The organism is Staphylococcus pseudintermedius (assembly GCF_001792775.2).
Classification (GTDB): Bacteria; Bacillota; Bacilli; order Staphylococcales; family Staphylococcaceae; genus Staphylococcus; species Staphylococcus pseudintermedius.
The window spans coordinates 173,015-359,969 of record NZ_MLGE02000001.1; the positions used below are offsets into that span (position 1 = coordinate 173,015).

Sequence of the window (186,955 nt, forward strand, 5' to 3'; positions counted from 1 at the left end):
TTGAGTATGACTTTGAGAGTGTTCGTGCGAAACGTGCTTCAGCTTTCTCTGAGCGTAAAGTCGTGCAACAGCAACGTTTAAACTTGCCAGATTTACCGACAACGACGATTGGCTCATTCCCACAATCACCAGAAGTGCGTAAACAGCGTGCAGATTGGAAAAATAACCGTATTACTGATGAAGCGTACCGTCAATTCGTACAAGATGAAATTAAACGTTGGATTGAAATTCAAGAAGATATCGGTTTAGACGTCCTTGTTCACGGTGAATTTGAACGTAATGACATGGTTGAATTCTTTGGTGAAAAGTTAGACGGCTTCCTCGTAACGAAATTTGGCTGGGTACAATCATACGGCTCACGTGCGGTAAAACCTCCAATCATTTACGGAGATGTAAAATGGACAGCACCATTAACAATTGATGAAACCGTATACGCACAAAGCTTAACGGACAAGCCAGTGAAAGGGATGCTGACAGGCCCTGTAACCATCTTAAACTGGTCGTTCGAACGCGTGGACATCCCTCGCTCAACCGTTCAAGATCAAATTGCGCTTGCGATTAATGAAGAAGTGTTAGCGTTAGAAAAAGCAGGCATCCAAGTGATTCAAGTCGACGAACCAGCATTGCGTGAAGGCTTACCATTGCGGAAAGAATACCACGAAGATTACTTAGTAAAAGCCGTGCATAGCTTCAAACTTGCGACATCTTCTGTGACGGATGAAACACAAATTCATACACATATGTGCTATTCGCAATTTGGACAAATCATCCATGCGATTCACGACTTAGATGCAGACGTCATTTCAATCGAAACCTCTCGTAGCCATGGTGACCTCATTAAAGACTTTGAAGACATCGATTATGATTTAGGTATCGGTCTAGGCGTTTATGACATTCATAGCCCACGTATTCCGACAGAAGAAGAAATTACGACAGCAATTGAACGTGGTTTACAACAAATCGACCGTTCATTATTCTGGGTCAATCCAGACTGTGGTCTCAAAACACGTAAAGAAGATGAAGTGAAAGCCGCATTGACAGTGTTGGTGAATAGCGCACGCAAATTACGTCAAGAAGCTGTCGAGGCGAATTAATAGTAAGGACACGCTTTCAAAGCCAGAGAGCAATGAGATTGAAGTCTTTCGATTATACTCGCCATTGAGAACACAATCATCTTCAATAAAAAATAGGACAGACGTTGAGACATTTGTTTCTCAACCTTTCCTATTCTTTTATGTGTATAAGTTGTATTAAAATAATCCATCAATTCAGCTTAATTTGTCATATGATGTTTGGATTTGCTTAATTACAAAAACTTGTCTTCATTGATTCACGATTTAAATGCAAGATTGCCAAAGTGGATGAGACTCCCGAGGGATGAAGTTGAAAACAAAATAACGTCATTTAACTTTGATAGTGGCTACTGTTTAACGCAGTAGCTGTCTGACTTATCAATGCATATACTTTTGAGAAGTCTAGTCATCCTTGCGGGGGCAGTACGACGAAATCTTTGTGCCACATGCGATTTCTGTACTGCTCCCAAAATCCAATTTGACTTCCATCAAATGTACAATTTAAAAAGCCAAATTTAGTTGAGGCAAGTCCCCTGGGAACGCGAATCCATAGAGGCAATCGCAAAAGGCATCATTCATATCAAAGAGGACAAATATAGAAAAATGGTTGTTTTAAGACCCCCTCGAGACTTCCATGCAACACAAAAAGCTTCTCTTCCCATTTCAATTGAGGAAAGAAGCTTTTTATATAATGTATTCCATTACTTTAATATTTTCTTAAAAATTGTGCATCTTCTTCATGGTACGTTTCCATAACATATTGATGTACGGCATGAATGACACGTTGAATGACGTCTGTAGAATAGGCTAAAATACGAAATGTTAAACCATGAGTCGGAAGCAATGTCACACCGACACGACAATGTTCATCGATATAAGGTGTCACCACTTCTTGTACCGCTTCAACGACTTTCTGATTGACACCTGGGCTAATATAAAAACAAGAAGCCATATGTGTGAACCCTTCCATATAGCCCATATGCGTCACTTTATTTTTCTGCGTATCTAACTTCAAATTATCAAATACGACCAGTTTTTCATCCACATAAATTTCGTTTTTGAGGTGTAAGTAATGATAATTAAATTGGCGCCCTTCTTTATCATAACCTGGTGTTAAAATATCGGTATAAAACATCGAAGCAGTCGGACTCAAATGGAATTGATTGACTTGATAGAATTTCGCCTCTGAATAACCAATAATCGGATCACTAATAAATTCCATAAATGATTCGTCATCGAGTTGAAACGTTTGGTACTGCTCGACTTTATCTTCCAATGTTTTAAAAACAATTGTCGCACCTTGAGTCGTTAAAATCGCATGCGTACGTGGCTCAAAGTGGACAGTCATGCGGTATCGGTCACCGTCCACGAATCCTCCGCCTAAGTTAATCAAAAACATCGTCGGATGAGGACTTCCATTTAAATAAGTGGGCCGAATGACTTTAAGCCCACCTTGGAAATACGTTTTCCCATTTACAGTACGTCTACCGTCATGTTTAAAGGTTAAATCTAACTCACCTGTCCATTTAGAAATTGCCATTACGCTAACCCTTCAAAAAAGATGTCCTTTTTAATCCAATTTAACACATCATCTAAACCTTCATCCGTTTTTAAGTTTGTAAATGCGAACGGACGATTTTTACGGAATTTCTCTGTATCTTCAGCCATACGTTCTAATGAAGCCCCTACATATTGCGCTAAATCTGTTTTATTAATCACAAAGTAGTCAGATTTAATCATGCCTTGACCACCTTTACGCGGAATCTTTTCACCTTGCGCGACGTCAATAATATAAATTGAAAAATCAACCAGTTCTGGACTGAATGTTGCTGCTAAGTTGTCACCACCAGACTCAATAAAAATCAGTTCAATATCTGAATGACGCTCCATGAGTTCATCAATCGCCGCGAAGTTCATGGAAGCATCTTCACGAATCGCTGTATGCGGGCAACCCCCTGTTTCCACACCGATAATACGGTCTTCTGGCAACACGCCTGAGTTAACTAAGATTTTTTGGTCTTCTTTTGTATAAATATCATTCGTAATAACGCCAATGCTTTTCTCCTCAGATAGACGTTTTACAAGTTTTTCGATAAGTTGTGTTTTCCCCGCGCCAACAGGTCCACCTACACCAATTTTAATCGGTTTCATGCTCCATTCCTCCTATGAAATAAAAATACGTACATCTACATTTTCATGTTCCAACTGATTCATCTCGATACCAGGTGCTGTCAAACCAAAATCCGCTTCATCCAATTGCATCACGCCCTCACGTGTTGTCGTAATAAATGGAATCATGTCAGCTACGATTGTTTGTCCTTCTGTTTGCCCTAACGGTATCGCACGCACAGCATTTTGTGTTAAGCTTGAAACATTTTGGTAGTAGTAATAATCAATAATTTTTTCAATTTCAATCCCTAAGTGATAGCCTAGCAACGTAAACACGACTGCCGGATGGGTATGCAACTCATATGCTGCGGCCTTTTCACCGTACCAGTCCAACCATTGATCTTCATGGTAAATCATACGCGCAAGCTGAATCATTCGTTTCCCCATTTGTTTCGTCCCATTTCTCGTTTCTCGCGGAATATTTTGCACAAACAGCAACTGATCTAGTCGCTCAATCGCTGCCGTATCATTCGCTTCGATTGCTTCATACACGAGACGCATCGCCAAACCATCTGTATATGTAAGTTGCTCTTTCAAAAACACCTCTAACCAGGCTTGAAATGAAGCCCCGTTATGAACATCTCCACGTTGAATATACGTCTCTAACCCGAAAGAATGACTGAACGCACCTGTCGGAAATTGAGAATCACAAAATTGAAAAAGCTTTAAATAGGCTTGATTAATCATGAGAATGTCCTATATGTTTAAAGGCTTGGTTGACCTTTCTATCTTCACGCTGATAAGGAATACCGAGTCCTTTCAATAAATCTTCAACTAAGTAATCATACTGTACCAACATTTCATTATCATCTGTAAACTGCGCTGGCAAGTGACGGTTACCAAGTTGATGCGCGATATCCCCCATCTCTTTAATGGTACGTGGTTTAATCGCAATAATATCTTCTGAGTTCACATCAATAATAATCATATTTTTGTCATCACGGTATAAAATGTCTCCATATTGTAAGTCGATCGGTTGACTCAGACGAATCCCAATTTCAGTGCCATGATCTGACGTGACACGCTGAATACGCTTCACTAAATCTGAGTTTTCTAAGTATACTTTTTCAATGTGTATATTTTTGTCCTCTTGAGATAAATTGGCGATGTTACCTTGAATTTCTTCTACTATCATATCTCTGTCATCTCCTTGAATAGCGATAAATCACACCAATGAATGCCTCTTTCATGACGTGTACATTTCTAGCAAACTAGATAGTTGGTCAATGTGTCTCATTTAGTAATTTGCCTAGAAGTACTATCAACGACCAAATATTATTCAATGATAACATATCGCTCTATACTCGCCATGAAAAAACAAAGTTCGATGTTTAGTTACTTAATACTTTATCATATTTCAGCATTGAAACGTAAGCAATTGACCAATAGAATCTTTAACATTATGTCCCACTTATATCGTTCACACTCATAAAAAAGCAGTCCTTTTTACTTTTTGAATAAAGTGATGCAACTCAGATATAGTTATTGCTGAAAAGTACACTCACACGTATCACTGCTGGTTTGAATAATTACATATGCACTTACTTATAAAAAATGAGCTATATTATAGGAAGTACCATTGTAATAATAACTTCATTACACTAAAACAATATATTGGCCACACAATAGTATGATAATGAGAATGTTTCACCAAAAATCAATAAAGATGGAAACATTAACAAAGATCCTACTATACAAATGTGACTCTGCTCTTAATTTTCCTCCTATTACTCGCTTAGCCACTTTTATTGTTATAAAATCATATCTAATTGTATAATAGGTATAATTAGAATTATCAATTTTTAATTGAAGAAAAATTTGAGTTATCGTTATTTCATACGATACACAACTAAACAATAATGAAATTGGAGGTATGCATCATGTTAAAGCTTGCAGAATGGAAGGATGAAAAAGAAACACTTCATCGTTTAGCACAAATTCTAGGTAAACATAAACTCGCGAGTGCCTTTCAAGAACCACAATGGGGGCATGTCATTTTAGATATTACAACAACAGGATTTTCTACTGGATTATTATTTTATCAATCCTCCACATATAGTGTAAGTGTCAACCTTGTTAAACATCTAATTTTGATTGAAACAAATAACGGTGAAGAGACCATTCCATTAAAAGATGGTGTTACAATTCAAAGTTATTATGAACAAATTCAAGACGCCTTACATCGTCATGGGATAGAGGTCACTATTAATGAACGCCCTCAAGAAGTGGCAGATACAACTTTATTCTCTCAAGATACAAAACGCCACCATTATAATGAAGCAATCAGTAAAGAAGTATTAAAGTTAATGTCATTTGCAACGCGAGCGCTTCAGTATTTCATCGCACCTTATCGTGCACGCAAAATTAAACCGGGACTTTTCTGGGGTACTTTTGACATCTCTTGTTTAGTCCATTACAACTCTTTCCACGAAATGTTCGAGCCGAACCAAGTCATTGAATATGCTGCTTTTGATGAACATTTTATCGAGTTTGGTTTCTGGTTTGGGGATGATCGATTCGAAGGTCCTACATTCTTTATCTTACCTTATCCTTTCGTAGACAAATCATTTACATTCGATCAACCATTGATTTCAGAAGCCTACTTTGACAAACAACTCACTGAATTGATTTACGAAATGAATGCCATGACACCAGAAACCTTGGAGACACTGTCAACATTCTTCAATCAAGGTTTTGAGATATTCAAGTCTCATTTATCTTGGGAAAACTGTCACCACTATCATGTTCCATTAAAAATGAATGAAAATCAAATTCAAAAAATGCCATATGCACATTAAGTAAATGCAATCTTATAAAAAGGCGAGAATCTCATATTTCTTGATGAGACCCTCGCCTTATTCATTCTAATATTTTATTATCCACCATATACATCATGGTATTCAGGTGTTCTCTCTAATACGCTTTTTGCGAAAGGACATGTAGCATGAATTTTGAAATTGTTTTCACGCGCATCCTTTACTGCAGCTTCTACAAGTTGTTTGCCTACACCTTGACCTCTTAGTGAATCCCCAACTACTGTATGGTCGATGATAATTTGAGTTCCCCCTGGTACATAAGTCATGATTGCTTCAGGATTACTCTCTGAATCACCTACATAATACTTATTATGCCCTTTTTTAACTTCTGCCATCATTATGCCTCCTCAAATAGTTATCGTTCACCGCCCATTATAAACTTTTCAATGTACATATCAAAGCATTTGGCTCTCTGGTATAAAAATTAAACTTATTGCTTTACAAAGTTTTCTTTCCACGTTATAATTGCCTCGAATTCGAAATAAAAGGAGGTGTTGGCATTTGCAGAGAACAGAAACCGCACTCAAAACATTAATCGGCATCAAACGAACCAATGACATGATTGATAAGACGATTCGCAATGATGTCAAATCGTACGGCCTTAGTGTCACTGCGTTCGCTGTACTTGAACTTTTGTACAATAAAGGTGAACAAAGTATACAACGAATTCAAGAACGCATTTTGATTGCCAGTAGCAGCACTACTTATGTTGTTAATTCTTTAGAACAAAAGGGCTATTTAAAACGACGACAATGTCATAAAGATAAACGCGTAAGTTATGTAGCTTTGACTGACAAAGGCCAGCAGCTCATGGAAAAAATCTTCCCAGAACATGCACAAGCTATTGAGACTGTATTTTCAGTCCTGACAGATGAAGAATTAAACACTTTACAACAAGTTTTAAAAACATTAAGTACACAGCCATAGTATGAACTGAGCAGTGTCCACGTATTTCATGCAATATGGTAATTGCATTAGAGACTATTAATTTAAAAGGGAGTTTTTAAAAATGAAACAATATCCATTAAAAGGTATCCACCACGTAACAGCAATGACAGATGATGCAGAACGTAACTATCACTTCTTTACTGATGTGCTCGGTATGAGACTTGTTAAAAAAACAGTAAACCAAGATGACATTTATACGTACCACACTTTCTTCGCTGATGATGAAGGTCACGCTGGTACAGATATGACATTCTTTGATTTCCCAAACAACCCTAAAGGCGCACCAGGTACAAACTCAATCAGTCGTACTGGTTTCCGTGTACCAAACGATGCAGCTTTAGAATACTACAAAGCGCGTTTCGACGAGTTTGGTGTTAAACACGACGACATCGACACAGTATTCGGTACTAAAGTATTACGTTTTGAAGAAGAAGACGGTCAAAGATATCAACTCTTCTCAGATGAAAATAATACAGGTGTTGAACCAGGTGTCGCATGGAAAAATGGTCCTGTGCCTCAAGACAAAGCCATTTACGGTTTAGGCCCAATCGAAATTACAGTTAGCTACTATGATGAGTTCAAACAAGCATTAATGGACCTTTATGGTATGAAACCTATCAAAGAAGAAGAAAATGTAACACTTTTAGAAGTAGGTAAGGGCGGTAACGGCGGTCAAGTTATCTTACGTAAAGACGAAACAACAGAAAGCCGTCCAGGTTACGGTCAAGTGCATCACGTATCATTCCGTGTAGAAAATGACGAAGCAATTGAAGAATGGTTCGAAAGATACAATGAATTAGGTGTAAGAAGCTCTGGTATTGTAGACCGTTTCTACTTCAAAGCACTTTACACTCGCGTGGGTCATATCTTAATCGAGCTTTCAACTGACGGTCCTGGATTCATGGGTGACGAACCATACGAAACTTTAGGGGAAACTTTATCATTACCACCATTCTTAGAAGATCAAAGAGAGTACATCGAATCTGAAGTACGCCCATTTGACACAACGCGTAGTACAAAATAAGAGACACAGTCATATGCAAAAGTGATATGAGAATGGAGGGCGATCATGTACGCTTTTTACGCATCTGAATTATCAAAGCAACAAATGTATAAATTTTTAATCGGTTCTGTTGTGCCTCGACCTATCGCATTAATTACGAGTCAGTCTGAGGAAGGTCTTCTCAATATTGCACCGTTCAGCTTTTTCAATATTGTCTCTTCAGAACCGGCACTATTGTCGGTAGCAGTCAATCGTAAAGAAGGCGCGATGAAAGACACTGCGCGCAATATCTTAACGACGAAAGAAGCAGTCGTACATGTCGTCACTGAAGCTAACGTTGCGAATGCGAATCAAACGGCTGCCCTGCTACCTCCTGATGAAAGCGAATTGGATCATACGACATTTACAACGACAGATTCGGAAATGGTCAACGTGCCTAGCTTGAATGAAAGCAGTATCCGATTTGAAGTCAAGCTCTATCAGCACGTTGAAATTAAAAATGATCGCAATGAAAACACGAACGATTTGTTATTACTTGAAATTCAAAAGGTTTATATAGATGAAGATTTATTTGATCTAGAAAAAGGGTATGTAGATGTAGAAAACGTTCAACCTGTGAGCCGACTTGCTGGCGACAATTATGCGCGTCTCGGCGAAACATTTACAATTAAAAGACCCCGATAATTATAAAAGAGGTGAAATATTATGGAACATATTTTTAAACAAGGTGAACCATCACAGCCTACATTTGTCTTATTACACGGTACAGGTGGAGACGAACACGATTTATTACCCGTTGCAGAAATGCTAGACCCATCATACAACGTGTTAGGCGTACGTGGAAACGTATCAGAAAACGGCATGAACCGCTTCTTCAAACGTCACGGTGAAGGCCAATACGATGTAGAAGACTTGAAATTTAGAACAACTGAATTGCACGAATTCCTTGAAAGTGCAGCAAACCAATATAACTTCGACTTAGATAAAGTCGTTTTAGTTGGCTTCTCAAACGGCTCCAACATTGCGATTAGCTTAATGTTAGAAGAAAATATGCCATACAAAAAAGGCTTATTATTCGCACCACTTTATCCATTAGAAGTACCAGAAAATCTTGACTTATCAGGTAAATCTGTCTATCTCTCTATGGGTAAAAACGACCCAATCGTCCCTGTTTCAGAGAGCGAACATGTCCGCGCTATTTTCAAAGACCGCGGTGCTGATGTGACTGAGTACTGGGTCAACAGCCACGAATTGACACAAGGTACAGTTTTAGCAGCGAAAGAAACATTATAAGTACGAAAAAGAGCTTAGGTGCTTATCGCCTAGGCTCTTTTTTTGATGCTAATTTTGAAATGGTTATTTTTCTATAGTAATTTTACTTTTAGCATAATAGTAGGAAGTAATACCAAATAGCACACTTCCAGTCAACCAGCCTAAAAAGTTAACCTCTGCAAAATTAAGTCGTTGGTGTGAAAGAAATGCAAACAATATATTGATTAACAACGACATTACAAGGAACAACACACTCGCAAAAATGGATTGAAATCTTATTTTTTTCAACACAGCGTGATATGCTTCTTCGCTATAAACCACTTCTTTATATACATCAGACTTCTTCAAAGTAATTAAAACAGATACAGCGTTAAACAATGCTAGAACGAGTATTAAAATAGTTCCAACGCTCAATGTATTTTGATATGCATCAACAGCAAGACTAATAAAAAGGAATAATAAAAGTATCCAAAAAGAGCTCAAAAATAAGTACTTCATTTTTTCATTAATCAATTGTTCTTCTCTCTCATCTCGACCTTGCACGAAACCTAACATGCGATTCATGAAGCGCTTTTTGTTACCCATCATGTCATCTCAGTCCTCCCAAAAAATATCATTCAACGTAACACCTAATGTTAAACAAATACTAATGCATAACTTCAGGGACGGGTTGTACTTATTATTTTCAATCAAATTAATCGTTTGTCTTGAGACGCCTACTTTTCGAGACAATTCTAATTGGGAAATCCCACATTTTTTCCTATATTCCACCAATCGATTCATCATGTATGCCCCTTTTGGAATGTCATATATATTGTACTTTTATATTAAGAGATTTTTAGGAGGATGTCAAATATAAATGACATATACAATAAAAAAATGCGTATGACCAAGCATCCATCGTTCACTTGATCCTACGCATAGATATAGAACTAACCTTTTATTGTTGTTAATACTTTATTCGGAACATCATTTTCAGCTATAGGTTCGACATTCAAAATAACGCCTTTTTGATCGGTCATCGTCACTTTAATCCAGTCGCCCTCTTTCATTTGTTCAATATCTTTATCTAAATATACCGTATGCTTATCATTTTCGGAATACAAAGCGATACTGTCATGTTTATGCGTCACTTGACCATAATAATCTTCTTTTTGATTCAAATTGATTAAACTTATTGAAATATAGACCACCATAGTCACCAATAATACCGCTATCGCAATCAGTGTAACTTTTTTGCGCGCCATCGTTGTAACTCCTTTAGTCAAACAAGATAATACTACTATATCCGAGTTGGTAACAAATGTCATAGCCCCTGAGACTGAAATATTCATACAGCTAGAAAAGTAGGAAACTGGTAAACAATGCTTTTTTATCAGTTCGTTTTATATACTAGATTCTGAATTAGTATTTTTTACACTCAGAGACGTACTAACAAAATAAATATTATACTTCCTTTATAAAATTTTCATCAAATATACAACTAGATACAACACTGAAATAATCAGCATGATAATCGATAAAAATCCTAATTTACTAATTTGGCTATTCTGCACTTCATTTGTAACAAATACACTTAATAGTATTGTCATTATAATAAATAGTAATAAAATAAAGACGCCTCCTCACATAATTGCAATATTACTCTAATTACAGACATAAGTGAATCTAAGCAAACAGAAATACCATTTTTTTCTTGTGTGCTGTTTTTCTATTAATAAAATTAGACGTACGTGAGACTCCCCTCAACATACGTTTATTTACAAACTGTTTGATATTCAATTATTAGAATATGCATCAACGCCTACATTACGAGAACCGTGTAAGACTTCTGAGAGCCAAAAAGAAAAGGTGCAAGCAGTCTTTGCTCACACCTCAATAACAATCACTTACGATACAATCGGATCTGAATCTCCACATAATCTTCATGCTCTTTTTCTTTTTGTTCATACCGAATTCCATTCGCACGGATTTCCATCAAACTATCCGCAATAATGTCACGGGCTTCAGAGACATCTTGTGCAAATTCAGGAGGACGCGCCACGACTTTCTCTTCCACCACATCGTCTTTAACGGTTGTTGCCTTCAAACGCTCCTCGGTTTGTTTCACATTCAATTGCTCTTTCAAAATTACACCGAGCATCTCTTCTTGAAATTCAGGCGTTTGGCCAACGAGTGCACGGGCATGACGCTCTGTAATTTGATGTTCACGGACCGCTTCCAATACGACAGGCGTTAACTTCAACAAACGCAACTTATTCGCGATGAAACTTTGACTCTTTCCAACACTTTTGGCGAGTTCGGCCTGTGTAATGCCTTCAAACGCTAGTAATTTTTTGTAGGCTTCTGCTTCTTCTACAGCTGATAAGTTTTCACGTTGTATATTTTCAATCAGTGCAACAACAGCTGTTTCCTCATCATCTAAATGACGCACGAGTACTTCCGCATCTGTCATTTGATTCATTTGCAAGGCACGAAAACGGCGCTCACCTGCAATGATTTCATACATATTTTCTTCAATCGGACGTACAACAATCGGCTGGAGTAAACCGTGTGCGCGAATCGACTCGGCCAGTTCTTCAATACGTGCTGTATCAAACTTTTGACGCGGCTGGTATCGATTAGGTACGATTTTTTCAATATTGATCGATTGCACGCCCTTTTTGTCTTCATCTGTCACGGTTAATAGGTCGTCTTTATTTTTTAAACCAAATAACTTAGAAAAGGGTTTCTTCATGTTTATTCTCTCCCTTTAATATTCCATAATCCATGCTTTATTCAACAAGTGGTGATTTGTTTGGCGTTCCCGGTTTACGCGGATATTTTTTAGGCGTTTGGCTACGTTTTTCTATCGTTACAATTTGACGTTCACCTGCATCTTCCGGTAAATCAAAAGTATCGACTCGCTCAATGCGTCCTCCTAATACACCTACTGCAAAGCGTGCTTCTTCCAACTCTTCTTGACCTTTTGAAGATTTCAATGCCAAAAAAACACCATGCTTTTTCACTAATGGAATGCAGAGTTCACTCAACACTGTCATACGTGCGACAGCCCTTGCTGTGACAACATCGAAAGACGCCCGGTAGTCTTCATTCTTCGCAAATGTTTCTGCACGATCATGCACAAATCGGACACCTTCCAATTCTAACACTTCTGCCAATTGATTTAAAAACTGAATGCGTTTGTTCAATGCATCAACAATGGTTACATGAATTTCTGGAAAGATAATTTTCAATGGAATACTTGGAAACCCTGCACCTGCACCCACGTCACACAAGTTGAGTGGCTGATTGAAATCATGATAAAAGCTCGGCGTGATGGAATCATAAAAATGTTTCAAATACGCTTCATGCTTTTCAGTAATACTTGTTAAATTAATTTTCCCATTCCATTCTACAAGCATTTCATAATATTTTTCAAATTGTTGCTTTTGATGCTCGGATAAAGTGATTCCGTGCTCACTTAATTGTGTCGCTAACCATTCTACGCTCATTTATTTCACCCTTTGAATTTTGCCTTGTTCTAAGTAGACTAATAAGATCGAAATATCGGCCGGATTGACACCAGAAATACGTGACGCTTGTGCGATGTTTAACGGTTTCACTTCAGCTAACTTTTCACGCGCTTCCGTTGCGAGACTGTCGATTTGACTGTAATCCAAGTCTTCCGGAATTTTCTTTTGTTCCATACGTTTCACTTTATCTACTTGTTGCAATGACTTCGTGATGTAACCTTCATATTTCGTTTGAATTTCAACTTGTTCTTCAACATCTGCCGGCAATTGACGCTCTTCCTCTAAAATCTCAATAATCGTTTCATAAGTCATTTCTGGACGACGTAGCAATTCTTTCGCCAAAATACCATCTTTAAGACGAGAACCGCCCTTTTCTTCAATGATTTGTTGTACACGTTCGCTCGGTTTAACACGAATTTGTTCTAAACGTGCCATTTCATCAGTAATTTGTTGACGCTTCGTATTAAATCTTTCGTAACGTTCATCAGAAATTAAACCTAACTCGTGACCTAAGTCTGTTAAACGTAAATCTGCATTGTCATGACGTAATAGCAAACGATATTCGGCACGAGATGTCAATAAACGATACGGTTCATTCGTTCCTTTTGTCACAAGGTCATCAATTAACACACCGATGTACGCATCTGAACGGCGTAAAATCGTTTCCTCTTTACCTAACACACGCGCTGCTGCATTAATTCCGGCCATTAAACCTTGACCTGCCGCTTCTTCATAGCCTGATGTTCCGTTAATTTGACCTGCTGTATAAAGATTTTTGATCATTTTCGTTTCAAGCGTTGGCCATAATTGTGTTGGTACGAGTGCGTCATATTCAATCGCGTAACCTGCACGCATCATGTCTGCTTTTTCTAAACCTGGAATCGTCGCTAACATTTGACGTTGCACTTCTTCAGGTAAGCTTGTTGACAATCCTTGGACGTAAACTTCATTTGTATTACGGCCTTCTGGTTCAAGGAAAAGTTGATGTCTTGGCTTATCATTAAAACGCACAAACTTATCTTCAATGGATGGGCAATAACGCGGTCCTGTTCCTTTAATCATACCTGAGTACATCGCGGATAAATGCAAGTTATCATCAATCACTTGGTGTGTTTCGCCATTCGTATACGTCAACCAACATGGGAGCTGATCTAAAATATATTCTGTCGTATCATAACTGAATGCACGACCGACATCATCACCAGGTTGAATTTCTGTTTTACTATAATCAATCGTTTTGGCGTTCACACGTGGTGGTGTTCCTGTTTTGAAACGCACGACTTCAAATCCAAGTTCGCGTAAATGATCTGCAAGTGTAATCGATGGCAATTGATGGTTTGGACCACTTGAATATTTCAAATTACCGAGAATAATTTCACCACGTAAAAATGTGCCTGTCGTTAAAATAACCGCTTTTGCGCGATATTCTGTACCGATATTCGTACGGACACCTTTCACTTCTCCGTCTTCGATAATCAGTTCGTCTACCATTCCTTGCATGACTTCTAAGTTATCTTCATCTTCTAAAATACGTTTCATTTCTTGTTGATATAGCACTTTGTCTGCTTGGGCACGTAATGCACGAACAGCTGGCCCTTTACCTGTGTTCAACATACGCATTTGAATATGTGTTTTATCGATTGTTTTCGCCATTTGTCCACCGAGCGCATCGATTTCTCGCACGACAATCCCTTTCGCAGGTCCCCCTACTGATGGGTTACATGGCATAAATGCGATATTATCTAAATTGATTGTCAGCATGAGCGTATGTGCGCCACGTCGCGCTGATGCGAGTCCAGCTTCAATACCAGAATGTCCAGCGCCTACTACAATCACGTCGAATGATTTTACCATTTCGTTAACCTCCAAAAATTATTTTCCGAGACAGAATTGACTAAACAGTTGATCAATCAATTCTTCACTTGCGGATTCACCTATAATTTCACCTAAAATTTCCCATGTGCGCGTTAAATCGATCTGTACCATATCCATTGGGACACCCATTTCTGCAGCATCAATCGCATCTTGTATTGCATTTTTAGCTTGCTTTAATAATGAAATGTGGCGTGAATTAGACACGTACGTCATATCTTGGCTTTGTACCTCTCCACCAAAGAATAAATCACGTATTTGTATTTCTAACTCGTCTATCCCTTGTTGTTGGAGCATCGAAGTTTGAATGATTGGCATGTCTCCTACCATTGTTTCCACTTCTGCAAGGTCTAAGCGTTGTTCTAAATCAGTTTTATTAATAATGACAATCGCATCTTCGTTTTTAATCACTTCATATAATTTACGATCATCTTCTGTTAATGGTTCGTTATAGTTTAAAACGAATAAAATTAAGTCCGCTTCACTTAAAGCTTTACGCGAACGTTCCACACCGATACGTTCGACAATATCTTCTGTCTCACGAATCCCGGCTGTATCAACTAATCTTAACGGTACACCGCGGACATTGACATATTCCTCGAGCACGTCACGCGTTGTCCCAGCAACTTCCGTCACAATCGCTTTGTTATCTTGAATCAGATTGTTCAACATCGAAGACTTCCCGACGTTTGGCTTACCGACGATGACTGTAGATAAACCTTCACGCATAATTTTACCTTGCACACCTGTGTCGAGTAACTTTTGAATTTCTAGTTTAATCTCTTGTGAACGTTCTAATAAAAACTCAGTTGTCGCGTCTTCTACATCATCATATTCAGGGTAATCGATATTCACTTCGACTTGTGCCAAAATCTCCAAAATCGATTGACGTTGACGCTTAATTAAGTCACTTAAACGCCCTTCAATTTGATTCATTGCTACTTTAGACGCCCGGTCAGTCTTAGAACGAATAAAGTCCATGACTGCTTCCGCCTGTGATAAATCGATACGACCATTTAAGAAAGCACGCTTCGTATATTCACCGGGTTCAGCCATTCTTGCGCCATATGTCATCGTTAATTCAAGTACGCGGTTGATTGTCAGAATACCACCATGACAGTTAATCTCCACGATATCTTCTCGTGTAAACGTACGTGGTGCGCGTAATACTGACACCATCACCTCTTCAACGACTTCTTCAGTTTCTGGATCAATAATATGACCATAATTAATCGTATGCGTCGGGACATCCTTTAACAGATGCTTGCCTTTATATAGCTTATCTGCAATCTCGACCGCATCATGACCTGATAAACGGACAATACCGATTGCCCCTTCCCCCATTGGTGTTGATATACTCGTTATCGTATCCAGTTGTTCCACGATTGACGTACCTCCCTTTAACACAATATTCCTTTTCATATTGTAAAATGTTTCTCAATCTATTGCGAATCACATGTTTTATTTGCGGTATTTAATGAAAGTTTGCTTTATTCATTATTAGAAGTTAGACTTCGGTTTGTCTGAAGTCACACAAACCGAAGTCTAAATCTCCCCTACTTTATTCGTTTGTTAAAGACCTTCGCAATTTTTAAAACATGTTCTAAACTCTTTTGAATTTCAGCTGTCGACATCGTCTTCGCAGGAAATCTTGCAATCACAATAATATCTTTCGGCAAGATGTCTTCTTTGTGCACTTTAAAGCACTCTCTTATGCTTCTTTTAATTCGATTTCGAGTCACAGCATTACCTAACTTTTTTGAGACGCTGATGCCTAGTCTAAAATGTGTTAACGTCTGAGTTTCATAAGTATAGACGACAAATTGGCGATTGGCTACAGATTTACCTTTGCGATAAATCAATTGAAAGTCAGCATTTTTTTTGATTCGGTATGCTTTTTCCATTGTACATCACTCGTCTTTCTTCAAAATGCCCAAAATAGCGGGATAGTGATTAGGACAACCACTCAAATTTCATCGTTTTTCATTAGCCCTCTCTAATTCGTCACAATTGCTCAATCATGTCTCATCCAATAGCCGTTAACTCAAAAAAAAGACCACTGAATGAGTCAGTGATCTTATGCTGATAAAACTTTACGACCTTTACGACGACGACGAGCTAATACTTTACGGCCGTTTTTAGTGCTCATGCGTTTTCTGAAACCATGAACTTTACTATGTTTACGCTTATTTGGTTGATAAGTACGTTTTACCATGCAAAACACCTCCATCTTCATTCATTCAATTATCTAAATACGTCATTATAGATAAATTAAGTTAATTTCATTTTTAATAAGTTCAAAATAGATATTTCTCTACTAAAATGAAACGTCTACATTTCAAGCAACTACTACAATATAACAAAATCATCTCTGTAAATCAAGTGGGTTTTTTCATAATTATCGATAATCGTTGTTGAAAAGTTGTCCACTTATTCACATCCCTCGTCACTCAAATTGTGGATAACATTTTCATGTGCACAAGTTACTTAAGATGATAACAACATATTCACAGCCGTTTGACATCACCCCTTGTGAAAAAGTATAATTGTGTGGATAAGTGGTGTAATCCCTTATTCTGCATAGGTTGAATACTATGTAATGTACGCAAATATATTGTGAATAACTCACAATCAAATGATACTCATCCACAGCTTGTGATTAAATTGTGGATAATTATTAACACCCTGTGATTAACGTCATTCACAGGTGGGGATATTGTGTATAACAAAAATTTTTACTTAGGAAGATGGAGTTAAAATGTCAGAACAAGAAATTTGGGATAACGTTCTCAGCTTATGTAAAGAAAATGTCACTACTGTTTCATATGACACTTGGCTCAAAGACACAACACTCTATGCTCTATCTCGTGATGAAGCTATCGTTATTGCAGCACAGCCTTTTATTGCGAATTGGCTTACTACTAACTATACAAAGCTGATTAAGCAATATTTAGAAGCTGTCACGCAACAAACCATTAACACCATTAAGTTCATTACTGAAGAGGATCTACAAGAACTTAATGTCGCTTCGTCATCTCATCAATCAGGTCATTCGACACCTGTTGAACCCGTTGTGTCTGGTGAGCAGTTCAATACAAACAACACTTTTGAAACGTTTGTAATTGGACCTGGTAACCGCTTCCCGCACGCTGCAAGTCTTGCTGTTGCGGAATCACCTGCCAATGCCTACAATCCACTCTTTATCTATGGGGGCGTAGGTTTAGGAAAAACGCATCTTATGCACGCAATTGGACATTACGTGTTAGAAAATAATCCAGATGCGAAAGTGCTTTACACGTCAAGTGAAAAGTTTACGAACGAATTCATTCAATCGATTCGAAACAATGATACTGAGTCATTCCGTGAAAAATATCGTAACATCGATATTCTATTGATTGATGATATTCAGTTCATCCAAAAGAAAGAACAGACGCAAGAAGAGTTTTTCCACACTTTCAACGATTTACATCAAAACAAGAAGCAAATCGTCATCTCTAGTGATCGCCCGCCAAAAGAAATTTCAACTTTAGAAGAACGTCTTAAATCACGCTTCCAATGGGGACTTATCGTGGACATTACACCACCTGATTTCGAAACACGTATGGCGATCTTACAGAAAAAAACTGAAGAAGAAAATCTCGATATTCCGATTGAGTCTTTAACTTACATTGCCAATCAGATTCAGACGAATATTCGTGAACTTGAAGGTGCTTTGACACGTGTCTTAGCCTATTCAAAACTTCAAGGAAAACCCATCACAACAGAACTCACTGCCGATGCATTAAAAGATATTATTCAAGTGACTAAAACTAAAAAAATCACGATTCAAGATATCCAAAAGGTTGTCGGCGAATATTATGGCGTGCGTATTGAAGACTTTGTAGCTAAGAAAAGAACGAAATCTATCGCATATCCGCGACAAATCGCAATGTATTTATCACGTGAGCTAACAGATTTTTCATTACCTAAAATTGGAGAAGAATTTGGTGGTCGTGACCATACAACAGTCATCCATGCACATGATAAAATTAAAAAAGATATCGAAAATGACCCAACTTTACGTCAAGAAATCGAAAGTTTGGAAAAAGATATCCGAAGTTAATTTGTGGATAACGTGGAAAAGTTGTACACATGATACACAGGTTATCCACATGTGAATAACCTTTATTTTCGCGACTTTTTTAAAGTTATCCACTAATCCACAGCACCTATGACTATGATTACTAATTTATTAATAACTATAACTATATAAACGACTGAAAGGAGTTTATAGATGATGGAGTTTTCTATTCAAAGAGATTATTTTATCACTCAATTAAATGACACATTAAAAGCTATTTCACCAAGAGCAACTTTACCCATTTTAACGGGGATTAAAATAGATGCGACGAATGAAGGTATTGTTTTAACAGGATCTGATTCTGAAATCTCAATCGAAATCACAATTCCTAACCAAGTCGATGGTCAAGAAATTATTAACGTGGTTGAACCAGGTTCAGTCGTGTTACCAGGCCGCTTCTTTGTGGACATTATTAAAAAGCTACCAGGTAAAGAAGTTAAACTTTCAACAAACGAACAATTTCAAACATTAATTACTTCAGCACATTCTGAATTCAACTTAAGTGGACTTGATCCAGATCAGTACCCACTTTTACCACAAGTTTCAAGTGATGATGCACTACAATTACCAGTAAAAGTGCTGAAAAACATCATTGCACAAACGAATTTCGCAGTGTCCACCTCAGAAACACGCCCAGTATTGACAGGTGTGAACTGGCTTATACAACAAAATGAATTATTATGCACTGCGACCGATTCACACCGCTTGGCTGTAAGAAAGTTGAAGCTTGAAGAAGAGATTGAAGATAAAAATGTCATCATTCCTGGTAAAGCATTAGCAGAGTTAAACAAAATTATGACTGACAGTGAAGATCATATTGATATTTTCTTCGCATCGAACCAAGTATTATTTAGAGTAGGCAATGTCAACTTTATTTCACGTTTATTAGAGGGACATTATCCAGATACATCTCGTTTATTCCCTGAAAACTACGAAATTAAGTTAGGGCTCAATAACTCTGATTTTTATCATGCGATTGATCGTGCGTCGTTACTTGCGCGTGAAGGTGGCAATAATGTCATCAAATTAAGCACAGGTGATACGCAAATCGAATTGTCTTCTACATCACCAGAAATTGGTACGGTTAAAGAAGAAGTGACTGCCAATGATGTTGAAGGCGGCAACTTAAAGATTTCTTTCAACTCGAAATATATGATGGATGCACTGAAGGCTATCGATAACGAAGAAGTTGAAGTAGAATTTTTCGGTACGATGAAACCATTTATTTTAAAACCGAAAGATGACGACACTGTGACACAACTTATTTTACCAATCCGTACGTACTAAACCGGCGCACCTATAAAAAGCAGTTGGCTACCAGACCAACTGCTTTTTTAATGCTTAGCTAAAACATTAAGATTTTCCTAATAGTTTGCACAAAATATGTGAAACTTCTCAGAGACAAAGTTAAAAGCAATATCCACCAGTATTTCAGCGGTGTCACCATTTCAATGTGTTGCAAAAAAATGACAAAATTTTAAAGTCATTTCCTGAACTTACACGTGTAATTATTCAAAGTGATTTAACTTTAGTATAATTAATATAACGAATGAATGGAGGAATGGACCTATGTTAAAGAAAAATAAATGGTTGATTATATTCATTGTTGTCATACTCGTTGCAGGTATCTTTTTTAGCTTAGCCACTTTCAAAACATCGAAGAAAGGAAATAGCGGATCAGGTGAAACACTTGCAGCAGAGACACAAAAGCAACCGACACAAGGTAAAAAAGATTCTAAAGTATTACTCGTAGAATTTGGAGACTTTAAATGCCCGTATTGCGGAGATTTTGAACGTAATATCAAACCTAAATTAGAAAAAGAATATATCGACAATAACAAAGTTGAATTTCGTTATGTCAACGTATTAATCCATGGGGAGGAATCTGAACTCGGCGCTAAAGCAGCACTCGCGGTGAATCAATATGCCCCTGACAAATATTGGCAATTTCATCATGCACTTTTTGAACAACAACCTAACAATAAAGATGATGTTGGGAGTCAACATTGGTTAAAAGACGATTTAATTCAACAGCAATTACAAAAATTAGATTTGAGTGAGCAAGAACGTAAACAAATTACGGTAGCTTATCGTGACGAAAAAGGAGCGATAGCTAAGCGCGCGCAAGAAGATCATGCATTAGCGAAAAAAGAGGAAGTCCCATACGTACCCGCACTCTATGTGAACGGTAAACAGGTTGAAGACGAGACAGATTTCGACGCGATTAAAAACGAAATCGACAAAGCGCTTGAACAATAAAATAGCTGTACATCCGTTGAAACAGATTCACATGTTCCACATGAAACTTTTACGTGAAAATTCCTTTCTAGAGCATGAAATTTTCGTAATAAAAATGTATAATATATAAGTGAGTAAATATGAATGGAGTGATGAATTTGGCTGAGGAAGTAATCGTTGATGGCGCACTAACTTTAGGACAATTTTTAAACTATGAAGGCATTATTGAATCTGGGGGCCAAGCGAAATGGTTCTTAAGCGAATATGAGGTCTTCTTAAATGGCGAATTGGAAACGCGTCGTGGCAAAAAACTGCAAGATGGCGATCAATTAGACATTCCTGAAGTAGGTTCATACATCATCAAATTCGGTGAGCAATGAAACTCAAAACACTCCAACTAGAAAATTATCGCAATTATGAACAGATAAGCCTCGATTGTCATCCCGAGGTCAATATCTTAATCGGAGAAAACGCACAAGGGAAAACCAATTTATTAGAATCGATTTATACTTTGGCACTCGCTAAAAGCCACCGTACAACGAATGACAGAGAATTGATTCGCTTTAATGCTGAGTATGCTAAAATAGAAGGTGAGCTTAATTTTCGTCATGGCATGATGCCGCTCACGATGTTTATTACGAAAAAAGGTAAAAAAGTTAAGGTGAATCATTTAGAACAGAGTCGTTTGACCCAGTATATTGGCCATTTGAATGTCGTCCTCTTTGCCCCGGAAGATTTAAGTATCGTCAAAGGTGCACCACAAGTGAGACGGCGTTTTATTGATATGGAGCTCGGTCAAATTTCGCGCTTGTATTTGAATGATTTATCTCAATATCAACGCATTTTAAAACAACGTAATCATTATTTGAAGCAACTGCAGCTCAAAAAGACACAAGATACGACGATGCTTGAAGTATTGAATCATCAATTTGTAGAATATGCGGTTAAAGTGACTCAGCGTAGGCAGCAATTCATTAAAGAGTTAGAATTGCTTGCCGCGCCGATTCATTCTGGGATTACGAATGAACGTGAAACTTTGACACTGCAATATTTACCAAGCATCAAAATAGAAGACGTCTCGCAGTCTGAGGACGTCTTAATTCAACAAGTGCTAGAAGATGTGCAACACCATATGGAACGTGAAATTGAGCGAGGTGTGAGTTTGTATGGACCGCACCGTGACGATTTAGCATTTCAAGTGAATGCCATGGATGCACAAACTTACGGCTCTCAAGGTCAACAACGCACAACAGCACTTTCGATAAAATTAGCAGAAATAGAATTAATGAATCAGGAAGTGGGGGAATACCCCATTTTATTACTTGATGACGTCTTAAGTGAGTTGGATGATGCACGTCAAACACATCTTTTGAGCACCATTCAACATAAAGTACAAACTTTTGTCACGACCACGTCAGTAGATGGTATTGATCATGAAATTATGAAGGATGCAAAGGTATATCGGATTACACAAGGAAATATAAAGCAATAGGCAGAAAGTGAAGGTGGAAGTTTTGGCTGATGTGAACAACTCAGAAAACTATGGCGCAAGTCAGATTCAAGTATTGGAAGGTCTTGAAGCGGTACGTAAGCGACCAGGTATGTATATTGGTTCAACTTCAGAACGCGGTCTGCATCATCTCGTTTGGGAAATTGTCGATAACAGTATTGACGAAGCACTTGCAGGATATGCTGATAACATAGAAGTAGTCATTGAGAAGGATAATTGGATTAAAGTTACGGATAATGGACGTGGGATTCCTGTTGATATTCAAGAAAAAATGGGACGTCCTGCAGTTGAAGTTATTTTAACAGTATTACACGCGGGTGGTAAGTTCGGCGGCGGTGGATACAAAGTTTCAGGTGGTTTACATGGTGTGGGCTCATCAGTAGTAAACGCCTTAAGTGAAACATTAGAGGTTTATGTGCACAGAGATGGTCGTATTCATCATCAAGCGTACCATAAAGGTGTCCCTGCTTTTGATTTAAAACAAGTAGGCGATACAGATCAAACAGGAACAGTCATCCGTTTCAAAGCGGACGGCACGATTTTCCAAGAGACAACAGTTTATAACTATGAAACATTACAAAAACGTATTCGTGAATTGGCATTTTTAAATAAAGGCATCCGTATTACGCTCACAGACGAACGTGACGAAGAAAATGTGCGTGAGGATAGTTATCACTATGAAGGTGGAATTAAGTCGTATGTGGAGCTTATAAACGAAAATAAAGAGCCTTTACATGATGAGCCGATTTATGTTCATCAAACACGTGACGATATTGAAGTGGAAATCGCACTACAATACAACAGTGGTTTTGCAACAAATCTACTGACATATGCGAATAACATTCACACGTATGAAGGTGGGACGCACGAAGACGGCTTTAAACGTGCATTGACAAGAGTGTTGAACAATTATGGTACACAAAGCAAGTTGATTAAAGAAGATAAGGATCGTTTATCAGGTGAAGATACACGCGAAGGCTTAACAGCAGTCGTGTCGATTAAACATGGTGATCCACAATTCGAAGGTCAAACGAAAACAAAATTAGGTAACTCTGAAGTTCGTCAAATTGTTGACCGTGTCTTCTCAGAGCTTTTTGAGCGCTTTTTATATGAACATCCACAGGTGGCACGCATCATTGTAGAAAAAGGGATTATGGCATCACGCGCACGTATTGCTGCTAAAAAAGCACGTGAAGTCACGCGCCGTAAATCTGCTTTGGACATTTCAAGTTTGCCAGGTAAATTAGCTGACTGTTCGAGTAAAGATCCGTCTGAAAGTGAGATTTTCTTAGTAGAGGGTGATTCTGCCGGGGGGTCTACAAAATCAGGTCGTGACTCACGTACGCAAGCGATTTTACCGTTGCGTGGTAAAATTTTAAACGTTGAAAAAGCACGCTTAGATAAAATTTTAAACAACAATGAAATTCGTCAAATGGTAACGGCATTTGGTACTGGCATTGGCGGCGAATTCGATATTTCGAAAGCACGCTACCATAAGATTGTCATTATGACCGATGCGGATGTCGATGGTGCGCATATTCGTACGTTGTTACTCACGTTCTTCTATCGCTTTATGCGTCCGTTGATTGAAGCGGGTTACGTGTATATTGCACAACCACCGTTGTATAAACTGACGCAAGGTAAGCAAAAGTATTATGTGTTTAATGACCGTGAGCTCGATAAATTAAAAGAAAAACTGAATCCTACGCCAAAATGGTCTATTGCACGCTATAAAGGTTTAGGTGAGATGAATGCGGATCAGTTATGGGAGACAACAATGAATCCAGAAAACCGTGCGATGTTGCAAGTGACGTTGGATGATGCGATTGAAGCAGACCAAACTTTTGAAATGTTGATGGGCGATGTCGTTGAAAATCGTCGTCAGTTCATTGAAGATAATGCCGTATACGCGAACCTGGATTTCTAGAATGAGAATTGGAAAATGAGAAGGAGGATATCTTGATGGCTGAAACATCTGAATCAAGAATTAATGAACGTAATATCAGCAAAGAGATGCGCGAATCGTTTTTAGACTACGCGATGAGTGTTATCGTATCTCGTGCTTTGCCAGACGTAAGAGATGGTCTAAAACCTGTACATCGTCGTATTTTGTATGGCCTCAATGAACAAGGGATGACCCCTGACAAGCCGTATAAAAAATCTGCCCGTATCGTAGGGGATGTCATGGGGAAATACCATCCACATGGTGACTCGTCAATTTATGAAGCAATGGTACGTATGGCACAAGATTTCAGCTATCGTTATCCACTTGTAGATGGTCAAGGTAACTTCGGTTCGATGGATGGTGATGGTGCCGCGGCAATGCGTTATACAGAAGCACGTATGACAAAGCTTGCACTAGAATTATTACGCGACATCAATAAAGACACGATTGATTTTATCGACAACTATGACGGTAATGAGCGTGAACCGAGCGTCTTGCCATCGCGTTTCCCTAATTTGCTCGTCAATGGTGCCTCAGGTATCGCGGTTGGGATGGCGACCAATATCCCACCACACAACATGCGTGAAGTGATCGATGGCGTACTGAGTCTAAGTCATAATCCAGACATTACGATTAGTGAATTGATGGAAGACATTCAAGGCCCAGACTTCCCAACTGCCGGATTAATTCTTGGTAAAAGTGGGATTCGACGCGCATACGAAACAGGTCGCGGTTCTGTCATTATGAGAGCTAAAGCTGAAATTGAATCTCGTGGTGGCGGTCGTGATCGTATTGTCGTGACAGAAATTCCATTTCAAGTCAATAAAGCACGTATGATTGAAAAAATTGCGGAATTAGTTCGTGATAAAAAAATCGATGGCATTACGGATTTACGTGATGAAACGAGTTTACGTACAGGTGTGCGTGTCGTGATTGATGTGCGTAAAGATGCGAATGCGAGCGTCATTTTAAATAATTTATATAAACAAACACCACTTCAAACATCATTTGGGGTGAACATGATTGCTTTAGTCAATGGACGCCCTCAATTGATTAACCTGAAGCAAGCCCTTTATCATTACTTAGAGCATCAAAAAGAAGTTGTACGTCGTCGTACGGAATACAATTTGCGTAAAGCGAAAGACCGTGCCCACATTCTTGAAGGTCTAAGAATTGCCCTGGATCACATTGATGAAATCATTACAATCATTCGTGAATCAGAGACAGATAAAGTAGCAATGGAAAGTTTACAGTCACGCTTTGCTCTGTCAGAACGCCAAGCACAAGCGATTTTAGACATGCGTTTAAGACGTCTGACAGGCTTAGAACGCGACAAAATTGAACAAGAATATAATGATTTAATTGCGTATATTGCTGAATTAGAAGCGATTTTAGCGGATGAAGAAAAGCTATTAGAACTTGTCCGTGAAGAATTGACTGAGATTAAAGAGAAGTTTGGCGACGATCGTCGTACTGAAATTCAACTCGGTGGTATTGATCAATTAGAAGATGAAGATTTAATCCCAGAAGAGCAAATCGTTATCACATTGAGTCATAACAACTACATTAAACGTTTACCTGCTTCAACATACCGTGCGCAAAATCGTGGCGGTCGAGGCGTACAAGGCATGAATACACTTGATGACGATTTCGTAAGTCAGTTAGTGACGACAAGCACGCATGATCATGTGTTGTTCTTTACAAACAAAGGACGTGTCTACAAACTGAAAGGTTATGAAGTGCCGGAACTCTCCCGTCAGTCTAAAGGGATTCCAATTGTTAATGTGATTGAACTCGATCAAGATGAAGTGATTAGTACGATGATTGCGGTGAAAGACCTAGACTCTGAAGAAGACTTCCTCGTATTCGTAACGAAAAAAGGTTTAATTAAACGTTCAGCATTAAGCAACTTCAACCGTATTAATCGTAACGGTAAAATTGCTATCAAATTCCGTGATGATGATGAACTGATTGCTGTGCGTCTAACAGATGGCGAGAAACATATTCTTATCGGTACAGCCCAAGCGTCACTCATTCGTTTTAAAGAAACAGACGTACGTGCGATGAGCCGTATTGCTGCAGGGGTGAAAGGGATCCGTTTAAGAGACGGTGATGAAGTCATTGGTTTAGACGTTGCAGACGATGACAATCAAGATGAAATTCTAGTCGTGACAGAAAAAGGTTACGGTAAACGTACATCGATAGAAGACTACCGTCTGTCTAACCGTGGCGGTATGGGTGTGAAAACAGCGAAACTGACAGAACGAAATGGTCGACTCGTATGTATTACAACTGTAGAAGGCGACGAAGATTTAATGGTTGTGACAAACCAGGGTGTGATCATTCGTATGGAAGTCTCTAATATTTCTGTCAATGGTCGTATGGCGCAAGGTGTGCGTCTCATTCGATTAGATGAAGAACAATATGTGTCGACAGTGGCAAAAGTGAAGAAAGAGCCAGAAGACATCGAAGCGGATGAACATACAACCGCATCAGAGGCAAGTGATGATGTAGAAGTTGTTGTCGATGATGTGACTCCTGGCGATACGATTCACACGGAAGCCCCAGAACCAGAAGTATCACCAGAACGTGAAACATTAAGAGAAGACTTTATGGATCGCGTGAATGAAGATATTGAAAATGAAGATAAATAAATTATAAATTGAAAAGGCGATGGTCTCATGTCATTTAGAGATCATCGTCTTTTTCTTTGGTTACCTTGTTACCGTTAGATTGCTGAACGATGCGGCGCGTTCCCAAGGGTAGCATTTTAACTAGCCATCGCTTTGTTTGAATTGTACATGTGTAGTAGAAGCATGAATAACCAATCGATTTCCTTATTAAAACAAATAGACTCGGATCACATTGAAGTTTCCGAGTCTTTCTTCCTACGATTTGTAAAATATTATTTTTCTTCTAATTGCTTCATCGCATAAGGAATTTCATCAATAATTTTTGATGGGGGTACGACATACATATCCTTTGACAACTTATCGCCAATATAACTGTGCGTATAAGTTGCACTTGTAATTGCATCAATCACGTTGTCAAATTGTCCTACAAAGCTTGTAATCATGCCGGCAAGTGTATCACCCATGCCGCCTGTTGCCATCGCTGGGCTACCGACTTCAAGCTTGTATGCGTCATTTTCAAAGTATATTTCTGTACCGTGTTTTTTGAGCACGACCGTACCACCTAATCGATTAACTGCTGCACGGTTTGTTTCATATGTTTGTTCCTCAATCGGAATGCCGCTCAAACGCTCCCACTCTTTTTGATGTGGTGTGTAAATGACATTGCAAGCTGGAATTTCAGGTTTAAGCTTGCTTACGATTGAAATCGCATCACCATCCACAATTAAAGTGTGGTGGGGTTGAATATTTTGCAGTAAAAATGTCATTGCATTGTTACCTTTAAAATCTAACCCTAAACCTGGTCCGATTAAAATACAATCAGAAGCTTCAATCATTTTCGTTAGTTTTTTCGTATCGTTGATGTCAATGACCATTGCTTCAGGACAACGAGAATGTAATGCGACATGATTTGTTGGATGCGTTGCGACTGTAATTAAGCCACTTCCGCTGTATACACAAGCGCGTGCTGCTAACATGATTGCGCCACCTAAATTGGCATTGCCCCCAATTAACAGAATACGTCCATAGTCACCTTTATGTGTGTCATCCTTACGTTTAGGAATGTGAACAGCTGACAATGTTTTCACGTTTGAGACCTCCTATCTGGAATTTCCATTATTACAACAAGATATATTATACCTGGTTTGCTCGTTCGTCAATAGGCATTCTAAGGTTTCAATGTGACCCTTTGTGATAGCGCTACGCAAACGTGAGCGACTATGCATGTTCCCCTATTTTGTAGCCCTTTTATTTTTTTGAAAAAGTAACTTAAATTTCGATATTTGTTTAAGTGAGTTCATTTAGTACGTTAAAAGGTTAATTTGATACCATATTACGAGTTTGGCTGAAAGTATTGTGAAAACGATATCCTAAAACTATACTTGAAAGAAATAGACATTTTGTGTGTCACGTGATGAAGGAGATGGGAGGATTACAATGACATTACGTTTAACAGGCGAGCAGCTGACGATTGAGGCTATACGACAGTTTTTAGCATATGAGGATAAAGTAAAAGTGACTGAGGAAGCACAGGTGCGCGTGGAAAGAAGTCGTGCGATTGTGGAACGGATTATTGCCAATAAAGAGACCGTGTATGGGATTACAACAGGATTTGGTTTGTTTAGCGATGTACTGATTGATCAACAGAAGTATAATCAATTACAAGTCAATTTAATACGTTCACATGCGTGTGGTATCGGTGCACCTTTTGCATCGAATGTTTCGCTCGTGATGATGATTTTACGTTTAAATACTTTACTGAAAGGGCATTCAGGCGTGACGATGGAATTAGTGGATCAATTGGTGTTTTTCATCAATCAACGTATCATTCCTGTTATCCCACAACAAGGTTCTCTCGGTGCTTCGGGTGATTTAGCGCCATTGTCACACCTTGCCTTAGTGTTAATTGGTGAAGGTAAAGTTGAATACCAAGGTGAAGTTTTAGATAGCTCAGAGGTCTTAAAACAGTTGAACCGTAAGCCTTTAACGTTACAAGCGAAAGAAGGATTGGCACTGATTAATGGTACACAGGCGATGACAGCACAAGGGGTCATTTCATGGATAGAAACTGAAAATTTGGCATACCAAGCAGAATGGATTGCCGCGTTAACACATCAAGCGTTACATGGTATTACAGATGCTTATCATGAAGCGGTTCACCAAGTGCGTAACTTTGAAGAACAGACAGCTGTAGCAAGACGGATGTCAGACTGGCTTGAAGGATCCAAACTCACGACACGTCAAGGGGAAATGCGTGTTCAAGACCCTTATACATTGCGTTGTATTCCACAAATCCATGGTGCAAGCTTCCAAGTGTTTCAATACGTTCGTGAAAAGTTAGAATTTGAAATGAACGCAGCAAATGATAATCCGCTTATTTTTAATGAAGGTGATAAGACATTGGTCATTTCTGGCGGTAACTTCCACGGTCAACCTGTCGCATTCGCTTTGGATTTCTTAAAGCTTGGGACAAGTGAATTGGCAAACGTTGCGGAACGTCGTCTTGAACGTTTAGTCAATCCGCAACTCAATGGGGGTCTCCCTGCTTTTTTAAGTCCAGAACCAGGTTTGCAAAGTGGTGCGATGATTATGCAATATGCAGCAGCGAGTCTTGTATCAGAAAATAAAACATTGGCGCATCCGGCGAGTGTTGATTCGATTCCTTCATCCGCCAATCAAGAAGACCACGTATCAATGGGGACGATTGCGTCACGCCACGGCTATCAAATTTTAGAAAATACACGACGCGTCATTGCGATTGAAGCGATTATTGCGTCACAAGCAGTCGAAATAAGAGGGGTTGAACAATTGTCACCCAAAACACGTGAACAGTATGAAGCATTGCGTAAAATCGTGCCATCGATTCAAGAAGACCGACCATTTCATCAAGATATTGAAAATGTGGCGAAATATTTAAAGAATCTGGCGTATCAGAAATAAGCTTGCTATTCGAAATTTTCTTTGTTATATTAAATGTGAAATCGAAATAAATAATTGTTTGTGGATTAAGTAGTATAGCAATGGAATTAGAGAGTTTGTGGTCGGTGAAAACAAATGTACAGACCTATACGAAATCTACCCACGTTTTGAAAACAATTCGGGTGAAACCGTTAACTTTTGTGAGAGTGCAGGCATATTCTGTCTGTTAAATAGGGTGGCAACACGTCAAACCACGTCCCTTGTGTGAGGGATGTGGTTTTTTATTTTGAGTCATCCTCCTTAAATTTTTAAATTACTTTATGAAAGGAAGTCGACTTATGTTAGACATTAAATTATTTAGAAATGAGCCAGAGAGAGTTAAGGAGAAAATTGCGTTACGTCAAATGGATCCATCAGTTGTAGATGAAGTGTTAGCGTTAGACCAACAACGCCGTGATTACATACAACAAACTGAAGAATTAAAAGCAGAACGTAACAAAGCTTCTCAACAAATTGCTGAAAAGAAACGTAATAAAGAAAATGCGGATGATGCGATTAAAGCGCAACGTGAAGTAGGAGAAAAAATTAAAAATATCGATGCACAGTTAAAAGAAGCGGATACGAAATTAAATGACATCTTATCACGTATTCCAAACCTTATTCACGATGATGTGCCTGAAGGTGAAGATGATTCTGATAACGTAGAACTTAAAAGATGGGGGACACCACGTGAGTTCGACTTTGAAGCAAAAGCGCACTGGAACTTAGTAGAATCACTAGAAATGGCAGACTTTGATCGTGCCGCACGTGTGTCTGGTGCACGTTTCGTTTATTTAACGAATGACGGTGCTAAATTAGAGCGTGCATTAATGAACTTTATGATTACGATGCATACGACACAACATGGTTATCGCGAAATGATGGTACCACAGTTGGTGAATGCTAAAGCGATGTACGGTACAGGTCAATTACCTAAATTTGAAGAAGATTTGTTTAAAGTAGAAAAAGAAGGCTTATACACAATTCCAACTGCTGAAGTGCCTTTGACAAACTACTATAGAGACGAAATTGTACAGCCGGGGGTCTTACCAGCTAAGTTTACAGGTCAATCAGCATGTTTCAGAAGTGAAGCGGGATCAGCTGGCCGTGATACACGTGGCTTAATCCGTCTGCACCAATTCAATAAAGTTGAAATGGTGCGTATTGAAAAACCTGAAGATTCTTGGGATGCTTTAGAAGAAATGACATCAAATGCAGAAGCGATTCTTGAAGCATTGAACTTACCATACCGTCGTGTGATTTTATGTACAGGCGATATTGGTTTCGGTGCAAGTAAAACATATGACTTAGAAGTATGGTTACCAAGCTACAGTGACTATAAAGAAATTAGTTCATGTTCAAACTGTGTAGATTTCCAAGCGCGTCGTGCCAATATCCGTTTCAAACGTGATAAAGATGCCAAACCTGAATATGCACATACGTTAAATGGTTCAGGTTTAGCAGTAGGTCGTACATTTGCGGCGATTGTAGAGAACTATCAAAATGAAGATGGTACGATTACAGTGCCTGAAGCGTTAGTCCCATTCATGGGTGGTCAAACAGTTATCAAACCGCTTTAAGATAAAATGGACGTTACAAACAACCCAATATAGAATAGCTGAAATCAAAACAGGAGGTCGTATTTTTAATATGTGACCTCCTGTTTTTTTAGCATGTGAAGAGGGTAGGGGGGGTAAAAAGTAATCAAAATAACAAAATAAGACGCACCTCATCAATTATTATCTCAATATTCTAAAATTAACATAAAAAGCCATAATATCATCATTTCTAGACGGTAGGTTATACTGAGGGATGAATGAGGTGAGACTTACTTTATAGCAAGATGGTATATGTTGTACTATAATAAGAATAATTTTCAAGGGGGGAGTCTCAATGCCTTACACTACATTTAAACAAGGCATCCGCGATTGTCTCCCTACTGTACTAGGCTATGCTGGGGTAGGCTTTTCATTTGGAATTGTGAGTCTCGCATCAGGCTTCAACATTTTAGAAATATTGCTGCTCTCATTACTCGTTTATGCAGGGGCAGCACAATTTATTATTATTGCGCTCATTGCCGTACAAACGCCGATCTGGGTCATTGTGCTCACTGCGATGATTGTCAATAGCCGTATGTTTTTATTAAGCATGACATTGGCGCCGAATTTCAAACATGATCATTTCATACATAGGGTAGGGGTAGGGTCTTTGTTGACGGATGAGACATTTGCTGTTGCAATCACGCCTTATTCGAAAGGACATACGATGACATATCAGTGGATGTATGGCTTAAATCTACTGGCCTACTTATTTTGGGCATTGGTTACTGTGCTCGGTGGATTGTTAGGTGACTTTTTCCAACATCCAGAAGTATTTGGATTGGACTACGCGATCACTGCGATGTTTATCTTTTTAGCAATTTCACAATTTGAGGGCATTACGAAATCGAAATTACGTGTGTATCTCTATTTAGTTGCAATCGTCATTGTTATGATGTTACTACTCAGTTTGTTTTTACCTTCGTATTTAGCAATTTTACTTGCATCGACTTTAAGTGCGACGATAGGGATGGTGATTGACCGATGAGCATGTACGTATTTTGGACGATTTTTTTAGCAGGACTTGGGACTTTACTCATCAGAATCACACCTTTTGTCATGATTTCACGTATGGAACTGTCTGACAAGGTGCTTAAGTGGCTGACGTTTATTCCGATTACATTATTTACTGCATTAGTGGTCGATGGGTTCATTCAGCAACAAGAAGGCATGATGGGTTATACATTGAATTGGCACTTTATCATCGCGCTCATTCCGACGCTTATCATTGCTTTTTGGACGAGACGTTTAACGATAACAGTCATTGTCGGTATGGTGAGTGTGGCACTGTTGAGAATTATCGGATTATTCTAACAATCATTTGCATACGTGATAGGTTTGCGGTATGATTAAAGACACAACATAACTTTATTAAAAATAAGCTTATTAAGAGAAGTTGAGGGATTTGGCCCAGTGACACTTCAGCAACCACTTATCGTTATAAGTACGGTGCTACAACCAACCACGTTATGTGGATGATAAGTTCATTTAAAAACTGACTTATAAACGTTGTATAGCCGTCAAAGGTTGTACAACTTTTTTAATTTTTAGAGGGAGGGTAGACTGAAATGGTGAATTATCGCGTGGACACATTAGCATTAGGTGCATTTACGACAGAATCAGGTGAAACGATTGAAAATTTGAAGCTTCAGTATGAATATGTAGGTTATCCTGGCCAGCCACTCGTCGTCGTATGTCATGCGTTGACAGGTAACCATCTCACTTATGGGACAGAAGACAATCCAGGGTGGTGGCGAGAGATTATTGATGGGGGGTACATGCCAGTTCATGATTACCAGTTTTTGACATTTAATGTCATTGGTAGTCCGTTTGGGTCGAGTTCTCGTTTAACAGATCCCAACTTCCCACAAAAACTCACCTTGCGAGATATTGTGCGTGCTCTCGAAAAAGGCATTGAAGCACTCGGTCATCAAAAAATAGACATTCTCATCGGAGGCTCTTTAGGTGGCATGCAAGTAATGGAGCTCCTCTACAATCAAAAGTTCGAAGTGAAAAAGGCAGTCATTTTAGCAGCTACTGAAAAGACATCTTCTTATAGTCGGGCGTTTAATGAAATAGCGAGACAAGCCATCCATTTAGCGGGAGAAGAAGGATTAAGTATCGCGCGGCAACTCGGCTTTTTAACGTACCGGTCCTCTAAAAGTTATGACGCCCGCTTCACACCTGATGAAGTCGTGTTATATCAAAAGCACCAAGGCGATAAATTTAAAGAACAGTTTGATTTGCAATGTTATTTAACACTTCTTGATGTGTTAGACAGTCATGACATTCACCATGGTAGAGATGATGTCGCAAACGTATTCCAATCATTAGACACGAAAGTTCTCACGCTCGGCTTTACAGATGACTTGCTGTATCCAGATGACCAAGTCGCTGCGTTAGGCTGTTATTTCAAATATCATCGCCATTTCTTTGTGCCTGATAATGTAGGACATGATGGCTTTTTATTGAATTTTAATGATTGGGCGCCGTACCTGTATCATTTCCTAAAAGTTTCACGATTTAGACGCTAACTTTAGACGAAAACGTTACATTTTTGTTATAATTACGTCAACTAAGAATACTAGACAAGAAGCTATATTTTAGGGATAATAGCTAAAATATAGCTTTTCTAATGTGTTCAAGAAAGTGACGTTTTGTAATTCAATTGTAAGACGCGTGAAATCATGTGGCGCAAATTGTATTCATATTACAAAGCCTGTAAAATAGAATTTATAGACTATAATAGTTTGGAAGTGGCGTCTTTGTTTTCGAAAATTAATCCTAAAGCAACCCTAATCAGCATTGTGGCGTTGTTAGTGGTGACTTTAGTTATACATGTTATGCCTGGATTAGCAATCATTTTGGCATGCTTTAGTTTAATCCCAGGTATCGTTTTATGGTACCAATCTAAGCATTCGTTTGGCTTAGTCGCACTTATTGCGATTATTCTCTCAACGCTCACAGGCAACGTTTTTGTGATGGCATTTTTAATCATTATTTTAGTTTTAAGTATGGTCATCAGTCAGTTATTAATCCAACGTGCATCTAAAGAGCGCATCTTATATTTAACGACATTCGTGGCAAGTGTTTTAACATTAAGTGCGATGATGATTTTACAAACTTTGAAAAAAATCCCGTATGCTGACGATTTATTGCAACCGTATCGTGCAATAATGCATCAAGCTGCAGAGTTAGAAAATTTAGATCAACAAGCTCAAGAGATTTTAAACAATTCGATTCAACAACTCGCAATACAGTTGCCGGGGATGATTGTAGTAGCGATTGCTATTTACGTGTTCATTACATTGCTCATCATTTTCCCGATTTTACGTAAGTTCAAAGTGGCAACACCTGTATTTCGCCCACTATTTTTCTGGCAAATGAAGCGTTCAGTTTTCATTATGTATGCATTGGCATTATTAACAACGATTACAACACAACCTGCCACTACGCCGAACAGCATTGGCATTAATTTCCAAATCGTTTTAGGGTTCTTATTAGTGATTCAAGGTTTAAGTTTTATTCATTTCTTTGCATCTATTAAAAGAATGCCCGGCGCATTAAAAGTGATTTTAGTGATTGTCGGTGTACTGTTTTATCCAATGACACGCCTCATTGGTTTACTCGATTTGGGGTTGAATTTAAAACGTATGATAAAAAACGATAAGAGGTGACAAGATGAATCGTCATTCAATGAAGAAAGCGTTGATCGTACCTTTTTTAGTGATTACCGTTACAGCAATCATCATTGTAGGTCTATCCTTTTTCTTTAATCAGTGGCTTGCGTTTATCGCTGCTATCCTGTTATTTGTCATGCTCATTATCAGTGTCTTTATTTTTAGACGTTTCTATCGTTATTTAGATCGTTATTTAGATGATTTGAGTGGCAAAATATCAGTAGGTAGTGATCGTGCAGTCAAAACAATGCCACTAGGTTTGATTGTGTTAAATGAAAATGACCAAATTGAGTGGGTCAACCCTTTCATGTCAGAGCGGATTGAAAGGAATGTCATTTCAGATCCAATCAATGAAGTGTACCCGAATATTTTAAAGCAACTCGAAAAGGCGAAAGAAATCGAAATAGCAGATGGTGCGTATGCCTATCGTGTCCGTTATTCAGAAAAAGAACATATTTTGTATTTTATAGATATGACGGAAGAAGCCACCATCCAACAAGCGTACGATGATCAACAGCCGATTATTGCAACATTATTTTTAGATAACTATGACGAAATTACACAAAATATGAACGATACACAACGTTCTGAAATCAACTCGATGGTGACACGTGTCATTAGTCGTTGGGCACAAGAACATAATGTGTATTTCAAGCGTTATAGTTCCGATCAATTTATTGCTTATTTGAATCGTCGTATTTTACGTGAATTAGAAGAGACAAAGTTTGATATTTTAAGCCAGCTTCGTGAAAAAAGTGTCGGTTATCGTGCACAACTCACTTTAAGTATCGGTGTCGGTGAAGGCTCAGAAAACTTAATTGACCTGGGTGAATTGTCACAATCTGGTCTTGATCTCGCGTTAGGTCGTGGTGGTGACCAAGTTGCGATTAAAAATATGAATGGCAACGTCCGTTTTTATGGCGGTAAGACTGACCCGATGGAAAAACGTACTCGTGTGAGAGCGCGTGTCATTTCCCATGCGTTGAAAGATATCCTATTAGAAGGCGACAAAGTCATCGTGATGGGACATAAACGCCCAGACTTAGATGCGATTGGTGCGGCGATTGGTGTGACCCGATTTGCGATGATGAACAACTTGGAAGCGTATATCGTGTTAAATGAGTCTGACATCGACCCTACATTACGTCGTGTGATGGATGAAATCGATGAAAAGCCTGAATTGAAGGAGCGCTTTGTGACGTCCGATGATGCATGGAATATGATGACATCTCGTACAACACTTGTCGTCGTTGATACGCATAAACCGGAAATGGTCATTGACGAGAACATTTTAAATAAAGCCAATCGTAAAGTGGTCATTGATCATCACCGTCGTGGCGAAAGCTTTATCTCAAGTCCGTTACTCGTCTACATGGAGCCATATGCAAGCTCTACCGCAGAACTTGTCACAGAGCTACTCGAGTATCAACCGACTGAACAACGCTTAACACGCTTAGAATCGACTGTGATGTATGCAGGTATCATCGTTGATACACGTAACTTTACATTGCGTACAGGCTCGCGTACATTTGATGCAGCAAGTTATCTCCGTGCGCATGGAGCCGATACAATCTTAACGCAACATTTCTTAAAAGATGATATTGAGACGTATATTAACCGTTCAGAGTTGATTCGTACGGTGAAATTACAAGAGAATGGTATCGCAATCGCACATGGTCCGGATGACAAAATCTATCATCCTGTGACCGTAGCCCAAGCAGCAGATGAGTTGTTGAGTCTTGATGGCGTGGAAGCGGCGTATGTCGTTGCGCGTCGTGAAGAAAATCTCATTGGTATGTCTGCCCGTTCACTTGGCGAATTCAACGTCCAACTCACTATGGAAGCGTTGGGCGGTGGCGGTCATCTCACAAACGCTGCAACGCAACTAGAGGGCGTGACTGTTGAAGCGGCTATCGAAAAGTTACAACAAGCGATTAATGAACAATTGGATAGGAGTGACGAATCATGAAAGTGATTTTTACACAAGATGTTAAAGGTAAAGGGAAACAAGGTGAAGTTAAAGACGTGCCAGTCGGTTATGCGAACAACTTCTTAATCAAAAATGGTTATGCTGTTGAAGCAACACCAGGGAACTTGAAACAATTAGAACAAAAAAATAAACGTATTGAAAAAGACAAACAACAAGAGCTTGAAGATGCAAAAGCGTTAAAAGAACGTTTAGCAGCGCTTGAAGTTGAAGTGAAAGCGAAATCGGGTGAAGGCGGTAAATTGTTCGGTTCTATTAGTACGAAACAAATCGCTGAAGCATTGAAAGCGCAACATGATATTAAGATCGATAAACGTAAAATGGAATTGCCACACGGTATTCACGCGTTAGGTTATACGAATGTGCCTGTGAAACTGCATAAAGAGGTAGAAGGTACGATTCGTGTGCATACTGTAGAGCAATAATGATAGGGTTGTGAAGAAAGCTGGTGCAAAGGTCACCGGCTTTTTTCATACATCATTTGTAATACTATAGAGTAAAAGCGGTTTAAAAAGGATTTGATAAAATGGAGAATATATCTAAAGAATTAAAAAGATATGTGTGGGTTTATATCATCTCTATGATTCCAATGTCCTTCATTATCAGAGTTTTACCTAAAGACAGTCTTTTTGAAATAATCATGTCACTTATCATTGTGGTGCTATCTTCTATTGGTTTATCAACTGTGGTGATTTACAGCTTATATTTGATAAAGAAAAGGAAGTCATAAAGCGTATGATGTGTATGTTAAATTCATGAATTTTAAGACATGTGCGTATATCAGCAATTTACATTTTTGAACATGCTGAATCATGTATTGTGATTCGGTTTAGGTTATTATAGAATATGTTAAGTATATGTCATGAAAGTGAGGAGGTCATTGGCATGGATGAAATGTATGAACATAATCGAATGCCACACAGTCATGAGGCGGAACAATCTGTACTGGGGGCGATTTTTCTCGACCCAGAATTGATGTCGTCCACGCAAGAAATTTTGTTGCCTGAATCATTTTATCGTGGTGCGCATCAGCATATTTTCCGTGCGATGATGGACCTGAATGAAGATGGTAAAGATATTGACATTGTGACTGTTTTGGATCGACTCACACAAGAAGGGGTCGTGAATGAAGCGGGAGGTCCCCAATATCTTGCTGAAATTACATCGAATGTACCGACAACGCGAAATATTCAATACTACACAGACGTGGTATTCAAAAATGCAGTCAAACGTAAGCTCATTCACACTGCGGATAGTATTGCGAATGATGGCTATAACGATGAATTAGATTTAGATACCGTGCTGAATGATGCAGAACGTCGTATCTTGGAACTGTCTTCTACACGTGAGAGTGACGGTTTTAAAGATATTCGTGACGTATTAGGACAAGTTTATGATAATGCGGAACAATTGGATCAGAATAGTGGTCAAACGCCAGGCATTCCAACAGGTTACCGCGATTTAGACCAGATGACAGCAGGCTTTAATCGTAATGATTTGATTATTTTAGCGGCGCGACCTTCAGTAGGTAAGACTGCCTTCGCTCTTAATATTGCGCAAAAAGTAGCCACACATGAAGATCAATATACGGTCGGCATTTTCTCATTAGAGATGGGTGCAGACCAATTGGCGACACGTATGATTTGTAGTTCGGGCAATGTCGATTCGAACCGTTTACGTACGGGGACGATGACTGAGGAGGATTGGAATCGATTTACAGTGGCAGTCGGTAAACTGTCTCGGACGAAAATTTTTATTGATGATACACCAGGTGTGCGGATTACCGATATTCGTTCAAAATGTCGTCGTTTAAAGCAAGAACATGGACTGGATATGATTGTGATTGACTACTTACAATTGATTCAAGGAAGTGGTTCACGTGCATCGGATAACCGTCAACAAGAAGTGTCAGAGATTTCACGTATGCTTAAAGCGATTGCCCGTGAGTTAGAGTGTCCGGTGATTGCGTTAAGTCAGCTATCACGTGGTGTTGAACAACGACAAGATAAACGTCCGATGATGAGTGATATTCGTGAGTCAGGTTCGATTGAGCAAGACGCCGATATCGTTGCTTTCTTATATCGTGATGACTACTATAACCGTGGCGATGGAGATGATGATGACGATGATGGTGGATTCGAACCACAAACAAATGATGAAAATGGTGAAATTGAAATCATTATCGCGAAGCAGCGTAACGGCCCGACCGGTACAGTGAAGCTACACTTTATGAAACAATATAATAAGTTTACAGATATCGATTATGCTCATGCGGATATGGGATAATTGGACGTGTGCTTGGAACGGTTGGTGTTATCAATCATCAACCGTTTTATTTGTGATATTGCATGGAACAACCGAAAAGAAAAAATAATTTTAAACTTAAAATACGTATATTATATAACAAATTCTGTTTAATGTACGGTTTTTACTTTGTATTAACTTATCGATTTTGATGTAAGTTAGGATTTTGGACACAAGCGAAAGAGCCTAATAACACTTGTATAACACGTGGTTGTAAGGGTCCGACTATTTTAGAGGGGCTTGAATGGTGTGACGCACAATCTAATTTTCAATGTTCGTTTTTTGATTTGCATTCATGATGTGATACTGGTAGAATACAGTTTGGTTAATTGAGAAAACTTGGAGGTGCTCTTATGTCATCAATCGTAGTAGTTGGGACACAATGGGGAGACGAAGGTAAAGGTAAAATTACAGACTTTTTAGCGGAACAAGCAGATGTCATTGCACGTTTTTCTGGTGGTAATAATGCAGGTCATACAATCAAATTTGACGGTGAAACTTACAAATTGCATTTAGTGCCATCTGGTATTTTTTATAAAGACAAACTTGCTGTCATCGGCAATGGTGTCGTGATTGATCCAGTTGCATTACTTAGAGAATTAGACGGCTTAAATGAAAGAGGCATTGCAACAGATAACTTACGCATCTCAAACCGCGCACACGTCATCCTACCTTATCACATTCAACAAGATGAACTTGAAGAAGCGCGTCGTGGCGACAACAAAATTGGTACGACGAAGAAAGGTATTGGCCCAGCATACGTAGATAAAGCACAAAGAATGGGTATTCGTGTAGCAGATTTATTAGACAAAGAAGTTTTCGAACAACGCTTAAAAGAAAATTTAGAATATAAAAATGATTACTTCCAAGGTATGTTTAAACAAGATGCACCATCATTTGAAGACATTTTTGAAACATACTATGCAGCTGGTCAACGTCTTGCACCATACGTCACAGATACTGCAAAAGTGTTAGACGATGCTTTCGTAGCAGATGAACGTGTATTATTTGAAGGTGCACAAGGTGTGATGTTAGATATCGACCACGGCACATATCCTTTCGTTACATCAAGCAATCCTGTCGCAGGTAACGTCACTGTAGGCGCGGGTGTCGGCCCAACAAATGTTTCAAAAGTTGTCGGTGTATGTAAAGCGTATACGTCACGTGTAGGTGATGGTCCGTTCCCAACAGAATTATTTGACGAAAAAGGTCATCATATCCGTGAAGTAGGTCGCGAATATGGTACAACAACAGGTCGTCCGCGTCGTGTCGGCTGGTTTGACTCAGTGGTGTTACGTCACTCTCGTCGTGTGAGCGGGATTACTGACTTATCTATTAACTCTATCGACGTATTAACAGGCTTAGATGAAGTGAAAATCTGTACAGCTTATGAGTTAGATGGTAAAGAAATCACAGAATATCCAGCGAACTTAAACGACTTAAAACGTTGCGAACCTATTTTTGAAACATTACCAGGTTGGACAGAAGATATTACAGGCGTACGTACAATGGAAGAATTGCCTGACAATGCACGTCGTTACTTAGAGCGTATTTCTGAATTGTGTAACGTACACATTTCTATCTTCTCTGTAGGTCCAGATCGTAATCAAACAAATGTTGTAGAAAAATTATGGTAATACAATAACTGAGGGGAGTCTTCCGGCAACGCTTCGGTAAGACTGACCTAAAATAAAAAAGACTGCCAAAATGATTTGGTGGTCTTTTTTAATGGCCTATAATGTTTTAGCTTTAATGTTGTTTTATATTCAGTATGTGTGTTGGATAACACAAAATACTTGCATGGCTTTAAACAACAACATCGTGCATCCTAAAAAGAGGAACCAATATGACATCACTAATGAATATCTCTTTTACGATGGTTTCCACCGCGTACTTCTGAAACGTTACCGATTGAGAGGAAGGCTTTTTCGTCGATTTCCATAACGATATCTTTCAATTTTGCTTCTTCAAGACGTGTAATCACGCAGAAAATGACACGTTTATCTTCTCCAGTATACGCGCCTTCACCTTTCAAATACGTCACACCACGACCGAGACGAGAATTGATTGCTTCACCAATATCTTTATAGGCATCACTAATAACCCATACCGCTTTGGATTCATCAAAACCTAAAAGGACGGTATCAATCATTTTTGAGGCGATGAAATAAGCAACAACACTAAATAATGCACTCTCCCATGTGAACACAAAGCCAGCAATGCCAAATATGAAGAAATTAACAAACATCACAATTTCGCCCACAGAAAAAGGCAATTTTGAGTGAACGAGAATCGATAAAATCTCTGTACCGTCTAATGAGCCACCATAACGTAGCACAATGCCGACACCAATACCTAGGACTGCACCGCCAAAAATCGTAACTAAAAATTTATCGTTAATGACTGGATCGATAGGGTGTAACACAATAGTCGTAATGGATAAGATAGAGATGGCATACAAAGTAGAGATAGCAAAAGTTTTACCAATTTGTTTATAGCCTAAAAAGAAGAAAGGCAAATTAAGTATAAAGATGAATATCCCTAATTTGAATCCTAATAAATGGGACAGAATAATTGAAATACCTACAATGCCTCCGTCGAGCAATTGATTCGGTACTAAGAAAAGCTCCAGTGCTATTCCCATCAACACTGCGCCTAACGTAATAAAGAAAAATCTCTTGAAAAATTGACGTGGCTTTTTAGGTTTCTCTTTGATGTAAGCAACGTTCGATTCTGCTTGAATTTCCATAAATGACCCCCTGAACAACTTTATATGAAAAATTATACAAAAAAATCCGAAAAAAATCTTGTCAACCCGATTGGGTGATGCTATAATCATTCTTGTGTTTAAGAAAGGCTCCTTGGTCAAGCGGTTAAGACACCGCCCTTTCACGGCGGTAACACGGGTTCGAGTCCCGTAGGAGTCACCATGATATGGTCCCGTAGTGGAGCGGTTTAACACGCCTGCCTGTCACGCAGGAGATCGCGGGTTCGATTCCCGTCGGGACCGCTAACGTGCTCATCCAATAGGGTGAGCACTTTTTTCTTTCTAAGACAGTTAGGCTTGCCTAACTGATGATTGTAATACGTTGTTATGACAACTATGAAGTGTTAATTATAATTTAGGCAAAATACCTCTTTTTACAGTCAACAGGCATATACTGAAAGTGTGTAGAGGAGGTGTTTTTAATGGTGAAGGCTATTATTGAATTCATTAAATTATTACTCTCAATTTTCGTATCTGGTGGTAAGCACTAGTGTGAACTGACTCTTTACGTGTTGCGTAGGTGACATGTAAAGAGTCTTTTTTATGCTTTTTAGAGAATGAATGACAATGTCATCCCCCATTTTTCTGTTCCTCAATAGCGCGCCTATACCTTTTTTAAAAGTGAGTGTAGCCGTTTGTTTATGATTATGGTACAACTAAATTAAGGAGTGAATAACGCAAATGATACTGTTTTCAAGTTGTTTGTTCTTATTCTTATTAGCGATTGCGTTCCAACATAACCCACCTCAAGAAATCAATTACTTTATTGGGTTTCGGACTAGGAAGTCGATGAAAAATCAAAAGAATTGGGAAATTGCTCAAGTCGCCTTTGCCCATCAACTGAAGGTAATTTCTGGTTATACGGCTTTATGTTCAATCCTATTATGTATCGTGGATATCGTGCTCATTGTTTTAGACAACGATGTGCTATTTGTAGCTTCGATGGTGACACAAGCGATAGTGCTCATAGGTATATTGTTGACCGTTTATCTCAAAGTCAATAAAAAGCTAGATACATAAACTGAATGGTTGGATTTTGCCCATTATGATACAAATGAAAATGGGTTAAATAGATAGAATTCACTTTATATTAGTGATACATTATAAGGTATAGGATTATGCCAGTTAGCAACCGATATTATGTACTTATTAAGAAATGGGGTCATTTTTATGGCAAGAAAAGTAGTCGTAGTCGATGATGAAAAACCAATTGCGGATATATTAGAATTTAATTTGAAAAAAGAAGGTTATGAAGTATTTGTCGCATATGATGGCAATGATGCGGTCGACTTAATCTATGAAAAAGAACCTGATATCGTGTTACTCGATATTATGTTGCCTGGTCAAGACGGTATGGAAGTGTGCCGTGAAGTGCGTAAAAAATTCGAAATGCCAATTATTATGTTGACGGCTAAAGACTCAGAGATCGATAAAGTCCTCGGTCTTGAGCTTGGTGCGGATGACTATGTGACAAAACCATTTAGTACGCGTGAATTAATTGCACGTGTGAAAGCTAACTTACGCCGCCATTATACACAACCGAGTCAAGAAAATCACATGCAGACGAATGAAATTACAATTAAAGATATTGTGATTTATCCAGATGCTTATTCTATTAAAAAACGCGGTGAAGATATTGATTTGACGCACCGTGAATTTGAGTTGTTCCATTATTTATCGAAACATATGGGACAAGTGATGACGCGTGAACATTTACTCCAAACGGTATGGGGTTATGATTATTTCGGTGATGTCCGTACTGTAGACGTTACGATTCGCCGTTTACGTGAAAAAATTGAAGATGATCCTTCTCATCCAGACTATATTGTGACGCGTCGTGGTGTTGGATATTTCTTACAACAACATGATTAGAGGATGGCAAATATGAAGTGGTTAAAACAATTTCAATCCCTTCACACGAAACTTGTTATTGTCTATGTCCTGTTGATTATTATTGGTATGCAAATTATTGGTCTGTACTTTACGAATAGCCTTGAAAAAGAAATGACTGAGACGTTTAAGACAAACATTTCTCAAAATGCGAAACAAATCGAGCTCGGTATTGAAAAAATATATGCAGATGGTAATGATTCTGGTAATACACAAAAAGATATTCAAAATTTACTCAATGAATATGCCAATCGTAATGAAATGATAGAAATTCGCTTTATTGATAAAGATCAAATCATTATTGCGACATCAAAACAATCGAACCGTACGATTATTAACCAAAAAGCGAATGATAGTTCTATTCAAAAGGCATTGTCGCTAGGGCAAGAAAATTCGGATACAGTGCTGAAAGATTATGGTGAAGGTAAGCAGCGTGTATGGATTAAAAATATGCCGGTAGTGACTGGTGATGGTATGATTGGTGATATTTATATCGAGTCGAATATTAACCAAGTGTACGATCAGTTAAGCAACATTAACCAAATTTTCATCGTAGGTACAGGGATTTCGCTCATTATTACAGTGATTCTCGGTTTCTTTATTGCGCGTACGATTACGAAGCCGATTACTGATATGCGAAATCAGACAGTCGAGATGTCTAAAGGGAACTATACGCAACGTGTGAAAATTTATGGTAATGACGAAATTGGTGAATTGGCACTCGCGTTTAACAACTTGTCGAAACGTGTTCAAGAAGCACAGGCGAATACGGAAAGTGAGAAGCGGCGTCTAGATTCGGTCATTACCCATATGAGTGACGGGGTAATTGCGACAGATAGACGTGGCCGTGTGCGTATTATTAATGATATGGCGCTGAAAATGCTAGGGAAGTCTAAAGAGGAAGTCTCCGGGCACTTTATTTTTGATGTATTAGATTTACGAGATGAGTTTTCACTTGAAGAATTAAATGAAAATAATGATAGTGTCCTCATTGATATTAATGAAGAAGAAGGTATTATTGCACGTGTCAACTTTAGTACGATAGTGCAAGATACTGGCTTTGTGACAGGTTACATTGCAGTGCTACATGATGTCACTGAGCAACAACAAATTGAACGAGAACGTCGCGAGTTTGTGGCCAATGTCTCACATGAATTACGGACACCATTAACGTCTATGAATAGTTATATTGAGGCTTTGGAAGAGGGCGCTTGGCGTGATGAGTCGATTGCTCCTCAATTTTTATCCGTGACGCGTGAAGAGACAGAGCGGATGATTCGTCTCGTCAATGACTTGTTACACTTGTCTAAAATGGATAATGAAACGGAAACGATTACGAAAGAGATTGTTGACTTTAATATGTTCATCAACAAAATTATTAATCGACATGAAATGGCTGCGAAAGATACGACATTCGTGCGTGATATTCCGAGAGAGACGATATTTACAGAAGTGGATCCGGATAAGATGACGCAAGTGTTCGACAACGTCATTACGAATGCGATGAAATATTCGCGTGGTGAGAAACGTGTCGAGTTCCACGTGAAACATAATCCTGTCCACAGTCGTTTAACGATTCGAATTAAAGATAACGGGATTGGGATTCCGATTAATAAAGTAGACAAAATTTTTGACCGTTTTTTCCGTGTGGATAAGGCACGTACGAGAAAGATGGGAGGGACAGGACTGGGTCTTGCCATCTCTAAAGAAATTGTAGAAGCGCATAACGGCCGTATTTGGGCGAATAGTGTCGAAGGACAAGGCACATCCATTTTCATCACATTACCTTGTGAGAAAATTGAGGAAGGTGATTGGGATGCGAACTAGAGAATTGATTAAGTCAATTGTGTTAGCGCTCCTCGTCCTATCGAGTATTGTATTGACAGTCATGATTTGGAACTTTTCGCCGGATTTAACGGATGCAGATAATGTGCATACGAAAGATGCGACAGAGGCAATCGGGACGCGTTACGATAAAGCGTTTAGCCAGGTGGTGACGCCTCTGCAGCTCGTGCATATCGAAAATGATGATGTGAAAGGTATGCCAGCGAATAAAGATGTGAATGCATTAATGACTGTATTTCAAAAACACCGCATTATTGAAGTAGAAGATATTCAAAATGACGATGTCGTGTTATTGCGTAATTTGAGCAATCATTTCGTCGTGTTAGACTACCCGTCAGACATCCCGCTGTCGATGTATTTGAATGAAGTCATTGAAATCCCTGCGAAAGTGCCGACAAATTTTAAATTTAACCGACTGATTTTAGATGTCGATGATGCTCAACATGTGATCATTTATGCCATGCAGCCGAATCATCAACGGGCGATTAAGTTAGAAACGAATTTGAATACGAAATATGTACAAAAGCGCATTCAGAAGATGAAAGCGGACTTGGAACCGTACTCCAATGTTGTGACGAACCGCAGTACGATTAATAAGGCGACGTATATGTATGCCGTGAAAGCACCGAAAAACTTAAAAGCATATCGGACTATTTTTAATCGTATTAACGTAGAAGATTTGAACGCAATTCTGTTTGATAATACGCCAATTGTGCGTACAACGAATAGTGGGAACACGACCTATAACAACAATACAGGCGTCGTGAACTACAATGCGAATCGTGAAACGTATGACTATACCAATTTGTCAGAAGATGAGCATAGTACGCGGAATATGAATGTCAACTTGCCACGTGCGTTTGATTTTATTAATAAACATGGTGGCTTTACAGATGATTTTCGCTTATTTAGTGCGAACAATGACCGTGGCCATATTATTTATCAAATGTTTCTAAATGGACGTCCCATCTTTTATCCGAATCAATTGAACGAAATTCGTGTTTTGTGGGGCGAACGGGGGTTATATGAATACAGTCGCGGTTTATTAAAAACGAACGTGACGATTGATAACGGTGAAAAACCTGAGTCGTTACCAGATTTGGAAGACGTGCGTTCTGTATTGGCTAGTAAAGGTGATATTGATTTTACCAAAGTCCAACAAATGGTTATCGGTTATCGCATGAATCCAATTAAAGGACCGGAAAATAGTATCGAAATACAAGAAGGCAGCCAGTTTATACCGACGTGGTATATTCAATATGATCACGAGTGGTACGAATATAAAGACGGGGGGTTGATTGAGACATGAACTGGAAACGTGCAAAATCATTGTTCATCGTCGTGTTTCTCCTCGTTAATATTTGTTTAATCTTTGTGTATAATGATAAAATTAGTAAATCAAAAATTAGTGATGCAGAACAGCAAAATTCAGTTAACTTTGAACAAGAAAATATCAAATTGCCGAAAAACATGCCTGATGTGAGCCATGTCAAAATGCAGCTCATTACGGCACGTTCGAAAGACTTTAAAGATGAAGCGGAAAAAAGTGGTAAAGCAGAAGCACGAAATAATGGGCACACATTGGACAAAGAAATGAGTGAAAGTGTCAATGTGAAATTGGACCCTATTTCACATTTGAAACCGTACATCGATCAAAATATCTATAAAGGCAATGAGTATCAATATCACGATACAATCGATGGCAAAATTAAATACGAACAGACGTATAAAGGCTTCCCGATTATGAATAACAATCGTGCAGAACTGACTTTTGATGTGAAAGACGATACAGTTAAATCGTATGAGCAGTCTGCAATGGAAGACATCCTTCCGTCTAAAGGGTCGAATAATGAACCTAGACAAGTCATTAGTGCCCATAAAGCTATCGAAGCGCTTTATTATAATCAGTACTTAAAACATGATCAAGAAGTCGAAAACATCCGACTCGGTTATTATACAGTGGTCAAAGAGACGAATATTCAAGTTTTGCAAGCCAACTGGGAAATTAAAGTGAAAGACGCAAATGGCACACATACGTATTATGTAGAGGCAATTTCGTCCAATCCACAAATTATTGAACAATAGAAAGGGTGGTCTCTTGATACGAATGAGTGTACTCGCAAGCGGTAGTACCGGCAATGCGACATATGTAGAAAGTGATAAAGGCAGTTTGTTGGTCGATGTAGGACTCACAGGTAAAAAAATGGAGGCACTGTTCGAACAAATCGACCGAAAAATTTCAGATCTTAGTGGTATTCTTGTGACACATGAACATAGTGACCATATTAAAGGCTTAGGTGTCCTTGCGAGAAAGTATGGCTTGCCTGTATATGCGAACGAAAAAACATGGACGTGTATTGATAAAAAAGACTCTAAAATTCCGCTAGATCAAAAGTTTGTATTCAATCCACATGAAACGAAATCTATCGCAGGATTTGATATTGAATCATTTAACGTGTCTCATGACGCCATTGACCCGCAGTTCTACATTTTTCATAATAACTACAAAAAGTTTACGATGATTACAGATACTGGTTACGTGTCAGAGCGTATGAAAGGGATGATTCGTGGCAGTGATGCGTTCATGTTTGAGAGCAATCACGACGTCGATATGTTGCGTATGTGCCGCTATCCATGGAAGACGAAGCAACGTATCCTGAGTGATATGGGTCATGTTTCGAACGAAGACGCAGCACACGCGATGAAAGATGTGATTACAGGTCAAACGAAGCGCATTTATTTGTCTCATTTATCACAAGACAATAATATGAAAGACTTGGCCCGTATGAGTGTCAGTCAAATCTTGCAGGCGCATGATATCGATACAGTGAATGAAGTGAAGCTGTGTGATACAGATAAAGCCATCCCAACACCGATTTATACATTGTAGGTTGGAAGTATCAGAATTTACTTTTTTTGATAGCTATCTTGGGTTCGCGTTTCCTAGGGGACTTGACTCAACTCAATTTGGCTTGATTGAAAGGGAAACCTGAAAAAAGCCAAATTGGATTTTCGGGAGCTGTACAGAAATCTTATGTGCAACAAAGATTTCGTAGTACTATCCTCGCAAGGCTGACTGGGCTTCTCAAAAGTAAAACATTGAGAAGTCAGACAGCTACTGCGTGAAACAGTAACCACTGTTAAGCTAAAAAGAAGTTTGTTAACAGTTTTCACATATCCCTGAGGAGTCTCGCCCAGATTGGCATTCAAAAAAGAACAATGAATGTCCAACTAAATCATCATTCTTGTAATCTATCAATGACATGATTCAGCAAAATATAAATAAATTTAAGAGGTTTGGACAGTTAGATGTCTGACCTCTTTTTTTACGGATATCAATAATAACTGTGTATAAAAATACTCGAATCAATTGAGTTATCCCCATGAATGTGCACAAATTAAGCAAGTTATAAACAATCCACATGTTAATAACCAATTTACTAACAAAGTTATCCACATATCAACAGACTTATCCCCGAATATAGTAATCAATTTTTAAATTTCTGTGTGAAAACGAAATGCGAAAACGGTATAATAGAGATAAAGATGTGGGTAACTGAATAACCTGTGGATAACTTCGGATTGATAGGCATAGGAGGGCAAAATGAAAATAACAATCTTGGCAGTAGGGAAATTAAAAGAAAAATATTGGAAACTCGCCATTGCAGAATACACCAAACGGCTCGGCGCATACTCCAAAATAGAAGTGGTCGAAGTTCCAGATGAAAAAGCACCAGAAACAATGAGTGCAAAAGAAATCGAACAAGTGAAAGAAAAAGAAGGGCAGCGGATCTTAAGTAAAATCAAACCACAAAGCACCGTCATCACATTAGAAATCGCTGGCAAAATGTTGAGTTCTGAAGATTTGGCCAAAACACTGGATCAGCGCATGACACAGGGCGCAAGTGACTTCACCTTTGTCATAGGCGGCTCACATGGGCTACACGAGGCCGTATTACGACGCAGTGATTTTGCGTTGTCGTTTAGTAAAATGACCTTTCCACACCAAATGATGCGCGTCATCTTGTTGGAGCAGGTGTATCGTGCGTTTAAAATTATGCGGGGAGAAGCATATCATAAGTAGGTGGGGTTTAAGATTGTTTTTAAGAAAACATATGACTCTATGAATATCTTTGTTTTTTGTGAATCTGATAGTTACTTTTTTAAAGGTTAGAAGATTGGAATAATGAAGGTAATTTAATCATTAAATACCTGCTATATTATTTATTGAGTATAAATAATTCTATATAGGAGATGAATGCATGAAATTCAGCTACCGTTTAGACAGTATGGACACAGATAGTTTTGAAAAATTTGCAGTAGAATTAGTAAGAAGAAAATTTGATATTGAGGCGTTTCGGGGATTTGCACCTGGAAAGGATGATGGTATAGATGGTATTGATGATATAAAAAGTCCTACTCTCATACTGCAAGCTAAGAGATGGAGTTTATCAAAAAATCATTCTACAGCTGTAAATGAATTAAAAAGAGAAATTGATAATATAGTAAAAAATATAGAAAAGTATGGTTGGAAATCTAAGTTTAAATATGTAATTGTAACGAGTTTAAGGTTATCACCTAAAAGATGTAAAGATATAAGAGATTATGCAGATGAAAGATATCCAGGACTCATACCATCAGATGATTATATAATATACTCTTCTCATATAGAAATCTTATCTAATGATAAAAAATATATAGATATCTTCAAAAAATATCATTTAGATGAGAACAATCTTTCATCAATCTTAAAAGAAGAAAAATTAAGACCTGTAGAAAAAGAATCTTCCCATTATTTTGCCGATTACAATTATAAATTTTTTGCAGAAACTAATTTTTTAGAGGAAGCTTATTATAAAATACAGGAGAATCGTGTGTTATTAATTCAAGGCCCTCCGGGTATAGGAAAAACAACAACATGCATGATTTTAGGAAATTTACTTAGAAGTAATAAAGAGATAAAATTTGATGCAATTATGCGAAAGATAACTGACATAGATAAAGTAATAGACATTTATTATTCATCATATAGTGAAGAAGATAAGGCACTATTTGTTGTTTTTGATGATTTTTTAGGTAGAAATAAGTTTGATGTAGGAGATCATTATTTACCAGATTTAAAAAGAATATATGCAACTGCAAAAAGATCAAACAATTTATATATTTGCCTTAACTCAAGAACACAAATTATTAAGGATGCTAAAAATTTAAATTCAAATTTCAAAAGACTAATACAATCGGAATTTAAAGAAGAAGAAATTAGTGTATTAGACTTATCAAATTACAGTAAAACCGATAAAGCATTTATTTTTAGAAAATCTTTTGAAAGAAAAATAGATGAAATTAATGACAAAAAAGAATTAGCTGAAAGATATAATAGTTTGATCGGTTGTGATTGGTCAGTCATTATAGGACATAAAAATTTTTATCCTAGGGTTATTGAATTAATTGTTAATAATTTTCAGGAGTCTGATAAAAATTTTCATAAATATGTTATAGATTCTTTAAAAAATCCTTTTGATTTATATGAAAATATTTTTTACTCTCTTAATATTGAAGAAAAATATTTATTATTTGTAATTTTACTTTTCGACAGTTATCCAGTACAAAAAAAATATATAACAAGATCTTTTCATAGATTAGAAATAAATCCTGCTTTTGATATTGAAAAAGCTATATACAAACTTGAAGACTCATGGATATTACCAATGAAAGATTATATATATGGAGAAGTTAAAATAAATTTCTTGAATCCCAGTATAATAGATTTTTTAAATTATAAAAAGAAAATACTACCAAATATGTTGAAAAATATAGAAAAAAGCTCTATTTATTTAAGTCAAGTTTTTAGTTATTATGGAAAGTCAATTTACAATGAAAAATTCATGAAAAAGCTATTATACGAATGGCATGATTTTGAAGACAATAAAGATTTTATAGGTGAAAAAATCATTTCGATTATCAAATTGAATAGATGGGAACAATACAAATCAGAGATAAGGGGTCTTCTATTGTCTTTTAAGGAAGAAACGTCACATTCAAGCAAAGTAACTTGGACGAACATTATTGATAATATTTACAAGTACGGTAATTTTGAATTAAAAAAAGAATTTTTATTATTGTTAGAAGAAGAATACTTATCTGATAACATTCTTGAAAGTAGACTTATAGATTCCTATGACATAGATAAAACTGCGGATCAGATTGACTCAATAATAAATGAGGTGAATGATGAACTATATGATGAGTATGGATTTCCTAACTTTTTTGAATCAAATTACTATGAAGATTTTAAAAATAAAAAAGTTGATATTCTACAAGACTATATAGATAATGACGTAACTATAATCGATATTCAAAGGTATGAAATAGATGTTGAAAATATTGAGGAAGAAGTTGAGATTCACGTTAAACAAGTTTCTGAAGATGTAGAAAATCAAATAACAGAATCTTTTGAATGGAAAGGTATAAATAAAGAAACTTTAGATTATGAAATTTTAAGAAGTTTTATTAAAGAAACAATTCTTGAGGAATTAAATATTTTCAATCGTAAATATTATAGAAATGAAGTAGAAACTAACAATATATCAGAATTTAAAACTGTTGAGAGTATCTTAAATCAACCATTAAAATATAAATAATATGAATACATGAAAGACAATTGTTTTCAAAAATGTAATATGAGAGGATTGAATTGACAATGAATGGTTAAAATGTTCAACATAGAATCGCAAATTTAACAGATAATCTGAAGCGAATAACAAGTGAATGTCGTAGTTACTTCATAGATTTATATTTAATATTCGGATATTATGGTGTTTTTAGTGGTGAATTTGCTATTATTTAAAAAAGATTACAACGGAAAATTCTAACCATCAGATTCATAGGGGTGATTAATAAATGATAAAAAGTATAAATATTAAACAGTATAGAAGGTTGAAAAATGAAGTTTTTAAGTTTGATAAAAATGTCACAGCAATTTCTGGAACGAATGGAACATGCAAAACTTCGTTGTTACATATCATAAGTAATAGCTTTAAAAGGGTAAGTGCTAATGACAGTAAATTTAATGACAAAAACGTAATGAAGGTACTAAATGCAATTAATCAAAGTGTCAATCCTAAAATAGAAACTTTGACAAAAGGAGACACAACTTATAATGATCCAGCCCCAAATTTAAAAGGAAATTTGTATTCAGTTCAATATAGTGATGATAAAGTGCTTGATTACAGAAGACATGTTTCTAAAAAGGAAAATAGGTATGCTATTAAACTTCACTATGGAGTAGGGAGAAAAGAAACTCTACCTGAATGTCCAATATTGTATTTAAACCTAGGAAGGTTATATAATTATGGGGAATTTAACAATGATGACAACATCACTAAAATATACTACAAACTTCCTGAAAAATATCAAAATAAATTAATTGAAAACTATAAAGAACTAACTGGAATTAAAATTTCAAATTTATCTCCTAATAAAATGGGCGATATAAAAAATAGAGCAGATTTTATTAGTGATAAGGCAGGTATAGATTCTAATACTATTTCTTCAGGTGAAGACAATATATATATTATTTTGACAGCATTGGAATCCTTAAGGTATTATTTTGAGAATATTCAATCAGAGAACAAAATAGAAAGTATTTTATTAATAGACGAGATTGACGCAACATTACATCCAGGACTTCAATACGAATTATACGATCTTATTCAGTATTATTCATATAATTATAAAATTCAAGTTGTTTTCACTACACATAGTTTATCCCTTATAGAATATATTCTAGAAAATAATAATCAACTCATTTACTTAGTTAACCAAGGAGATTCAAGTCAACAATTAGAAGACACTAATATTCATACAATAAAAAATCTATTGCAACATGAATATGGTACTGAAATAATAAGTATGAAGAAGATACCCGTTTTTATGGAAGATGACGAAGCTAGGGATTTTTTCGATCTTATAATTGATTATATGAAGGATGAAATGAGATTAAAATCAATAGCTAATATTGCTCCATATCTATATAAAGTTAATACAAAAATGAGTGCTGCTAACTTAAAAAGTTTATTTGAAGATAAGTACTTAATTGAATCTACGATGAAATCAATCTGCATTTTAGATGGAGATCAAAACGATGATTTAACTAATATGATAATAACACTACCAGGTAGTAAATCACTTGAGAATGAAATTTTTGAATATTTATTAGATTTAGTAGAAAATGACTCTAAATTATTGAAAAACCAGAATTTTTATAAAATGGGTTACCAGGATAATATTATAAAAAAAGAAATTACCAATCCAATCAGTGAGTTTAAAAAATCTCAAGAAAGCAAAAAAGAACAAGGTATTAGCATTAAAGGAGATGAGAGAGAATTTAATAAAAAATTATATAATAGGCATAAAAACTTTTTCGTCTTATTAACGAAAATATGGCTTAAAGAGAATAATAAAGAAGTCGAAAAATTTTATAATAATCTTAGAGTGATGTTTTACAAATCATCAGAGTTTCACTCAATTGATAAAAAGCAATGGGATAAAAATGAAAAGTTTGGAGGTGAATAAAATTAGTAATCTTAAGAGTCCATTAAGATATCCGGGTGGAAAAGCAAAATTATATAATAAGGTAAAGGATATTATCCAAGCAAATTATTCTAAAGAGTTACCGATTTATTTTGAGCCTTTTGCAGGTGGTGGAGGATTAGCATTAAAATTATTGTCAAAAGGTATTGTAAGAAAGATTCATATAAATGATTTTGATAGAGCTATATATGCTTTTTGGTACAGTATATTATATTATACAGAAGACTTTTGTAAAAAAATTAGCGAAACAGAAGTCAGTATATCCGAATGGGAAAAACAAAAAGAAATATATTTAGATAGCGAAAAGCGAAACATTTTTGATTTAGGATTTGCTACTTTCTTTTTAAATAGAACTAATGTTTCTGGCATACTGAAAGCAGGTGTTATGGGAGGAAAACAGCAAAACGGAAATTATAAAATAGATTGTAGGTTTAATAAGGAACGATTAATTAGTCAAATTAAAGAAATAGCAATTTTTAAAAGCAAAATAGAAATTAGTAATTATGACATATTTGAACTTCTGAAGACTGATATACTAAATCAAGAGGATATTTTTGTTTATTATGATCCTCCATATGTTAATAAGGGTAATCAACTATATAAAAATGCGTTCTCAAGAAAAGATCATGAAAAATTAGCTTCCCAGATTTTAAGTAATAAAAATAAGTATATTATAACTTATGATAATGTAGAGTTGATCCATAATATATATAAAGAAAATTTAGTTGAACTTATTAATATTAATTATAGTACTGGAAATACTAAAAAAGCTGAAGAAATTTTAATATATTCAAAAAGCACTAAAACTTAGAGTTAGCATTAATACTAATACCCAGAAAAAATAATACATTCAATAAAAAAGAAGATGAATGTATTGGAATTTAATGGTTGAATATTGTTGTAGAATATAAAGATGCATATGAAATACTAAAAAATGACACATCTCTTGTTATTTTATATAAATACAACGATATAGCACGTTAATTAAAGCAGTTAATAATGAACTTAAAATTGCCAAAAGTGGCCATGGTAATACGTATACGATCAATGTTGAAAAAAAGAAGTTAACAGTTGAAATTACTAACCTATTCGAGGAAGATTAACTTAATCACACATTAAATTAAAAAGATAGACGGCCTTCAAAGTAACATATCAAAAATGATGCTTTCTATTATTATTTTCACCACTATCCTGCAGGCTGCTTGGTGCTGCAGCAAGTTGTTTCTAAGGAGGTATGAAGAATGTTTGAAAAGCCTCAAATGGCCCATAATGAAATTTTTAATATTGTATTAATCGTTATAGGAATTCTTGCATTTGTGCTATTTTACTTTGTTTTTGATGCAGGGTATTTATTAAGTTTTATCATTGCATTTGTACCGATTATTGTAGGTATCATTAATTTGAAAGAAATAAGAAAGAAAAATTAAGCTCAGTCAAGCGATCTTTTAATAGGTCGCTTTTTATTTTGCGTTAGCACGATACATCCAAATCTTGTTTCTTAATCGACGACTACCCATGAATTTTTGAGTTAGTGTCAACGCCTGTAACGATGATGCTCTCTAGAGAATAAGACTCCCCTTAGACTGCCTCGTCTATATAGCAGTATATGTCTCAGGGTTGATCGTATGGTCGATGTATCTAGTTGTATACAATCCTCTCAATAACAACAAAACACCAAAAAAGTAACAATATTCGGATTGTTTTAACAATATTTTCATTTTGAATTTATTGCATTTTCGATTGACTTTGTTTCAGTTTGAAGCTAACATAATTAGTGAATTAATTCACAAACTCTATAGCTATAGACACTTCATAATGCTTTTTTAATTTTTAAATAAGATTGATTTGATATCAAAATTAAAAGCAATTTCAATCACCTAATGAGGAGTGTTTGTTATGAAAATTGGTATTGTTAAAGAATTAAAGCCGGGTGAAGGACGCGTAGGTTGTACACCTGAGAATGCTAAAATTCTTAAAGATCAAGGACATGAAGTCTACGTAGAACACAATGCAGGTATAGGCTCTGGATTTACGAATGAAGCCTATGAAAATGCAGGTGCGATACTTGTTTCACATGAAAAGTGTTGGGAAGCGGACTTAATTATTAAAGTGAAAGAGCCTCACGAAAGCGAATTCCAATATTTCAAAAAAGGCCAAGTGATTTGGGGCTTCCAACATTTGGCGTCATCTAAAAAGACGGTTGAGATGATGCAGCAAGCGGGTGTGACAGCGATTGGTGGCGAAACAATCGAACAAGACGGGAAAGCCATTTTATTAGAGCCGATGAGCGCAATTGCTGGGCGCCGTTCGATGTTAATGGGTGCGTATTACTTGGAGGCACAACATCAAGGTGAAGGGATTTTGATTTCTGGTATTGATGCGATTTCGGGGATTCCGTCTGGTAAAGTCGTCATTTTCGGTGGAGGTTCTGCGGGTGTTAATGCAGCGACGATTGCGTTAGGTTTACAAGCAGAAGTCGTCATCATCGAATTAAAAGATGAACGTATTGCTTGGCTAGAATCGCATTTTAAAAATGACAATGTGACTGTTGTGAAATCGAACGAAGCCAATTTAGCGCGAGAAATCCAAACAGCAGATGTGTTTATTTCAACAATTCTCATTCCAGGGTCTAAACCACCTAAATTGGTCACTAAAGATATGGTACGTAGCATGAAAAAAGGTTCAGTGCTTGTAGATATTGCGATTGATCAAGGTGGAACTGTTGAAGGTATTCGTCCAACAACGATTAGTGATCCGATTTACGTTGAAGACGGCGTCATCCATTATGCGGTGCCGAATCAACCCGGTGCTGTACCACGCACGTCTACAATGGTCTTGGCTGCGGGTAACATTGACTTTTTATCTGAAATTAGCAACAAAGGTATCGAACGCGCAATTCAAGACAATCCAGTCTTAGCCTCTGGTGTGAATATTTATCAAGGACACATTACAAATCAAGGTTTGGCACAATCCCATGATATGCCTTATGAAAAGTTAGCAGACTTAATCTAGTTCGTACAATATCAATTTGAAAAGAGGATGATCGTGATGGCAACAAATGCTGTAATGATACAAACTGAAAAATATTGTAATATCCATGACATTAAAGAAGCTAAAATGAAAATTCAAGATTATGTACGGGAAACACCGCTTATTAAATCAATGTTTTTAAGTAATAATATTACAGGTGGCAATGTTTATTTAAAACTTGAGAACATGCAATACACCGGATCTTTCAAATTTAGAGGTGCCCTTAATAAAATTTTACACTTAACAGATGAACAAAAAGCAAAAGGGATTATCACTGCTTCAGCGGGTAATCATGCGCAAGGTCTCGCATTGACTGGACAACTGCTCGGTATTGATGCAACAGTCGTCATGCCTGAAGAAGCACCGATTTCTAAACAAGAAGCGACACGTGGTTATGGTGCGGAGGTCATCCTTAAAGGAGAAACGTTTAATGACTCTCGTCTGTATATGGAACAACTGGCCGCGGAAACAGGTAAAACGATTGTACACCCTTATGATGATGTTGAGGTGATGGCCGGCCAAGGAACGATTGGCTTAGAAATATTAGATCAAATCTGGGACATTGATACAGTAGTAGTACCTGTTGGTGGTGGTGGTTTGATTGCTGGCTTAGCAACAGCTTTAAAATCATTTAATCCATCTATTCATATTATCGGTGTGCAATCTGAAAATGTTCACGGTATGGCAGAATCGATTAAAGAAGGCCAAATTACGTCACAATTTACAGCACATACCATTGCAGATGGCACGGAAGTCACCATTCCTGGTAATAAAACATATGCTGTTGTTGAAAAATTAGTCGATGAATTTGTATTAGTTTCAGAAGATGAAATTGCAAATGCCATGCGTCATTTAATGCAACGGACTAAAATCATTACTGAAGGTGCAGGCGCATTACCAACTGCTGCACTATTAAGTGGTAAAATCGACCCACGTTGGATTAAAGGAAAAAATATTGTCGCTTTAGTATCAGGGGGGAATGTTGACCTCACACGTGTTTCACATATTATTGATGATTTATTGAAACCCGCTGATACGAGTGAAGGTGTGGTCGGTTAGCCCATCTGAGAAATGAAATGGAGGCAACAGCAATGAGTACAAATACATCTCTAAAGAAAAACATCGGCTTTTTTGCATCGCTTTCACTTGTTATGGGATCGGTTATTGGCGCAGGTGTCTTCTTCAAAGCTTCAAGTGTAACGGAAGTGACCGGTTCAACGAGTATGGCACTTTTTGTTTGGCTGCTTGGCGGTATCATGACCATTTGTGCCGGTTTGACCGGTGCTGAACTTGCTGCAGCCATTCCTGAAACTGGCGGACTCACTAAGTATATCGAATACACTTATGGAGACTTTTGGGGATTTTTATCAGGCTGGGCACAAGCGTTTATTTACTTTCCAGCTAACATTGCAGCTTTAGCCATTATTTTTGGAACGCAAATCATTAATTTATTTCATTTATCGACAACATTGTTACTTCCCATTGCAATCCTGAGTGCCGTTTCGATATTACTGATTAACTTTTTAGGTTCTAAAGCAGGCGGAACTTTACAATCCATTACGCTTGTGATTAAGTTAATCCCTATTGCACTCATTGTCATTATCGGCTTCTTTCATTCGAGTGACGTATCATTTTCTCTCTTTCCCGTTGTGAATGGTACAAATTCGAGTTGGTTTGAAGCGATTGGTGCAGGTCTTCTTGCGACAATGTTTGCGTATGACGGTTGGATTCATGTCGGTAATATTGCCGGGGAAATGAAAAACCCTAAAAAAGACTTACCAGGCGCCATTACGCTCGGTATCGGTTTGGTCATGGTTGTTTACTTACTGATTAATGCGACGTTTTTAATGACACTGCCGATTCACCAAATTGAAGGTAACTTGAACGCCGCAAGCGAAGCATCTTCAATTTTATTTGGTGCAGGCGGTGGGAAATTAGTCACGATTGGTATTTTAATATCTGTATATGGTACCATGAACGGCTATACAATGACTGGTATGCGTATCCCTTATGCCATGGCAGAACGTAATCAACTGCCACTCAAGCGCTTATTTTTAGACTTATTGCCTTCACGGACACCATGGCTCGGTGGCATGATTCAAATTGTCATCGCAGTGATCATGATGCTATTAGGTGCTTTTGACACGATTACGAATATGTTGATATTTGTCATATGGACATTTTATTGTATGGCTTTCTTAGCGGTATTTCTTCTTAGAAAAAGGGAGCCAGAATTACACCGTCCATATAAAGTCCCGTTGTATCCCGTCATACCTATGATTGCATTACTAGCAGGCACGTTTGTCTTGCTGAATACATTATTGACACAGCCCCTCCTTGCAATCACGGGTATCGGGGTCACAATGTTAGGTATTCCGATTTATTATTATCAAAAGAAAACATTAAAAATTTAATGAAACACCTACTCATAAGATTTTGACACTGATTATCATTGATCCGAGACTTTCGTTGTTCATGACGAAAATGTCTCGGATTTTTCTTTAATATTGTGACGGTTCAATATTTTGTTGCTGAACAGTCACGTCATATAATCTCTACGTTTCATACCCCGTATAGGTATATGTTATGCTAAAGTTATATTGAATTATAGCGTGATAGACAGAGGAGGCGTTATCTTTGAAAAATAATCAAGAGCACCATCATCACCAACATATGCATGAAAGTCACCACCCTCATAGTCATCATATGCATCACGATGACCATGCACATCACCATCACGGGAATTTTAAAATGAAGTTTTTTGTGTCATTGATTTTTGCGATACCGATTATCATTTTTTCTCCAATGATGGGCGTACAATTGCCATTTCAATTCACATTTCCAGGTTCTGACTGGATGGTGTTAATCCTTGCGACCATTTTATTTATTTACGGCGGGCAACCGTTTTTGGTTGGCGCGAAAGGTGAAATCGCTTCGAAAAAACCGGGCATGATGACGCTCGTTACTTTAGGTATTTCAGTTGCTTACATTTACAGTCTATATGCTTTTTATTTGAATCATTTCAGTGATGCAACAGGTCATACGATGGATTTTTTCTGGGAACTTGCGACACTAATTTTAATTATGTTGTTGGGTCATTGGGTTGAAATGAACGCGGTTGGAAGTGCTGGCGATGCATTGAAGAAAATGGTAGCACTGTTACCGGATAAGGTGATTAAAGTTACGAATAATCAACGTGAGGAAGTTAAAATATCGGATATTGCGTTAAATGATATCGTTGAAGTGAAAGCGGGAGAAAGTATTCCGACAGATGGTATGATTGTTCGAGGTGAGACTGCGATAGACGAATCGTTAGTGACCGGGGAGTCTAAAAAAGTTCAGAAAAAGCCAAATGATCAAGTCATCGGTGGTTCTATCAATGGGTCTGGCACGATACAAGTGAAGGTGACTGCTGTAGGAGAAGCAAGTTACCTTTCGCAAGTGATGGATATTATAAAACAAGCTCAAAATGACAAGTCTCGAGCAGAGTTATTATCTGATAAAGTGGCGGGTTATCTGTTCTATTTTGCCATAAGTGTCGGCATGATTGCATTTATTATATGGATGTTGATAGACAATCATATTGATTTCGCATTAGAACGACTCGTTACGGTGCTAGTCATTGCTTGTCCACATGCGCTAGGGTTGGCCATACCTTTAGTCACTGCGCGTTCGACATCAATAGGAGCGCATCATGGTTTGATGATTAAAAATAGAGCAGCGATAGAAACGGCACAACATATTGATTATGTCATGATGGATAAGACAGGTACACTCACTGAAGGTCACTTCTCAGTCAATCATTATGAGAGCTTTAAAGCGGGTGTGAGTGATGAGGAAGTATTAAGTTTGTTTGCTTCATTAGAAAGTCAATCGAATCATCCATTAGCAACGAGTATTGTGGATTTCGCTAAAAATAAAAGTATCTCATATGTCCAACCTCAAGACGTTCGAAATATCCCGGGTGTCGGATTAGAAGGGACAATTAACGGTCAAGCTTATAAAATCACCAATGTTTCCTACCTTGAACAAAATGGGTTTGAATATGATAAAGCGTTGTTTAACAAATTAGCAAACCAAGGCAATTCCATCAGCTATTTAATCGATGAGCAACAAGCCGTTGGGATTATCGCACAAGGAGATCAAATTAAAGAAAGTTCAAAACAAATGGTGACAGAGTTATTAGTCAGAGGGATAACACCGGTCATACTTACGGGGGATAACCTAGCAGTGGCAGAAGCGGTAGCAGAAGCGTTAGGCATCCAACATGTCCACGCACAATTGATGCCAGCAGACAAAGAGAGGATGATAAAAGATTATCAAAAACAAGGTAAGAAAGTCATGATGGTAGGGGATGGTATCAATGATGCGCCGAGTCTGATTAGAGCTGATATCGGTGTCGCCATTGGAGCAGGAACAGATGTGGCAATAGATTCTGGTGATGTTATCCTTGTTAAGAGTGATCCGAGTGACATCATTCATTTCTTCACACTTTCAAAACGGACAATGAGAAAAATGGTTCAAAACTTATGGTGGGGTGCAGGGTATAATATCGTTGCAGTGCCATTAGCAGCTGGAATTTTAGCATCCATTGGCTTGATATTATCGCCGGCTGTTGGTGCGATTTTAATGTCGCTCAGTACTGTTATCGTTGCTATTAATGCTTTTACATTGAAGTTGGAATAGGGTGAACGTGTATGCCATCTACTTTAGATTGAGTAGATGGCATTTTTTAGGAAAAGTCACAAAACTTAAGAGTATAACCCGGGAAATATAACGATAAAAAAGTTTATAGTTACATTATAAAAAGATTTGATAGAATAGCATTTAATTACAGGTTATCGTCAGTGATGAAGGAGCTGTTGGATATGGATGTCGGCAATCAAATTAGGATTTATAGAAAAGAAAGGCAATTATCTCAGATGGCGTTAGCAGAGAAAATTGATGTATCGACCCAAACGATTTCTAACTGGGAGAATGAGAGAACCTATCCTGACTTGTATCATTTGATTGTTCTCAGTTCTTTATTCAACGTTTCTCTAGACCAACTTGTAAAAGGAGATGTAGTAGAAATGAAGAACATCATCGATCACTATAATATGGACAGATATGGTAAATTGATGCTTGTTTTTATGCTTATTGCGGTGATTTCAGTCGGACCAGTTTTGAAATTCAGCGACGGATGGTACGGTTTATTCATTCCATTTATATTTTGGGCGTTTTCAATGTATTATGCCATTAAGATTGAACGTTTGAAGAAAAAGTATGATGTCAAAACGTATAAAGAGATAGTGGATTACATAGAGTATGGCAAAAAAATATATAACGATACAAGAAGCAATAAGAAATTATTTATGGAACAAACGTTAATTGTTACTGCATTTGTTGCAGTGGCAGTCGTGTTGATGTTGGGCGGTATGTTTTTATGGGATTTGTTTTAAAAGAGAAGTGAGTTTAAATAGAAAAAATCTATTATAAAAATGAGTTAATGGAATTCGTGAATTGGAAATATTTTTGAGTTATAAATATTAAGAGGACTAGGAGTTAAATGATAGTCAAGCACATAAAAGTGACAAAGATAATAATTCAATCATTGTAGGTGGAGTAAATATAGCTGTAATTTACTATTAATAGACAGAAATAGAAGGACAAGTTAAGGCTAAGTTCTTATAATGTACTATAAATAATGTGTAAAAATATTAACTGTGTAAGTAGTAATAAATTGCTACTGCGCAGTTTTTTGCATCTTATGTTCAGTATGATTAAAAGGAGACACTTGGATCTATGTCAGGAATACGGGCACAGAAAAAGAGAATTCTACTGCACTTCGCTTGCTAGGTTAATTTGTTGTGAATTCCTCTCAAATTCAACGGGACTCACATCATTTAACGTTGAATGCACTGATTTGGACTTGTAAAAAGTAAGGATATATTCCACAATGCTAAACATCGCATCATTTCGAAGCACATAGAGCTGTGTACATCTTTACGACACGAAATGCTTGTCGGTGTTCATAGATAAATTTGTATATTACTTCGGACCTTTGGCAAAAGATGTGCATAGTCTTTTTTTAAGATTTTATTCTGTTCTTCTAAATCAGCTTCTTTTTACTTCTTGACGCCTGTTTACCGCTACAGACAAAACTGTTGACATATCACTATTCCACAAGAAGGCTTTAAGAAAGATATTCATAAATAATAACAGAAATGATAATATAATAATTAATAAAGTTAATATACAGAGAACAGCAAGATAAACTAAGCAGGGAAAATTCACCTATATGTCGAAGCTAAGTTACTAGTATTAGCAAAAGTGCATTTGTAAGCATTTTGTAAGTGATAGCTTATTTAATTTTAGGGGGAGAATACATTGAATTATCAAGAATACGTTGCTTTAAATGTAAATGAAAGATTAGATGTGTTTTTAAGTTCGTTAAGTTCTACAAACAAAACACCGGGTTACTTTGTCAATTGGGAAAAGGTAGAAAAAGGTGGAAAGCGTTTTGAGTTGGAGTTAAATACGCTAAATTATCTTTTAGGTAAGGAAAATATTGAAGAAGAAGCGAGAAATCTATTTCTTGCTCAACCTAACTTGCTCAAAACAATTCCTATATTGTTAGCAACTAGAGACGAAAAGTTAGATATTTTAATGTTAGACAATGATGATATGGATTTTTATAGTCTTGATTTTCAAAATATTGATATGCAAAATTTTGAAACATATTTAGATTTTATTAAGAATTCTGGTCTGATGAACTTTTTGCAGAATACAGCACAAAAAAATTTAGTAGATTTTGTTTATGGTGTAGAAGTGGGTTTGGACTCAAACGCTAGGAAGAATAGATCGGGCACGACTATGGAAAGCATTTTAGAGAAAAAGGTTTCTGAGACGTGTAAAGGATTAGGACTTAAATTTAAAGTCCAAGCAACTTCTCTTTGGATGAAGCAAAACTGGGATGTTGATGTACCTACAGACAAATCAGCGAGGAGATTTGATGTAGCTATCTTGAATCCAAGAAATAATGCAGTATATGTGATAGAAACCAATTTTTATAATGGTGGGGGCTCTAAGTTGAAATCTGTTGCAGGTGAATTTAAAAGTTTAAACCGATTCATCAATCAAAGCGAAAATAGTGTTACTTTTGCATGGGTCACAGATGGACAAGGGTGGCATACCGCTACCAAACCGTTATCAGAAGCGTTTGCTGAAATAGAAAATGTATTCAATTTAGACATGTTGAGAAATGATTATATTTATTCTATGCTCACTTCAAAGTGCGTGTTTTGAATATATAAATAAACATCAATTTGAATAGCCTAACATAGGAGGTAAATTAGAAAATTACCTAGATGTGTTAGGTTTGTTCTATTTCTATAAAAATACGAAACAAGTCGTTGTAATCATTATGATAAAATATAAGGATCGGATTAGTCTTATATGGCTATATCTGTTGTATGACTTTTGTGTCACATTTTTGAAGTTTAAATGATACGTAACAAAGTCTTTTTACTTCAATCCACTTATAACAAATGTTTAATGACGACTTTGTGTTTTAACCATTATACCCCACTTCTAGGTCGTCTATTACTTGAATAAGCTCTTCGTTAATAATTGAGGAAATCTCATCATTATCTAAATAATTTAAATAAGCGATATCTAGTTTTTCGTTATCTGTAATTTCGGTTATGTGCGCTAATACCCCTTTTATTACACTTTCATGTGAATGGCTATCCAAAAATTCTTTTACAAAATACCAAGTGTCTTTCATAAAACATTTCCCCTTAAGTATATTTAATAGAATTTTAATCTATAGAAGTGATGTGTGTTTAATCGTTTTTAATTGGTAATTAAATAAAGTTACAAAACTGAGAGTTATATTAGGAAGAAAGTTGGATACACTTACAAATGGGATACTAATTGTGTTCTAGTCAATATTAGATAATAAATTACTAGTTTGTAAAAACATTGATGTTGTATTAGCTGATTTTTAAGAGTAAGTTAAAAATGTAGATAAGCTTTGTCATAAGTGGAATGTGAAGTTAATAATATAGTAAACTTTTTATATTATTAATGTCAAATATATTCATACTGTCATTAAAAAGTTGGCAGAATGTAAAAAAGTTATAAATGACGCTGATTATTATTAAAGTTATTAAACGAAGAGAAAGAGAAATAACTATAGCTGCTATAACTAACGGTATTATTTTAAAAAAAATGTTACAATGACTCGTGAAAATGAAACGAGATTTATTATAGAAATGAGGAATTAATATGCTCCCTTTTGTAAAATGGGCTGGTGGTAAACGACAGTTTTTATCGAAAATTATTGAAAAGGCACCTTCAGAATTTAATCACTACTATGAACCATTCGTTGGCGGTGGAGCTGTTCTTTTTGGCTTGAATCATCAACCATCTACTATCAATGACATCAATAGTCACTTAATACATACATATAAAGTCATAAGAGATGAGCACGAGAAGCTAGTAGAAACAATAGATAAATTTGATAAGATACCACTAAATGATGAGAAATATAAAGAATTTCGAAGTCTATATAACGATCATATTTTAAATAATACTTACAATATTGAAACAGCAGCCTTGTTTATTTATATTAATAAGCATGCTTTTAATGGTTTATTTAGAGTGAATTCAAAAGGTCTTTATAATGTACCATGGAATAAAAAAGAGTTGGTTAAATCATATAATCAAGATAATATGATTGAGATTTCTCGTTTCCTTAAGAATGTAACGATTTTGAATACAGACTTTAGTGAAGCATTAAATGGCGTGAAGAAAGGTGATTTTGTATTTTTTGACAGTCCGTATGCGCCATTAAAGCCTACAAGTTTTACATCATACGATAAAGCTGGTTTCAAATTAGAGGATCATGTTAGACTTGCAGATTTGTTTAAACAGTTATCGTCAGAAGGTGTTTATTGTATGTTGACTAACCATAATACTGAACTTATAAGAGAATTATATTCAGATTTTGAAAAAGAAGAGATAAATGTGAGACGTAATATAAATTCTGATGCTTCTAATCGAGTTGGGAAAGAGCTCATTATAACTAACTATTAAGGTGATGGTAATTTGAATAATTTAAAATATGAAAAAGGGGATATATCGATTTTTCAAGGAGATATGGCAGATGTTCTAGACACATTCGATGAAGAAATGGTTGATATGATTTTTGCTGATCCTCCGTACTTTCTTTCTTCAGGAGGCATTACTTGTTCTGGAGGGAAGATGGTTTCAGTAGATAAAGGTGCATGGGATAAATCATTAAGTTTTGTAGAAAAGCATGAATACAATAAAGCGTGGTTATTAAAATGCAAAAGAATTATGAAACCCAACGCAACAATTTGGATATCTGGAACACTTCATAACATTTATTCAATAGGTGCGGCATTAGAAGAAACAGGGTTTAAAATTTTGAACAATATTACTTGGCAAAAAACCAACCCTCCCCCGAATTTAGGTTGCCGAAATTTTACACATTCAACAGAAACAATCATTTGGGCTAAAAAAGAGTCTAAAAAAAATAAACACTATTTTGATTATCAACTCATGAAATCATACAACGGTAATAAGCAAATGAAAGATGTGTGGTCAGGGCCATTAACCCCTAAAAGAGAGAAAAAATTCGGCAAACATCCTACACAAAAGCCACTATACCTTTTAGAACGTATTATCGAAGCCTCGACAAAGCAAGGGGACCTCATACTTGATCCGTTTTTAGGTAGTGGAACGACGGGTGTGGCAGCAAAAAAATTACAACGCAAGTTTATTGGAATAGAAGTAGATGAAGTGTTTATTGATATTGCTAAAAATAGAATAGAAAACACAGAAGAAGAACCCAAATTGCTATAAAATTTTAGGTTAAGTTGCTCGTAATAAAATATTAAAAAGATACAATAGTTTAATAACCAATTAAAAGCCGATAATATTCACGAGATGTGCATATTATCGGCTTTTTACGGCATTTCTATCTTTTACTCGGTATATAGAAATGGGCATTTTTGTAATGGAAAACAATATCTGATGCGTCGAATGGTATACCAGTAGTAGTGTGAAAAGTTTGGTGGTAACGTAAGCACGGGTCATTGGGTTCGAGTTTTAAGAGATGTGCTTCATTAGTGTTGAGTTGATCAGCATTAAAATAAATATCGGAAAACCCAACTTTAACTTGCATGTTTTGTTCTAAATAATCAAAGATAGATCCTTCTGTAATTTCAGTATTCAAATATTTGACGATTTCTTTATTGTAATAAGAATATTCAATACATAACACATTGCCATCGACATAGCGTAGTCTTTCTAAATAATAAACACTATCACTTTTTGATAAATTCAGTTCTTGCATGACTGTCTCAGGAATATCAGTGATTTCTTCTAATTTTAAAACCTTACTTGTTAGTTGGTGCTCATTTAAACTTTTTGAAAAACCATTTGTTTTGAAGACATTAATGTGATTGTCATTTCTCGCATTCCTTACATAAATGCCACTGCCTTGTGCTTGATAAATAATGCCGTCATGTTCAAGTAATTCTAATGCTTTAATAATCGTACTTTTACTGACTTCATATTTTTCTTTTAAAGTCGTGACACTCGGCAATTTATCTCCTGCTTTAAATTGATGGTTTGTGATGAATGTATGAATATCATGAGCGATTTTTTCGTATTTCAGCAACAATAAGCCCTCATTTCAATTTCTAGATAATTTATTATAACATGTGTCGTTTTTTATTTTGTATCGTTATGGACAAATTGAACCGGTACAATTATAATGGACGTTGAAGACTTTGAAGTTTTTTAAAGAAAATGAAAATGTCAAACTAGGGTAGCAGTTTTTAAAATTCAAAAAAGCAAATTGAATATAATGGCTATGAATGTGTAATCCCTATTGATGTGACGAATTCAACAGATTTTGAAGGCGTTCTTATTACAGAAGAGAAACAGATAACTAAAGAAAATCAATTTTGAACCATTAAAAAAATAAAGGAGGCAATGGATGATGTCTAAATTACCAGCAAGTTTTATGTGGGGCGGCGCTCTAGCTGCCAATCAATTTGAAGGCGGCTATGATCAAGGGGGGAAAGGGTTAAGTGTTATCGATGTGATGACAGGAGGCGCACATAGAAAAACGAGAGAAATAACAATGTCAGTGGAAGCGGATAAATATTACCCAAATCACGTAGGTATTGATTTTTATCATCGTTACAAAGAAGATATTGCCCTGTTTAAAGAAATGGGATTACAATGCCTTCGGACGTCAATCGCTTGGACACGTATTTTTCCGAACGGTGACGAGTTAGAACCTAATGAAGAGGGGCTCCAATTTTATGATAATATCTTTGATGAATTACTCAAGAATAATATCGAACCGATTATTACATTGTCACACTTTGAAATGCCATTACATTTAGCACGTGAATATGGCGGTTTTCGTAACCGTAAAGTAGTGGATTATTTTGCTCGTTTCGCACAAGTTGTATTTGAAAGATACAAAGATAAAGTCACGTACTGGATGACATTTAACGAAATTAATAATCAAATGGATACGGGTAATCCGATTTTTTTATGGACAAACTCGGGTGTAAGTTTAAATGACAATGACAATCCTGAAGAAGTATTGTATCAAGTTGCACATAATGAATTGATTGCAAGCGCAAAGGCGGTCAAAATCGGTAAAATGATTAATCAGAACTTCAAAATTGGTAGTATGATTTCTTATGTACCCATTTATCCATATTCTTGTCATCCGAAAGATATGATGAAGGCACAAATTAAGAATCGATTAAGGTATTTCTTTCCTGATGTACAAGTAAGAGGTTATTACCCGAGCTATGCTAAAAAAATGTTCGAACAAAAAGGGTATCATATTGGATGGCAGGATGGAGACGAGGAGATTTTACGAGAAGGTGTTGTCGATTACATTGGCTTTAGTTATTACATGTCTACAGTCGTAAAACATGATACACAGACTGGTGTTAGTAATAATATCATCAATAGTGGTCTTCCTAATTCAGTTGAAAATCCACACATTAAAATAAGTGAGTGGGGATGGGCTATCGATCCAGAAGGGCTACGTTATACGCTTAATGTTCTATATGAACGTTATCAAGTTCCTTTATTCATTGTAGAAAATGGTTTTGGTGCGATAGATAAGGTGGAAAACAACCAAATTCATGATGATTACCGTATTAATTATTTGAGAGAACATATAGAAGCAATGATTGATGCGGTTGATAAAGATGGCGTGGATTTAATTGGTTATACACCCTGGGGTATTATCGATATCGTTTCATTTACGACAGGAGAGATGAAAAAGCGTTACGGTCTGATTTATGTGGACAGGGACAATGAAGGGCGAGGGACATTAGAAAGGTTGAAGAAAGATTCGTTCTATTGGTACCAAAAAGTGATAGAAACAAATGGTAAAGATTTAGGTGAATAACTTAAAGAGTATGTGAAAAGGCATGCTTTGGTTGGATGTGACTGGTTTGAAAGGTACATTTTTTGATAATTAGATTCACTTTAATCGAGAGGCATTGCTTCATTTAAATTTAGTATTGCGAAGACAAAAACACATTTTTCATCTTTGGTAAAGGAAATTAACGAAAGAGAGTTGCTAAAATGTTAAACGGTTGGAAAAGATACTTATGTTATGTGGGGAGTACGGTACGCATGCAACATAAGGCGACGATGTATCGTTTCAATCTTTTGAACAAGGAGAAGTTAAAGGTTTTGAAATGGCTTCTAGGTGTGTATCATTATGAAGACAAGGTATCATCTCAATTTGTTAAGTGAGCATGCAAATTTTCGAATGGGCAATATTAATGTTGGATCAATTAAAGGAACGAGTATAAGATGAAAAAGTTGTTGTGGTTGATATGATTTTGTTATTTGTTTTGGACATCGCTTCTATGATTTAATTTTCAAGGGTAGGAGTAGTTTTGGAGACATAAGTGCTTTCAAAAGATCTGAAATCCAAATTATAGATGTATGTGAGAGGCTAGGAGAAACCCTTGCTATAAAAATGTATATTAAAATTTCATAATTTATTTTAAAAACATATATAAACCGATGCTTTTGTGATTGCTTCCAAAAGTTTCGGTTTTATTTTGTTAAGGCTTATTATTTTTATTACAATATATTTTATTTTTATAAATGAGGTTAAAATAAACCATTTATCTTTCTGAACATTCCGATAAATAGAATTTTCTAATGAGTTTTGAAAAACAAAATAGTAGACAACTAAAGGTTCTCGTATTATATTGTTATGAGTTATTAGAAAGGGAGTTATTAATTGTGTACAAAAATGAAAAAGAAAAGCATTCAATAAGAAAGTTATCTATAGGAGCCGCATCTGTCATTGTTGGGGGACTCATGTATGGTGTTTTGGGAAATGATGAAGCTCAAGCGAATGAAGATGTCACTGAAACAACTGGGAGAAATTCAGTGACAACGCAAGCTTCTGAGCAACATTTGCAAGTGGAAGCAGTACCTCAAGAAGGCAATAATGTAAATGTATCCGCTGTAAAAGTACCTACGAATACGGCAACGCAAGCACAAGAAGATGTTGCAAGTGTATCCGATGTTAAAGCACATGCTGATGATGCATTACAAGCACAAGAAAGTAGTCATACTGATGGTGTTTCTTCAGAATTCAAGCAGGAGACAGCTTATGCGAATCCTCAAACAGCTGAGACAGTTAAACCTAATAGTGAAGCAGCACATCAGTCTGAAGACGAGGATAAGCAAAAACCCGTATCATTTAGCCGCAAAGAAGATGAGACTATGCTTCAGCAACAACAAGTTGAAGCCAAAAATGTTGTGAGTGCGGAGGAAGTGTCTCAAGAAGAAAATACTCAAGTGATGCAATCCCCTCAAGACGTTGAACAACATGTAGGTGGTAAAGATATCTCTAATGAGGTTGTAGTGGATAGGAGTGACATCAAAGGATTTAACAGCGAAACTACTATTCGACCTCATCAGGGACAAGGTGGCAGGTTGAATTATCAATTAAAGTTTCCTAGTAATGTAAAATCAGGCGATCAGTTTACTATAAAATTATCTGACAATATCAATACGCATGGTGTTTCTGTTGAAAGAACCGCACCGAGAATCATGGCTAAAAATACTGAAAGTGCGACGGATGTAATTGCTGAAGGTCTAGTGTTGGAAGATGGTAAAACAATCGTATATACATTTAAAGATTATGTAAATGGCAAGCAAAATTTGACTGCTGAGTTATCAGTGAGCTATTTCGTAAGTCCGGAAAAAGTCTTGACTACTGGGACACAAACTTTCACGACGATGATCGGTAATCATTCAACGCAAGCCAATATTGACGTTTATTATGATAATAGTCATTATGTAGATGGACGTATTTCGCAAGTGAACAAAAAAGAAGCTAAATTTCAACAAATAGCATACATTAACCCTAATGGCTATTTAAATGGCAGGGGGACAATTGCAGTTAATGGTGAAGTGGTCAGTGGTACGACGAAAGACTTAATGCAACCTACAGTGCGTGTATATCAATATAAAGGACAAGGTGTTCCTCCTGAAAGTATTACTATAGACCCTAATATGTGGGAAGAAATCAGCATAAACGATACTATGGTAAGAAAATATGATGGTGGTTATAGCTTGAATCTGGATACTAGCAAGAATCAAAAATATGCCATCTATTATGAAGGGGCATATGATGCGCAAGCTGAAACACTGTTGTATAGAACATATATACAGTCATTAAACAGTTACTATCCGTTCAGTTACCAAAAAATGAACGGTGTGAAGTTTTACGAAAACAGTGCGAGTGGAAGCGGTGAGTTGAAACCGAAACCACCTGAACAACCAAAACCAGAACCTGAAATTCAAGCTGATGTAGTAGATATTATTGAAGATAGCCATGTGATTGATATAGGATGGAATACAGCGTTGGAAGAAGAAAGTGGAGCAAATCAAGGTCCTCAAGAAGAGATCACAGAAAATCACGACATCGAAGTCATTGAGGAAAACAACTTGGTGGAAATGACAGAAGATACAGCAGTTGGAGAAGAAAGTGGAGCAAACCAAGGCCCTCAAGAAGAAATCACGGAAAATCACGACATAGAAGTCATTGAAGAAAACAACTTAGTGGAAATGACAGAAGATACAGCGTTGGAAGAAGAAAGTGGAGCAAATCAAGGTCCTCAAGAAGAGATCACAGAAAACCACGATATCGAAGTCATTGAAGAAAACAACTTGGTGGAAATGACAGAAGATACAGCGTTGGAAGAAGAAAGTGGAGCAAATCAAGGTGCTCAAGAAGAAATCACGGAAAACCACGATATCGAAGTCATTGAGGAAAACAACTTAGTGGAAATGACAGAAGATACAGCAGTTGGAGAAGAAAGTGGAGCAAACCAAGGTCCTCAAGAAGAAATCACGGAAAATCACGACATCGAAGTCATTGAAGAAAACAACTTGGTGGAAATGACAGAAGATACAGCGTTGGAAGAAGAAAGTGGAGCAAATCAAGGTCCTCAAGAAGAGATCACAGAAAACCACAACATCGAAGTCATTGAAGAAAACAACTTGGTGGAAATGACAGAAGATACAGCAGTTGGAGAAGAAAGTGGAGCAAACCCAGGACCTCAAGAAGAAGTAACAGAGAATCAACCTCAGCAAGAAGAAATCATGGAAAACCAAGAAGTTGAAAAGAAAGGCGATAGTAACTTGGTAGAAAGTACAAAAACTCCAAAGGCCGAAGAATCAGTTAGCGTTCAGCCAACTTTAGAAGACAAAAACACAAAGAACCACGTTAGCACAGTAGTAGTGAATACGAAGGTATCTGAAGTTAAAGAAAAGAATCCCCACCATACAAAAGCACTACCAGATACGGGGACAACCTCTCGAAGTCATTCCATGATGATTCCTCTCCTTCTTGTTGCTGGGTCAGTAGTGTTGTTACGTCGAAAGAAAAAGCATAGTAAGGTGAATTAAAGAATAATTTTAAAATCGTAATATGGTGAAAACAGAAATGTAGGAAAGTGGTCAATATATTTGCCATTTCCCTACATTTTTTATTTGAAATATGCTTAAGTCAAACCCATAATTTGTAAATTGATTTGAAATGTTTTTTTACTCTGGTATTTAACAGTACATACAGGGCAATTAACTGTCAGATTGGTAGCTCATCATTACGTGATTTCCATTTTTTGAACTCCATATATAAGGAAATCAAGCTACAAAAAGTGACCGAGGCAAGAATCAGTGCTCAGTAGATACGATACTCAATCCTTTAAAACAAAACAAGATACTTGCGATGATCATTGCCATGTCAAAAATCAATGTTAATGTCATTTTCATGATGATTCCCGTTCTTATAGTTTGTATATTGCTTGAATTGTTGCATCACATAATCTCTACTCTCTTTATGGTTTACGATGGCTTTTGGATAATCTTCCCCAATTTTTATTTGATGATTTTGTTGTATTGCTGTTACATATTGAGAGGGATTGTGAATATACTTAGGCTTTACGTCTTTCAATATTTGTAACTGTTCTTTAATAAAATCACCCATTGCATCAAAACGTTCACTTTGACGTATAGGATTGAACATTCTGAAATAAGGGACGGCATCTGTTCCGGTAGATGCAGACCATTGCCAACCATGTACATTCGAAGCATTATCGTAGTCTATCAAATAGCGTCTAAAATGTGCTTCTCCCCAAGTCCAGTTCATAAATAGATGTTTTGTTAAAAATTGAGACACTATCATACGTAAGCGATTATGCATATACCCTGTACGAAGGAGTTTTTTCATTGCTGCATCGATAATAGGATAACCGGTTTCTCCATTTTTCCAAGCTTCAAAATGAGACTGACGCTCAGACCATTCCATATTCCGATACTTGACAGAAAAAGATTGTGTCGCGGCATCTGGGTACTGTGTCATTAATACATAATAAAATTCACGAAACATGAGTTCTCTGATGAAAGACTCATAACTATTTTCATCACTGTCATATCCTTCAAGTAAATGATTGATGACTTCTCGAATATCGAGTAAACCATAAGCTAAATACCTGCTTAAACCACTGATATTATTTCGAGTGATATCATCTGCTAATTGAGAATAAAGGGTAATCTCATGATTCAAAAAATGATTCCAGGATTGACGTGCATAGGCTTCTTCATCTGTGTGTTTGTCAAATTTTAAATCACTTTGGTTCATTCCTTTGGCAGCATATTGTGCTAATTGCTTCAGTTGCGTGCTTTTTTGAGGTGTATGAGCTAGATGTTGGCGATTGGCTTTATAAAAGTATGTAAATATTTGATAAGGTTGGTGTTGCTGGTTAAAAGTCTTTGATGGCTGAAAGTAGTGATTGACACGTTGACCAATGACCGAAATGTGATGCTTTTCAAACCGTTTTTTCATATGAGGATAGTCATAACTTGCTCTGTGATAACTCATAATGTCTTTGGCCATCAATACGTGAGAGAGTGATAACGCATTCGCTAATGTATCCAAATTTTTATAATCAACAATATAAGGGTGTATATTGTGTTTAATGAGGGTACTTACAAACCCTTTTACGACATGATGATAATCCTCGCGTTTTACTGTAGCCGCATCACTCAAATCTTCTATAGGTAATATCAAATATAGTTGCTTTATTTCGTCTTGATGTGTAATGACATAATCAAGAAGAGGGTTATGATTGATTCTACAAACCCTGTTTAGTATGACGCCTAAGTGCATATGATGACCTCCCTGTGCTTTTTAACTAGAAGCACTAATGTTAATGTGAATTTTTATGTCTTTTAAGGTTTTTAGAGATATAGATGCTATTTTGAATGAGTCTCTTTTTTCAATTCTTGCTCGATTAAGTCAATGTGCGTGCTGATAAGGTTGCGTTGGTGATTTAAAAACTCTAAATGTGCCACTAAAATGGTTTTGACATCTATTTTATTTTGATACAGCATGGAGGTATATTTTTCAATTTCTTTTAAAGGCATATTGAGATGACTCAAGCATTTGATGAATTTAATCATTTCAATATCATCGTTTGTATAGAGGCGCTTATTGTTGGCGTCTCTTTTAATATTTTTTAATATATTTTTCTTTTCATAATAGCGCAGTTTACTTTTCGGTATATCGCAATGAGTTGAAACGTATTCTATATAATATTGATCCATGTAAGCATATCCTTTCAATTAAACTAAGGTTTAACTGTTATTCTACTTTATATAAACACGAATAAGGAGGCATTTCAATGAAAAAGGCATTAATTGTAGTTACAAATATTTCGAAATATCCTGATACAGAGAGAGCTACAGGTGCGTGGTTTTCGGAGGTAACACATTTTGCGAAAGATTTTTATGACGCTGGTTATGAAGTAGATTTGGTTAGTCCTAAAGGCGGCTATGTACCATTAGATCCGGCAAGTCTCAAATCTGAAATGATGACAGCTGAAGATTGGGCATATTATACCGATTTAAATTATATGAATCAGTTTGGTCATTCGCTTTCTCCTGAAGAAGTGAACCCTGATGAATATAGTGCTATTTACTTTGCAGGTGGTCATGGGGTGGTCTGGGATTTAAGAGACAATCCACAATTGAATGAAATTGCTTTGAGTATTTACAACAACAATGGTGTTCTTGCTTCGGTATGCCATGGTGCTGTCGGTCTAATAGATATTAAAGAAAATGGAGAAAATATTGTTAAAGGAAAGGCGGTAACAGGGTTTACAAACAGTGAAGAACAAGCGAATGGCACAACGCCATACATGCCATATTTATTAGAAGATGAGTTGGTGCATGTTGGTGCACAATTCAAAAAAGAAGCTGATTGGCAGTCATATGCAGTGATAGACGGTCGCATTGTAACAGGACAAAATCCGCAATCTGGGCATGCAGTTGCAGAAAATGTGTTGAAATTATTAACAAAATAATCAATGTTAAAGGAGAGAACATTTATGAAATCATTAATTATTGGAGCGAATGGTGGCGTAGGACAACACTTAGTACGTAAGTTGAAAGTACGTCAAATGGACTTTACAGCGGGTGTGAGAAATATGTCGCAAGTGGAAACATTGAAATCTAAAGGTATCGACGCAGTATACATTGATGTAGAGAAACAATCTATCGACGAATTAGCAACCCAATTTAAACAGTTTGATCAAATTCTCTTCTCTGTTGGATCTGGAGGAAGTACAGGCGCGGATATGACAATGATTGTTGATTTAGATGGTGCTATTAAGGCCATTAAAGCGAGTGAACAGGTTGGCAATCAGCACTTCATCATGGTTTCTACTTACGACTCGCGTAGAGAAGCATTTGATGCATCAGGAGATTTAAAACCTTATACAATTGCAAAACATTATGCAGATGTCTATTTAAGACAAACGAATTTAAAATATACTATTGTTCACCCTGGCGCACTAACAAATGAGCCAGAGACGCAAAAGTTTCAAATTAGTGAGCAATTTAAAGGGGTGCAACATCCTACGGTTACGAGAGAAGACGTGGCAGAAGTGCTTGTATCTGTATTAAGTGATAAATCATTGCAAGGTCGCGAATTCCAGATCATTAACGGTGAACTTCCATTAACTGAAGCGATTCAAAAATATTTGGAGGAATAGTCTATGAATAATGAACAAATTGTACTTGCAACCCGCCCCAAAGGAGTCCCACAAGATGATGTGTTTCGTTTTGAAAACGTTGATGTGAAAGCACCTGAAGCGGGGGAAATTCAAATCGAATCTATTTATATTTCAGTGGATCCTTATATGAGAGGTCGAATGAATGACACGAAAAGCTACATTCAACCTTATGCACTAGATGAGCCATTAAAAGGACATATCGTAGGGAAAGTACAACAATCAAACCATGAACAATTTTCAGTGGGAGATTATGTTACAGGTATTTTACCGTGGAGAAGAATTAATACAGTATCTGGAGAATCAGTGACACGACTAGATGTAAGAGATGTGCCACTCTATTTATATTTAAGCGTACTGGGCATGCCAGGAATGACTGCCTACACAGGACTACTTCAAATCGGGAAACCTAAAGCGAATGAGACGGTGGTTGTTTCGGCAGCATCAGGTGCAGTAGGTTCTGTTGTGGGGCAAATCGCTAAAATCAAGGGAGCCAGAGTAGTAGGTATCGCTGGCGGTGAAAAGAAAACAGCATATTTAACAAACGAGCTCGGTTTCGATGCGGCAATCGACTATAAAAGTAGTGATTTCACAACTCAGCTTGAAGCAGCAGTCCCAGACGGTGTGGATGTATACTTTGAAAATGTAGGTGGCGCAGTGTCAGACGAAGTATTCAAACATTTGAATCAATTTGCGAGAGTTCCCGTATGTGGCGCTATTTCCTCGTATAATGCGGATGTAGAAGAACTAGGACCACGTATTCAAGGAACGTTAGTCAAAAACCAAGCATTGATGCAAGGATTTGTTGTTGCACAATTCTCAGATTACTTTAAAGAAGCGCAAGAACAGCTCAGCCAATGGATTACAGAAGGGAAAATCAAAGCTGAATTTACGATAGATGAAGGATTTGATCAAGTCCCTACTGCATTCAGAAAATTATTTACAGGCGAGAACTTTGGAAAACAAATTGTCAAAGTAGCAGAAGAATAGAGGCGATTATATGAAAAGACTAGTCGTAAGTGCACTGTTTAGTATGATATTTTATCTAAGTGGTGTCTCACATTTTAAAAAGGAAGCGATGTTTTTAAAAATCGTACCTTCTTATTTACCATTTAAGCGAGCTATTGTTAAATATTCAGGAATATTAGAATTAATGATTGCTGTGTATGTATTACTAGGAAAAAATAGAAGGGCAGTGAGAAAAATTGTCCAAGGCTTTTTGTGGTTAGTCTTCCCAGCGAATATCTATGCAGCAAGAAAGAGAATGTCATATAAAGATGAATCTAGCAGTGTCATTCAACATGTCATTCGATTACCACTACAATTTGTAGCAATTAAATTAGCAAAGTGGCTTTAGAAGTGCAATGGCTAATTTCTATACGCGTATAGGTTGAAAACACCAATAATTAATTTCAAGTCAATGGGATAACCCGGGAAATGAATGTCGAATACATTTCCTGGGTTGTTTATGGTGCACCTGGAATGGATAACATCTTGATGGTGAAAGTCCGTTACAGGCTTGGTAGTAGGACTGTTAGCGAAAGACAAGGGCGACCATTGCGGACTTATCTATTTTAAAGACTGGAAAAGCAAAGGCCGTGCGCTTCAGTACTTTAGAGTCCATCTGTAAATATTTAGATTGCCAACCCGGCGACATTATCGTTTATGAAGAATCGTAATTTACTCCAAATTCTTAGATAAGTTAACACAAGGGCTCGTGTGTAAGGTAAGTATTCAAAAAAGGAGCTAAATACTTAAAAACGTTGATATGACAGCATTTCTCAAAAGAACTGATAAAAACCCCGCATATTCTTAACGCAAAATTTCGTGTTTTTTGCGTTAAGAGTGATGTGGGGTTTTTTTATTGGAAAGCAAATTAACTGATGAAGTTGTAATGTAAACGATGATATTGCTGACTATGAACTAAGAATAATTGTTTGAGAGCGTGAAATTTTGCCAGTAAACTTTATCGCGGATGAACAAAAAGAAAAATTCATGTTTAAAAATGCTAAAACGTTGTTAGGAAGGTAAAATTATTAATATAGCCAACTCTTTTGTGGCTCATCTTGTATAGAAGAGTTTTTTTAATTTCAAAGGTGAATTAAGAAAGTGACATGAATACATTTAGTTAGATAAGCGCCCCAAATTGTAATTCACCCCCCTTTTTGAGACAATAAGTTTGTATCATAAGCGTTAAGATTGGGAGGACAGTGAACAATATTTTAGACGAATCTACTTAACGCATTTTTGAAAGGATGTGACGGATATGTCAGTTTTAAGTTCAGATGAAAAAATTCAAATTTTACGTGACATCATCGAAATCCAGTCAGTTAACGATTATGAGGTTGAAGTGGCTCAGTATTTAAAAAATTTGTTTGATAAATATCAAATTAATGCTCAAATTTTAAAACTAGAAAATAGTGAGACACGTGCGAACTTAGTAGCAGAAATTGGCTCAGGGCACCCCGTTCTTGGTGTTTCAGGTCATATGGATGTAGTGAATGTAGGAGATATAACAACATGGCAATATGAACCATTTCAGCTAACGGAGGATGAAGATGGCCGATTACATGGTCGTGGCACAGCGGATATGAAAGCAGGTCTCGCAGCACTCGTAATAAGTATGATTGAAATTAAAGAAGCGGGATTATTGAAGAAAGGGACGATTCGTCTATTAGCAACGGCTGGTGAAGAAATTGCCAGTGAAGGGGCAGCGCAATTAAGAGAACAAGGTTATACTGATGATTTGGATGCTTTATTGATTGCAGAACCTTCACAAAATGGTATGTTTTACGCACATAAAGGGTCTATGCATTTCGAATTAACATCCAGAGGTAAATCTGCGCACAGCTCTATGCCAGAGTTAGGGATCAATGCCATTACACCTGTTGTAAACTTTATTTATCATTTGAATGAGGCGTTTCAACACGTCCATGAACGTAATCATATCATAGGCCCGCCAACAATGGCCTCTACGGTTATCCAAGGCGGGGATCAGGTGAACTCTATTCCAGACAAAGCAACAGCCTTATTCAATGTACGGACAGTGACAGAATACAATAGTCAAAGTTTTATGGCGTTATTTCAATCGATTCAAGAACGTGTAAGCGATGATCATCATCGTCTCACACTCCAAGCATATGGGGACCGCTCACCTGTTGTCACTACAGGAGAAAATCGTCTGGTTAACCTTGCGCAAGATATCAGCGAAAAATACTTTGGCGAAAAAGTTAAAAAGATTGCTTCAACGGGGGTTACGGACGCATCGCTTTTATTAAAAGATAAAGATATTCATTTTCCATTTATAACCTTTGGACCTGGTGAAACATCACAAGCCCATCAAGTTGATGAATATGTCCAAAAAGACGTTTATTTAACTTTTATTCAGTTATATCAGGAAATGTTTACAACTTATTTGAATGATGAAAAATAAAGGTTGAAAAAGCGTATACTCAATCGCGCTTCATGTATGTGGGAGCATTAAATAATGGCTTCATTCAGGCGTATTGTGGAGAGGATGACGATTGACAATGCGCCTGATTTTGATATGAGTATTTAATCGATGAGGCGCCTAAACTGTGCATCTTATGTAGTGTGTGATGATTTAATTGAGCGTTAATCTTTCTCATTCAGATTTGATGCTCATTTTTTAATGAATCTTTAGAGAGGAAGTGAAACTGATGGAAACCATTTATCTTGCAGGCGGATGTTTATGGGGCGTACAAGCATTTGTCAAAACCATACCGGGTGTCGTTATGACAGAAGCGGGTCGTGCTAATGGAGACAGTGCGACATTAGATGGGCCGTATGATGGCTACGTTGAATGTGTCAAAACAATATTTGATCCGTCAAAAATTGATGTGACTCGCCTAATAGACGACTTATTTGAAATCATAGATCCGTATAGCCTCAATCAACAAGGTGAAGACTTTGGGCCGAAATACCGTACAGGTATCTATAGCGAGCAGTCTCACCATTTAATTGAAGCCCGACAATATATTCAAAACCGAGCTGATGCCGAATACATTATGGTAGAAGTGGCACCTCTGACAAACTATATTCCAAGTGCGGACGTCCATCAAGATCACCTTGATAAATATCCTAATGATTATTGTCATATTCCAGATGTATTGATGAGAAAATATCGATAGCGTGTTAAATAGTCATTGATACTGTATATTTTAGAAATCACAATGGTTATGGCACATAGGTTTAATGAAAGATCGCCATCACTGAAAATAACACCTATAAAAGTGTTGTGTTTTCAAATCATAATCAATGCGCCATATTCCCCCACAATAAGTACCATAAGGTCATCCGTTTCTTATGAGCTCCTCAACAATAGAGACCATATCATTATGAATAACCAGATTAGCTTGTTGATCATAAGGGGTAGTGTCTTTGTTAATAATGACAAGATGTCCACCTTGAAAATGTGAAATGAGTCCAGCTGCAGGTTGAACGACGAGCGATGAGCCCAACACAATCAATGTATCAGCATGTGTGATTTTCTGAAGTGCGTTGGACATTGTCGTTTGATCCAGCGTTTCGCCATAAAGGACGATATCCGGTCTAATCACATGTCCACATTGTTGGCATTGTATCAGTTGATGTGTCATGACTTCATTTTTCGTGTACTGTTGCTGACAATTCGGACAGTAAAAGCGGTTGAGTGTGCCATGTAATTCATCGACATGTTGGCTTCCTGCATCACTATGAAGGCCATCAATATTTTGCGTGATGACACCTAATGAGTGTTGACGTTGCTCTAATTCGGCAATCCATTTGTGAGCAGGATTCGGCAATCTATCCTCCAAGAGTAAACGTTTGTGACAAAAGCGCATAAAACCAATTGGGTCATCTTCTAAATAATTGGTGCTCAACAAATATTCCGGTGAGTAGCCTTCTTTTGAAATTTCATCAAACAAACCACCCATTGAACGGAAATCCGGGACACCACTTGCGACTGATACACCTGCACCCGTGAAAAATACGATGCGTTCTGAGTGGTCGATGATATGTTTTAATTGATCGATATGATGTGCCATAGTTGAATCACTCCATTTATCAATGTCACTTTCATTTTATCAAAAGTCATATCACAACAAAATAGGCGCGGGGGTGCGAACGATCGTTGTACCGACAATTCAAGGTGAGTAGTGAGACAGTCATATATATTTCAACACAGAAAGAGACCGGGAAATCATGCTATCCCAGCCTCGTCTTCATTTTAGATTAAACAAATGATTGAAAGTAAATATGGATGATGTAGTAAAAATTTTGCTTTTCTCCACTCAGAAACTTATTCTTATCCTACCTATTTGATGAAAGATTGACCATATGGCTGAGACTCCTAGGGGGATCAGACGCAGCCGAAAATTTAATTCGGCACCCACCTAGCGAACCCTTTAATCAAGCCGAATTAAGTTGAGGCAAGTCCCTTGGAAAGCGAAACCATGATGGCCATCATAAAAATATAGTATGCATATCATGAGAACAAGGATACATAATATTGTTAAGTCATTTTTAGTGCGAGTCTCAATCTTAGTTTCAATCATCTTCATGTTGATCAACCAGTACTTTACTAAACAACCAATTTTTCTTGTTTTTGATGAGCAAGTTTTCTGCTTTCAACGCATTGATAATATGTCCGGTTGTTTCGCGTGAAACACTTGCAAGGTCACTCACCATTTGAATCGTTAAAAAAGGCTTGATTTCGTAAAACTCGTCATGATCGTCGCCAATGGTATGACATAAATAAATGAGCACTTTAATCACACGAGATTTGGCATGTTTAGCAGTGAGTGCCATATTGTATTCAGTCAGTTGTTGTTCACTTTCACATAAATATTTAAACAGCTGAATGAACACTTTGTGATGGTTTTTGCATAAATATTCTATCAAATCGATAGGGATGGTCATTACAATACAGTCGGTGAGCGCAGAACAAATCTCATGTGTGACTTTATCTTGAAATAGATTGTGAAGCGGATATAATTGTTGATCTTTGTTAATCACACGATAGAGATCACCATGAATATTGTAATGGTCTCGTACGATATAACCATCGATTAAAAAATAAATATGTGTCAGTTCATCTGATGAATAATATATCACTTGGCCTTTGTTATACTGTCTTACGATAAATTCATTTTTGTAAGGTTGTAAGACAATCGAAGGAATATTAATAAAGGCAGCGAATCGTTCTAAAAATGTGTGAATGTCATTTTGAATTAGGGAGGTATCGATTATTGTGTAATTGTATGACTTTTCCCCCATATAAGCACCACCTTATGACTACTGATAAATTTGTGTGCCGGCTTTTCCTTTAAAGGCTTCGTAGGCTTTGTCTAAGTTTGTAATCACTGCACGACGCCCTTCTCCATTTTCCACAAAATTTATAGCCGCTTCAATTTTAGGGCGCATTGAACCTTCTGCAAAATTACCGTCACGTGCATATTGTTTCAAACTGGCGACATCAATTTGAGTCAGTTGTTTTTGATCAGGTTGATTGAAGTTGAGGTAGACGTTTTCAACATTCGTTAAAATCATCAGTACATCCGCATCAATAAGCTGTGCTAAACGTTCACTTGCGAAGTCTTTATCGATGACGGCTTCCACACCTTCATACGTATCATCTTTTTTGACTACGGGAATTCCACCGCCGCCACAAGCGATAATGATGTTGTTGTTTTCAACTAACGTACTGATCAGTTGATGTTCTAAGATGGATACAGGGAGCGGGGAAGGGACCACTTTACGATAACCTCTTCCAGCATCTTCTTTATAGATGGAATGAGGGTTTTCGTTTTTAACTTTTTCTATTTCTGCTTCAGTATAAAATGGGCCAATCGGTTTTGTTGGATGCGCCATTCTCGGATCATTGATATCCACTTCCACACGTGTAATCACGGTTGCTGCTCTACGGTCGCGATTCACCTCTGCTAATACACGATTCACCTCGGTTTCTATCCAAAAGCCAATCATCCCTTGTGTCATCGCGCCACATGTATCGAGTGGCATCGCAGGGGTTTCAGGACTATCCGCTTTTTGTTGTTGAATAAGAAGGTTACCAATTTGCGGTCCATTACCATGAGAGATAACGATATCGTAGTCGGTCTTAAATAATGGCTTCAGTGTTTGCATCGTCGCACGTATCGCCTTCTTTTGAGCTTCTGAAGATCCATCTGTCGTTTGAATTGCATTGCCACCTAAAGCTATCACAACTTTTTTATGCATAAAAATCACTCCTCATTAAAATACATCGATGGCACCAGTGAGTAGTCTGACGATGCCGATAATCGCTAATAATAAAATAAGCATGAAAAAGATATAATCGATTTGTTTTAAAGGTTTTTGATTGTTTCTTTGTACGATCGTATAAACGACCAGTCCAGGTACATAAAGCAACATGGTTAATAGTAAATAGTCTAATCCAGCTGCATAAACGAGCCAAATTGTATAAATCGATGCGATGATACCAATCAGCCATTGCTTTGTTGTCGCACGCTGTTTCGTTTGAACGGTATACTTCACTTGGTAAAACGCGCTCAATGTATATGGAATTAAAATGGCGCTAGATGCAAGTGAAAACGCAAATTGATACGCACTTTGTGTGAACAGCATACTGATTAGAAAGATTTGAACTAATATATTCGTAATTAATAATGAATGACTCGGTGCTTTATTTTGATTTTCTTTTGCAAACCATTTCGGGAATAGCCCATCTTTTGCGACGATGAACGGTAATTCACCGGCTAACAGTGTCCAACCTAACCATGCACCTAAAACCGAAATAATCAGCCCGATATTCACGAGTACAGCTCCCCAATGTCCGACGATATGTTCTAACACAGCGGCCATAGAAGGATTGGAAAGTGCTGAAATGTGATTTTGTTGGATGACACCTTGTGCTAAGACGGTCATTAAGAAATAGATGACTAATACAGAAACTAATCCGATGACGGTTGCTGAACCGACATCCTTTTTATTTTTAGCGCGTCCAGAAAAGACAACGGCACCTTCAATACCAGTAAAGACCCAAACCGTTACGAGCATAGTACTTTTAACTTGAGAGAGTGTATCTCCCCAACTAAATCCTTGTGATGGGTGACTTGTCATTCCTAACAGTCCTGTTTTAAACGTATCAAAATTAAAGGCAACAATCATACATACAATGACAAGTAAAATAGGGATTAACTTAGCAATCGTTACGATACTGTTGATGAGTGCAGCAGTTTCGACGCCTTTTAAAATGAGGTAATGCACACCCCACAATAATAAGGACGCGATAATAATAGAAGGAAGGGTGTTGCCGCCTTCAAAGGTTGGGAAAAAGTTGCCGACTGCAGACATGAGTAAAGTCGCATAGGCCACATTACCTAAAAACGCCGCAAACCAGTAGCCCCAAGCACTCGAAAAGCCGATAAAGTCACCAAAACCTGCTTGGGCATAGCTGTAAATCCCACCGTCTAAATCTTGTCGCTCATTCGTTAAGTTTTGAAAGACAAAGGCAAGTGAAATCATACCGACTGCAGTAATGAGCCAACCTAAAATAATCGCTAATCCGCCAGCGTGACTGCCCATATCTGAAATGATGTTGAATGCACCGCCACCAATCATTGAGCCAATGACTAAACCAATTAAGGAGGTTTTATTTAATTTATTTTCTTCTGTTCCGCCCATATGTCATGTCTCCTTTAGATAGAATCAAAAGTCCAGTTTTAATATTATTTTAAATGATTTTAATATTATTTCATTGTAATAAGTATGTCTGGACTTTTGAATTATATCAAATCTATTGAACTATCCTAATGTTGCGGCCATTACAGCTTTGATTGTATGCATGCGGTTTTCTGCTTGATCAAAGACTTTGGAATGAGGACTTCTAAAGATTTCATCAGTCACTTCCATTTCAGTCAGCCCGTGTTCTTCTTTAATTTTTTGACCATAGACCGTTTCCGTATCGTGGAATGCAGGTAAACAATGTAAGAAAATCGTATCGTCTTTACCTGTTTTATCGAATAATGCGCGATTCACTTGATAATCTTTTAATAATTGAATACGTGATTCAAATTCACTTTCTTCACCCATAGACACCCAAACGTCTGTATAAATGACATCTGCGCCTTTAACACCTTCATCAATATTGTCAGTAATTTTAATTGAACCGCCATCTTGTTTAGCGCGACGTTCAGCGATATCAATATAGTCTTGCGCAGGGAATAAAGATTTTGGTGTACAAATCGTCACGTCGACGCCTAACATCGGACCTGCCACAAGAAGTGAATTAGCGACATTGTTGCGGCCATCGCCAATATATGTGAGTTGAATACCCTCTAAATGTCCAAAGTTTTCTTTAATGGTCATATAGTCGGCTAACATTTGAGTCGGATGCCAAGCGTCAGTGAGTCCGTTCCATACAGGGACACCAGAATATTTTGCTAATGCTTCTACAGTCGCTTGTGAAAAGCCACGGAACTCAATGCCATCAAACATACGGCCTAACACTTTAGCAGTATCTTCTACAGATTCTTTTTTACCTAATTGAATGTCGTTTTTACCTAAAAATTCAGGGTGTGCCCCTAAATCAATAGAAGCAACGGTAAAAGCGGCGCGTGTCCGTGTCGATGTTTTTTCGAATAATAAAGCAATATTTTTACCTTCTAAATAGCGGTGAGGGATTCCTTGTTGTTTGTAGGATTTTAATGTCATCGCAAAGTCTATTAAGTCTGAGAATTCTTTTTTCGTAAAGTCGTCTTCTTTTAATAAATGTCTGCCTTTTAAATTTAATGGTTTTTGAATGTCTGTCATTTTGAAAATCCTTTCTATAATAAGATGATAAAATATTTAAATGTCTTCTCTGTATAAAGGTTGACTCATACATCTTGGGCCACCACGACCGCGCACTAATTCACTACCAGTAATTTCGATTACTTTGACACCATGTTCTCTTAATAGTTGGTTGGAAACGTAATTGCGGTCATACGTCACAACAACACCAGGACGAATCGTCAATGTATTTGAACCATCATTCCATTGCTCGCGTGCACCGTCAATCGCATCGCCGTTACCTGTCGGGATGAATTGGATATTGTCGACATGTAACGCATCTTCAAGTGTTTGCTTTAATTGACTTGAATGTGAAATTCGAATATCTTGCTTTGTCTCATCTTTTTCAATCGTAAAGATGTTCATTTGATTTTCTTCTTTAAAAATAGCGGCATGCATCGTGAATTTGTCGTAATCAATCATCGTAAATACCGTATCTAAATGCATGAAACTACGACTGTTTGGAATTTCAATCGCCAACACTTTCGTAAATGTTGATTGGTCATCGAATAAAATTTGACGGGCTAACCGTTCAATCGCTTGTGCTGACGTCCGTTCTGAAATACCAATGGCCAACACTTCTTTTGAAAGAATTAACTCATCGCCGCCTTCAATGTTGAATGGACAATTTCGGTCTAACCAAACCGGAACATCCGCGTCTTTAAAGCGAGGGTGATGTGCGAGAATGTACGTCATGAAAATTGATTCTCTGCGACGTGCGCGCCAATACATGCGGTTAATCGTCATGCCTCGGCCGATAGAAGCTTGAGGATCTCTTGTGAAATACAGATTCGGCATAGGGTCTAAATAAAATGGATATCTGTCGTCCATATATTCCACTAAGTGATTCATTTCGAGCTGAATTTCCTCTTTACGCACGCCGGCCATAATTTTATCGACGAGTTCTTGGTCGCTTAAATTTTTAAAAAGTGCTTTAATCTCTTTTTCGTGACCGAGCACCGTTTTTTGAGATTCTGCTAAAATATCATCAATAAATTGTTCGCGTACAGCCTTGTCAGCAATTGCCTCAGCGGCTAATTGTTCGAGATAGACGACTTCGACACCTTCATCTCTTAATACTTGTGCAAATTTGTCGTGTTCTTCTTGGGCCACTTTTAAATAAGGAATATCATCAAACAGTAATCCGCTTAGATGATCGGGCACAAGATTTTCTAATTCTTTGCCAGGTCGCTTCAGTAAAACCGTTTTTAATGTCCCGATTTCACTATTGACTTGAATAGGATTCTTTTCCATTGTTGCGCCTCCTTTGTTTTAATACACCCAAAGTATAAAGCGCTTTCTTTATATGTGTTGTGAATTTTTTCTCAATAATAATGTCTAATACTTCATATAAATCATGTATTCAATGCATAAAATTGATAGATTATACATGCTGAGTACTTGAATGGTCCATAAGAATGAATAATCATTGAATATGTCGTGAGGCGCGCAATGAAAGATGGTGCTTCATTCAATATGATGTATGGATATCCATTTGATGGGGAGGTGCGTCTGATGAATATGAAAAGGGCGTTTTGAGAGGTGCCAAAAAGTTCACATCTGAGAATATCATATTTTGTTATGATAATGATGTGTATGGTTGTCTGACTGACTTATCATCAGATTAAGGAGTTTAAAAGTATGAAGAAGAGTAAGAGATTAGACTTAGTATCGATGGTTGTAAAGGAACACGATATTCATACGAAAGCAGAAATTGTAGATTATATTGAACAGCATTTTGGCATCCGATACAGTCTTGCTACGATTAGTCGAGATTTAAATGAGTTGAAGATTTATAAAATGCCATCAGAAAACCAACAACGATGTTACAGACAATATAACGACAATGCACCAAAAGAAGCGAAAGCAAGACTCATTGATTTGTATCAAGAGGAGATAATTTCCCTCAGTATTAAAGATACGTACTTAATTATTAAAACGACACCCGGTTTTGCACAAACGGTGAATTTTTATATCGATCAAATGAATTTAAAAGAAGTGATCGGGACGATAGGCGGTAATGATACGATCTTAGTGATTACGCATTCGAATGAACTTTCCAAATTTGTACATTACAAACTGTTCGATCAAACGTATGAAACGCCACATGTGAAACACTAGTCCTAATATATAGGAAAATTGCACAAAATTGACTTTTCATGGATTTTGCAATAGAATCAGGTAAATTTAGTCAACATCGATGAGAGTGCATCGAGGGCGTATAAAGAGGTGACATCCATGAAAAAGTTTTGGAAATGGAGTATTGGTATAGTGATACTATTGATTGTCGTGTGGGTGACGTATATAGCTATCTACCGCAATACATCTATCGCCAATAATCCAAAACATGCCAAGTACATTGATAGCGCAACACCGACGTTATTTTTGCATGGTTACGGCGGGACGGTGAACTCTGAAAAGTTTTTAGTGAAGGAAGCGGAAAATCAAGGTGTCACGCAAGACGTCATTACCGCGCACGTCGACGAAGCGGGTGAAGTGAAATTAAAAGGACATTTGGATAGTGACGCGATTAATCCTATTGTACAAGTCGTATTGAAAGAGAATAAAGAAGTAGACCCAGATGTGAATGCAGAATGGTTTAAAAATGTGTTAGTTGCTTTACAAACAAAATATCACATTAAAAACTTTAATTTTGTCGGACATTCAATGGCAAATATGACTTTTGCGCAGTATATGGCGACGTATGGTAAAGATACCGCATTGCCACAGTTGCAACGTCAAGTGAATATCGCTGGGACGTTTAACGGCGTGCTGCATATGAATGAAGAAGTGAATGAAATTACGCTTGATGCGGAGGGCAAACCTAGTCGTATGAACCCACCTTATCAAGATTTACGTGTATTAAAAGATGTGTATAAAGGGAAGAATATTGATGTCCTCAACATATACGGAGACTTAAAAGACGGTACGCACTCTGACGGCAGTGTATCGAATACGTCTTCTCGTTCATTGAAATATCTACTTGGGGGCAGTGCGAAAACGTATCGTGAATCTGAATATGTCGGTCCAAGTGCGCAACATAGTGAATTGCATGATAATGAAAAAGTTGCGCGTGAACTGATTCAATTTTTGTGGGGTAAATCACTGTGAAATGCATTTGAAAATGATGACAACTGAATGAACATGAAACGACCACCGCACGTATAGGAAGATGTGCGTGGTCGTTTTTTAGGATAGGTGAATGTATAGTAGGTATGTGCCAAAGTATAGTCTCGTGCTATATCCATCCTTTATCATGCGCTTTTTTCCATGCATCGAAGCGGTTGTCTGCCTGGAGTTTGTCGATGATGGTCGATGTATAATTGCGTATAGTGCCATCTGATAAATATAGGGTTTGCGCAATTTCTTTACTCGTCAGCCCTTTGCCAATTTCTTTCAATACCAATTGTTCTTTATCAGTGAGAGGATTGCGCTCTGTCACAAGCGAGGTCATTAACGCGTCACTGTATTCTTTTTGACCTGCTATAACATGATGTATCGTCTGAACGAGCTCATCGACGGAACGTTCCTTTAATACATATGCATCGACATCGTGTGCCACCGCTGTTTCGAAGTAGCCTGGACGTTTAAATGTAGTGACAATAATAACCTTCACGTCGATGGCTTGTGCACGAATGTGTTGTAATACTTCAAGGCCGGTTAATCCAGGCATTTCGACATCTAATATAATCACATCAACAGGTGTTGTTTGGACGGTTTCTAGAGCAGCTTGTCCATTGCCCACATCAGCCACAACATGAATAGTGTCATGAAGTTGCATCAGTTGGACCATCGCTTGACGTAACATCGTTTGATCTTCCGCTAACACGACGCGAATCATAGTGCCACACTCCTCGGTATTAGAATTTGTATGTGTAGTCCTTCATTATTTTCTATATGTAATTGCCCTTTTAATACTTCGACACGGGCTTGTATGCTTTGGAGATGAATAGGGGACTTGTCTCGAATGCCGCAACCATTATCTTGGATGTCGAGCTGCAATCCGTCAGTCGTTTCGGATAAAGCCACATGGACTGTTGTCGCGTCGGCATGTTTAATAATGTTGTTCATCGCTTCGCGGAGTACCATCGCGAGTAATCCTTGTTTTGCTGGATTCAATGCATATGCGAATTGTACGCCTTCAAAATGAAATTCCAAATTGGCATCTTTTAACAACGTCTCTACAGATGCCACTTCTTCCGCAAAAGACGGGATTTTTAAATCATTAATAATGGCACGTATTTGATTGAGTGTTTCCTTTGAAATGTCGTTTAGGCTTTGTATTTCAGTTTTTGCACGGTCTGGCTTCGTATCAATCAACTTCAGTGCTAGCTCGGATTTTAAGCTTAATGCCGCAAAAACGTGTCCGAGTGTATCATGTAAATCTTGCCCGATGCGGTTACGTTCTTGTTCAGCAATTAAAAAGTTCAACTGCTTATTTTTAGCCTCGATTTCGTGTTGATAATGTGCTTGCTCAATTTTTTTAAAGTTTGCAAACATCATTAAATTAATCACAGTGAAAAAGATTAATAAGGCGATGGTATAATAATAATCTGGATAATAAATAAGCGACACAATGATACAAAGCACCATCGTAGTAATGAACGTCACATATTCTTTGGACCATACATTTGCTTTAAAAACGTAAGGAATCGCAAAAGCACTATAAAACAAAAACAGTGCATTCATCGGGTTAAGCGCGTATACGAAATAAATAACACCTGCATATTGAAGGACGAGTAACGTATACATCAGACCGTAAGACAGTAATGGATGACACACTACAAGGGTCGTATAGACAATGACAAAGAGGCAAGTCACAACGACTAAAACATCGTGACGCCCAAAAATGTATGGATTCCATAAGTTAAGTATCGGAAAGAGTAAATAAAGTAAACTGGATAAATTCAAATAATGTAAATCTAACTTTTTAATCATATCGTTTCACTTCTTTGTCGAATATAGAGTGCAAGTGTTAAGAAAATTATACAATATACCAATAATACGATTAAAGATGTCAGTGGAAAAGATTGATGCAAACTAACCGTGTAAGACAACTGTTTAAGGTGATAGGTCGGTGTGACTAGTGCGACATGTTGCATTAAGGTCGGAAATTGTGACACTGGAAACCACAGACCACCGAGAACGGCTAGAGCTAAATACAAAATGTTGCCGACCCCACTCGCCTTTTGGACATCATTCATCTGTGCAAGTAATGCCCCCATACTCAACATGAGACTCGCCCCGAACCAAATTAAAACTCCTGAACTCACCCATTGCGTCCACGCCATTTGTACGCCTTTAAACTGTGCAGCTATTGTAAAAATAATAACAATCGACAGTGCAAATTGACACATTGTTTTACCAATTTTTATACCGATGTAGTGTGCGGGTGTAAGTGGTGTGCGCATGAGTCGCTTGTACCATCCGCGTGTGCGTTCGTCAATAATGTCAAAAGGGAAAGAAAACAAGCAAAAACTCATTAAACTAAATGTCGTCATATTGTACATATATTCTTGATTAAACTTTGCCATGATAGGTTGAGGTAGGTCAAGAATGGATGTAAATAATAAATAGAATGTGACTGGCAATAGAACGGCAAGTACAAAGCGTGTTTTGTGTCGCGTGAGTAGTCGGAGTTCTGTCAAAAAATAATGTTTGATCATTGTGATACACCGCCTTGGTCCTGTTTGAATATAATCTCGAGTAGTGAATGGTGATGAATTTCAATATGTTGCAAAGGAATATGGAGTGCGAGTAACTCGATTAATGTTTGCTGCACATCCGCTGTTTCAATTTGAAGTTGACCATCATTTATTGGCATGGGTTTGATGCGAGACAACTGTAATATCAGTGCTTCAGATGGTGGTATCGGTAATGTGATGATGGAATGGCCTTGTTTACGTTTAATATTTTGAGGTGTATCATCCATCACTAAACATCCTTGATTGAGTACAATGACGCGATCTGCCATTTGCTCCACTTCTTCTATGTAATGAGACGTATATAAAATCGTACGTCCATTTGCTTTCAACTGACGAATAATGGACCAGAAATGTTGGCGCATTTCGACATCCATTGCACTTGTCGGTTCGTCTAAAATAAGACATTGCGGTTGACCGACCAGTGTTAACGCAAAGTCAAGAATGCGTTGTTGCCCACCTGAAAGTTGAGTCGCAAATTGGTGGAGCTGTTTTTTTGTAAACCGTGTAAGGGCCACCCATTCTTCAAAAGGTAAGGGCGACGGATAACAATGTGCAAACAAGTGATACAGTTCAATGACTTTCATACGTTCTGGAAAGTGACTTTGTTGAAACAGCACGCCTAACCGTTCAGAGGTTAAAAGATGGTCAGGATCTTCAATCGTGCCTTGTACAGGATGACGGTCACCGATAATCATATCAATAAGCGTGGTTTTTCCAGAGCCATTTGGACCAATAAGTGCGGTACATTGGCCGGTACGAATTGGAAAAGAGACGTCATTCACAACAGGTTTTTGGTGATAGGTTTGGGTTAAATGCGCTATTCGAATCATATAAATCACATCCTTGGATAGGTTATGTTTATTGTATGTTTGTAGTTGCGCGCGTAGTAGTGAAGTTTGTCACGAGATTCATATGACATTTGTCACTAATTTGGAGTGGAAGCGAGATGAAGAGGTTAAAGTGGAAATCAAAAGCCCGAACAAATCAATGTCCGAGCCTAAAAGCAAGTAAAAGTCTCAATTATTGTCGCCAATAGAATGTGTATAGAGACATCAATTAAAGTTGGTCAACAACTAATACTTTAATGCCAGCATACAAGTTATACACTAAGTAATAGAGAGAACCGACAATTGTAATAATGATGACAATCACGAGTAAAGTTGTCAGCACCGCACCGCTTGTATTAAAGAGCACCATGAAACAAGCGAAAGCGATGATGGAAAATACAGTCGGCAAAATGTGATAAATCAATGCTTTCTTTCCATGTGTTGACACAGGCTGTGGTGCAACCAACCATACGATCAATGGAAATAACACCGGTGCAAAAAATACGCTAAAATATGAAAGAAAAGCTAATAATTTTTCTGTTGTCGTTGACATTGTGTCACTCTCCTTTTTGTCATTATAATCATAACTTTCTTTGGATTGAGATGATTATTTTAGAGTTTTACAAAATATACCTTTTATGTTTTCCACACTACCGCGTCTGTTAAACGTTTCCTCAAAAGTGAGTCGTTTTGATGTGAACTGCACCTCAAAGTTGTTGATATCAAAATGGAGCCTTAGTTTAAAGTATCAATTAATCATAATAATGGAAAATACTTAGCACTGTAGCGGAATGGATTAAAAATATCATATTTTGTTTGATAGCAAGGGTGACCTTATTAAGATGCGTGTTGAACTTTTGTCATTGAGAATCATAATCCGAAGTAGACCAAAGATAAAGAGGCGTATATAAATTCAAACGTGCAGATGAACAATCATATACTCAGTGTACTTACAAAAATGAATGGAGAAAATAACATAAACACTACGATGAGAAAGGAAAATGAGCGATATCTCAACATAAAATAATTTATCGACAATCGATAGAGTATTGACTTTAACAAGGAACGGCGTTATATCTTTTATATAAAAGTGTTATAGGATTATCTATATTTTAAATAATTAAAAAGATAGAAAGGTGTGGTTAAAATGCTTAAAGGTTTTACAACGATGGCATTGTCTACTGTAATGACACTGAGTACATTATGCTTTGCCACAACAAATGTTGCACGAACTTTTTTTACAACGGCTTTTGCATCAACAACTAGCTTGCAGACTACTATACTAAACCCTCAACCTATGCCGAACCACCAAAACTTGACCCTTCAAAGTGAACAGCAACAATCGCGCTCATCGTCAGAAGCGTTTCCTCCAATTCCTTATCCCGATGTCAACCAATACATTATGAAAAATCATATCCCTCATTCTCCAGTTGTAAAAGATGCACGTATGAACACACTCCCTAAAATTCCGTATAAATATGGTACATATATCGGTGTCGTTATCCATGAAGTCGGTGAAGATGACCGCACGTTACCGCAATGGGTGGACCGTATGTATCGGACGTATGATCGCGCATTTGTCCACGCATTTGTAGATGAAAAAGAAATTCGTCTCACTGCACCATCTAACTATCTAGCTTGGGGAGCGGGGAAACAAGCCAATCCCTATTTTTATCATATTGAGCTTGTACGCGTATACAGCTTTGATGACTTTGCAAGATCAGTAAATAACCAAGCATGGCTCGCAGCATACATGTTGAAACAACAAAATATTGAACCAACACTCGCGGATGATCAAGAAGGGGTAGGTTCAGTCATTAGTCATTATGCGATTATGAAATATTGGGGCGGCACAACGCATACAGACCCTATCGCGTATTATAATAGATGGAATTACAACATGGAAAAATTCTTTGAGTTAGTGAAATATCATTATGAGCAAATGGAAGATCACGAAGTTGTGACTGATAAAGAAGAATGAGAATAAGAAGAGTGGGCTAGGAAAACGTCAAGATGTCCTAGCCCATGTTTTATTTTATTGAAGTTCAGATTGATGCTTATAAAAGTAAAGTTGACGGGCACCTTCAATCGTCATCATCCAAACGATATGTCCGAATAACTCAGATAAATGCTCTTGGAAAGGCTGATTCCATGGTGCAGGAACAGTGTGCATCAGTGGCATTAAAATCAAATGGAAGAACACCCAAATGACTATCCCGAAAACAGCCCCGTAACCCATAGCGACGGCTGCATACTTTTTCACTAACATGCAGTAAATTACAGCGATAACAATTGAAAAACTGAAATGAACGATAAAGCTCACCCACGGCAAGTCCATATGCGAAAATGTATAAGTTTGATGTGTGAAATCATGACTGAATCCCATTTGTTGTAACAATTCTTGCGGTGGATTCGTCGCATTTCTTTCTGGTGTACGCGGTGGAAACATGACTTCCCAGCCGAGTTTAACGATTCCAGATAATATACCTCCAATTATACCTGTAAAGAGCAACATACCCCATTGTCGTTGTCTCATTATCAGGACCTCCTCATTGTATCAGATATTCAAAGTATAGCGATATGTGAAAATTTTATCAATATATTATTTTGGGATAATTTTGAACGTTTGATGGAGAAAAATGGTGTGAAACACAAAGTTCAATCGAGTTTGTGACCAAAAGTTATAACGAGAGCGTATGGATGTAACTTTAATGTCATGTGATTCGCAGTAGGGAGGCCCTTTAACGTTCATCAATATAGTTGGAAGATACAACATAAACAAATATGTTGAAAAAGATTAATCAAGTTATAATGAATTCATACAGTCAGTAAAATGTAAAAAATTGTGTTATGATAGTACCAAATTTAATATCAGTCGTAAGCAGATTTGAAAAATGATTATCTAAAGGAGAGTTAAGATGAAAAATATTGTATTTATTTGTGGTAGCTTGAGAAAAGGTTCTTACAACCGCATTTATATGGAGAAAATGATGCAACAAGTTCCTGAAAATTGGAATATTAAAGAGGTATCATTTAAAGATGTTCCCGTTTACAACTTTGATCTTGAAGGCGACCAAGAGCCAGCAGCTGTAACAGCATTTCGTGATGCATTAGGCGAAGCAGACGGCATTATCATCGTTACACCAGAGTACAATACAGGTACACCAGGGCCATTGAAAAATGCGATTGACTGGGCGTCTCGTATTAAAAATAGAGGGGATCGTTCCCCATTAATAGACCGTCCGTTTGCGATTGCGGGTTGTTCACCAGGTGCTACAGGATCAGCGCTGTCACAAGCACAGTTAAGACAGACATTAACAGCGATGAATGCGCACATTATGCCAGGGCCTAAATTGATTGTTGGTCGCGTTCATGAGTTAATTACAGAAGCAGGAACAATTGAAGATGAACGTACGATTGCTTACATGAAACGTTTTGTGAATGCGTTCGATGCGTATGTTGACCGTTTAAATTAATTAATAAAAAGTTCATGGTAGTGTTGACTATCATGAGCTTTTTTAATTTTGATGTTAAGCAAGTCTTTAAGAGAATTGCGCATTGACATCGAAATCTATAAAGATAACTTGATTACATTATTCAGTTAATACGTCGAAAAAAAAAGAAAATAAATATGCTGACAATTAACGTTTTGATTACAAAATGATTTAATTTTTACATATTGTCAATAAATGCACAACGATTCAATTAGCGAGCCTTATTAAAAATAAACTTCAAACAGGCACCAGACCAATTTAAAATGAACATCGTCAACTATTTTAACTATTGGATTTTTAAAGGAACATATGAAATGATTTGTGTCATTTGGAGTAAGTATCGTGTCATATCAAGGCTTATCCTCATTTATTAGAGTAAAACCAATGGGATAAAAAGTATACCACTTTGTTCAACAGTCCAATCTATAAAATATAGCGATTTTTAATCATAAATTACATCAACGCTTGTCCTTATTGAGTTGGTCAGACCAATTCTTTTAAAAGGATTGGCGTTTTTTATTACGAGCGCATGTAAAGATTTTTCAAATATTTATGACATTATTAATTTCGGTGATAGAATGACCGGAGTTGTAATAAAAGCTTTTTAAATACTTAAGATTGATAATGAGGAGTTGATAATTTCATGAATAAATCAAGAACTAAACATTTTAATTTTTTATCAAAACGTCAGAATCGGTATGCTATTCGCCACTTTTCAGCTGGTACTGTGTCAGTGCTTGTAGGAGCAGCTTTCTTGCTAGGTGTCCATACGAGTGATGCATCTGCTGCAGAACAAGATCAAACATCTGAAGCAAAGCAAAACCTCTTTGATGCTTCCGCTATTTTTGGCGCTTTAACAGAGACGAACGAAAAGGTAGCACAAGTGACGCCCACAGAAAAAAATCTTTCATCAGTTGAAGAAATGAGAGATAAAAGCACAACTGGAAATGGACCATCAATAACATCACCACAAACTGTAGAACAAAATAATGCAGTACAACCAACAGCAACACCTATTAATGACACAGAAAATTCAACCGAAGCCCCTATGAAAGAACAATCGAATGATGCACAAACGACTGACGAAAGTAACAATGCCACTCAGAAAAATAATACTGAACCCCAAGCAAACAATGAAATATCAGCGCGTAATGCAAAAACAACAGCATATTTAACAAGTGAAACCTTTACGACAGCAACGTCTACAACTGATATGCCTACACAGAAACAAGAATATCCATCTTTAGAAAATCCAACAAATCAATCGCAAACGAACAGAGCACAACCACCAACAATGGAAGCACCCAAACTGGCAGAAGGATTAGACAATCTATTAAAAAAATCAACTTTCGAAAGTATGTACGTGACAACAAGAAATCAATTTGACAAAGAGACGGCTTCTAAAACAAAAGCATGGCCGAGTGATGTTGTTCCAGAAAATCAAGTAGAGATACTTGCTGATGCAATTCAAAATGGCTATATCAAATCTGTAAATGATGTGACCAATAAAGCACATACGTTATCTGGACGTGCATGGATGTTAGACCACGGAACACCAACGACAATAGCTAATGGTTTAACACCTGTTCCAGAGGGCACTAAAGTTTATTTGCGGTGGATAGATCAAGATGGTGCCACTTCGCCAATTTATATAGCAAAAACGACAAGTAGATTAAGCGCTGCGGATGGTAATCAAGTGGGTCCAGGTGCTTATGCTTTCGATTTACGCACAGGTTGGATAGATGCTAAAGGAAAACACCACGTATATAGAGCAGTAAAGGGTCAATATTATAAAATATGGATCAATGATTTTAGAACTAAAGACGGTAATATCGCTACAATGTTACGTGTTGCAGGAGGATATGTTCCCGGAACGTACGTGGATTCTGTGACATACAACAATATGGGCCAATTTCCATTAATTGGTACAAATATGCAACGTACAGGTATCTTTATGACAACGATACCTTCAGAACAATATTTAATATCAAAACATTACGTGAAAGATACAAAAGGTGCTGCAGCAAATCCAGCCGTCACGATAATTGAAAATAACTTTGTGAGCGGCAAAGTTTGGATAGAAACAGGTGCTGGAGATTATGTGAACTCAGCGACAGGTCCAAACCACAATGCGAAAGATGTCGTTGCCTCTGGATACAAAGTGGTCATGTCATCATTAACAGATCAAGGTGCTAAAGCCTACGATGCGCAAGTCAATCGCTTGCCGAAGAAAGATCGAGCAGAAGCAGCACGTCAATTATTAATAAAACATCCAGAATATATCGCAGCAACTGTAGAAGGGATAACGAATGAGTGGGGGAGATATACATTGCGTTTCCCTAAAGGCACATTCAACAAAGACCATCTTTACGGTTACGTATTGGATTTTGATGGTGAAATTGTAAAAACTTATTCAGGTTTTACTTCACCAGAGTTCCGGAGACCGAATTATAATTTGACCGTTACACCGCAAACAGCTCCCTATTATAGACCCATTCGACGTGCATGGGTCAATGTTAATTTTGCGGTTATTGAAGCACCACAATCTCAAATCGAAATAAAAGAATTTGATGCAACCTCTAACCCTGCGCATCGTGGGCAAACAGCAACTATTGATATCATAGGTATGCCTAAAACTTCATTACTTACACGTGTACAATGGAAAGATTCATCGGGCAGTATTGTTGAAGATAGTGGTCCTGTTTTTACGGAAGAAGAGGCTGAACATATAGCGGAATTTGTAATACCGTCTAGCGCAAAATCAGGCGAAGTGTATACTGTACAACTCGTGGTAGGTAATCATATCGTAGCTTCGGACTCTCTTATTGTACATGTCAATGAAGAAGCGGCGACATATCATCCGATATACCCATCGACAACAGTAGAATCAGGTCAAAGAGTAACGATTCCAGCACCTAAGAATATGGATGGCAAACCTTTACTAGATGGCACAACTTTTGAAAAAGGTCATCACGTACCAACTTGGGCTTTAGTGAATGGTGATGGCTCGATTACAGTAAAACCTGGAGAAAAAGTAGCAGAGGGTGAGTATGATATTCCAGTGATTGTGACATATCCAGATGGTTCTAAAAACACAATCTTTGCACCTGTGACCGTTGAAGAAAAACAACCAATGGCATCGCAATATGAGCCAATAACAACTGGAGTATCGAAACCATTTGGAAACCCAGTAATGCCAACTGATGTAACAGATTCAATTCAAGTACCGAACTATCCATTGGAAGGGCAACAACCGACAGTAACAGTGGATGATGAAAGTCAATTACCAGATGGAACAACAGAAGGTTACAAGGATATAGATGTAACAGTGACATACCCAGACGGAACAAAGGATCGTGTCAAAGTTCCAGTCGTAACGGAACAACAATTAGATAGTGATAAATATGATCCGGTCGCAACAGGTATCTTGAAACCGTTTGGTACTCCAACAACAGAGGAAGACGTTATAAAATTAGTGGAGATACCGAAATATCCAACAGACTTAACACAACCAAAAGTAACAGTGACGGTTCCAAATACTTTACCGGATGGGCAAACGCCAGGTAAAGTAGACGTTGATGTGACAGTAACGTATCCAGATGGTTCCACAGATCACATTTCAGTTCCAGTTTGGACAAACAAGCATCTGGATAAAGACAAATATAACCCAATAACGACTGGGGTATCGAAACCATTTGGAATCCCGGTAACGCCAACTGATGTAACAGATTCAATTCAAGTACCGAACTATCCATTGGAAGGACAACAACTGACAGTAACAGTGGATGATGAAACACAATTACCAGATGGAACAACAGAAGGTCACAAGGATATAGATGTAACAGTGACATACCCAGACGGAACAAAGGATCATATCAAAGTTCCAGTCGTAACGGAACAACAACCAGATAATGAAAAATATGAGCCAACAACTAACGGAATCACGAAAAAGTACGGTATCCCTACGACAGAGGATGAAGTGATAGATATAGTTCGAATTCCATATTTTCCAGTAGATGGCGTGCAACCTATTGTAACGGTAAATGATCCTAGACTATTGCCAAATGGTCAAAAAGAAGGTCAAATCAATGTTCCAGTCACAGTGACGTATCCGGATGGCACAAAAGATCTCATGACAGTTCCGGTTATTACAGGTAAGCAAGCAGAAAATGAAAAATACGATCCAATCACATTAGGAGTAACTAAAGATTATGGTGATCCTACAACTGCAAACGATGTGACAAAATCAATCCAAATACCAACATATCCAGCAGGTGGCGAACAACCAATCGCAACAGCGGATGATGAAAGTCAATTACCGGATGGCACAGTAGAAGGTAAAGTGGATATTCCAGTCACAGTGACGTATCCGGATGGTACTCAGGATCATATCACTGTCCCAGTATTTACCAATCAACAACGAGATAATCAAAAGTATGAACCAGCCAGTAAAGCTGTGACGAAAATACATGGTATATCGGTAACAGGCACTGATATGACAGATACTAAGAAAAATCATAACTATCCAGCAGGTGGTGAACAACCTAAAGTTACTGTGAAAGATGACAATCAATTATCAGAGGGTAAAGTCGATTCAACAGTGGGTGCGGATAATGTGACAACTACAGATGATTTATCAAGCGTAACTGCGGCATCTCATGGTCATCAAACAAGTGTACAAACAACAAAAGAGAACCAATCAGTGCATGATGAAGAGGTGACGATCCCAACAGTTGCACATGTGTCTACAATAATGACAGGTGTGGTAAAGGGTGAGCAAGAAGCGACGGATATCGTGGCTAGACCACATGTTGAAACAACTCGACTCCCATCAATTTCAGCGCGAGCAACAGTTAAACAACTACCAGAAACGGGTGAAAACAACGAACAATCAGGTGTTTTATTAGGTGGATTTATTGCGTTCATGGGTAGCTTACTTTTATTCGGCAGACGTCGCAAACCAAAGAAAGATTAATCAATGAAGGCTTGTCCTTGTAAATACGAGGGCAGGTCTTTTTTAATTCACTTATATCACTTTGACCTTTTAAATGATAATATATAAGTTAGTAGTTTTATGAAATATAGTTTACTTATTACATTTATTTTATTTATAATAGTTTTGATAGAGATTATTTCATCCGCCAAATAGAGAAAAAGAGGGATTGGAGTGTATGAAATGAGTTATGTTGTAGGTATTAGTTTTACGATTTTGATTTTATTAACGGGTTTTTGGTTTATTATTTTTAATCGTCATCAACCTATTATTTTCTTTTTTCCAGACAAGGCACGTACCAATATATTAACAGGAAGATCTTTTCTAGTTTTAAGTCTGGTTTACTTTATCATTGTCATTATTTTACCCGTACGTATCTCAACCATGTTGTTACTTTACATAGGTTTGACGGTGCTTGATTTAATTGTCATGTACATATTATTGAAACTAGAAGTGATTGAATAATGAGCAATATGTGAGACGGCGATGTGAAAGAAAAGGCGTAGAGATAATAGAAGGCGAAGCATGTAAAAATCATATACACATGCTAGTGAGTATTCCAGCAAAACTAAGTGTTTCTCAATTTGTAGGATATTTAAAAAGGTAAAAGTAGTTTAATGATTTTGATAGATATGAATTTATGTCATGAAATCAGCCTAATGTTAGTAAGTGAGTAACAAAAGCTCATCACATAGATAGTTCAATCAGGATAGGCGAGTTCGGTAGTGAGATGACAGGTACACATAAGCCTACACAGGCCTTAATTTAAGTGGGGTCCAAATTCATGTACTAAGGCTTGACATGATGTGGAAAAGGGTAACTGAATTTTTTAAGCGACTTTCATATACACAAAATAAACCACCTAGCACGGTTATCCAGGAGTGAGGTGGTTTAATACTTCTCGTTAATAACGTGTATGAATGTGGTGTTAGCGCTTCAGTAATCGAGCACATCGATACATCATTGGCATGATTGGTTTAACAAAATCACCGACATATTCCTCTACATGTGCCCCGAAACCTTCTTTAAAACGTTGTACACCGTAATCTTCTGCATGCTTCGTAAAATCACCTGTAATACCGTAAAAATTATAACGGTCAATGCCTTGTTGTTTGGCGAACTGAATCATGTCCCATTGTAATCGATAGGCGCCCATATACGCATTGTACTTAGGATTCGATCCACTCGATAAATAGTACACTTCATGACGGTTGTAAATATAAATCGCCGCAGCTAAATCTAATATTTCGCCATCTTCAACGATTAATTGACGCGTTTTTTCAATTTTGCGTTCTTGTGCTTGTAGTTGTTGTTCAGTTTGTTTTAATTTAGTTTTGTTTTTCTTAGAGTTAGGATGACTTTCTAACGCCGCTTGAGTTTCTGCAATTGTCGCTTTTAATGTGTCTAATTTCTCAGTTTGCTTCTTCAAAAGGTTATTTAAATCAATAAACGCCAACTTGATCATACTATTTTTCGCATACATTTTCTGCATTTCTTCAAAATAAGGCAAGTCTCTAAAAGTAAAGCCATGTTTTTCTTCAGCCATTTGAAAAAGTTTAAAAAAGCGCTCTGTTTCTTCGATAGGTAAAGTTTTGACTTGGACATCCATTTCATATGTCTTTTTAATGTTACGTCGTGTTTGGTAATCCATTTCTTCTAAAAGTTGCTGTTCGGATTTATCTTTTAGGTCAAGTACAGAAAGCCAACGTATTTGACTGTGACTCGAGTATCCTATTGGAAAACCTTGATGTTTGTAGCCAAGACGATCTAATGTTTTGAAAAGTTGAGCATGCTCGAAGTGTTGCGTAATATTCCCTTTTGCGTCACGAATGTGGTTGCGCACATAAGGATCGATTAACACATACAGGCAACGCTGTTTTTTTAAGTATTGTGTGAGGTGTTCAAAAAAGAATTGGACAAGTTCGAGATTGTTGTAATCTAACACTGGACCACGGTGTGTATAAAAATATTTAAAAAATTTAAGTGCACGTGCTTCGGTTAATAAACAAGCCGCAATCACTTCATCTTGGTCGTTTTTAACGCCGACTAAATGGACATCATTTTTATATTTATTTCTATAATGGTAGTGACCTGCGTCTTGCGTATAATGTGAAAAATGGTTTGTTACAAAGGCATCAAAATCATCAACACTCAATTGCGTAAAGTACATGTCAACCCTACTTTCTTTATTTTGTTTCATATAGTATTAAATATACTAAAATAGTCAGACATTTTCAAAGTATTTTATAATGCGCAATGTCATATATTGTGCGTTATTTTAGTATTTACAAATAGTAAAAATGATGAAGTATTAGATGAGGGCATACCAGTTAAAGTGTGAGAAGGGTTTAAGTCATCGCATATTTTTAAAATGGGATAATAGTTATACAGGGATTAGAAGAAACAAGCGATGGTGTATTTTTTGTGTTATATTTAATTTATTACGAAGACATAAAAGGGGAAGGACTATGGTAAGTGTAAAGGATGTCGCAAAGTTAGCAAATGTATCGACAGCAACGGTTTCACGGGTGCTCAGCAATACGGGGAAGGTCAAGCCGAAAAATCAACAACGCGTGTTAGAAGCCGCCAAAGCACTTGGCTACCATCCGAATAATATCGGGAGACAACTGCGTAAAATGGAGACGATGACGATTCTTGTCGTTGTACCGGATATTACCAATTCATTTTTCTCAGCGATACTCAGAAACATTGAAAATATTGCACGAGAACACGGCTATGAAGTGATTCTCGGAGATACGCAAAATCAACAAGGTGATACATATTTTTCTTATTTGTATGAAAAGAAAGTCGATGGCATGATCGTGCTCACGTCCTATCTTGATCTTGAAAATTTAGAAAAAGTCAGTGCGCAATACCCCCTTGTGCTCGCTTGTGAACAAATTAAAGAAATTAATGTGCCTTCTGTTTCAATTAATCATATTGAAGCATCTGCATTGATGACACGCCATTTAATAGAAGCTGGACATACGAAAGTGGGACATATTACAGGCCCATTGGATGGTATTTTAGGTCAATACCGCTTGCAAGGCTTTCGTGAAGCAATGGACAGCCATGGTTTAACGGTACGTGATGATTGGGTGATAGAAGGGGACTTTTCTTTAGAGTCGGGTTATCGCATTGGCAAGCAATTACTTGAACAAGCTGAAATGCCGACTGCGTTATTTGTCGCCAATGATGAAATGGCGATTGGCATTATGAAAGAGTTGAAAAAGCATGGGAAACGCGTCCCTGAAGATATGGCGATCGTAGGATTTGATAATATTATTTTGTCAGAAATTGTCGACCCAGGTTTGACGACTTACGCGCAACCTGCAACTGAAATTGGGATACGTGCGATGGAAAAATTGTTAGTGCTATTAAAAGGGGAAGATTTGGAAGAACGCGATACTTTACTGGAAGGTGAGTTGTTAATACGTCAATCGACTTAAAACAGTTCAAATGTATCTGATTAATGCGCGTTGATGATAGTAAAATAAGTTGATGCATCCTGTGTGAATCCGTTTACAATAGGATGCATTTTTGTTATATTTTAAAATGTAATCGATTACAAAATATAGAAACACGATCGAACTGAAAGAGACGGAAATATCATCAAAGATTGGAGTGTGTTGTATGGGGATTAAAGTAGGCATCATTGGTTGTGGGGGTATCGCGAATGGTAAACATTTACCGAGTTTAGCACAAATCGATGACGTAGAAATAGTGGCATTTTGTGATATTGACATCGAAAAAGCAAAGGCAGCAGCCATAACGTTCGGAACGGTTAATGCAAAAGTGTATCAAGATTATCAAGAATTATTAAAAGATCAAACGATTGATGTCGTACATATTTGTACACCGAACTATCTTCATTGTGACATGACGGTTCATGCACTTGAAGCAAATAAGCATGTCATGTGTGAAAAACCAATGGCCAAAACCACTGCCGAGGCGCAACAAATGTTAGATGCGGCAAAACGGACAGGTAAAAAACTGACGATTGGTTACCAAAATCGATTTCGTGTTGACAGTCAATTTTTGCATCAAGTAACTGCGCGTGGAGATTTAGGAGATATTTATTTTGGTAAAGCGCATGCCATTCGACGTCGTGCCGTGCCGAACTGGGGCGTCTTTTTAGATGAAGAAGCACAAGGTGGAGGCCCGTTAATTGACATTGGGACACATGCGTTAGATCTCACACTTTGGATGATGAACAATTATGAACCGGCTGCTGTCATGGGGTCTACATTCCATCAATTGAGTCAGCAAGAAAATGCCGCCAATGCTTGGGGACCGTGGAATCCGAAAGACTTTACTGTAGAAGATTCAGCATTCGGATTTATTAAAATGAAAAATGGTGCCACAATTATTTTAGAGTCCGCGTGGGCACTTAACTCTTTAGACGTAGATGAAGCGAAATGTTCGTTATCAGGAACAAAGGGCGGCGCGGATATGAAAGATGGCTTACGTATTCACGGCGAAGAGTTGGGTACATTGTATACGAAACACATCGAACTGGACAATAAAGGTGTCGATTTTTATGAAGGCGAGACAGTGGATGAAGCGTTGGAAGAAGCAAAGGCATGGATAGACTGTGTTCGAAACGATATACCGCCTCGTGTAAAACCTGAAGAAGCGCTTGTCGTTACACAAATATTAGAAGCGATTTATGAGTCGGCCCGTACTGGAAAAGCCGTTTATTTTGATTAAGACAACGAAGGAGACATCACGATGAAACCATTAAAAATAGGTGTAATAGGAACTGGCGGCATTGCTAGAGATCGCCATATTCCACTCATTCAGCAACATGAACGTGCAGAACTTATAGGTGTATATGACGTGAATGAAGCACTCGCACGAGAAGTTGCGACACAATTTGAGATTGCGTACGTTGCGCCGACTTTAGAAGCATTGTTAGCACAAGTAGAAGCAGTGATCATTTGTACACCGAACAAGTTTCATGCAGATTTGACGATTGCTGCGCTCGATGCAGGTGTACATGTGCTATGTGAAAAACCAATGGCGATGACGACTGCAGAATGTGATGCGATGATGGCAGCTGCACAACGCAATGCGCGTATATTAACGATTGCATATCATTACCGTTTTACGGATGTGGCACAAGCAGCAAAACAAGCCGTCGCGCAGGGTGCGGTCGGTGTGCCGGTAGTCTCCCGTGTGCAAGCGTTACGTCGTCGAAAAGTGCCTGGATGGGGCGTGTTTACGAATAAAGCATTGCAAGGTGGCGGTTGTTTAATCGACTATGGTTGTCATGTGCTCGACCTCGTATTATGGCTGTTAGAAGATGCGCAACCGACAGAAATTTTAGGCCGTACATACAATGCTTTAAGTCGTCAGCCGCAGCAATTGAATGAGTGGGGGACATTTGATTACAAGACTTTTGATGTGGAAGACCACGCGACCAGTTATGTAACATTTGAAAACGGTGCGAGTATGCAATTTGAATGTTCTTGGGCAGCGAATATTCATCACGACAAGTTAGACGTGAGCATTTCAGGTGATGCGGGTGGCTTACAATTATTCCCATTTGAAATGTATGCACCACAATCAGACGGTTATCATATTTTGGAACAAGATGTCAGCTTAAATGAAGGTGTTGCCGCATCCCGTCAGATGGATCATTTTATTCGCAGTTGCTTTGGGGAGGTAGAACCATTAGTCAAACCTGAAGAGGCAAGACGTGTGACGCAATTGATTGATGCGATTTATCAAAGTGATAGAGAACGACAAAGTATCACAATACAAGGATAGGAAGGTGTGTTCCATATGAAGTTAGGTGTATTTTCAGTATTATTTTATGATCGTGATTTTGAACAGATGTTAGATGATGTTGCTGCAGCAGGCCTCGATATGATCGAAGTCGGTACAGGGGGCAATCCAGGAAATAAATTTTGTGACCTTGATGCACTGCTAGCAGACGAAAATGAGCGACAAATTTTTATGGATAAAATTCATCAACGTGGGCTAGAGGTTAGTGCTTTCAGTTGCCATAACAACCCTATTGCTCCGGATGAAGCAGAAGCAAAAGAAGCCGATGAAACGTTGCGCAAAACGATTCAATTAGCGGCGTTACTCGGTGTCCCTGTCGTGAATACTTTCTCAGGTATTGCAGGTTCTGATGACAGTGCAAAATATCCGAACTGGCCGGTAACCCCTTGGCCAACAGCTTATTCTGAAATTTATGATTATCAATGGAATCAAAAGCTCATTCCATATTGGCAAGATTTAGCAGTATTTGCGAAATCACACGATGTCAAAATTGCAATAGAACTGCATGCCGGTTTTCTCGTACATACACCATATACACTGTTGAAGCTACGAGAAGCCACAAATGAATATATCGGCGCAAACTTAGACCCGAGTCATTTATGGTGGCAAGGCATTGATCCTATCGCAGCGATCCGCATTTTAGGCCAAGCGAATGCGATTCATCATTTTCATGCGAAAGATACGTACATTAATCAAGATAACGTGAATATGTACGGTTTAACAGATATGCAACCGTATCAACAAGTTGCGACACGTGCTTGGACATTCCGTACAGTCGGGTATGGTCATAGTCCTTACGAATGGGGCGAAATGATTAGCCAATTAAGAATTCATGGCTACGATTATGTGCTCAGTATCGAACATGAGGATCCGATTATGTCAGTAGAAGAAGGGTTTCATAAAGCTGTAGAAAATTTAAAATCAGTTAATATCTACGATCAAGCGCCCGATATGTGGTGGGCTTAAGCATAACAGCATGGGAAGTGAAGGAGGTCTCAAAATGAGCGATACAATAGCCAGACAATGGTGGAAGGAAGCGGTGGCATACCAAGTATATCCCCGCAGTTTTAATGATTCGAATGGGGATGGAATAGGTGACTTAAGAGGCCTCATTGAAAAGTTAGATTATTTACAGGAACTCGGTATTGATGTCATTTGGTTAAGTCCGATGTTTCCATCACCGAATGCAGATAATGGTTATGATATTAGTGATTATCAAGCGATTAGTGAAACATACGGGACGATGGCAGATTTTGATGAATTGCTTGAAAAAGTGCATGCACGTGGGATGAGATTGATTTTAGATCTTGTAGTCAATCATACGTCTGATGAGCATCCATGGTTTATCGAGTCTAAGCAAAGTTGCCACAACCCAAAACGTGATTGGTACATTTGGCGAGATCCCGCAACGGATGGGTCTGAACCGAATAACTGGGAAAGCATTTTTAACGGCTCGACTTGGAAATATGACGAGACAACGAATCAATACTATTTCCATTTGTTTAGTGAGAAGCAACCGGATTTGAACTGGGAAAATCCAGCAGTTCGCGATGAAGTGTTTAACATGATGAATTGGTGGTTTGATAAAGGGATTGATGGTTTTCGTGTCGACGCCATTACGCATATTAAGAAATCATTTGAAGCAGGCAACCTTCCTGTACAAGAAGGTCAACAGTATGCCCCTGCGTTTGACGTGGCGATGAATCAACCAGGTATTTTAACGTGGTTACGTGAAATGAAGGCCAAATCCCTGTCGCACTATGACATTATGACAGTCGGTGAAGCAAACGGTGTAAACCCGGATGATGCTGAAAACTGGGTCGGTAGTGACAAAGGTGTTTTTAACATGATTTTCCAATTTGAACATCTTGGGTTATGGGATAATGTGGCATCACGTCTAGATATTAAAGCATACAAGCACGTGCTGAATCGCTGGCAAAAGCAGTTAGAAAATATTGGGTGGAATGCATTGTTTATTGAAAATCACGACCAACCACGCCGTGTGTCGACATGGGGAGATGACCAACAATATTGGTATACTTCCGCGACCAGTCATGCGCTCGTCTACTTTTTACAACAAGGCACGCCGTTTATTTATCAAGGCCAAGAAATTGGAATGACGAACTATCCGTTTACTGATATTGAACAATTTGATGATGTGTCCGTTAAAAATGAATATCGTATTGTGCAAGAAGCGGGTGGCGATGTTGATTCATTACTTGAGAAATTGAGAATGGACAGTCGTGATAACTCAAGAACACCGATGCAATGGGATGCGAATGAACATGCAGGATTTACGACTGGGACACCATGGTTTCCAGTAAATCCGAACTATGTGGATATTAACGTGGCACAGCAAGAACAGGATCCGAAGTCGATTTTAAACTTTTATAAAGAGCTCATTCGGTTGAAGAAATCAGATGACATTTATACGTATGGGCAATTTGATTTGGTCGATGCCGATAATGGCCAGTTGTTTGCTTATACACGCTGTTTGGATGGTCGTACTGTAGTAATCATTGGCAATTTATCGGAAGAAGTTGCAAGTTTGAATACAGATTTGAAGTTAAATGAAGGAGAAGTGTTACTCCATAATCATGAAGGTGCAGTGGACTTTAACGCAATGCGCCCTTATGAAGCATGTGTCGTTGAACTTTAACATAACAATGTGATTGAGGCCGGGAAGTGAAATTCCTGGCCTTTTTATACACTTTCGTTGAGCAAGTTTAAATAAGATCGATGAGTGTTAAATGTATATGATGAATTTTCTATATGTCGTCGTAAATTTAATGAGGTGAACATGATGTTAAAAGATAAAGAAAGCTCTAGATAATTATACCAAGCCATCAGATAAATAGCAGATCGACTTGGAGATAAACAGTTAGAGACGATTTCTGTAAGCCTATTGTTACTCGATTTTGATTTTGAACATGAAACTTTCGAGCAACTCTTTTTAGCACTATTGAAGTATGTGGATAAAGTAGGTTCAGAGCATATCAAGCATCAAGAGATTTTAGATTTGATAGATTACACGATTCCTGAAGATAGAGAAATGAGTCTTTTTGTGAAAAATAAACTGATTATTGGTTTTGCTAATACGTATTTCCCAAAATTACAAGGATTAGCCGATGAGATTAAGTCAGAAAGGGAGGCTTCAATGGTAAAAGGCCTTTAATCACGAAAAAACAAGCAGAGTATGCGTGCTCTGCTTGTTTTTTGTAAACGTTTAGCCTTTTGTTGCCCCAGCCGTTAAACCGGAAACTAAATACTTTTGTAAGAATAGGAACACGATTGAGATAGGTAAGGCAATCATAATGGCTCCAGCTGCAAAGACTGTGAAATTATTGGCATACTGGTGATTAATAAAGTTAAACAATCCGACCGCCAATGTATATTTTTCAGGGCTACGTAAGAGGATCTTCGGCAAGATGAAGTCCATGAAAGGCCCCATGAAATTAAATAAGGCAACGACTGCTAAAATTGGTTTTGCAAGGGGTAACATAATTTGGAAGAAAATACGCATATGACTCGCACCGTCAATTTTAGCCGATTCATCAAGTTCTTTCGGTATCGTGTCGAAATAACCTTTAACTAGGAAGGCGTTCATCGGGATTGAACCACCGATATACACCAATGTTAAGCCGAGTAAAGAATCGAGTAGACCGATAGTATTGAGCAAGATATAAATCGCCACCATTGCCATGAGTACAGGGAACATTTGTAAGATGAGAAACGTGATTAAGCCGTATTTTCGTCCTACAAAGCGGTATCTAGAAAATGCATAAGATGTCAGTGTGACAAAAATCACGCTAAATAATGCATTTGCCGATGCGACGAGTAAAGTGTTTTTATACCATGTTAAATATTGGCTATTTTCATCTGTCAGTAAATAGATGTAATTGGCAAAGGTCGCATTGTCTGGAATCATCTTAGCGCCATAAAGCGTTGTGCCAGGATTGAGCGAGATGCCGAATGTCCAAAGCAATGGGTATAAAATGACGACAAACATGAACGCGATAAAGCCATAGATACCGATTGCTTTCCAAACTTTTTTCTTTTGGTTCATATTAAATCCCTCCCTCGTCTTTGAATGTGCTTGTACGTCTGAATTGTAAAAATGCGATAATCGCGACGATAAAGCCGATAATGAGTGATACAACGGCACCCATATTAAAGTTGTTGAATTCGAATGTTAAGCTGTAAACCCAAGAAATTAGGATATCTGTACTCCCTGCATTTTGTCCTGGTACAGGCGGTCCCCCTTCGTTAAAGAGGTAAATTAAGTTGAAGTTATTAAAGTTTCCAGCATATTGCATAATGAGTAATGGCGCTGTCGCAAATAAGACGTGCGGTAACGTAATGTGACGGAACTTTTGCCAACTGGACGCCCCATCGATGTCTGCGGCTTCATACCAGTCTGGCGAAATACTTTGTAATACACCTGTGAACAGGGCGAAAACAAATGGGAAGCCGAGCCATGTTTGAATAGCAATCAATGCGACTTTTGACCAAAACGGATCATTCAACCAAGCGGGTGCGACACCTAATAATGGTTGTAAAATAGTATTGTTAATCGCCCCAAATTCATCGTTAAATAATGCTGCGAAGATTAAGATTGTGACGAATGCCGGAACAGCCCACGGTAAAATTAATACTGTACGAATGAAGCGTTTGAACTTCACGAGTGGGTGGTTCACAATAATGGCTAAAAACAGTCCTAATGCAATTTGTAATGTCGTTGCGACGAGGGTCCATACAATCGTCCAAGTGATGACGCTAAAAAATGTATGACGCCAAATGTCGATAGTGAATAAAGTTTTAAAGTTGTCAAAACCGACCCATTCTAATGTATGACGTGGGGGTGCATTGTATAAGTTATAGTTTGTAAATGCGACCGCACCCATGAATAATAATGGGAAGACAACGATAAATACGAGTAAAAACATCCCGGGTGAAATTAATAAATATGGAAATGTTTTGTCCCACGCTGCGATACGACGTGCTTTCGGATCTTTAATTTCTTCACCACGATTAAAGCGTTCAGCTGTACGATACGCGTCGATGATATTCACAATGTAAAGTGTGAGTGCAAATGCAATCAGTAATACGGAAATAATCCCTTGTGCTAATAACACACGTGAATCATCTAATTTAGGAACAGTTCCGAGTGTGAAGAGTCCCCAAAAGCCAATGTTAAAAAACTGATAGAACACAGAAATAAAGCTGATGAAAAAGATGGTGCAACAGATCCCTTTGACAAATTGACGATTATAGCATTGTCCGAGGCCTGGAATGATGGATAGCATTGCCGCTAATTTAGCATTTCGTTGATTCATAGGGGAACTCCTTTCTATTCGTTATCGTTCGGTTGCAAAATTTTGATGTTTTGTTGAATGTCTCGATTCGCATCTTCTAATGCTTGTTTTGGATCTTGACCTTCTGAAATGAACGTACTTGCATTTGCCATTGGCGTCCACACTTGTCTCATTTCAGGAATATTTGGCATCGGTTCAGCATTTTTCGCCTGTTCTTCAAAAGCTTTTAAGTTTGGATTTGACGATTTGACATCGAGACGACCTGTAATTTCATTGCGTTCATCTGTATATTTTTGAAGTGTATCTCGACTTGTTAAGTACAACATCAAATCTTTCGCCCAATATTTAGACTGACTATATTCAGATAAATACCAACCACGTACGCCGAGATAAGGTCTCATCTTCATCCCATTATCAGAAGGCAACGTTGTTACACCGAGGTCGTCACCTAGTGTTTGTTGAAATTCTGTCAGATTCCATGGTCCTGTCACGAACTGACCGACTTGTCCATCTTTAAATAAACCGATCATAATGTTATGATTCGCTGCTTTCGGTAAGTAGCCTTTCTCGTACCATTTTTGTAGTCGTTTACCATTTTTAATGACTTGTGGATCATTAATGCCAGTTTGGTGAACATCATACTGGTCGCCATGTTTCTTAAATACGTAATTATTGCTGTTAAACATAAATGGATAGTTAAAATACGGATCACGGCCATCAAATAAAAAGCCATATTGATGGTCAGCAGGCTTATTAATACGGTCTGCATTCGCTTCGACTTCTTGAATCGTCTTAGGCGCCGTTTTGACATACTTTTTGTTATAGAGTAACGCTGTTGACTCAACGATAGACGGTAAAGCGAGTTGCTTATTATCATAATTGAGTGCACGTAAAGCTTGTTTATTAAAGCCTTTCAATTGTTCATCTGTAAAGTCCAGTTCGGCAGCGAGCCCTTGTAAATAGGCACTCCCTGTATTGTCATGCGCGAGGAAAAAGAGGTCAGGTCCTTTACCAGCTGGCGCATCCAAGGATAAATTTTCTAACTGGTCATTTTGCGCGACATTAACGAGACGAACTGAAATGCCTGTCTTTTTCGTATAGGCCACAGTGATTTTTTTGTAAAAGGCCATTTGTGCATCACCATCGACCCACATTGTGAGTTGTTCCGGTTTTTCTTTCCTATTATCACGATTTAATGCGGATTCTATGTCTTTTTGCGAACGGTTAGGACCACAAGCCGTTAAGACGACAAGCACGGTGATGAGTAAGAGTGCTGCTTTTAACATCTTGTTCATGCGAATCCCCCCTTATACGATGCGATTTCCAGTAGCTGGATTAAAGAAGTGACATTTGTTCATATCAAAAGCGAGTGTGAGTGTTTCGCCTGCTGACACTTTTGTTCGTGCGTCGAGTTTCGCGACGATTTCATGTTGTTCAAATTGTGTGTGCACCATAATTTCAGAACCTAACAATTCTGAGACAATGACTTTAGATTCGAAAGCTGTTTCTGGTGACGCCTGAATAAAAATAGGTTCTTCATGAATGTCTTCAGGACGGATCCCTAATGTGACAGTTTGGTTTTCAAAGCCTTTTTCTTTTAACTTTTCGAATTTTTTGTGTGCTAATTTGAATAATTTTGTACCGATTTGAATGTCTTGAGCAGTGACTGTCACATCAATCATGTTCATGGCAGGTGAGCCGATAAATTGTGCGACAAAAATATTGTCAGGTGTATCATAAATTTCACGCGGCGTACCGATTTGCATAATGTGGCCATCTTTTAATACGACGATACGTGTGGCCATTGTTAAAGCTTCAGTCTGATCATGTGTGACATAAATCGTTGTTGTGTTCAGACGATGATGTAGTTTTAAAATTTCTGTGCGCATTTGAACACGTAATTTGGCATCTAGATTCGATAACGGCTCGTCCATTAAAAACACTTTGGCATCACGCACAATCGCACGACCTAATGCGACACGTTGACGTTGCCCGCCAGAAAGTGCTTTCGGTTTACGGTTCAAATAATCAGTAAGCCCTAAAATCTCTGCGGCTTCTTTGACACGTTTGTCGATTTCAGCTTTGTCGAATTTACGCAGTTTGAGCCCGAATGCCATATTTTCATAAACCGTCATGTGTGGATAAAGTGCATAGTTTTGAAACACCATCGCAATGTCACGGTTTTTAGGTTCGACATCATTCATACGTTGCCCATCAATGTAAAAATCTCCCCCTGTAATGGACTCAAGCCCTGCAATCATACGTAATGTTGTTGATTTACCACAACCAGATGGTCCAACAAAGACGATGAACTCCTTATCGGAAATATCTAGATTGAAATCTTTCACGACTGTGTTGTTGTTATCGTAAACCTTTTTGACATGTGACATTTTTAACTCAGGCATAGCTATACCCCCTGTGAAGATTAAATTTTGTAATCGTTTACAAGTAGTTTATAATCCAGTTCTGCTCCTGTCAATTCAAATTTGAAAACGATTACATTTTGAGGTAAGATGTAGGGAAGATGAAAGAAAAGGCCGCGTGAAGTTTTAATGAAAGAAAGGGGATGAAAGCATGCGTGCCCGTGATGATTAAAAAGCTAGGGCAGAGCGTACTCCTAGTATGATCAGTGGTAATAAGACTATGGAAACTTAATGCAATAAGAAGGGGATTGAGTCTATAAAAATAATTTTTTAGAACCCTTTTGAGCACAAAATTGCCCTCATTGATTCTCAGTCCATAATGGCAACCATGAAAACTTGAACTGTGATCAATGAGGGCAATTTGATTAAAATATTTCATGTCAGGCAATCAAACTTTTAAAGCATATGGCAAATTTATACACTACCTGGAAGAGATGCTTTTTTCTCCTTTTTAAACAGACGTTTTGCAATTTTGGGGGCAAATTGGAAGAGTGTGACACCGATAATAGCAGAGATAAGGATGAACACCCCACTTAATGTTTTAATTTGTGTAGATGCAAAACCGGCGATAATCATTGAAAACTCTCCGCGCTGTGTGAAAGAAAGCCCAGCGCGCATGGCAGGCACATTGTTAAGGCCGAATTGCTTACCCCCCACGTATCCGACAATGATTTTAGAAATGACTGACCAGACGATAAGTACAAGCAATACATTGACCATTGAAATACCTGAAGTCAGTTGAATAGACAATCCAAAATTAATAAAGAAGATAGGCATTAAAAGATCGCGTAAATTTCGGACGCTTTGTTGCAATAGGTTAATTTTACGCGTTTCTGCTACCATAATACCTGCTAAAAAGGCGCCAAATACTTCCGAGAGACCAAGCTGTATTGCAATCCCTGCATACGTTAAACTTAAGCCCACCATAAATAAGATAAAGAAGTCCTCGCTCACGTATTTTTCAACAAAGGCGCCCAGTTTTTTAAAGACGACTTGTCCTAATAATATTGCACCAACAAGTAATAAGACAATTTTTACAAATACAAACGATAAACTTGTGGCAGATAACGCTTCCCCTATAAACAAGCTAGCGATAATCGTTACAAGTAAAGGCGAAACGATATCCTCAAAAACGAGTAGTCCGAGTATAAAGTTGGAATCTTTGGTCGTCATACGATTGTTTTTTTCGAGTAGTTTGACGGTAATCGAAGAACTTGTTGCGTAGACTACGCCACCTAAGAGTAAAGCAATTTCGATAGGTTGTCCCATGATTAACACTAATAAGACTGTAACACCAAATGAAAGTAAAAGATCTAGTAATCCAGCTTTATAAATATTTAATGCAAGATCTTTGAGTTGTTTGATAGGAAACTCCATCCCTAACATAAAGAACATCAAAACGATACCAGTTTCAGCAGCAAATTCTAATATTTCTGAATGACTTACAAAAAAAGCAAGTACAATCCCAATTAGCAAAAAGATGATAATGTCGGGTGCAGAGATGCGATTGGCAAGGAAAGCACTGATGAACAGCAAAAAGATGAGCAGTCCGCTGAGCAAGAGTTCAGACAGGTCAAATAAATGCATTATGACTATCCTTCCGGTCGGCAAACTACTTCAAATTCTGATACGGCTTCATTGTATCCGATAACAAGGAGGATATCGCCTTCGTGAATCAATTCGGTCGATTCTGGTTTAGCAATAATGTCAGAACCTCGACTAATACCTACAATGTTGACTCCGTTTGGGACGCGGTGCTCAGCTTCTTCGATATTGATGCCTTTTAATGGTGAAAGTTGACTTACTTTAATCCAATCTACAAGCATTTGTTTACGTAATAATGAAAAGCGCTCGAAAGCTTGCTTTTCCATTGTATCGTGATTGACATCCATTAATTTTAATGCGATTTCACGTGCTTCAGTTTCATTTAATCCAATGTTCGCGAGTACATCTTCGTCTTCATCAGTGATGTAAATTTCTCGTTTACCATTGTAATGTAAAATGACATGAACGATATCATTATTAGCAGTTGTTAAACTGTATTTTGTTCCTACACCTGGAATGATTTGTCCTTCCATGTTAAGCCTCCTCTATAAAAGGTTGTTTACTTTACTCTTTTGTTGTTTTATGAGTATAATATTTATACTGATATGATTAAATTATAGTCTTTAATCTGTGAATGGTCAAACTTACGAATACAGTCTTGAGATTGGAGTGGGGAACATGGTAAAGCAATATACGGGCGAAAATATCAATGTTTATTTCGAACCTAAACGATGTGTACATGCAACAGAATGTATACGTGGTTTAGGGGAAGTGTTTGATGTGGAGAAGCGTCCTTGGGTTCAACCAGATAATGCGGCTGTGGAAGACGTCATCAAAGTGGTTGAACGATGTCCGAGTGGTGCATTAACATACGAGCTTCCATCAAATCAACAAGAAACACACCCAGAAACAAGAGTGGCTTATGGTGATGATGGTGAAATTTTCATGTATGGAGATTTTACACTGGTTCATAATGGCGAAGTGATGCATTTAAATCGCGCCATCTTAACGAGTGACGCATCGAATACGGACAATCCACCATTTTATAGTAAGAGTTTCAGCGGACAAGGCGACAAGGAACAATTTTACAAACCGATTCAAGATGAACAATTTGAAAAATAAAAGGAGGCAGAGAGTATGGAACCTATTAAACATATCCATCACATCTCAGCAATTGTAGGACATCCAAAAGAAAACAAAGATTTTTATGAAAAAGTGCTTAACTTACGTTTAGTTAAAAAAACAGTAAACTTTGACGATCCGGGTACGTACCATTTGTATTTTGCAAATGATAATGTTGATCCAGGTACGGTTATGACATTTTTCCCATGGGCGAATGCTTATAAAGGTCGAGTTGGTAGCGGTCAAGTGGGGCGTATTGCATTCAGAATCCCTAAAAACTCCAAAGACTACTGGGTTCAACATTTAAACGATAACAATGTTGAAACGACAGAAACAGAACTTTTCCGTCGTCCAACAATCGAGTTTGAAGACATTCATGGTTTGGATCTCGCATTAGTTGAAAGCGACGAAGAAAGTGACACAAACAAAATTCTAGGTTTCCACGGTTCTGTATTATTATCATTACGTCCTGTAGAAACTTTAAAAGAACTTGTGGATGATTTAGGCTTAACAGAACTAGAACATGATGCAGACCACTTCCACTTTGAAACAGCAGGAGATTTGAAGCATCACATCATTATCCCTAAAAAGCCACTTCCAGAAGGTCGTTGGGGTGTTGGTACAGTTCACCATATCGCATGGTCTGTAGATAATGATGAACAACATCTTGCATGGCAAAAATATTTAATGTCACAAGGTTATCACGTGACAGAAGTGAAAGATCGTAACTACTTCAAAGCGATTTACACTAAAGAACGTGGTCACATTATTTTTGAACTTGCGACAATTCCTCCAGGTTTTGATCGTGACGAACCAAAAGATCAATTAGGTCAAAAGATTATGTTGCCACCTCAATATGAAAGTCAAAGAGAGCAATTATTAGCGAACCTTCCTGAATTAGACTAGGTGAAGGCCAGCAGTATATTGAAATGAATATGAAAGCCAATGAAAATCAGCGCATATCAGGATTTTCGTTGGCTTTTTACTATGCGCTTAAAATCATTCACTTTCCAATCGTATAAAAAATAGAATAATAAATTTTACTAAATCAAATTTTAATTTTTACATTTTTGACAAAATTCGAGGGCTGTGGGATAAATAGTATAAGGTTTTAGCGAGGAGAGAAACACCATGAGTATTAAAACTGCGAGCTTGCTCTTATTCAATAGCGTCTCATCTGTAGGTTCGCGCATCTTTAGTTTTGCATGCGCATTTTACATATTACAACACACGGACAGTACAGCCCTTTTTACCCTTTATTTAACAGCGATTGTCATTTCTACACTTGTGACGGAACCATTGTTAGGTCTCTTTGCGGGTCGCTATCATAATAAAATGATGGTCATAATGATACAATTGCTCAATGTGATTTTTCTGTTTGTATTCACCATCGTATTTGATATGTTCTTTAACTACATCATCATTTTAGGCATTATGCTCAATATGACCGATGCCACTATCCGAATGTTCATCGATGCCAACGTCAATCATATTATTAAAGGAGACGTTGAACGGTATACATCATTGACATTAACAACTAATACGGCGATTCATTTCCTAGCTCCAATCATAGGGGGCATGATGATTGCTTTCTTTAATATCGAAACTTTAGCATTACTCAACCTTATTACAGAAGCTCTGGCGGTCCTCTTTGTCTTAAATTTGCCATTAGATAAAGAAGTGAAATTTGAAAATAAGCAGATGAAGAAAAGTTTGCGAGAAGGTTATCGTTATTTAAAACAGCAAAAAGCGTTGAAACATTTCTTCATTATCATGGTAGCCTTGCACTTTTTGGTCGCTGTCTTTTCAATTGGTATGCCGATTGCAGCAGTACAATCCATGCAGTTATCTGCACCGCAATATGGCGTCGTTGTTGCTGGCTTTACAGTTGGAATGGTGGCTGTCTCTGTATGGCTAGGCATGAATTCTGAGAAAGACAATTTGAAGTCGACTTATGAACGTGCCATGTTATTACAATGTGTCACAGTGTTGATTTTAGGCGTCATGGTGGTCTTTCAAATGAATACAGCGGTCGCCATGCTGTTATTGTTCATATTGAACGGCTTGATGGGCTTATCGCAACCATTAGCGATCATACCGACATCGAACTACTTGCAAGAGGCTATTGAGGAAAAGTATCGAGGGTATGTGATGACATTCAAACAGACACTGCTAGACATATCATACCCCATTGCACTGTTGTTTTTTGGCGTCGTGTTGAACCATCATCAAGCTGTCGTTTATTTCATTGTTACGGTCTTAATCATGGTACTCTATATCTATTTTAGTTTCATCATGAGAAAAGGTTTTCGAATAGTTTGAGGAAGACATTGATACATTCGGTTATCATCTTGGAGATGGACAGAATAGATTCTTGCAATCTAGAGAATACGCCATGAATTGGATGTAGTTAATATAAACCATATTTTATTAAACTAGTATTCAATCCATAAAAATGGCAGGTTTTAATTTGGATCTATGTCAAGAAACCGGACACAGAAAAGAGAGAATTCTACCGCGCTTCGCTTGCTGGCCTAGCCCAACATGTACTTTTGAAAATTAAAAAGTACATGTTGGGCTAGGTGATTTTGTTGCGTATTTCTTCTCAAATTCAATGGGGCTCATATCATTTAACGTTGAATGCACGCTTTTAGAATTGTAAAAAGTAAGGAGATACGCCACAATGCTATACATCGCTCCATTCCTGATTTTATAGTTCTGATGATATATCAATTCCTTTTTGATGATACTATGAAAAGATGCTATACATGCCTTGTCGTAACAGTTTTCTATACGACTCATACTGCTCTGAATCCCTTCTTCACGTAGTAAATTTTGATATTCTATTGAGGCATATTGACTTCCTCGGTCTGAGTGGTGGATTAATCCCTCTCTAGGTTCTTGAATTGTATACGCTTTGTTTAAAGCTGATATCACAAGTGCTTTAGTCATACGAGGTGCCATCGCCTAGCCAATGATTCTACGGGAAAACAAATCCATGACAGTTGCTAAATAGAGCCATCCTTCTTTCGTGTATACATACGTGATATCCGCCACCCAAACGCTGCCAGGTTGTGATACTTTAAACTGTTGATTCAATAAATTAGGGTATACAGGAAGGTGATGCTTCGAATGGGTCACATTCGCATAACCGACGACGTCCATGACCATGCCAAGTAACAAAATATATTTTTGATTGTACGACATGGACCACTTAGAAATGATATATGTACAAGAAATGACAATGACCGTGTTTACAATCATCAGTATAGAAAACATTTTAACGCCATCAATGTTTAAATATGCAAGATGGATAGGATTGAAGATCTCTTTCAACCGTATCACAATGTATGAAGACGCGGAAAGTTCCCCCATCATCAATATACTGAAACCGAACGTCATAATAATGAAATGGCGATCTTTCAGTACGGTGTCATAACTTTTTATGATTCTGATTGGATGCAATAACAGATGAAAAAGGTGACAAAATTTTCAACTACAAAGTAACGAGCACGTTTGAAAACCAAAATGTTTCCACAGATTTAGCGCTATTTGAGAGTGATATGTAGCAGCTACAGCAGTTTGAGTTAAAAACGGGTATGACTGACATTTCCTTTTTAGAACCAGGTCTCTATTTGTCTGTGATTCATCTTGAGGACGACGAAATCATACTTTACGTGCACTATGATTCGGGGATGCTGTGCTCAAATACAGGTACAGATTCGGGTGTAGCGGTTAAATTGAATGTCACTCAACATGCTTTTCAGTCATTTATTGATGAATTGACTGGGATTGTTAAGTGAAGTTAGAAATTGAACATTATCAAAGCGAAGTTACCTCTTGAAATTGATTAAAGAAATATAGGAGTGGGACGATGAACGCTGTGATGTATATTTTTTGTATACTGATTTGGGGTCTTAATTTTATAGCGGTTAAAATACAAGGGGAAAGTATCAGCTTAGAAGTGGCACTCCTTTATCGCTCTATAATTGCGTTAGTATTGTTTAGTGTGTTGTTATGGGGGTTACGTCAACGTGTTGCATTAAACAATGTGAATTGGTTAACAGTGGTAGGTTTCGGCCTTTGCAATTTTACTGTGAGTTATTTGTTGCTCTATTACGGGACGTTTTATAGTACAGCAGCCATTGTGACGCTCATTTTTTTAATGGAATCTATTTTGACACCAGTTCTCATTAGCATTGTATTTAAAAAGTCTATCGCCCCTAAAATTTATATCGGAGGTTTGTTAGGGATTCTCAGCGTCATGGTGATTTTGTCTCCCGATTTGAACCATTTGTCCAGCGAGTTCATTATGGGCATTGTGATGGCAACCTTTGGAACAACTATCACTTTTGTAGGGGATGTCTTGTCGTTGTTCAATAGTAACAGAGGGATGCATCCGGTTCTTGCAAATGCGTTTGGTATGGTGGGAGCTGTTCTATTCTTACTGTTTTATAAGTTAATCCAAGGCCGACATTATACTGTTCATACAGACGTGAATTTTGGATAGGTCTCCTTTATTTATCAGTTTTAGCTTCTTTTCTTGCGTGGCTGTTTTATTTTGAAATTAATTCAAAATATCGGCGCCTCGGAGAGTAGTTACATGGTGCCGATGTTTCCGGCTATTGGGAGAATCGCAAGTGTATTATTAGGTGAATCTCAATTGAGTGTCAGTTTAGTTTTAGGCATTGTTTTAGCTTGTTTCGGTGCTTATTTGGCATTTAAGAAAAATATGGCACTAGACTCATATAAATGTATTGCATATACACCTAAAAATTTAGAGGAGACATCTTCAAATTTTAGTTGATGATTAAATATTAGTTTAGATGTGTCAATATAAAGTAGCTTTTTCAGCCACTTTATATTGATAGATAGTATTTTTTTACAATTATTTGTTTTCAATTCAATATTCCAGATTATTAAAAATTCGCAAACTCAAAATGTAAAACAAAAGTGAGTAAAAGGAAGTTATAAGAATTGAAAAAAATAGTTTAATAAAAAAATCGTTTAAATCAACAACGTTGTTATAGCTGTTTGGAAAAATATACTGCATCCCCTTGATTAATGGAGCGATAGAGATAATCATAAACAGGAGGATGACACCTAAAATGGTAAATCCAGATGAAAATCTCATAGATAACAATATAGCAAAAAAAATAGCGATAAAAGAAATTTCAAAAAGTCCAATTATATTTAGTAAATCATTATAAATTATAGTTTTATCTGAGGGTAGAAAACTCCCTGACGCGTAATTAAAATTTTTGATAAAACTGAAATATAGAATTTCAGATGAAATAAATAATAAGATTAAATATAAACCATAGAATGAAAGCAAAGTATGCAATTTTGCGTTCAATAAACGAGATCTCTTGATATCTTTATAAATAATGAGTTTACCAGTATTGTGTTCCTCATAAAAAAGCTTACTAACAAAGTAAGACATCATTATTAGTGGTATTGCAAATTGTGATTGTGCAATTACTATACCATAATAAAAATCTAATCCAGATAGACCATTGTCAATACCACCAATTTGCATGAAATTAGTTGGAAGGAATAAAGTGATTAGGTAAAGAAAAGGATATAAAGAAAGTGCAAGGAAAATTTTAGATGAAGTAAGTGATAGCATATTGTTAAATATACTTTTTTGTAACATATTATTCCTCATTTCTTTCAAAGTAATCGAATGCACTATATAATCCTTGTTTTGGTGTATCAATATGAACAAGATTATAGTGTGAAAGTACAAATTTTAATAATGCATTGTAATGACGAGCGTCATTTGGAATGTATATAACATTTTTTTCTATTTTACTAATTATAGGGAACTCTCTTTTGAATAAAAGTATGTGCTCATTTTCAATTTCTTTATCAACTATAATCTTGAGGAATTGAAATTCATCCAATTGAATTTCATGCAACTGGCCTTCTTTCAAAAAAACAAATCGATCACAAACAGCTTCTAGTTCATTGAGTTGGTGACTAGATATTAAAAGAGAGGTGTTTTTAATTTTCACCCATTTCTTAAGTGATAATATTAAGCTTTGGACACCGTTAGGATCCAATCCAACAAAAGGTTCATCCATTATTGCTAATTTTGGTTCAATAATAAGACACATTGCTAAAGATAATCTCTGTTTCATTCCAAACGAGAAATGTTTAATTTTTTTATTACTTACACTTAACAGTCCAACCATATCAAGTACTTGATTGATATTTTTTATATACTCTGTTTTATTATTAACATTCAAGAAGTAGCGTAAGTTTTTTTCTGCAGATAAGTGGTCATAATAAACGGTGTCAATCATAATTCCAACATTATCGAGAATATTAGATTCATTAAAGATATTAATATTGTTGATATATACTGTGCCAGAAGTGGGTTTTTTTGATTTTGCAATTATTTTCATAAGTGTTGTTTTACCAGCACCATTCTTACCTAATAAACCAACTATCTCCCCTTTTGCAACGGTTAAATTAATATCATTTAATATTATTTTATCACTATTTTTGTATGTTTTATAAATATTATTTAGTTTTAGCATGATGATTAACTCTCCTCTTAAAAAATATCATAATTAGAAAAGTTAAAGTAAAATAGAAAAGAATTATAAAAACAATTTGAGTAAATGATAATAGATTGGTATTCATTTCAACATAAAAACCGTTGCTTTGATGTGTATATGTAGAGGCAAGCTTTAAAAATTTTGGATTGTTCTGTATAGATTTAGCGGAAATTATGTAATAAATCAAGTTAAAGAAGCTCATAAAAAAAATACTTGCTATGTTATAAACTTTGTTACTAAGGCATAAAAGTGTAAAGTTAAGTAATACAGGAATAAGAATAATTCCAAAAATCATTGTAATAATTCCTAAGTTTACGTTGATGACAGACATTACAATAGATAACAAAATATTCGATATGAGAGAAAGTAAAAGAACTTTTCGTTTTGAAAACAATAAAAACAACCCCGATAAAAAGATATTTAAGAAAATTTATAGACTAATACATTGTATAACCAATGAACTATAACAGCATCTTGTAGTCTATATTTATTTGTTAGGTAGTACAAAATGATGCTGAAAGGAAATTTTGTTAGTAAATTAATAAATAAATTGCCGTTTAGATGCAGTATCAAAGCAAATAATAAAGATCCTATTAAAATAGATTCTTTATTATTGAATGACCTCATTAATAAAATGAATATTAAATGACGGAATAAAAATTCTTCTCCCAAAGCAACAACAGCATATTCTACTGTGGCGTCTAATTTAACTAGATATAAAGATATTAAAGATGTGATTGTAAAAAGTACGCCTAACCTTTTAAATTCGAAAACGTCCTGAAATAAAGAAACTAAACTGGTATTAAGTATTAATTTCATAAAAATTGTTGGTATTATTACAAAAGATATTATGAAATTTATAGAAAACATATATAAATAAAAGTGTAAAAAGCTATTGTCATTTAAAAGAGACATTAGCATAATCCCAATATTAAAGAAAAAACTAGTGACTATGATGATTGCACACGATAGCAATATACATTCAAACTTTTTCATTGTATACCTCAAAATTTATTTCAGTAAAAACTAAGGTAAGAATAAAAACCACCACACCTTAATTTTTACTGAAATTAAATAGTTGAAAGATCTCTAGAAATACCAATGTTTGCCTCTTCTGCCAAATTTGAAGATCCAAATGTTGATTTCATTAAATGAGAACAAATGCTTGAGAAAATTCATATTTTTCACCTCCTTATAGCTATAAAATAATAAAAAGCATCAATAATGTCAACAACAATATTAAAAAACAAACATAATTCAATTGTTAATGTAGTTGTGGGAGATGTGGTCTCTGAATGAGAGGTTAAAAACTTTACAAAATTAATTTTATGTATATATTGTCTGATTACCTAAGTAAGTAAATATAGAATCAAAATTTTAGAAAAACTATTTAGTTTATGAGTTGAACACATATTCTTACATTAGATTTTTATAAGTACTCTACAAATATCTAACAAAGAATTATGATTGATATGCTCCCTCCAAAGTGGACATTGAAAAAATGAAAGCTTTGGAGGGAGTTTTTATGTCTTTTATTAAAAAACTTAATGTTAATCAATATCTTCATATTTTTGAAGCTTATGAAAAAGGATATTCATTTCAATATATTATCAACGCTTTAAACATTGATATTAATCCACAAACCCTTTCTTATAAGTATAGGTATTACAAAGCGCATGGCATTGACGTACTTTTACCGAATACTAAAAGAAATTGTTACTCTAAAAAATTAAAACTCAATATCATTAACGAATACTTACATTCTGATTTGTCTTCATATGATTTAGCAATCAAATATGGTATTCGCAGCGCAACTCAAGTCAAAAATTGGATAACAATGTGTACTGAGGGTAATGTCCCAGCCTATTCCTATTTTTCTTTACGTTGGCGTCTGAATCCGAATGCTGTTAAGACTGCGCCAACTATCATCGCCATTAAAGGTCCACGTGTATTTGGAGTCGTATCCCCAGTTTTAGGTAATTCGGCAAACTGTTCATCTGGTAATGGTGGTGCTGTGACATTGTCAACTTGTATGGGTGCGTGTTGCGTTGAAGCACTGTCCATACCATGTTGCATAGGTCCTGCTGTTTGACGCACAGGTGCCGCCACTTGATTTGTAGCTGCTAGTGTTGCTGCCATGGAATCCACCGCATGAGACTGCATCATATCGGTAGCGATGCCAGTTAAAGGAACATTGTTCATCGTTTGTGGCATCTCATCAGCCTTATTTGTCATAGCTTGTGTTGTATTCGTTGGTGTTGTAGTGACAGGGTTTGACGTGCCTTCATCTACTATCGTTGCTTCAGGCAGTGTAACAGTTGGTGCATCTGTTCTGTTTGTCGTCATTTCGCCTTTGACTGCTGTATCATCTGTCGTTGCACTGACATTGACATCAGTTGTCTCACTATGATCGGCTGATGTACCGTTTGAATTGACGTTACGCTCATCTGTTTCATTCATTGGTGCGCTATCACCGCTTTCTTGTGTGGCATCAGGCTTCGGTGCGTCAATTTCACGGATAGAAAGGTTGTCTAGAATGAAATCTTTCGTCCCTTCGAAGTTGATTTGATTGCCATTTTTCACGCCTCGTGGATCATTGGGTGTTTTCGTTGAGTAAATACCGATCCAAGTTTGACCATTTTCATCACCCGTCACTTTAAATGTCACCCGTTTCGCTTTGCCACCATCGACTGTATTTTTCAATGGTGTCTTTTCAAAGTTACGATTTTTAGAAATGTCCCCACTACCTGTCGCAAATGCATACGTATCATCAGAACCTGCTTCATAATCAAATGACACTTCATACGTTTTTCCTGGTTCGAAGTAGAAGTTTTGCGGAATCGTTTGGATGACCATTTTATCTTTACCTGTTTGACCGTTTACTTTAAGTGACCATTTGCCATCAATGACATCATCGACACGTTTATTATTCCATCCGCGTTGTGTATACGGTGCGTGCTTTTCAGATAAGTGAACGCGATTATCTTCAACGCCTTCAACTTCTGACACGACGAACGGGAATAACCCTTGTGGTACATTTTCGAAGTCTTGGTTGAATGTGCCGTTTTGAAGGAGATTCGCGTTATTTTCTAACACACGAATATCATCGAAATAAGTGGCACCTTCACCTGGGTCGCGTTGAATCGTCAAGTCTGCTTTACCATCTTCTGGCGCAACGAAGTACACGTACATGTTTTGGAAGTAACTACCGCCATTTTTAAACGTCGCAGCATTGTTACTATGTGCATCTGCTTTCACATAGTTTTTCGCGATCGATTGACCTGTTTCGTTACTTGCGAGCGTTTCACCGTTATGTGTCACTGCAATATGCGCCGCTGCATCACTGCGGTTATCGACGCCAACATAGACAGCGTAACGTTGTCCTGGCACTAAACCTGTCAATTGTTGCGTTAATTGCGTTGTTTTTGTTGGACTATCGATTTTTAGCATTTCATTTGATGTTGTCGACTTGTCGATGCTCACTTTATCTTGATTGCCTTCGATTGTCCAAGGTGTCAGTTGTTGTGAGTTGAAGCCGGCATCTTTCACGTGCATGTCTTCGCTCCAGTTCACATCTGTGTTGTCTGGTTGTGCGACTTTATAAACGACATACGGTGTGTCTGCTTTAATATTATCGAGTGTCACTTGATGGTCTTTCACTGCCACTGTACGTGGTGACTTACGGCCCGTTTCAGATAATTCGTATAGCACGACTTGGTCTGTATCCCATGATTCAGGCAGTTTCCAAGTCGTTGAACCGCCTTTTTTATTCCAGTGATATAATTTTTCGTTATCGCCAGTTAATGGTTGGCCGTTCGCATCCCAATTCCATGGTAAAAGGTATGAATCGCCATCGAGTACTGTGCGACCATTCAATTCGATTGTACGTGAGCGGTAGTTGTCAATGTCGTTTTCATAGTCGTTAGATTTACGTTTAACAGTGACTTGATCACCGCCTTCATTTTGTAAATCGACTTGCATTTCTGGTGTCCAGTCAATCGTTTGACCATTGGCAGTCATTTTAACAGGCTCACCATCGACAATACGCATCACTTTATAATGTTGTAAAAACTTTGTTGGTACATCAACATTGAAAATATTTTTAATGTAAGCAGAGTAATCGTTACGACCTTGCCAACCTTCAAAATCTTTCATGTCATAACCGCCGAGCAATGGGAAGTCAGCTGCACCTGAGTATTTTGGATAGTTACCGACCCATGAATCTTTTTGATGGTTGCGTAAGAAGCGTGCTACCTCTGAGTTAATCCCTTTATTTTGGTACGATCCATACGTTAAGTCGGCTGCCCAATGTTGGAACGTGGAGTCATATTCCATACCGTGACCCCATTCGACACCGACGCGCCATCCTAAGTCGTTGATTTCTTTGGCTAATTGATGTGATGGCCAGGCTGTATTGTCGCCGGATTGTCCATTCCCCCATACATCGACATAAATAAAGTCGAGGTCATCACCGACAATTTGTTTGAGTGCTTCGAAGCGTTCTTTACGCCCGTGTATTAAATCGTAATCTGCATCGATGTTAAAGCCTTGATCGAGCCAGTTCCAGCCATACATATAGTTTCCATTCGCATCTTTACGTAAGAGGGCAGGGTTGAATGCTTGAGACTCTGGATATGTTTCAGATGCATTCACATGAAGACCGAAACGTGCGCCATAATCTGCCCCTTTTTGAAGTAACGTTTTAAAGTCTTTCACGCCACCTATACGTTGACCAATATTCGCGTAATCTAAATGACCAGAGTCGTGGCCTTCACTGTTATAACCTTTTAATAAAATGGATTGCCCTAAACCATCTGTATTGAGATAGAATTTTTTCACACCATCTAACGTCTTTAAAAATGGGTTTTGCGCTTGAGAACCAAAGTTCATCGCGATACGGTACCCAACAAGGTCAGGTACTTCTTCGGCACCATATGGATTGTTCATAATGCTACGATAAGCAATTGCACCGTCTTGCCAGTTAATTTCACCATCTTGATTTTCATCTTCCGCAATTGCGACTTTGACATGTGGGAGTAGTCCTTGATTTTTCGCATCTGGATGTGCAGCGTCTTTTTGGATAAACCATGGCATTGAGCCTAAACCGACAGCGACCCCGTTATCTGTTTGTGTAGACTGTGCGTAGACACGTAAGAAGTCTTGTTCACCAATGCCGACGCCAATTTGTGCGTTACTCCACAATCCTGCACTGTAATCATCATTTGACACGAAACCGTACATCATAAAGTCGTTGAAGTCGTTTTTGAAATTTTCATCGATATGATATGATTTATCGCCGCTTTTCATTGTATTTGTAGACAGTTTCGATGTTTGCAGTTTGGCATTTTTCTGTTGATTGTTTACAGATACGAGCGATTGGCTTACAAAGCTAAAGTTGCGAATGACGTTTTGTGGCTCTGTGTTGTTGTTCGTGTAATCTGTCATTTGTAAATCAACGGTCTTACCTTCAACTGATAAACGGAATTTAAAATTGGCATCAATCGAACGTGAATCATTTTGTGCTGTTAAGTCATATTCAGCCGTATGATCATCAATTTTGTTGTATTTGACTGTTGGTGTAATGACTTCACCATTGACGATGATTTGACGTGCATCCGTCAGTTGTGCATCGACTTTTTTACCATTTTTCAATGTGTAATATTTAACGGCTGGAAAACTTTTATCGATCGTTGCTGTCATTTCTTTTGACTTCAATGTATCGACGGCATCATCTTGTTGTGTCGTTGCTGCACGTGTCATTTTTTTGTTCGGATCAGCAGTCTTAGCATTGTCACGTGGTGGTGTCGCAACGGTTGCTTTGTCAGCTGTGTTCGTATTTTTAGGTTGATCTTCTGCAGGGATTAACGGCTGTACGTTGCTGTCGACACTGGTTGTTGTGACATCTGTCATTGCTTCGTCTGCTTGTTGTGTGTAAGGTGTCGGTGCCGTTGATGGCGTTGTTTGTTGTTGTTTTGTTGAAGCGGTATCTACATTTTTAGGGTGTGCTTCAGTTGATGCGTTTTGTTGTGGCGTTGTATCTTCAACTGTTGATTGTTGTTGCGTTTCTTGAGGTGCTTTTGACTGAGGCGGTTGTTGCGCTTGTGGTGTAGGGTCTGCAGTCGATGGTGTCTGAGCATCTTCTTTTTTGGCTACAGTCGCAGCTTCTGGCTGTGTTGTGTCGTCATTAGCTTTTGGCGCGTCTGTCACAGGAGTATCGGTTGTGGAATCTGCTGTTTGCGTTTTATTTGTATCTACTGTGTCTTTCGATGCTGTTTGGCCCGTTTGAGGTTGCGCTGCTGCTTGCGGTAATGCTGTTGAATCTGATTGTGGTGTTGTCTCTTTAGTCGCCGTTGTAGCATTCGTGTCTGCATTAGGTTGAACGACGTCGGTTGGCGAAGTGCGAGAAGAAATTGTTGCTGCTTGATTTGTCTCTGTCTTTGCAGGTGTATTGTTTTCAGCTGCAGTTGCGTCATGTGTGATAAATAATGTCATGCCTAATAATACTGATGAAGTCCCGATTGCATATTTCCGGATACCATAGTGTTGTTTTTGTTGATTAAACATTTGTCTATGCACTCCTCATAAGATTAATTGAATAGAATATATAATTTTTATACTTCTTTGTAAACCCTTACAAATCCGGTTTTATCGTACTTTTGGCAGATTGTAGAGTCGAAAATAATACCACTTTTTTATCGCTATGCAGCGCTTTTGGAATTGCAAGAAATGTACACAGCGACATTGTTTGTTACGATTGTTCAATAGTGCGCAAACTAAAAAAATTTATAGTGGTTATAACCAGAAAAACGATAGAAAAAATTTTTTTGAGCAATGATTTTGAAAGGGTTTTCTAAAAGTGCAACAATAATGTTGTAAGTTGCCATGGGCAATGTTGTAAACGTTTTATTTAAAAGGCGAAAATTAAAATTAAAGTCTTTACAAAAATAGTAAGAGTCTTTATAATTCAAGGTGGTTATAACCAGTAGGGGTGAATCATATCATGTCTGAAAAATTACCATTGTACTATCAAGTGTACAAGGGCATTCATAGTCGTATTAAGGCTGGTGAGTATAAAGAAGGCGATAAAATACCATCAGAACGCAAGCTGTGTGAGCAGTTTGGCGTGAGTCGAATTACTGTGCGTGAAGCTTTAGATCGCTTAGAAAAAGATCATGTCATTAAACGCGAACACGGCAAAGGATCCTTTGTACTCGGTAGTCAATATACACAGTTTTTGAACGAGCTTTATAGTTTTAAAGATGAGATAGAAAAAAATGGTGATGAGGCGAGTACAAAAATGTTAAGCATTAAACTCATCCCATCTACCACGTTTTTGCAAGAAAAAATGAATTTGAAACCCTATCAATATGTTTATGAATTAAAGCGCTTACGACTTTCGAATGATGTCCCACTCATATACGAGGTGAGTTATTTGCCGATGCGTTTTTGTGAAGGGCTCGAGCAATTTGATTTTAATCGTGTCTCTCTTTATGAAACGCTCAATTATCATTACGGTTTGCAGATAACGAATGCTTGTGAGAATTTGACGGCAAGTAAGTTGAGTAAAGAACATGCGAAATTGTTGAATGGTGTAGTCGATGATAGTTGCATGTTTATTGAACGCTTTAGTTATGTAGATGAAGATTTGATTGAGTTTACACAAAGCATTGCAAGTGGACATAAATATAAATACACCGTGCAATTGATGTAACCATAAAAATGATATGGGAGGTAGTATTGTGTTACATGAAACAGATACTTATCGCGAAATAAAGCAACAGCCACAAACTTTGAAAAAAACGTTTGATATTGTTCAAGGGCAACAAGAGGCATTCAAGCAATTTGTGAATCAAATCGAACAAACACATTCAGGGAAAAAATTAAAAGTACTTTTCACAGGCGCAGGATCAAGCGCTTATGTCGGAGATGTCGCACGTATGGCACGCAACACCTCTGTAATGCCAAACTTTGAATTTGAGTCTGTACCGACAACACATTTTGTGACCGATCCACAACTTTATATTGATAACCAAACAGTGTATCTTGTTGTATCGTTTGCGCGTTCCGGTAACAGTCCAGAAACGAAAGCGACAGTCGAATTTGTGAATGAACTTTCTCAACATGTGTATCACTTATTCATTACAAATAATAAAGATGGCTTCTTAGGGGCATACGAAGCGGAGAAAGACAATGTGTTTAAAGTGATTTTGCCTGAAGAAACAAACGACAAGTCACTCGCAATGACATCCAGCTTTTCATCTATGTTATTTGCAAGTTATTTACTCTTCGGTGGTGAAGTGAGTCCACAATTTTTCGAGATTGCAGAATCAAACTTTGAGTGGCTCGAACAACAAGCTCAAGCTGTGAACGCAATGACATTTTCAAAAGTGTTCTATGTAGCGACAGGTTTGATTGGTGAGTTAACAAAAGAAGTGAGCTTAAAACTGAACGAATTAACGGCAGGACAAACAGAAATCGCACGTGAAACAACGTTAGGTTTCAGACACGGTCCTAAAGCAGGTTTAAGCAAAGACGCTATTTTCATTATGATGCGTAGTAATGGTACATATCATCGTCAATACGAAGACGACTTGATTAAAGAAGTGGGCCAAGTGAAAGATCGTTACAAAATGTATATTTTAGACGGTCAAAGTGATGCAAGTGAGCATACTGTTCAATTACCACAATCTGAATCATTATCAGATATGGAGCTCGCATTGCAATATTTAATGTTTGGCCAGTTACTCGCTGCGCAACGTTCTAATGCATTAGGTTTAAATCCGGATAACCCAAGTCCAGACGGCTTCATTAACCGTGTCGTTAAAGGGGTAACGGTTTATCCAGTTAAAGGGTGAGGAATTATGATTGCAACACATACATTTAATCCATCTGTAGACATTACGTACGAGATTGATCCACTTGTGGTTGGTGAAGTCCATCGTGTCAAACAGAAAATCGAAAATCCAGGCGGTAAAGGAATTAACGTGACGAAAGTACTACATCAATTAGGTGCGGCACACTGTGCGTTTGGCTATCTCGGCGGCGCCAATGGTCAGTGGATGGCCGATACGTTGAAAGAGATGGGAATTACAAGTGCGTTTACGTTAATCCAAGGACAGACAAGGCAAAGTTTAGCGTTGAATGATGGCCAAGCCCAAACGGAAGTCCTTGAGCAAGGGCCAACGATTTCAGAAAGCGAACAACAAGCTTATTTTGAAAATGTCACACAACATGCTGCGGATGCGAAAGTGATGACGATCAGCGGCAGTTCACCGCAGTTCGAAACGCATTCGAAGTTTGACCATATGGCACGCATTTTAAAGGCATTCCCACATACGTACAATATTGTCGATACGCATGCGGGCGAGTTAAAAGCACTGTTAGAAGCGAAGTTACCAATTCACTGTATTAAACCGAATCAATCTGAATTTGAAATGCTAGTCGGTGAAACACAGTTAACGATTGATGATTGTGCACGTTTGTTACAGACACATACGTATTTTAGCAATTGCGACGTCTTTTTAACACTAGGTGGAGACGGTGCGCTTGTGAAGTGGAAGCAAGGTGTTTATCGTGCGACATTGCCACATAAGGATATTGTTAATCCAGTCGGTTCAGGTGATTCGACTGTTGCAGGTATTGCTTACAGTGTGGATCAAGGTTTAGCGCCAGAAGCGTTAATTCGTCAAGCCTTAGCATGTGGGACGTCGAATGCTTTACAAGAAAAAACAGGCTTTATTGATGTCAACCAAGTCGCTGAAATTAAAAATGAAATAGAAGTGGAGAGGTTTGAATGGTAAAAGATTTAAGTCGTTTAGTAGATGAAAATGGAATCTATGCAGCAGTGGCAGTAGACCAACGTGGCGCATTAAGAAAATTGTTAGGTGACACAGGAACACCTGAAAACTTGTCATTATTTAAAAAATTGGTAGCAGAAGTGTTAACGTCACATGGTTCTAGCTTTTTAGTAGACCCTGAATATGGTTTAGATGCTGCAAAAGCGAAAGATGCAAAAGCAGGCTTAATCTTATCTTATGAACAAACAGGTTATGATAAGTCTCGGCCTGGACGTTTACCACGTCTAATTGAAGATCAAAGCGTACGTCGTCTTGTTGCAGCAGGTGCAGACGCAGTGAAGTTCTTACTTTACTATGATGTAGATGAATCAGACGAAATCAACCAAAAGAAACAAGCGATGATCGAACGTGTAGGAACAGAGTGTCAAGCTGAAAACGTCCCATTCTTACTTGAAATCTTAACATACGATGACAGCATTGGTGACGAAAAAGGTGAAGCATTTGCGAAAGTTCGTCCACACAAAGTGAACGAAGCGATGCGTGTATTCAGTGAACCACGTTTCCAAGTAGACACATTGAAAGTGGAAATTCCTGTAAACATGAACTTTGTTGAGGGATTTGGAGACAAAACAGTGATGACGCAAGCAGAAGCGGCAGAAGCGTTTAAAGCGCAAGATGCAGCAACAAACATCCCTTATATTTACTTAAGTGGTGGCGTATCTGCGCAATTATTTATGGATTCACTCCAATTTGCAGCTGATAATGGTGCACATTTCAACGGTATTTTATGTGGTCGTGCAACATGGAAAGGTGCAACAGCGGCACTTGTAGACGCAGGTGAACAAGAAGCGAAAGCATGGTTGGAAAGCGAAGGTCTTGATAACTTGAAAGCGCTTAACGAAGTAAATGTAAAAACAGCAACACCAATTCTATCTTAATGAGGTGATGATGTGAGTCGTTTCAAAATAAGCGATACATTTTTATTAGATGACAAACCAATCAAAATATTGTCCGGTGCCATCCATTACTTTAGAATACCAAAGGATGACTGGGAAGATTCATTATACAATTTAAAAGCACTCGGATTTAATACAGTGGAAACTTATGTCCCTTGGAACTTTCATGAAACGATTGAAAATGAGTACGACTTCAAAGGACATAAAGATTTAAAACATTTTATCGAACTTGCAGCAAAGCTTGGACTTTACGTTATCGTACGACCTTCTCCTTACATTTGTGCGGAGTGGGAGTTCGGTGGATTTCCAGCATGGTTATTGAATGACCGTACAATGCGCATCCGTTCGAGAGATGAGAAATATTTAGAAAAAGTGAAAAAATATTATCATGAACTGTTTAAAATCTTAACGCCATTGCAAATTGATCAAGGCGGCCCGATTATCATGATGCAAGTCGAAAATGAATACGGTTCATTCGGTCAAGATCACGACTATTTACGTTCACTTGCTCACATGATGCGTGAAGAAGGAGTGACAGTACCATTTTTCACATCAGACGGTGCTTGGGATCAATGTTTAAGAGCGGGGAGTCTCATTGAAGACGATATTTTACCGACTGGCAATTTTGGTTCACGTACAGTTCAAAATTTCGAAAACTTAAAGACGTTCCAACAAGAATTTAGTAAAAAGTGGCCGTTAATGTGTATGGAATTTTGGGATGGCTGGTTTAATCGCTGGGGCGAACCTGTGATTAAACGAGACAGTGATGATTTGGCTGAAGAAGTGCGCGATGCAGTGAAATTAGGCTCACTTAATTTATATATGTTCCATGGGGGGACAAACTTTGGTTTTTGGAACGGTTGCTCGGCACGTGGTACGAAAGATTTACCACAAGTGACATCTTATGACTATCATGCGCCGTTAGATGAGGCGGGTAATCCAACAGAAAAATACTTTGCTTTACAAGAGATGCTCAAAGAAGAAATGCCTGACATTGAGCAACATGAGCCAAGAACGAAAACATTTATGTCAATGAAAGCTATTCCATTGGCAGCCAAAGTGAATTTATTCGAAGTACTTGAAGACATTTCAACAAAAACGACAAGCTTCTACCCACAAACGATGGAAGAAGCGGGTTCTGGCTATGGTTATATGGTATATCGTACGCGTATCCATAAAGCGACAGAACAAGAAAAATTACGAATTGTAGATGCAAGAGACCGTGTCCACTGTTTTGTAGACCAACAACATGTCTACACAGCGTATCAAGAAGAAATTGGAGATCAGTTTGAAGTCACATTAACGTCTGACCAACCACAAATCGATGTGCTCGTTGAAAATATGGGTCGTGTCAACTACGGCTACAAATTATTAGCACCGACACAACGTAAAGGTTTAGGTCAAGGACTCATGCAAGATCTTCATTTTGTACAAGGTTGGGAACAATTCGATATCGACTTCGACCGTTTAACAGCGAATCATTTCAAACGTGAATGGTCTGAACAACAACCTGCTTTTTACAAATACACATTTGACTTAGCAGAGTCGAACAATACGCATATTGATGTAAGCGGTTTCGGAAAAGGTGTTGTAATCGTCAACGGATTCAACATCGGTCGTTATTGGGAAATTGGACCGTCACAATCGCTCTACATTCCTAAAGCATTTTTGAAACAAGGACAAAATGAAATTATCGTGTTTGACTCAGAAGGAAAATATCCAGAAAGTATCCAACTGATTAAAACACCAAAATTTTCTGAAGTATAAGGAGAGGATTTATTATGGCAATTATCGGAAGCAGAATCGATGGGAGATTAATTCATGGACAAGTGGCAAACTTATGGGCAACAAAATTAAACATTGGACGATTCATCGTTATTGATAATGAAGTCGCTCAAAGTGATATCGACAAACAAGCATTAAAACTTGCGACACCAGCAGGAATTAAATTAAGTGTTTTACCAGTTGAAAAAGCAGCTAACAACATCAACAACGGTAAATATGATTCACAACGTGTGATGGTTATCGCAAAACGTCCTGACCGATTTGTTGAACTTGTGAACAATGGTGTGAAAATTGAAGAATTGAATGTAGGTAACATGTCACAAACAAATGAAACACGTTCAGTGACGAACTCAATCAACATTACTGACGAAGATGTAAACAATTTCAAATTATTACAAGAAAAAGGTGTCAACATTATCTCACAAATGGTACCAAACGATAAATCAGTTGACTTTATGTCATTAATCAAAGAATAGAACTATCAGGAGGCGTTTCTATTGGATATTTTATGGTGGCAAGTATTGCTCTTAACGCTGTACGCAGGTTATCAAATTTTAGATGATTTGCAATTTAATATTTTCGGACATCCTGTATTTGCAGGGATTATATCAGGTTTAATCATGGGCGATGTTACTACTGGTTTAATTATCGGCGGAGGTATGCAGTTAACAATTCTAGGGGTAGGTACATTTGGTGGTGCATCAAGAATCGATGCAAACTCTGGTACGGTATTAGCGGTTGCATTCTCAGTAGCACTCGGAATGAATCCACAACAAGCGCTTGCGACACTTGCTGTACCTGTAGCGAGCTTAATGATTCAAACAGATATTTTAGCACGTTTCACAAACACATTCTTTGCACATCGTATTGATAAAAAAATTGAACAAATGGATTACAAAGGTATTGAACGTAACTACTTATACGGTGCGATTCCATGGGCATTATCTCGTGCGATTCCAGTATTTTTAGCACTTGTATTCGGTGGTAGCGTGGTAGGTAAAATCGTTGACTACTTGAACGGTGATTTAAAATGGTTAGGTGACGGTTTAACAGTGGCAGGTGCGGTATTACCAGCAGTCGGTTTCGCTATTTTGTTACGTTACTTACCTTTGAAAAAACATTATCCTTACTTTATTTTAGGTTTTATCATTACAGCATTAATGGTGACAGTCTTTAACGGTTTATCAGGTATAGGGACATCAGTTGCAGGTTTAGACAAAAACTTTACAATGTCGTTCTCATCATTACCAATGTTAGCGATTGCAGCGATTGGTTTTGCTTTAGCGGCAATGGAATACAGTCGAAGCTCACAATCTAAAACAATAGCTGCAAATCATGGAGGAAACCAAGCAACAGATGCGGATGATGAAGGAGAGATTGACGATGACGAATTATAATCAAACGGAAACACAAATTTCTCAAAACGCTGATGCAAATTCAAAGTTAACAGGTGCAATGCCGCAAATACCTTATAAACTGACTGATAAAGACTTTAGACAAATGAACATACGTAGCTTATTGTTCTTCCAATGGGGTTGGAACTACGAGCGTATGCAAGGGTCTGGTTATTTATTCACGATCCTTCCACAATTACGTAAAATTTATGGTGACGATTCACCTGAATTACAAGAAATGATGCGAACACATGCGCAATTCTTCAATACAAGTAACTTCTTTAACACGATTATTATGGGTATTGATATTGCGATGGAAGAAAAAGAACGCTATGCATCAAAAGAATCTGTCAAAGGGATTAAAGTCGGTTTAATGGGACCATTTGCGGCTGTAGGGGATGCGATTTTCGGTTCATTAGTTCCTACAATTTTCGGTGCCATTGCAGCAAACATGGCGCAAGACGGTAATCCATTCGGTGCATTGCTTTGGTTTGTCGCAATGCTAGCTATCATCGTATTCAGATGGAAACAGTTGAAATTCGCGTACAAAGAAGGGATTTCACTTGTGACAACGATGCAACACCGCTTAGAATCATTAACGAATGCAGCAACATTGCTCGGGGTATTCATGGTCGGTGCACTCGTCGCTACGATGATTCGTGTGCAATTTGCTTGGAAACCACAAATTGGTGATTTAACAGTCAACATCCAAAACAATGCCGACATGATTTTACCAAGATTATTACCTTTGATTATTGTATTTGCCATTTACTGGTTATTAGGACGTAAAAAAATGAACTCAACACGTGCAATCTTCATTGTGATTATCGTTTCAATTATTTTGTCAGCGTTGGGTGTTATTTCAAAAATTTAATTCGATGGGAGCATTTGAACTATGGAAAAGTTAATCCTTGTGAGTCACGGCGCTTTTTGTGAAGGGCTTAAAGACAGTGTAGAAATGATTCTTGGGCCTCAAGATTACATTCATACTGCGGCATTGACACCAGAAATGGGGCCTGAAGATTTTGAAAAAGCATTAGACGCACTCATTGATGAAGGCGATCAAGTGACAGTTTTTGCAGATTTATTAGGCGGTACACCAGCGAATACCGTTTCTAAAAAAATCATGAATGGGTCAGACTTAAATCTTTATGTAGGGATGAGTTTACCAATGGTGATGAGCTATATTAATGGTAAAATGATTGGTGAACAACCTGACTATGTGCAAAAAGCGCAAGAAGGTATCATTCACATCAACGCGCTGTTAAATCAAGACGATGACGATGATGATGAATAAAACAATCAAATTACAGTAAAGAAGGTATACTATGACATATGTAATTATAAATGGCGTCATTTATACAGAAGACGGTGTGATTTCAGACGGTTACCTTATAGTGGAAGAAGGTAAAATTAAAGCAATTGAAACGGGTGCGTATACTGGGGACTTAGAAGTTGTAGATGCAAAAGGACGTCACATCTTACCCGGTTTCATTGACGTGCACATCCACGGTGGTTATGGTGAAGATGCGATGGACGGCTCATACGATGGCTTGAAATATTTAGCGGAACATCTATTAATAGAAGGCACAACGACCTTTTTAGCGACGACAATGACACAGTCTCAAGAAGCGATTGAAAAGGCATTACACAATATTAGTGTTTATCATCAGAAACAGGATGTGACCAATGCTGCCGAAGTAGGTGGTGTACATTTAGAGGGACCATTCATTTCTGAGCACAAAATCGGAGCACAAAATCCAGCATTTATCCAAAGACCCACAGTGGAATTGTTGAGACATTTTCAAGAGAAAGCTAAAGGACTCATTAAAATTGTGACAATTGCACCCGAAGTTGAAGGTGCAAGTGAAGTCATTCAAACGTTAAAAGATGAGTTTATCTTTTCAATGGGTCATACTGAAGTCGATTTTGATCAAGCGAACACAGCAGCAGCAGAGGGTGTCAAACACGTCACACACTTATACAATGCGGGTGTCGGTTTCCATCATAGAAATCCAGGTATGTTTGGTGCAGCTTGGACAAACGACCGATTAAGTACAGAAGTCATTGTCGATGGTGTCCATGCACATCCTCAATCAGTCGCAATTGCGTATCAACATAAAGGACCAGAAAAAATGTACCTGATTACGGATGCGATGCGTGCAAAAGGAATGCCTGAGGGTGACTATGAATTAGGAGGCCAAAAAGTGATTGTGAAAGATCACGAGGCGCACTTGGAATCGGGTTCGTTAGCTGGTAGTGTCTTGAAAATGAATGAGGGTTTACGCAATTTGATTCAATTTACGGGAGAAAGTTTAGAAACATTATGGCCAGTAACTAGCTTGAATCAAGCGAAAGCATTGCGGATTGATGACCATAAGGGCAGTATCGCTGTAGGCAAGGATGCGGATCTTGTGGTTGTAGATGATGACATACACGTGTATCAAACGATAAAAATGGGGCGTGTGCATAACATCATATAGTAGTACATGGATACGACGATAGCAAGTGGGCGAAACACCATAAGCTATCGTCTTTATTATGTTGAAGTATTTTTGTACTTCAATAAAATCATCAAAAAATCCGAGATAGTACATCATTATGAATGACGAACATCTCGGATATTTGTTTAACTAAGATGGTATTGTCTTAGCGAAATCTGAGTTTTATTAATCTTCAATAGAAAACTCACCGTGGAATTCGAATTTAACGTCTTTACCAAGCATAACGCCACCTGTTTCTAAAGCTTGGTTGAAGTTCATACCGTATTTTTCACGGTCAATTGTACCTGATGCTGTAAAACCAGTAACTTTTCCGCCTGTAAGTGGGTTGTTGCTCACACCAAGGTTTTCAAAATCGAATGTTTCTTCGTTTGTTTGACCGGCAATTGTCAAATCACCAGTAACTTTGTTTTCTGTTACTTTTTTAGATTTGAAAACGATTTGTTGGTGAGATTCCGCATTAAAGAAATCCGCTGTTTTTAAGTGGTTGTCACGATCAGCATTTTTTGTGTCGATTGAGTTGACATTAATTGTTACAACAGATTGTAATGAGCTTAAGTCATTAATATCTCCTGTCACGTCAACTGTGTAATCGTGAAATGTTCCTTTAACTTTTGAAACCATTAAGTGGCGGATTGAAAACTCCAAATTACTGTGTACTGGATCGAATTTAAGGTTAGTCATAGAAAGACCCTCCGTGTAAAATATTTTTAATTAGTTATATGATATAAAAAATATACCAAAAGGTTCGTATTTTGTAAAGCAAAAAGATTTTTAACATTAAAATATGTCTTGCGATAGTTACACTACTATTTTGAAGAAGTGAGTACGATTCGTCAAAGAAAGTGATTTTGCAAGGAGGTTGCAAGGATTTTATTGCATATAGAAGTGAGCTTTAAAGCTATGTTTATAAATATTAAAAAAAACATTGTATTGCAAACTTCAATGTAATACAATAAAGTTAATTCGATATAAAGCGTGTTACTGATAATCAGGCATGAGCAAAAAGAAACTGTTTTATAACAGTTTTATTTGCTCATGCCTTTTTATATGACTCAATGATTTTAAAGCGGTGTTTTAATGATTTTTAAACTTTTTTTTGGACAGTTACAAAGAGTAGGGAAGGCGTTAATGCTTCCGGTTGCCATTTTGCCGGCTGCCGGAATTTTACTTGCACTAGGTAATGCCATGCACAATGAGCAACTCGTATCCTTGGCACCATGGTTGAAGCATGAAGTATTTGTCATTCTTTCTACAATTATGGAATCAGCAGGTCAAGTGGTATTCGATAATTTACCTTTACTTTTTGCAGTGGGGACAGCATTAGGTTTAGCAGGCGGTGATGGTGTCGCAGCATTAGCAGCATTGGTCGGTTACTTAATTATGAATGCAACGATAGGTAAAGTAATGCATATTAGTATCGATCAAATCTTTTCTTTTGCTGATGGCGCAAAAACATTAAGTCAAGCGAATAAGTTACCACAGCATGCCTTGATACTAGGTATCCCAACATTACAAACAGGTGTATTCGGCGGTATCATTATGGGGGCGTTAGCAGCATGGTGTTACAACAAATTTTATAACATTACATTACCACAGTTTTTAGGTTTTTTTGCTGGTAAACGTTTTGTACCGATTGTGACATCATTGGTTGCGATTGTTACGGGGGTTGTGTTGGCATTTGTTTGGCCACCGATTCAAGAAGGCCTTAATGATTTATCAAACTTCTTATTAAACAAAAACCTTGTATTAACGACATTTATTTTTGGAATTATTGAACGTTCGTTGATTCCATTTGGTTTACATCACATTTTCTATGCGCCATTTTGGTTTGAATTTGGCTCATACGTGAATCAAGCTGGTGAAGTGGTTCGAGGAGATCAACGTATTTGGATGGCACAAATGAAAGATGGCGTCGAATTTACAGCCGGTGCTTTCACAACAGGTAAATATCCATTCATGATGTTTGGTTTACCAGCGGCAGCATATGCGATTTATCGACAAGCGCGACCAGAGCGTAAAAAGATTGTTGGTGGTTTGATGTTATCCGCGGCATTAACATCATTTTTAACAGGTATTACAGAACCATTAGAGTTCTCATTCTTATTTGTTGCACCGATTTTATACGTATTACACGTATTGTTAGCAGGGACATCTTTCTTAGTCATGCATTTATTAGATGTTAAGATTGGAATGACATTCTCAGGTGGTTTTATTGATTATATTTTATATGGTTTACTGAATTGGGATCGCACCCATGCCTTATACGTGATTCCAGTAGGTATTGTTTACGCTATCATTTACTACTTCTTATTTACTTTTGTCATCAAGCATATGAATTTAAAAACGCCTGGTCGTGAAGATGAAGTTGCAGAGACGAGAGATACGTCAGTTGAGCGCTTACCATTTGATGTGCTTGATGCGATGGGTGGTAAAGACAACGTGAAACATTTAGATGCATGTATTACGCGTCTCCGTGTCGAAGTTTTGGACAAAGCAAAAGTTGATGTGAACGCATTGAAAGAATTAGGTGCCGCAGGTGTGCTTGAAGTCGGCAACAACATGCAAGCCATTTTTGGACCGAAATCTGATCAAATTAAGCATGACATGGCACTCATTATGAAAGGTGAGATTACGAGTCCGAGTCAAACGACGGTCTCTGAGGAAGATGAAGCTGTGCATATTGATGGTTCGAGAAGTGTGACGATTGTTGCGCCATGTGACGGAGAAGTGATACCGTTATCAGAAGTGCCTGATCAAGTCTTTTCAGGCGGTATGATGGGTGACGGTGTGGGCTTTATCCCACGTCAGTCTGAAATTGTCGCGCCATTCCATGGTAAAGTGAAAGCCTTATTCCCAACAAAACATGCTATTGGTATTGAATCAACAGACGGGGTAGAATTGCTGATCCATATCGGTATTGATACAGTGAAATTAAATGGAGAAGGCTTTGAAAGTTTCGTTAAAGTCGGCGATGAAGTGGCGGAAGGTCAATTGTTGATGAAAGTGGATTTAGAATATCTGCAACAACATGCGCCAAGTATTGTGACGCCGATGATTGTGACAAACTTAGGAGAGCGTCAAATTGAAGTAGAAGACGTTAAGGAAGTTGAGAAAGGTCAAAGAGTATTCACTGTTTTATAACAGTTAGTGTGAATGATAGTAGGTGCTGTATCAGTGTTTGTGTAAATGCTGATAGGGCACCTTTTTTGTGTATTTTGAACACAAATGTTTTGGATTGATGATAAATAGATTGCTTTGACGCTTTTTCTCTTTCTCAAGGACTGATGTCTCAACTCAATTTGTCTTGATGCACAGTTATCACTTTCCTATATCATCATTTAAACGGATATGTTCATTTTTGGATATACAGTATCCACACCTCTTTCATTTACAGCGAAATTCAACTACTTTTGTCTCCCCAAAAGTCTCATGAATACGTAACTTGACCGACCAAACCGACTTGTTTTATAAGTTGTGACATATTTGTGATTTATTTCACAAAATTATTGTTTCGTCATGAAGTTTGGGGTATGCTTAAATCGAAAAATGAAACACGTTCCATTTTGAAAGGGTGAAATGATATGAGCAAAGTGAGTATTATTGGTGCGGGTGCAGTAGGTTCGACTGCTGCGTATTTGTTATCTGAAACGCCATGGGTAAAGGAGGTTGTGTTGGTCGATGTGGATCGGGACCGGGCTCAAGGGCAAGCGTTAGATATGATGCATGGTGTCGGTGTATCACAAGCGAAACGTGTCATTGCAGGAGAATATGAAGCGACACAAGGTTCTGATGTCATTATTATTACGATTGGCGTACCGGAAAAAGTAGGGGAGTCTCGCCTGATTCCACTGCAGAAAAATGCAGATATTTTAAAAGAAATTGTGCCGAAAATGACAGCGTATAGTCCGAATGCCAAAATCGTAACAGTGAGCAATCCGGTCGATATTTTAGCGTATACGACTTATCAAATCAGTGGCAAGGCACCTTCAGATGTCATTGGTTTAGGCACATTGCTCGATACGTCACGTCTGAAATATTTGTTGAGTGACTACTTTAACGTGAGTCCAAAAAGTATTGAAGCGACTGTTGTCGGGGAACATGGTGATTCGCAAGTCGTCTTATGGCGTCATGTCCGTATCGGTGGTCTGCCGTTAGAGGCATTTGCCGCATCTCAAAATATGATGTTACCAGATGACTTCAAAGAAACGATGGCACAACGTGTGAAAGATACAGCTTTTGATGTATGGAAAATGAAAGGACCGAATTGTTATTGTGTAGCGAATGCAATTCAATGTTTGGTAGAAGCACTGCTAAGCCCAGAACGACGTATATTACCAGTGTCGAATTTATATACAACATCAACGGGTTTGACAGTTTATATTAGTCTACCAAGTATTGTGAGTGAACAAGGGGTTGAACAAATGCTTCCTGAATTACTGAATGCAGAAGAGGAAGCACAATTGAACGCTTCGTGCGCAGTGATGCATGACTATATTCAACAATTGACTTTGTAATGAAGTAAAGACCAATGACAAGGAAGTTTTGATGATGAAAAATAATTTACAACAACCGACAACTGACAAAGTAGATATGAAAAACTTGATTAAATTTATTGTTGCGACACTTTTAGGGATTATCATTGTACTCATTCCATTTTCTTTTGCGAATGGTGTCGATACAATTTTATTTCACGTCATAAAGACCTTTGTTTCAACGTTTCAAGGACCGATCACTTGGTTGATTGCGCTTGTTTTTTGTATTAGTGCAGTAATGGCCGTGATTGACCAAATTTGGCAGCCGGATTGGATTCGTAACAACACGACGTTGAAACCTCTTTTTTCGACAACGCCATTTTATACGGTAAACCGGATACTCGGTACGTTGATTACTTTAATGTGTTTATTTCAAGTTGGACCATTGTTTTTAACTTCGGAAGAGACAGGGATGACGATGGTAAATTTAGCCGTTCAACTATCTGTCATTGTTCCGATTATGTTGCTTTTCCAAACACTCATTTTAGAATTTGGTGCGATGGAATTTATCGGTGAACTCATAGGATTTTTAATTAAGCCGGTCTTTAAAATCTCTGAAATCTGTGCAGTCAGTGCAATTAGTGCTTGGGTCGGACCGGGGAATGCGGCGATACTGGCTTCTAAGGAATTGTTTGAAAAAGGGTATTATACAGTGAAAGAGACAGCGATTCTCGGTAGTCAATTTTCGACATCAAGTATTGGTTGGGTCGTTCTCGTGTGTAGTGTGCTCGGTGTTGTCGATGATTTCGGCATGATTTTCTTAGGGATTACAGTGATTGGCATGATTGTTGCATTTATCTGTGTACGTATTCCGCCTATTTCTCGTTATCCAGATGTTTATGTTGACGGGACACCATTAAAAGAAGTCCAAACAGCAACGCAACTATCTAAACTTAAAATAGCGACGACACAAGCGACTGAACGTGCAGCGAAAGTGACAGCACACAATTTTATTAGTAAAAAAGACAATATGATGTTCTATGTTGTTTGGTTAATGCCCATCATTGTTTGTTGGGGAACATTAGCACTTGCGATTTCCGTTTATACGCCTTTACTTGCTTGGGTGTCTTACCCAGTTCAATGGATTTTACAATTCGCAGGCATACCGGAAGCGGCTGTCACAGCGAGTGCAATTATGTCAGGCTTTGCGGATAACTATTTACCTGTCATTTTAGGTGCGAATTTAACAGAGTCAACAAGTAAAGTCGTGATTGCGATGATGAGTATTTTGCAGTTGATCTTTTTATCCGAAATTGCAACGTTGCTCACATCAGCGAATGCGCTTCAAAAGTTTTCGCACATTGTTATTATTTTCTTACAACGCACTTTCATTGCATTACCGTTTGTTATCGTATTTGTGAAACTGTTCTTCTAAATGAAATCACAGAAAAGGTGGGGAATCGATGTGGCCGAATATACGCCTATTAAAACTGTCATTCAAACATTTGAAATTTTAGATATATTGTCCCAACATCAAAAAATGGGAGTCAGTGAGATGGCGCGATTGACGATGTTACCGAAAAGTACCATTTATCGTCATTTAAGAACTTTAGTGGATTTGAATGTCGTTGCGCAAGATAAAGATGAAAATTATTACCTCGGTTATAAAATGTTAAAATATCAAAATCATATGAAGCAAACGGACTCATTGATTCACCATCTCAAGCCGTTTATGCGTCGGCTGGTGGAAAAAACCGGAGAAGCGATTAATTTGGGCATATTGGTCAATCAAGAAGTGTGTATTTTGCACACGGAATATGGGGAACAGTATACATTACAAGCACAACTCGGTCCTACATCAATGTTGCATTGTTCAGGGATGGGAAAATGGTTTTTAAATACATTTTCAGATGAGGCGTTGGAAACTTATTTTAAGACGGCGACATCACGTACGATTCATACGGTGACAACGGCTAAAGCTTTTAAATATGATATGGCGACGCGGCCTCACCAAGATATCGTGGTCGATCGTGAAGAATATGAATACGGTTTGATGTGTATAGCGACATCGATTAGAGATGAATCAGGCGTTATTCAGGCTTCGATGAGTATTTCAGGGCCAGTCAGTCGCTTAGAACATAAAGGATTGGATGTGATGCAAGAAACGCTCCTTGAAGAAGCAACAAAAGCGAGTAATTACTTGCAAGATATCGGTTATTGGATATCGAGATGAGCGATTGCATCCATTTATAATAAAGAAAACAGTTCATCGTGTAGTATGTTTGACGTCATTTTAATAGTGAAGAGACTGGGACATTAAGTTTTCCCAGTTTCTTTTATTATTATGGACTTATATCGATTAATGATGATTAAACTCTCGAAAAATAAGGAGAATTGGACGTAAAAATGGATGCTATTGTTTCTTCTTTGACTAACATGCTTGTCAAAATGACTAATAGCATATATATTGAATGAAGTAAGGAGTTGAAGGCATGAAAAATAGGTTGAAGGAGCTGCGGGCACGTGACGGCTACAACCAGACACAACTCGCGAAAAAGGCAGGCATTTCACGTCAAACGGTCTCGTTAATCGAACGCAATGGATTTACACCTTCGATACTCACGGCGATTAAAATTGCGCGTATATTTGGAGAACCGGTAGAGAATGTCTTTATCATAGAGGAGGAAGATCTATGAAAGTATGGCGTTATTTATCGTTTGTAATTCTTGGCGGTATCGTCGGTGTTTTCGTTTCATTATTAATAAGTGGGATAGACTTTCAACATCTCATTGAGCACATCGATTTTATGGATCAACAATTTATGGTGATATCATGTGTCATCGTGACGCTATGTATCATTGGGCTGACATTATGGCAATATCAAACACAAAAAGCAGCATTAAAACTGAAGTCTCGCGTAGATCATCAGACAGAAATTGAGGAAACTGATACACTAGAAAACCAAGCGAATATGAAATTTTTAAAAGTCAGTATCATCGTTTACGTACAATATTTCATTAGTTTTGTTTACTTTTTCATCCTAGCGTTAGGGAATCAAGGGGATAAGGCATTAATAACAGTATTGATCCCATTTCTTTTTACGATTATCCCAGCAATCATGGTCGGTTTTTTCCAAAGAAAGTTTGATCGTCGCTTTCCAAAAATGGGGGAGGCAAAATATACGGAAAAAACTTTTGAAATGATGGATGAAGGGGAGCGTCATATTACTGTAGTGTCACTCTACAAGGTGTATCATATGAATTTATCACTCATTATCATCGGTGTTGTATTGCTCTCATTCTTTTCTTTAGTGACAGGTATCAATCAGTTTTTAGGTATTTTGTTCATGATTGTATTGTTTGCTTACAATACATTCGGTTATTTATGGAAAGTGAGCCGATTTTATCGAGAGGGGTAAAGGCAGTGTGCGGGATGTCTACCCGAACACTACCGGCACAGTTGAAATGGTTGAAAATGAAAAGAGTAAAGACGACACATGAAGTGCATGTCCTTACTCTTTTTATTTTGAATGTAAAAGAATGTCAGTCTATTTGTCGTTAGAAATAATCACTTTTAATGTGCCTTCTTGAGCGGCATTGCCAAACACTTCATAGGCTTCTAACATGTCATCCATTTCGAAGTGGTGCGTAATAAGCTTTTCAGGTTGCACTTTACCCGACTCTACAGTTTTTAGTAAGAGTGGTGTAGAGTATCCACTTACAAGACCTGTTGTTATAGAGATATTTTTAATCCATAATTCTTCAAGGTGTAAATCAACCTTTGTACCGTGAACACCAATGTTAGCAATACGGGCACCAGGGCTAATAATTTTTTGACATAATTCGAATGTTGCTGGAATTCCCACTGCTTCCATTGCGACATCGACACCACGTCCACCAGTTAATTCATGAATGCGTTCGAGGACATTTTCGCTACTACTGTTGATAGAAGCTGTTGCACCTAAATCTTTAGCAGCTTGTAAACGATTGTCATCAAGGTCAATCATAATAATCTCAGCAGGTGAGTAGAATTGTGCAGTGAGAACAGCAGCCAAACCGATTGGACCTGCACCTACAATCGCAACAGTGTCACCAGGGTTAACGTTCGCGCTTAATGTACCAATTTCAAAACTTGTTGGTAAAATATCACTCAGCATAACAAGCGCTTCGTCATTCGCACCATCTGGCACACGGTGTAAACTGTTGTCTGCATGTGGAATACGCACATACTCAGCTTGCGTACCATCAATCAAGTGACCTAAAATCCAGCCACCATCTTCACAGTGCGCATAAAGTTGCTTTTTACAGTAGTAACATGATCCACAAGCTGTCACCGCTGAAATAATCACTTTGTCTCCTTTTTTAAATTGTGTTACTGAATCGCCCACTTCTTCAACAATCCCTACACCTTCGTGCCCTAAAATACGACCATCAGTTACAGCAGGGACGTCACCTTTTAAAATGTGTAAGTCAGTTCCGCAAATTGTTGTCTTCACTACTTTAACAATAACGTCTGTTGGCTTTTGCAATTGTGGCTTTTCAACTTCGATCCATTCTTTTTTTCCAGGACCACGATAAACAAGTGCTTTCATTTTAACATTCCTCCCCAGGATATCTATCTTTATTTTCGCACTATTCTATAAATTAAGTCAATAATAGTGCGAAAAATTTATATTAAATTTACATGATTTATAACTATATTATATGCTTTCAAAATGATTATTCAACGCATTTTCAGTTATATTGTGAATAAATTCACATAAAAGACACAGAACGTTCATCAGTTTGAAACAGTTCGTTTTCGTGGGGGAAGTTATGATTATATATTACAAATCTAGTTAGTTTTAATGAGCAACAATAATGATATTCTTTCACCAAACTTTAAAGTTATCATTGTTTTAATTACTTTACTTTAAATATTTGATTGATTTTACAAAAAACCTCGATTATGATTAAGTTAGTTATCGATTAGGAGTTGATTTTATGTCACAATTTAATCATCAATTGAAGTTATCTATTGTAAAAGGAATTGTCGCAGGCTATAAGGAATATGTAGAAGTAAGAAATGAAGCGCATAAAAAATTAAAAGTAAGTAATGGTTATGCATTTACTAAAGCGAATTATATTGATCACCACGTTGTGCTTCATACCGAGAATTTTGTGGAAAATACAAGACGTAGTGCAGGACCTTCATGGAAGTTTTTATTATTTAGCCCGACCGACAAACATCACGAAAAGATTTTTCATTTTGTAGTAGTAAGTGGTAGAACTTTTAATAAGGATAAAGTCAATAAGGGTAGAAGATTGATTCATAATGGTGGTGAACCTCCAGAAAAGAAATATTTGACTGAATTAATAGAATTGAACCGCGGTGTTGATTTTGAAAAGCTAAACCAATCATTACATGTTAACCATCAACTTAATGCAGATAAAATGCTTTTCGATATGATAAACAATGACTCAAGCGACAAAATCAAATTTATTATGATTACTTATGATGTTGATCACCAATCAAAAATGTTAAAAGAAGTAAAGGTTTGGATACCAAATCCAATGACTTACAGTGCTATCGAATTTTTAAATTTAACAGAAGAAATGAATGATGTTATAAAAAATGATGAACACTATCAAATCAATGAAGAGGAAATTGAAGTTTTAAAACAAGACCGAGAAGATGTAGAATGGATAGATACAGAAGTGTTTGGGTTTGAAATTGAAGAAATCAAAGAAAGTGATTTATAATTAAAGGAAGCGTGAAATATTATGTTTAAAGGTGAGAACCTTAAAGCGTTAAGAATGATTGAAGGATACAGTCGTAAATCATTAGCAGACGTATTACAAGTTTCAGAACAAGCAGTTTGGCAGTATGAAGAACAAAACATGATGCCTGAAATCAACAAAATATATACTTTGGCGCAAAAATTCAATGTAAAAACAAAGTTCTTCTTCTCACCAAAACAAGAATTATTTAGTATAACGGCAGTTGATACGCACTCGATTGCTTTTCGGTCTAAAAATCAAAGGACAAGCACGAAAATTTTAAGTCAGAACCATGCACAAGCAAACTTTTATGCGCAATTGACTAGTCATTTATCGGCATATGTGAAGCAACCTCACCTTCCGATATTAACTTTAGTAAGTAAGATTGACCGTTATTTTTCACAGAATATCGATGCAAGAGTGCGTATTCAATTGATTGCAAATGACGCGCGGAAAATGATACTCGGTGACCAATCGAACCATCAGCTGTTATTAGCATTAGAAAAGTTTGGGGTTTACATTTATGAAAAAGATTTAACTGATGATGCCGACGCGTATAGTTTTTGGTCAAAATATCAAGTACCATTTATTATTTTGTCTAATAACAAGGGTGTTGCTGTACGAAGACATTTTGATTTAGCGCATGAGTTAGGTCATTTGTTACTTCATCGTCAAATTGAATTTGATATGTTGTCACACGAAGATTTTCAACGCATCGAAAAAGAAGCAGATATTTTTGCGGCTGAATTTTTATTACCCGAAAAGCAATTTATCGCGTCTTTTAATCAAGTTAAAAAGAAATCAAATCCTGATCATTTCGTGATGTTAAAAGAACGATGGTATGTTTCTATTCAAGCGATGGCGATGCGTGCTTATTATTTAGGTCTCATTTCAGATACGCAATATCGTTACTTTTGGTCATTAATTAATAAAAAGGGTTATAAAAAAAGAGAACCGTTAGATGCAGAAATCAAATTACCTAAGCCAGTAAAAATCAATAGCTTATTGAATATGCTTTTTACCAAAAAAGTACTGACACCTGAAAACCTACTTAATAACTTGCAAGTTGAGCCTGAATTTTTATATAAAAAAGCAAATATCAGTCAAAAGCTATTCGAAAAATTTATGCAACAAGAAAAGCAAACAGCTGAAGCAGATGTTTTAAAGGGTTACATTATCCCTTTCACATAATTACTTTATGGCGTAAAGCGTTATCTCTCCTTAAACCAAATAATAAAAAAAGAGTGCCGAAGACTTTCATAGCCTGAGCACTCTTTTTTGATATGTTATAAGAAAAATGTTGCGAATACGAATGCACTGATACCGACAAGTGCACAGTATAATAATGCAGGTCCGAGCGTTTTACGAATGACACTACCTTCTTTGCCTGCCATATTTACAACGGCACACACTGCTACGACGTTATGCACACAAATCATGTTTCCTGCTGCACCCCCAATAACTTGGGCGGCTAAGACAGTATACAGGTCAGCGCCAATCGCATCTGCAATGTTCGCTTGGACAGGTGCGAATGTTAATGTTGAAACGGTCGCACTTCCTGTAATGAATGAGCCAAGTGCGCCTAAAAACGGTGCGACGAATAGCCACATATCACCAAATGTATGCGCCATCCCATTCGCGATAAATTCAGGCATGCTGAGTAAATCTTTACTGTTGAGGCCTGAGTTACTGAAAACGTGTACCATCGCTAACGTGGCAATGAGGGTGAAACCTGTCACGCTAATTGTTTTGGCCGAATCTTTACATGCTTTTGAAAAGTGACGGAATGATTTACGTTGGATGAGAATCGCAAAAATGGCTGCGATAAATAAAATCGTTCCTGGTGAATAAAGTAATTGCCAACTAGATGAGATGGTTGGGTAACCTAAAATATGAGTCCAAGATAAGTCGAGTACAGTTGTTGTCAATGTTTTGACCGGTGCTACAATACGCGTTAATAATAAGAGTACGACTACGATTAAGTAAGGAGACCATGCAGCCAGTAAACTCATTTCATGTGGCTGTGATAAGTCTGACACTTTGTAGTCATCTGTTAAAGCTTCTGTCCATTCATTTTTAGGGACGAGCCAGCCTTTACGCGCAGTTACAACAGCAACGATTAATGTTGTCAATGAACTTAAAATGGAGACGAACTCAGGACCAGTAAGTGAAGCATAGATCCAAGCAACAATTGCGTACACGGCACCGATGAGTAATGTCCATGGCAAGATTTCTAATACGGCGTTTAATTTATTAGATTTCCCGAAGAAAATAATCATTGTTGTCACGATAATCAGTGGGATGAACACACCGCTGAATAAGTCAATTAATGTAATGTGAATCGCAGTTTCGGAAAATAGTTGCTCATTGGCCCTTTTTAATGTACTTAACCCGACGATGACGGGTGTTCCGACTGCTCCGAATGAAACGGAAATACTGTCGGCAATTAACGCAGTAGTCACACTTACAAGCGGTCTAAAGCCGAGTGCAACCATCAAAGGTGCAGTCACCATGGCAGGTGTTCCAAAACCAGATGCCCCCTCGATTAAAGAACCAAATAAAAATGCGACGATAATGACTTGGATACGCATGTCACTGGATACACCTTGGAAACTTGCATTGATACGTGCGACGGCATTCGTTTCACGTAATGTATTTAAGAGCGTTAATGCGCCAAATAAAATTAAAATGATCGTTAATGTTTTATGTGCACCTTGTAATAAAGATGCGCCGATTACACCTGCTTCAATGCCCCACACTGAAAAGCCTAGCAATGTTACGACGATCGCACTAATTGTCATCCCAACGAGCGCGGACATCCTTAACAAAACAAGACAAATAAATGGTGTGATGACTGCACTTAATGCAACAAGCATCAATAAAGTATTCATTTCTTGACCCCCTAAAGAACTTTCCCTTAATAGACATCTTATGACTAGATGACTGTATCGATTGAATTGTAAGCGTTTTTACTACAGATTGCAATCAAATTTTTTCGAGTATCTTTTTGTTTGTCACATTTCTGTCAATTTTTACTATTACACATAAATTTTTAATTCGTTTTTTCACAAAAAGAAACTAAAGCTAATCGTCTCATTAAAGGTTTAAACACTGTCTGTGTCATGAGTTGATATGTGAAAACTCATGTAAGCGTTGCATATATGAAAATCATTTATTTTGAGAGACTAATAATAATAGAATGTAACTTTTTTTGAGAATAAATGCGACACATCATAGTATCTGTAGTAAATATGGCCACAAATTTTAAATGTAAACTTAAATATAAAATATGTTTACAATGAGGTTTGAAAGCAGTAACATATGAACAGTATACAACGACAAGAATGAGGTGATAGCGATGAAATTGTTTATAACAAGTACGAATACGGATGTCGGAAAAACATACGTGACAACCCATCTGTATCATTACCTGACACGCAAAGGGTTAAAGGTGCATATTATTAAGCCATTTCAAACGGAAGTGTTACCTGATGGCAAGTACCCTGATTTAGAAAGTTATCAAAAAATGTGTGGTCTGTCGTATGCTGATACGTCTTTTTATATGTTTGCAGCACCAGTATCACCGCATTTGGCATTCAAGTTAGAACCACATCAACAACTAGATCGTATGGCAATTAAGGCATGGGTTCAGACTTGGCATGCGCAATGTGATGTGTTGCTCATAGAGGGCGCAGGAGGCATTGGGGTACCATTATATGAAGATGAAACGACATTTTATATGACAGCAGATTTCATTCGTGACGTCGCGGATGGTGTCATCAGCGTTTTGCCTTCACAGTTAGGGGCGATCAGTGATGCGCTCGTTCATCATCATTATTTGACGACGATGCAACTCCCTAAAGGATTATATGTAATGAATCGATACACTGATACACCCATTGAGCAGGATAACCATCAAACGATTGAAAAAATAACGGGACGTCATGTCGAAGTATTTCCAGAAGCAGGTACGGATAGAGATTTTTCTGAAACGTTGTTCGATCAAATTAAAGGAGTGATAACATATGAAACATGAAACTTTAGTACAGAAGGACCGTGATTATGTATGGCATCCTTTTACACAAATGGGCATGTACAATCAACAAGATCCTATCATCATTGAAAAAGGGAAAGGAAGCTATTTGTATGATACGAGAGGTCGCAAGTATCTAGATGGTTACGCGTCGTTATGGGTAAATGTCCATGGTCACCAAAATCGACAGCTCAACCGTGCGATACAGCGTCAACTGAATCAGATTGCGCATTCAACGTTACTCGGTTCATCTAACGTGCCGTCCATTTTACTTGCTGAACAATTGGTGACGATGACGCCTGAACGCTTACAAAAAGTGTTTTATTCTGATACAGGAAGTGCAGCAGTGGAAATTGCGATTAAGATGGCCTATCAATATTGGAAAAATTTGGACGCGGAAAGATATGCCAAGAAAAATAAGTTTTTGACGCTGCATCAAGCGTATCATGGCGACACAATTGGCTCGGTCAGTGTTGGTGGGATTGATACGTTTCACCGCATTTTCAAAGACTTGATTTTCGAGAACATTCAAGTGCCATGCCCGTCTTTTTACCATAGTGACTACCCATCTGAAGCAGCAATGGTGGACGACATATTAAAACAAATTGAGGCTATTTTACAAGCGCGTGCAGACGAAATTGTAGGCTTTGTGATCGAGCCGCTGATTCAAGGAGCAACAGGACTTTATGTACATCCAGAGGGATTTTTGAAAGCAGTCGAACAACTGTGTAGAAAGTACAATATTTTACTCATAGTGGATGAAGTTGCGGTCGGATTTGGTCGAACTGGCAAAATGTTCGCCTGTGAGCATGAAGACGTCCAACCTGACTTGATGTGTTTAGGCAAAGCCATGACAGGTGGTTATGTCCCATTAGCCGCAACATTAACGTCCCAAGCGGTGTACGATGCCTTTTTAAGTGATGCACATGCGAAACAGACCTTTTTCCACGGCCATACATATACGGGCAATCAAGTCGTTTGTGCTGTTGCGCTTGAAAATATTCGCCTGTTTCAAACACGTCATCTCATCCATCATATTGAAAAGACGTCGACTACTTTACGTAAATCTTTAGAGACATTGAGTGCGCATCCGCATGTAGGTAATATACGTGGGAGAGGGTTAATGTACGCTGTGGAGCTTGTAGAAAATTGTTCAGACAAGACACCTCTTGATATTGCACAAGTGGAGGCGATGATTGCGAAATGTAAGCAAGAAGGACTGATGATTAGAAATTTAGAAAATATTATCACCTTTGTGCCTGTCCTAAGTATGTCCAATCGTGAAATTAAAAAGATGGTTCGCATATTTAAAAAGGCATTACATCATGTTTTAAAGGAGCGTTAGTGATGGATCTTCAGCGCAAATTAGATGCAATCCAAGCTAAGGGTCAATTACGTCAATTGCGTGAAGTGGAAGCGGTCGATGGTAAGTGGTTAACGGTGCAAGGGCGTCGTTTTTTGAATTTTACCTCGAATGACTATTTAGGTTTAGGACAAATGACACACGCTGATGGGATGTCAGAAAAGGGACAAAAGCATCTCGCAAGTTCACGATTAGTGAGTGGTAACTCAGCACTATATACGAAGATTGAACGGTTGCTAAGCACACACTTTCATTTTGAAGATGCATTGGTCACGACGAGTGGTTATGATGCTAACTTAGCGGTAATGCAAGCTTTTCAAGATGAAACGGTGGTGGTGTTTTCTGATGAGGCCAATCATGCGAGTATTATTGATGGGATACGATTGAGTAGGCTTAAGAAAGTTATTTATCCGCACAATGATGTCGTAGCGTTGGAAAAAGCATTACTTCAATATCCTGAAACGTTGACCAAAGTTATCGTGACAGACAGCGTCTTTTCTACTGATGGTGCTTTCGCGAATCTCGACGCACTTGTTCAGTTAAAAGGAAAAATACCGAATATATGGCTCGTTGTAGATGATGCACACGCTTTTGGTCTTCGCTTGCATACACATTATTCAAATATTGATATTTTAACGACCAGTTTATCCAAAGGTGTAGGTGTGCATGGTGGCGCGATTTTATGTTCAGCACTTTTTAAACAAGTGCTCATTAATGTCGCACGACCAGTCATTTATTCTAATGCATTACCACAACTTCAGTTAGCTCAGCTATACGAAAATTTGAAAATAATGTTGGCACAACCTGAAAAGGCACACGTATTGCATCAATTAAGTGATACATTCAATCAGTTATATGAACGTGACTTTGGCGTGCCATACGAAGGTCACTCAAGGACGCCGATTAAGTGGATTTCTTTTGATGATGATCATGAGATCGAATGTGTCTATCAAGCGTTATTGGCACAAGGAATATGGGTGAGCTATTTCAGATATCCGACTGTCACACGGCCAATATTGCGCGTGTCACTTTCATTATTTCACGATGCCCATGATTTGGAATATTTGTTTGAGCAATTATTGCTTGCACGTTGCAAGGGGGTGTAATGATGTACAGTGTTAAAATGAGAGCGAATCAGGGGGGCGTTCATATCAGTGGCGCTGAAACAATTTGTGAAGCACAAAAGATTCCGGCAGTCTTGCAAACATTTTTTGACAAAGGATTTCAACATGAAAATGGTGATGTCGATTTTTTGAATTTAAAAATTGAAAAGGTTACGGAACCATTGCACACACTTGAGGCTTTACCGATTATTGAAGATACAACGTATACATTAGAGGCGTTGTGTGAAATGCATGGGATTACGAAAGAGGCGCTTGACAAAGGAATGGGATATATTTTTGATGACACGCAATATAGGGGGGCAATCATCGTCTCTGCTCAAACGGGAGTGCGTTTAGATCAAACAGGAGAAAAAGGTGTTCGGGTGACCCATTTTTGCTTTGAAGATTATGCGCGTATACCGCTTGTTAGTTCACGTATTCAAGATGCTTTGACGATAGCGACGTGTATTACAGCATTCGCACAAGTGAAAGGGGAATTGTGTGTATCGGATGATTTACATTACACGACAGGCTATTTTGCCTCTGCACACCGCGGTTATTATCGTTTACATCATATGAAGCCTACAGGTACACGTTTTGGCGGTCGCGTTATTTTTGTTGATGATGCCTTATCTATTGATTCTTATACTTCATTTTTACAACAGCAACCGAAACAAGTCATTCGCCATGAACAATAGCAAAAAGTGGTCACTTTTCTTTTGAAAAAGGGAGGTGACCCTTGTTTTTATATAAAAATATGCGTGGTTTGATTTCGATAAAGAGGGGAAATATAACCGGAATGGATTGCGTATTATGGGTGGATGTGTTGATTTGAAAAGTGACATATATTGTCTTTACTTCAATTGCGTAAACGTAATAAAGAGATAAAAAAGTAGACGTCGAGACACGATATTTCTGCCATCTTAACATTTCCCGGGAAAACATGCATAAAGGAGGTTGTAAAAATGAAGTGGGGGTTTTCAATAGGGTTAAGTTTAATGCTCATCTTCACAACGTTTCAAAGTGAAGCAGTCGCACCTAAATTTCAAAAAGGGGTGAATATTGATATTGCACGTAAAGATTATTCGTTGGAGACAATTAAAGAGATTGTTGATACGATAGCAAAATATGATGGGGACTATTTACAGTTGCACTTTGCTGACGATCAACACCATGCGGTTGATTTACCAGGCATGTCACCAATGAAGCGGGATACATTGTCATATGAGGAAATTAAAACGCTCATCAAATATAGCAATAAGCGTGACGTTATGGTAGTGCCCGATATTGATTTCCCGTCACATGCGGGTGCGTTGCTACAACAGTTGAAAAAACAAGATAAAGCTCGATATAAAACGGTCGTGTCCGATTTTAGTACGAACACTGTAGACTATTTTGATAATCAAGAAGCAGTCAAATGGAGCAGCGAATATTTAAAAGACGTGATGTCGTTGTTTGAACAGCCAAAATTTAAAGGAGAACAACGAATAGTTATTGGAGGAGATGAGGTGCCTGGAGCGATGGACCATCAAAAAGCATTCGTACATTTCATGAATAAATTAGCTGAAACAGCAAAAAATAAAGGCTACCAACCCCAAATTTGGAATGATAGCCTTACAAAGCAAGGTGTTCAGCAGTTAGATGCACATGTTTCTGTCTTATATTGGAATCAACACGAAGCCACACATCGTCAGCAAGCACATGTAGAGGATTTGGCAAAAGCAAATATCTCTGTGTTTAACTACAATGCATCAACTTTATATTTTTTACCATCGTCTCAACATTCTAAACAAACGATTCAACAGCAACAACAATTTATTGAACGTTATTATGCTGACAATCGATTTAATTATTTTAATGATGCACATCATGTCGTCGCCCAACCGAATATTCAAGGTTCTGCATTGTCATTTTGGGGTGAGCATGCGGAGACGTTGTCACAACAAGAAATACTCCAACAACTTCAACCACTCATCAAAACGTATTTAACCCAAAATTAAGACAGTTGAATATTTAAATTATAGGGCTGTTTGCCAATTGCGAATCGAAAAATGCGAAACTCTCGTAAAAATAACCCGATACCTATACAAATACCAAGTGTATAGAGAAGTGAAATCGCGATAAAAACAAATGTTAAATCTGCAAAGTTCAAAAAGTATTCATACAGTGTGCTCAAAATGATGGGATGGAACAAGTAAATGAAAAATGAAAATGCACTAATCAAGTTGATTGTACCTAACATCATTTGTTTGAAATGAAGACAGAGGCTTAGCAACAACAAGAACATCAGTGTATGGTATAACATCAAATTTTCATTAAAGCTTGTCACCCATCCATAATCATGCTGTTGAAATATAACAAACACGCCAAATGATAAAATCGCTAAAGTGATAATAATAAAGACGTATTGACGTAAAAAATTGATAACTGCATTATACCTCCTACCAATATAAGCCCCGAAAAAGAAAAAGAAAATCCAGCCGAGCATACATGTGTTTTCGCTTAATGGATAAATCGACATAAATTTTTCAGCAAATGCAGGATTCGTATCAAATTGATGTAAAAAACTAAACTGAATGATAAAGGAAAGAGCGAGCAAAATTTTACTATCAAATATTTTTGGGGATACTTTAAAAATGACATAGCTTAGTAAGACGAACTGCATAATGACGATAATAAAGTAACCGTGCCAACGTCCAAGCAATAAATTTTCGAACAGTTGATGTGTAAATGATGTTGCGGTAATTCTGCTCTCACTAAAACAATAAAATGTACCCACGATAAAGTAAGGCAGCAAAATGTATTTCACACGTGACCATATATAATTTACATTGACAGTTTCGTAATTTAATGTTGTCAACAATTGAGACAAGATAATAAAACTTGGTGTACCGAAAATGACAATATGTTGCAAATAATAAATCAGTTTCAGTTCAGCAAGATTACTCGTATCAAGATGACGCATAAATTCAGTGAAAATGTGCGTCAGAATGATAAGCATGCAGGTGAATGCTCGAAAATAGACGAGTTCTAGCTTTGTTTTACGACGCGTCATGATTGAAAGCACCCCATTTTTTCACTAATTCATTAAAAGCGTCCTGGCTCACTAAAATACGTGGAATATAGTAGTTTTTATCATCGACAGACATTGCCTTTTCTTCCAACGTATAACCATATGAGATACCACTATCTTTAATTATTTCTACCGCTTCATCGTTCACTTGCCCATAAGGATAGGCAATGGCTGTTTCTTTACGATTGAAATGTTGATCGAGATAATCATTGCTTGTTTGCAAGTCATATTTCAGTACTTTAGAACTCACTGTTAACATTTTAGATTTCGTTTTTTCTAATGAATGCAAATCATGTGTATGTGATTGAAAGGTCCATAAGCCTGAGCGTTCCATTTCTTCGAGTTCGTCTATAGTAGATAAATTCAAATTATGAAAGTTTTGAGCCCCAACTTCGCCAGTAACCACAAATCCTGTCGCAGGAACTTGATATTTCTTTAAGATAGGAAATGCATTTTTGTATATAGACTCGTCCATGTCGTCAAAATTAATCCAGACGCTTCGTTTCGGAAAGTGGCCTTCTCGTTTATAGCGAATCAACTCTTCATGCGTTAAAAAGTGTGCATCATGTGCTTTGAGCCATTTGATTTGTCGTTCAAACTCGGCTTTACTCACACTATAAGTTGAAATTTCTTTACTGTTAGAAAAAATGAATAAAAATAAATCTAAAAAATCATCATTTCTGATTCTATGGTAATTTAAGGCCAGTGCGGTTTTATCGCCGTCATCTTTAAGTTTGTGCGTTTCTGCTTCTGCCTGATTCGTTGGGAAAAGTGCCATAGCCATTGTATAGACGACACACCCTATGGCTATGAAAAGTTTAAAGAAATTTACCATCGTTAATGCCTTCTTTCTTATTGCGATATAGATGAACGCATATACTTGTAGTAAAAATCATTGTGATAATCACTATAAAAATCGCCATTTTTACAAAAATCTGATTCATTGAGTCTGGTTCAATATTGAGCACCGTTCGTATTAATAACACCGAATGTGCGCTAATACGTAATAATGAACCGATAATTAAAATAAATGCAATCAAGCAATAAAGCCACAATGAAATAGAGAAGCAAAAGATAATGACTTCTCGAATTAAATTTAATATGCTATGTTTCAATCTTTTTTTCCTCTGTCTGGACTTGACCATGTTGCAAATTCACCTTTCTTTCTGAGCAATGCTTTCGGAAATGCTAACATCGCCACAAGTGCATTGAGAACCCAATAGATAGTGGGGTACCAGCTTAAATAAAATAGTGTAAACATATTTTGTTTTTCATAACGTGAATCGATGATTAAAGACACCGTAAACTGCACAATATTGATAAACGTTAAAATAAGTGCGGATAAAATAATGATTGAAAAGTGATATTGAAGATAATAAATATCTAGAAAATTAGAATTCAAAAATGCCAACAATAAAGAAATGACAATCCAATACACCCAAATGAGCGAGAAAAACTGCTCGAATACAAGCATATATAAAGCGGGGTTCATCGATTTTAGTCCTTTTAAACCATCGCGAATGAGCACCTCTTGCCCACCTTGTGCCCACCGTATTCGTTGTTTCCATAAACCTGAAACTGTTTCGGGGACAAGCATCCAACAAAGAGCACGTGGCTCGTATTTAATGTGGTAGCCGTGTAAATGGAACTTCCACGAAATTGCGATATCTTCAGTAATCATATCAATATCCCAACGCCCTACAGCCTCAATTGCGCTTTTACGAAATAATGTAAACACACCAGAAATAGTGTTAATTTTCCCCATAATAGACTGGGCCCTTTTAATACTTCCGACCATACTGGCATATTCAATAGCCTGTATTTTTCCTAACAGTGCGCGTTTATTGCGAATACGCGGATTACCTGTAACTGCAGCGAGTTTTGGATTCTTTTTGAAATGTTCCAGCATAAAATACGGTCCGTCATTATCAATCATCGTATCCGCATCAATCCCCATTACATAATCATATGTTGCATATTTTAGTCCTTGATTTAATGCATTTGCTTTTCCATTATTTTCTGGCAAATCAACAAAAATAAAATCTAATGTATTTTGAAGTCGATAAAGCATTTCTGTCGAGTTGTCAGAACTCCCATCATTAATCACGATGATTTCTTTATTTGGAAATTCTAACGCTACAATACTTTTAATCGTATCAGCTATCGTATCAGCTTCGTTAAAACATGGAATTAAAAATGAAATACCGTCCTCCCCAATATTTTTATTCGGCGCCTTTTTTAGTCGTATTTCATAAAAAAGGGCATAAAACAGTGTGCCGACTATCCAATAAATAGACATAAATAAAGGATATAACAGCAGAATCAGTAAAATATCCATAACAATTAACCTCCTAAATCATAAGAGTGAAGGGAGGAGCGTTGTTATATATTGTTTAGGTAGATAATATGAATCAAATATCTGAAATCAAACTAAACTATTGTATTTCTTGAAATAAATAAACTTGGCAAAGTTGATTTATATGAGTAACAAATTTTTTGTATAAGCGAGGTGGACCAATAATTCTAATATGAGGACTGTGTAGGAGACATAATTCGAATGCTTCGATAAATGCAATATTAAAGATGACTGTATAAAGATTGTCTTTTTTAGAAATAATTTTATTCACTTCATATAAATCTTTAATATGTGACCATACAGTTACATCCATTTCAAGCGTTACTTCCATTTTATTGGATAAGGTTTGTGGTGCTTGATCATCGATTTCTACTTGGTGAATTCGTTTGATTTGTAAGTATTGTTCTTGTAAATCCATTCCCCGATATACGAGATACCAGTCTTCTTTAAAATGAATGACCTTAATAGGAAGTAAGCGTATCATGAATCCTTCTTCTGTTGTAATATTAAGCAATTGTCGCTCCTCAACCGCATGATATAACACGAGTAAAACTTTATGTGACATAAACTGGTTCGTACTTTTAATGGCTTTAAGATAAGTTTCATATTTTTGCTTATCATTCGGAAACAATACATTAATCATATATTTTAATGCTTCTTTCATACTATTAGGTATGACTGTTTTATTCGCCACTAAATAAATGAGTAAAATTTCAAGCCCTTCCAAATCTTTCATTTGATGGTTAGATTGAATAAGATAATTGTTATCTTTGTAGTTAAAAATAATATCCTTTTTCATCACCCATTCTTCATTGTCATAAAAATAATTTCTAATGGCTTGAATATCTCTTTTGATTGTCCTTTCATTCACATTGAATTCATCAGCTAAAAGTGTCTTGTCAATTTTTTGTTGATGAATTAACCGTGTATATATACTTAATAACCTATGAGCTCGTTTCAATGCCTCACCTTCTCTCTTTTACTGTATTATAAGTAATGCTTGGGACATTTATGTGTACAACTTAGTTTCAATTCAATGTCACTTTTTAAAGAATAGGTAACAAACACTTTACACGAATATCTTAAAGGACAAATTATGTCATCGTGATGTATATATTTAATAAAGATTGAGGCTTAATTATAAAATAAAGTGACATAAATACAGTGCTAATAGTAATTTAATCCGATATAAGTAACATACTATTACTAAATTTTGATGGACATATTGAATGGAAGAATCAGTGCGAGGTGTAGAGAAGCCGTTGAATTCTTAGTGAATGATGTTTCAAAAAATGGGACTCTTTTTAAGTAAGATAAATCTGTTGTGTTAAAGTGTTTGATGAAAACCCACGATATAATAGGCACGAATTAAGCGATAAATAGAGAGTTTAATAAATTTTTGAATCATTGCTGAAATTTGAAAGTGATGTATGGCAATGCAATATGAAAACATAAAAAACCAGGGCGTACTTGTGATATCATGCAGTTGAACTGCCACACAAGTGCGCCCTGGTTGATAGTCAAAATAAAAGTTTAAACGCTTGTATCTTTAGTTTCTGGATGATAGTTAAAGATGCTGAAAAACTTTTTGCTTAAAAGTGATTTTAAGAAACGATCCACGCCGAAGTGTCCACTATTGTAACCAGCGACAAAGATGAAAAATCCGATTAAAATATAGAGTGGATTGATTGAAACGGTTCCAGCGAATAAGAATAAAAAGTTTAATACTAAACCGATGAATGCCCCGATTGGAGTGAATAGGCCAAAAATTAATAGTAGGCCAACAACAATCTCTGAAATTGGTATTAATATATTAATAAATGGTGTCATCGGTAGCACAATATGTTCTAAAAACGAAGTGAATAGTGGGTATTGTGTACTACCATCCACACCTATAACAGGGTGAAGCACAGCGTTTTGTAGAAAACCACCAGCGTCGAACCCCTTGCCATTCGTAATTTTTCCTAGACCTGCCATAAACCAACCGTATCCAAGGTAAATACGGAAAATAAGCAATAAAATACTTGCTATAGTACTTTGTTGTAACCATCTAATCATTAGACATACGCCTCCTCATTATATTTGTAAATGCATTGAATTGTTCGTAAGTATACTTTTTATACTTCCGAATTTATTATATACAATCCTATCTCATTGCACAATATCAATGTGACAATGTTCACAAATTAGATGAATTTAATATCATTTATTTTTTATGTAACGGACAATAGAGGTATAGCTTAAAAGTGGGAAGTGAAGTTGACGGTGCAAATTTGAAATGTGATAGCTTCTTTCTAAATGGTTTGAGGGCAGAGGGGAATTACATTAATCATGTGACTAAAGAAATGCACCAGACAATAAAACATAAGCATATATTACACTACAAAAAAGACGCTTCCATAAAGGATATGGTAAGCGCCTTTTTAAGGTTAAAGTCAATATTAGAAGTTGTGTCCAAGTTCTTCAGCTTGACGAAGTGAATGTGCTTTAATTTCTTCACTACGTTCTGGAGCAGCATGATGTCCTTCAACAATAATTGTTTCATAAGAAGGTACACCAAAGAATGCCATCATTGTTTTAATGTAACGGTCACCGTGTTCTAGGTCAACACCAGGGCCTTCAGAGTAGAAACCGCCACGTGCTTGAATGTGTAAAGCTTTTTTGTCAGTTAATAAACCAACAGGACCTTCTGGAGTATATTTGAAAGTTTTACCTGCTACTGCAACTGCATCGATATATGCTTTAAGTACAGGTGGGAATGATAAGTTCCACATTGGTGAAACGAATACATATTTATCTGCATTGATGAATTCATCAACGATTTCACCTAAACGATTTACTTTTTTCTCTTCAGCTTCTGTTAAAGTTTCTCCGTTTTGTAATTTACCCCAACCAGTAAAGACATCTGCATCAATTTGTGGGATATCTTCTTTGAATAAGTCGATGTGTACAACTTCATCTTCTGGGTGCGCTTTTTCGTAAGTTTCTTTAAAAGTTTTACCGGCAGCCATTGAAGCTGAAAGTAATTCGTCAAGAGGGTGTGCTGTAATATAAAGTAATTTAGCCATAATTATGATTTCCTTCCTTTTTTCAAGAATTGATAATGTTATTATAACAGGTATAAAAAATATATCAACAAAAAAACCTCGAATTCGTAATTTTTTTTGGAATGCTTCGTGAAAGTTTCTATTTATGAGAAAAAAGCATCATAAGGACAGTGTAGGTTTAGTGGAGAAAGCAAATGGATCGGTGCATTATTGTAAAGGTGTACTGTTATTGGTATAGTGAATTGACGTGATTAAAGTGACACATATAAAGGAGTATTCACATGACAACTTTACCAACTGCGGGGAAACCTATTTATTATCGCGATTTTATCATTGTCCCTGTCTTTATTTTATTGCAATACACTTTTCCGTTATTAGCAGAAGAAGTTTTCCCGAATCTATTAGAGAGGCATTTTGATTATACGTTACAACCATCAGGCTACAACATTCTTTTTAATGTAATGATGTGCTTGGCCCAAGTGATTGTTATCGCCATTTTTATGTTGTTACATCGCCAACATGTTGTTGCTAGGATCAAAACGCAACTCATTGGTATGCGTCAACATTTGTGGCGTATCATCATCGTTTATTTATTGCTAGTTAGCTTTATTTTTATTTATCAGCGTGTCATTCCTCCAATGACGATACAGGATGATTTAATTACAATACCACTAAGTTTTGTGACGATTGGCATTTTAACTCCAATAGTTGAAGAATTGTTATTTCGACATCTCATTATTGGTGAACTCGGAAAAAAATGGGGATTTCGATGGATGGCGGTCGTTTCTATAATTGCTTTTGGTGCAGCGCATTTCCTTCATTTTACATCGATATGGACATTTGTCCCCTATATGGTTGGAGGGATTGCGATGACATACATCTATATCGCTTCAGGACGCAATATTTTAGTTGCAATAACGCTTCACATTATGATTAATTCAGTATCTCAAATTTTAAGTATGTTGGGCATTTGATACGTGTCTAAGTTTTTCATTTTTCTCATTTACGTGGGGGATCGTGTAAATAGGTCATTTCTACCTGTTGTGTAAAGAGATGAATGTGTATCAGTATGACAATTTAGTATAGAAAAGGCGATAAAGGGTATCATGTTAAAATTGAATGTGACAAGTTTCTATTTATATAATGAAAACAATAAGAGTAAGCACTGCAATGTTCACTTTGAAGCGAAGTTTTCGAGGTCATAGTCAATATTAATAGAGAAAGTAGGTCATTTGATGGATGATATTGATCTAAAAATATTAAAACTGCTAAAAACAAACGCACGTATGAAAGTGAAAACCATATCTTCTATAGTGATGTTATCAGAACCCAGTGTTAAAAATCGAATTTCTAAAATGATAGAGTCGAAGGTGATTCACGGGTTTAATGTAGATGTGAACTATGAAAAGTTAGGTTACATGATTGGTTTTTTCATGAAAGTGACCGAAATTAAAATAGCAATTTCAGAATTTGAAAAACGCCTTCAACAATTTTCGGATTTTCGAGAATACTATGCTGTGACTGGAACTGAAAAATATATCATACATGGATATACAAAAGATATTGCGAGTTTAAATGCGTTGATTTTGAAAATGGAACGTATTGCAGAATTCAACACATCTATCGTATTACATCAAGTGAAGAAGGATTGACATGAAACGTTAGAATCAAACATAAAGCATGGGGTGGGACAACTGATATCCCAGCCCCGTATATCACTTTTGTATTCTAGACCTTTAAGTTTGTGGCTGGCTTGATGCTTCTTGGACATAGTTATTTAGACGCTGTAATGTACCATCAATGTCAGCGCGTGTCGTTTCTGGATGAATTGTACAAAAACGAATAACACGGCGATGGCTTAATTCTGTAGTATACGTAGCGGCATAACCTGATTGTATGATACGTGAAGCAGCAAATTGCATCACTTGATCATTTTCTTCCGGTGTCTTAGTTGGATCTTCGTAGCGGATATTTATAATAGAAAGTTGTGAGGTTGTGACGATTTTCCAATTTTTCATCTGTTGAACTTGTTGTTCGACATAGCGCGCCATTTCTTGCCCATGTTCAATACGTCGTTTAATTTCATTTTCGCCGAGTACTTGTAACGTTACCCACAGCTTTAATCCGCGAGGCGGGCGTGTTAATTCTATACCTAGTTTTTCTGGGTCGATATGTTCATTTGTTGAAGTGATATCATCCAAATATTCTGCTGTAACCCCATAAGTAGACAGGAGATGATTTTTATTTTTAACGATAACCATAGCACAGCTGTATGTTTGAAATAACAACTTGTGTGCATCCCATGTGACACTGTCTACCTTGTCGATGTCTTTTAGTAATTTTTGACCTTCTTCAGTGAAAATGTGTGATAAACCAAAAGCCCCGTCAGCATGAACCCACATTTGATGTTGACGTGCAATACGTGTAATATGCGTTAAATTATCAATGGCGCCTGTATTGGTAGTTCCTGCCGTTGCGACAATCATAATAGGACGATAGCCATTAGTGATGTCTAATTCAATTTGTTGCTCTAAAGCATTAACGTCCATGGTATAAAAATCGTCAGTCGGAATATAGCGGAGTTGTGTTTGCGCAAAACCAGCAATGTGGAATGCTTTTGCGACAGAAAAGTGTGCTTGAGCTGTTAAATATACCGTTGCTTCAGACATTTGTGAGAGTGGAATCATCGCATCTCTACCCGCAGTAATCGCAGTCAACGTCGCCATCGAACCACCTGACACAAAGACACCGCCAGACAATGCGGAATCGAAACCTATTTCTTCACTTAAATAGCGAATTAAGCGATGTTCAATTGCAATAGGAAGTGGTGCATTCGCAAAATTTGAAGCGTGAATGTTGTGCGCACTCGTTAAAAAATCAGTAAGCCAAGATAATTGTGAAGCTGGTCCGGGAACAAACGAAAATGTGCGGGGATGATTCGAACGATAGTTATAATTTAAAACCTCGGTATGTAATAAATCCATCACTGCCTCAATACCTTTTCCTTCTTTTGGAATCTTCATATGTTGATATTTTGCTATCATGCTATCTGTTGGTTTGAGTGCGACAGGTAAATCTTTCATCTCTTTGTTTAATAAATTTTTAACTTCATTATAAATAATATGACGCCATTCAGAGCGCGTACTTTTGATGTCTCTGTCCATACGACTGCCTCCTCAATATGCTTGTTAGTTCATATGAATATGATAACGAAGCCATAAGGTATGATTCTAAAGAAAAGATGGACTGAATATTAAAAAGTTAGAGAGTAACATTGACAAAGGGAATCACCTTATTTTATGAAGTGAGGTGGGCGACCCACATTAAAAAATAAAGTGGCTGGTCATAAAAAAGCCATCACCTATAAATAGCGATAAGGTGATGGCATAATAGATTAAGCGTTAGAAAGTGTATAAGCGTTATATGTTAAATTAAATGATTGTATTTTGATGTGTCGAGACCGTCTTGTTTTGCTTTTTGAACGATGTCACTTACAGAGTTTAAACCTTGTTTAGCAAAATAATCTTGAAGTTGTGCTTTTGTTTGTGAGTCCGTATTTGGATTAATCAATACATCCACATACTGTAATTCATGAGCAAGTAATTTGGAATCATCATGTAAAACGATACCATTTTGTGCCGTCACTTGAGCGTGTGCCTCGTGTCCCGTGGCTGTGGCGAAAATTCCTGTCGATAAAGCGGCTACTGTTATACCAGCAATTAATGTTTTATTCATATTATACAACTCCTTTGTTTTGTTAGAACAACTATAACATAAAAATAGATAAATATTGCATTATTAAGTGTATTTAATAATAGTTAATATTTGTTTAATGTTTGAGCATATAAGTTGAACGATGTGATGAATATGATAACGTCAAAGTTTGTTTAATCTAACAAATAGGGTGTAGCCAAACTGTACAACGCTTTTCGTGTCATGGAATTTCAATGTAGTTTTATGAGTTAAGACGAACCGTAGATAATTCCTGGGGATATGAATGAACAGTAAGAAGATAAAAGCGTTGATGATATGTAAAAAGCGCATCATGTGAGGGGACAAGATGCGCTCAACATAGAAAGATTATGACATTCATATAGCAGTGTGATGTTTTAATCAATAGGAATGTCAGAGTTTGAAGAACGTCCTGGGGTGCGTTTGTTTAATGTCACATTTAACATGCCATTTTGATAAGAAGCTTTAATATTGCTTTCATCTACGTTATTAAAAGTAAATTGACGTTGCATACGACTGAAGTGGCGTTCTTGTCGAATGACGTGTCCTTCTTCATCTTCTTTATGATTTTTTACAGTGTTTTGTGCAGCAATAGTTAACACGTTGTTTTCAAATTTTAATTGAATATTTTCTTTATCCATACCGGGCAATTCTGCTTCTATCACGTAAGCATCATCTAGTTCTTTAATATCTGTTCTAATATGAGGTGTTGCAAATGATTCGTCTAACATGTGACGACCGAAATCTTTGAAGAAATCACTAGGTTCCATATTGAAAAATGAATGGTTAAAAGGTCTCATATCAAAAGCCATAATACATCTCTCCTTCATTACGTTAGTGTTTGAATAGCTCTAACGCGACTTTAAATTTTCGGAAATGGGACACAAAAATTTTGATGTTGTTGATATGGTATTTCGTTTTCCGACAGTTATCAAATCATTAATAAGTCGTAAATCTATAAATCGTAAGAATGAGGCTAGCAAAACTTGATATCCCAATCCTTCCTTGTAATTAAAGTATATATCAATAGTCAAAGTTAGTCAAGGTCAAAGATTGGGAGATAACTTTTGTTACTATTGCACTATATAAAGAGTGAAATAAAAACATAGTATACAATCGTAAAGGGTAAAAATAATAATAGGATTTAGAAAAAGAACAATGGGATATGCTTTTTGATTAGTCGTATCGAATTACATATGTAGTGTGAAATGATATGATTAAAGTGTCTTATACTATGAATGGAGGGGTCATTATGGATGTAAGATATCCGATTGGAAGGTTAGAAGTGCCAGCAACTGTGACGCGTAGACACATCGATTCTTGGCTAGAAGAAATTGCGCAATATATACAAAATTTAAGAAAAACAGTAGCAAATTTGAGCCAAGAAGATTTGCAGGCGACCTATCGAGAGGGAAGCTTTACGGTACAACAACTTGTCCATCATATTGCAGACTCACAGATGAATATGTTTCAGCGGTTAAAATTGGCCTTGACTGATACACATCCTAAAGTGTCCAATTTTGCCCAAGATGAATGGGTCAAGTTGGCTGATTCAGATTTACCAATAGAAGTATCTATCCAAATGCTTGATGCGATTAATCAACGTGTCGTTGCAATAGGTCAACATTTAACAGAAAAAGAACTGGCAAGAGATTTTGTGTTAGAGGGCAGTGGTGCAACAACGGTAGGGGAAACAGTTGCAAAGTTATCATGGCATGCACGTCATCATCTTGCACATATTCAAATTGCTTTAGGAGAACTAGAAGTGAATGATGCACTTTGACTTTTTAACTGATGATAGAGGTATCTAGTTGAAAATGGAGTAAGAAGAGAAGAAGTGATATTTTTAAGTTCTTTCATCTTGACATAAATCAGCTATAGTTATTTCGATGTTGATAGGACGGCGTTTAATGAATGTTTTAAGTTGGTAAATAACAAAATTTTTTAGTTTTTTAGAGGAATCACTTTGTAATTAGTTTAAACTAATGGTATACTAAATTAAAATAATTCTAATCTAGAGGTGTGAATATATGAACAGAGATGAATCAAAATTAACGGGCTTATTTGGCCATCCTGTCAGTGACCGTGAAAACTCGATGACTGCGGGTCCACGTGGTCCTTTATTGATGCAAGACTGGTACTTTTTAGAACAAATGGCACACTTTGATCGTGAGGTTATTCCTGAGCGTCGTATGCATGCGAAAGGTTCAGGTGCGTTCGGTACTTTTACTGTAACAAATGACATTACAAAATATACAAACGCGAAAATCTTTTCAGAAGTAGGTAAAAAAACTGAAATGTTCGCACGTTTTTCTACAGTAGCTGGTGAACGTGGAGCAGCAGATGCAGAACGTGACATCCGTGGTTTCGCATTGAAATTCTACACTGAAGATGGGAACTGGGATCTTGTAGGTAATAACACACCAGTATTCTTCTTCCGTGATCCAAAATTATTCGCAAGCTTAAACCATGCTGTTAAACGTGACCCACGTACTAACATGAGAAGCGCCCAAAATAACTGGGATTTCTGGACATCATTACCTGAAGCCTTACATCAAGTCACTATCTTAATGACAGACCGTGGTATTCCAAAAGGTTACAGACATATGCACGGCTTCGGTTCACATACTTATGGCATGATTAATGCTAATAATGAACGTGTTTGGGTCAAATTCCACTTCAGAACACAACAAGGTATCGAAAACTTACAACCTGATGAAGCGGCAGCAATAATCGCAAATGACCGTGAATCTTCACAACGTGACTTGTACAATGCCATTGAGGAAGGTGACTTCCCTAAATGGAAAATGTACATTCAAGTCATGACTGAAGAACAAGCGAAAAACCATAAAGACAACCCATTTGACCTAACAAAAGTATGGTACAAAGGAGAGTATCCTTTAATTGAAGTAGGAGAATTCGAATTAAATCGTAACCCTGAAAACTACTTCATGGATGTTGAGCAAGCAGCATTCGCACCGACAAACATTATTCCTGGTTTAGATTTCTCACCAGATAAAATGTTACAAGGTCGTTTATTCTCTTATGGCGATGCACAACGATATCGTCTAGGTGTAAACCACTGGCAAATTCCAGTTAACCAACCAAAAGGCGTTGGCGTAGAAAATATTTGTCCATTCAGCCGTGACGGTGCAATGCGTTTCTTAGATGGTAACCAAGGTGGCCAAACACACTACTATCCAAATAGTTATGGTGCACACCAAAGTCAACCAGAATACAAACGTCCACCACTAGAAATAGAGGGCGGGGCGTATGAGTATGATTTCAGAGAAGACGATGACAACTACTTCGAACAACCAGGTAAATTGTTCCGCCTACAATCACCTGAACAACAGCAACGTATCTTCCAAAATACTGCAAATGAAATGCAAGGAACAACTGATGAAGTAAAACGCCGTCATATCAAAAACTGTTACCAAGCTGACGTAAACTACGGTACAGGTGTGGCCAAAGCATTAGGTATGGAAGATCAATTAGCAAGTATTATCGCTGAAATCTAATGTCGACCCATTAATCAATAATTAAATAATCAAGCTGTGATCACCCTTACAGCTCCCGTTTAACACACGGTATCATTAAAGGCGATTGATTTGATAGCGCGCACATACTGCATCTTGAAGACGATCGCCTTTGATGCGCCGTATATGATCCACTGTCTCACACACGGTAAATCATATGCGCGATTGTTAAATTTAAAATTCGAGAGGTTTTTGAAATGATATTAGATAGAATCAACCCAGACGACTTATTTCCAACAGAACATATTGAAACGTCTGTATTAGGGATCATGCCTTATCAAATGAAAGACATGACAAAACGTTTTGAAGCAGCATATGTTGCGACAAATGAACGTCTGATTTTAAATGTGGATATGGATGGTCAATTTTATTACCGAAATATCCAATTTAGTGAAATCAAAGGAATTAAAACGATAGATAATGCGTTGGAAATCACATTTGACTACGGCGTATTCACGTTAGAAGAGAGTGACGCTGACAAAGTGAAAGCGATGTCGGAGTATTTACACTCTAAAATCTAAATGTGAAGAACACATGAACATTTCGCTGTTCGTGTTTGAGTACAACCTATATCGGTTAAAATATACATGTATAATTCAATAAAAATATAAATGAATGGAAGCTAGAAAGGTGAGATTATAAATGGCTCAAGGCAGAGAACAAGTCGTTGAAGACTTAAACTTACAACTATCAAACTTCACAGTATTATGGACTAAAATTCACAACTATCATTGGTACGTTAAAGGTCACAATTTCTTCGCATTACATGAAAAATTTGAAGAACTTTATAACAAAGTGGCTGTCTATGTAGATGAAATTGCTGAGCGTGCACTTGCATTAGAAGGTAATCCAGTAGGTACAATGAAAGAAGTTTTAGAAGTTTCAAGTATTGAAGAAGCTGAGAAAAATATTTCAGCTGAGCAAATGGTTGCACAATTAGCTACAGACTTCGAAACAGTGGTTAAAGAATTAAAACAAGCGCAAGGTAACGCAGAAGACGCTGGCGATGATCGTTCAGCAGACATGTTTATCGAAATTGCGACAGAATTAGAACATAACATTTGGATGTTGAAAGCTTATATTGGTTAATTTATTTGGTGATTTGAGACTCGAGTCGTCTTGAGATAGTGTAACTATTTCAATGATGATTCGAGTCTTTTTTGTTTTATCACCAAATTTTTATTTTGAAGTTGGAGATAAAAGCTTGAAAAATTGAAGAGATGGGACATCAGAAAGCTGAGAACTTAGGCTAGATACTTCTATTAAATGAAAAATGAAATAAAATTTAAGTTAAATATAATTATACGTAAAATTTAAATTGGACTATAAAATGAGGGGGTGAGAAAGTTAGATGGATGGTGGCTAACTTAGTATAAAGTGAGGTGATGCCTACGCACGCATCAACGAAATCTTTAAAAAGGAGAGGCCGTGAATAATCAATGTGATAGACGTGCGCATGCTGATCTTTGCTTTCGGTAATTTTATCGTAGCGCGCATCTATTTAGTCGTTTTTATTGCTATTAATGTCAAAAAAATAACCATTTCTAACTTTGGACGAGTTAAATGGTTATTTTTTATATTTAACAAAGCCATCGTCTATTTAACGGTCTCATTGAGGTAATGCATATGGTGTGCGTTGCCTTTTATCTATATAAATTACTATATGTCTCCCTGCTTGTCTATTTTATAGTATAAGAATTTCTTTTGTCGAAAACGATTAATACTTTACATTTGATGTATAAAGTTTATAATTTTTAGAAAATAAAGAAATATGACAAAGGGGTAGATTTTAATGTATCAAAGTAAAGGGACATTGCCGTTATTACGGTGCTTAGATTCTCAGGCTAGCTATGAGAATACTTGACGTGGATACATGGGAAAAGAAAGGGGGTTGTAGGGCGAGAGTAGGGTGTTTAACGATCGCCCGAAAATGTATGATTCACAAACTTAAGATGACACTCGCGCGAAGGATTATTCTGAAAATGATGGGGGTTTCGGTAATGCATCACCATGTACAAAAAGGATAAACAACAAAACACAAAGCGAGTTGATTAAAATGAAAACAATAGATTTTATAGTATTTATCATTTACTTTGCAGCACTCATTTCAGTGGGTATCATTGGTGTATTAAAAACAAAATCATCTGAAAAATATATGGTGGCTGACCGTAATTTAGGGCTATGGATGTTGTTTGGATGCCTAACAGCTGTATTTTTAGGTGGTTCTTCTACTATCGGAACTTCACAATTAGGCTATGAAATTGGTCTTTCAGGCTTTTGGTTTGTATTTTCACTGGGTGTCGGTATTACGATATTTGGCTTGTTTTTACTTGATCGCATTATGGATTTACAAGTGATTACGATTAGTGAACTGTTATATCGATTATTTGGCCATCGTGTAAGAGTGATGGGCGCAGTCGTTACAGCAATGTATACGCTTATGATTTGTGTGACACAAGTCATTGCGATGGGTGCCGTCGTGTCCCAAATTTTTCATTGGCCTATGATGACAGCGATTCTTGTTGGTGGGAGTATTGTCTTTGTGTATACGATTCTAGGAGGCATGTGGACACTCTCGATTACTGACGTCATTCAATTTTTAGTGATGACTATAGGTATTTTTTGTATTATGTTGCCGATGAGTTTACATAGTGTTGGAGGATTGACGACATTAATTGAACAACTGCCAGCGTCACATTTAAGTTTTTTCAATATCGGTGTTGGGGAAATTGTGAATTACTTTGTGACATATACACTAGGTGTCATGGTTGGACAAGACATTTGGCAACGTTTCTTTACAGGGAAGACGAAGCGTATCTCAAAGACCTCAGGAGTGCTGGTGGGTTTCTATAGTGGACTTTATTCTATTGTGATGGTCATTGTCGGCATGTGTGCGTATGTATTATTTCCAAACATCCAAAATACGCAAAACGTATTCGCACATATGGCTTTTGAAATATTACCGAATGGCTTATTAGGGATCGTCTTTGCTGCTTTAATTGCGGCGATTATGTCTACAGCATCAGGGACATTACTTGCATCAGCTACGATTATTTCGAATGACTTGTTGAAACCTTATGTTTTTAAAAATATGGAAGATCATCAATTTTTAGGGCTGACACGTTTGACTACATGCATTCTCGCAGTCATTGCAATAGTCATTTCGATTTGGGTGAAAGAAGTTCTCGTTGCGATAGATATTGCCTATGCGATTTTGACAGGAGGTATCTTTATGCCAGTCGTTTTAGGCTTATTCATGAAACGCATTACACCACAAGCGGCATTTTACGCCATTATCGCAAGTGTAATCGTCATTTTTATCGGTATCGCCATCACAGGACCACAATCTACTGCGACAATATTTTATGCAATACTTGTTAATGCTATAATATTAATCATCATGTCTCAATTTCAGCGTAAAAGAGAAGCATAAAATGTGGTGTTGAAGTTATCTATCTTGCACCATACACATATTATTAAGGAGGCATCTATGAAATGGAGTTATTAAACAATCATATTAAAGACATTGAGGTACCTGGAACACGTCAGTTTGCGAATAAGGTTGATCAATACCCAAACTGTTTAGATTTAACACTCGGGCAGTCTGACTTCCCTGTTGCTTCATATGTGCAAGACGCAATGATTCAAGCAATTCAAGAGGGGCGATTGAAATATACACACAATAAAGGGTTGTTGGAATTACGTACCGCGATTTCAGAATATACAGCTGAAAGATTTGGTGTAACATATGATCCTGAAACAGAAATTGTCGTGACTAACGGGGCATCAGAAGGGATTGATGACATCTTACGAACGATTTTAAATCCAGGAGAAGAGGTCATCTTACCGGGGCCAACGTATTTAGGGTATGAGCCGATTGTCAAACTACAAGGTGCTGAGGTGAAATGGATTGATACCTCACATACCGGTTTTGTGCCGACTGCTGATGCGATTAAGGCGGCCATCACACCTCAAACGAAAGCGATTATGTTTAACTATCCGACGAATCCAACTGGGACGACATTATCATATGAAAATATTGCGGAAATTGTAGCAGTATTGAAAGAGACGAATATTTTCATTATTACGGACGAAATTTATAGTGAAAATGTATTTGAAGGACGACATCGTTCATTTATGGAGTTTCCTGAGATTCGCAAGCAACTGTTTGTCGTGAATGGTTTATCGAAATCACATGCGATGACGGGTGCGCGTGTTGGCTATGTGCTCTCGACCCCTGAATTGATTGAAGAAGTGACGACCGTCCATTTATATAATTCAATTTGTGTGGCGACACCTAGTCAATACGGTGCGATTCGTGCATTGAAAGAAGGGGCTGCCGATATTGAAAAGATGAATGCCGCGTATCGTGAACGTCGTGATTATATTTACCAACGTTTGACAGATATGGGCCTATCAGTCACATTACCACAAGGGACATTTTATATTTTCCCGAATGTGTCGGCGTACGATCAAGATTCATTCCGTTTTTGTAATCAATTGTTAGAACGTGAACAGTTGGCCATCGTACCGGGCAAGTCATTTTCAGATTTTGCAGAAGGTTATGTACGTTTATCCTTTGCATGTGACATGCCAACAATCGAGGAAGCATGTAATCGATTGGAACGTTTCTTATCATATTATCAAGCATAACAATTATTAAAGCGCGTATGGGATGATGGTTTATCTCATGCGCGCTTTAACTATGACAAAATAGAGATGCGAGCGTGAAAGATCTCAACTCGACTGTGCAATACAAAGAACACCCAGTATCATTTGATAGACGTATATGGGGTATTTTCGTGAGCAACATGTCTTGGTTTCATTTAACAATCTTTATACAATAAAAGGTAAGAAGACGAACGAGGTGATAGGATGGACAAGCAAACGATACGTCAACAAATCGAAGCGGGGAACATTTCAGTAGGTATCGAATTAGGTTCGACGCGCATCAAAACTGTCGCTATTGATTCGACGACACGCACGATTGCGACTGGGCATTATGAATGGGAACAACAACTGACTGACGGATATTGGTCCTATGATTTAGATGAAGTTTGGCAAGGGATTCGAGAGAGTTTTCGTTTGATGACCCGGGAAATAAAAGCGACATATGAGGTGAAACTCACGCACATGGCAAGTTTAGGGATTAGCGGGATGATGCATGGTTATTTAGTGTTTGATGCACAAGGTCAACTGCTTGTCCCTTTTCGGACGTGGCGTAATAATACCGCACATGAAGCAGGTAAACAGTTAAGAGAAGCATTTCAGTTCAATATTCCTGAACGTTGGAGTATTGCACATTATTATCAAAGTGCGTTGAAAGAAGAATCACATGTGAAGGATGTCGCGTACATGACGACGTTATCGGGTTACGTTCATTGGCAATTAACGGGAGAAAAAGTGCTCGGAATTGGTGATGCTTCGGGGATGTTTCCTATCGACCCCAAGACTGCCACATATCGAAAAGACTTATGTGAACAGTTCGATACATTAATGGCAACAAATGGATATGATCAAGACATACAGCGCATTTTACCGACAGTCCACGTGGCTGGTGAGCAAGTGGGGACTTTGACGGCAGACGGCGCACGCTTATTAGATCCAACTGGCACGTTAACGTCGGGATGTCCGATGTGTGCACCAGAAGGCGACGCGGGTACAGGTATGGTGGCGACCAACAGTATTGCACCAAAAACCGGAAATGTATCGGCAGGAACGAGTATTTTCGCTATGATTGTCCTCGAACAGCCACTGCAAGCCGTATACCCGGAGGTCGATATTGTGACGACGCCAGCTGGAGATGAAGTGGCGATGATTCATGCGAATAATGGGTCGTCAGATTTGAATCATTGGGTACATTTATTTGAAGAGGTTTTTCAACTTATGGATATGTCATACGATAAGACGACGTTATGGACACGTTTATTCGAAAGTGCATTAGATGGAGACGATGACTTAGGAAAACTGTTATCATATGGCTATATTTCAGGTGAATACATGACTGATGTTCCTAGAGGATTTCCATTATTTATACGGCAACAAGACAGTCGTTTTAATATCCAAAACTTCATGAAAAACCATATTTTTACGATGCTCAGTACACTCAAAATAGGTGTTGATCGATTGAAAACACGGGAGCAACTGCAAATAGATCGCATGACAGGTCACGGCGGAGTTTTTGCGACGAAACAAGTGGTACAACGTTATTTAGCAGCGGCGTTAGAAAGTCCAGTCACAGTGATGGAGAATGCGAATGAGGGCGGCGCATGGGGCATGGCAATGTTAGCAAGATATATGTTAGAGAACAATGTCACGTTAGCGGCGTTTTTAGAGCATGTCGGCTTTCGTGACGTTGAGACTGAAACGATGGCACCACAAGCGCGTGATATCGAAAGTTTTAACACCTATGTGCAACGATTTGAAGCGGGCTTGGCGATTGAGCGCCTGTTGAATGACATGTTGGATTGATAGGTGTTTGAATTGGAGTGGCACAAGTCGTGTATCGTGCTGAACATTGCAAAATAGGCTGTCACGCTTCATATCATGACGAGGTTAGGATATCAAAATTTTTATATCCATCCTCGTTTTCTTTTATGCTTTATGGATCATAATGACAAGCGCATCGTCAAGTTGTTCATATTGCAATCACTCAGTAGATGGTCTACAATTAATAAATCGTAATTATTTCGATTTAGAAAGAGGGATTGTAATGAAACAACATCACCGAGTCATTATTATTGGTGCAGGTGCTGCAGGTGTTGGCATGGCGATAACGATGAAGACGCTTCATGTCGAAGATGTTTGTGTCATAGAGGCTGGCGCAATCGGGCAATCTTTTAAAAATTGGCCGAAATCCACACGCACAATTACCCCGTCCTTTACTTCAAACGGTTTTGGTATGCCAGACATGAATGCCATTGCTAAAGATACATCACCTGCTTTTACATTTAATGAAGAACATTTATCGGGTGATACCTTTGCAGAATATTTAACGGTTGTTGCTGAACATTATGACATCGATATACGGACAGAAACGAAAGTAGAAGATGTTCAATTTGTCGATGGCGTTTATGAATTAAATACATCTCAAGGCACTTATACCGCAGATTATATTTACGTTGCGACAGGTGACTTTGCCTTTCCAAATCAACCATTCGATCATGGGATTCATTATAGTGAGGTAGATGATTTTAAAGCATTACCTGGTCATACGTTTACAGTCATAGGTGGAAATGAAAGTGCATTCGATGCCGCTATCCATCTCGCTAAAGGAGGTGCACAAGTCTCCATTTATACGAGTTCAACAGGCTTTGATGCAGATGAAGCTGATCCAAGTATACGTTTGTCTCCATATACACACCAACGTCTAAGAGAAGCGGTACAACAAGGTGCAGAAATTGAAATGAACGTTCACTATCGTGCAGAGTCTATTATATTTCGCAATGGCCAGTATGAAATCCATTTTGATAATGGTGCCATCGTATACAGTACGACGGAGCCGATTATCGCGACAGGCTTTGATGTAACGAAAAACCCGCTTATTCAACAACTCTTTACAGTAAGAAATGGAGAAGTTCAATTAACAGATTTAGATGAATCGACACGTTATCCCAATGTTTTTCTAATAGGCGCGACCGTAAGACATGCTGATGCGATACTTTGTTATATCTATAAGTTTAGAGCGCGATTTGCAGTATTGGCACGTACGATGATGCAGCGTGAAGGCCTCTCTGTAGATCAAGCAGTGATTGATAGTTACCGTGATAATCACATGTATTTAGATGATTATAGTTGTTGTGAAGTGAACTGTTCATGCTAACAGTCACATATCATTTGGTCAGCGGTCGTGTATCTGATATTCCTAACGAACCACATCAGTTTCGAGTATGTGGATGGAAACAACTGACCCCGTATGAACAGCAAGCGTTTAAGCGTTTCGTGATTCAACAACGGTTAGCGGTGTCGCTCAATCAAGCTGTCCATTGTACGACGGAAGAAACACGAAAACATGTTGCACAATTGAAATCATTTTGGCGTGTTCATCATCAGCAACGCCCACGCCCTTTACATACGTTATTAGGGTGGTTGTGCGTCTTTTTAATGTTCGCTGTCCCTGTTTATGTTGCCTATCATTTTTCTGATTGGTTACAAAGCGAGTTTGTTGCACCTTGGATTGATTCAGTTGCACAACATGCGCTTTTTCGTCCATCACTCATCCACGCCTTTTTATTTGGTGATTACGGTGTTTTATCATTGGGCACGTATTCACTTGTTTGGGCATTGCCGGTTGTTGTGTTACTGAGTTTGTCTACTGCATTAATTGAGCAATCGCACTTGAAACAATATATCATTTGGTCGATTGCGCCCACAATGGGGAAGGTGGGACTCGATGCAACAGATATTATTCCATTGTTAGAAGGTTTTGGATGCAATGCTGCGGCAATTGTACAAGCTGGTCATCAATGTCATTTATGTACCCGTACGCGTTGTATGAGTCTTATCAGTTTTGGGACATCATGTAGTTACCAAATTGGTGCGACACTTTCAATATTTAACGTCGCACATCAAACATGGCTCTTTATCCCGTATTTATTACTTGTGTTAGTAGGAGGATTATTGCATAACCGATTATGGTATCGCACAGAGCAACAGTTTATGCCTATACAGACGACGTTGGATGAGTCATTAACATGGCCATCTTTAGGGCGTGTGTTATCCCAAATGGGAGAAAGTGTTAAGATGTTTCTATTTCAAGCATTACCAATATTTATTACCATTTGTTTGATTGCTAGTGCCTTGGCATTGACGCCAATAATGGAAATGATTTCAAAATTGTTTATTCCACTCCTTAGCTTATTACACATTCCACATGAACTATCACCGGGTATACTCTTCTCGATGATTCGTAAAGATGGCATGTTGCTATTTAATATCGGAGATGGACAGTTTATCCATAACCTATCATCATGGCAAGTGTTACTCCTCGTCTTTTTCAGCTCAACATTTACCGCTTGCTCTGTTACAATGACGATGGTCATGCGACAATTAGGGTGGCGTGAAGGGGGTAAAATGATTGCACGTCAAATGCTGACATCACTTGCATGCGTCATTTTGTTAGGCAGTATAACGTGGATTCTATTACTTTAGACACTAATTTTATGGAAGATATATGAAGAGAGTTGAGATGTTAATATCGTCTCAGCTCTTTTTTATTGAAATGAGGCTTAAAATATATGGATTTAGGGAAGATATAACCTATATCATCTCAGGAGGTGCCTATGTTTTTAGCATGGAATGAAATCAAACGGAACAAACTTAAATTCAGTCTCATTATTGGTGTTCTCATCCTCATCAGTTATCTATTATTTTTACTGTCTGGATTGGCGAAAGGACTTATCAATATGAATACGGAAGGTATTAATCGTTGGGAGGCAGATGCGATTGTGTTAAACAAGGATGCCAACCAAACAGTTCAGCAATCAAGCTTTGACAAAACGCTTGTGAATGGAAAATTTGATAAACAAGCCACATTGAAACAAGCAGCAGTCATTGTCTCTAACGGTAAAATTGAAGAAAATGCATTGCTATATGGAACGCAAAAAGATGCGTTTATTGTCCCTCAACTGACAGAAGGACGTACGTTTACTGCAGATAATGAAGTCATAGCTGACGGTACATTGAAAGAAAAAGGATTCAAACTCGGGGACACGTTATCACTTTCTCAATCAGATGAAACACTCAAAATTGTAGGATTTACCGAATCAGCAAAATACAATGCCTCTCCTGTTCTCTTTGGGAATGATCAAACGATTGAAAAAATAAATCCTCTTTTAACTGGGGATAAAACGAATGCCGTCGTTGTAAAAGATAGTCATTGGCAACATCAAAAACTAGACTCGACACTTGAAGCAATAGATATCAATACATTTATCGAAAACCTGCCAGGTTATCAAGCGCAAAATTTAACTTTAAACTTTATGATTAGTTTTTTATTTATTATCTCGGCTACAGTCATTGGTGTTTTTTTATATGTCATTACGTTACAAAAGACGCAATTGTTTGGCGTATTGAAAGCACAAGGATTTACAAATGGAGATTTAGTGAAAGTCGTATTATCTCAAACATTTGTATTAGCGCTGATTGGGACAGTTATTGGCTTAATATTAACCCTCGTGACAGGTACATTTTTACCTTCTGCCGTACCGATTAAATTTGAGATGCTCACGCTTATAATTTTTGGTATTGTGCTCATTTTAGTGTCGCTATTGGGCAGTTTATTTTCAATAATGACGATACGCAAAATTGATCCACTGAAAGCAATCGGTTAGGAGGTAAAAGGTATGTTGAAATTTCAAAATGTCACAAAATCATTTAAAGATGGCCAACAGGTTATTGAAGCGGTAAAACCGACAACACTAGAGTTTAGTCCAGGAGAACTTATAGCGATTGTAGGGCCATCTGGTTCAGGGAAAAGTACATTTTTAACAATGGCAGGTGCATTGCAAAAGCCGACATCCGGAGATATTATCATCGGCACACAAAAAATAACAGATTTAAGCCAAAAAGCATTGGCACGTGTCCGCATGCAACAAATTGGCTTTATATTACAAACGTCAAATTTAGTACCATTTTTAACAGTCAAACAGCAATTTCAACTCTTGAAAAAGCGAAAAAAAGACGTGATGGCACAACAAGATTTTGATGCACTTATCCAACAGTTAGGTTTAGAAAGTGTCATGAATCAGTTACCAAGTGAAATATCGGGTGGACAAAAACAACGTGTCGCTATTGCCAAGGCGATCTATACGAATCCAGATATCATTTTAGCTGATGAACCCACAGCTTCTCTTGATACTGAAAATGCGATGTCGGTGATGGAGATTTTAAAAAATGAATCTAAACGACGCAACAAAATGTGTATGATTGTGACACATGACGAGCGGCTAACGGCATACTGTGACAAGGTATTTGAAATGAAAGATGGTGTGCTTACAGAAAAGTAGAAACAATATTTAAAGGATTAGGGTTTTTATTTTAGTAAAGATGTGTTTTAATGTAACTATAAGAATTACATTAAAGAGGTGCAATGATGAATCTTGAATTTAATATTGCCGTGCACGTACTCACATTTTTAAATCAACATAAAGGGGAAGTGTTTAATAGCCAAGCACTCGCTGAAAATGTCTGTGTCAATCCTGTGCAATTAAGACGCGTGATGTCAAAGTTGCAACAAAAAGGTGATGTTAAAGTGGTGCGTGGTCAAAAAGGGGGATATCTTGCTACTGAAGATGGATTGGCGATTAAGTTAGAACCACTTTTTCGTTTATTCAATCGCCCTGAGAACCATGGACGCTTATTTACAGGAAACCCTTCCATGCACTGTAAAATCTCACAAAAAATCGAACAAGTCATGTATGGCCACTATTTAATTGAACAAGAAATCATTGCAAATTATTACCAAGGTCAAACGATAGGTGATATTTTGAACCAAATTAGAGAGGTGGAAGCATAAATGAATCAATATGATTTAATTGTTGTCGGATTTGGCAAGGCAGGGAAGACATTGGCAAAATTTGCAGCACAACAAGGTAAGAGAGTCGCAGTCATTGAAAAGTCTGCTGAAATGTATGGAGGGACATGCATTAACATCGGCTGTATTCCATCAAAAGTATTAGTTCATGACGGAATCGAAGCGGCATCATTTAACGACGCGATGCAACGTAAACGCGATGTAGTCAATGCATTAAACAGTAAAAACTATCACAATCTTGCAGATGAAGAGACAGTAGATGTGATAAATATGACAGCATCATTCAAGTCCGCACATGCAATCGACTTATTGAATGCACAAGGTGAAGCGGTACAAACGATTGAAGGGAAAAATATTGTCATTAACACAGGAGCGAAGTCAGTCATTCCAAATATTAAAGGTATCGATACATCGCAACGTGTGTATGACTCAAAAGCAATTATGGACTTAACGCAGCAACCGAAACGTCTAGTGATTGTCGGTGGAGGCTATATTGCACTTGAATTTGCGTCAATTTTTGCGAATTTCGGTACAACAGTGACTGTCTTAGAGCGATCTGATCAAATCTTGAAAAGAGAAGATGCAGTGATTGCACAACAAGTGACAGAAGATTTAACACAAAAAGGCATTCAATTCATTTATAATGCTGAAACTGAAGCGATTGAAGATGAAGCTGATGTGACTAAAGTTGTGACAAACCAAGGCACATTTGAAGCGGATGCTGTACTTGTGGCAACAGGGCGCAAACCGAATACAGAAGGCTTAAACTTAGAAGCAGCAGGTGTTCAACTAGGTCAACGTGGAGAAATTATTGTGAATGACAAATTACAAACATCTGTTGACCATATCTATGCAGTTGGCGATGTGCATGGTGGCTTGCAATTTACGTATATTTCATTGGATGACTTTAGAATTGTGAAATCACAATTGTTTGGCGATGGTAAACGTACACTCGCACAACGAGGCGTGGTGCCGTATACAATGTTTATCGACCCACCGATGGCACGTGTCGGTATGACTGCGACAGAAGCACGTGAGAAAGGGTATGATATTCTTGAAAATCAAGTTGCTGTGAATACAATGCCACGTCATAAAATAAACAATGACACGAGAGGTCTGTTCAAAGCGGTGGTCGATGCGAAGTCAGGTCAAGTGTTAGGCGCTACATTGTATGGTCAGCAGTCTGAGGAGCTTATCAATATTGTGAAATTAGCGATTGATCAACAGTTGCCGTATGCAGTGTTGAGAGATAACATCTATACACATCCGACGATGGCTGAATCATTCAACGATTTGTTTAATGTATAGTGATGTGTTGTGGCACGTGTCGGTTATCGATGCGTGCTTTTTTCGGTGCGCCCGGCATGGGTAACATCTTGACGGTGAAAGTCCGTTACAGGCTTGGTAGTAGGAACTGTTAGCGAAAGACAAGGGTGTCCATTGCGAAGTGGAATCTGAAGGAAGTCGGACGC

The 186,955-nt window shown here is 37.5% G+C and carries 164 protein-coding genes, 2 tRNA genes, 3 pseudogenes, 1 riboswitch and 1 other annotated feature (1 of these 171 only partly in view); of the genes and pseudogenes, 111 read left to right on the top strand and 58 right to left on the bottom strand.

All coding sequences use genetic code 11. From position 1 onward, the window contains the following. On the top strand, positions 1 to 1,094 hold the 3' portion of the coding sequence (gene metE, locus BJK46_RS00890) for a 5-methyltetrahydropteroyltriglutamate--homocysteine S-methyltransferase (RefSeq protein ID WP_103263525.1). The gene continues 1,150 nt to the left of window position 1, outside the view; 1,094 of the gene's 2,244 nt are visible here — the last part of the coding sequence; its start codon lies off the left edge, out of view; it ends in the stop codon at positions 1,092 to 1,094. A 685-nt stretch (positions 1,095 to 1,779) separates the two neighbouring features. Here metE and BJK46_RS00895 read toward each other — a convergent pair. The 4 genes from BJK46_RS00895 to ureE are packed head-to-tail and all read right to left on the bottom strand — an operon-like array spanning position 1,780 to position 4,377. Then, positions 1,780 to 2,613 carry an urease accessory protein UreD gene (locus BJK46_RS00895; protein ID WP_014614938.1) on the bottom strand — a complete coding sequence of 278 codons (834 nt, stop codon included), beginning with the start codon at positions 2,611 to 2,613 and terminating at the stop codon, positions 1,780 to 1,782. After that, positions 2,613 to 3,224 (bottom strand): urease accessory protein UreG, encoded by a 612-nt coding sequence (gene ureG / locus BJK46_RS00900; RefSeq protein WP_014614939.1) that lies wholly within the window; start codon positions 3,222 to 3,224, stop codon positions 2,613 to 2,615. The genes BJK46_RS00895 and ureG overlap by 1 nt, the downstream gene beginning before the upstream one ends. A gap of 12 nt (positions 3,225 to 3,236) precedes the next feature. Beyond that, a complete protein-coding gene (locus BJK46_RS00905; RefSeq protein WP_015728508.1) occupies positions 3,237 to 3,929 on the bottom strand; it encodes an urease accessory protein UreF in 693 nt (230 codons plus the stop codon). Next, complete coding sequence (ureE, locus tag BJK46_RS00910) at positions 3,922 to 4,377, bottom strand: urease accessory protein UreE (protein ID WP_014614941.1); 456 nt, start codon at positions 4,375 to 4,377, stop codon at positions 3,922 to 3,924. Before ureE ends, BJK46_RS00905 begins: the two co-directional genes overlap by 8 nt. 745 nt (positions 4,378 to 5,122) lie before the next feature. On the opposite strand from ureE, the gene BJK46_RS00915 reads away from it, so the two are divergent. Further along, positions 5,123 to 6,040, top strand: coding sequence for a DUF5996 family protein (locus BJK46_RS00915; protein ID WP_014614942.1), 918 nt, complete (start codon positions 5,123 to 5,125; stop codon positions 6,038 to 6,040). Between the two features lie 77 nt (positions 6,041 to 6,117). Here the strand turns inward: BJK46_RS00915 and BJK46_RS00920 are convergent, their stop codons facing one another. Then, positions 6,118 to 6,393, bottom strand: coding sequence for a GNAT family N-acetyltransferase (locus tag BJK46_RS00920; RefSeq protein WP_014614943.1), 276 nt, complete (start codon positions 6,391 to 6,393; stop codon positions 6,118 to 6,120). Between the two features lie 166 nt (positions 6,394 to 6,559). Between BJK46_RS00920 and BJK46_RS00925 the strand changes: the two genes are divergently transcribed. From BJK46_RS00925 to mhqD, 4 genes are all read left to right on the top strand, one after another. Next, positions 6,560 to 6,985 carry a MarR family winged helix-turn-helix transcriptional regulator gene (locus BJK46_RS00925; protein ID WP_014614944.1) on the top strand — a complete coding sequence of 142 codons (426 nt, stop codon included), beginning with the start codon at positions 6,560 to 6,562 and terminating at the stop codon, positions 6,983 to 6,985. A gap of 82 nt (positions 6,986 to 7,067) precedes the next feature. Beyond that, positions 7,068 to 8,030 (top strand): ring-cleaving dioxygenase, encoded by a 963-nt coding sequence (locus BJK46_RS00930; RefSeq protein WP_014614945.1) that lies wholly within the window; start codon positions 7,068 to 7,070, stop codon positions 8,028 to 8,030. A 45-nt stretch (positions 8,031 to 8,075) separates the two neighbouring features. Then, on the top strand, positions 8,076 to 8,693 hold the full coding sequence (locus tag BJK46_RS00935) for a flavin reductase family protein (RefSeq protein WP_014614946.1): 618 nt from the start codon (positions 8,076 to 8,078) through the stop codon (positions 8,691 to 8,693). A 21-nt stretch (positions 8,694 to 8,714) separates the two neighbouring features. Beyond that, positions 8,715 to 9,302 (top strand): methylhydroquinone degradation carboxylesterase MhqD, encoded by a 588-nt coding sequence (mhqD, locus tag BJK46_RS00940; protein ID WP_014614947.1) that lies wholly within the window; start codon positions 8,715 to 8,717, stop codon positions 9,300 to 9,302. 63 nt (positions 9,303 to 9,365) lie between these two features. Here the strand turns inward: mhqD and BJK46_RS00945 are convergent, their stop codons facing one another. From BJK46_RS00945 to rpmH, 9 genes are all read right to left on the bottom strand, one after another. Beyond that, the gene (locus BJK46_RS00945) at positions 9,366 to 9,869 is read right to left on the bottom strand and encodes a hypothetical protein (protein WP_014614948.1); all 504 of its coding nucleotides are present in this window, start codon (positions 9,867 to 9,869) and stop codon (positions 9,366 to 9,368) included. Between the two features lie 6 nt (positions 9,870 to 9,875). After that, a complete protein-coding gene (locus BJK46_RS00950) occupies positions 9,876 to 10,064 on the bottom strand; it encodes a helix-turn-helix transcriptional regulator (RefSeq protein ID WP_080552883.1) in 189 nt (62 codons plus the stop codon). 149 nt (positions 10,065 to 10,213) lie between these two features. Beyond that, a complete protein-coding gene (locus tag BJK46_RS00955) occupies positions 10,214 to 10,528 on the bottom strand; it encodes a hypothetical protein (protein WP_014614950.1) in 315 nt (104 codons plus the stop codon). Positions 10,529 to 11,166: 638 nt separating this feature from the next. Further along, entirely contained in the window at positions 11,167 to 12,018 is an 852-nt protein-coding gene (locus tag BJK46_RS00960; RefSeq protein ID WP_014614952.1) for a ParB/RepB/Spo0J family partition protein, read from the bottom strand. 37 nt (positions 12,019 to 12,055) lie between these two features. After that, positions 12,056 to 12,775 (bottom strand): 16S rRNA (guanine(527)-N(7))-methyltransferase RsmG, encoded by a 720-nt coding sequence (gene rsmG / locus BJK46_RS00965; RefSeq protein WP_103263504.1) that lies wholly within the window; start codon positions 12,773 to 12,775, stop codon positions 12,056 to 12,058. After that, entirely contained in the window at positions 12,776 to 14,650 is a 1,875-nt protein-coding gene (mnmG, locus tag BJK46_RS00970) for a tRNA uridine-5-carboxymethylaminomethyl(34) synthesis enzyme MnmG (protein ID WP_015728502.1), read from the bottom strand. 18 nt (positions 14,651 to 14,668) lie between these two features. Beyond that, a complete protein-coding gene (mnmE, locus tag BJK46_RS00975; protein WP_014614955.1) occupies positions 14,669 to 16,051 on the bottom strand; it encodes a tRNA uridine-5-carboxymethylaminomethyl(34) synthesis GTPase MnmE in 1,383 nt (460 codons plus the stop codon). A gap of 173 nt (positions 16,052 to 16,224) precedes the next feature. Next, on the bottom strand, positions 16,225 to 16,572 hold the full coding sequence (rnpA, locus tag BJK46_RS00980; RefSeq protein WP_015728500.1) for a ribonuclease P protein component: 348 nt from the start codon (positions 16,570 to 16,572) through the stop codon (positions 16,225 to 16,227). A gap of 173 nt (positions 16,573 to 16,745) precedes the next feature. Further along, positions 16,746 to 16,883, bottom strand: a complete 138-nt coding sequence (rpmH, locus tag BJK46_RS00985) for a 50S ribosomal protein L34 (RefSeq protein ID WP_000240855.1) — start codon at positions 16,881 to 16,883, stop codon at positions 16,746 to 16,748. Positions 16,884 to 17,426: 543 nt separating this feature from the next. Between rpmH and dnaA the strand changes: the two genes are divergently transcribed. The 7 genes from dnaA (at position 17,427) to gyrA (ending at position 27,135) form a co-directional block, all read left to right on the top strand. After that, complete coding sequence (gene dnaA, locus BJK46_RS00990; protein WP_015729836.1) at positions 17,427 to 18,770, top strand: chromosomal replication initiator protein DnaA; 1,344 nt, start codon at positions 17,427 to 17,429, stop codon at positions 18,768 to 18,770. Positions 18,771 to 18,941: 171 nt separating this feature from the next. Then, positions 18,942 to 20,075, top strand: coding sequence for a DNA polymerase III subunit beta (gene dnaN / locus BJK46_RS00995; RefSeq protein ID WP_014612662.1), 1,134 nt, complete (start codon positions 18,942 to 18,944; stop codon positions 20,073 to 20,075). Between the two features lie 282 nt (positions 20,076 to 20,357). Continuing rightward, positions 20,358 to 21,047, top strand: coding sequence for a DsbA family protein (locus tag BJK46_RS01000; RefSeq protein WP_096548384.1), 690 nt, complete (start codon positions 20,358 to 20,360; stop codon positions 21,045 to 21,047). A gap of 119 nt (positions 21,048 to 21,166) precedes the next feature. Next, positions 21,167 to 21,406: an RNA-binding S4 domain-containing protein gene (locus BJK46_RS01005; protein ID WP_019166052.1), complete on the top strand. Its 240-nt coding sequence runs from the start codon at positions 21,167 to 21,169 to the stop codon at positions 21,404 to 21,406. After that, the gene (gene recF / locus BJK46_RS01010) at positions 21,403 to 22,518 is read left to right on the top strand and encodes a DNA replication/repair protein RecF (RefSeq protein WP_065353904.1); all 1,116 of its coding nucleotides are present in this window, start codon (positions 21,403 to 21,405) and stop codon (positions 22,516 to 22,518) included. The genes BJK46_RS01005 and recF overlap by 4 nt, the downstream gene beginning before the upstream one ends. Before the next feature lie 13 nt (positions 22,519 to 22,531). Continuing rightward, the gene (gene gyrB / locus BJK46_RS01015) at positions 22,532 to 24,463 is read left to right on the top strand and encodes a DNA topoisomerase (ATP-hydrolyzing) subunit B (RefSeq protein WP_373366270.1); all 1,932 of its coding nucleotides are present in this window, start codon (positions 22,532 to 22,534) and stop codon (positions 24,461 to 24,463) included. Between the two features lie 35 nt (positions 24,464 to 24,498). Further along, complete coding sequence (gyrA, locus tag BJK46_RS01020) at positions 24,499 to 27,135, top strand: DNA gyrase subunit A (protein ID WP_103263503.1); 2,637 nt, start codon at positions 24,499 to 24,501, stop codon at positions 27,133 to 27,135. 251 nt (positions 27,136 to 27,386) lie between these two features. On the opposite strand, the gene BJK46_RS01025 is transcribed toward gyrA, so the two are convergent. Continuing rightward, entirely contained in the window at positions 27,387 to 28,202 is an 816-nt protein-coding gene (locus BJK46_RS01025) for an NAD(P)H-hydrate dehydratase (RefSeq protein ID WP_103263502.1), read from the bottom strand. Positions 28,203 to 28,551: 349 nt separating this feature from the next. Between BJK46_RS01025 and hutH the strand changes: the two genes are divergently transcribed. The 11 genes from hutH (at position 28,552) to BJK46_RS01080 (ending at position 41,278) form a co-directional block, all read left to right on the top strand. After that, a complete protein-coding gene (hutH, locus tag BJK46_RS01030; protein ID WP_103263501.1) occupies positions 28,552 to 30,054 on the top strand; it encodes a histidine ammonia-lyase in 1,503 nt (500 codons plus the stop codon). Between the two features lie 49 nt (positions 30,055 to 30,103). Further along, positions 30,104 to 30,297, top strand: a binding site (T-box leader). 74 nt (positions 30,298 to 30,371) lie between these two features. Next, positions 30,372 to 31,652, top strand: a complete 1,281-nt coding sequence (serS, locus tag BJK46_RS01035) for a serine--tRNA ligase (protein ID WP_063278705.1) — start codon at positions 30,372 to 30,374, stop codon at positions 31,650 to 31,652. Positions 31,653 to 31,965: 313 nt separating this feature from the next. Further along, complete coding sequence (locus BJK46_RS01040) at positions 31,966 to 32,658, top strand: AzlC family ABC transporter permease (protein WP_103263500.1); 693 nt, start codon at positions 31,966 to 31,968, stop codon at positions 32,656 to 32,658. Beyond that, the gene (locus tag BJK46_RS01045; protein ID WP_014612672.1) at positions 32,655 to 32,984 is read left to right on the top strand and encodes an AzlD domain-containing protein; all 330 of its coding nucleotides are present in this window, start codon (positions 32,655 to 32,657) and stop codon (positions 32,982 to 32,984) included. The genes BJK46_RS01040 and BJK46_RS01045 overlap by 4 nt, the downstream gene beginning before the upstream one ends. Before the next feature lie 66 nt (positions 32,985 to 33,050). Next, positions 33,051 to 33,155: riboswitch (SAM riboswitch) on the top strand. An 83-nt stretch (positions 33,156 to 33,238) separates the two neighbouring features. Continuing rightward, positions 33,239 to 34,204: a homoserine O-acetyltransferase MetX gene (gene metX, locus BJK46_RS01050; RefSeq protein WP_014612673.1), complete on the top strand. Its 966-nt coding sequence runs from the start codon at positions 33,239 to 33,241 to the stop codon at positions 34,202 to 34,204. A gap of 231 nt (positions 34,205 to 34,435) precedes the next feature. Then, positions 34,436 to 35,347, top strand: a complete 912-nt coding sequence (locus tag BJK46_RS01055) for a DUF2232 domain-containing protein (RefSeq protein WP_103263499.1) — start codon at positions 34,436 to 34,438, stop codon at positions 35,345 to 35,347. Between the two features lie 4 nt (positions 35,348 to 35,351). Further along, the gene (locus tag BJK46_RS01060; protein WP_096536495.1) at positions 35,352 to 37,319 is read left to right on the top strand and encodes a DHH family phosphoesterase; all 1,968 of its coding nucleotides are present in this window, start codon (positions 35,352 to 35,354) and stop codon (positions 37,317 to 37,319) included. Then, positions 37,316 to 37,762: a 50S ribosomal protein L9 gene (gene rplI / locus BJK46_RS01065; RefSeq protein WP_014612676.1), complete on the top strand. Its 447-nt coding sequence runs from the start codon at positions 37,316 to 37,318 to the stop codon at positions 37,760 to 37,762. Before BJK46_RS01060 ends, rplI begins: the two co-directional genes overlap by 4 nt. A 101-nt stretch (positions 37,763 to 37,863) precedes the next feature. Continuing rightward, positions 37,864 to 38,067, top strand: coding sequence for a DUF6007 family protein (locus BJK46_RS12350; protein ID WP_081248051.1), 204 nt, complete (start codon positions 37,864 to 37,866; stop codon positions 38,065 to 38,067). 155 nt (positions 38,068 to 38,222) lie between these two features. Further along, positions 38,223 to 39,623: a replicative DNA helicase gene (dnaB, locus tag BJK46_RS01075; protein ID WP_014612677.1), complete on the top strand. Its 1,401-nt coding sequence runs from the start codon at positions 38,223 to 38,225 to the stop codon at positions 39,621 to 39,623. A gap of 371 nt (positions 39,624 to 39,994) precedes the next feature. Continuing rightward, entirely contained in the window at positions 39,995 to 41,278 is a 1,284-nt protein-coding gene (locus tag BJK46_RS01080) for an adenylosuccinate synthase (protein WP_014612678.1), read from the top strand. A 218-nt stretch (positions 41,279 to 41,496) separates the two neighbouring features. Here the strand turns inward: BJK46_RS01080 and BJK46_RS01085 are convergent, their stop codons facing one another. After that, positions 41,497 to 42,390, bottom strand: a complete 894-nt coding sequence (locus BJK46_RS01085) for a YitT family protein (protein ID WP_103263498.1) — start codon at positions 42,388 to 42,390, stop codon at positions 41,497 to 41,499. 106 nt (positions 42,391 to 42,496) lie between these two features. On the opposite strand from BJK46_RS01085, the gene BJK46_RS01090 reads away from it, so the two are divergent. The 19 genes from BJK46_RS01090 (at position 42,497) to BJK46_RS01180 (ending at position 65,052) form a co-directional block, all read left to right on the top strand. After that, positions 42,497 to 42,571 (top strand) — tRNA-Glu (locus BJK46_RS01090). 6 nt (positions 42,572 to 42,577) lie between these two features. Further along, positions 42,578 to 42,651, top strand: a tRNA-Asp gene (locus tag BJK46_RS01095). 438 nt (positions 42,652 to 43,089) lie between these two features. Beyond that, complete coding sequence (locus BJK46_RS01100) at positions 43,090 to 43,428, top strand: SdpI family protein (protein ID WP_015729823.1); 339 nt, start codon at positions 43,090 to 43,092, stop codon at positions 43,426 to 43,428. A 150-nt stretch (positions 43,429 to 43,578) separates the two neighbouring features. Further along, positions 43,579 to 44,280: a response regulator YycF gene (yycF, locus tag BJK46_RS01105; protein WP_014612681.1), complete on the top strand. Its 702-nt coding sequence runs from the start codon at positions 43,579 to 43,581 to the stop codon at positions 44,278 to 44,280. Positions 44,281 to 44,292: 12 nt separating this feature from the next. Then, entirely contained in the window at positions 44,293 to 46,125 is a 1,833-nt protein-coding gene (gene walK, locus BJK46_RS01110; protein WP_014612682.1) for a cell wall metabolism sensor histidine kinase WalK, read from the top strand. After that, positions 46,115 to 47,452: a YycH family regulatory protein gene (locus BJK46_RS01115; protein WP_103263497.1), complete on the top strand. Its 1,338-nt coding sequence runs from the start codon at positions 46,115 to 46,117 to the stop codon at positions 47,450 to 47,452. Before walK ends, BJK46_RS01115 begins: the two co-directional genes overlap by 11 nt. Next, positions 47,449 to 48,228: a two-component system regulatory protein YycI gene (locus BJK46_RS01120; protein WP_103263496.1), complete on the top strand. Its 780-nt coding sequence runs from the start codon at positions 47,449 to 47,451 to the stop codon at positions 48,226 to 48,228. The genes BJK46_RS01115 and BJK46_RS01120 overlap by 4 nt, the downstream gene beginning before the upstream one ends. 22 nt (positions 48,229 to 48,250) lie before the next feature. Next, positions 48,251 to 49,033 (top strand): MBL fold metallo-hydrolase, encoded by a 783-nt coding sequence (locus BJK46_RS01125; RefSeq protein WP_037541999.1) that lies wholly within the window; start codon positions 48,251 to 48,253, stop codon positions 49,031 to 49,033. A 714-nt stretch (positions 49,034 to 49,747) separates the two neighbouring features. Then, entirely contained in the window at positions 49,748 to 50,227 is a 480-nt protein-coding gene (gene rlmH, locus BJK46_RS01130) for a 23S rRNA (pseudouridine(1915)-N(3))-methyltransferase RlmH (RefSeq protein WP_103263495.1), read from the top strand. Positions 50,228 to 50,405: 178 nt separating this feature from the next. Next, a complete protein-coding gene (locus BJK46_RS01135) occupies positions 50,406 to 52,784 on the top strand; it encodes an nSTAND3 domain-containing NTPase (RefSeq protein ID WP_112424769.1) in 2,379 nt (792 codons plus the stop codon). Positions 52,785 to 53,043: 259 nt separating this feature from the next. Continuing rightward, entirely contained in the window at positions 53,044 to 54,717 is a 1,674-nt protein-coding gene (locus BJK46_RS01140) for an AAA family ATPase (RefSeq protein WP_112424770.1), read from the top strand. Beyond that, the gene (locus BJK46_RS01145) at positions 54,710 to 55,546 is read left to right on the top strand and encodes a DNA adenine methylase (RefSeq protein ID WP_181559393.1); all 837 of its coding nucleotides are present in this window, start codon (positions 54,710 to 54,712) and stop codon (positions 55,544 to 55,546) included. Before BJK46_RS01140 ends, BJK46_RS01145 begins: the two co-directional genes overlap by 8 nt. A 430-nt stretch (positions 55,547 to 55,976) precedes the next feature. Continuing rightward, positions 55,977 to 56,162: a hypothetical protein gene (locus BJK46_RS01150; RefSeq protein WP_014612690.1), complete on the top strand. Its 186-nt coding sequence runs from the start codon at positions 55,977 to 55,979 to the stop codon at positions 56,160 to 56,162. A 469-nt stretch (positions 56,163 to 56,631) separates the two neighbouring features. Further along, positions 56,632 to 57,747 carry an alanine dehydrogenase gene (locus BJK46_RS01155; RefSeq protein WP_014612691.1) on the top strand — a complete coding sequence of 372 codons (1,116 nt, stop codon included), beginning with the start codon at positions 56,632 to 56,634 and terminating at the stop codon, positions 57,745 to 57,747. 36 nt (positions 57,748 to 57,783) lie between these two features. Continuing rightward, positions 57,784 to 58,824, top strand: coding sequence for a bifunctional threonine ammonia-lyase/L-serine ammonia-lyase TdcB (tdcB, locus tag BJK46_RS01160; RefSeq protein WP_014612692.1), 1,041 nt, complete (start codon positions 57,784 to 57,786; stop codon positions 58,822 to 58,824). A gap of 32 nt (positions 58,825 to 58,856) precedes the next feature. Beyond that, a complete protein-coding gene (locus tag BJK46_RS01165; RefSeq protein ID WP_065520735.1) occupies positions 58,857 to 60,179 on the top strand; it encodes an APC family permease in 1,323 nt (440 codons plus the stop codon). A 223-nt stretch (positions 60,180 to 60,402) separates the two neighbouring features. Further along, complete coding sequence (locus BJK46_RS01170; RefSeq protein WP_169926732.1) at positions 60,403 to 62,451, top strand: heavy metal translocating P-type ATPase; 2,049 nt, start codon at positions 60,403 to 60,405, stop codon at positions 62,449 to 62,451. Positions 62,452 to 62,633: 182 nt separating this feature from the next. Beyond that, the gene (locus BJK46_RS01175) at positions 62,634 to 63,206 is read left to right on the top strand and encodes a helix-turn-helix domain-containing protein (RefSeq protein ID WP_103263631.1); all 573 of its coding nucleotides are present in this window, start codon (positions 62,634 to 62,636) and stop codon (positions 63,204 to 63,206) included. Positions 63,207 to 64,134: 928 nt separating this feature from the next. Then, on the top strand, positions 64,135 to 65,052 hold the full coding sequence (locus tag BJK46_RS01180) for a type II restriction endonuclease (protein WP_112424772.1): 918 nt from the start codon (positions 64,135 to 64,137) through the stop codon (positions 65,050 to 65,052). 265 nt (positions 65,053 to 65,317) lie between these two features. Here BJK46_RS01180 and BJK46_RS01185 read toward each other — a convergent pair whose 3' ends face one another. Beyond that, the gene (locus tag BJK46_RS01185) at positions 65,318 to 65,533 is read right to left on the bottom strand and encodes a hypothetical protein (protein ID WP_101485520.1); all 216 of its coding nucleotides are present in this window, start codon (positions 65,531 to 65,533) and stop codon (positions 65,318 to 65,320) included. A 503-nt stretch (positions 65,534 to 66,036) separates the two neighbouring features. Between BJK46_RS01185 and BJK46_RS01190 the strand changes: the two genes are divergently transcribed. Then, entirely contained in the window at positions 66,037 to 66,846 is an 810-nt protein-coding gene (locus BJK46_RS01190; RefSeq protein WP_070407324.1) for a DNA adenine methylase, read from the top strand. Positions 66,847 to 66,858: 12 nt separating this feature from the next. After that, positions 66,859 to 67,638, top strand: coding sequence for a DNA-methyltransferase (locus tag BJK46_RS01195; RefSeq protein ID WP_233524841.1), 780 nt, complete (start codon positions 66,859 to 66,861; stop codon positions 67,636 to 67,638). A gap of 115 nt (positions 67,639 to 67,753) precedes the next feature. Here BJK46_RS01195 and BJK46_RS01200 read toward each other — a convergent pair whose 3' ends face one another. Next, entirely contained in the window at positions 67,754 to 68,458 is a 705-nt protein-coding gene (locus BJK46_RS01200) for a GntR family transcriptional regulator (protein ID WP_041614897.1), read from the bottom strand. Between the two features lie 324 nt (positions 68,459 to 68,782). On the opposite strand from BJK46_RS01200, the gene BJK46_RS01205 reads away from it, so the two are divergent. Further along, positions 68,783 to 70,225, top strand: a complete 1,443-nt coding sequence (locus BJK46_RS01205; RefSeq protein ID WP_014612701.1) for a 6-phospho-beta-glucosidase — start codon at positions 68,783 to 68,785, stop codon at positions 70,223 to 70,225. Between the two features lie 854 nt (positions 70,226 to 71,079). After that, entirely contained in the window at positions 71,080 to 73,761 is a 2,682-nt protein-coding gene (spsL, locus tag BJK46_RS01210; RefSeq protein ID WP_112424773.1) for a fibronectin-binding surface protein SpsL, read from the top strand. 337 nt (positions 73,762 to 74,098) lie between these two features. Here spsL and BJK46_RS01215 read toward each other — a convergent pair whose 3' ends face one another. Both BJK46_RS01215 and BJK46_RS01220 read right to left on the bottom strand, forming a co-directional pair. Further along, positions 74,099 to 75,523, bottom strand: a complete 1,425-nt coding sequence (locus BJK46_RS01215; protein ID WP_101485344.1) for a cryptochrome/photolyase family protein — start codon at positions 75,521 to 75,523, stop codon at positions 74,099 to 74,101. A gap of 86 nt (positions 75,524 to 75,609) precedes the next feature. Then, the gene (locus BJK46_RS01220) at positions 75,610 to 75,960 is read right to left on the bottom strand and encodes a helix-turn-helix domain-containing protein (RefSeq protein WP_015729806.1); all 351 of its coding nucleotides are present in this window, start codon (positions 75,958 to 75,960) and stop codon (positions 75,610 to 75,612) included. Between the two features lie 77 nt (positions 75,961 to 76,037). On the opposite strand from BJK46_RS01220, the gene BJK46_RS01225 reads away from it, so the two are divergent. The 7 genes and pseudogenes from BJK46_RS01225 to BJK46_RS01255 all read left to right on the top strand — a co-directional run bounded on the left by BJK46_RS01225 (position 76,038) and on the right by BJK46_RS01255 (position 81,577). Further along, on the top strand, positions 76,038 to 76,718 hold the full coding sequence (locus tag BJK46_RS01225) for a type 1 glutamine amidotransferase domain-containing protein (RefSeq protein WP_096548362.1): 681 nt from the start codon (positions 76,038 to 76,040) through the stop codon (positions 76,716 to 76,718). Positions 76,719 to 76,742: 24 nt separating this feature from the next. After that, entirely contained in the window at positions 76,743 to 77,408 is a 666-nt protein-coding gene (locus BJK46_RS01230) for an SDR family oxidoreductase (protein ID WP_014612707.1), read from the top strand. Positions 77,409 to 77,411: 3 nt separating this feature from the next. Beyond that, positions 77,412 to 78,416, top strand: a complete 1,005-nt coding sequence (locus BJK46_RS01235; protein WP_103263681.1) for an NADP-dependent oxidoreductase — start codon at positions 77,412 to 77,414, stop codon at positions 78,414 to 78,416. 10 nt (positions 78,417 to 78,426) lie between these two features. Beyond that, a complete protein-coding gene (locus BJK46_RS01240; RefSeq protein ID WP_014612709.1) occupies positions 78,427 to 78,783 on the top strand; it encodes a DoxX family protein in 357 nt (118 codons plus the stop codon). A 184-nt stretch (positions 78,784 to 78,967) separates the two neighbouring features. Next, positions 78,968 to 79,105, top strand: a pseudogene (locus BJK46_RS12355) (helix-turn-helix domain-containing protein); the annotation flags it as partial. Positions 79,106 to 79,692: 587 nt separating this feature from the next. After that, complete coding sequence (locus BJK46_RS01250) at positions 79,693 to 80,859, top strand: ArgE/DapE family deacylase (RefSeq protein WP_014612712.1); 1,167 nt, start codon at positions 79,693 to 79,695, stop codon at positions 80,857 to 80,859. 247 nt (positions 80,860 to 81,106) lie between these two features. Then, positions 81,107 to 81,577 (top strand): peptide-methionine (S)-S-oxide reductase, encoded by a 471-nt coding sequence (locus BJK46_RS01255; RefSeq protein ID WP_014612713.1) that lies wholly within the window; start codon positions 81,107 to 81,109, stop codon positions 81,575 to 81,577. Positions 81,578 to 81,739: 162 nt separating this feature from the next. Here the strand turns inward: BJK46_RS01255 and BJK46_RS01260 are convergent, their stop codons facing one another. From BJK46_RS01260 to arcA, 6 genes are all read right to left on the bottom strand, one after another. Further along, complete coding sequence (locus tag BJK46_RS01260) at positions 81,740 to 82,474, bottom strand: NAD-dependent protein deacylase (RefSeq protein WP_103263682.1); 735 nt, start codon at positions 82,472 to 82,474, stop codon at positions 81,740 to 81,742. Between the two features lie 502 nt (positions 82,475 to 82,976). Continuing rightward, complete coding sequence (locus BJK46_RS01265) at positions 82,977 to 83,705, bottom strand: Crp/Fnr family transcriptional regulator (protein ID WP_096533306.1); 729 nt, start codon at positions 83,703 to 83,705, stop codon at positions 82,977 to 82,979. A gap of 18 nt (positions 83,706 to 83,723) precedes the next feature. Then, a complete protein-coding gene (gene arcC / locus BJK46_RS01270) occupies positions 83,724 to 84,665 on the bottom strand; it encodes a carbamate kinase (protein WP_100006773.1) in 942 nt (313 codons plus the stop codon). A gap of 15 nt (positions 84,666 to 84,680) precedes the next feature. Then, the gene (arcD, locus tag BJK46_RS01275; RefSeq protein WP_014612717.1) at positions 84,681 to 86,111 is read right to left on the bottom strand and encodes an arginine-ornithine antiporter; all 1,431 of its coding nucleotides are present in this window, start codon (positions 86,109 to 86,111) and stop codon (positions 84,681 to 84,683) included. A gap of 120 nt (positions 86,112 to 86,231) precedes the next feature. Beyond that, positions 86,232 to 87,239 carry an ornithine carbamoyltransferase gene (argF, locus tag BJK46_RS01280; RefSeq protein ID WP_014612718.1) on the bottom strand — a complete coding sequence of 336 codons (1,008 nt, stop codon included), beginning with the start codon at positions 87,237 to 87,239 and terminating at the stop codon, positions 86,232 to 86,234. 36 nt (positions 87,240 to 87,275) lie between these two features. Further along, on the bottom strand, positions 87,276 to 88,511 hold the full coding sequence (gene arcA, locus BJK46_RS01285; RefSeq protein ID WP_014612719.1) for an arginine deiminase: 1,236 nt from the start codon (positions 88,509 to 88,511) through the stop codon (positions 87,276 to 87,278). Positions 88,512 to 88,898: 387 nt separating this feature from the next. Between arcA and BJK46_RS01290 the strand changes: the two genes are divergently transcribed. Both BJK46_RS01290 and BJK46_RS01295 read left to right on the top strand, forming a co-directional pair. Further along, the gene (locus tag BJK46_RS01290; protein WP_014612720.1) at positions 88,899 to 89,378 is read left to right on the top strand and encodes an arginine repressor; all 480 of its coding nucleotides are present in this window, start codon (positions 88,899 to 88,901) and stop codon (positions 89,376 to 89,378) included. Positions 89,379 to 89,495: 117 nt separating this feature from the next. Beyond that, positions 89,496 to 90,368 (top strand): alpha/beta hydrolase, encoded by an 873-nt coding sequence (locus tag BJK46_RS01295; protein ID WP_015729797.1) that lies wholly within the window; start codon positions 89,496 to 89,498, stop codon positions 90,366 to 90,368. A gap of 127 nt (positions 90,369 to 90,495) precedes the next feature. On the opposite strand, the gene BJK46_RS01300 is transcribed toward BJK46_RS01295, so the two are convergent. The 5 genes from BJK46_RS01300 to BJK46_RS01320 form a co-directional block, all read right to left on the bottom strand. Beyond that, positions 90,496 to 91,098 carry a response regulator transcription factor gene (locus tag BJK46_RS01300; RefSeq protein WP_015729796.1) on the bottom strand — a complete coding sequence of 201 codons (603 nt, stop codon included), beginning with the start codon at positions 91,096 to 91,098 and terminating at the stop codon, positions 90,496 to 90,498. Then, positions 91,095 to 92,195, bottom strand: coding sequence for a sensor histidine kinase (locus BJK46_RS01305; protein ID WP_037542059.1), 1,101 nt, complete (start codon positions 92,193 to 92,195; stop codon positions 91,095 to 91,097). The genes BJK46_RS01300 and BJK46_RS01305 overlap by 4 nt, the downstream gene beginning before the upstream one ends. Beyond that, positions 92,192 to 92,923, bottom strand: a complete 732-nt coding sequence (locus BJK46_RS01310) for an ABC transporter permease (protein ID WP_015729794.1) — start codon at positions 92,921 to 92,923, stop codon at positions 92,192 to 92,194. Before BJK46_RS01310 ends, BJK46_RS01305 begins: the two co-directional genes overlap by 4 nt. Then, the gene (locus BJK46_RS01315) at positions 92,920 to 93,792 is read right to left on the bottom strand and encodes an ABC transporter ATP-binding protein (protein ID WP_103263683.1); all 873 of its coding nucleotides are present in this window, start codon (positions 93,790 to 93,792) and stop codon (positions 92,920 to 92,922) included. Before BJK46_RS01315 ends, BJK46_RS01310 begins: the two co-directional genes overlap by 4 nt. A 226-nt stretch (positions 93,793 to 94,018) precedes the next feature. Further along, positions 94,019 to 94,342, bottom strand: a complete 324-nt coding sequence (locus BJK46_RS01320; RefSeq protein ID WP_014612722.1) for a magnetosome magnetite crystal formation protein family — start codon at positions 94,340 to 94,342, stop codon at positions 94,019 to 94,021. 594 nt (positions 94,343 to 94,936) lie between these two features. Here BJK46_RS01320 and BJK46_RS01325 point away from each other — a divergent pair. Further along, entirely contained in the window at positions 94,937 to 95,770 is an 834-nt protein-coding gene (locus BJK46_RS01325; RefSeq protein ID WP_014612723.1) for a peptidoglycan recognition protein family protein, read from the top strand. A gap of 54 nt (positions 95,771 to 95,824) precedes the next feature. Here the strand turns inward: BJK46_RS01325 and BJK46_RS01330 are convergent, their stop codons facing one another. Next, positions 95,825 to 96,325 (bottom strand): YagU family protein, encoded by a 501-nt coding sequence (locus BJK46_RS01330; RefSeq protein WP_014612724.1) that lies wholly within the window; start codon positions 96,323 to 96,325, stop codon positions 95,825 to 95,827. A 382-nt stretch (positions 96,326 to 96,707) separates the two neighbouring features. Here BJK46_RS01330 and BJK46_RS01335 point away from each other — a divergent pair, with 382 nt between their 5' ends. The 4 genes and pseudogenes from BJK46_RS01335 to BJK46_RS01350 form a co-directional block, all read left to right on the top strand. Continuing rightward, positions 96,708 to 97,265, top strand: a complete 558-nt coding sequence (locus BJK46_RS01335; RefSeq protein WP_014612725.1) for an NADPH-dependent FMN reductase — start codon at positions 96,708 to 96,710, stop codon at positions 97,263 to 97,265. 661 nt (positions 97,266 to 97,926) lie between these two features. After that, complete coding sequence (gene spsM, locus BJK46_RS01340) at positions 97,927 to 102,258, top strand: LPXTG-anchored surface protein SpsM (RefSeq protein WP_103263684.1); 4,332 nt, start codon at positions 97,927 to 97,929, stop codon at positions 102,256 to 102,258. A gap of 201 nt (positions 102,259 to 102,459) precedes the next feature. After that, a complete protein-coding gene (locus BJK46_RS01345) occupies positions 102,460 to 102,741 on the top strand; it encodes a hypothetical protein (protein WP_014612727.1) in 282 nt (93 codons plus the stop codon). Between the two features lie 10 nt (positions 102,742 to 102,751). Next, a pseudogene (locus BJK46_RS01350) lies at positions 102,752 to 102,899 on the top strand (transposase); the annotation flags it as partial. A 305-nt stretch (positions 102,900 to 103,204) separates the two neighbouring features. On the opposite strand, the gene BJK46_RS01355 reads toward BJK46_RS01350, so the two are convergent. Further along, positions 103,205 to 104,446, bottom strand: coding sequence for an aminoacyltransferase (locus tag BJK46_RS01355; protein WP_099991805.1), 1,242 nt, complete (start codon positions 104,444 to 104,446; stop codon positions 103,205 to 103,207). Positions 104,447 to 104,744: 298 nt separating this feature from the next. Here BJK46_RS01355 and BJK46_RS01360 point away from each other — a divergent pair, with 298 nt between their 5' ends. The 6 genes from BJK46_RS01360 (at position 104,745) to BJK46_RS01385 (ending at position 111,241) form a co-directional block, all read left to right on the top strand. Beyond that, positions 104,745 to 105,725, top strand: coding sequence for a LacI family DNA-binding transcriptional regulator (locus BJK46_RS01360; RefSeq protein WP_020220073.1), 981 nt, complete (start codon positions 104,745 to 104,747; stop codon positions 105,723 to 105,725). Positions 105,726 to 105,909: 184 nt separating this feature from the next. Beyond that, positions 105,910 to 106,986 (top strand): Gfo/Idh/MocA family protein, encoded by a 1,077-nt coding sequence (locus tag BJK46_RS01365; RefSeq protein WP_103263471.1) that lies wholly within the window; start codon positions 105,910 to 105,912, stop codon positions 106,984 to 106,986. 21 nt (positions 106,987 to 107,007) lie between these two features. After that, positions 107,008 to 108,048 carry a Gfo/Idh/MocA family protein gene (locus BJK46_RS01370; RefSeq protein WP_014612735.1) on the top strand — a complete coding sequence of 347 codons (1,041 nt, stop codon included), beginning with the start codon at positions 107,008 to 107,010 and terminating at the stop codon, positions 108,046 to 108,048. Between the two features lie 15 nt (positions 108,049 to 108,063). Beyond that, on the top strand, positions 108,064 to 109,032 hold the full coding sequence (locus tag BJK46_RS01375; protein ID WP_063284487.1) for a sugar phosphate isomerase/epimerase family protein: 969 nt from the start codon (positions 108,064 to 108,066) through the stop codon (positions 109,030 to 109,032). Between the two features lie 46 nt (positions 109,033 to 109,078). Next, the gene (locus BJK46_RS01380; RefSeq protein ID WP_181559395.1) at positions 109,079 to 110,725 is read left to right on the top strand and encodes a glycoside hydrolase family 13 protein; all 1,647 of its coding nucleotides are present in this window, start codon (positions 109,079 to 109,081) and stop codon (positions 110,723 to 110,725) included. A 195-nt stretch (positions 110,726 to 110,920) separates the two neighbouring features. Then, complete coding sequence (locus tag BJK46_RS01385; protein WP_226957591.1) at positions 110,921 to 111,241, top strand: hypothetical protein; 321 nt, start codon at positions 110,921 to 110,923, stop codon at positions 111,239 to 111,241. Positions 111,242 to 111,292: 51 nt separating this feature from the next. On the opposite strand, the gene BJK46_RS01390 is transcribed toward BJK46_RS01385, so the two are convergent. From BJK46_RS01390 to BJK46_RS01415, 6 genes are all read right to left on the bottom strand, one after another. Beyond that, complete coding sequence (locus tag BJK46_RS01390; protein WP_014612739.1) at positions 111,293 to 112,132, bottom strand: sugar ABC transporter permease; 840 nt, start codon at positions 112,130 to 112,132, stop codon at positions 111,293 to 111,295. A gap of 1 nt (position 112,133) precedes the next feature. Then, positions 112,134 to 113,402 carry a sugar ABC transporter permease gene (locus BJK46_RS01395; RefSeq protein WP_014612740.1) on the bottom strand — a complete coding sequence of 423 codons (1,269 nt, stop codon included), beginning with the start codon at positions 113,400 to 113,402 and terminating at the stop codon, positions 112,134 to 112,136. Between the two features lie 14 nt (positions 113,403 to 113,416). After that, positions 113,417 to 114,676, bottom strand: coding sequence for an extracellular solute-binding protein (locus BJK46_RS01400; protein WP_015729782.1), 1,260 nt, complete (start codon positions 114,674 to 114,676; stop codon positions 113,417 to 113,419). A gap of 12 nt (positions 114,677 to 114,688) precedes the next feature. Beyond that, complete coding sequence (locus BJK46_RS01405) at positions 114,689 to 115,786, bottom strand: ABC transporter ATP-binding protein (RefSeq protein ID WP_103263474.1); 1,098 nt, start codon at positions 115,784 to 115,786, stop codon at positions 114,689 to 114,691. A gap of 432 nt (positions 115,787 to 116,218) precedes the next feature. Further along, entirely contained in the window at positions 116,219 to 117,391 is a 1,173-nt protein-coding gene (locus BJK46_RS01410) for a cation:proton antiporter (RefSeq protein ID WP_100006965.1), read from the bottom strand. A gap of 5 nt (positions 117,392 to 117,396) precedes the next feature. Further along, positions 117,397 to 117,882, bottom strand: coding sequence for a cation:proton antiporter regulatory subunit (locus BJK46_RS01415; RefSeq protein ID WP_103263475.1), 486 nt, complete (start codon positions 117,880 to 117,882; stop codon positions 117,397 to 117,399). Between the two features lie 145 nt (positions 117,883 to 118,027). Between BJK46_RS01415 and BJK46_RS01420 the strand changes: the two genes are divergently transcribed. The 3 genes from BJK46_RS01420 to BJK46_RS01430 all read left to right on the top strand — a co-directional run bounded on the left by BJK46_RS01420 (position 118,028) and on the right by BJK46_RS01430 (position 120,793). Then, the gene (locus BJK46_RS01420) at positions 118,028 to 118,471 is read left to right on the top strand and encodes a (4Fe-4S)-binding protein (RefSeq protein ID WP_037542073.1); all 444 of its coding nucleotides are present in this window, start codon (positions 118,028 to 118,030) and stop codon (positions 118,469 to 118,471) included. A gap of 15 nt (positions 118,472 to 118,486) precedes the next feature. Further along, on the top strand, positions 118,487 to 119,377 hold the full coding sequence (locus tag BJK46_RS01425; protein ID WP_014612746.1) for a VOC family protein: 891 nt from the start codon (positions 118,487 to 118,489) through the stop codon (positions 119,375 to 119,377). Between the two features lie 225 nt (positions 119,378 to 119,602). After that, positions 119,603 to 120,793, top strand: coding sequence for an MFS transporter (locus tag BJK46_RS01430; protein ID WP_103263476.1), 1,191 nt, complete (start codon positions 119,603 to 119,605; stop codon positions 120,791 to 120,793). 237 nt (positions 120,794 to 121,030) lie between these two features. On the opposite strand, the pseudogene BJK46_RS12575 reads toward BJK46_RS01430, so the two are convergent. After that, positions 121,031 to 121,621 (bottom strand): annotated as a pseudogene (locus tag BJK46_RS12575) (IS3 family transposase); the annotation flags it as partial. 449 nt (positions 121,622 to 122,070) lie between these two features. Between BJK46_RS12575 and BJK46_RS12145 the strand changes: the two are divergent. The 3 genes from BJK46_RS12145 (at position 122,071) to BJK46_RS12365 (ending at position 123,278) form a co-directional block, all read left to right on the top strand. Next, a complete protein-coding gene (locus tag BJK46_RS12145; RefSeq protein ID WP_178386885.1) occupies positions 122,071 to 122,274 on the top strand; it encodes a hypothetical protein in 204 nt (67 codons plus the stop codon). 71 nt (positions 122,275 to 122,345) lie between these two features. After that, a complete protein-coding gene (locus tag BJK46_RS01450) occupies positions 122,346 to 122,981 on the top strand; it encodes a DMT family transporter (RefSeq protein WP_051144714.1) in 636 nt (211 codons plus the stop codon). 93 nt (positions 122,982 to 123,074) lie between these two features. Continuing rightward, entirely contained in the window at positions 123,075 to 123,278 is a 204-nt protein-coding gene (locus BJK46_RS12365; RefSeq protein WP_014612750.1) for an LPXTG cell wall anchor domain-containing protein, read from the top strand. A gap of 96 nt (positions 123,279 to 123,374) precedes the next feature. Here BJK46_RS12365 and BJK46_RS01455 read toward each other — a convergent pair whose 3' ends face one another. From BJK46_RS01455 to spsG, 5 genes are all read right to left on the bottom strand, one after another. Next, on the bottom strand, positions 123,375 to 124,127 hold the full coding sequence (locus BJK46_RS01455; protein ID WP_014612751.1) for an amino acid transporter: 753 nt from the start codon (positions 124,125 to 124,127) through the stop codon (positions 123,375 to 123,377). A 1-nt stretch (position 124,128) separates the two neighbouring features. Next, positions 124,129 to 125,016 carry an ABC transporter ATP-binding protein gene (locus BJK46_RS01460; RefSeq protein ID WP_014612752.1) on the bottom strand — a complete coding sequence of 296 codons (888 nt, stop codon included), beginning with the start codon at positions 125,014 to 125,016 and terminating at the stop codon, positions 124,129 to 124,131. Continuing rightward, complete coding sequence (locus BJK46_RS12605; RefSeq protein ID WP_353746040.1) at positions 125,000 to 125,440, bottom strand: Msa family membrane protein; 441 nt, start codon at positions 125,438 to 125,440, stop codon at positions 125,000 to 125,002. Before BJK46_RS12605 ends, BJK46_RS01460 begins: the two co-directional genes overlap by 17 nt. A 17-nt stretch (positions 125,441 to 125,457) precedes the next feature. Next, complete coding sequence (locus BJK46_RS12610; protein ID WP_014612753.1) at positions 125,458 to 126,033, bottom strand: CPBP family intramembrane glutamic endopeptidase; 576 nt, start codon at positions 126,031 to 126,033, stop codon at positions 125,458 to 125,460. An 873-nt stretch (positions 126,034 to 126,906) separates the two neighbouring features. Further along, on the bottom strand, positions 126,907 to 131,601 hold the full coding sequence (gene spsG / locus BJK46_RS01475) for an LPXTG-anchored putative endo-alpha-N-acetylgalactosaminidase SpsG (protein ID WP_103263484.1): 4,695 nt from the start codon (positions 131,599 to 131,601) through the stop codon (positions 126,907 to 126,909). A 436-nt stretch (positions 131,602 to 132,037) separates the two neighbouring features. Between spsG and BJK46_RS01480 the strand changes: the two genes are divergently transcribed. Genes BJK46_RS01480 through nagA form a run of 10 tightly spaced genes read left to right on the top strand, consistent with a single transcriptional unit; the run spans position 132,038 to position 141,452 of the window. Continuing rightward, positions 132,038 to 132,748, top strand: a complete 711-nt coding sequence (locus tag BJK46_RS01480; protein WP_014612756.1) for a GntR family transcriptional regulator — start codon at positions 132,038 to 132,040, stop codon at positions 132,746 to 132,748. 28 nt (positions 132,749 to 132,776) lie between these two features. Continuing rightward, a complete protein-coding gene (locus BJK46_RS01485) occupies positions 132,777 to 133,892 on the top strand; it encodes an SIS domain-containing protein (RefSeq protein ID WP_014612757.1) in 1,116 nt (371 codons plus the stop codon). A gap of 6 nt (positions 133,893 to 133,898) precedes the next feature. Further along, positions 133,899 to 134,837: a 1-phosphofructokinase family hexose kinase gene (locus BJK46_RS01490; protein ID WP_103263485.1), complete on the top strand. Its 939-nt coding sequence runs from the start codon at positions 133,899 to 133,901 to the stop codon at positions 134,835 to 134,837. Beyond that, positions 134,831 to 135,772, top strand: a complete 942-nt coding sequence (locus BJK46_RS01495) for a tagatose 1,6-diphosphate aldolase (RefSeq protein WP_014612759.1) — start codon at positions 134,831 to 134,833, stop codon at positions 135,770 to 135,772. The genes BJK46_RS01490 and BJK46_RS01495 overlap by 7 nt, the downstream gene beginning before the upstream one ends. Positions 135,773 to 135,784: 12 nt before the next feature. After that, positions 135,785 to 137,557 (top strand): glycoside hydrolase family 35 protein, encoded by a 1,773-nt coding sequence (locus BJK46_RS01500; protein ID WP_099991788.1) that lies wholly within the window; start codon positions 135,785 to 135,787, stop codon positions 137,555 to 137,557. 14 nt (positions 137,558 to 137,571) lie between these two features. Continuing rightward, positions 137,572 to 138,051 (top strand): PTS sugar transporter subunit IIB, encoded by a 480-nt coding sequence (locus tag BJK46_RS01505; RefSeq protein WP_014612761.1) that lies wholly within the window; start codon positions 137,572 to 137,574, stop codon positions 138,049 to 138,051. 21 nt (positions 138,052 to 138,072) lie between these two features. Further along, positions 138,073 to 138,972 carry a PTS mannose/fructose/sorbose/N-acetylgalactosamine transporter subunit IIC gene (locus BJK46_RS01510; protein ID WP_014612762.1) on the top strand — a complete coding sequence of 300 codons (900 nt, stop codon included), beginning with the start codon at positions 138,073 to 138,075 and terminating at the stop codon, positions 138,970 to 138,972. Then, entirely contained in the window at positions 138,959 to 139,843 is an 885-nt protein-coding gene (locus BJK46_RS01515) for a PTS system mannose/fructose/sorbose family transporter subunit IID (protein ID WP_103263486.1), read from the top strand. The genes BJK46_RS01510 and BJK46_RS01515 overlap by 14 nt, the downstream gene beginning before the upstream one ends. A gap of 21 nt (positions 139,844 to 139,864) precedes the next feature. Beyond that, positions 139,865 to 140,266, top strand: coding sequence for a PTS sugar transporter subunit IIA (locus tag BJK46_RS01520; protein WP_020219969.1), 402 nt, complete (start codon positions 139,865 to 139,867; stop codon positions 140,264 to 140,266). Positions 140,267 to 140,297: 31 nt separating this feature from the next. Next, entirely contained in the window at positions 140,298 to 141,452 is a 1,155-nt protein-coding gene (nagA, locus tag BJK46_RS01525) for an N-acetylglucosamine-6-phosphate deacetylase (protein WP_063284828.1), read from the top strand. Positions 141,453 to 141,638: 186 nt separating this feature from the next. Here the strand turns inward: nagA and BJK46_RS01530 are convergent, their stop codons facing one another. Continuing rightward, entirely contained in the window at positions 141,639 to 142,154 is a 516-nt protein-coding gene (locus BJK46_RS01530; protein WP_014612766.1) for a YceI family protein, read from the bottom strand. 399 nt (positions 142,155 to 142,553) lie between these two features. On the opposite strand from BJK46_RS01530, the gene ptsG reads away from it, so the two are divergent. From ptsG to BJK46_RS01560, 6 genes are all read left to right on the top strand, one after another. Continuing rightward, positions 142,554 to 144,614 carry a glucose-specific PTS transporter subunit IIBC gene (gene ptsG, locus BJK46_RS01535; RefSeq protein WP_096538175.1) on the top strand — a complete coding sequence of 687 codons (2,061 nt, stop codon included), beginning with the start codon at positions 142,554 to 142,556 and terminating at the stop codon, positions 144,612 to 144,614. A gap of 440 nt (positions 144,615 to 145,054) precedes the next feature. After that, positions 145,055 to 145,987, top strand: coding sequence for a lactate/malate family dehydrogenase (locus BJK46_RS01540; protein ID WP_014612768.1), 933 nt, complete (start codon positions 145,055 to 145,057; stop codon positions 145,985 to 145,987). A gap of 34 nt (positions 145,988 to 146,021) precedes the next feature. Next, entirely contained in the window at positions 146,022 to 147,380 is a 1,359-nt protein-coding gene (locus tag BJK46_RS01545; protein WP_172425784.1) for a YjiH family protein, read from the top strand. A 30-nt stretch (positions 147,381 to 147,410) separates the two neighbouring features. Continuing rightward, complete coding sequence (locus tag BJK46_RS01550) at positions 147,411 to 148,178, top strand: IclR family transcriptional regulator (protein ID WP_014612770.1); 768 nt, start codon at positions 147,411 to 147,413, stop codon at positions 148,176 to 148,178. A gap of 259 nt (positions 148,179 to 148,437) precedes the next feature. Then, positions 148,438 to 148,641: a helix-turn-helix transcriptional regulator gene (locus BJK46_RS01555; RefSeq protein ID WP_014612771.1), complete on the top strand. Its 204-nt coding sequence runs from the start codon at positions 148,438 to 148,440 to the stop codon at positions 148,639 to 148,641. Next, positions 148,638 to 149,363 (top strand): DUF3169 family protein, encoded by a 726-nt coding sequence (locus BJK46_RS01560; RefSeq protein ID WP_103263487.1) that lies wholly within the window; start codon positions 148,638 to 148,640, stop codon positions 149,361 to 149,363. Before BJK46_RS01555 ends, BJK46_RS01560 begins: the two co-directional genes overlap by 4 nt. Positions 149,364 to 149,492: 129 nt before the next feature. On the opposite strand, the gene BJK46_RS01565 is transcribed toward BJK46_RS01560, so the two are convergent. Continuing rightward, positions 149,493 to 150,536, bottom strand: a complete 1,044-nt coding sequence (locus BJK46_RS01565; protein WP_014612773.1) for a zinc-dependent alcohol dehydrogenase family protein — start codon at positions 150,534 to 150,536, stop codon at positions 149,493 to 149,495. A gap of 391 nt (positions 150,537 to 150,927) precedes the next feature. On the opposite strand from BJK46_RS01565, the gene BJK46_RS01570 reads away from it, so the two are divergent. Together BJK46_RS01570 and BJK46_RS01575 are read left to right on the top strand one after the other, a co-directional pair. Continuing rightward, positions 150,928 to 151,686: a spr1630 family ClpXP-sensitive toxin gene (locus BJK46_RS01570; protein ID WP_103263488.1), complete on the top strand. Its 759-nt coding sequence runs from the start codon at positions 150,928 to 150,930 to the stop codon at positions 151,684 to 151,686. Positions 151,687 to 151,707: 21 nt separating this feature from the next. After that, complete coding sequence (locus tag BJK46_RS01575; RefSeq protein ID WP_103263489.1) at positions 151,708 to 152,895, top strand: spr1629 family repressor/antitoxin; 1,188 nt, start codon at positions 151,708 to 151,710, stop codon at positions 152,893 to 152,895. A gap of 95 nt (positions 152,896 to 152,990) precedes the next feature. On the opposite strand, the gene BJK46_RS01580 is transcribed toward BJK46_RS01575, so the two are convergent. Next, the gene (locus BJK46_RS01580) at positions 152,991 to 154,595 is read right to left on the bottom strand and encodes an L-lactate permease (protein WP_103263490.1); all 1,605 of its coding nucleotides are present in this window, start codon (positions 154,593 to 154,595) and stop codon (positions 152,991 to 152,993) included. A gap of 467 nt (positions 154,596 to 155,062) precedes the next feature. On the opposite strand from BJK46_RS01580, the gene bioD reads away from it, so the two are divergent. The 5 genes from bioD to BJK46_RS01605 all read left to right on the top strand — a co-directional run bounded on the left by bioD (position 155,063) and on the right by BJK46_RS01605 (position 160,203). Next, complete coding sequence (gene bioD, locus BJK46_RS01585) at positions 155,063 to 155,740, top strand: dethiobiotin synthase (protein ID WP_065353946.1); 678 nt, start codon at positions 155,063 to 155,065, stop codon at positions 155,738 to 155,740. Next, on the top strand, positions 155,730 to 157,082 hold the full coding sequence (bioA, locus tag BJK46_RS01590) for an adenosylmethionine--8-amino-7-oxononanoate transaminase (RefSeq protein WP_037542091.1): 1,353 nt from the start codon (positions 155,730 to 155,732) through the stop codon (positions 157,080 to 157,082). The genes bioD and bioA overlap by 11 nt, the downstream gene beginning before the upstream one ends. 2 nt (positions 157,083 to 157,084) lie before the next feature. Beyond that, complete coding sequence (locus tag BJK46_RS01595; protein WP_103263491.1) at positions 157,085 to 158,206, top strand: aminotransferase class I/II-fold pyridoxal phosphate-dependent enzyme; 1,122 nt, start codon at positions 157,085 to 157,087, stop codon at positions 158,204 to 158,206. A gap of 2 nt (positions 158,207 to 158,208) precedes the next feature. Further along, complete coding sequence (locus tag BJK46_RS01600; protein WP_103263492.1) at positions 158,209 to 158,901, top strand: 6-carboxyhexanoate--CoA ligase; 693 nt, start codon at positions 158,209 to 158,211, stop codon at positions 158,899 to 158,901. Between the two features lie 267 nt (positions 158,902 to 159,168). Then, the gene (locus tag BJK46_RS01605; RefSeq protein ID WP_103263493.1) at positions 159,169 to 160,203 is read left to right on the top strand and encodes a family 20 glycosylhydrolase; all 1,035 of its coding nucleotides are present in this window, start codon (positions 159,169 to 159,171) and stop codon (positions 160,201 to 160,203) included. On the opposite strand, the gene icaC is transcribed toward BJK46_RS01605, so the two are convergent. From icaC to BJK46_RS01640, 7 genes are all read right to left on the bottom strand, one after another. Next, complete coding sequence (gene icaC / locus BJK46_RS01610; protein ID WP_014612782.1) at positions 160,200 to 161,258, bottom strand: polysaccharide intercellular adhesin biosynthesis/export protein IcaC; 1,059 nt, start codon at positions 161,256 to 161,258, stop codon at positions 160,200 to 160,202. The two genes, BJK46_RS01605 and icaC, sit on opposite strands and share 4 nt — an antisense overlap. After that, complete coding sequence (gene icaB / locus BJK46_RS01615) at positions 161,245 to 162,111, bottom strand: intercellular adhesin biosynthesis polysaccharide N-deacetylase (protein ID WP_103263494.1); 867 nt, start codon at positions 162,109 to 162,111, stop codon at positions 161,245 to 161,247. The genes icaC and icaB overlap by 14 nt, the downstream gene beginning before the upstream one ends. After that, positions 162,095 to 162,421, bottom strand: a complete 327-nt coding sequence (gene icaD, locus BJK46_RS01620) for an intracellular adhesion protein IcaD (RefSeq protein ID WP_037542099.1) — start codon at positions 162,419 to 162,421, stop codon at positions 162,095 to 162,097. The genes icaB and icaD overlap by 17 nt, the downstream gene beginning before the upstream one ends. Then, positions 162,388 to 163,614, bottom strand: a complete 1,227-nt coding sequence (gene icaA, locus BJK46_RS01625; protein WP_101431304.1) for a poly-beta-1,6 N-acetyl-D-glucosamine synthase IcaA — start codon at positions 163,612 to 163,614, stop codon at positions 162,388 to 162,390. Before icaA ends, icaD begins: the two co-directional genes overlap by 34 nt. 97 nt (positions 163,615 to 163,711) lie before the next feature. Then, complete coding sequence (locus BJK46_RS01630; protein WP_112424774.1) at positions 163,712 to 164,593, bottom strand: helix-turn-helix transcriptional regulator; 882 nt, start codon at positions 164,591 to 164,593, stop codon at positions 163,712 to 163,714. 572 nt (positions 164,594 to 165,165) lie between these two features. Next, entirely contained in the window at positions 165,166 to 165,690 is a 525-nt protein-coding gene (locus tag BJK46_RS01635) for a DoxX family protein (RefSeq protein WP_014612788.1), read from the bottom strand. A gap of 383 nt (positions 165,691 to 166,073) precedes the next feature. Next, complete coding sequence (locus BJK46_RS01640; protein WP_014612789.1) at positions 166,074 to 166,700, bottom strand: FMN-dependent NADH-azoreductase; 627 nt, start codon at positions 166,698 to 166,700, stop codon at positions 166,074 to 166,076. Between the two features lie 260 nt (positions 166,701 to 166,960). Between BJK46_RS01640 and BJK46_RS01645 the strand changes: the two genes are divergently transcribed. Together BJK46_RS01645 and BJK46_RS01650 are read left to right on the top strand one after the other, a co-directional pair. Then, the gene (locus BJK46_RS01645) at positions 166,961 to 167,653 is read left to right on the top strand and encodes a CPBP family intramembrane glutamic endopeptidase (protein WP_101457856.1); all 693 of its coding nucleotides are present in this window, start codon (positions 166,961 to 166,963) and stop codon (positions 167,651 to 167,653) included. Between the two features lie 261 nt (positions 167,654 to 167,914). Further along, positions 167,915 to 168,331, top strand: coding sequence for an Lrp/AsnC family transcriptional regulator (locus BJK46_RS01650; protein WP_014612791.1), 417 nt, complete (start codon positions 167,915 to 167,917; stop codon positions 168,329 to 168,331). A gap of 84 nt (positions 168,332 to 168,415) precedes the next feature. Here BJK46_RS01650 and BJK46_RS01655 read toward each other — a convergent pair whose 3' ends face one another. The 3 genes from BJK46_RS01655 to BJK46_RS01665 all read right to left on the bottom strand — a co-directional run bounded on the left by BJK46_RS01655 (position 168,416) and on the right by BJK46_RS01665 (position 171,223). Further along, a complete protein-coding gene (locus tag BJK46_RS01655) occupies positions 168,416 to 169,843 on the bottom strand; it encodes a pyridoxal phosphate-dependent decarboxylase family protein (RefSeq protein ID WP_103263466.1) in 1,428 nt (475 codons plus the stop codon). 262 nt (positions 169,844 to 170,105) lie between these two features. Next, the gene (gene spn, locus BJK46_RS01660) at positions 170,106 to 170,414 is read right to left on the bottom strand and encodes an SPIN family peroxidase inhibitor (RefSeq protein WP_103263465.1); all 309 of its coding nucleotides are present in this window, start codon (positions 170,412 to 170,414) and stop codon (positions 170,106 to 170,108) included. Between the two features lie 374 nt (positions 170,415 to 170,788). Then, positions 170,789 to 171,223 carry an Hsp20/alpha crystallin family protein gene (locus tag BJK46_RS01665; RefSeq protein WP_015729757.1) on the bottom strand — a complete coding sequence of 145 codons (435 nt, stop codon included), beginning with the start codon at positions 171,221 to 171,223 and terminating at the stop codon, positions 170,789 to 170,791. Between the two features lie 440 nt (positions 171,224 to 171,663). On the opposite strand from BJK46_RS01665, the gene BJK46_RS01670 reads away from it, so the two are divergent. From BJK46_RS01670 to merA, 13 genes are all read left to right on the top strand, one after another. Next, positions 171,664 to 172,194 (top strand): YfiT family bacillithiol transferase, encoded by a 531-nt coding sequence (locus BJK46_RS01670; protein WP_014612795.1) that lies wholly within the window; start codon positions 171,664 to 171,666, stop codon positions 172,192 to 172,194. 247 nt (positions 172,195 to 172,441) lie between these two features. After that, positions 172,442 to 173,932, top strand: a complete 1,491-nt coding sequence (locus BJK46_RS01675) for a catalase (RefSeq protein ID WP_014612796.1) — start codon at positions 172,442 to 172,444, stop codon at positions 173,930 to 173,932. Positions 173,933 to 174,147: 215 nt separating this feature from the next. Then, positions 174,148 to 174,471: a hypothetical protein gene (locus tag BJK46_RS01680; RefSeq protein ID WP_014612797.1), complete on the top strand. Its 324-nt coding sequence runs from the start codon at positions 174,148 to 174,150 to the stop codon at positions 174,469 to 174,471. A gap of 121 nt (positions 174,472 to 174,592) precedes the next feature. Next, positions 174,593 to 175,039: a Dps family protein gene (locus tag BJK46_RS01685; protein ID WP_014612798.1), complete on the top strand. Its 447-nt coding sequence runs from the start codon at positions 174,593 to 174,595 to the stop codon at positions 175,037 to 175,039. 967 nt (positions 175,040 to 176,006) lie between these two features. Beyond that, positions 176,007 to 177,383, top strand: coding sequence for a sodium:solute symporter family protein (locus tag BJK46_RS01690; RefSeq protein ID WP_103263464.1), 1,377 nt, complete (start codon positions 176,007 to 176,009; stop codon positions 177,381 to 177,383). Positions 177,384 to 177,445: 62 nt separating this feature from the next. Further along, positions 177,446 to 178,603 carry an aminotransferase class I/II-fold pyridoxal phosphate-dependent enzyme gene (locus BJK46_RS01695; protein WP_014612802.1) on the top strand — a complete coding sequence of 386 codons (1,158 nt, stop codon included), beginning with the start codon at positions 177,446 to 177,448 and terminating at the stop codon, positions 178,601 to 178,603. Positions 178,604 to 178,825: 222 nt separating this feature from the next. Further along, on the top strand, positions 178,826 to 180,421 hold the full coding sequence (locus tag BJK46_RS01700; RefSeq protein WP_063278662.1) for a xylulokinase: 1,596 nt from the start codon (positions 178,826 to 178,828) through the stop codon (positions 180,419 to 180,421). Positions 180,422 to 180,662: 241 nt separating this feature from the next. Further along, positions 180,663 to 181,772 (top strand): NAD(P)/FAD-dependent oxidoreductase, encoded by a 1,110-nt coding sequence (locus BJK46_RS01705; RefSeq protein ID WP_014612804.1) that lies wholly within the window; start codon positions 180,663 to 180,665, stop codon positions 181,770 to 181,772. Then, positions 181,766 to 183,100 carry a nucleoside recognition domain-containing protein gene (locus BJK46_RS01710; RefSeq protein WP_103263463.1) on the top strand — a complete coding sequence of 445 codons (1,335 nt, stop codon included), beginning with the start codon at positions 181,766 to 181,768 and terminating at the stop codon, positions 183,098 to 183,100. The genes BJK46_RS01705 and BJK46_RS01710 overlap by 7 nt, the downstream gene beginning before the upstream one ends. A gap of 131 nt (positions 183,101 to 183,231) precedes the next feature. Then, entirely contained in the window at positions 183,232 to 184,281 is a 1,050-nt protein-coding gene (locus tag BJK46_RS01715; protein ID WP_015729754.1) for an ABC transporter permease, read from the top strand. A 12-nt stretch (positions 184,282 to 184,293) separates the two neighbouring features. Next, positions 184,294 to 184,956 carry an ABC transporter ATP-binding protein gene (locus tag BJK46_RS01720; RefSeq protein ID WP_037542118.1) on the top strand — a complete coding sequence of 221 codons (663 nt, stop codon included), beginning with the start codon at positions 184,294 to 184,296 and terminating at the stop codon, positions 184,954 to 184,956. Positions 184,957 to 185,042: 86 nt separating this feature from the next. Then, a complete protein-coding gene (gene hypR, locus BJK46_RS01725) occupies positions 185,043 to 185,465 on the top strand; it encodes a redox-sensitive transcriptional regulator HypR (RefSeq protein ID WP_014612808.1) in 423 nt (140 codons plus the stop codon). After that, positions 185,466 to 186,791 carry a hypothiocyanous acid reductase MerA gene (merA, locus tag BJK46_RS01730; protein ID WP_015729751.1) on the top strand — a complete coding sequence of 442 codons (1,326 nt, stop codon included), beginning with the start codon at positions 185,466 to 185,468 and terminating at the stop codon, positions 186,789 to 186,791. Positions 186,792 to 186,955: the final 164 nt, after the last annotated feature.

Coding starts and splice junctions, on each gene's coding strand:
- dnaN (WP_014612662.1), top strand. CDS start 18,942: ATGATGGAGTTTTCTATTCAAAGAGATTATTTTATCACTCAATTAAAT.
- walK (WP_014612682.1), top strand. CDS start 44,293: ATGAAGTGGTTAAAACAATTTCAATCCCTTCACACGAAACTTGTTATT.
- ureE (WP_014614941.1), bottom strand. CDS start 4,377: ATGATAGTAGAAGAAATTCAAGGTAACATCGCCAATTTATCTCAAGAG.
- BJK46_RS01375 (WP_063284487.1), top strand. CDS start 108,064: ATGAAGTTAGGTGTATTTTCAGTATTATTTTATGATCGTGATTTTGAA.
- BJK46_RS01045 (WP_014612672.1), top strand. CDS start 32,655: ATGAGCATGTACGTATTTTGGACGATTTTTTTAGCAGGACTTGGGACT.
- BJK46_RS00895 (WP_014614938.1), bottom strand. CDS start 2,613: ATGGCAATTTCTAAATGGACAGGTGAGTTAGATTTAACCTTTAAACAT.
- BJK46_RS00950 (WP_080552883.1), bottom strand. CDS start 10,064: ATGAATCGATTGGTGGAATATAGGAAAAAATGTGGGATTTCCCAATTA.
- BJK46_RS01600 (WP_103263492.1), top strand. CDS start 158,209: ATGTACAGTGTTAAAATGAGAGCGAATCAGGGGGGCGTTCATATCAGT.
- icaA (WP_101431304.1), bottom strand. CDS start 163,614: ATGGATATTTTACTGATTCTGCTGTTATATCCTTTATTTATGTCTATT.
- rplI (WP_014612676.1), top strand. CDS start 37,316: ATGAAAGTGATTTTTACACAAGATGTTAAAGGTAAAGGGAAACAAGGT.
- BJK46_RS01115 (WP_103263497.1), top strand. CDS start 46,115: ATGCGAACTAGAGAATTGATTAAGTCAATTGTGTTAGCGCTCCTCGTC.
- BJK46_RS01695 (WP_014612802.1), top strand. CDS start 177,446: ATGGAGTTATTAAACAATCATATTAAAGACATTGAGGTACCTGGAACA.
- mhqD (WP_014614947.1), top strand. CDS start 8,715: ATGGAACATATTTTTAAACAAGGTGAACCATCACAGCCTACATTTGTC.
- BJK46_RS01300 (WP_015729796.1), bottom strand. CDS start 91,098: ATGATTCGCGTCGTGTTAGCGGAAGATCAAACGATGTTACGTCAAGCG.
- BJK46_RS01720 (WP_037542118.1), top strand. CDS start 184,294: ATGTTGAAATTTCAAAATGTCACAAAATCATTTAAAGATGGCCAACAG.
- BJK46_RS01520 (WP_020219969.1), top strand. CDS start 139,865: ATGGAAAAGTTAATCCTTGTGAGTCACGGCGCTTTTTGTGAAGGGCTT.
- BJK46_RS01250 (WP_014612712.1), top strand. CDS start 79,693: ATGTCAGTTTTAAGTTCAGATGAAAAAATTCAAATTTTACGTGACATC.
- BJK46_RS01305 (WP_037542059.1), bottom strand. CDS start 92,195: ATGATTAAAAAGTTAGATTTACATTATTTGAATTTATCCAGTTTACTT.
- BJK46_RS01710 (WP_103263463.1), top strand. CDS start 181,766: ATGCTAACAGTCACATATCATTTGGTCAGCGGTCGTGTATCTGATATT.
- BJK46_RS01430 (WP_103263476.1), top strand. CDS start 119,603: ATGAGTATTAAAACTGCGAGCTTGCTCTTATTCAATAGCGTCTCATCT.
- BJK46_RS01325 (WP_014612723.1), top strand. CDS start 94,937: ATGCTTAAAGGTTTTACAACGATGGCATTGTCTACTGTAATGACACTG.
- BJK46_RS01425 (WP_014612746.1), top strand. CDS start 118,487: ATGGAACCTATTAAACATATCCATCACATCTCAGCAATTGTAGGACAT.
- hutH (WP_103263501.1), top strand. CDS start 28,552: ATGACATTACGTTTAACAGGCGAGCAGCTGACGATTGAGGCTATACGA.
- BJK46_RS01085 (WP_103263498.1), bottom strand. CDS start 42,390: ATGGAAATTCAAGCAGAATCGAACGTTGCTTACATCAAAGAGAAACCT.
- BJK46_RS01715 (WP_015729754.1), top strand. CDS start 183,232: ATGTTTTTAGCATGGAATGAAATCAAACGGAACAAACTTAAATTCAGT.
- arcC (WP_100006773.1), bottom strand. CDS start 84,665: ATGCATAAAAAAGTTGTGATAGCTTTAGGTGGCAATGCAATTCAAACG.
- gyrA (WP_103263503.1), top strand. CDS start 24,499: ATGGCTGAAACATCTGAATCAAGAATTAATGAACGTAATATCAGCAAA.
- BJK46_RS01655 (WP_103263466.1), bottom strand. CDS start 169,843: ATGGACAGAGACATCAAAAGTACGCGCTCTGAATGGCGTCATATTATT.
- argF (WP_014612718.1), bottom strand. CDS start 87,239: ATGACAGACATTCAAAAACCATTAAATTTAAAAGGCAGACATTTATTA.
- BJK46_RS01060 (WP_096536495.1), top strand. CDS start 35,352: ATGAATCGTCATTCAATGAAGAAAGCGTTGATCGTACCTTTTTTAGTG.
- BJK46_RS01405 (WP_103263474.1), bottom strand. CDS start 115,786: ATGCCTGAGTTAAAAATGTCACATGTCAAAAAGGTTTACGATAACAAC.
- BJK46_RS01235 (WP_103263681.1), top strand. CDS start 77,412: ATGAATAATGAACAAATTGTACTTGCAACCCGCCCCAAAGGAGTCCCA.
- mnmG (WP_015728502.1), bottom strand. CDS start 14,650: ATGGTAAAATCATTCGACGTGATTGTAGTAGGCGCTGGACATTCTGGT.
- rsmG (WP_103263504.1), bottom strand. CDS start 12,775: ATGAGCGTAGAATGGTTAGCGACACAATTAAGTGAGCACGGAATCACT.
- spsG (WP_103263484.1), bottom strand. CDS start 131,601: ATGTTTAATCAACAAAAACAACACTATGGTATCCGGAAATATGCAATC.
- BJK46_RS01175 (WP_103263631.1), top strand. CDS start 62,634: ATGGATGTCGGCAATCAAATTAGGATTTATAGAAAAGAAAGGCAATTA.
- BJK46_RS01100 (WP_015729823.1), top strand. CDS start 43,090: ATGATACTGTTTTCAAGTTGTTTGTTCTTATTCTTATTAGCGATTGCG.
- BJK46_RS01540 (WP_014612768.1), top strand. CDS start 145,055: ATGAGCAAAGTGAGTATTATTGGTGCGGGTGCAGTAGGTTCGACTGCT.
- BJK46_RS01705 (WP_014612804.1), top strand. CDS start 180,663: ATGAAACAACATCACCGAGTCATTATTATTGGTGCAGGTGCTGCAGGT.
- BJK46_RS01410 (WP_100006965.1), bottom strand. CDS start 117,391: ATGCATTTATTTGACCTGTCTGAACTCTTGCTCAGCGGACTGCTCATC.
- rlmH (WP_103263495.1), top strand. CDS start 49,748: ATGAAAATAACAATCTTGGCAGTAGGGAAATTAAAAGAAAAATATTGG.
- hypR (WP_014612808.1), top strand. CDS start 185,043: ATGAATCTTGAATTTAATATTGCCGTGCACGTACTCACATTTTTAAAT.
- tdcB (WP_014612692.1), top strand. CDS start 57,784: ATGGCAACAAATGCTGTAATGATACAAACTGAAAAATATTGTAATATC.
- dnaA (WP_015729836.1), top strand. CDS start 17,427: ATGTCAGAACAAGAAATTTGGGATAACGTTCTCAGCTTATGTAAAGAA.
- BJK46_RS01165 (WP_065520735.1), top strand. CDS start 58,857: ATGAGTACAAATACATCTCTAAAGAAAAACATCGGCTTTTTTGCATCG.
- BJK46_RS01455 (WP_014612751.1), bottom strand. CDS start 124,127: ATGTTACAAAAAAGTATATTTAACAATATGCTATCACTTACTTCATCT.
- BJK46_RS01140 (WP_112424770.1), top strand. CDS start 53,044: ATGATAAAAAGTATAAATATTAAACAGTATAGAAGGTTGAAAAATGAA.
- BJK46_RS01570 (WP_103263488.1), top strand. CDS start 150,928: ATGTCACAATTTAATCATCAATTGAAGTTATCTATTGTAAAAGGAATT.
- BJK46_RS01490 (WP_103263485.1), top strand. CDS start 133,899: ATGATTGCAACACATACATTTAATCCATCTGTAGACATTACGTACGAG.
- icaD (WP_037542099.1), bottom strand. CDS start 162,421: ATGGTCAAGTCCAGACAGAGGAAAAAAAGATTGAAACATAGCATATTA.
- spsM (WP_103263684.1), top strand. CDS start 97,927: ATGAATAAATCAAGAACTAAACATTTTAATTTTTTATCAAAACGTCAG.
- BJK46_RS01415 (WP_103263475.1), bottom strand. CDS start 117,882: ATGGAAGGACAAATCATTCCAGGTGTAGGAACAAAATACAGTTTAACA.
- BJK46_RS00905 (WP_015728508.1), bottom strand. CDS start 3,929: ATGATTAATCAAGCCTATTTAAAGCTTTTTCAATTTTGTGATTCTCAA.
- BJK46_RS01080 (WP_014612678.1), top strand. CDS start 39,995: ATGTCATCAATCGTAGTAGTTGGGACACAATGGGGAGACGAAGGTAAA.
- BJK46_RS01355 (WP_099991805.1), bottom strand. CDS start 104,446: ATGTACTTTACGCAATTGAGTGTTGATGATTTTGATGCCTTTGTAACA.
- BJK46_RS01495 (WP_014612759.1), top strand. CDS start 134,831: ATGGTAAAAGATTTAAGTCGTTTAGTAGATGAAAATGGAATCTATGCA.
- BJK46_RS01560 (WP_103263487.1), top strand. CDS start 148,638: ATGAAAGTATGGCGTTATTTATCGTTTGTAATTCTTGGCGGTATCGTC.
- BJK46_RS01690 (WP_103263464.1), top strand. CDS start 176,007: ATGAAAACAATAGATTTTATAGTATTTATCATTTACTTTGCAGCACTC.
- BJK46_RS01680 (WP_014612797.1), top strand. CDS start 174,148: ATGATATTAGATAGAATCAACCCAGACGACTTATTTCCAACAGAACAT.
- BJK46_RS01295 (WP_015729797.1), top strand. CDS start 89,496: ATGAAAAAGTTTTGGAAATGGAGTATTGGTATAGTGATACTATTGATT.
- BJK46_RS01555 (WP_014612771.1), top strand. CDS start 148,438: ATGAAAAATAGGTTGAAGGAGCTGCGGGCACGTGACGGCTACAACCAG.
- BJK46_RS01505 (WP_014612761.1), top strand. CDS start 137,572: ATGGCAATTATCGGAAGCAGAATCGATGGGAGATTAATTCATGGACAA.
- BJK46_RS01310 (WP_015729794.1), bottom strand. CDS start 92,923: ATGATCAAACATTATTTTTTGACAGAACTCCGACTACTCACGCGACAC.
- metX (WP_014612673.1), top strand. CDS start 33,239: ATGGTGAATTATCGCGTGGACACATTAGCATTAGGTGCATTTACGACA.
- BJK46_RS01515 (WP_103263486.1), top strand. CDS start 138,959: ATGACGAATTATAATCAAACGGAAACACAAATTTCTCAAAACGCTGAT.
- BJK46_RS01240 (WP_014612709.1), top strand. CDS start 78,427: ATGAAAAGACTAGTCGTAAGTGCACTGTTTAGTATGATATTTTATCTA.
- arcA (WP_014612719.1), bottom strand. CDS start 88,511: ATGGAAAAGAATCCTATTCAAGTCAATAGTGAAATCGGGACATTAAAA.
- BJK46_RS01040 (WP_103263500.1), top strand. CDS start 31,966: ATGCCTTACACTACATTTAAACAAGGCATCCGCGATTGTCTCCCTACT.
- BJK46_RS12365 (WP_014612750.1), top strand. CDS start 123,075: ATGGTGCCGATGTTTCCGGCTATTGGGAGAATCGCAAGTGTATTATTA.
- BJK46_RS01220 (WP_015729806.1), bottom strand. CDS start 75,960: ATGGATCAATATTATATAGAATACGTTTCAACTCATTGCGATATACCG.
- BJK46_RS01005 (WP_019166052.1), top strand. CDS start 21,167: ATGAATGGAGTGATGAATTTGGCTGAGGAAGTAATCGTTGATGGCGCA.
- BJK46_RS01225 (WP_096548362.1), top strand. CDS start 76,038: ATGAAAAAGGCATTAATTGTAGTTACAAATATTTCGAAATATCCTGAT.
- BJK46_RS12350 (WP_081248051.1), top strand. CDS start 37,864: ATGGAGAATATATCTAAAGAATTAAAAAGATATGTGTGGGTTTATATC.
- BJK46_RS01135 (WP_112424769.1), top strand. CDS start 50,406: ATGAAATTCAGCTACCGTTTAGACAGTATGGACACAGATAGTTTTGAA.
- BJK46_RS01420 (WP_037542073.1), top strand. CDS start 118,028: ATGGTAAAGCAATATACGGGCGAAAATATCAATGTTTATTTCGAACCT.
- BJK46_RS01580 (WP_103263490.1), bottom strand. CDS start 154,595: ATGAATACTTTATTGATGCTTGTTGCATTAAGTGCAGTCATCACACCA.
- BJK46_RS01670 (WP_014612795.1), top strand. CDS start 171,664: ATGGATGTAAGATATCCGATTGGAAGGTTAGAAGTGCCAGCAACTGTG.
- BJK46_RS00960 (WP_014614952.1), bottom strand. CDS start 12,018: ATGAAGAAACCCTTTTCTAAGTTATTTGGTTTAAAAAATAAAGACGAC.
- BJK46_RS01330 (WP_014612724.1), bottom strand. CDS start 96,325: ATGAGACAACGACAATGGGGTATGTTGCTCTTTACAGGTATAATTGGA.
- BJK46_RS01665 (WP_015729757.1), bottom strand. CDS start 171,223: ATGGCTTTTGATATGAGACCTTTTAACCATTCATTTTTCAATATGGAA.
- BJK46_RS01700 (WP_063278662.1), top strand. CDS start 178,826: ATGGACAAGCAAACGATACGTCAACAAATCGAAGCGGGGAACATTTCA.
- bioA (WP_037542091.1), top strand. CDS start 155,730: ATGAAACATGAAACTTTAGTACAGAAGGACCGTGATTATGTATGGCAT.
- icaB (WP_103263494.1), bottom strand. CDS start 162,111: ATGGTAAATTTCTTTAAACTTTTCATAGCCATAGGGTGTGTCGTCTAT.
- BJK46_RS01370 (WP_014612735.1), top strand. CDS start 107,008: ATGAAACCATTAAAAATAGGTGTAATAGGAACTGGCGGCATTGCTAGA.
- yycF (WP_014612681.1), top strand. CDS start 43,579: ATGGCAAGAAAAGTAGTCGTAGTCGATGATGAAAAACCAATTGCGGAT.
- BJK46_RS01575 (WP_103263489.1), top strand. CDS start 151,708: ATGTTTAAAGGTGAGAACCTTAAAGCGTTAAGAATGATTGAAGGATAC.
- BJK46_RS01265 (WP_096533306.1), bottom strand. CDS start 83,705: ATGGGGGAAAAGTCATACAATTACACAATAATCGATACCTCCCTAATT.
- BJK46_RS01565 (WP_014612773.1), bottom strand. CDS start 150,536: ATGAAAGCACTTGTTTATCGTGGTCCTGGAAAAAAAGAATGGATCGAA.
- BJK46_RS01290 (WP_014612720.1), top strand. CDS start 88,899: ATGAAGAAGAGTAAGAGATTAGACTTAGTATCGATGGTTGTAAAGGAA.
- BJK46_RS01480 (WP_014612756.1), top strand. CDS start 132,038: ATGTCTGAAAAATTACCATTGTACTATCAAGTGTACAAGGGCATTCAT.
- BJK46_RS00920 (WP_014614943.1), bottom strand. CDS start 6,393: ATGGCAGAAGTTAAAAAAGGGCATAATAAGTATTATGTAGGTGATTCA.
- dnaB (WP_014612677.1), top strand. CDS start 38,223: ATGGATGAAATGTATGAACATAATCGAATGCCACACAGTCATGAGGCG.
- BJK46_RS01185 (WP_101485520.1), bottom strand. CDS start 65,533: ATGAAAGACACTTGGTATTTTGTAAAAGAATTTTTGGATAGCCATTCA.
- BJK46_RS01400 (WP_015729782.1), bottom strand. CDS start 114,676: ATGAACAAGATGTTAAAAGCAGCACTCTTACTCATCACCGTGCTTGTC.
- BJK46_RS01675 (WP_014612796.1), top strand. CDS start 172,442: ATGAACAGAGATGAATCAAAATTAACGGGCTTATTTGGCCATCCTGTC.
- BJK46_RS01155 (WP_014612691.1), top strand. CDS start 56,632: ATGAAAATTGGTATTGTTAAAGAATTAAAGCCGGGTGAAGGACGCGTA.
- BJK46_RS01205 (WP_014612701.1), top strand. CDS start 68,783: ATGTCTAAATTACCAGCAAGTTTTATGTGGGGCGGCGCTCTAGCTGCC.
- BJK46_RS01450 (WP_051144714.1), top strand. CDS start 122,346: ATGAACGCTGTGATGTATATTTTTTGTATACTGATTTGGGGTCTTAAT.
- BJK46_RS01320 (WP_014612722.1), bottom strand. CDS start 94,342: ATGTCAACGACAACAGAAAAATTATTAGCTTTTCTTTCATATTTTAGC.
- BJK46_RS01635 (WP_014612788.1), bottom strand. CDS start 165,690: ATGATTAGATGGTTACAACAAAGTACTATAGCAAGTATTTTATTGCTT.
- recF (WP_065353904.1), top strand. CDS start 21,403: ATGAAACTCAAAACACTCCAACTAGAAAATTATCGCAATTATGAACAG.
- BJK46_RS00930 (WP_014614945.1), top strand. CDS start 7,068: ATGAAACAATATCCATTAAAAGGTATCCACCACGTAACAGCAATGACA.
- BJK46_RS01365 (WP_103263471.1), top strand. CDS start 105,910: ATGGGGATTAAAGTAGGCATCATTGGTTGTGGGGGTATCGCGAATGGT.
- BJK46_RS01345 (WP_014612727.1), top strand. CDS start 102,460: ATGAGTTATGTTGTAGGTATTAGTTTTACGATTTTGATTTTATTAACG.
- BJK46_RS00935 (WP_014614946.1), top strand. CDS start 8,076: ATGTACGCTTTTTACGCATCTGAATTATCAAAGCAACAAATGTATAAA.
- BJK46_RS01000 (WP_096548384.1), top strand. CDS start 20,358: ATGTTAAAGAAAAATAAATGGTTGATTATATTCATTGTTGTCATACTC.
- BJK46_RS01605 (WP_103263493.1), top strand. CDS start 159,169: ATGAAGTGGGGGTTTTCAATAGGGTTAAGTTTAATGCTCATCTTCACA.
- merA (WP_015729751.1), top strand. CDS start 185,466: ATGAATCAATATGATTTAATTGTTGTCGGATTTGGCAAGGCAGGGAAG.
- nagA (WP_063284828.1), top strand. CDS start 140,298: ATGACATATGTAATTATAAATGGCGTCATTTATACAGAAGACGGTGTG.
- BJK46_RS00955 (WP_014614950.1), bottom strand. CDS start 10,528: ATGGCGCGCAAAAAAGTTACACTGATTGCGATAGCGGTATTATTGGTG.
- rnpA (WP_015728500.1), bottom strand. CDS start 16,572: ATGGAAAAAGCATACCGAATCAAAAAAAATGCTGACTTTCAATTGATT.
- spn (WP_103263465.1), bottom strand. CDS start 170,414: ATGAATAAAACATTAATTGCTGGTATAACAGTAGCCGCTTTATCGACA.
- rpmH (WP_000240855.1), bottom strand. CDS start 16,883: ATGGTAAAACGTACTTATCAACCAAATAAGCGTAAACATAGTAAAGTT.
- BJK46_RS01640 (WP_014612789.1), bottom strand. CDS start 166,700: ATGGCTAAATTACTTTATATTACAGCACACCCTCTTGACGAATTACTT.
- BJK46_RS01260 (WP_103263682.1), bottom strand. CDS start 82,474: ATGGCACATCATATCGATCAATTAAAACATATCATCGACCACTCAGAA.
- BJK46_RS01215 (WP_101485344.1), bottom strand. CDS start 75,523: ATGCACTTAGGCGTCATACTAAACAGGGTTTGTAGAATCAATCATAAC.
- BJK46_RS01190 (WP_070407324.1), top strand. CDS start 66,037: ATGCTCCCTTTTGTAAAATGGGCTGGTGGTAAACGACAGTTTTTATCG.
- BJK46_RS01230 (WP_014612707.1), top strand. CDS start 76,743: ATGAAATCATTAATTATTGGAGCGAATGGTGGCGTAGGACAACACTTA.
- BJK46_RS01530 (WP_014612766.1), bottom strand. CDS start 142,154: ATGACTAACCTTAAATTCGATCCAGTACACAGTAATTTGGAGTTTTCA.
- BJK46_RS01255 (WP_014612713.1), top strand. CDS start 81,107: ATGGAAACCATTTATCTTGCAGGCGGATGTTTATGGGGCGTACAAGCA.
- arcD (WP_014612717.1), bottom strand. CDS start 86,111: ATGGGCGGAACAGAAGAAAATAAATTAAATAAAACCTCCTTAATTGGT.
- BJK46_RS01460 (WP_014612752.1), bottom strand. CDS start 125,016: ATGCTAAAACTAAATAATATTTATAAAACATACAAAAATAGTGATAAA.
- bioD (WP_065353946.1), top strand. CDS start 155,063: ATGAAATTGTTTATAACAAGTACGAATACGGATGTCGGAAAAACATAC.
- BJK46_RS01650 (WP_014612791.1), top strand. CDS start 167,915: ATGGATGATATTGATCTAAAAATATTAAAACTGCTAAAAACAAACGCA.
- BJK46_RS01395 (WP_014612740.1), bottom strand. CDS start 113,402: ATGAATCAACGAAATGCTAAATTAGCGGCAATGCTATCCATCATTCCA.
- BJK46_RS01120 (WP_103263496.1), top strand. CDS start 47,449: ATGAACTGGAAACGTGCAAAATCATTGTTCATCGTCGTGTTTCTCCTC.
- ureG (WP_014614939.1), bottom strand. CDS start 3,224: ATGAAACCGATTAAAATTGGTGTAGGTGGACCTGTTGGCGCGGGGAAA.
- BJK46_RS00945 (WP_014614948.1), bottom strand. CDS start 9,869: ATGATGGGTAACAAAAAGCGCTTCATGAATCGCATGTTAGGTTTCGTG.
- BJK46_RS01125 (WP_037541999.1), top strand. CDS start 48,251: ATGAGTGTACTCGCAAGCGGTAGTACCGGCAATGCGACATATGTAGAA.
- BJK46_RS01335 (WP_014612725.1), top strand. CDS start 96,708: ATGAAAAATATTGTATTTATTTGTGGTAGCTTGAGAAAAGGTTCTTAC.
- BJK46_RS01645 (WP_101457856.1), top strand. CDS start 166,961: ATGACAACTTTACCAACTGCGGGGAAACCTATTTATTATCGCGATTTT.
- serS (WP_063278705.1), top strand. CDS start 30,372: ATGTTAGACATTAAATTATTTAGAAATGAGCCAGAGAGAGTTAAGGAG.
- BJK46_RS01360 (WP_020220073.1), top strand. CDS start 104,745: ATGGTAAGTGTAAAGGATGTCGCAAAGTTAGCAAATGTATCGACAGCA.
- BJK46_RS00915 (WP_014614942.1), top strand. CDS start 5,123: ATGTTAAAGCTTGCAGAATGGAAGGATGAAAAAGAAACACTTCATCGT.
- BJK46_RS01390 (WP_014612739.1), bottom strand. CDS start 112,132: ATGAACCAAAAGAAAAAAGTTTGGAAAGCAATCGGTATCTATGGCTTT.
- BJK46_RS01545 (WP_172425784.1), top strand. CDS start 146,022: ATGAAAAATAATTTACAACAACCGACAACTGACAAAGTAGATATGAAA.
- BJK46_RS01315 (WP_103263683.1), bottom strand. CDS start 93,792: ATGATTCGAATAGCGCATTTAACCCAAACCTATCACCAAAAACCTGTT.
- BJK46_RS12610 (WP_014612753.1), bottom strand. CDS start 126,033: ATGAAAAAGTTTGAATGTATATTGCTATCGTGTGCAATCATCATAGTC.
- icaC (WP_014612782.1), bottom strand. CDS start 161,258: ATGACGCGTCGTAAAACAAAGCTAGAACTCGTCTATTTTCGAGCATTC.
- BJK46_RS12145 (WP_178386885.1), top strand. CDS start 122,071: ATGACTGACATTTCCTTTTTAGAACCAGGTCTCTATTTGTCTGTGATT.
- BJK46_RS01595 (WP_103263491.1), top strand. CDS start 157,085: ATGGATCTTCAGCGCAAATTAGATGCAATCCAAGCTAAGGGTCAATTA.
- BJK46_RS01150 (WP_014612690.1), top strand. CDS start 55,977: ATGTTTGAAAAGCCTCAAATGGCCCATAATGAAATTTTTAATATTGTA.
- BJK46_RS01685 (WP_014612798.1), top strand. CDS start 174,593: ATGGCTCAAGGCAGAGAACAAGTCGTTGAAGACTTAAACTTACAACTA.